The 230686-nt window shown below is 38.7% G+C and carries 161 protein-coding genes and 2 other RNA genes (1 of these 163 running past the window's edge); 81 read left to right on the top strand and 82 right to left on the bottom strand.

The features are described 5' to 3' along the window. The 4 genes from R3E32_05040 to R3E32_05025 form a co-directional block, all read left to right on the top strand. Positions 1-835, top strand: the 3' portion of a protein-coding gene (locus R3E32_05040; protein ID MEZ4884086.1) for a MerR family transcriptional regulator. It extends 50 nt beyond the left edge of the window; only the last 835 of its 885 coding nucleotides appear in the window; the start codon falls outside the window, past its left edge; it ends in the stop codon at positions 833-835. Positions 836-1199: 364 nt separating this feature from the next. Then, positions 1200-3377 carry a T9SS type A sorting domain-containing protein gene (locus R3E32_05035; protein ID MEZ4884085.1) on the top strand — a complete coding sequence of 726 codons (2178 nt, stop codon included), beginning with the start codon at positions 1200-1202 and terminating at the stop codon, positions 3375-3377. An 85-nt stretch (positions 3378-3462) separates the two neighbouring features. Continuing rightward, positions 3463-5226, top strand: coding sequence for a T9SS type A sorting domain-containing protein (locus R3E32_05030; protein ID MEZ4884084.1), 1764 nt, complete (start codon positions 3463-3465; stop codon positions 5224-5226). A 196-nt stretch (positions 5227-5422) separates the two neighbouring features. Further along, on the top strand, positions 5423-6325 hold the full coding sequence (locus R3E32_05025) for a T9SS type A sorting domain-containing protein (protein ID MEZ4884083.1): 903 nt from the start codon (positions 5423-5425) through the stop codon (positions 6323-6325). A gap of 321 nt (positions 6326-6646) precedes the next feature. Here the strand turns inward: R3E32_05025 and R3E32_05020 are convergent, their stop codons facing one another. Continuing rightward, a complete protein-coding gene (locus R3E32_05020; GenBank protein ID MEZ4884082.1) occupies positions 6647-6880 on the bottom strand; it encodes a carboxypeptidase-like regulatory domain-containing protein in 234 nt (77 codons plus the stop codon). Between the two features lie 739 nt (positions 6881-7619). Here R3E32_05020 and R3E32_05015 point away from each other — a divergent pair. Both R3E32_05015 and R3E32_05010 read left to right on the top strand, forming a co-directional pair. Then, a complete protein-coding gene (locus R3E32_05015) occupies positions 7620-8027 on the top strand; it encodes a DM13 domain-containing protein (GenBank protein MEZ4884081.1) in 408 nt (135 codons plus the stop codon). Between the two features lie 87 nt (positions 8028-8114). Beyond that, positions 8115-8975, top strand: coding sequence for a hypothetical protein (locus R3E32_05010; protein MEZ4884080.1), 861 nt, complete (start codon positions 8115-8117; stop codon positions 8973-8975). A 25-nt stretch (positions 8976-9000) separates the two neighbouring features. Here R3E32_05010 and R3E32_05005 read toward each other — a convergent pair whose 3' ends face one another. Both R3E32_05005 and R3E32_05000 read right to left on the bottom strand, forming a co-directional pair. Further along, positions 9001-10134 carry an amidohydrolase gene (locus tag R3E32_05005; protein MEZ4884079.1) on the bottom strand — a complete coding sequence of 378 codons (1134 nt, stop codon included), beginning with the start codon at positions 10132-10134 and terminating at the stop codon, positions 9001-9003. 54 nt (positions 10135-10188) lie between these two features. Beyond that, positions 10189-10815, bottom strand: coding sequence for an ElyC/SanA/YdcF family protein (locus R3E32_05000; protein MEZ4884078.1), 627 nt, complete (start codon positions 10813-10815; stop codon positions 10189-10191). Between the two features lie 101 nt (positions 10816-10916). Here R3E32_05000 and hemB point away from each other — a divergent pair, with 101 nt between their 5' ends. Further along, positions 10917-11885, top strand: a complete 969-nt coding sequence (hemB, locus tag R3E32_04995) for a porphobilinogen synthase (protein MEZ4884077.1) — start codon at positions 10917-10919, stop codon at positions 11883-11885. Positions 11886-11928: 43 nt separating this feature from the next. On the opposite strand, the gene R3E32_04990 is transcribed toward hemB, so the two are convergent. Next, complete coding sequence (locus tag R3E32_04990; GenBank protein ID MEZ4884076.1) at positions 11929-15024, bottom strand: CHAT domain-containing tetratricopeptide repeat protein; 3096 nt, start codon at positions 15022-15024, stop codon at positions 11929-11931. A 120-nt stretch (positions 15025-15144) separates the two neighbouring features. After that, positions 15145-17103, bottom strand: a complete 1959-nt coding sequence (locus R3E32_04985; protein ID MEZ4884075.1) for a PLAT/LH2 domain-containing protein — start codon at positions 17101-17103, stop codon at positions 15145-15147. 115 nt (positions 17104-17218) lie between these two features. Here R3E32_04985 and R3E32_04980 point away from each other — a divergent pair, with 115 nt between their 5' ends. Together R3E32_04980 and R3E32_04975 are read left to right on the top strand one after the other, a co-directional pair. Beyond that, positions 17219-18307, top strand: a complete 1089-nt coding sequence (locus R3E32_04980; protein MEZ4884074.1) for a hypothetical protein — start codon at positions 17219-17221, stop codon at positions 18305-18307. 82 nt (positions 18308-18389) lie between these two features. Further along, complete coding sequence (locus R3E32_04975) at positions 18390-19022, top strand: hypothetical protein (GenBank protein ID MEZ4884073.1); 633 nt, start codon at positions 18390-18392, stop codon at positions 19020-19022. Positions 19023-19252: 230 nt separating this feature from the next. Here the strand turns inward: R3E32_04975 and ssrA are convergent. The 4 genes from ssrA to R3E32_04955 form a co-directional block, all read right to left on the bottom strand. Further along, positions 19253-19631: a transfer-messenger RNA gene (gene ssrA / locus R3E32_04970) on the bottom strand. 205 nt (positions 19632-19836) lie between these two features. Continuing rightward, positions 19837-20406, bottom strand: coding sequence for a bifunctional nuclease family protein (locus R3E32_04965; protein ID MEZ4884072.1), 570 nt, complete (start codon positions 20404-20406; stop codon positions 19837-19839). A 39-nt stretch (positions 20407-20445) separates the two neighbouring features. Further along, positions 20446-21423, bottom strand: a complete 978-nt coding sequence (locus R3E32_04960; protein ID MEZ4884071.1) for an electron transfer flavoprotein subunit alpha/FixB family protein — start codon at positions 21421-21423, stop codon at positions 20446-20448. Positions 21424-21447: 24 nt separating this feature from the next. Next, positions 21448-22188, bottom strand: a complete 741-nt coding sequence (locus R3E32_04955; protein MEZ4884070.1) for an electron transfer flavoprotein subunit beta/FixA family protein — start codon at positions 22186-22188, stop codon at positions 21448-21450. 74 nt (positions 22189-22262) lie between these two features. Here R3E32_04955 and R3E32_04950 point away from each other — a divergent pair, with 74 nt between their 5' ends. Continuing rightward, on the top strand, positions 22263-22589 hold the full coding sequence (locus tag R3E32_04950; GenBank protein ID MEZ4884069.1) for a tetratricopeptide repeat protein: 327 nt from the start codon (positions 22263-22265) through the stop codon (positions 22587-22589). Between the two features lie 284 nt (positions 22590-22873). After that, positions 22874-23506 carry an ATP-binding protein gene (locus R3E32_04945; GenBank protein ID MEZ4884068.1) on the top strand — a complete coding sequence of 211 codons (633 nt, stop codon included), beginning with the start codon at positions 22874-22876 and terminating at the stop codon, positions 23504-23506. Between the two features lie 8 nt (positions 23507-23514). Here the strand turns inward: R3E32_04945 and R3E32_04940 are convergent, their stop codons facing one another. From R3E32_04940 to R3E32_04915, 6 genes are all read right to left on the bottom strand, one after another. Next, complete coding sequence (locus R3E32_04940; protein MEZ4884067.1) at positions 23515-26145, bottom strand: T9SS type A sorting domain-containing protein; 2631 nt, start codon at positions 26143-26145, stop codon at positions 23515-23517. A gap of 508 nt (positions 26146-26653) precedes the next feature. Beyond that, positions 26654-27613 (bottom strand): FAD-dependent oxidoreductase, encoded by a 960-nt coding sequence (locus tag R3E32_04935; GenBank protein MEZ4884066.1) that lies wholly within the window; start codon positions 27611-27613, stop codon positions 26654-26656. Between the two features lie 485 nt (positions 27614-28098). After that, positions 28099-29679 (bottom strand): T9SS type A sorting domain-containing protein, encoded by a 1581-nt coding sequence (locus R3E32_04930; protein MEZ4884065.1) that lies wholly within the window; start codon positions 29677-29679, stop codon positions 28099-28101. Positions 29680-29722: 43 nt separating this feature from the next. Beyond that, positions 29723-35767, bottom strand: a complete 6045-nt coding sequence (locus R3E32_04925) for a gliding motility-associated C-terminal domain-containing protein (protein ID MEZ4884064.1) — start codon at positions 35765-35767, stop codon at positions 29723-29725. A 779-nt stretch (positions 35768-36546) separates the two neighbouring features. Next, positions 36547-36969, bottom strand: coding sequence for a DoxX family protein (locus R3E32_04920; GenBank protein MEZ4884063.1), 423 nt, complete (start codon positions 36967-36969; stop codon positions 36547-36549). A gap of 248 nt (positions 36970-37217) precedes the next feature. Then, positions 37218-37622 (bottom strand): hypothetical protein, encoded by a 405-nt coding sequence (locus R3E32_04915; protein ID MEZ4884062.1) that lies wholly within the window; start codon positions 37620-37622, stop codon positions 37218-37220. 472 nt (positions 37623-38094) lie between these two features. Between R3E32_04915 and R3E32_04910 the strand changes: the two genes are divergently transcribed. Further along, positions 38095-38709 carry a hypothetical protein gene (locus R3E32_04910; GenBank protein ID MEZ4884061.1) on the top strand — a complete coding sequence of 205 codons (615 nt, stop codon included), beginning with the start codon at positions 38095-38097 and terminating at the stop codon, positions 38707-38709. 80 nt (positions 38710-38789) lie between these two features. Here R3E32_04910 and dtd read toward each other — a convergent pair whose 3' ends face one another. Next, positions 38790-39242, bottom strand: a complete 453-nt coding sequence (gene dtd / locus R3E32_04905) for a D-aminoacyl-tRNA deacylase (GenBank protein ID MEZ4884060.1) — start codon at positions 39240-39242, stop codon at positions 38790-38792. Between the two features lie 766 nt (positions 39243-40008). Here dtd and R3E32_04900 point away from each other — a divergent pair. The 7 genes from R3E32_04900 to R3E32_04870 all read left to right on the top strand — a co-directional run bounded on the left by R3E32_04900 (position 40009) and on the right by R3E32_04870 (position 47180). Continuing rightward, positions 40009-40893 carry a carbon-nitrogen hydrolase gene (locus tag R3E32_04900; protein MEZ4884059.1) on the top strand — a complete coding sequence of 295 codons (885 nt, stop codon included), beginning with the start codon at positions 40009-40011 and terminating at the stop codon, positions 40891-40893. Positions 40894-41101: 208 nt separating this feature from the next. Then, entirely contained in the window at positions 41102-42160 is a 1059-nt protein-coding gene (locus R3E32_04895) for an agmatine deiminase family protein (protein ID MEZ4884058.1), read from the top strand. Positions 42161-42521: 361 nt separating this feature from the next. After that, positions 42522-43244: a thioesterase gene (locus tag R3E32_04890; GenBank protein ID MEZ4884057.1), complete on the top strand. Its 723-nt coding sequence runs from the start codon at positions 42522-42524 to the stop codon at positions 43242-43244. A gap of 78 nt (positions 43245-43322) precedes the next feature. Further along, on the top strand, positions 43323-44816 hold the full coding sequence (locus R3E32_04885; GenBank protein ID MEZ4884056.1) for a sodium:solute symporter: 1494 nt from the start codon (positions 43323-43325) through the stop codon (positions 44814-44816). A gap of 37 nt (positions 44817-44853) precedes the next feature. Further along, complete coding sequence (locus tag R3E32_04880) at positions 44854-45564, top strand: TIGR00730 family Rossman fold protein (protein MEZ4884055.1); 711 nt, start codon at positions 44854-44856, stop codon at positions 45562-45564. Between the two features lie 26 nt (positions 45565-45590). After that, positions 45591-46169 (top strand): DUF1572 family protein, encoded by a 579-nt coding sequence (locus tag R3E32_04875; GenBank protein MEZ4884054.1) that lies wholly within the window; start codon positions 45591-45593, stop codon positions 46167-46169. A gap of 189 nt (positions 46170-46358) precedes the next feature. Further along, entirely contained in the window at positions 46359-47180 is an 822-nt protein-coding gene (locus R3E32_04870) for a hypothetical protein (protein ID MEZ4884053.1), read from the top strand. Positions 47181-47257: 77 nt separating this feature from the next. Here the strand turns inward: R3E32_04870 and R3E32_04865 are convergent, their stop codons facing one another. Next, positions 47258-48049, bottom strand: coding sequence for an alpha/beta fold hydrolase (locus tag R3E32_04865; GenBank protein MEZ4884052.1), 792 nt, complete (start codon positions 48047-48049; stop codon positions 47258-47260). A 281-nt stretch (positions 48050-48330) separates the two neighbouring features. On the opposite strand from R3E32_04865, the gene R3E32_04860 reads away from it, so the two are divergent. Next, a complete protein-coding gene (locus R3E32_04860) occupies positions 48331-48543 on the top strand; it encodes a hypothetical protein (GenBank protein ID MEZ4884051.1) in 213 nt (70 codons plus the stop codon). A gap of 139 nt (positions 48544-48682) precedes the next feature. Further along, the gene (locus tag R3E32_04855; GenBank protein MEZ4884050.1) at positions 48683-50047 is read left to right on the top strand and encodes a S8 family serine peptidase; all 1365 of its coding nucleotides are present in this window, start codon (positions 48683-48685) and stop codon (positions 50045-50047) included. Positions 50048-50255: 208 nt separating this feature from the next. Here the strand turns inward: R3E32_04855 and R3E32_04850 are convergent, their stop codons facing one another. The 4 genes from R3E32_04850 to mazG all read right to left on the bottom strand — a co-directional run bounded on the left by R3E32_04850 (position 50256) and on the right by mazG (position 54301). After that, positions 50256-51644, bottom strand: coding sequence for a sigma-54 dependent transcriptional regulator (locus R3E32_04850; protein ID MEZ4884049.1), 1389 nt, complete (start codon positions 51642-51644; stop codon positions 50256-50258). A gap of 211 nt (positions 51645-51855) precedes the next feature. Next, positions 51856-52261, bottom strand: an RNA gene (rnpB, locus tag R3E32_04845) — RNase P RNA component class A. Between the two features lie 128 nt (positions 52262-52389). Next, on the bottom strand, positions 52390-53514 hold the full coding sequence (locus R3E32_04840; GenBank protein MEZ4884048.1) for a Smr/MutS family protein: 1125 nt from the start codon (positions 53512-53514) through the stop codon (positions 52390-52392). Position 53515: 1 nt separating this feature from the next. Further along, positions 53516-54301 (bottom strand): nucleoside triphosphate pyrophosphohydrolase, encoded by a 786-nt coding sequence (mazG, locus tag R3E32_04835; protein MEZ4884047.1) that lies wholly within the window; start codon positions 54299-54301, stop codon positions 53516-53518. Positions 54302-54409: 108 nt separating this feature from the next. Between mazG and R3E32_04830 the strand changes: the two genes are divergently transcribed. Both R3E32_04830 and R3E32_04825 read left to right on the top strand, forming a co-directional pair. Then, the gene (locus R3E32_04830; protein MEZ4884046.1) at positions 54410-54622 is read left to right on the top strand and encodes a hypothetical protein; all 213 of its coding nucleotides are present in this window, start codon (positions 54410-54412) and stop codon (positions 54620-54622) included. 237 nt (positions 54623-54859) lie between these two features. Beyond that, positions 54860-55489, top strand: coding sequence for a hypothetical protein (locus R3E32_04825; protein ID MEZ4884045.1), 630 nt, complete (start codon positions 54860-54862; stop codon positions 55487-55489). Positions 55490-55537: 48 nt separating this feature from the next. On the opposite strand, the gene R3E32_04820 is transcribed toward R3E32_04825, so the two are convergent. Further along, positions 55538-57346, bottom strand: a complete 1809-nt coding sequence (locus tag R3E32_04820) for a hypothetical protein (GenBank protein MEZ4884044.1) — start codon at positions 57344-57346, stop codon at positions 55538-55540. Positions 57347-57518: 172 nt separating this feature from the next. Further along, the gene (locus tag R3E32_04815; GenBank protein ID MEZ4884043.1) at positions 57519-58586 is read right to left on the bottom strand and encodes a PA0069 family radical SAM protein; all 1068 of its coding nucleotides are present in this window, start codon (positions 58584-58586) and stop codon (positions 57519-57521) included. A gap of 94 nt (positions 58587-58680) precedes the next feature. On the opposite strand from R3E32_04815, the gene R3E32_04810 reads away from it, so the two are divergent. Next, the gene (locus R3E32_04810; protein ID MEZ4884042.1) at positions 58681-59544 is read left to right on the top strand and encodes an Rpn family recombination-promoting nuclease/putative transposase; all 864 of its coding nucleotides are present in this window, start codon (positions 58681-58683) and stop codon (positions 59542-59544) included. On the opposite strand, the gene R3E32_04805 is transcribed toward R3E32_04810, so the two are convergent. The 6 genes from R3E32_04805 to R3E32_04780 all read right to left on the bottom strand — a co-directional run bounded on the left by R3E32_04805 (position 59541) and on the right by R3E32_04780 (position 66336). Next, a complete protein-coding gene (locus R3E32_04805; GenBank protein MEZ4884041.1) occupies positions 59541-59882 on the bottom strand; it encodes a nucleotide pyrophosphohydrolase in 342 nt (113 codons plus the stop codon). The two genes, R3E32_04810 and R3E32_04805, sit on opposite strands and share 4 nt — an antisense overlap. A gap of 70 nt (positions 59883-59952) precedes the next feature. Further along, positions 59953-61500: a helicase HerA-like domain-containing protein gene (locus R3E32_04800; GenBank protein ID MEZ4884040.1), complete on the bottom strand. Its 1548-nt coding sequence runs from the start codon at positions 61498-61500 to the stop codon at positions 59953-59955. Positions 61501-61776: 276 nt separating this feature from the next. Continuing rightward, entirely contained in the window at positions 61777-62748 is a 972-nt protein-coding gene (locus R3E32_04795) for an alpha/beta fold hydrolase (GenBank protein MEZ4884039.1), read from the bottom strand. A gap of 952 nt (positions 62749-63700) precedes the next feature. Next, positions 63701-64519, bottom strand: a complete 819-nt coding sequence (locus tag R3E32_04790) for a sterol desaturase family protein (protein ID MEZ4884038.1) — start codon at positions 64517-64519, stop codon at positions 63701-63703. Positions 64520-64569: 50 nt separating this feature from the next. Beyond that, positions 64570-65658, bottom strand: coding sequence for a sterol desaturase family protein (locus tag R3E32_04785; protein MEZ4884037.1), 1089 nt, complete (start codon positions 65656-65658; stop codon positions 64570-64572). A gap of 87 nt (positions 65659-65745) precedes the next feature. Further along, on the bottom strand, positions 65746-66336 hold the full coding sequence (locus R3E32_04780) for a Crp/Fnr family transcriptional regulator (GenBank protein MEZ4884036.1): 591 nt from the start codon (positions 66334-66336) through the stop codon (positions 65746-65748). A 426-nt stretch (positions 66337-66762) separates the two neighbouring features. Here R3E32_04780 and R3E32_04775 point away from each other — a divergent pair, with 426 nt between their 5' ends. From R3E32_04775 to R3E32_04750, 6 genes are all read left to right on the top strand, one after another. Then, a complete protein-coding gene (locus R3E32_04775) occupies positions 66763-71937 on the top strand; it encodes an SdrD B-like domain-containing protein (GenBank protein ID MEZ4884035.1) in 5175 nt (1724 codons plus the stop codon). A gap of 50 nt (positions 71938-71987) precedes the next feature. Next, positions 71988-75074 carry a cadherin-like domain-containing protein gene (locus R3E32_04770; protein ID MEZ4884034.1) on the top strand — a complete coding sequence of 1029 codons (3087 nt, stop codon included), beginning with the start codon at positions 71988-71990 and terminating at the stop codon, positions 75072-75074. A gap of 353 nt (positions 75075-75427) precedes the next feature. Continuing rightward, complete coding sequence (locus R3E32_04765) at positions 75428-76621, top strand: glycosyltransferase (GenBank protein ID MEZ4884033.1); 1194 nt, start codon at positions 75428-75430, stop codon at positions 76619-76621. Further along, on the top strand, positions 76593-77786 hold the full coding sequence (gene ribB, locus R3E32_04760; GenBank protein MEZ4884032.1) for a 3,4-dihydroxy-2-butanone-4-phosphate synthase: 1194 nt from the start codon (positions 76593-76595) through the stop codon (positions 77784-77786). Before R3E32_04765 ends, ribB begins: the two co-directional genes overlap by 29 nt. Positions 77787-77800: 14 nt before the next feature. Continuing rightward, positions 77801-78745, top strand: coding sequence for a TIGR02452 family protein (locus R3E32_04755; protein MEZ4884031.1), 945 nt, complete (start codon positions 77801-77803; stop codon positions 78743-78745). A gap of 117 nt (positions 78746-78862) precedes the next feature. Continuing rightward, positions 78863-79501: a peroxiredoxin gene (locus tag R3E32_04750; GenBank protein ID MEZ4884030.1), complete on the top strand. Its 639-nt coding sequence runs from the start codon at positions 78863-78865 to the stop codon at positions 79499-79501. A gap of 81 nt (positions 79502-79582) precedes the next feature. Here the strand turns inward: R3E32_04750 and R3E32_04745 are convergent, their stop codons facing one another. Further along, positions 79583-83779 (bottom strand): response regulator, encoded by a 4197-nt coding sequence (locus R3E32_04745; protein MEZ4884029.1) that lies wholly within the window; start codon positions 83777-83779, stop codon positions 79583-79585. A 472-nt stretch (positions 83780-84251) separates the two neighbouring features. Here R3E32_04745 and R3E32_04740 point away from each other — a divergent pair, with 472 nt between their 5' ends. From R3E32_04740 to R3E32_04650, 19 genes are all read left to right on the top strand, one after another. Next, on the top strand, positions 84252-89075 hold the full coding sequence (locus R3E32_04740; protein MEZ4884028.1) for a pectinesterase family protein: 4824 nt from the start codon (positions 84252-84254) through the stop codon (positions 89073-89075). 411 nt (positions 89076-89486) lie between these two features. Next, on the top strand, positions 89487-90713 hold the full coding sequence (locus tag R3E32_04735; GenBank protein MEZ4884027.1) for a glycoside hydrolase family 88 protein: 1227 nt from the start codon (positions 89487-89489) through the stop codon (positions 90711-90713). A gap of 198 nt (positions 90714-90911) precedes the next feature. After that, entirely contained in the window at positions 90912-92945 is a 2034-nt protein-coding gene (gene pelA, locus R3E32_04730) for a pectate lyase (GenBank protein MEZ4884026.1), read from the top strand. 301 nt (positions 92946-93246) lie between these two features. After that, positions 93247-94008, top strand: a complete 762-nt coding sequence (gene kduD / locus R3E32_04725; GenBank protein MEZ4884025.1) for a 2-dehydro-3-deoxy-D-gluconate 5-dehydrogenase KduD — start codon at positions 93247-93249, stop codon at positions 94006-94008. A gap of 48 nt (positions 94009-94056) precedes the next feature. Continuing rightward, positions 94057-94980, top strand: a complete 924-nt coding sequence (locus tag R3E32_04720) for a 5-deoxy-glucuronate isomerase (protein MEZ4884024.1) — start codon at positions 94057-94059, stop codon at positions 94978-94980. Positions 94981-95045: 65 nt separating this feature from the next. Continuing rightward, positions 95046-96458: a glycoside hydrolase family 28 protein gene (locus R3E32_04715; protein ID MEZ4884023.1), complete on the top strand. Its 1413-nt coding sequence runs from the start codon at positions 95046-95048 to the stop codon at positions 96456-96458. A 23-nt stretch (positions 96459-96481) separates the two neighbouring features. After that, positions 96482-98116 carry a glycoside hydrolase 43 family protein gene (locus tag R3E32_04710; GenBank protein MEZ4884022.1) on the top strand — a complete coding sequence of 545 codons (1635 nt, stop codon included), beginning with the start codon at positions 96482-96484 and terminating at the stop codon, positions 98114-98116. A 162-nt stretch (positions 98117-98278) separates the two neighbouring features. After that, on the top strand, positions 98279-99028 hold the full coding sequence (locus R3E32_04705) for a rhamnogalacturonan acetylesterase (GenBank protein MEZ4884021.1): 750 nt from the start codon (positions 98279-98281) through the stop codon (positions 99026-99028). Between the two features lie 207 nt (positions 99029-99235). Beyond that, positions 99236-100498, top strand: a complete 1263-nt coding sequence (locus tag R3E32_04700) for a DUF4861 domain-containing protein (protein MEZ4884020.1) — start codon at positions 99236-99238, stop codon at positions 100496-100498. Between the two features lie 84 nt (positions 100499-100582). Then, positions 100583-101992, top strand: coding sequence for a glucuronate isomerase (uxaC, locus tag R3E32_04695; GenBank protein ID MEZ4884019.1), 1410 nt, complete (start codon positions 100583-100585; stop codon positions 101990-101992). A 44-nt stretch (positions 101993-102036) separates the two neighbouring features. After that, positions 102037-103074: a sugar kinase gene (locus R3E32_04690; protein ID MEZ4884018.1), complete on the top strand. Its 1038-nt coding sequence runs from the start codon at positions 102037-102039 to the stop codon at positions 103072-103074. A gap of 22 nt (positions 103075-103096) precedes the next feature. Then, positions 103097-103765 carry a bifunctional 4-hydroxy-2-oxoglutarate aldolase/2-dehydro-3-deoxy-phosphogluconate aldolase gene (locus R3E32_04685; protein MEZ4884017.1) on the top strand — a complete coding sequence of 223 codons (669 nt, stop codon included), beginning with the start codon at positions 103097-103099 and terminating at the stop codon, positions 103763-103765. Between the two features lie 113 nt (positions 103766-103878). After that, entirely contained in the window at positions 103879-104775 is an 897-nt protein-coding gene (locus tag R3E32_04680) for a TRAP transporter substrate-binding protein (GenBank protein MEZ4884016.1), read from the top strand. Beyond that, positions 104772-105230 carry a TRAP transporter small permease gene (locus R3E32_04675; GenBank protein MEZ4884015.1) on the top strand — a complete coding sequence of 153 codons (459 nt, stop codon included), beginning with the start codon at positions 104772-104774 and terminating at the stop codon, positions 105228-105230. Before R3E32_04680 ends, R3E32_04675 begins: the two co-directional genes overlap by 4 nt. Before the next feature lie 14 nt (positions 105231-105244). Beyond that, entirely contained in the window at positions 105245-106531 is a 1287-nt protein-coding gene (locus R3E32_04670) for a TRAP transporter large permease (GenBank protein MEZ4884014.1), read from the top strand. A gap of 21 nt (positions 106532-106552) precedes the next feature. After that, the gene (locus R3E32_04665; GenBank protein MEZ4884013.1) at positions 106553-108205 is read left to right on the top strand and encodes an altronate dehydratase family protein; all 1653 of its coding nucleotides are present in this window, start codon (positions 106553-106555) and stop codon (positions 108203-108205) included. Between the two features lie 17 nt (positions 108206-108222). After that, positions 108223-109677, top strand: a complete 1455-nt coding sequence (locus R3E32_04660) for a tagaturonate reductase (protein ID MEZ4884012.1) — start codon at positions 108223-108225, stop codon at positions 109675-109677. Further along, positions 109674-110576 carry an alpha/beta hydrolase gene (locus R3E32_04655; protein MEZ4884011.1) on the top strand — a complete coding sequence of 301 codons (903 nt, stop codon included), beginning with the start codon at positions 109674-109676 and terminating at the stop codon, positions 110574-110576. Before R3E32_04660 ends, R3E32_04655 begins: the two co-directional genes overlap by 4 nt. An 8-nt stretch (positions 110577-110584) precedes the next feature. Then, positions 110585-112174, top strand: a complete 1590-nt coding sequence (locus tag R3E32_04650) for a VCBS repeat-containing protein (protein MEZ4884010.1) — start codon at positions 110585-110587, stop codon at positions 112172-112174. A 57-nt stretch (positions 112175-112231) separates the two neighbouring features. Here the strand turns inward: R3E32_04650 and R3E32_04645 are convergent, their stop codons facing one another. Then, the gene (locus R3E32_04645) at positions 112232-113797 is read right to left on the bottom strand and encodes a RagB/SusD family nutrient uptake outer membrane protein (GenBank protein MEZ4884009.1); all 1566 of its coding nucleotides are present in this window, start codon (positions 113795-113797) and stop codon (positions 112232-112234) included. A gap of 19 nt (positions 113798-113816) precedes the next feature. Continuing rightward, on the bottom strand, positions 113817-116975 hold the full coding sequence (locus tag R3E32_04640; GenBank protein ID MEZ4884008.1) for a TonB-dependent receptor: 3159 nt from the start codon (positions 116973-116975) through the stop codon (positions 113817-113819). A 479-nt stretch (positions 116976-117454) separates the two neighbouring features. Here R3E32_04640 and R3E32_04635 point away from each other — a divergent pair, with 479 nt between their 5' ends. From R3E32_04635 to R3E32_04620, 4 genes are all read left to right on the top strand, one after another. Further along, positions 117455-118414, top strand: coding sequence for an alpha/beta hydrolase (locus tag R3E32_04635; GenBank protein MEZ4884007.1), 960 nt, complete (start codon positions 117455-117457; stop codon positions 118412-118414). Between the two features lie 206 nt (positions 118415-118620). After that, the gene (locus tag R3E32_04630; protein ID MEZ4884006.1) at positions 118621-120018 is read left to right on the top strand and encodes a Gfo/Idh/MocA family oxidoreductase; all 1398 of its coding nucleotides are present in this window, start codon (positions 118621-118623) and stop codon (positions 120016-120018) included. A gap of 108 nt (positions 120019-120126) precedes the next feature. Then, positions 120127-120522 (top strand): cupin domain-containing protein, encoded by a 396-nt coding sequence (locus R3E32_04625; GenBank protein MEZ4884005.1) that lies wholly within the window; start codon positions 120127-120129, stop codon positions 120520-120522. A gap of 4 nt (positions 120523-120526) precedes the next feature. Continuing rightward, the gene (locus tag R3E32_04620) at positions 120527-121495 is read left to right on the top strand and encodes a pectinesterase family protein (protein MEZ4884004.1); all 969 of its coding nucleotides are present in this window, start codon (positions 120527-120529) and stop codon (positions 121493-121495) included. 21 nt (positions 121496-121516) lie between these two features. On the opposite strand, the gene R3E32_04615 is transcribed toward R3E32_04620, so the two are convergent. Continuing rightward, complete coding sequence (locus tag R3E32_04615) at positions 121517-122428, bottom strand: helix-turn-helix transcriptional regulator (GenBank protein MEZ4884003.1); 912 nt, start codon at positions 122426-122428, stop codon at positions 121517-121519. A 303-nt stretch (positions 122429-122731) separates the two neighbouring features. Between R3E32_04615 and R3E32_04610 the strand changes: the two genes are divergently transcribed. The 3 genes from R3E32_04610 (at position 122732) to R3E32_04600 (ending at position 126602) form a co-directional block, all read left to right on the top strand. Further along, the gene (locus R3E32_04610; protein MEZ4884002.1) at positions 122732-123184 is read left to right on the top strand and encodes a (2Fe-2S)-binding protein; all 453 of its coding nucleotides are present in this window, start codon (positions 122732-122734) and stop codon (positions 123182-123184) included. Between the two features lie 79 nt (positions 123185-123263). Beyond that, a complete protein-coding gene (locus tag R3E32_04605; GenBank protein MEZ4884001.1) occupies positions 123264-125519 on the top strand; it encodes a molybdopterin cofactor-binding domain-containing protein in 2256 nt (751 codons plus the stop codon). Between the two features lie 405 nt (positions 125520-125924). Then, positions 125925-126602 carry a hypothetical protein gene (locus R3E32_04600; protein MEZ4884000.1) on the top strand — a complete coding sequence of 226 codons (678 nt, stop codon included), beginning with the start codon at positions 125925-125927 and terminating at the stop codon, positions 126600-126602. Between the two features lie 222 nt (positions 126603-126824). Here the strand turns inward: R3E32_04600 and R3E32_04595 are convergent, their stop codons facing one another. The 22 genes from R3E32_04595 to R3E32_04490 all read right to left on the bottom strand — a co-directional run bounded on the left by R3E32_04595 (position 126825) and on the right by R3E32_04490 (position 160153). Continuing rightward, on the bottom strand, positions 126825-128009 hold the full coding sequence (locus R3E32_04595) for a sialidase family protein (GenBank protein MEZ4883999.1): 1185 nt from the start codon (positions 128007-128009) through the stop codon (positions 126825-126827). A gap of 1 nt (position 128010) precedes the next feature. After that, the gene (locus tag R3E32_04590; protein MEZ4883998.1) at positions 128011-129066 is read right to left on the bottom strand and encodes a Gfo/Idh/MocA family oxidoreductase; all 1056 of its coding nucleotides are present in this window, start codon (positions 129064-129066) and stop codon (positions 128011-128013) included. Between the two features lie 21 nt (positions 129067-129087). After that, the gene (locus R3E32_04585) at positions 129088-130785 is read right to left on the bottom strand and encodes a glycoside hydrolase family 28 protein (protein ID MEZ4883997.1); all 1698 of its coding nucleotides are present in this window, start codon (positions 130783-130785) and stop codon (positions 129088-129090) included. A 175-nt stretch (positions 130786-130960) separates the two neighbouring features. Beyond that, a complete protein-coding gene (locus R3E32_04580) occupies positions 130961-131749 on the bottom strand; it encodes a cupin domain-containing protein (protein ID MEZ4883996.1) in 789 nt (262 codons plus the stop codon). Positions 131750-131818: 69 nt separating this feature from the next. Continuing rightward, complete coding sequence (locus R3E32_04575; GenBank protein MEZ4883995.1) at positions 131819-134140, bottom strand: DUF1593 domain-containing protein; 2322 nt, start codon at positions 134138-134140, stop codon at positions 131819-131821. A gap of 43 nt (positions 134141-134183) precedes the next feature. Further along, complete coding sequence (locus tag R3E32_04570; protein MEZ4883994.1) at positions 134184-135557, bottom strand: pectate lyase; 1374 nt, start codon at positions 135555-135557, stop codon at positions 134184-134186. A gap of 51 nt (positions 135558-135608) precedes the next feature. Beyond that, positions 135609-137063: a DUF1593 domain-containing protein gene (locus tag R3E32_04565; protein MEZ4883993.1), complete on the bottom strand. Its 1455-nt coding sequence runs from the start codon at positions 137061-137063 to the stop codon at positions 135609-135611. Between the two features lie 62 nt (positions 137064-137125). Continuing rightward, the gene (locus R3E32_04560) at positions 137126-139927 is read right to left on the bottom strand and encodes a DUF1593 domain-containing protein (GenBank protein MEZ4883992.1); all 2802 of its coding nucleotides are present in this window, start codon (positions 139925-139927) and stop codon (positions 137126-137128) included. A gap of 62 nt (positions 139928-139989) precedes the next feature. After that, a complete protein-coding gene (locus R3E32_04555) occupies positions 139990-143382 on the bottom strand; it encodes a pectinesterase family protein (protein ID MEZ4883991.1) in 3393 nt (1130 codons plus the stop codon). Between the two features lie 64 nt (positions 143383-143446). After that, complete coding sequence (gene glpK, locus R3E32_04550; GenBank protein ID MEZ4883990.1) at positions 143447-144943, bottom strand: glycerol kinase GlpK; 1497 nt, start codon at positions 144941-144943, stop codon at positions 143447-143449. After that, the gene (gene rbsC / locus R3E32_04545) at positions 144936-145910 is read right to left on the bottom strand and encodes a ribose ABC transporter permease (protein ID MEZ4883989.1); all 975 of its coding nucleotides are present in this window, start codon (positions 145908-145910) and stop codon (positions 144936-144938) included. The genes glpK and rbsC overlap by 8 nt, the downstream gene beginning before the upstream one ends. Continuing rightward, positions 145907-147427, bottom strand: coding sequence for a sugar ABC transporter ATP-binding protein (locus R3E32_04540; GenBank protein ID MEZ4883988.1), 1521 nt, complete (start codon positions 147425-147427; stop codon positions 145907-145909). Before R3E32_04540 ends, rbsC begins: the two co-directional genes overlap by 4 nt. Before the next feature lies 1 nt (position 147428). Continuing rightward, entirely contained in the window at positions 147429-148049 is a 621-nt protein-coding gene (locus R3E32_04535) for a DUF2291 domain-containing protein (GenBank protein ID MEZ4883987.1), read from the bottom strand. 5 nt (positions 148050-148054) lie between these two features. Continuing rightward, positions 148055-149008, bottom strand: coding sequence for a D-ribose ABC transporter substrate-binding protein (locus tag R3E32_04530; protein ID MEZ4883986.1), 954 nt, complete (start codon positions 149006-149008; stop codon positions 148055-148057). Between the two features lie 21 nt (positions 149009-149029). Then, complete coding sequence (locus R3E32_04525; protein MEZ4883985.1) at positions 149030-149998, bottom strand: transketolase C-terminal domain-containing protein; 969 nt, start codon at positions 149996-149998, stop codon at positions 149030-149032. After that, complete coding sequence (locus tag R3E32_04520) at positions 149989-150828, bottom strand: transketolase (GenBank protein MEZ4883984.1); 840 nt, start codon at positions 150826-150828, stop codon at positions 149989-149991. Before R3E32_04520 ends, R3E32_04525 begins: the two co-directional genes overlap by 10 nt. 14 nt (positions 150829-150842) lie before the next feature. Further along, positions 150843-152258, bottom strand: a complete 1416-nt coding sequence (locus R3E32_04515; GenBank protein ID MEZ4883983.1) for an L-fucose/L-arabinose isomerase family protein — start codon at positions 152256-152258, stop codon at positions 150843-150845. Positions 152259-152282: 24 nt separating this feature from the next. After that, complete coding sequence (locus R3E32_04510) at positions 152283-153059, bottom strand: DeoR/GlpR family DNA-binding transcription regulator (GenBank protein MEZ4883982.1); 777 nt, start codon at positions 153057-153059, stop codon at positions 152283-152285. Between the two features lie 155 nt (positions 153060-153214). Then, entirely contained in the window at positions 153215-155197 is a 1983-nt protein-coding gene (locus tag R3E32_04505; protein MEZ4883981.1) for an acetylxylan esterase, read from the bottom strand. 74 nt (positions 155198-155271) lie between these two features. Next, entirely contained in the window at positions 155272-157212 is a 1941-nt protein-coding gene (pelA, locus tag R3E32_04500) for a pectate lyase (protein ID MEZ4883980.1), read from the bottom strand. A gap of 52 nt (positions 157213-157264) precedes the next feature. Further along, on the bottom strand, positions 157265-158674 hold the full coding sequence (locus tag R3E32_04495) for a T9SS type A sorting domain-containing protein (protein ID MEZ4883979.1): 1410 nt from the start codon (positions 158672-158674) through the stop codon (positions 157265-157267). A 192-nt stretch (positions 158675-158866) separates the two neighbouring features. After that, complete coding sequence (locus R3E32_04490; protein MEZ4883978.1) at positions 158867-160153, bottom strand: T9SS type A sorting domain-containing protein; 1287 nt, start codon at positions 160151-160153, stop codon at positions 158867-158869. Positions 160154-160191: 38 nt separating this feature from the next. On the opposite strand from R3E32_04490, the gene R3E32_04485 reads away from it, so the two are divergent. Further along, positions 160192-160314: a hypothetical protein gene (locus tag R3E32_04485; protein MEZ4883977.1), complete on the top strand. Its 123-nt coding sequence runs from the start codon at positions 160192-160194 to the stop codon at positions 160312-160314. A 56-nt stretch (positions 160315-160370) separates the two neighbouring features. On the opposite strand, the gene R3E32_04480 is transcribed toward R3E32_04485, so the two are convergent. The 5 genes from R3E32_04480 to R3E32_04460 all read right to left on the bottom strand — a co-directional run bounded on the left by R3E32_04480 (position 160371) and on the right by R3E32_04460 (position 171857). Then, positions 160371-161900 (bottom strand): pectate lyase, encoded by a 1530-nt coding sequence (locus R3E32_04480; GenBank protein ID MEZ4883976.1) that lies wholly within the window; start codon positions 161898-161900, stop codon positions 160371-160373. Between the two features lie 489 nt (positions 161901-162389). Next, entirely contained in the window at positions 162390-164057 is a 1668-nt protein-coding gene (locus R3E32_04475; protein MEZ4883975.1) for a DUF4957 domain-containing protein, read from the bottom strand. 97 nt (positions 164058-164154) lie between these two features. After that, entirely contained in the window at positions 164155-165984 is a 1830-nt protein-coding gene (locus R3E32_04470) for a RagB/SusD family nutrient uptake outer membrane protein (protein ID MEZ4883974.1), read from the bottom strand. Between the two features lie 27 nt (positions 165985-166011). Then, a complete protein-coding gene (locus tag R3E32_04465; GenBank protein ID MEZ4883973.1) occupies positions 166012-169275 on the bottom strand; it encodes a TonB-dependent receptor in 3264 nt (1087 codons plus the stop codon). Between the two features lie 899 nt (positions 169276-170174). Beyond that, the gene (locus R3E32_04460) at positions 170175-171857 is read right to left on the bottom strand and encodes a M1 family metallopeptidase (protein ID MEZ4883972.1); all 1683 of its coding nucleotides are present in this window, start codon (positions 171855-171857) and stop codon (positions 170175-170177) included. A gap of 157 nt (positions 171858-172014) precedes the next feature. On the opposite strand from R3E32_04460, the gene R3E32_04455 reads away from it, so the two are divergent. Next, entirely contained in the window at positions 172015-173238 is a 1224-nt protein-coding gene (locus tag R3E32_04455; GenBank protein MEZ4883971.1) for a metallophosphoesterase, read from the top strand. Positions 173239-173402: 164 nt separating this feature from the next. On the opposite strand, the gene mtaB is transcribed toward R3E32_04455, so the two are convergent. After that, complete coding sequence (mtaB, locus tag R3E32_04450; GenBank protein MEZ4883970.1) at positions 173403-174764, bottom strand: tRNA (N(6)-L-threonylcarbamoyladenosine(37)-C(2))-methylthiotransferase MtaB; 1362 nt, start codon at positions 174762-174764, stop codon at positions 173403-173405. Positions 174765-174972: 208 nt separating this feature from the next. Here mtaB and ileS point away from each other — a divergent pair, with 208 nt between their 5' ends. The 3 genes from ileS to R3E32_04435 all read left to right on the top strand — a co-directional run bounded on the left by ileS (position 174973) and on the right by R3E32_04435 (position 179567). Further along, complete coding sequence (gene ileS, locus R3E32_04445) at positions 174973-178338, top strand: isoleucine--tRNA ligase (protein MEZ4883969.1); 3366 nt, start codon at positions 174973-174975, stop codon at positions 178336-178338. Between the two features lie 29 nt (positions 178339-178367). Continuing rightward, positions 178368-178790, top strand: coding sequence for a TraR/DksA family transcriptional regulator (locus R3E32_04440; protein MEZ4883968.1), 423 nt, complete (start codon positions 178368-178370; stop codon positions 178788-178790). Between the two features lie 87 nt (positions 178791-178877). Continuing rightward, on the top strand, positions 178878-179567 hold the full coding sequence (locus R3E32_04435; protein MEZ4883967.1) for a lipoprotein signal peptidase: 690 nt from the start codon (positions 178878-178880) through the stop codon (positions 179565-179567). A gap of 411 nt (positions 179568-179978) precedes the next feature. Here R3E32_04435 and R3E32_04430 read toward each other — a convergent pair whose 3' ends face one another. After that, a complete protein-coding gene (locus R3E32_04430) occupies positions 179979-180629 on the bottom strand; it encodes a TetR/AcrR family transcriptional regulator (GenBank protein ID MEZ4883966.1) in 651 nt (216 codons plus the stop codon). Between the two features lie 141 nt (positions 180630-180770). Here R3E32_04430 and R3E32_04425 point away from each other — a divergent pair, with 141 nt between their 5' ends. The 9 genes from R3E32_04425 (at position 180771) to R3E32_04385 (ending at position 189767) form a co-directional block, all read left to right on the top strand. Next, positions 180771-180914: a hypothetical protein gene (locus R3E32_04425; protein MEZ4883965.1), complete on the top strand. Its 144-nt coding sequence runs from the start codon at positions 180771-180773 to the stop codon at positions 180912-180914. Between the two features lie 715 nt (positions 180915-181629). Then, positions 181630-182109 carry a transposase gene (locus R3E32_04420; GenBank protein ID MEZ4883964.1) on the top strand — a complete coding sequence of 160 codons (480 nt, stop codon included), beginning with the start codon at positions 181630-181632 and terminating at the stop codon, positions 182107-182109. Then, complete coding sequence (locus R3E32_04415; GenBank protein MEZ4883963.1) at positions 182076-182612, top strand: transposase; 537 nt, start codon at positions 182076-182078, stop codon at positions 182610-182612. Before R3E32_04420 ends, R3E32_04415 begins: the two co-directional genes overlap by 34 nt. Positions 182613-182726: 114 nt before the next feature. After that, positions 182727-184379: a sulfatase-like hydrolase/transferase gene (locus tag R3E32_04410; protein MEZ4883962.1), complete on the top strand. Its 1653-nt coding sequence runs from the start codon at positions 182727-182729 to the stop codon at positions 184377-184379. 126 nt (positions 184380-184505) lie between these two features. After that, positions 184506-184856 carry a hypothetical protein gene (locus tag R3E32_04405; GenBank protein ID MEZ4883961.1) on the top strand — a complete coding sequence of 117 codons (351 nt, stop codon included), beginning with the start codon at positions 184506-184508 and terminating at the stop codon, positions 184854-184856. 97 nt (positions 184857-184953) lie between these two features. Beyond that, on the top strand, positions 184954-185352 hold the full coding sequence (locus R3E32_04400; GenBank protein MEZ4883960.1) for a DUF1330 domain-containing protein: 399 nt from the start codon (positions 184954-184956) through the stop codon (positions 185350-185352). A gap of 44 nt (positions 185353-185396) precedes the next feature. After that, positions 185397-186251: a type 1 glutamine amidotransferase domain-containing protein gene (locus R3E32_04395; GenBank protein ID MEZ4883959.1), complete on the top strand. Its 855-nt coding sequence runs from the start codon at positions 185397-185399 to the stop codon at positions 186249-186251. Between the two features lie 127 nt (positions 186252-186378). Beyond that, complete coding sequence (locus R3E32_04390) at positions 186379-187965, top strand: choline dehydrogenase (GenBank protein MEZ4883958.1); 1587 nt, start codon at positions 186379-186381, stop codon at positions 187963-187965. A gap of 23 nt (positions 187966-187988) precedes the next feature. Next, positions 187989-189767: an arylsulfatase gene (locus R3E32_04385; protein MEZ4883957.1), complete on the top strand. Its 1779-nt coding sequence runs from the start codon at positions 187989-187991 to the stop codon at positions 189765-189767. A 215-nt stretch (positions 189768-189982) separates the two neighbouring features. On the opposite strand, the gene R3E32_04380 is transcribed toward R3E32_04385, so the two are convergent. Beyond that, complete coding sequence (locus R3E32_04380) at positions 189983-191176, bottom strand: tetratricopeptide repeat protein (GenBank protein MEZ4883956.1); 1194 nt, start codon at positions 191174-191176, stop codon at positions 189983-189985. 264 nt (positions 191177-191440) lie between these two features. On the opposite strand from R3E32_04380, the gene R3E32_04375 reads away from it, so the two are divergent. Next, entirely contained in the window at positions 191441-192478 is a 1038-nt protein-coding gene (locus R3E32_04375) for an MBL fold metallo-hydrolase (GenBank protein ID MEZ4883955.1), read from the top strand. A gap of 49 nt (positions 192479-192527) precedes the next feature. Here the strand turns inward: R3E32_04375 and R3E32_04370 are convergent, their stop codons facing one another. The 4 genes from R3E32_04370 to R3E32_04355 form a co-directional block, all read right to left on the bottom strand. After that, the gene (locus R3E32_04370; protein ID MEZ4883954.1) at positions 192528-193211 is read right to left on the bottom strand and encodes a hypothetical protein; all 684 of its coding nucleotides are present in this window, start codon (positions 193209-193211) and stop codon (positions 192528-192530) included. A gap of 471 nt (positions 193212-193682) precedes the next feature. After that, positions 193683-194276: an NIF family HAD-type phosphatase gene (locus R3E32_04365; GenBank protein MEZ4883953.1), complete on the bottom strand. Its 594-nt coding sequence runs from the start codon at positions 194274-194276 to the stop codon at positions 193683-193685. A 10-nt stretch (positions 194277-194286) separates the two neighbouring features. Continuing rightward, positions 194287-194736 (bottom strand): type II toxin-antitoxin system VapC family toxin, encoded by a 450-nt coding sequence (locus R3E32_04360; GenBank protein MEZ4883952.1) that lies wholly within the window; start codon positions 194734-194736, stop codon positions 194287-194289. Then, complete coding sequence (locus tag R3E32_04355) at positions 194733-195056, bottom strand: hypothetical protein (GenBank protein MEZ4883951.1); 324 nt, start codon at positions 195054-195056, stop codon at positions 194733-194735. Before R3E32_04355 ends, R3E32_04360 begins: the two co-directional genes overlap by 4 nt. 405 nt (positions 195057-195461) lie before the next feature. Between R3E32_04355 and R3E32_04350 the strand changes: the two genes are divergently transcribed. The 4 genes from R3E32_04350 (at position 195462) to R3E32_04335 (ending at position 200957) form a co-directional block, all read left to right on the top strand. Continuing rightward, complete coding sequence (locus tag R3E32_04350; protein ID MEZ4883950.1) at positions 195462-196430, top strand: alpha/beta hydrolase; 969 nt, start codon at positions 195462-195464, stop codon at positions 196428-196430. Between the two features lie 208 nt (positions 196431-196638). Further along, positions 196639-198114, top strand: a complete 1476-nt coding sequence (locus tag R3E32_04345) for a DUF1254 domain-containing protein (GenBank protein MEZ4883949.1) — start codon at positions 196639-196641, stop codon at positions 198112-198114. A 163-nt stretch (positions 198115-198277) separates the two neighbouring features. Next, a complete protein-coding gene (locus R3E32_04340; protein MEZ4883948.1) occupies positions 198278-199732 on the top strand; it encodes an ATP-binding protein in 1455 nt (484 codons plus the stop codon). 10 nt (positions 199733-199742) lie between these two features. Further along, positions 199743-200957, top strand: a complete 1215-nt coding sequence (locus R3E32_04335) for a lactate 2-monooxygenase (protein ID MEZ4883947.1) — start codon at positions 199743-199745, stop codon at positions 200955-200957. Positions 200958-200993: 36 nt separating this feature from the next. Here R3E32_04335 and R3E32_04330 read toward each other — a convergent pair whose 3' ends face one another. The 3 genes from R3E32_04330 to R3E32_04320 form a co-directional block, all read right to left on the bottom strand. Next, complete coding sequence (locus R3E32_04330; protein ID MEZ4883946.1) at positions 200994-201725, bottom strand: carbon-nitrogen hydrolase family protein; 732 nt, start codon at positions 201723-201725, stop codon at positions 200994-200996. Between the two features lie 363 nt (positions 201726-202088). Next, positions 202089-202559, bottom strand: a complete 471-nt coding sequence (locus R3E32_04325) for a hypothetical protein (protein MEZ4883945.1) — start codon at positions 202557-202559, stop codon at positions 202089-202091. A 212-nt stretch (positions 202560-202771) separates the two neighbouring features. Further along, positions 202772-203947: a formimidoylglutamase gene (locus R3E32_04320; protein ID MEZ4883944.1), complete on the bottom strand. Its 1176-nt coding sequence runs from the start codon at positions 203945-203947 to the stop codon at positions 202772-202774. Between the two features lie 382 nt (positions 203948-204329). On the opposite strand from R3E32_04320, the gene R3E32_04315 reads away from it, so the two are divergent. The 3 genes from R3E32_04315 (at position 204330) to R3E32_04305 (ending at position 207018) form a co-directional block, all read left to right on the top strand. Further along, entirely contained in the window at positions 204330-205640 is a 1311-nt protein-coding gene (locus tag R3E32_04315; GenBank protein ID MEZ4883943.1) for a Glu/Leu/Phe/Val dehydrogenase dimerization domain-containing protein, read from the top strand. A gap of 226 nt (positions 205641-205866) precedes the next feature. After that, positions 205867-206646 carry a 5'/3'-nucleotidase SurE gene (gene surE / locus R3E32_04310; protein ID MEZ4883942.1) on the top strand — a complete coding sequence of 260 codons (780 nt, stop codon included), beginning with the start codon at positions 205867-205869 and terminating at the stop codon, positions 206644-206646. A gap of 81 nt (positions 206647-206727) precedes the next feature. Further along, positions 206728-207018, top strand: a complete 291-nt coding sequence (locus R3E32_04305; protein ID MEZ4883941.1) for a hypothetical protein — start codon at positions 206728-206730, stop codon at positions 207016-207018. Positions 207019-207384: 366 nt separating this feature from the next. On the opposite strand, the gene dinB is transcribed toward R3E32_04305, so the two are convergent. From dinB to R3E32_04285, 4 genes are all read right to left on the bottom strand, one after another. Further along, a complete protein-coding gene (gene dinB / locus R3E32_04300; protein MEZ4883940.1) occupies positions 207385-208464 on the bottom strand; it encodes a DNA polymerase IV in 1080 nt (359 codons plus the stop codon). A gap of 187 nt (positions 208465-208651) precedes the next feature. Beyond that, on the bottom strand, positions 208652-210166 hold the full coding sequence (locus R3E32_04295) for an alpha-amylase family glycosyl hydrolase (GenBank protein ID MEZ4883939.1): 1515 nt from the start codon (positions 210164-210166) through the stop codon (positions 208652-208654). Between the two features lie 168 nt (positions 210167-210334). Beyond that, entirely contained in the window at positions 210335-211519 is a 1185-nt protein-coding gene (locus tag R3E32_04290; GenBank protein MEZ4883938.1) for a DUF4347 domain-containing protein, read from the bottom strand. 263 nt (positions 211520-211782) lie between these two features. Further along, positions 211783-212853: a T9SS type A sorting domain-containing protein gene (locus tag R3E32_04285; GenBank protein MEZ4883937.1), complete on the bottom strand. Its 1071-nt coding sequence runs from the start codon at positions 212851-212853 to the stop codon at positions 211783-211785. Between the two features lie 209 nt (positions 212854-213062). Here R3E32_04285 and R3E32_04280 point away from each other — a divergent pair, with 209 nt between their 5' ends. Further along, on the top strand, positions 213063-214535 hold the full coding sequence (locus R3E32_04280; protein MEZ4883936.1) for a hypothetical protein: 1473 nt from the start codon (positions 213063-213065) through the stop codon (positions 214533-214535). Position 214536: 1 nt separating this feature from the next. On the opposite strand, the gene R3E32_04275 is transcribed toward R3E32_04280, so the two are convergent. Beyond that, positions 214537-216318, bottom strand: coding sequence for an SLC13 family permease (locus R3E32_04275; protein MEZ4883935.1), 1782 nt, complete (start codon positions 216316-216318; stop codon positions 214537-214539). Between the two features lie 208 nt (positions 216319-216526). On the opposite strand from R3E32_04275, the gene R3E32_04270 reads away from it, so the two are divergent. After that, positions 216527-218986 carry an ABC transporter permease gene (locus R3E32_04270; GenBank protein ID MEZ4883934.1) on the top strand — a complete coding sequence of 820 codons (2460 nt, stop codon included), beginning with the start codon at positions 216527-216529 and terminating at the stop codon, positions 218984-218986. A gap of 24 nt (positions 218987-219010) precedes the next feature. Here the strand turns inward: R3E32_04270 and R3E32_04265 are convergent, their stop codons facing one another. Beyond that, positions 219011-219352 (bottom strand): PKD domain-containing protein, encoded by a 342-nt coding sequence (locus R3E32_04265; protein ID MEZ4883933.1) that lies wholly within the window; start codon positions 219350-219352, stop codon positions 219011-219013. Positions 219353-219719: 367 nt separating this feature from the next. Here R3E32_04265 and R3E32_04260 point away from each other — a divergent pair, with 367 nt between their 5' ends. Continuing rightward, positions 219720-220199, top strand: coding sequence for a PKD domain-containing protein (locus R3E32_04260; protein ID MEZ4883932.1), 480 nt, complete (start codon positions 219720-219722; stop codon positions 220197-220199). A 164-nt stretch (positions 220200-220363) separates the two neighbouring features. On the opposite strand, the gene R3E32_04255 is transcribed toward R3E32_04260, so the two are convergent. The 6 genes from R3E32_04255 to R3E32_04230 all read right to left on the bottom strand — a co-directional run bounded on the left by R3E32_04255 (position 220364) and on the right by R3E32_04230 (position 230574). Further along, the gene (locus R3E32_04255; protein MEZ4883931.1) at positions 220364-220912 is read right to left on the bottom strand and encodes an ADP-ribosylglycohydrolase family protein; all 549 of its coding nucleotides are present in this window, start codon (positions 220910-220912) and stop codon (positions 220364-220366) included. Positions 220913-221036: 124 nt separating this feature from the next. Beyond that, positions 221037-222512: a transposase gene (locus R3E32_04250; GenBank protein MEZ4883930.1), complete on the bottom strand. Its 1476-nt coding sequence runs from the start codon at positions 222510-222512 to the stop codon at positions 221037-221039. Positions 222513-222777: 265 nt separating this feature from the next. Further along, on the bottom strand, positions 222778-223239 hold the full coding sequence (locus tag R3E32_04245) for an ADP-ribosylglycohydrolase family protein (protein ID MEZ4883929.1): 462 nt from the start codon (positions 223237-223239) through the stop codon (positions 222778-222780). 333 nt (positions 223240-223572) lie between these two features. Then, positions 223573-224841 (bottom strand): prolyl oligopeptidase family serine peptidase, encoded by a 1269-nt coding sequence (locus tag R3E32_04240; GenBank protein MEZ4883928.1) that lies wholly within the window; start codon positions 224839-224841, stop codon positions 223573-223575. A 1420-nt stretch (positions 224842-226261) separates the two neighbouring features. Then, the gene (locus R3E32_04235; protein MEZ4883927.1) at positions 226262-228214 is read right to left on the bottom strand and encodes a DUF3857 domain-containing protein; all 1953 of its coding nucleotides are present in this window, start codon (positions 228212-228214) and stop codon (positions 226262-226264) included. Between the two features lie 374 nt (positions 228215-228588). Next, positions 228589-230574, bottom strand: coding sequence for a DUF3857 and transglutaminase domain-containing protein (locus R3E32_04230; protein MEZ4883926.1), 1986 nt, complete (start codon positions 230572-230574; stop codon positions 228589-228591). Positions 230575-230686: the final 112 nt, after the last annotated feature.

The following is a 230686-nucleotide window of genomic DNA, read 5'->3' as shown; positions in this document are numbered from 1 at the left end:
ACATACCATTAGGATTTGGGAACAGCGCTATCACGTTGTTGATCCGAAACGTACAGATACCAATATTCGCTACTATACAGATGAGGATTTGAAGCTGATTCTAAATATTGCTTTGTTGAACAAGCAAGGAATTCGCATTGGTACGATTGCACGGATGAATACACCAGAAATGCTCCGAAAAATCAATTCTTTGAGTAGTGTGGTAGCAAAATATGAATTGCAAATCAATGAGTTGATTGGCTCAATGATAGAAATTGACGAAGCCAAATTTGAGAAGATAATGTTGACCAATATTCTGCAATATGGTTTTGAGGATACGATGTTGAAGGTTATTTATCCTTTTTTGGAGAAAATCGGGATCATGTGGATGACAGGTAACATTAATCCTGCACAAGAGCATTTTATCAGTAATTTGATTCGACAGAAAATTATTGTGGCGATTGATGGTCAGGTGTACAATCCTCAATTGTCGAGCAAAAAATATTTACTATATTTACCCGATGGTGAGTTGCATGAGTTGAGTTTGTTGTTTTTGTGTTATTTATTGAAAGCCAGAAATAACAAAGTGACCTATTTGGGCGCAAGTGTGCCTGTTCAGGACGTTTTGAGTGTTGTGGAACATTACCAACCCGACTATGTTTATACCATTCTTACCTCTGCCCCTGCTACGAGTGAGTTGGAAGAATACATTCGCTCACTTGCCGAAAAACTGTACCCTGTCAAGCTCCTGATTTCTGGACAAAGGATTCAGGATGTTTCGTTTGACTTGCCTTCTAATGTGTTGGTTTTGGGGAAAATGGATGAGATTGTTGGGTTTTTGGATGGGGAGTCATAGAAAAAGTCATTTTTCAGTCATTATTTACAACAAAATTATTTTGTAATTATTTGTATTAAAATGGCCAAAAATGCTTTGTTACGTTTTTGTAACAAAAACGAAATCAATTTATTTGATGTTTAAAAATTAAGTATTGTGGTTCTTCTTTTTTTGTAGTAACTTGAAGCTGCTTATAAACCATATATTATTAAATTTCTAAAATCGTTTTTGTTATGATGAATTTTTATTTTAAGTGGATTCGTTTGTATTATTTGTTGTTTGTGATGGGTTTAGGTATTATAGGGGGGGTAATTTGTTTGGGCAGGCACAACTCTGTAAATGTAATGTAGCTCCTTTCTTTCATGTAAATAGCGAAGGTTATACAGTGGCTTCTACTGTTGCTACTTGGACTCATAGTTCAAACCCAATAGTTATAAACAGTACCGCTATTAGAATCAATGGAGATTTAGTCATCCTTGGCGGAGCTGAATTAACAATTAATAACATGGCTTTTGAATTTGGTTTAGAGGGTCGAGTAATTGTACAACGAGGAGGTAAATTGACACTTCGAAATTCTACGTTTACTGGAGATGATATTTGTACTACTATGTGGCAAGGAATACAGGTTCATGGAGTAGGAAGTAGTGGGCAACAACCAACAATAAATAATACAGGTAAACTTTACATAATTGATTCTGTAATAGAACATGCAGTCGTAGGAGTAGCGAATAAAGAGATAGATTCATTCAATATGAATGGTATTGCGATAACCGATTTAGGAGATTACATAGCAAATGGTACAATTTCTTCAGTTAGTTATTTACAGTTAGATAAAGTCTATCAGACTTCTTTTGATAACTCAAATGGTTTTGTAGAGGTAACAGGAAACAATACCGTGTTTAGAGATTGTTTCTATGGAGCTTTTGTAGGTGAGTCAAATGGGCCAAATGATATGTTTGCTTCATATAGTCCTTGGAGTGTGATAAAAAGTGCTACGTTTAATACTTCTGGTAATTTGAGATGTCCCTTAGATGGATACAGAACGGAAGCGGGAATTTCTACATTTAATATGGTTGGAACCTCAAAAGTAAAAGTTGATTATTGTGAATTCAATAATTTAAAACATGGATGGTATTCTCATTTGAATGTTAATCAAGAAAGTAAGACTAATGCATTCTTTAATTGTAATAGAGGAATATCTATTTATGGTTTAGGTACTTATTCTTTTATCAAGTTTGATGTAAATAATAATGAATTTTCTGATTGCGATGCTGCTGTTCAAGCAACAAAAACGAATATACAAGTTTCTGACAATTATATAGAAGCAACAAATTTAATTTTTGGTGCCAATATAGGTATATTGTTGAGGGGATGTGATTTTCTTATAGATGAGAATCGAACGTCCAATATTTATACTGCTGTACTAAGTTTGGACAATGATGAATGGGAAAGTCATATCAAACGCAATATATTTCAAGATGGTTATGTTGGAGTCGTAACAGGAGGCGATAACACAGGGGTTCAAATGTTTTGTAATAATTTTGACAATTATTTGGATGTGGGCATTGGCGTTGTTCCGTGGCAAAATGCGGGGTCAGTGGGTATTTTGAGTGAGCAAGGAGTATGTAATGATTTTCCTACTCAAAATATTTTTACCCCTAATGCACAAAGTACTACAGATATTTATGCAGGAGTTTCTACTCCTACTTTTGAATACCGAGATTTCAATATTGTAGGAAATATTACTGTAAGTCCTCCTGTTCAGTTGGTAGATTGCAGTGGAGCTTTTCCTGGCAATGATAGGGCTGATTATTGTGATTTTACTACTGATGCAAAGATACCTGTTTCTCAAATTAACAATTTGCCTTCTGAAGGTGAGAAAAATAGAGCCGTAGCAGCTTGGTTTCGGGAATATATGTTTCAAGGTGATGTGGTAGCGGCAGTTAGTCTATTGGAAACGGTTTCTACAAGAGCTACTAAGCGAAAACTGATTCCTTTTAAATTAAGTGAAAATGACTTTATTGGAGTAAATCAACTTCTGAGTGAGTTGCCTCTTCAAAGTTTGGAGGATCAAAATTTTAATGCCTATTACAGTCTTTTAGTAGCTTTAAAACAAGCAAATAGAGATTATTTCTCCAGTCTCACCCAAAGTGAAATCAGTACTTTAACCACAATTGCTGGTAGCAAAACCCATACAGCATTGGATGCACAAGAACATCTGCGAAGAGCAGGGTTGGCTTATTATCCTATAGAACTACCTGATTTATCAGTTTTGCCCCACAATCAAAGTGTAAACAAAGCTATAATCCCTACTCCTAATATTGCAACGATAAGTTCTAATCCAATAACAAGTTGGGGAAGAATCTCCTATGATTTACCTACAAATGAAATTGCAGTATTGCATATTTTTAACATCACAGGTAAAAAAGTAAGAGAAGAAAAGATAGAGAATAAGGGAACTTATACAATTGCAGAGGATGCCTTAGTCAATGGATTGTATATTTATACCATTAGCTCCAATCAGAAAATTTTGCATAGAGAAAAAATAATCATTGCAAGGTAAAGGACGGTTTTATGTAACAACAAAGGCTTCTATAAAAAAACATAGAAGTCTTTGTTCTTTTTTATTTCATTAGAAATCAAAAGATATGAAAGCATTTTCATTAGTAGTTAGTATATACTTTTTTCTCTGTCACTCTTTGTTCCTTCAATCTCAAAACAACAAATACTTTCAAAAAGGCTTTTTTTGGGAGGAAAATATCAACAATCATGGAATTAGAGTTATTCAAAAACCCAATAATGGTAATTTTTTGATAATTGGACCGACCAATGATTATTCTGGCATCATAGAGGGTTTTGTTTTTGAAATGAATGAATATGGAACGATGGTACAGGTGTTGGAGTTTAAGGAGGAGGGCTTTAATAGAGTTATTTTAAGAGATTTGAAAATCACTGAGGAAGGTATTGCTTTAGTCGGTTTTGTGGAAAATGAAGCAGAAGTAAAGTGGTATTCCTATTTCCTACACATTGATGAAGATGGGAATATTCTACACAAAAAAATAGGCGATGATTTGCCCTACAACAATGCTTTTTTCACCATGACCCCGACTCCAGATGGAAATTATTTGGTAGCAGGTCAAATAGCAGAACGAAGAGGCTCTCTGTCTTATATGGATCCTTTTTTGATGAAGATAGACAAAGAAGGAAATGAACTGTGGCAAAAACAATACTACCCTTATAGCAAAGGAAACCGTTTTGATGAAATCATTCCCAACGAAGACCAAACGGGCTATTACCTATTAGGAACAGTTGGCTACAATGTAGAATCTGGCGAACCTTTAATCATGGAAATAGACGAAGACGGGAATGTGATTTGGGAGAAGATATACGATGTGTTTCAAGAGGATTCCTTTAGTACTATCGCCACAAGCATTGCAGTCACAAATGATAATCAATTGATGTTTACCGCATTGGTGAATAGTGTTTTTGCTTATGGCTATATTGTAAAGTTGGATTCTTCAAGAAATATTGAGTGGAGGAATGATGGAGATTTGTTTTACAGTGAAACGATTAAAGAAGTCAATCCTTTAGCAGATGGTACATATGTCGCAGTAGGAGCGAATAGCAACTACCTAATTAGTGGAAAAACACGAACAGATGCGGATATGCAGTTGGCAAAGTTGAGTGCCGAAGGAGAGGTTCTGTGGGAAAGGCGATATGGGGGATTGAGTAGCGACTATGGTTTTGATATGATGGTCACAGAAGAGGGTGGGTTTATAGTTTGCGGTCGTTTGCAGAGTTTAGAATTGACAGATGCTGATTTTGGGGCAGCCTTGTATGTGGTCAAAACCAACTGCATGGGCCTCCTCACCGAACCCCAAACCTCCTTCTCCGCTGAACAAGACCCCGAAAACCCTCTCACCTATCACTTCACCAATCACAGCGAATACGTCTATCCCGATAGCATAGATGGAGGACATTTTTTGTGGGATTTTGGAGACGGTGCGACTTCGGAGGAACTACATCCAACACATTCTTATGCTAACAAAGGAGAATCCCGTATTGTGACTTTGACCGCAGTAGTGTGTTCCGATACCTCCCGATTCGACATCAAAGTGGTGACAGGAGAAGAAATTGTAGGGATTGAAGGAGTGGACGGACTGCCCGCTTTTTCCTTCAAATTGTATCCGAATCCTACAAGTAGTGGACAGGTGTTTTTGGACTACGATTTGCCAAAAGAGGGTTTGCTGCAATTGTATGATTTACAGGGGAAAGAAGTGGGGAATTGGAGATTGGATAGTCAAAATAAGGAGTTGATATTGGATTTGGAGAAGTTGAGGAGTGGGATGTATGTGTATCGGCTGACGAGTGAGGGGGCGTTTTTGAAGGGAGGGAAATTGGTGGTGGAGTGAAACTTTGGCAACGTGAGTCGTCCTAAAAAAACCTTACAGTGAAATAATATGTACTGAAATAGTTTGGCACTCAAAAAATTAACTATCAGTGAAATAATCAGTAATTTCTAAAAATGTAAAACTTCAAAAGTTTCAAATCACAGGATTTGTCAAAGAACCATAATTTTTTTAATCTCCAATTGATAAAATGTTAAAAATGAAAAAAGCAATCCTATTTATCATATTGTTTGCATCAATTGGTACGAATACTTATGCCCAGTATAGCTCAATGCTCAATGAGGGAAGTGAATGGTATCACTATTTCTGGTTTGAGGCAAGTTGCAATCATAAATTGTCTGTTAATGGAGATACCCTTATCAATGGAATTGTATATAAGAAGGTGTTGAATATGGGAGATTTATGTAACTATCCTTATGAAACTTTTGTCAGAGAAGATGTCAACACCAAGCAAGTTTACATCTATTATTATGATACAATTGAGGTAATGATATATGACTACTCTTTGTTGCCAGGTGATACAATCAAGTATCGTAATTATGATTTAGTGCTTGATAGTATTTCAAATATTTTACCACAATATTCAAGTTGTGGATATGTTCCCGAACTATTCTTAGACAATCCTAAAATATTTTATTTTTCTTATATTGACTGTAACTTTTGTGGCAATGTAATATGGGTTGAAGGTATCGGAAACATAGCAAATCCTTTTGAGCCAGAGTTTTCTTGGACTGCTGGTAATTTAGGAGATGTTTTACTTTGTCATTACAATGATACAGGTTTTAGAGATTTCCATTTTATCTTCTGTGAAGAACCGAATCCTTGTGAAGGACCTTATGTTTCCATACAAGAATTGGACTACACAAGAGACAATACTTTTGTCAAGATATATCCCAATCCAAGTTCAGAAATGGTAACCATTGAAACGGATGAAATCTTGAAAAATATTATTGTATATGACATTTATGGAAATTTACTTCAACAATATGAAATACCGAAAAATAATGCAATAGATATATCAAAATTTAACAATGGAATTCTACTCATTGTTTTCAGAACAAATGACAATGCATATGAAGTAAAAAGGGTAATAAAAAACTGACTCATGGATATTTTTAGTGGAGCAGTTAAAGACTTTTGTAGTTTTCTTTTGAGAGCATACTGATTTTCAAACATTCCATATCTTTAAGAATAAACTACAAAAGTTTCATTCCACTAAAATCTTCGATGAACCATTTTTAAGTGGCCATTTATTTACTTTTTGCTGTACTAGATGGAAAGGAACACTTGTATTGGTTTTGGCAAGTCCATTTCCGATTTCTTCGGAACAGGTATTCCTTGAATATTTGTAGAAAGCGAAAAAGGTAATTAGAGAACTTCATCCCGATTCACCATCGGGACAGGTTTCCGTTCAATCCATACATCACAATATCACCAATAACAGCACAATAATGTTGTCGAAGCTAAACCTGCCTTCTTCGTTGGGGGCCACTCCTACCACAAATACACTGTCTTTTTCGGTTTTTAGCAACACGTTGGCATACGGCATTCCTGTGTTGGTTTTATCCTTCACGATTCCAGAAATCATTTCACTGTTTTGTGCGAAAACTCCTGATATTGAGAGCCATAGTAAAGATATAAAGGCTATTTTTTTCATTGTATTTTTCTTTTAGTAGTTTTTTTCTAAAAAATTGACAATCAAGCTATTAAGATGTAAATTGAATTTTTGCAGCTTACTGATAATCAAACCTCTGCGTCTCTCTGTCTCTGCGTTTAGTAAAAACTACCCGAACCATTGTCTATTGTAAATCAAAATTTTTGGACTGCAAAGTAACGAGTTATAATTAAAGAAAGTTTGTTTTGTTGGAAACATAGAAATGAAAAACAAAATAAGAATTGAGATAAAAAACCGCTTGTTAATCAGTCAGTTCAAAATGCTAACAGAGGTAATTTTTGACCATTACTTAGCTAAAAAGTGTCTCAAATAGGAGCATACAAAATTGTCCAATATAGACTCGCACATTGTGACCGCTTATATTACTCAAACCCACCACAACCCCTCCGAGGAGAGGAATCTCGTACCAATTGGAAAATTCCCCTCTTGGGAGGGATAGGGGTGGGTTGCGATATATTCCTGTTTAATGCAGAGACCTATAATTGAGTTAGGTGATTTTTAGCAAGCCACAAAAAATAAAATGTCACAGCGAATACCTTTTACTGAGGATTGATTTTTTGTGAATTTTTTGTGATAGTTCTGTGATAACTCACCTTTATTTTTGCAACTAACAATTGATTATAATTAATTAAAATAACTTTATTTTTTTCATAAATAAAATATCAATAAGATGAAACGAGTATTTTTTTCCCTTACATTCCTTTTGATCACTTTTTCATTCATGACAACCAGCTGCTCAAAAGACGATGACACCATTACCATTGATTCTTCACTTCCCAACGGCAATTTTGTGTCCGAACGATCAGGTAGTTTGACTGCTCAAAGTGGCACACCTACTGCTGGTACAGTAGAATTGGGTAAAGACGAAGACAATGTTAATTTTTTGCACTTTGCTAGTAATTTCACGACTGAATTGGGAACAGGTACTGTTGGTATCTATCTTTCTACATCAGATACGTTTATGGCTGACCCAGGGAGTGGCAATCCTGACTTGATATTGGTTGGGTCTGTACAAGGAAACGGTGAGCAGTATGTAAAAATTAATCAAACTGTACCAAGTAGTTTTACACACGTAATATTGTGGTGTAATACTGCCAGTATTCCTTTTGGGAATGCTCCCTTACAATAGGGAATTATCATGAAGTCTTTGAATATAACCAAAAAATTAAGTCTATTCAAAGGCTTCTTTCTTAAAATTTTCTATCAAACTTAAGCAATGAAATTCTATACTTATTTACTTATTGTATGTTGTTTTATGTGTTTTTTTGAAGTCCAAGCGCAAAATGGTTGGACCAGAAAGGCAAAAGGATTGTATGCACAAGCGGCAATATCTACTTTTAGTTCAAACAATTACTACAATACGGATGGTGAATTATTCAATGCGGGTAGCACTTTTCAAAGTCGTGGATTGTTGCTGTATGGTGAATATGGCTTGACTGATAGGTTCACCGCAATGCTCGATTTGCCCTTGCTAATGTTGAACAGCTTCAATACCACGGAAACGGTTGCAGGAATTGGCAATGCCAAACTGGGATTGAAGTACAGACTTTTAAAGAATATACCGATTTCCCTTCAAGTCGACTTCGAAGTTCCCACCGACGATGGCATCAAACTTTCCAATGCAAAAGAACCCAATAGTTTGGGAATGATAGACCAAATCAACCTTCCAACTTCAGATGGAGAGTTCAATGTTTGGACAACTTTGGCAGCTTCGCAATCTACTTCCAACGGCAAAACTTTTGGGAGTGTCTATACAAGCCTTAACCTTAGGACAGAATCTTTTAGCAATCAATTGCAGGTGGGATTAGAGCTAGGACATTTGTTTTTTGATAAGTTGTACTTGATTGGGAAGGTCAAAATACAAGACAAGTTATCCTCCGATTCAGGTTCACCGAGTGCTTCTTTTCTCTATGGAGAAGGCACAACTTTCACTTCTTATGGTTTGACAACAATGTATAAATTGGATAAACATTTGAACTTAGTGGCTTCATTTTCAGACTTTACGGATGTCATTGTCAAAAGGAGAAACATCTATGACGGAACTACATTTTCAGTGGGAGTGGCTTTAGAATATTGATGGACAAACTTTTACCTACTTCTTTCTATTGGATGACTCCTTCAATAATCGCCTTGAACATATCCATTCCCGTTTCGAGTATTTCGTCAGGAAAGTCGTAGTCTGCATGGTGCAAAGCAGGTGTATTCACGCCCGCCCCCAAACCAAACATTGCAGCCTGATACTCTTGGGAGAACCAGCCAAAATCCTCTCCAAATTTGAAGGGATGTGCTTTTTCTTTCACTTCAAAACCCTTCTCTTGGGCTGCTTTTCGGATAAATTCATTGCAGGTATCACTGTTTTGGACGGTCGGAAAATATTCAAACCAATCCACACTATATACCCAACCTTGATGCATAGAAATTTGATTCAAAATCTTGTATATCCTTTCCTTCAATGTGCTCATAACCTCTACCGTCCATGTTCGGATGGTATAATGCAACTCACCTATTCCTGCCGAAATACCATACGATTTTTGCCCCATATTGAGGTGAACGGGCGTAAGGACTGCAAAGTGTTTGTCATTTGGGTTATTCACATTGAGCTTCGAAAATTCAAGGATGATTTCTGCCATTCCAATTGCAGGATTGATGCCGTTTTCAGGTTCAGCAGCATGGGATTCTTTGCCCATTAGGTGAATGGTCAAACTCTGAACAGTAGCTGAAAAATTTTTGGGTACAATGACAATCCTGTTCAAAGGTTCGCCAGGAATATTGTGAAGCGCAAAAATATAATCTGGCTTCAAGTTTTTGAACCGCTCATCTTTTAGCACTTCAAATGCTCCTTCCCCTGTTTCTTCTGCGGGCTGAAACAAGAGAACAATTTTTCCCGACTGAAATGTCTGCTCTTTGAGCCAAAATACCAAGCCTGCCACCATTGCAATATGTCCGTCGTGACCACATTTGTGCGAAACTCCCTGAGTTACTGAGCGATGCTCAAAGGTATTTTTTTCTTCAATGGGCAATGCATCAAGTTCACACCGAATTACAATGGTCGCACCTTTTTGTGGAAATTCGTAAACAACTGCCAAGCCATTACCTCCTATCTCTTCGATGATTTTTGTGGGATGATGATTTGCTTCTACAAAGGCTTTTATGCGCTTTGCAGTATGAGCTTCAAATCCCGATAATTCAGGGTTTTGATGGAGTTCCTTTCGAAAGGCTTTTATTTTTGAGAGCATTGGTGTTTTTTGTTAATTGTCAATATTTTGCATTCTAAAATTTCACTTCAATAATTACCCCACTTCAACAGGTTCACCCAAAAATTTGGGCTTTTTTCGCAGCAAATACACATCCAAAACCGCCTTGACCCTCGCCAAATATTCACGAACCATCACCTTAAATCCGTAACGCATTGCCACATTGCGGGCATTGAAGCCAACGGCCTCCAAGCCTTGAGATTTCGCAATAAAAATAGCACGCTGATTGTGAAACAATTGCGAAATGATGGTAAAACGCTGTTGCCCAAAAATCTCCTTGCAGCGCACCACCGAATCCAAAGTGCGAAAACCTGCATAGTCGAGGTAAATCGCAGATTCGGGAATTCCCTTTCGCATCAAAGCTGCTTTCATTGCCGTAGGTTCGTCATAGTTTTTGGTATGGTTGTCGCCACTTGCCACAATGTATCGAATTTTCTTAGCTTTGTAGAGTTGTACCGCTGCCTGTATGCGAAAATCGAAGTACAAGTTGCGGCGACCATTGGCGAGTATTTCGGTTGTACCCAACAATAGACCAACTTTATTGACGGGAATATCCGAAATTTTGTCAAAAACCTTGTTGCGGGTGCTGTGTTCTATCCATTTATTGCAGGTGAAAATCAAGGCAATAATGGAAAATACGGCAATGAGCAACCAAAAGAGCATTTTTTTGAATTTTTTCATACATAAATAAGACGTAAGACAAAAGATTAAAGACATAAGATGTTATCTTAACATCCACTAAATATTCACAACCAAATACAAACATGACCAGACGACCCAGACGCAATCGCAAAAACAGCGTGGTTCGCAGCCACATTCGAGAAACACACCTCAGCACAGACCATTTGATTTATCCCTTGTTTTTGTTGGATGGAAGCAACAAAAAAATAGAAATCGAATCCATGCCCAATATTTACCGCTATTCGCTCGACAATATACTGAAAGAGGTAGAAAGTTGCCTTCAATTGGGTATCAAAACCTTTGTATTGTTTCCCGCTGTGGAAGAATCCCTCAAAGATAAAACGGCTACGTATAGCTATCAAACCGATAACTTCTACTCTGCTGCAATAAGTTCCATCAAAAAACATTTTCCCGAAGCCTGCATTATGACCGATGTAGCGATGGATCCTTACAGTTCGGACGGACACGATGGTTTGGTCGAAAATGGTCAGATATTGAACGACGAAACCCTGCCAATATTGGTCAAAATGTCTATTGCACAAGCAGCGGCTGGAGCAGACATTATTGGACCTTCGGATATGATGGATGGCAGAATTGGAGCAATTCGAAAAGGATTGGATGCCAATGGTTTTCACAATGTTGCGATTATGGCTTATACGGCTAAATATGCAAGTGCTTTTTATGGGCCTTTTAGAGATGCCTTGGATTCTGCTCCCAAATCGGGCGATAAGAAAACTTACCAAATGGATCCTGCCAACAAGTTGGAAGCCTTGATTGAAGCAGAATTGGACTATGAAGAAGGGGCAGATTATTTGATGGTCAAACCTGCAAGCCTTTATTTGGATGTGATTCACTTATTGAAGGAAAATTACCAAGTACCGATTGCAGCCTACAACATTAGCGGTGAATACAGCATGGTGAAGGCGGCAGCATTGAAGGGTTGGATTGATTATGATGCGGCAATGAGTGAAATGTTGCTGAGTATCAAACGGGCAGGAGCCGATGTAATATTGACCTATTTCGCAAAGGATTATGCACAATTGAAGATGTAAAAATAGTTTAATAGTATTTGAAGATGCGAAGGTTGGTAAGTGTCTAATTTCCTATTAAACAATAGGCTAGCCAATCTCTGGGTTGCTTGTTTACCTGATTTATTAAATATAACTTGGCCTTTCGCAATGCGGAAGCATAACTTTCGCCCTTCAATACCAATTCAAATAACTTCATTACCAACAAACTACTCGATTGATCAGGTATGTCAAATTGGGTAAAAATGATGTTCTTTGCCCCTGCATACAAAAAACTTCGATTCATAGCCATCATTCCTTCACCCTTTTGTAATTTTCCTACTCCGCTACTACAACTACTTAAAACAACCAGGTCTGTATTTTGAAGTTGAAGTTGGTAGGATTCTGATATTGTGAGTAAGAAATTATTTTCAGCGATATTGTTTTCAGCATCTTTTATATTTGCCAAATATATGCCTGACAAATTTGTACTTTGCTCGTGTATAAAACCATGTGTAGCAATCAACAAGAATTTTCCGTGTGACGCAAATTCTATTAAGTTTTTTTTGGACGCAGCACTGTATAAAAAAGCCTTGGCAGGAAGTTGCTGCAATTCAAAAAGTTCGTAAATATTCTTCACCTCATTTTCTGTATTTGGTAGCACCTTCAAAGCCCACTCCCCTTGCTTATTGGAACGCAATACAGTAGTTCGGCCTTCTACACTTTCTATAGCCAACTCTATAGATTCTGAGCCATCAAATGTAACAGGTGCGAAGCCAACAAAAGAGGCTTTTGTGGTAGTTGTTGCCGTTTTATTCAATTCTGAATGATACAATAAGAGGGTAGCAGAATAATGATACATAATTTCAAAATGCCGCAACAAATAAGGTAAATCTGCAAAATGTGAGGTCGTAGTAGAGGAAGCTTTTGAATCGTTTTTTAATAACCCTTCAAAAGGCAAATAATTCAAAACATCATCCCTAATAAATATAAGTCGCTCAATGCCTTCTATTGTTTTTTCTATTGGACACAATAGCAGTTCATATAATTTATTACCTAATGCCACAAAATCTACCAAATCAGCCATATTCAATGCCTCTTGAAATTCTACTATCCATTCTTCCAATACAGATGGTTTTTTGATTTTCTCAACCTGATAATTATCAGGAGTGATGCAAAAAATATACACATCTTTTTCTCCAACAAAATATTCTATTAGAGCAGTAGTTTGAGTTTGTTTTAACAAATACACTTGAATTTCTTCTACATTCGTTATAGTAGTGCTATATTTGAGTTGAAAATACTTTGGGTACGTTATTTCAAGTTTTTCAATCAGATTTTCATATTCTTGGTTGTAGTCAAAGTGTTGAGCTTGTAATATTCTGAGGCGTTTTTTACTTTTTTCGGCTTCTTCTTTATCTTTTGGGCTTAGATTGTTTTGTTCTTCGGCAATTTGTTTATCGATAAAACTAAGCTCTATTCTCAAATCATACTCTTTTTGTCGAATTTTTTCAGGAATGTTGGTAGCTATTTTGGCTTCACTATCTCTGATATTGGAGAGTAACAAAACAGCTTTGGATTGTTCGGAGAAAGAAAACACTTGACGTAAATAATAATCTATCATTTCAACCCCTTCAATTTTTTGGACTAACTCCCATGTAGCTTCTAAGAATCCTTCAAATATACCTGCCACTTTTTCGGCTAAAAAAAGCTTGCTATCTTCTGCCTTGTAACTATTGCGAATCTGAGAAATTAGCTGGATGGCCAAGAGATACGTGTCAAAAGAGGCTTGAAGGTATTTCGGTTTTTGATTTTGAAGAAACGCATGGTAAAATGTGCGTGCTTTTCCGCTTAATAACTGCAAAAAACCCTGTGTATCTTGTACATCATAGGAAGTGGGATTTTGGTAAACATTCATTTCTTCAAAATCATAGGATAAGGATTGTAGCCCTTTCTGATAGGAGTACAGAGCTTTTTTCAACTTTCCAATTTTACCATAACAGAGGCCCATACTGAGGTAGCACTGTGCGCTGACAGGATGATTGTCAATTAAGTATGCAGGTAAAGATTTCAATGCTTTTTTTTGAAGTTTCAGAGCCTTATCATAATTGGTCTTTCTCATATAAATTTCGCTCATATTGTGATAAATTGCAGCGATGTCTTGGTGGAACGAACCAAGTAAAGGCAGTAAAGTCGTTAGAACCTTATTGTAAAGTACCAGTGTTTGTTCATAATTTTTTTGCTCCATATAGCAGACCGCCATATTCCAATAAAACCCTATAAGATTGGGGTGGTTTTCTCCAAATATTGATTGGTAAATCTCCAAACCCTTTTGGTGATATGATAATGCAGTCGCATACTGATTCAATGCTTCATAAGCAATACCCATATTTGCATACGTTCTTCCTACTTCGGGGTGATTCTCTCCAAAGATGGCTACGCAAATGTCCAATGCTTTGTAGTAATAAGATAAAGCTTGATTATGGTCTCCATTAGACCAATAGATGATACCGATGTTGTTGTAAATTGTAGAAATTTCGGAGTAGGCTTCCCCAAATTTATTTTTAAATATCACCAATGCTTTTTGATAGACCTTCAATGCTTGTTGTTGATTGCCCATTAAACTGTAACTATTTCCCATATTCATATACACACCACCCACATGAGGATGGGAGCCTCCTAATTCTTGCAGTAATAATTGAAGCCCTTTTTCGTAAAATGTCATTGAAGTTTTATAATCTCCTAAAAATTCATAACAACTTCCATTTTCGATGTAAACTTTTGCAATAGAGATATTTGTCTTTTGTTCAAAAACTATAAAAATGTTCAGTGCTTTTTGATTGTACCCCAAAGCTTTTTGTATATCTCCATTTAATCGGTAGCATTTTCCAAAATGACCATAAGTTTCTCCAACTTGAACATGGTGTAGTCCCAATTTTTCGAGTCCCAAATCCAATGCTTTGTTCAAATAAGAAAGGGCTTCTTCATAGTTTGCCAGATGAATTGCATTGACTGCAATGGAATTGTATAGTAATTGCTCTTTCTCTACTATCCCATTGGCTTGATATATTTTCGCAGCTTCTTTCAGTAAATCATTAGCCGCTTTGAATTGGGTAGCGGATTGTAGTTTTTCAGCTTCAATTACTTTCTTTTCTGCAGATTTCAATCTTTCTCGTTGGTTCATTTTAAGCGAATTTCATCTTGAAGAATACTCTAAAATAATATTTTTTCTTCAAACCTGAATAGCCTCAAAATGAAGTAATTTCATTTTGAGGCTATTCTTTTGTAATTTTTAAAAATTAGCTTATTTTAAATGAATATTTCCTGAACTATCTACTTGAATATTTGTGCAAGTATTGTTATAAAAAGCTACGATTTTGGGATCTTTCATGTCTCCAGGTTTAAAATCCAAGCTAATCATACTAGATATCCCGTCGCCCAACCAACCAGACAATTTTCCTATGGTAAAACCAATTAGTTTACCATAAGCGCTAGGAGCTTCCGACTTTAAGTCTTTGACTTCCATTACAATCTGCCCATTCTCGCAATTACAGACCAAATCAAAATCCACATCCACTTCAGGATTGTTTAAATCAACAGAACCTATATCAATATTGTAGTCCAAGTCCAAATCAATGCTGAGTGTATTGTCGGTTTTGTACTTGGCTTCAACATACCGATTACCAGACAAATCCCCCCATTCTAGCTTGGTATTTGTGTTGTTGTGTCCTACTGCAGCTTCAATCATCTGTTCTATTGTTTTTCTACTAATCATGGTGACAGGTTTTGCGAGTGATGATTTGTTTGCATTCTTCCAATAGGAACTATTCCTCAATTCACTTCCTTGAATTACAATTTTATCTGGGTGACCATCATTCTTATCTATCCAAGTGCAAGTACCATAAGATTTGTCAAACATAACTTCGCCATTTACAATCAATTCGATTTGTTGCAAACACCAGCCATCTGTATCTTCTGTGGCAATTTCAAGGTATTGAATATCTTTGATGGTTTTAATATTAGGACTTAGATTGTAATAGGTGTCGGTTTTTCCTTTTTCTCTATCATTTCCACCATTGTCGTAATAATAGATTCCATCTTTTCCATTCAATCTGGCATATATCCTTGCGTCTGTTTCAGCATCTTTGACTGTGCCAGTTTTGGTACGGATTTGAAGGCTGTATATGGGAATTTCTTCTAAGTCAATTTTTTGTACCACAGACTCTAAGGTATAGCCGCCATTATCTGGTGTTGAGGTTTGGGAAGGCATTGGAGAAATAGATTTTATTTTCACACTTACCTTATTGAAATATACATCCATATATACGTCATCTGAAGTACAGTTTCCCACATCATTCCCGTTAGTATCTCCCATTATTTCAAATATTCGCACCAAATTTCCTCCTTTGATGTCTGGATGGTCAATATCATGATCGGTGTCGGTGTAAGAAACCTTCGATTCTGCGCTAGAAAGAATGTCGGTGATAACGAATCCAGAAGGGGCTGTCCAAATTGTCTCTGTCCAAGTTTGGCGGGCTTCTGTCCAATCACTTTTGGTTTCTTTTGCATGTAAGTACAATACGGCTTCTACTCTCTTTTTATCGTTGCTCAGTTGTAAACGAGCAAAAGCATTAACATTTGGTCCATTACCCCCAAACTCTCTATCGCCTCCTACATGTTTAGGACATAAGTGGGGAATCGCATATGGAGTGAAAGTTTCGATGCGCTCTATATAGGCAGAGGTAGGTTTAGGTGTAGAATTGGAACTTTGATTAGCGTTTCCCCATCTTGTTTTTGGTCGACTTGTAATTTCTGAGTTATTCTGACGAGTAGAGGATTTTTCTTTTCCATGTTTATTATTCTGATATTTTAGTGTCTGGTTATTATTTATTTGATTTGAAGAATTAATCCGTAAAATCTTGATTGAAGAAATTTTATCATTAAATCCCAAATTATTCAAGTTTGGAACATCTTCAGTTAGAATGATTTGCTTTCCCTTGAAATTATCACCATCATAGGCATACACCTGCCAACCACGGGGTATTTGAATCGATGATATTTGGTCGTTGGCAGACACTTGCTGCCAAGGTGAAGGTGTTTTAAATTTTCCCATTTTGGCATATTCTCCTGCCGGTAAATCAATTTTATGTCCTTGGTAATTTGAATCGGCATAACAGGTAACCTGAGCCATACAGGTATTGAAATACATAGATACAGCTAAAAAAGTAATCAAAAAGGATTTGAAAAATTGTGATTGTTTCATTTTGAAGGTTTTAAGATAAAAAAAAAATTCTCTGAAACAGACGATTCTCAAACCCTGTGTGGGAAAACTAATTTTATTTTTTTTAAAATTCACATCATTTTTTTACCTTCAATTTGTGAATAACTCAGAAGACATACAACTCCTTCAATCCAATCCAAAAGAACTGATTTTTAAATACCATTCGGTTTTAGAAAAAATGTTGGATAAATACATTGAAAAGGGTAAACTACCCATCGATAAGCGAAATGAGTACCTTCAAATAATTCAAAAACAGACAGTTAATCGCTTATTGAAGTTATGGGGAAATTACAAAGAAGAAGCGTATGTAATTACTGTTTTAGCACAAGCAGGGGGAGCAGTCTGTAAAAATTTGATAGATGTACATTTACTTCAAAACCAAGATGTGCGGTTAATCATCAATTACCGCTCCTTGTCAGCTATTAAAGTAAAATATTTTGTGAAGCAAGGCTTTATTCAAGAAGTAGATGCAGATGATGTCTATCAGATATTGCAGCAAAAACTTTTGGAAAAATTGCATAGTGGTCAATTGCAGCAATACCAAGGCACAGACGGAACTTTATTTTCAACTTACCTCAATAGAATCATTACCAATCAACTCAAAGACATCTGTAAATCTCTTTATAAGACCAAAAAAAGACAAGCAAAAGAAGCAATTGAACGCCATCTTTTTCAAACATCTCCCCTTTTTGAGAACCTTACCCAACAGTTTTATTTTGAAGAACAGATTAAAATGCTTGTTTTTTTGATTCAACAATATGTAGGCAAAGAAAAAACCAAACTTGAAATCTGCTTAAAAACCTATTATCGTTTGCTATTAAATGAATCAGATATCTATCCTCTGGCATTGACTATGCTTATGCTGGAGGAAATGTTGCAATTGTTCAACAAACAGTATGTACATTGGAGCAATAAACTATTGTGGGAAAATCTCGGTAAATTCATTGGTTATTTTGAAGGAAAAAACCACACGTCCTCCAACCTGCGAAAATGGTTTACCCGAAAACGCAACCACATTATGGTCAAACTCCTACTGATTGTTATTCACCAAAGACAAGTAAAATTACCTATACAGTGGATAGGCAAAGAAAGCGAGATGTTACAACAAATTACTACAAATCGGGATTTGGTGAAATATTTAGACGAATGGATGGGGGAATTGGTATATCGATATTATAGAACTTAGTGAAAAAATTAATTTCAGTAAACTTTCCCAAATGAAACATCGAAAAACGTCTATTTCAAACAGAGAATAATTTTTTAGCAAAATGGACAATCAATTATCAATATATTTTGATTTAGAACATCATTTAAATGACAGAGCAAAATCTTTGTATATTGAAGCTCTGAATCTTAATCGTTTAGCAGAAATTCCACGCATTATTTATGTACATGCCCAAAAATGTGCTTATTGCACCATCCAATTGTACGAACTTTATGAGGCTTTGGAGGGAGTCAATTATTTAGAATTGGGAAAGCATCCACTATTGGACAACGGCTTGAGTAACCTGCGTTTGTCCAATAATATTGAAGACATAGATGCTATATTGGAGCGGTTGATAGCTGACGCTATAGTCATTCCTGCTTATGAGGAGATGATTTCTACAACCTACCGCAATTCTGTAGTTGACGGGCGGTTAGTGGTACTTCATCCTGAAAATGAGCAACTCTGTATAGGTTTTATTTCATTTAGATTTAGCACGAATACAGGCATAGGTTTTATCCTCACTTTGGAAAATCATCTTGGAAGGGTTTTTAAGACAAGAATAGCAGCAAGTGAAACGGAATACACACTTAGCTTTGAGCCTAAAGACCAATTTCCATCAGGTTTGTATTATTGGAAATTGGCATTGAAGGGAGGCAGTCCGATGATGATAGGTAAGGTATTTGTTTACAACTAATCGGATGTAATATTGACCTATTTCGCAAAGGATTATGCTCAATTGAAGATATGAAAGCCCTCTCCACGGCATTTGAATGGGTAGAGAGGGTGTGTGTGGAATGTAAAATACTTCTTTCTTAAAACCTTTATAAAATTTAAAAAACAAGTAACAAAGGTATTGTTATATTGTTTACCACCACAAAAAAAAGCTGCTCTATTTTTGATAAATAAAGCAGCTTTGAAACTGTTTGGTGGAGCTGAAGGGATTCGAACCCTCGTCCAGATAAAGAATCCATGAGCTTTCTACATGTGTAGTATTCTATTGATTGTCGGGATGAATCAGGAAGAATACGAACCAAAAACATCCTTATCTCCTGAATTTCGCCTAAGTGTCGGAGTAGCCACTCAGGCTAGTTTAGCATAGTTTCGAAATCTCGACCGCTACACGAGCCAAACATGCGTGTAATTGCGGGAGATTGAGGCATCTAAATTAACCTAGAACTTAGGCTGCCATCGCATAAGAAGTGTTGCCACTTGCAAAGTTTGAATGTTGAGATTTACGAGCCAGCAAACAAAGCTCGACATGCTTACCCACCTATTGCTTTACTGTCAATGCCAGTACAGCCCCATTGATAGGAAAAAACCAAAATTAGAATAAAAACAGCGGTAAATCGAATTTATCGCTGTTTTTATTCCTTTTGGCATATTATAACTGCAAAACACCCAAAAAAGTTCCCCAAAAGCACAAAGACTTTTGAAGTTTTCTTTTCACAGCCTACTGATTTTCAAACATTCCATCTTTTCAGAATAAACTTCAAAAGTCTATTTTAATTCTATGAGCGTTTATTGATTTCGTCTCGCAGTTGAGCAGCCTTTTCATAGTCTTCCTTCGCAATCGCTTCATCAAGCAGATTGTTCAGTTTATCAATAGTATGTCGCTTCAAGTCATTGCCACTCGATACCTCTTTTCCTCGCTTTTGTTCCTTCACACTTTCTTCTAAAATAATACCTGCTTGTTCTAAAATGAATTCGTAAGTATAAATCGGACAGCCATAGCGCACCGCCAAAGCCAAAGCATCGGAAGTCCGAGAGTCAATTTCGAGAATATTCTCACCCATTTGACACAACAAAGTAGCATAAAAAATACCGTCTTTTAGGTCACTAATAATCACCTCTCGCAGTTCAATATCAAATTCAATGCACAGGTTTTTCATCAAGTCGTGGGTAAGCGGACGGGCGGGCATCAGATCGTTCAAGACAACTGCAATTGCCTGAGCTTCATAAGCTCCAATGACTATGGGCAACCTTCGCAAGCCCTCCTTTTCCCCCAACACAACAGCATAAGACTGGGATTGACTGATATTGTGCGAAAGAACAACTATTTCTAATTCGATTTTTCTCATGGGTAAAAAATGCTAATTACCTACTTTAATTTTTGACCACTACTTACTCTTCAATTCCTTTACTGCTTCAATGATTTTGGGAACTACTTCAAAAGCATCCCCAACAATCCCGTAATCAGCAGCCTTGAAGAAAGGAGCTTCTGGGTCTGTGTTGATAACGACTATCACTTTGCTATTGTTCACACCTGCCAAATGCTGAATAGCACCAGAAATTCCAACAGCAATATACAAGGTTGGACGAATGGTCAAGCCTGTTTGCCCAACGTGTTCGTGGTGAGGCCGCCAATCTACATCAGCTACTGGACGAGAACAAGCAGTAGCAGCACCCAATAGTTGTGCCAATTCCTCAATCATTCCCCAGTTTTCAGGGCCTTTTAGACCTCTACCTGCCGACACCACCAAATCTGCTTCGGGCAATGGAATGGTGTCCGATGCTTTGCTGACCTCCAATACTTTCACTTTCACTGCATCAGCCCCCACACTTGTCGCAAAATCTTCAACAGGAGCAGTGCCTTCCCCTTTCGTTACGGTATAGGCATTTGGATTAACTGCAATCACTTTCTTGCTGCTGTGAAGGCTATATTCTGCAAAAGCCTTTCCAGAAAAAACGGATTTGCGAACCGTAAAATCACCGTTGATGCTTGGCACGTCAATAGCTCCCGCTACAAAACCAGCCTTCAATCGAACCGCTACACGAGGAGCTAAGGCTTTACCTGTGCTATTATAAGAAATGACAACTGTTTCTGCACCAGATGCTTCTGCTGCCTCTGAAACGATTTTGGCATAAGCACCCGAATCAAAATTGTGGAAAGCGGCATTGTTTACCTTCCATACCTTATCCGCACCATAAGCACCTAATTTCTCCAATTCGGCTGTATCGGCTGCGCCAATCGCAATTGCGATTACTTCTTGCCCCCCCATCAATTCGGCAGTTTTTGCAGCATAGCAAACTGCTTCAAAAGCCGCTTTTTTCAATTTACCTTCATTGGATTGATCTATATATACTAAAACAGACATTTTGTTTGATTTTTTATATTAATATTAAATAACTTTCGCTTCTTCGTGAAGCAATCGCACCAATTCAGCAGCGTTGTCAGGATCTATCAACTTCACCTTAGAACGTGCAGGAGGGAGTTCATATTCTTTGATGCTGCTAAGTGTTTCCACTTCGATAGCAGGAATCACTTTGAGAGGTTTGCGGCGAGCCATCATGATTCCACGCATATTGGGAATCAACTGCTCTGCCAAATCTTTTTGTCCGCTTAAGACGAATGGTAAATCTACCTGTACTTTTTCGATACCTCCTTCAATCTCTCTATCCACCGTTGCAGTAGTACCTTCAACTTCAAGTTTGGTTGCCAAAGAAATATAAGGCATATCCAACATTTCTGCCAACATTCCGCCAACATTGAAACCATTGTAGTCAATGGATTCTTTGCCTGTAAGGATGATGTCAAAACTTTCGGTTTGAGCATAATCCGCAATTTGGCTGGCTACAAAATAAGCATCATTAGGGTCTGCGTCAATGCGAACGGCATCATCTGCTCCAATTGCTAAAGCTTTTCTAATGATTTGTTCATTGTCACTTAGACCTACATTTACTACCGTCACTTTGCCGCCAAATTGTTTTTGCAACTCAATCCCACGAACCAACGCATACCACTCATCTGTAGGATTCATGATCCACTGAACGTTAGTTGTATCAAATTTTGTATTATTGTCGGTAAAAGTAATCTTTGCAGTAGTATCTGGCGTTTTACAGATACAAACGAGAATATTCATAGATATTTTATTTTTTTTAATACTATGTTCAAAAAACGGTGCAAAGTTACTAAAAATTTATCAAATTTTCGCTTATGAATCGACTGTCACAAATCAAAACATTTTTGAAAGAGAATCCCAATGACCCTTTTCTGCAATTCGCTCTGGCATTGGAATACATCAAACTAAAAGACCAAGGTCAGTCATTGCAGGTTTTTACACAACTGGCCATAGATCATCCGCAATATGTTGGAACTTATTACCACTTAGGGAAGTTACAAGAGGAGTTAAAACAATATGATGAGGCGTTGGAAACTTATCAAAAGGGCATGAAGATAGCTCTTGAAGAAAAAGATAGACATGCTCACCAGGAATTGCAGGGTGCATTCAACATGCTTAGAGATGAATTGGAGGATTGGTAAGGAACAAAATGAAAATTAAAAATATACTTCAAAATCACCTTTTTATGAAATTAATTTTCTGAAGTCGTTTTTGAAGTGTGCCTAAATCAAGAAAAACACGTTTTAAAGACAATAGTTCGTGCAGAAATCACAACAATTTAATTATCAACAGTTTAGAAGATAATTTTTATTTTGCTAATTATTTGATAATCAAAACTCTGTGCCTCCGTGCCTCTGTGTTCATTAAAAATTGCACGAACTATTGAAAGAAAAAGAAAAAAGCCTTTTAAACACATTTGAACTATATGTACTATCAAAGAACTCCCCTTAGCCTTTGGCTCAAAGAAGGCGAAGGACCTAATTTAGATTTTAAGGTAAGCATTACCTCTCGTCCGAAAATTGCACGTTCTATTGTGGCTTTTGCCAACAGTAGAGGCGGCAAAATCATTGTCGGCGTGGAGGACAACAAACGAGTAGTCGGAGCAGACATTGGTGGGGAAGAATACGAACTGGAAAAGGCGGCAGCATTGTTTTGTCAACCTGCGATTGAACTCGAATTTGAAGAGTATGAAACCAGTACACAGAAAATGCTTTTGATAGCACACGTTCCCGAAAGCAAAGAAAAGCCTCACTATTGCATTGACCGAAAAGGGCGAAAAAAAATATATGTTCGCATTGCAGATGAATGTGTTGTGCCTACTACAATGATTGCAGAAATGCTGAAAAGTGGCTATATGAACAAATTAGAGCGCAATCATTATTACACCATTTTCAAAAACGAATTGGTCAGTTATCTGAAAAAAAATAAGCGCATTTCTGTTTCTGAGTATATGAAACTCAAGAATTGTTCCGAGCGCAATGCCAAGCGAACTTTGTTGGATTTGTTATTTGAAGGAGTGCTTCAAATAAATGGAAAAGAGGAATTTTTGTTGAAGTAAATCAAAAATTATTTCACTGTCATGATTCTTTCTGCAATACTCGTTCCAGACGGTGTGGTCAGCTGTACATAATAAACGCCATTGGGCAAGGCCCGCAAATCCAAATCCGTTTCATAGGTTAACTCTCCCGAAATTTCTCCTTCATAAATGATGCGAATCAGCTGATTGCTGCTATTAAAAAGCCGAATAAGCACTTCGTCTTCATTTTCTGAAATCAATCGCAGATGTGTCCAGTCTTCCGCAGGATTGGGAAAGATTTTCATGGCTTTTCGGTTTTTGCCTTTTTCTCCATCTCGCTCCAATTCGATGAAAGCCGTTGTTGTGTTTCCAGCACAATCGGTAATGACAACGGTATATCCTCCTGCAAACAAGTAGTCTATTTCTGAGGCATACTGTCCATTAGACCATTCGTAGGTATAGTCTCCACAAGAAGTATCTCCTTCAGCAACAGTCAATTCGATTGTCCCGTCACTTTCACCCAAATCAGTTTCGTTGAGAATAGTGGCTGATTGTATAACAGGCAAATTGATGTCATCATCACCTCCTGCGCCTAAATCAAATTGATACGGACAATCATTGGCATCGGTGATTTCCAAGCTCCACGGAGAAAGTGAGGAAGCCTCTATTTGAAGTTGGTGATTGGTCAATTCGGATAGTGAAGCAGCCGTTTCGTCGCCTTCTAACACCAATTCATATTGATACGGAACTACACCCCCTACTATTTCAATGCTGTATTCATTTTTGTCCAATGGCGGTGCGCTTGCCCATTGAAGTTGTTCAAAATTGGTGGAAATAATAGGTGGTTCACTGACTTCAATGCTTTTAGAAACACTGCAATGTGTTTGGGCATCCATAACCGTAACTTCATATACATCAGCTGGTAAATCTTTGTGAAGGGCTTGTTCGCTTAAATCTTCGTTGCCCCACAAAAATTGGTATTCATTGGAGCCGCCACTGGCAGTAATCGAAATACTCCCATCGCTCATTCCAAAACAACTGACATCCTCCGTTATTGCCTCAATTGTTGGATTGCTGGCTACATTTAATTTGGCTTGAATCGGAAAAGTACAGCCATTTTGCAGGTCTTCTATGTCAAAATACAGCCAATAATCACCGAAAGGAAGTACGTTTGTGTATTCGTTTTGTGTAGAGTTGTAAGTCCCAGCTGAAAGAGTGTGGGCTTCGTTTTTGTACCAAACGGAGGAGACCTTCAAATTGGTTGCAGTTCCTTTTTTGATGGCTACTCCCAAGGTTTGATTTTGGCATATTTGGATAGGACTGACAATGATTCCAATATTGCTAACAGGCTGTGTTCCAAAACTATCATATATATCTTCTATGATTCCGTGGTTGGTGACATTGCTTTGATTCCAATTATCACCTTCAAAACTTGTAACTATACATCCCCAATTGATGATGTTGCTATTCAATCCATTCACAATCGAATCGTCTGTTCGTATGACTGCACACTTTTCGTTGGTGAAAGTAGATTGGTTTTCAATGCCTCTATTGAAAGTGTCGGTGATTTCAAGATTCGCAAAATTGGTAAAAATACCCAAATTGGCGATGCCTGACCAAGTAGTATTACTAATCGTCATATCACCGTAATTTTCAAATTTCACCTGTGTCCAAATCCCCGCAGTCGTAGATTCATCAATGGTCAAAACATTACGGTTGATAAAAGTTGCAGCATTGAAGATTCCCACATTTTTTGATTTCTGAATGTGTATCGTACCGTGATTATCGAATGAATTGAGGTTTTCAATTCCATTTTTACCCGAATTTTGAATTTCAATAGTGCCATAATTCGTAGTGCTGACATAATTCATAATTCCCTGTAAGCCAGAATTGATAATATTCCATTGAGCATGATTGATGATATTTGAATAATTCACCACAGAAGCTCGATTCGAGGCTTCAATTGTTACCGTTCCATGATTGGTAAATGTTTGGTGGTTGGTCATGCCTTCTCTCAGGGTAGTGTGAATGTTCAATTGGCCTTCGTTGGTAAAGTTGCCCACATTTTGAAGAGCAAATGCACCTGACTGCAAAATGTCTATGGTTCCCGTATTGTCAAATTCCAAATAATTTCTCAGTCCTATACTGTCTGTTCCTTCAATGTGAACTGTTGAAGTATTCACGAAAGTACCCACATTTTCGATACCTGTTTCTTGAGAATTGAGAATGGTTATTTGGCCATTGTTGGTGAAATTCTTGAAGTTAAACAATCCGTGCGTCCCCATATTATTGGAGGCAATACTGCCCGTATTCACCAAAGTACCATTGTTGCTAATGCCAAAAGAAGCAGCATCTTCAATGATGATACTGCCCTGGTTTTGAATCGTTCCATTGTTGTTGAGACCGATTGAAGTATGCTCGTTTAGGATTTGCAATACACCATTAATGGCAATGTTAAAACTTGCACCTTCTTTGACTGTAAGTGATTGAATATTGGGAACGGCTTGGAAAATAGTAGGTTTGTTAGTGGTGATAGGAATTTCTATCCGAGCAGTCGGAACACCATTTGGATTCCAATTTTGGGGATTGCTCCAATTGTTATCTACTGCACCTGTCCACACTTGTCCAAAGCACAAAGTGGTCAATAAAAAGCCAATTACAGAAACATATAATTTTTTCATGGCTTATAAGTTTTTTATAAAAAATTAATTTAGTGGTACTAATAAAGTAAAAAACTTGTAGTTGGATGGGAAGGCATTTATAGGGAAATGGGAAGATAGGAGTAGCAGCAAGTTGAAATTGTAGAGAAGGGCTAACTTCAATGGCTAAAATTAAGCATTTTACCGCAGAAATCAAAATTTATTTTACATTTTAGTGACAAAAAACTATGCACACATTCATGTAGTTTTTAAAACTCTCCATATTTCCTATCTTGTGAGTCTAAATATTGCTTATCTTCAACCTTATAATATAAGCCCCTATGCTGCTAACTCAAACACAAATAAGATGGATACTTGGCTTAACAATGGTCTTTTTCGTTTTTATGGGAATGGTTTCTTGTGTCGATACAGTGTGTTGCTCACAAGAGAAATGTACACAACCCATTGAAGAAGATACAGTCGTGGAGTTGGTGATGAATTTTGAATACACATCTAAAGAGATGAATTGTAAAATTTTATAATAAAGCATTTAGTTTTTTTCTGCAATTAGTCGTACTACCTCTTTTGCACAGCCCCATGATACCGTAAAACCACTTCCGCCATGTCCATAATTGTGAATGACCTGTAAATCTGCTTCTTTCTCCAATCGGATCACCGACCGATAAGGACGTAAACCCACATAAGCCCCTATCACCTTTTTTCCCTTCAATCGAGGCTGCAATCGCTCACAACGTTCTAAAATACCTTCCACTACTTTTTCATCCACCTCCAGACCATATTCATGTTCCTCTGCCGTACCTCCTAAAACAATACAATCTTTTCGGGGCATCATATAAGTCAAATCATTCGGTTTTTCTTGGTCAGCCAAATAAAGAATACACTCGTTATCAGACGCTTCTAACTGAACAATGTGTCCTTGTATGGGGTAAAGTGCATCGTCCTTGCACAATGTTTTTGCGCCCAAACCTGTACAGTTCACCACCGTAGTTTCGGGATATTGCTGCAAAAGATCTGCAATGTTTTTCACCATTCCGACTTCAATCCTACCTCCATTCGCTTCAAATCGCTGCAACAAATACTGCATGTAAATAGGTGTTTCGATCATCGGAACATTCGCAATATGCGCCTGCTGGTAGCCTTCTGGAAGTTCGTCTGCCCTAGCCTTTCGGTAAGCATGGGGTGGTAAATCGGCTACCCACCAGGGAATAACATCAGAGGTCAAACGCTCCAACATACACCAATCTACAAAGTGAATACCCGTTGAAGTTTGTTTGGACAATGCTTCAAAAACGGCATAAGATTCCATACTCCACTTCAATACCAAATCCTGTGGTTCGGCTTTGTAGGGAAACCAAATTGCTGCTGCTTTATTGGAGGTCGTTTGTGGTGGAAGTGAGGCGGAAATAATTTTCACATTGGCATAACCCGCTTCTAACAAACAAATGCCTGTGGTCAAACCTGAAACGCCACAGCCGATGATGGTGTACATGATTGTTGAAATTTGAAGGGTGAAAAGGAAAATGGTGCTGTTTAGTTTTTTGGTTCATCGAAGATTTTAGTGGAATGAGACTTTTGTAGTTTATTCGGGTGCATCCCAAATTGTCATATTTTGAAAAATTATTTGACAACTGGTGACGATGCTACGCACCTCAAAACATTTTATCTTCCACACTCTACAAACAGGGTCGGAGCTACGCTCCTGATACACAAATTTTTAGGAGCGTAGCTCTGACCCTATTTGTAGGACATTATTGAAGGAGTCAATATAGGTCTTCGCATTAAAAAGGAATAAATCGCAACCCACCCCTGCCCCTCCAAGGAGGGGAATACTTGTACGAAGTGGGAAATTCCCCTCTTGGGAGGGGTAAGGGGTGGGTTTAAGTAATATAAACAATCAATGCGGAAACCAATAAAAGGTACAGCGTACCGACACCACCTTACGACAATTTGGGATGCACCCTATTTTTTAAAAGCCTATTTAATCACCGACATTTTGGTATAGGCAATGATTTGTCCTTTGCTTATCAAGGTACAGATATACAGCCCATTTTCCAAAGATTGAGTGTTGATAGAAAGCACTTTGTTGTTCTTTGGACAGTTGTATTCTTGGAGCAGACGACCATTGATGTCTAAGATTTGTACTTGTGTGTTTCCCTTCAATAACAAATCTTTTTGTATGTGAAAATTTGCTTGTCCACTATTGGGATTGGGATAAACCTCAAAAACCACCTCTCCATTTTCCACATCTTCAATCCCCACCACTGTATCACCCAATATCAAATAATCATCGTCACAGCCCGATTCAATGCAGCCGTCTTGGTCGAGTTTTAAGAGCCAGATGTCGTTGCGAGTGATGCCGTTTTCACGATAGGAATACAAACCTGTCAAAGCGACTCCGCCATCATGAGTTTCTACCAAGTCTGTCAGTCTCGGTAACAGTCCTTTGTTTTCGGGGAAATACTGACGTTCCCAAAGTAGCTCTCCCTCCGCACTTAGCTTCGCTATCCAACCTGTGTAGGAGGTTTCTCCTCCTTCTTCTATCGGTGTTTCGTCTGCCCCGACTATCCAAATACTGCCATCCTTCATAGGAAAAGGTCTGCCTCCCTTTATATAGTGAATTTCTTCTGGCTCGATGTAGTAAGTCCACACATTCTTAAAGTCCAAATCAAGGCGATGAATCGCAGCAATGGTATTGTTTCGTCCAGAAGCGTAAACTGTATCTATAGCACAAGACTTTAGATAGCCCGAATGATTGGGTAAGGTTTCTATATAAGTTCTGGTGGAGCTGGCATCACAATATTCATAGACCTTATTCCATAGTTCATTGCCTGCTGTATCAGTTTTGATGAGATAAGCCCGAGGTGTTCCATCTTCACTAAAGCTTCTACTTGCGCCCCCTATCAAATATCCTCCATCATTGTCTATGGCAATGTCACTTCCATCTTCCAAACCTTCTCCTCCATATCGTTTCTGCCATATCGGATTGCCTTCTTGGTCTAATTTGGTCAGGCATATATCCCAAGAATCGTTTTGTCCAAATTTCCCAATCTCCCCCAACAGCAATAGATGTCCATCGGGCGTGCCTGTGTAGGCACTAATGAGGTCTTCGTCTATAAATTCCCCATAATGCTTTAGCCATAGGCTATCGCCTTCGCTGCTAATTTTCATCAGATATTTTTGAAGACCTTTGTTAGGTATATCTGCCTCACTACCAATAAGGAAACCTCCATCAGTAGCAGCAACTATCCCTGCTGCATGATAAATGTATGCTGGATTTTTATATTCACGCTTCCACAATACTTCTCCATAACGATTGGTCTTAGCAACCACTACACAACCTACATGCCCAGCAAAGGTCTGACTAGAATAACAAGCACTTTGACTGATTAGGATAAATGAACTGTCTGCTAATTGAAGGATATCTCTACCTGAATCGCTATTCTCATTAACATCAATATGGGTATTGAAAGTGGTGGGTTGAGCAGTGATGAATTGCAGAAATAACAGGCATAAAAGAGAATAAAATAAGCAGTGTTTGTAGCGGTTTGTAGTCATTGTTGTTGTTGATTTAGATAGAGTTAAGATCTTCCTTGCCTCATTACCGAATCAGCGTAAAATTCCCTTGTATCAATTCCTGCGTACCATCCTCAAAAACAACAATTGCCGTATAGACATAAGTGCCAATCGGTTGATCTTGTCCTTTGAAGCGACCGTCCCAAGCCATTGAAGCGTCAGTAGCGGCAAAAACCTGTTTTCCCCAACGGTTGAATATCTGCCATTCCACACTTTTGATTTGATAGCCAAAAATGCGAAAAACATCGTTGAAGCCATCCCTATTCGGAGAAAAAGCGTTGGGTACAATCACCTTAGGGCTTGTAGGAGGCTCTACTTCAATGGGGTTTTCTGTATCTTCTTCTTCCACCTCAATCTGCACCGAAGTTTGGGCAGCACATCCATTTTCATCCGTCACCAACAATTCGTAAACCGTCAGTGTATCAGGGCTGACCACAATACTCGCACAGTTTGGGCAGTCAAAGTTTTCGCCATCCGACATCCACACATAATCAAACACCGTAGAAACATCGGACACAATTTGACTCGTCAATTCAATCGAATCACCCTTTTCAATCCTTGTATCGGGAAGGGTGAATACCTCCAAATCATAGACCTCCACATTGCCGCTTACAAAAGTGTGGCAACCATTCACATCTTCAATGTTCAATTCAACCAATTGATTTCCCGATGTTTGCCAGGTGATAGCATACACAAAATTGCCCAAATCTTCGAGCGAAGCACTGTTTTGTTCATACAGCCAATCCAACACTGCAATGTTGTCCAAAGCACCCGAAAGGGTCAATAAAACGGCATCTCCCTTGCAAGAAACAAGCGGAATGGATAGGTCAAAGGCCTGTGGTTCAAATACTTCAACGGTTTCTTGTGTGCCGTATGAGCAGTCGTTTTCGTCCGTCCAATCGTACAAAATGGTGTAAGTGCCTGCGGATAAACTGCTCGGCTGAAATTCATTGCCCACCACTCCTTCACCACTAAAAACACCCCCCGTTGGCGTTGCAGTCAAGTCCACATTTTCAGCGTCTTGACAATATCCCACAGCCAGATTTTCGATAGAAGGGCTAATATCGGGACAGTCTTTAGCCACACAAATTTGACCAGCCGTTTCGCTATTACCGCAAGGGTCGCCGCCCAAAGCGGTAATGAAAACTTCCACTTCATCCAAAGTATTGAGGTTGTCAACACCAAAACTTAGGTTGAAAGTCGTATCTATTGAAGTTTGCACAGTATTGACAAAAACCTGAATTTCATATCCTTCAGATTCTTCAATGTCATTCCATTCAAACCGCACAGATTGCAGCGTGACTTCCGCACATATAATTTGAGGCGTTTGAAGTGGGCGAATCACTTCAACGGTTTGCTGCAACATTTCTGAACGACAGCCATTTTCCTCAACGGTTAAGCCTACTGTTTGTGTGCCAACATCATTCCATTCAATAGTATGTGGGCCCACACCTTCAAAAGTAGGAGAGAAGCCACTTCCAAAATCCCATTCAAAACTGGCATTTGCGCCCGCAGTTCCTTCATAAATAGTCGAAACCTGATTGTCTTCCTCCAAACAAACTTCCGTTGCTGATAAACTGAAATTTGCAGTCGGAATGGCATGAATGACAATCGTTTGGTCAATCGCATAGCTGCAATTATCTGTTTCATAGACATACTCCAAAAGGTATTCATCGGCAGTCAAATTGGTGGGTTCAATGGCAGTAATGGGCGCACCATCCAAATAAAACAAGCCATTTGGAGGATTTGCCGCTACATTGAAGGAGGCATCCCCCACACAAAACTCGGTTTGAAGGTCGACAAAACTCAATTCGACTATCGGACATTCTTGCGCCACACAATTCGCTGTTCTCATTTCGCTGTTGCCACAAACGCCATTGTTCACAATAATGACTTCAATCACTACTTCATCGTTCGATTCTAAATTGCTGACAAATAATTGAGTATCGTTGCTGTTGAAGCTGTCTTGCAACACATTGTTCACGTAGTAGCTGATTTGGTAATTCACCAAACCGCCCAAGGTTCCCCATTCAAATGTGACCGAATTGGTAGAAACTTCCACACAAGTCACTTCAGGAGGGCTGAGTGCTTCAACAATGTTGACGGATTGAGTATAAGGCATGGCATTGCAGCCGTTTTCGCTGACATTCAATGAGATGTTGAAGTTGCCACTATTGCCGTTCCAATCCACAACATGAGGCCCAATTCCATTTGAAGGAACTGCATTGCCGCCGTCAAAATCCCATTCAAAATTTGCAGCAGTAGAGGCATTGCCTGTGTAGGTAACTACAATGCTGCCACCCTCTGCACAAATTTCGGATGCGCTCAATTCAAACAAAGCATTGGGCAAATTGTAAACCTCCACGTTTTGACTTGTACTGTATTCACAGTCGGTTGCAGTATCGGTGTAGGTGTAAAAAATGGTACTGTTGCCTGTTGCTCCAACTTGGTTCGGAAAGAATTGATTGCCAACTACTCCTACACCGCTAAACGTTCCGCCAAAGGGTTCGCCCACCAAATTGACGGGTGAAGCATCCCTGCAATATGCGGCATCTAATCCGTTGATTGTCAAATTGACAAGCGGACAATTGATTGCTTTGCAGTCTGCAAAAGCCCATTCGCTGTCACCGCAAGGCACTTCGCCCAATGCCCTCACTTCAATGTGTACATCATCATCTGGGCTTAAATTATTGACAATCAAATCAGAATTGGAGCGAATGATGGTTGTAGCTGCGCCATTGTTGACGGTGTAAATGATTTCAAAGTTGTTGACATTTGCCATGTCTTCCCAATCAAAATGCACAAAGTTGGTACCACTTTCGATGCAATTGACGATAGGTGGTTCTAAGGCTGGCGAAGTGGTGATATCTTGTTGAAATTCTATTGAAGGGCATCCATTTTCGATGACTTGCAAGCGAATGGTTTTGTTACCAGAAGTATTCCACCGTACTTGGTGAGGGCCTCTGCCTGTGCCAGGATTGGCGATTCCTCCATCGAAGTCCCAATTGAACAAAGCAGTCGTGGAGTTTTGTACAGTGCCATTGAAGGTGACAACGATAAAATCTGTTTCATCGGCACAAACAAGCGATTTGCTCACATTGAATTTTGCAATAGGTTTTGGATAAATAGCAGTTGTGATGCGAACACTGTCTTTGCAGCCTTCTGAGGTTTCGCCGATAACCCAGTAATAATCAATGCCTTCAACAATTGGGCTTTGCAGCAGTTCACCCACAGTGCCGTTGTTGTCATTGAAGTAAGAGAGGTTTAAATCGTTGCCATTGTTGTCGATTATTTCAAGCGTTGTCAGGTCAAAAGGTGGCGCACATGCAAAAATTGAAGGGAGAGAACTGGGTAAGTCTGGCTGAGAATGGTATTCTATGTAGGTGCCAATTGGAGCAGATGAGCATCCATTTACAGTAGCAATCAACTCATAAAAGCCTCCTTCAACGGCATTTTCTACAATGGGGTTTTGTGCTTGTGAGGTAAAATTGGGGCCTTTCCATTGGTATTCGATAGTCTCGCCATTGGCTTCAATATTGGCCTGCAATGTGATATCTTCACCAATACAAACTGGACTACTGTTGCTGACTTCAATGTTGGGTAATTGTTGAACAGTGATAACTGTGCTTACTGTATCTGACCAACACGTTCCTCCTCTTACTACCAAAGTATAAGGAGTGTTGTCTATTGGATTGTCAATAATTAGTGTCTTATTTATTCCGACCAAGCCTTCGGGGCTATTCCAGTAATATTCGAGGTTGGATCCATTGCCGCTGGCATTGACCTCAGCAGAAAGGGTAATAGGAGCATTTTCACAACTAGGGCCATCGTTAATGATTGTGGCTATTGGAGTGGGTAGTGCAAACAATTCAAGGCTTTTGGGCGGAGAAACACAGCCGTCAACGGTTACAATGAGGCTGAATGTATTGGCTTGTCCTACTTCGGATATCACCACTTTTGGATTTTGTTCGGTGGTGGAGAACCCATTGGGTCCTGTCCACAAATAACTGATGTCCAATCCCGCTGAAAATGTAGCACCAAACAATTGTACGGTATCGCCCAAACAGGCTACGGTTAGATTGCTGGAAACGGCAGCATTGGGAAGAGGTGGGGCGAAAATGGCAAACTGTTTTTTGATGATACAACCCGTAGCATCGCCAATGGTGACATTGTAAATGCCTGCTGCCAAATTGTTTACTGTTGGATCATTTTGGTTGGGGTCGGGACTCCATTGATAGGTGTAGGGAGGTACGCCATTGCTGGTGAAAACGGTGGCACTGCCATTGGTTTCACCACAATCTGCATCCTCTGTTTGTACTTCAATGCTCAAATCGCCCAATTTCACAGTGACTGATTGTGCATCTATACATCCATAATAATCTACCATGATCCAGTAAATCCCACTTTTGGTGACTATGGAATCGGTGGCAGAACTAGGTGCTAAGTCTGGACTGATGAAATATTGCCGATTGGCTTCGCTTAGGTCTAAGCCGTTTACATCTACCAAATGCAAGTCTGCCAAATTGAAGCTATTGGAGCAGATGGCTTGTTCGGGAATGTTGGCCAATTCGGGAACGGGAAAAATGTTGAGGGTGATGGCAGTGGGTTCGCCCGTACAAATATTATTGGTCTCTGTAGCCCAATAATGGTGTGTGCCTGCTATGTTTCCATTGATAAGAGGTTGATAATAAATGCCTTCATGCAGTGGGGTAAGCGTTGGATTCAATGCAGGATTGGCATTGTACCAACTGAACTCACCTGCAGAAAGGGTAGATATTTCGAGTCTGTTGATCTCATCTCCTACGCAGTAGTTCAAAAGTGTATCTGTTGTTGGAGGTTCGGGTACGCTAAAAATTTGTACCGTAACATTGTCTCTTGCTACGCAGTCGCCATCTCTCACTGTGAGGGTGTAAACAACAAAGCGGTTGAAGTCTTGTCGAATGCTGTCTGCTACTACAATGGGATTGGGCGAAAATGGATTGTTCAGAAAACCAACGGCTTCGGGCGGGTCGGCTTGCCATTCATAAGAGGGAATACTGTCGTTGTTTTCAAATAGCCCCTGCAATTGTATGTTGGGGCCAGTGCTGCAAATAATGGTTTCTCCAATGGCTTCGGCGTGGGCAATCAAATCACAGTTGAGCAGACTGCAATCGAGGATAACATCTGGTCCCCAAGTGAGTTCAAATCCGTCAAAACTTTCATTGAAGTTGTCTATCAATAAATAGTAGGTTTCGCCTGGCAAAACGGACAAAGCTGCAACAAAGCCGTCGCAGGTAGGACAGGCTGCTCCTTCCGAAAAATCTGTTGCGCCATATCCAAGCCCTGTTTCGGGGCAAAAATGGCAGTTGTCATCGGCATAAGAACAGCGTACAGGATCGCCTAAGTCGTTGCAATTGAGGTTGGGGCCATAAATAGCAAAATCATAGTCTTCATCAGCTCCTGCTTCTGGAGTGAGTACAAATTCTAACATACCCCCATCGGTAGGATGATCGCCTACTCTTATCTTGTACCATGCTGATTGGTGTTCGCTTCCTGTTAGGCAGCCTTTGTGGTTGCTGATACTCGCAAAATCGTCATTTCCTGGCCCAAAACTATTGAAGTTCAGAATTCCATTGTCACATACGGGAATGGCTCTTAGGCAGTCATTTGGGGCTGGAGGTGGGCAATCTGTGGAAGTTGTCCAAGTAAGTTCCCATCCTTCGGCAGTACTGAGGTCGTTGGAAATGAAACGAATAATGGTGCAACTATTGTAAACTACAAAAGTTTTTGGATTGGCACTTTTGGTTAGACTTGCTACAATGTTTGTCCCATCAATAATTTGTAGTACATCTCCCAGCTTCATATCAAAGCTGACAAAGTCTATTAGGATACATTCTGTGAAATCCGTGGGGCATATTGTAAAGTCGTAATATTCACCGTTCCCATAATTATCCGTAGAACCTCCTGAATCGAAAAGCGTTCCTGAGTTATCGGTTACAGTTGTTTCGCTAATAATGTATGTTTGCCCCCAAATAGTTGAAAACATTGAGCTAATAAATAATAGTATTAGAAAGAGTAGGTATTTTTTCATATCGTGGATTTTATATCCAAATTGGTGTCTGTCATCAAAGCTGTTTTTAGAATAGAGTTTGTTTATGAAGATTTTGAGGTTTCTGGCGAAAAGGGCTTCATAAAGATACTAAAAGTAAAGGAAAATATAATCAGAGGACGATACAAGAGGAAGGGTTTGGTTGTCTAAATTGCATAATTCTGCTTCAATACTTTGTTTGGATATAATTTGTAGAAAGGATAATTTTTTTTGTAATCTTGAAGATAGGGTGGAAATCCGTGGACAAGTTTAAAAATTATGAACGATAAACGCTTATTGTATTAGTAATTTGCATCAATTTGTATATATTCATTTGATAATGAAATAATAATACTTAAAAATAAAATACTATAATTAAATTAACTGTACTTTACCCTCAACCAACAAATGTAGAAGAATTTGAAGCAGCATATACCAAACTTTTGTCACTGCTTCATGAAAAAACAGGAATTCCAGAAACTGTCAAGCCTTAAAACGTCACCAAATTTTTAACGAGTTCTGCTGGTATTCCTTCATTTTACCAAGTGTTTACCATACCTTTTGAATCACCTCAGGCATTGGCTGAAGCAATGGCCTCTCCAAGTATGTAGGGAGTAGTAGCTGTCGATGCCAACCGAATTTCTACAGTAGGAAGTCCTATTATTTTGGTAGGAAACCGAGAGTAAACAGACTTTAGATATGCAGATAAAGCATGGACGGTTTATGTAAATTTTCATACCAAATATTCATAAGGCATTGAAAATATATATGAATCGGTGAAGTTAACTCTGTTTTTTGCCAAACAACAGAGCATCTAAGGACATACGGCCAGGCCCTGTTAAAAATAAAGCAAGATAGGTTATTCCATACAAAATGGCTTTTTCTTGCTTGGCAAACTCATCCGAAAAATGGACTGTAAAGTAAGCAACTGCCATGGTAACCATCAATGGAACCAAGGCCAATCGGGTAAACAAGCCAAACATTAGTAAAATAGAACAAATTACTTCTGCAAATACAGCCAAACCCAATGAGGCGACAACTCCCAAGCCAAATGGGTCTGCAAATTGTATTTCTTCACCTCCAAATAATTTGCCCCATTTGCCAATACCATGACCATATAGCATGGCCGCACCAAAGGTAATCCTCAATAATAATAAGCCAATGTCTATCCATTTAGTGGAAGATTCATAAGATAAGAGCTTCATAGAGATAATAATTTTGGAATGTAAATTTTATTCCTTTTATGACGATATTTCACTAAAAATTATTCCCATTCATAGCCCATGAATTAATTCATGGGCTATGAATGGGGTTTATAATCAAGCGGTTATTCTGCTTTTAAAAATAGTGTTTTATCATCAAAAAGGGAATAATAAAGAATGAAAATGAAAAAAATGCCTATTAATCAAGCTGTTCAGAATTTTAAATCAAGGAGTTAATGTTTGACCATTGCTTAAAAAACTTGGAGCATGCTATCCTTCAAAATCGCATTTTGTGCTTCTTCAAAAGAAACATCTTGATACATAAAATGCGGTTCCCATTTTCCCGAAGAGGTGTAAAAAGAAAGGTTAAACCGGTTTTCACCATAATACTCCAAACGAGCAATACCCGTATCAAAAAAATCTTTGTATCTATTTTCTCCTCCAACTTTGTATTTCTGCGTAATATAGAAGGAATTACCTCTCCATTTGCTAAATACATCAATACAATGATTGTATTCTTGAGGTTCTGGAACCGGAGTAAAATTTTTTTTCAATTGGTCTATGATAGGCTCGAACTGTTTGGAAATATTGTCTTTTTGAGCCTTTGTTGCAGTAGGAGAATACACCCAGCCCATTTGAGGTTTTTGTTTGGCCATTTTTTGTGAATTTTGAAGTTATTGTACAATGAAAATGTTTTTACACTACATTTTGTTTTCAATTTTCTGCTAAAAGATAAAATTATAGTACAAACCAAATTAATTAATTGGCTTTTAATTAATTAAAAGTCAATGCATTATGTTTTTTGATTGCTTGATATCCAAATTTACTATAAATACAGGTTTTAAAAAAAATAGAATTAAACTCCAGCATAAGAGGAGAAACTAATAATTGTGAAATTTATCTTTATAAAGTTTTGATTTTCAAAATATATGTATATTAAAGTTAACCTTCAAAAGCCTCTTTCCATCAAAACTTCACTGAATCAAAAAATATTTTCATTTAGCATACTTTGCTTGCAACTAAACAAAGATTTCCTTCGTTTATGAGATAATGCAAAATAGTGAATTTACAAAATAGTGAATTGTTTAATTTTAACATTTAATTAAATTAAAATCAATGATTTTTGAAATGAAAAAAAACATCCTGTATTTCTTTTTTTTCGTCTTCTTTTTATCTTCTTGTTGCCCTAGCGGAAAAGACAATGAGTACAAAAAAGTGGCTACTGCATTACAACAAAGTGTACCTTATGCCTCAGGTCAGACAGTAAAATTTGTAGGTTCGGATGGCAACAGTTACTCTTTGAATGTGAAGCGAACATTGGAGGAAACACACAGTGACTTCAATAAGTGTTCTGGACAAACTTTGGAGTTTTTTAATGTGGAGTTGAAAAACAGTGAAGCTACACCTCTTATGAGATTTGGAACCAACTATACTACTGATGAACAGATGACTATTGAACTGCTTACAAAGCAATTCCAAGGGGGAGCGCAATACTACCTCTTTCAATACTTTGTGAATGAAGACGGTAGTTTTCAGTGCGGTGAAAAATTCAACTTCATCTATACTTGCCATGAGTCCATAGAGATTGCAGGTAAAACGTACTTTGATGTCTTGGAAATCAATCAAAAAGAACTCGACCCAAATGGTGAAAACAACGTCCTTCGTTTGTTTTATTCTCAAAACAAAGGAGTTATTCAGTACGAATTTGAGAATGGAGTAATTTATTCTATGACAGAAAGCTAAATTCTCCAAACCCAAATTTGGAAAGTCTAAGCCCCAAAAATGCCGTAAGCGAACTAAGTTTGCGGCATTTTTTATATCGTTTATTCTCTATTTTTTGAATCTATCCAAATCGTTACAGGGCCATCATTTACCAGACCTACTTCCATCATTGCGCCAAACTCTCCTGTTCCAACCTGTGCGGTGAAATAGCTTTGAAGATTCGCCACAAACTTTTCATATAGCGGAATGGCGGTATCAGGTCTTGCAGCTTTGATAAAAGAAGGGCGATTGCCTTTCTTGGTACTGGCGTGAAGGGTGAATTGACTGACTACCAATGCTTCCCCTTCAATGTCTTTGACCGACAAATTCATTTTTCCTGCTTCGTCTTCAAAAATCCGCAGATTAGCTATTTTTCTACAAAGCCAATCAATATCTTCTTCGTTGTCTGCTTCTTCAATGCCCAGCAAAATCAGCAGTCCTTGTCCAATCTTTGATTTGACTTTACCTTCAATGGTGACAGATGCCTGAGAGACTTTTTGTATGAGAACTCGCATTTTTTCTTTCTTAGTTGTGTTTGTGTGTTGCTTGTACTATTACCTTTTAAGGAATAATAATTAATGTTTCGCTTACGCATCAAATCAGTTTACTGGAATAAAATTATCGCAGATTGTTCTGATATTTGGACAGATTATTCTGAAATAACAGCTTTGTAGTACAATTTTTCTGCTTCTAATGATGATGAACGACACTCTAATTTTTATGTCATTGATGCAATATTCAATTCTTAAAGATAACCTATTATAATGTATTTTCAAATTTTCTTTATTCTTCGAGTAACAGGATAGTACGAATATAATAAACTCTAATTTTTTCTTCAAAACTTTAGAAAAACCTTGCCTCCCAAAATAATTCCAACGCTTATAAAATCTCTTTCTTTTGAAGTGACTATTTCACTATTGAAGCGAAAAAGCGTTTGAACAAAACAATTTTGACCCGAATTGGACATTGTACATAAGACATAAGAAGTAAATGTTTGGTTATGAGCAAAACGCATTTTTAATTCAATTTCTCTTAATCTCTTTGCTGTCAAAGATTTAAAACTTTTTTTTCTTATGTCTTTAATATTTCGTCCAAAGTCTAAACCCGAATGATGCTACTATTTTTTGGGATGGTGTCCATAAGGGCAAGGAAATGGGGGTTGAAGTATATGTGTTTTATCCTTTGGTAGAGTTTGGTAGAATTTGACTTTACCCGAAGTTGTGTTATTTTTACAAGTGGTGAATTGCCTCAAAAAATTTCATGAAAGAATAAAAGCATATAATGAAGAAAAAATACCAGATTGCAGTTGTGCAATTGAACCTAAATGACACCCCAAAAAACAATTTAACAAAATGCACTGCTTGGGTAAAAAAAGCAGCAAAACAAGGGGCAGAAGTGATTTGTTTGCCAGAATTATATAGCAGTCATTATTTTTGTCAAAGCGAAGATGTGGATAATTTTGCATTGGCAGAACCTTTGTATAGCACTTCTTTTACGGCATTTAGCCAACTCGCTAAGGAATTAAAAGTGGTCATCATTGTTCCATTTTTTGAAAAAAGAATGCAGGGTATTTACCACAATAGTGCCTACATCATAGATGTGGACGGAACGGAAGCGGGACTCTATCGAAAAATGCACATTCCTGACGATCCTTATTATTATGAAAAATTTTATTTCACCCCAGGCGATTTGGGCTTCAAAACCATTCGCACCCAAAAAGGAAAAATAGGAACGCTCATCTGTTGGGACCAATGGTATCCTGAGGCAGCTCGATTGACTGCTTTGCAGGGGGCAGAAGTGTTGTTTTATCCTACTGCAATTGGTTGGCATCCTGCTGAAAAAGAAGAATATGGGGTGAATCAATATGGCGCATGGATGAATGTGATGAAAGGTCATGCGGTCGCCAATGGCATCTATGTTGCGGCTGCTAATCGAATTGGTTTGGAGCAATATTTACCCAATACCGATGGGATTCAGTTTTGGGGAGCATCCTTTATTGCAGGCCCGCAAGGAGAAATATTGGCGCAAGCATCGCACAACGAAGAAGAGATTTTGATGGCAGAAGTAGATTTGGATTTGCAAGAAAATGTTAGGCAAAATTGGCCTTTTTTTAGAGATAGGAGAATTGATGCTTATGGCGAAATCACCAAAAGAGCGATAGATTAATACTATTTTGTATAGAAAAAATACTAAGGCAAATTCAAATTAATAACTCAAATGCAAATTCAATTAACTCATTATTAGAGAACAAATTGAAGCGCAAAAATGACTAATTTGATATTTGAGTTTGCCTAATTACAAACTTAAATTCAAAAACCCACTGGTTTAGATTGTTTCTAAATCAAATTGATTTGACTTATTTTTTTTCACTAATATGAGCCAAATAAAAAGAAGATTTCCCGCTGAGTGGGAAAAGCAAAAAGGGATTTTGTTGTGTTTTCCGCACAATGGAAATGATTGGCCTGGTAAGTATCAAGCTATTCAATGGGCATTCGTGGAGTTTATCAAAAAAGTGGCGCAGTTTGAAAAAGTGTTCCTTGTGGTGGCAAACGAGGCCTTGCAAAATAGAGTAGGGGCTATGCTCGAACGGGCGCATGTGGACACCAAACAGGTACAGTATATTTTGCAAAAAACCAATCGGAGTTGGATGCGAGATTCGGGGCCTATTATTGTAGAAACTGGACAGCAAACACAAGAAGCGATTAACTTCAATTTTAATGGTTGGGCAAAATATGCTAATCATCAATTGGATAGAAAGGTTCCTGCTGCGGTTGCTGATTTTTTAAATATTCCGATGACCGTTGCTGCTTACCGAGGAAAGGCAGTGGTATTGGAGGGAGGCGCAATAGATGTCAACGGAAAGGGAACTTTGTTGACTTCTGAGGAGTGTTTGTTGCATCCTTCGATTCAGGTACGCAACCCAGGATTTACCAAAGCTGATTACGAAGCAGTCTTTGCCGAATACTTGGGCGTGACGAATGTGATTTGGTTGGGAAATGGAATACAAGGAGATGATACACATGGACATATTGATGATTTGTGTCGGTTTGTCAATGCCGATACGATTGTCACCGTAGTAGAATCGAATCGAGAAGATGCCAACTATCAACCGCTACAAGACAACCTCAAACGCTTGCAATCTTCACAACTTGAAGACGGGAAATCTCCCAATATTGTAGAATTGCCGATGCCGCAAAAATTGATGTTTGAAGATATTCGCATCCCACCGAGTTATGCTAATTTTTTGATTATCAATGGAGCCGTTTTAGTTCCTACTTTCAATGACCCGAATGACCGAATTGCACTCAATATTTTGGCAGATTGTTTTCCTGATCGACAAATCATTGGTATCAATTCTATTGATTTGATTTGGGGATTTGGAACGCTGCATTGTTTGAGTCAACAGGTAGTCAGCAAACTGAAGGTGGTATAGCTCCTAATCCAAGAACGTAAAATAAGTCATATTCCTTTCTGGTTATTATATCTATGAATATTTGTGTTACTCGAATATCTACCGTTTTTAATGATATTTTTGCAGGCACAATGAAGGCAAATAATGCTATTTTCCTACCTAATTTGTCGTAGCATTTTTCATCAGAGATTAAATTCAATATATTTGACTGAATAATGATTATTTATATAAATATGCGGATTCTTGAAATGTTTCTCAAACGGTTTCTGCGATTTTTTATATATTATTTTAATAGTAACTATTTCTTTATACACACTAACGTAAATACCTATAAACATACGAATACAACTAATAGTATAAAAACCTAAACGCAACACAAATAATGGAACAAAACGGTATATGGCACGAAGAATGGCAGATTCCTTCTTTTATGATTGGCAACAATTCAGAAGCAAACATCACTTCAATCTGCAATATTCTCCAAAATGCGGCAGGTCTTCATGCTTTGCATCGAGGCTTAGGATTTGATGATATGCAGCAAATGGGGCATGTATGGCTGATGAATCGTTTGAAGGTGAAAATGAACAATTTCCCCGTTTGGGCTGAAAAAATCCAACTCCAAACTTGGGTTAGTTCGATGCGAGGGCCTTTTTCGGACAGGCATTTTGATTTTCAAAACCAACAAGGCGAATCCATAGGCTCGGCTTCTACCTTTTGGGTAGCTGTCAATATCGAAAATCGAAGACCTGCAAGAATTGTGAGCAACCAACTGCCTATCATTGCAGATAAGTTGCCTGATTGCGGAGCTTCCAATAAATTGCCTTCCATAACCGAATTTGACCAAAGTTCAACTTATCAAGTACAATATAGTGATTTGGATATGGTCGGGCATGTGAACAATACAAAATACGTGGAATGGATGATCAATCAATTGGTTAATATGGAAGGTGATTTCCGACCTTTGCAGCTGGAAATGAACTTTTTGAATGAGACTCTTTTTGGAGAAAAAGTGCTTGTCAAAAGTAAGCAATTGGAGAAAGGATTTGCTTGTGTGATTTTGAAGGAGAAAGGCGAAACGGTGGTTTGCAGGGGGGAATTTAGCTAAAAGGAGAAATTTCTAACTGTTGTTTGACGACATTGTGTAAATTAGAGCCTTCAATAAAGACCGTCAAACAATTTCTTCATGAATCCAATTCTTATTCTTTCTCTCATTGGTGCTTATTTTACCTTGCTTTTTGTTGTGTCGTGGATAACGGGGCGTGATAGCAGCAATGAAGCCTTCTTTATCGGCAACAAACAATCTCCGTGGTATGTAGTGGCTTTTGGAATGATTGGTGCGAGTTTGTCGGGGGCGACTTTTATCTCGATACCTGGAGTCATCGGAAATTTGGAGAGCATCAATGGTGCCTTCTCTTATATGCAAGTCGTATTTGGGTACTTATTGGGTTATTTGGTCATTGCTACGGTTTTGATGCCCATTTATTACCGAATGAATCTCACCTCGATTTACACCTATCTCGAAAAACGATTTGGTTTTTGGTCTTACAAAACAGGAGCAGGGTTTTTCTTGCTTTCTCGCACCATTGGCGCTGCTTTTCGGGTCTATTTGGTGGCGATTGTTTTGCAGTTATTTGTATTTGATATTTATGGTATTCACTTTGTTTTCAATGTTCTATTCACACTTTTGCTGATTTGGGTGTACACCATGCGGGGCGGAATTCGGACGATTGTATGGACAGATATGCTGCAAACGACGTTTATGCTCTTGGCGGTCATTACCACTATTTTGTGGATTGGACAGGATTTGGGCCTGACGATTGGAGGATTGGCGAGTGCGGTTTCGGAAAGTCAATATTCTCGAATGTTCTTTTTTGACAATCCAAATGCGGGGAATTATTTCTTCAAACAGTTTTTTAGCGGTGCTTCACTCGCTATTGTAATGACGGGTTTGGACCAAGATATGATGCAGAAAAACAACAGTTGCAAAAACATTGGAGAGGCTCAAAAAAATATGTTTACTTTCAGCATTGTCTTGGTATTTGTCAATATTCTCTTCATCACTTTGGGCGCACTCTTGTACATTTATGCCAATTCTAAAGGCATCGAGCTACCCACCAAAACCGATCATGTATTCCCAACTTTGGCATTGGAGTATTTTCCTCCAATGATTGGCGTTGTATTTCTAATCGGTTTGATTGCAGCGGCTTATTCGAGTGCTGATTCTGCTTTAACTGCTTTGACCACCTCTTTTTGTGTTGACTTTTTGGATTTAGAAAAAAAAGCACAAAATCCCAATGCCAATCACAACATACTCAAACAAACCCGCTTCAAAGTACATATTGGGTTTACATTTCTGCTACTTACAGTAGTCATGGTTTTTTACTATATGCTCGAACAGGATGTAATCAGTGAGTTGTTTCGCATTGCAGGCTATACGTATGGACCACTTTTGGGCTTATATTCTTTTGGCTTGTTTGTGAAAAACCGACAAGTAGTGGATAAGTATGTCCCTTTTATTTGTGTGACTGCACCGATTGTTTGTTATGTATTGAACAGTCATTCAGAGGCATGGATGAATGGATATAAATTTGGTTTTGAATTACTTATTTTAAATGGATTGCTTACCTTTATTGGTTTGTGGTTGATTTCTAGAAAAGAATACAACACAGCGGTCTAATCAAACTATTATTTTTTTTAACACAAACAATACCAATATGATAACACATAGCAACAATACCACTCAGCAAGATAAAACATGGGCAGAACTCAAAGCAGAGTCCTCTTGGCGTATCTTCAAAATCATGGCAGAATTTGTGGATGGTTTTGAGAACATGAATCGAATCGGTCCATGTGTGTCTGTATATGGCTCGGCTCGAACGACTTCAGAACATCCGTATTACCAAAAAGCGGTGAGAGTATCTGAGTTGTTGGTGAAAGAAGGATATGGAATTATCACAGGTGGTGGCCCAGGAATCATGGAAGCGGCCAATCTTGGCGCACAAAAAGCTGGAGGAAAATCGGTAGGTTTGGAGATTACCGTTCCACACGAAACCGAACCCAATGCCTACATTGACCGAGATAGGCTTATTAAATTTAATTACTTTTTTGTGCGTAAAGTCATGTTTGTCAAGTATGCTCAAGCATTTGTGATTCTCCCTGGAGGCTTTGGAACGATGGACGAACTTTTTGAGTCTTTGACCCTTATCCAAACCAAAAAAATTGAACGCATTCCTATCATACTCATGGGTATAGACTTTTGGGGAGGACTGATAGAGTGGATAAAAGACACTGTTTTGAAGAAGCACAAAAACATTGGAGCGAAAGATTTGGATTTTTTACACCTGACAGATGATGAGGAAGATGCGGTATTGTTCATCAAGAATTTTTATGAATACGGACACGCTGCATTGAGACCGAACTTTTAGATAAAATACACAAAAGCAACACTGCAATGGACTTACATCAAAATTACCTGGAAAGCACACTCAAGCAACTGTATTACTACAAAAGCTTGGGTGAAAAAACTTTTGTACAGCTATCGGAAACAGATATTCACTGGCAATACAGTGAATACGCCAATAGTATAGCCATCATTGTCAAACACTTATGTGGTAATATGCTATCGAGATGGACGAATTTTTTGGAGGAAGATGGCGAAAAAACGTGGCGGGATAGGGATGGGGAATTTGTGAATACGATAGAGGATAAACAAGATTTACTGCAAAAATGGAACGCAGGTTGGGCATGTTTTTTAGGAGCAGTAGAGGCTTTGAATCCCAACGATTTGGAGCGAATCATTTACATCCGAAATCAAGGACACACCGCTCTCGAAGCCATCAACCGACAATTGGCACATTATGCCTATCACATTGGTCAGATTGTTTTTATCGGTACTTTATTGAAGGGAAAAGATTGGGTTAGTTTGTCCATACCTCGAAATCAATCGCAAGTATTTAATCAAGATAAATTCTCACAGGGCAAAAAACGAGGACATTTTACGGATGAATTTATCTCGAAAAAAAGAAAGTAGGATGGGGCTTACTAGAAGCCCCATTCCTACTCCAAATCACTACACTCAACTCATTTCTTTAGACGGACACTGCTAAGAAAAGTAACAGTATTTTTTGTTTTTTTAAAAAAATGTTTTTTTTCTACTGCAAAAGCAAGTGATTTTTTGAGAAGTTTAAACCAGTTTTATCGTTGAGCATAAATATAAAATATGTTACGTCATCATTTTTTCATCTTAATATTCTTGAGTACACTTTTGCATCTTTCGTTAGTGGCCCAAGAAAGTAAGCCCTCTATTGGAGCTAAAAGTGCAGCACTTGGAGGGCACAGCACAACGTTGAAAGATGTTTTTTCCGTTTTTAACAATCCTGCGGGATTGAGCAGTCTGGAGGGCTTCAATGTAGGTATTTATGCAGAAAATCGTTTCTTGATTGAAGATCTCAACCTATTGGGTGTAGGTATTGCTTTGCCGACCAAAAGTGGCTCTTTTGGATTGGGTGGAACTTATTTTGGAAATGCTGCTTACAGCGAATCCTATTTCACCTTGGCTTACAGTCGTTTGCTTGCAAGAAATTTAAGTATTGCAGTAGATTTTGATTATGTGAATCTTTCCATTGAAGAATTTGGCAGTACTTCTGCTTTCACTTTTGGTTTGGGACTTCAATTTTCACCCTCCAAAAACATAGAGATTGGAGCATCTATTTACAATCCGATTCGAGTCCAACTCACACAAGACGAAGAAAGTTTTTTGCCGAGCCTCATAAAAGTAGGATTGGCATATCACCCAGAAGAAGAAGGCTTTACACTTTTGGGAGAAGTTGAAAAAGACATAGATAGGGAAGCCATTTTGAAGTTTGGACTGGACTACCAATTGATAGAAAAACTCTCTTTGCGAGCAGGTATTTCTACTAATCCTGCTTACAGTAGTTTCGGACTGGGTCTCAACTTGGGAAAAATGGTTGTAGATTTTGCCAATCGCTTTCACCCTGTTTTGGGTTACTCACCGCATATTTCGGTGATTTATCAAAATTAAGGCTATGATTTTCAAGCTACCCAATGCCAAATCATAAAGTAATTAAGGCTATGATTTTCAAGCTACCCAATGCCAAATCATAAAGTCTTCAAAAACCCTTCAATGGCTTGGTTCACCTGCTCAGGTTCTTCAATCGTAGAACTATGGCCTGCTCCTCCAATTATTACCAACTGAGAATGAATGATTTGCTTGTGAATTTCTTGTGAGTGAATAGGTTCGGTAGCTACATCTTGATCACCAACAATTACCAGAGTTGGAGCTTTGATGTTAGGCAATTCATCGAAAATGGCTTGGCGATTGATTACTCCTTGAACTGCTTTGACAATGCTTTTTTTGTGCGCTGACATAAATGAATGCCATTTTTGTTTTTCGTCTGCCCTTGTCGGGTCGTTTAAAAATTTCTCTCCAAATAATATTTTCATTACTTTTCCTACAACAGAACTGACTCCAAATAATCGTACTGCCCAAGTTAATAGGTTATATTTAGAGGTATGAGTTTCACTATTGGCAGAAGTGTCCAATAGTGTCAAAGAATTAATACGATTGGGATATCGAGCAGCGATTCTCATACCGACAAAGCCTCCCATAGATAAGCCAATAAAATGGCAACTCTCGATATTGAGTGCATCCATTAGTCCCAAACCGTCTTGGGCGAGGTTGTCCATATCATATCCTTGCTTGGTTATTTGACTTTGTCCTTGTCCTCTGTGGTCGTAACAGATGCATCTATAGCGGTCTTTTAAAAAATCTACTTGCTTGTGAAACATGGTTTTGTCGAACAACAAGCCATGACTAAATACGATGGTTTCCTTTCCTTTGCCTACTAGTTCATAATGCAAGGAAACACCGTTTACTCTCACTTTGGGCATAACGAATAAGTTGAGTTAATTTATGAGTTGATTTAAATATATTTGTAGTGAAAAATAGCATTACATTTTTTGGAATCTACTTTTTCCCCTATAAAAAGGGGCAAATTTTTAAGAAAGTATAGAAAGGTTAAAACGTTATTTTTCCTATTTTTCTAAAGATGTAAGGTAGTAAAATTGAAGCAAAAGAAAAACAAGGATAGCATTCTAAAATGTATGATGGTAAAAAAAAGAACAGAAATGCTAAATTTTGATAAATTTACGGACAAAACCAACATTCACAAATGACCCTAATATATCAAACACAAACAGAAGACGTACTGGAAATTGAAGAAAAATTGGAAGAACTTTCTTTGGCCTTCAAAACAGAACAAGTGGCAAATACTGAATTACCAACACTTCTTGAAGGAGAAAATGTCATTGAAGGAAAAGAAGCTATTTTTATTTATTTAGAAGAGTTGAAGGGTGAGCTATTCAAATCGTATTATTGCAGTTAAGAAGGCAAATTGCAGACCAGACTCCTATGTTTGAAAAGTATGTGGTTTTCAAACCGATGTCGATTGCGGTAAATTTGTGATTGTAATTACTAACGAAGTATTTACTTTTTTCACAAAACCTTTAAAACCGTATTAAACGATGAAAAAATTAGCAATGTTATTCGCCGTGCTTTTAGTAAGCCTTTCTTTCTCCAATGTTTATGCACAATTTACTCGAACCAAAACGCCTGTCTTCAATCAAAAAACCAACCCAAAATTGGAGCAGCCAGTTTTCACAAATCCCAATCTTAAAACAGAAGGGGAAGAGATTGTAAACAAACAAGAACCAGAAGAACTTGTGCCGAATAGCTACATTATTTTCTTCAATCCCAAAGCTGTTCCAGCCTTTACTGATGTATATTCTGACGAAAAATTTGAAAATCGAGAGCAATTGTTGGAGGCTTTTGCAGGATTTGAAAAGCAATCAACTGCTAAAATTATGGACATCATACAAGGAAAAATGGGCATTGATGCCAAACAAGTTCAGCAAGTTTACACAGGTGCAATCAGTGGTTTTGCAGCAAAAATGTCTGATAGTCAAGCCAAAGAATTGGCTGAACGGGCAAAAGGAAGCGAATTGGTTCAGTCTATTGGACAGGATATTTATGTGAATTTTGACAGTTCTGCTTCTCCTGAAATGATGGTCAGTAGCCCAATGCCTCCTCAAAATGTGGGATGGGGAGTCCAGTTTGTCGGTTCTGGCGATGGTTCTAAGCTCTTCAACTGGGCGTTCGTGATTGATACAGGTGTGGATTTGAACCATTCTGATTTGAGAGTAAGCAGCAGTTGGAGTCGTTCTTATGTGGCAGGTGAGCCTTCTCCTACTGATAATCAAGGTCATGGCACACACGTTGCAGGTATTATTGCAGCCAAAGACAATGGCTTTGGAGTGAAAGGTGTTGCAGCGGGCGCAACAGTTGTTTCTGTGAAAGTATTGAGTGGTTTGCGTAGAAGTCAATGGTCAGAATTGCTTAGAGGTGTGAGTTATGCAGGTGCAGTGGCATGGAGAGGAGATGTATTGAATTTGAGCTTGGGTGGTCCTGCGCCTTCTTGGTGGGATTCCTTGTGGGGTGATGTTCGCAATGACATCGAAAGCTGCTTGAGAAGTATCGGAAACAGAGGACGTTACATCACCATTGCAGCTGGAAATGAAGCAGATAATGCCAACAATCATACTCCTGCCCGAACCAATGGTGCCAATATTTTTACCATTTCCAACATGACTTCTGCTCGCAGATTGGCTGGTGATTCTAACTTTGGCAATGGCCCGATTGACTTTGCTGCTCCTGGTTCTGGAATTTATTCTACTTACAGCAATGGTAGGTATGCAACGATGAGTGGAACTTCAATGGCTGCTCCACATGTTGCGGGTATCTTGTTGATTAACAGAGGGAGAATCAATACCAGAGGTCGTTTGGTTTGGGATAGAGATGCTACACTTGATCCTATTGCAGTCGTAAGGTAAAAGAGGTGTAATTGAAATCCGAAAATAGAGCAGTGCCTAATTTAAAAAAGCCGTTTTTCTTTGAATAGAAAAACGGCTTTTTGATTTGTTATATAATTGTAATTGATTGGCTATTGATGATTTAGTGTGATTTGGAGAACATAGATATTGGATAACTTTTGCCTTTTCAAAACTAACCAGTCACTAATCAATCAATCACGTTTATGACCTATTCATCATCTCGCTTCAATTCATATTTGACGATCTTGTTGTGGAGGTGACTGCGTTGGATACCCAAAACTTCAGAAGTTTTTTTGACATTCCAGCTGTTTTGCTCTAGTTTGTGCTGGATAAACATCTTTTCGGTATATTCTTTGAAGTCTTGCAGTGCTTCAAAACGGTCGTACAAGTTGTTGTTATTGGAGGCTGTGTTCGATGAGTTTCCACCAGAAGGAGTTACAAACATTTGTACATCAGTACCTGTGATTTTTTCCTCACTCAAAATAATGAGCCTTTCTATCACATTGCGAAGCTCTCGCACATTGCCCGACCAATTTTGAGCTTGCAATAATTGAATCGCTTCTTGGGTAACTGGTTTGGGCGGAATATTGTATTCACTGCAAATATCTTTGATAAACACATCGGTCAATAAAGGAATGTCTCCTCGGCGATTGTTCAAAGAAGGTACACGAATCGGAATGACATTGAGGCGGTGATAAAGGTCTAATCGAAATTTGGTGTCTTCAACTTCCTGCAATAAGTTTTTGTTGGTTGCCGAAAGAATCCGAACATCTACTTGAATGTCTTTGTCGCCACCAACTCGGGTTATTTTGTTTTCCTGCAATGCCCTCAATACCTTGGCTTGTGCAGAAATACTCATGTCTCCAATCTCATCCAAAAAAAGTGTTCCTCCATTTGCTTGTTCGAACTTACCAATTCGCTGTTTGTGAGCCGAAGTAAAAGCTCCTTTTTCGTGTCCAAAAAGTTCGCTTTCAATCAATTCAGCAGGAATTGCGGCACAGTTCACTTCCACAAAAGGGCCTTTAGACCGATGGCTTTTTTCGTGTATCCAACGGGCTACCAACTCTTTACCTGTACCATTTGGTCCCGTAATGAGGATGCGGGCATCGGTAGGAGCAACTCGGTCAATGGTTTCTTTGATTTTGGTAATTACCTCAGATTCACCCACTATATCCCGAACTTTGGTGACTTTGCGCCTCAATACCTTGGTTTCTGTAATCAAACTGGATTTATCGAGTGCATTGCGGACAGTAATGAGCAGACGGTTCAAATCTAGTGGCTTGGCAATGAAGTCAAACGCACCTTTTTTTACGGCTTCTACTGCGGTTTCCACAGTACCGTGTCCCGAAATCATGATAATAGGTAGATCTGGACGTATTTTTTGGACATTTTCGAGTACCTCCATGCCGTCCATTTTAGGCATTTTGATGTCGAGAAACACTACATCGAATTTGCTGGTCTTGATTTTGACCATTCCTTCGATGCCATCTTTTGCCTCTTCTACCTTATAATCTTCGTATTCGAGAATCTCACGGAGTGTTCGTCGAATACTTCTATCATCATCAATTAATAAAATTTTTGCTTTTGTATTAGCCACCTTCTCTGTTTGCTTTATTGAACGAATGGATTAAAATAAATGTAAATTTATGAAATAACAACAATAAATAAGCCAATTTATATCATTTCAACTTGAATAATCAATAGATTGGTAAAACTCTTGAATGATTGAATGTTTAAATAGCTATAAGTCAGCTATCGAACAATTTAGCGGTAAAGCAATTTAAGCATTAAATCGTCTCGAAATGAAAAAAAACTACAAACCTATAAGCCGAGTTCTGTAATTGGACGCATCCAATTTTCTATCATTTATCTAGGACAGCAGTCACCCACTGCCTCCAACGACCTACCCCCCAGCTTCGGGCGAGCAGCCCTCAGCCCAAACAGCGAACCGTCTAAGCATGCTGGTGTATTTGGTCTTTCAACCCACAAGGTTTACCCCACAGATGTATCTCCACATCTGTCAGTAGGCTTTTACCCTACTTTTTCACCCTTACCCTGAAAACATCGGGGCGGTTATTTTCTGCGGCACTTGCTATCTCCAACGCTTTCGAGTTGAAGTCCATCCGCTAGATGGTGTGGTTGCTCTGTGTTGCCCGGACTTTCCTCTTTACCTGCCTTCTTGTGGGGCGGCAAAGCGATAGAACGGTTTGTAGTCTTTTTTGTATTGGTGTTTTTGAGTGTTAATGTGTTGATTTTGAGTAATACAAAAAATGAGTTCCCGATTTTAATATTGAAGTGTGATGGACTTCAATGAATCATTTGAACTTGGACAACTCTACTATTCACTCTTCATACTCAAAGAAAATCTCTGTTGCCCCAAAACCATACCGATGGTTGTACTCATTCTTAAAGTTTTTTACCTCTGGATAGTTCATCAGCAACCTAAAAACTTCACTTTTCAATTTTCCTTTTCCGATGCCATGAATAACTACCATGTTTTTCTCTTTTCTTTTGATGGCTTCTTCAATGTTCTTTTGACACTCGTTCAATTGCAGCAACATGATATTGGTCTTCGTTAGATGACGATAAGATTTAGCCAATTTCTCGATGTGCAAATCTATGACTCTTTCTTCGGCATTGATGTATATTTTTTCAGAAAAATTTTGCTCTTTTACTTCGTTCTCAAAAGTATGAAGTTTTAGTTTTTCTATATATCTGCTTTCTGGTTTAGGAGGGGGTGTTGCCGTAGGAGTAGGCGGAACCTGGTGAAAGAGGGTGTAAATGTATGCTTTACCTGCAATACTTTTAAGCATCTCGGGAACACGTCGCAGCATTTTAGCTTTGGGCTTGATGGTTTTTTCAAAGTTTGTAAGCAGTTTAGTAGTGTCTTTTTTTAGTAAGCTAAACTTAAATTGCAGTTGAGGTTGTTCATTCAATAAGTCATAATCCATTGAATTGAGAATCATGGTTTCTCGCCCACTGATTTTTTTCTTCAATTCAAATTCTATATATTCAATGCTTAACAATTGATAGTCAAATTGAAGTGCATACCCCGAATCATTGATTAAGTGTATCAAAAAATAATTAATATCACCACTATCATCGTAAAATGGCTGCAAAGCAATATGAATGCCCCTATCTGGTTCATAGTCCATTTCGTTGTGCTGTGCAATGGAATTTATTTTTTGAGCAGCATCTTCTTTCTTTTTTTGAAGGTCTTGTTTTTTTAGAGGTTTTTTGGGGTTTTTCTTCAAATGCTGAGGAAGGTGAATTGGAGCAATATTAGAAGGTGTAGCTTCTTTTTCCTCCACTTTTTTAAGGTGTTCCATAAACACAGGAATTTCTTGCCCATCAATTTCTACCATCAAGGTTTCTCCATCGAAAAAGTCGACAACCAAGCCAACTTCATCGGTAAAAATCAGTTGAACCATATCTCCAACCCTTATGTAATCCTTATTCTTTTTCATATCAAACAAACTCTTTTTTTACTTCATTCCAGATAGCATCCATTTCACGGAGAGTCATATCAGGCAACTGTTTACCCTGCTGTTTAGCAATACTTTCCATCTTTTTAAAACGTTGGGTAAATTTTTTGTTGGTCAATTCCAACGCATTTTCAGGATCAACGTCAATAAAACGTGCATAGTTAACCAAAGAAAACAAAACATCACCATATTCTTTATTGATATTTAACGCATCTCCTTCCTTCAATGCCTGCTTCAATTCACTTAATTCCTCCTCTACCTTATCCCACACCTGCCCTTTGGTATCCCATTCAAAACCCACTTTTTTAGCTTTTTCTTGAATACGAATAGCTTTTACCAAAGCAGGGAGTGATTTGGGTACGCCTTGTAGTGCCGAAGTTTTACCTTCCTTCAATTTCAATGCCTCCCAATTGGTCTGTACTTCTTTATCATCCTTTACATTCACATCGCCATACACATGAGGATGTCGTTTGATAAGTTTTTCACATAAACTATTGATAATAGATGCTATGTCAAAATCATTTTGCTCTTCACCTATTTTAGCATAAAAAACAATATGCAGCAACAAATCACCCAATTCTTCTTTGATACCTTGCATGTTTTTTTCGGTAATGGCATCTGTCAATTCATAGGTCTCTTCAATGGTCAATGTTCGCAGACTTTCTATGGTTTGTTTTTTATCCCAAGGACATTTTTCACGCAATTCGTCCATTATTGTCAAAATTCGCTCAAAAGCATCTAGTTTGGCTGATATATTAATAGGTTTCATTGATATTTTGTATTTTTGTTAATATGCAAACAAGCTGCAAAAATAGCGGAACAAAACATATCTTTGCGTTTTACTGTTTCTATTTAAGACAAAAAAATAATAATTAGTATGTTTATCCCAACTTTAATATTGACAATTATTCTAATAGCTCTTGTATTTGCAGGTATTGGATTGCGAATACTATTGGTTAAAGGTGGTGAGTTTAGAGGTACTTGTGCAACCAATAATCCCATGCTGAAAAATCAAATAGGCGAGTGTACTGTTTGTGGAAAGAAGCCGGATGAGGAATGTAAGCAAGAAATCACTCCAATGATGCAATAATTTATATGAAGATTGTGCATCTTTTTTTGTTAGATAATATTATTTTAGTACATTAGTGATGAATTTGAAGCTACAAACTTCATAACCCTTATTTACTGATAACCTGTTGAGTTAAATATCAAGCCCACGAAATATACCAAGATTGGATATTCAATCTTTTTATGATAAATTTTGAAGACTGTTGGTTACTTCAGTCTTATCTATTATATACACAACTTTCAATCTAAATAGGTGGTTATGAAATACATCATTTTCACGTTGATTTCTTGTCTATTCGCTTCTTCTTCAATTGTAGCCCAAACAAGTTCTAACGAACTGACTAATTTGCGGCTCACCAAAATAGACAATCAAGGTAAAGAGGTAGTTTTTACAGTAAGCGATGCTATTCAGTTGGTGCGTTTTTTCAATGCCCAATCTGGAGTGAAATTCTGCAAATCAGATCCCCAAAAGAACACCTTAAAAATTGTAGGTGATACCGGCACAGATATTCAACAAATGCTGAATAATTCGTTGATATTGAGCGAAATAAGTAAAATGGGATATAAAGTAGATATAGCTACAATCAAACCACCTTCAAAGCCTGTCATACAAACACTGGCTAAAGAAGATTGTGCGGATTGTGGTGATGTGGATTTGAATCAAAGCAGCGTTGAAGATATGCTCAAGAATTCGGACTATGGAGGAGATGAAATCATCATAGATTTAGGCGGTAATAGTGATCCATTTGGTAGTGATCCATTTAGTAGCAGCACTGATCCTTTCAGCACTGGCGGAGGTACTCCCGATTTTACTGTTCCTCAAATGTCTCAAAGCCAAATAGATTCATTGCAGAAATTATTCAATGGTGGCATAAAGCCTGATAATTGAAAAACTATAACTATTACAAGCAAAAGTTTAAATTTCATTTTCACTAAATTAAACCAGTCCTGCCTGTTTCATTTCATCCCTCAAAGCGGGTAGCTTAGGTGGGCCTCCATAAATTTGTTCAAAAAGTAGCCGGATTTCCCTCTCTTTGCTTTTCATCCCCTTGAGGAGCGATAACCACGATGTAACCTCCTTGTACAAGCCACGACCCCGACCTTCCTGTAGCGTATCCAAGCTTTTTTGTTGGATAATTTCAAAACACTCATCTGGAAAAATTGTCACTATTGGGCTGATGAGTTGCTGAAAATTGAAAGAATCAAGGTGTTCTTTCACATATTGAAGAATATCTCTATGACGATTTTCAAGACTCAGCATTTGTATATAAAAAACTTCTTGATTGCTGTTTTTTTCAATAAACTGTTCCTTCTGCCCCTCAGTCCAAACTTCTCGTAATTTCTGAAAAGTCAAAATATTGGCTTTTCTGCTTGTATAATTCGATAATACTTTGATGTAAAATGACCTATCTTGCTCAGGACTTATTTTGTCGAGCAATTGTTCATCGACTTGATAAGGCCATATTTTGAAAGCTTTTTTGGCAATACGGTAGAAATCCTTTGTCCTACCCAGTTCACCATATTTATTCAGTAGCTTAGCAACCAGTTCAATCTCCTCTCCAGCAAAGCTTTCTGCAATTTCAATCCAGCCCTCGTTATCTGCCAATTCACGCGCAATTTTTAGACGAACATAAGCCGACTGTTTATCTGTCCATTGGCGAGCATCCATTTTTTGTTTCAAATACAAAGCAGTTGTTTCTTCAATAATCAATGCTTTGAGCAAAGCCTCTATTTTTTTTGGTTCATATATGATTCCCTTTTCTTCCTCCAAAGTAGCCTCACCCGATGTATAATAATCAACACGCTCAAAAACAAGGTCAATAAGTTGCTCTACCGTTTCAGTCGTCTTAATAGCCAATTTTACCTCGTTTGCTATTTTCACTGACACTTGCATAAATATTGAAATAAGCTCCTCATTGTAGTCCTCAAAACTGGAATATTCATCAATTGCAGGCTTTTCGACATTGTAGTATCCTTCATATAGCCCCAACAACACGCTTATCCCTCCAATAAGATTCCCTCTTTTGATGTGGTTAATCGCATTTTTTTCATACCCTTCAAAAACCTCCTCAATCATCTGAATCCCTCCATCATAAGCCAATTCCCAATCTTCTACATATCCACCATAATCACGTTGATTAACATAGTCAAACACCTCAAAACCAAACTCTAAACTGCTCAATTCTCTATATACTTCATCCCGAATCATCTCGATGTCTGATGCAATAGAAGTGCTAATTTGTTGCCCTTTTTCTGCAAAATTGATGAATTGGGATCGTAAAGCATCGTTCTTTTGAAACAACTGCCTTAAAAATGCTTTTTGGACATTCGTTGCTGCAACTGCAAAAATTTGATCGTAGAAGTTGGCACCATCTACATGAACAGGAGTGCCAATTGTAGAAACCACTCGTGCAGAAGGAGAAGAATTTTGGTGGTAAACTATATTTTCGCTTTCAGAATTGGAAACCTCCATGTAGTCTCCATCAATGATAGCTAAACCCACTGCAATCGTATGTTTACACAAACCTCCAAACATATAGGGGCAATTGCAATAAGCAGTTATATCATAAGCTTTTAATTCAATAGTAACTTGATACAACTCGCTTCCTTCCACTTTTCCTGTAAAAGTATTTCCAGTTTTGAAGACTGATTTTACAGCTTTATGCGAAAAATAAGCCTCTCCTTTCTCAAAACTTTTAGCATTAGATAATTGTTGCAATCGTTCTTTGCTGATAGAGGATATCATAAGTAAAAAATCATGAATTAAGTAAATGTCTCTGGCAAATGTAAAACTTTCAGTCTGTTTTTTGTGTGATATTTTGAAGCAACCTTGTTTTATTCCTGTTGAAAAACCAATGATTTATCACTCAATTAACAACTCACCAAAGACGTACTCATATAATTGATCTCTTTGTCATTCAAAACAACTTCAATTGCGGATTTTTCATCTGCTCATACAAATCCAAATTGTAAGGAGGCATTTTCACCTCCTTCAAAAACTGATTTCGAGCCACTTTGAATTGTTGGTGAATCATCTCCGCATATTTCCCCTGTCCACGCATCCGTTCACCTACCTTTTTGCTGCCCAATTCACCACCATGACAATCAGCAATTTGATTCAATATTTTATCGGCTCGGTCGGGAAGATTTTTTTGCAGCCAATCGGTGAAAATAGTCGCTACATCGTCATTCAAACGCACAATCGTATGTCCGATACCCATCGCACCCAAAGATGCTACTTTTTTGGTCAAGCCCAAAATTTCGTGGTCATTGAGCGAAGGAATAATAGGAGCCATCATCACAAAAACAGGAATCCCATTTTTTGCAAGTGCTTCCACAGTTTGCAAACGGTTGGGAATAGAAGATGCTCTCGGTTCGAGCTTTTGGCGAAGCTTTTCGTCCAGTGTTGTGATGGTAATGGCTACATGTACAAGGTCGTGTTTCGCCATTTTGGTAAGTATGTCCAAATCTCTTAAAATGAGTTTATTGCGGGTAATCATACTCACAGGATGGCGGTATTTCCAAAGTACTTCGAGCATTTGACGTGTAATCTCCAATTTGCGTTCAATCGGTTGATAGCAGTCCGTATTTCCTGCAAACATAATCGGTTTTGCGACCCAATTTTTAGACTTCAATTTTTCTTCCAACAACTTCGGAGCGTTTTTTTTCACCAAAATATTCTGCTCAAACTCCAATCCTGCACTGTATCCCCAATAAGGATGCGTGTTTCGAGCATAACAATATACACATCCATGCTCACAACCTTGATAGGGATTCATCGAATATTCGGCTGGAATATCTGGATTGATGACCTTGTTGAGAATGCTTTTGGGGTGAACTTCAATGTAATTCGTCGCCTTTTTCTCCTCCTCTTCTTCCACCAATTGATTGTCTTCGGCATCATAACTATATTCTGCAAAACGATGTGTGGGATTGATTTGAGCACCTCTGCCTTTAATGTAATGTTCATTTTTAGGATATTCCATGACTCGATTTCTTTGTTGTCCAAAAATACAATTGTAGAACGATTTGTGGCTTGAATTGGTTATGTTTGTGAAACATTCAAGCAAAAAAATAACAATGGCAGCAGGTATATTTATCAACCCTCTTACAGATTTTGGCTTTAAAAAACTCTTTGGGGAGGAGGTGAACAAAGATTTGTTGATAGACTTTCTGAATGAGTTGATTCCCGTCAAAAGACACACAATTGTCAATCTTACCTACCTCAAAAATGAGCATCTTTCCAACCATGAAGATGATAGAAGGGCGGTCTATGATTTGTACTGTGAGAACGAAAAAGGAGAAAAGTTCATCGTAGAAATTCAGCGTGCTAAACAAAAATTCTTCAAAGACAGAAGTATTTATTACTCCACTTTTCCGATTCAGGAACAAGCAAAAGCGGGCAACAAATGGGATTTTGAATTGAAGGCAGTTTATTCCATTGCTATTATGGACTTTACCTTTGAGGATGGCAGAAAACGACAAACGGATGAAGATGAATTGTCTTTTTTGCATACCATTCAACTGGTAGATGTGGATAGAGGAAGTATTTTTTATAATAAACTGACTTTCATTTATTTAGAAGTGCCTAAATTTGATAAGGAAGAAGATGAATTGGTGACACATTTCGACAAATGGATGTACATTTTGAAGAATCTCTATAAATTCAACAAACGCCCAAAAGCACTGCAAGAACGCATTTTTCAACGTCTTTTTGATGCAGCAGAATTGGCGAGATTTAGCAAGAAAGATAGAATTGCGTATGAAGATAATTTGAAGGCCTATCGAGATTTTATGAATGTGGTGAATACCGCCATTGAAGATAAGCTTGTGAAAGTTGCTATTGAAGCATTGAAAACAGGTTTGAGCGTTGAAGTTATCGTGCAAATAACAGGTTTACCCCTAGAAACCATTGAGGAAATAAGAAACGGAGAGTTTGATTAGCCCTTCAACTTCTCATTCTCCCGATGCCGATTCAAATCCCTGTTTGTTTTTTTCTCCAAATTTTTTCGCAAAGCATCGCTTAGGTCAACGCCCGTTTGATTCGCCAAACAAATCAACACAAACAACACATCCGCCATTTCGTCGCCCAAATCTGGTTCGGGTGCGCCCTTTTTGAAAGACTGCTCCCCATATTTTCGAGCAATGATTCGAGCCACTTCACCCACCTCTTCCGTCAGCATTGCCATGTTGGTCAACTCATTGAAGTAGCGCACACCAATTGAAGTAATCCATTCATCAACGAGCTTTTGTGCCTCTGAAATGGTAAGTTCTTGTTGCATATTTTTATCTTAAAAAAGCAAGTTCAAGAAGAATTTTAGTTTTGAACTTGCTTTTGATATTTGAGTTTTTTTACCTTCTGCTTTTTATCCCAAAAACGCCTAAAAGACTGCGGGTTAATTCCCTCGTAATCGTGCGTCCCAATTGTCGAACCATGGTGTTTTTAGACATAGATTCTATAAAACCTTCTTCCTCTTTTGCACTGCGTTTGGTAGAACTATTACCTTTTTCTGCTTCGGCTTCCTTTACTGCCATCGCTTCGGCTGCCTTCAATTTTGCGGTCAATATTTCGTAGGCACTTTCACGGTCCACTTCACGGTTGTACAAACGAGCGATGCGAGATTTGCCCACCAAAGTATCAATTTCGGCTTCGGTCAAAACATCCATGCGAGAACGAGGCGCACGCAAAAGTGTGGCGGCGAGCGGAGTAGGTCGTCCTTTTTCGTCCAAAACCGTAATAGCAGCCTCTCCAATACCCAAAGAAGTTAACATTTCATCGGTTTGGTAGTAGTCCGAAAGAGGGTAGTTTTCGGCAGTCAATTTGATGTTTTTGCGGTCTTTGGCGGTGAAAGCACGGAGCGCATGTTGCACCTTCATACCCAATTGACTCAACACTGCATCGGGAATATCCGTAGGGTTTTGGGTACAGAAAAACAAACCCACACCTTTGGAGCGAATCAACTTTACGATGCTTTCGATTTGGTCAAGTAGAGCCTTTGAAGCCTCATTAAAAATCAGGTGGGCTTCGTCAATGAATACCACCAATTTAGGTCGACCAACATCTCCTTCCTCTGGAAATTTGGCGTAAATTTCAGCCAACAAACAGAGCATGAAAGTAGAAAACAACTTGGGCTTGTCCTGCAAATCGGTCAGCCGCAAAATGGAAATCATGCCTTTGCCATCGTCGCCAATTCGCACCAAATCTTCTACTTCAAAAGAAGGCTCTCCAAAAAAATTGTCCGCTCCTTGTTGCTCCAATTCCACGGTTTTTCGCAAAATTGCTCCAGCCGATGCAGGCGCAATACTGCCATACATTTCTTGCAGTTCTTCCTTCCCATCGTTGGTCGCAAAATGCAATACCTTTTTGAAGTCTTTGAGGTCCAAAAGCGGGAGTTGGTTGTCGTCGCAGTATTTGAAGATAATCGAAACAATGCCCGATTGTGTTTCATTCAAACCCAATATTTTAGAAAACAAAATTGGTCCAAATTCTGAAACGGTTGCCCGCAATTTCACCCCTTTTTCACCTGACAAACTGAGCAACTCCACAGGAAAGGCACTGGGTTCAAAAGGAATCCCAATTTTGTCGTGACGCTCCAATATTTTGCGGTGAAAACTGCCTTCTGCTGCCAAACCACTCAAATCGCCCTTGATGTCCATCACCAAAACCGACACGCTTTCGGTAGAAAGAGCTTCGGCAATCAACTGTATGGTCTTGGTTTTGCCCGTTCCTGTTGCCCCTGCAATGAGTCCATGACGGTTGAAGGATTTCAAAGGTGCTTTGATGAGTGTTTCCTGCAATGCTTCTTCATCCAAAATAGCAGTGCCTAATACAATGTGTTCGCCTTCAAAGTGATATCCTTCTTCAATGTACTTCTTAAACGTTAGTTGTTTGTCGGTCATGATTGTTTTTTTGTCGCTGTTAATACTGTGATTCTTTGTTGATTGTGACGATTGGGAATAAATAGGTCACGTGTCCTTATTTTTCATGTCCAAAAATACTAATTTTTTTGATTGAACACAGAGAGACAGAGGCACAGAGGAGTTTTTGTGCTTGTTTGTTTTGTCGTGCTGCAAGCATCTTGTTGAAGTAGAATTACGGATTGCGAAAATGCAATTTATTCATAATCAAAAAATATCTTTTGTCTTTCTACTTATGTCTTTTGTTCAAAGTCCAAACTAATTGAAACCGTTTACAAACTCCAATGCCCGTTTGTCGGCCCATGTCAATTCACTGTTCGGCAACATAAAGCCTACATGGCCACCTTTTTTCGGAATTTCGAGATGGATGAAAGGATGTTTTTTCGCCAGTTCGATGGGATAACATTCCTTGGGAAGCAGCGGGTCGTTTGCCGCATTGAGAATCAAAGTAGGCACTGCAATGTGAACGGCGTACTGATGTGCGCTCACCTTTTGGTAAAAATCGGGGGCATCTTTGAAGCCATGCAAAGGGGCAGTATAGCGGTTGTCAAACTCATTGAAGGTGGTGATTTTGTCCAGTCCTTCTACTTCAATCAATTCGGGAAACATTTCGGCTTTGGCTTGTACTTTGCGGGCCAATTTTCGCAAGAATCGCTTTTTGTAAATCCAGTTAGAGCGTGCATGAATGGTCGGTAAACTCGCTACCAAATTGAAGGGAACCGAAATGGCAACTGCTCCTTTGATGCGTTTTGAAACCGCTTCACCTTGTTCTCCCAAGTACTTCAATGTCAGGCTTCCGCCCATGCTGAATCCAACCAATGCAATGCTGTTGTACGAAGGATTATTTTGCAGAATATGGTCGACCACAGCCTTCAAATCTTCGGTCGCTCCATGGTGGTACATTCTCGGCAAACGGTTCATTTCTCCACTGCAAGTCCTACAGTTCCAAGCCAAAGCATCCCATCCATTGCTGCTAAACGACTTGACCATGCCCTTGACATAATGGCGGTCGGAGTGTCCTTCCAAACCGTGCGATACGATTACCAATTTGTCACTGCCCGTTTTGACCCAATCCAAATCCAAAAAATCGCCATCGTCCATTTCCAAACGTTCTCGTTCATAATCAATGCCTTCTACTTTGCGGAACATACTGGGCATCATGGTTTGAAGGTGACGGTTGAACTGCCATCGGGGATGGTTGTTGTAAGAGGATTTCAGGATGTAAGGCATTTTTTTGTTTCTTTGATGTATTGGTGTTTTGTTTCTTGGATTTAACCCATAAATGCAACTTTTAGGAGATACAAATAGGGAAAAAAATAAAGAGCCAAAAGTGCATGCCTTTTAGCTCTCTAACGGATAAGAGTCCTATTTTTGTCTCGTCTAAAAGTATAAAATATGACTCAATTTAACCGCAGAACAAAGATACACAATTAGCTCTATGAAATTAGCAGGTTATAGTCAAAAAGCTCTATCCATATCGATTTGCAAACACAAATAAGTTGTAAGTCGAGAACTCAAGCGAAATTGTGATAATCGTTCATGGCATTATGATGGTGATTTAGCTCAATGAAAATATGAAACTCGCAAACGTTTAAAGTCAAAAAAAATGAACGACTTGCATAGTGTATGAACGACTTGCATAGTGTATAAATATATAGCAAGGATTATAAAAGAAATTATGCCTAGAACAGATAGTAGGAATGAATGTCAAAGTTAGAAGGAGTAGGATGCGTTGCGCATGGCAATATATTTTTAATATGTATAATAACGAGGGCGACTTGGTGATTTAGAAATAGATAATATTATTTATAATGTATTCAATTTCTATCGCATAAAGGTTATGGCAAATCATGATTCAAATACCCATACGATTAGTTCAAAAGATAGATTGTGATATGGGACAGGTTTTGTGGTTAATTATTTATGACAACGATTTTAGGCAATTATTCTCAGGTAAGGTACAGCTTAAAGTACAACATGAATAGTAGATAAGCATTTGTTAAGAACCAAAGTGGAAAATGAAAGTTAAATAGCTTATTTACAGTTGTTTAAAACAAAAAAATAATTGTATAAATATATTCCTTTTAAACATAAAAATAACTGACTGAAAAAGTGTTCATAAGATTGGATGCTAAACTTAAAAAGGTTTTATTCTGAAACCCTCCGTTTGTGAGCGGATTTATCAATAATCCGTCTTCACATTTTTATCAAAAGGTACTTTGAATTGATAAATCACATTTTCATCCAATGAGCCGTCCAATACATCCAAACCATATTGTACTTTGCGGGGGTCATCATACACCATTGTTCCGAACATTCTGTCCCAAAGTGAAAAGATGTTGCCAAAATTGGTGTCTGTCCATGGACGCTCGAAATGATGGTGGAATTTGTGCATATTTGGGGTGATGAATATCAAGCTCATGGGTTTGTCTATCCAAATAGGCACAGTGATATTGGCGTGAGAAAGGTAGGTGAAAAATACGGTAGCGATGCGGTAAAAAACATAAAACGCCAAGGGAATACCAAACACCAAAATGGTAGCCAAAGAAAATATTTCACGCACCAAATAATCACCAGGATGGTGTCGAGTGCCTGTTGTAGCATCTACTTTGGTATCACTGTGGTGTACCATGTGAAATTTCCACATCCATTTGACCCGATGAAGCAGGTAATGTGCAAACCATTGTGCTACCAAATCGAGTGCCATCACTGCAAAAAGTAATTCTACCCAAGTAGGCAGTTCGACTATATTCAACAAGCCAAAGTTGGTATTGCCAATCCATAGAAAAATTCCTACTGTTGCTAATCCAAACAAGGCATTAATAATCAGAGAAGTAGTCAAAAATATGAGGTTCACCCCAGCATGTTTCCACTTTTTATAATTGAATTTTATCAATGGAACCGCTCCTTCTGCAATCCAGCTGATAATCAGGCAGGTAAAAACCCATACTAATTTTTGCCAATTGGGCATTTGTTCAAAAAAATGTACCAAAGCTTCCATAGTGAATTGTATTTCTATTTAATATAAATTTCCAATGTTATCTCTTATACTTACTTCAACAAGTCTAAATGCGAATTGTCGCAAAAAGGTCCTTTCTTGGTGATTTTGCAGTTACACAACTTTACCTGTCCTGTTTTTTTGGCTTCAAAAAGCAGAGGTTTGAATTTAGAACCGTGGTGCATGCCATCGCAGAAAGGCTGATTTTGGCTTTTGCCGCATTGACACCAAAGGTATTTTTCACCCTTCTCCAATTCTACATAAATAGGTTCAGGAGTAGCAGTTTTGTTTTTTTGAAAACCTCTCGATATTTCACTTTTTGGATCCTCCGCCGCTACCAATGGATACAAATATGCCGCTGACCAGTGTTCTTTTGGATCATTTAAAATACCATATTCCTCAGGAAATTGACGGGTAAACTTTGCAGTACCAAACAGCTGGTCCCAAATTGAAAACATATTGCCAAAGTTGCCATTTGGGTCACTAATGCTATCCCGCATAGATTTACCGTGGTGGGCATGGTGAAAAGCAGGAGTAATAATGATGCGCTCTAAAATAGTGGTCAAAGGATTGAAGAACTTGTATTTATACAAAAAGCTATCCCATTTAATGGTGCTATGCGAACCAATGATGACTATTTGCTTCAAAATCAAACCAAGTGCTACGCCTTTTCCTCCTCCCAAGAAGGTGACAATTCCTATCCACCAGATATTGGGCATAATTAGGTAATAAAGGGCAGCATTTCGATAGGAAATGAAAAAACCCATTTCTTCTGCTTGATGATGCGGACGGTGCAATTTCCACAAAAATTCGTATTCATGCGCCGAACGGTGGTACCAATATTGCAGCAAATCATCAATGAACAAGTAGAAAGGTAACATCGCCCATATACTCCAATGTGAAATAATTCCTTGATATTGACTAAGCAAAGCACTGCCAAGTCCAAGCACCGTTAGAACAATGAGGGGTTTGATGGCTACCGAAAGCATGAAAAAACCACCTGCCTCTTGTATCCAATCATTCGACGTTCGATTGGTGCGGTGTAAGTAACCCGCCATCATTTCCATGAGTCCAAAAATTACCAGAATTCCCAGAATAATGTAAACATCAAGGTTAGGAATTCCAAAAAGTGTATTGTCCATAAGACTACGATTTTATTTTTAGTGAAGTGGTAAAAATGGAAGTGTGGTAAAATTACGACATCGAAAGATAAAAAAAATATACATAAGTTAACTATTCATCGTCTTTTTTCTTTTTATGATGCGAGAAAGCGAATTTGGTGTGATGCCAAGATAGTTTGCAATGTGTTTGTTAAAAGCTTTTTGAAAAAAAGTAGGTTTTTTTTCAAGCAGTTCGTCGTATCTTTCTTCGGGTAATTTGTCAATCAGTGATTCAACTCTAAAAATTAATGTTTGCAAGTTTTCTTCTAATGCATCAATATAGACCTTGGATATTTTTGGATACTTATCCATCAAAACTTCAAAATCACGAAAGGAAAAAAACAACACATCTGTTTCGAGTATGGCTTCAAAAGTATATTTGGTAGGTTTATTGGTGAACAATGTATCAGGTGCGCCTGTCATCGTATGTTCTGGCCTCAAAAAAACATTGATTTCCTGTCCTTTCTGATTAATGTAATAGCCTCTTACCATGCCTTTTAAAATAAAAAAAATCTTTGGTGAATTGTGTCCAGCTTCAATCAATTTTGTTTTATTCTTCAATTTTTGAAAAGTGCTAATCTGCAAGAAATGGTCTAATTCTAAGCCAGCCAAAAATGGATAAACCTTGCTCAATATGAATTTGATTTGCTCTCTATTCATCTTATTGTTTCGTTTTAGGAATTCAAATATACCATTAAGGCATAAAATTTGCTCAAAAAACCATTAGAACATCGGTTCAAGTTTTGAAGCCCATTCAAAGAAACCATTTGAAACATTCCATATAGTCAAGCCTTATTTTTTTTACTGCCCACTTTACATTCAAAAAATTTGCATCTTTCTATGAAAATGCATATCTTACAATTTTGTGACAAAAATAAAATTGCATAAAAAAATAAAATTTGCATAGTATTAACATTCAGATTTTTATAAGTTAAAATTTATTAGCTTTACTCTCCTCCCAATCAATACATTGTAATCCCCAATTCATTTTGTAGTAATTTTTTTGTTGAACCCCCATTTTTTTCTTTGGATTGTTATCCAAAATTTCCACCCCAATCTCAATTTTAACCCTAAAAGCGTAAGCAAATGAAAAGATTATTGCTACTCTTAATGGTGGTTTGCGGTGGATTATTCAATGTTATTCAGGCCCAAATTACCTTTCAAAGTGCCTTTGGCACAAGCAATGTGGGGAACAATATTCCCTACGATATAGCACCTACAAATGATGGTGGATTCATTCTCACAGGCTTTTCATCCGCAGGAACGAATCTTTTTCAATCCGTATTATTGTCCAAAACCAATGATATGGGTGTACCTCAATGGACCAAAATCTTTGGAGGAAGCAATTTTGAAGTAGGCAATGCCATCGCACAAACCCCTGACAATGGATATATTATTGCAGGGCGAAGCCTAAGTTTTGGAGGAGCATTTGAGGATGCCTTTCTCACCAAAACCGATGCAATGGGAAATTTGCAGTGGACAAAAGCCTATGGAGGCAGCCACACCGATATGGCAAATTCGGTTTTTCCGACCAGTGATGGCGGTTATACTTTTATTGGTGAAAGCCGAAGCTTCAGTCCAAACAATGATATATCAGAAGTATTTATCGTGCATACCTCTTCAACGGGTGATATCGTTTGGTCTAAAACCCACAGCCTCACCTTCAATATAAGCCGTGTTTCAGGCATTGCACTTCCCAATGGCGGATATGCTTTTACGGGTATGGCGCAATTTGTAACTGCCAAGATGACACAAGAGGTATCTAAAGACGTAGAAATAGAGGCGATGAAGGAAAAAACGTGGCTAAAGAATGTAGGCAATGCGGGAGGAGATTTTTTGCACACGGGGATTATCTTGGTAGAATTAGATGCGAATGGCAATATTGTGACCGAAAAACTATTCACTGTTTTGGATAACAACACAGATTGTTTCGGTACATCCATTGTTCGCACACAAGATGGGGGCTATTTTATTGGCGGATACACCATCCAACCCTCATCCACAGGCTTCAATTATTACGCTACGGCAATGAAAACCAACGGAAATGGTGATGTAGAATGGACGAAAAATTTTCAAACCTTCGACAGTTTTTTTAATGTATCGTGCAATCAAGTTCCCAATACCAATTTTACCTTAACCGTCACCAACAGCATCGTTCCTGGCACAAATAGCCGAATTGCCAACTACTTTATGAACCCAAGCGGAACATTGATAGAAGCACATGAATACGGCAACGATGGACTCAATGCACCGAGAGCAGTCATTCCCAACAGCACAGGAGTTTTGATAGCAGGTCAATCCAATGGTTTCGGTGGAAGCTCAAGTTTCAATCCCTTAGATACTTATTTGATTCAAACAGATGGTTTTGGTGCAAGCGGCTGCAATGATACCCCTTTTACCCCTCAACAAGGCACTTTCACCTATTCTCTTTTGATTCCCACTTTCACTACCGAAACCAACGGAACCAGCCATGTTCCAACCGTTCAAACAGAAAACCTAACACCAGAGAATAACCCCTTATGTTCTTTTACTCCCCCAGTGACAGCCACCATTGAAGGATTTGTATGGTGGGACAGAAACAAAGATGGCATTCAGCAGCCTAACGAAGGAGGAATCGGCAATGTCAATGTCAATTTGCACAACGCAACCAATTTTTCATTGATTGCCAATACCTTTACCGAATCAGATGGAACATATACCTTCGAAGTCACTAACACTACACTCGACTATTATGTAGTATTTGGAACAGCGCCATTATTTACCTCCACTACTGCCAACGCAGGTAGCAACCAGGGCTTGAACAGCGACGTTACGAACAGCATCACAGCAGGTTCGTCAAACATATTCAGTATTGAAGCCGATGAAACCGTTGAAATGGATGCAGGATTGTTGGGCACAGGTACTATCAGTGGTTTTGTATGGAAAGACGACAATGGGGACGGACTTTTTGCAGGAGAAACAAGGGTCAATGGAGTAGATATATTGCTGACCTTCAACAACAACGCTTTTGTGAATATCCCTTTCACCACCACTACTCAAAACGATGGTTTCTATACCTTCGACAATTTGTTGGTCGGTGAAGCCGTCATTGAAGTAACAGACATTCAAGGCTCAATCGTTGATGGAGGTGTTTTGACGACTGCAAACAACCCGACCAATCCCTTCAATATCAATATGAACCAGTTGAACATTGAAAATGTAAACTTTGGCTTTCAAGTACCTGTCTGCAATATTGAAATCTTGAGTGTCACACCAACAGCCTGTAATCCAGACAACAATACCTATACTTTGGATGTAACTGTTGCTTATCAAAATGCGCCAAGCGGTAACATCCTTCTCACCGTTTTGGGTAAAAACACCACTTTTACAGCAGACGGTAGTGGCCAACAAACCTTTACCATAAATCAACTCAATGCCAATGGTTTTCAGAATGTAGGTGTAAGTGCAAGTTTTGCAGCCAATCCTGATTGCAGCGACAATTTAGGTGCAACCTACAATGCCCCAGCTTCTTGCAATGTGGATTGTATGATTGATATAACCAACATAAACGTAAGCGATTGCAACCTTTCAACGAATACTTACAGTGTAGAAGTGACGGTAGCTTATGAAGGCGAGCCAACAGGGGGTATCAACCTCACGATTCTCGGAAATACAACGACTTTTACAACGGATGGTAGTGGTCAACAAACCTTCGCCATCAACCAACTCGATGCCAATGGTTTTCAAAACATAGGTGTGAGTGCAAGTTTTGTGAACGATCCAGACTGCAAGGACAATTTAGGCGCAACCTACAATGCCCCTACCGCTTGTGATGTGAATTGTGCGATTGAAGTCACTGGCATAAATGTAGGCGATTGCAACCCTGCAACGAATACCTACAATTTGGCGGTTTCGGTTACGTATCAAGATGCGCCGAATGGCAATTTGAACATTGAAGTAGGCGGGACGACTTACCCTTTCAATCCAAATGGCAGTGGACAAGAAACCTTCAATATTGGATTGACTGCCAATGGACTGCAAAATGTGGGCGTGAGTGCCAGTTTTGCCAATGAAGCTAATTGCAGCGATGAAACGGGCGTGACTTTTGACGCACCTGTTGCTTGTAGTGCGGAATGTTCCATTGAAGTGACCGATGTAAGTGTTGGAAATTGCAATCCTTCAATCAATAGTTATCAATTGGATGTCACTGTTGAATACGAAGATGCGCCAAATGGTGTATTAAACATTGAAGTGCTGGGAACAACTTTTTCTTTCACCCCTGATGGGAGCGGCAAAGAGGGATTTTCTATCATTCTTCCAACTTCCGAAGCCGAAAATGTGGATGTAACGGCTGCTTTTGCGGCAAGTCCAAATTGTAGTAGCACACTCGCCAACGCCTACGACGAACCTGCTTCTTGTGTGCCACAATGCAATATTGACATCACCAATATTTCGGTCAGTGACTGCAATGAAGACACCAATACTTATATTCTTGAAGTGACAGTAACTTACGACAATTCTCCAGAAGGGAACATTGTTGTGAGTTTGTTGGGCGATGATTACAGCATTCCGTCCAATGGCAGCGGAGAAGAAACGTATAGCATAGAATTGCCAGCCATTGGCATTCAAAATGTGGTAGTTACGGCTACTTTTGACGACCAACCCAATTGCAGCGCAACGCTCGTCAATGCCTACGATGAACCCGAACCTTGTGTCAATGATTGCCCTTCAAGTGCGACCGCAACAGCCAGCAAAACCGAAGTTTGTAGCGGTGAAACGATTAGCTTAAAAGCGGTCATCAACAATTTGAATTTTGTTTTGGTATGGACAGATGAAAATGGTGAAACATTTGACCACTACAATGTGCTGTTGACCAATGAAACCTGTGCGCCTATTGTTCGCACCTTCACTGCAATGGTGACATGCACCACCAATTCGAGCATAAAATTTATTGACTCAATTGACATCACAGTTTATCCAACAGACATCAGTGCCTTCATCACACCCGTTGCGGGGGGATGTATGGGAACAGTCAGCCTTGACCCAAGTTGTGGCGGCAATGTGACTGTCAAACCTTTTGAAGCAGAAGCAGGTGATTCGGGTATCGGTTTTGTGATTCTCAATTGGGTAGGGGGCGGAGATTGTATTAACAAACTCACTATTCCTGTTCCTTATGACTGTGTAGCGTTGATAGATGCGGTCAATGATAATTTAGGAACATTCCCTGTTGGTCAATCGGTGACATTTGCTGATAGTCAGATTTTGAGCAATGATACGGGGAATAATATTTCTATTGCAGAAATATGTGCATCTTCTGCAAAAGGAGGTACAATTACCGACAATGGCAACGGCACTTATACCTATACACCTCCTTCTCCAAACTTTATAGGCACGGATTCTTTTTGCTACACGATTACGGACAACAACGGCAACATAGACGAAGCTACGGTAAGCTTGGCTTATGGAGATGTGAAATTTTCGGCAGACATCACCTATACCTGTGATACAGACGAAGGCACTTATACCTTGATTCTCACCATTCAAGGAAGCGACACTTATTTTGTAGAAGTGGTATTTCCAGAAGTTCAGAATCCCATCACTATGCCGCAAGGCGTGGTCGGACTTGGGCCATTTGCCATTCAACATCCTAATTATTCGGTGAAAATTACCCAAATCAATACGGGTGGTTCTATCACACTGGATGGGGTGGTGATAGATTGTATCACTCTGCCAATTGAGTTGGTAAGCTTTGAAGGAGAGGTTTTGCAGGACGGAAACCTGTTGAAGTGGGTAACAGCGAGCGAGGTAAACAATGATTTTTTCAGCCTTGAACGCTCTATTGAAGGAACGTATTTTGAAACCATTCACACACAAGATGGAGCAGGTACAACTTCTCTTACAATGACTTATGATTATTTGGATAGAACTGCGCCCAACGGCATCAGTTATTACCGTTTGCAGCAAACAGACTTCGATGGCAGCAGCTCGACTTCAAAGGTAATTGCATTGCAGCGAGGAGAAAGTGAAGGCGGGTTTGACATTGTAAGTGTCACTCCATTAGGGAATTTTCTGCATACAGCAGTGGGTTTTCAAGTACCAAAAGTGGGAAATGTGGAGGTCAAACTTTTTGATGTCAGTGCAAGACTCGTATATAGTACGAGTATAGAAGCGATGGAAGGCTTTAATGTTTTGCAGATGAACACTGAAAGTTATTCACAAGGCATTTATTTGCTGCAATTGCGGTATGGTGAAGAAATGAGAACAGTCAAGATTTTAAGATAAAAAAATATAAAATTTATTAACATCATAAACTTCTATAACAAATTACAACCATGAAAAAATTATTATTGTTATTGGTATGCACCTTATGGATGGGTGCAAATATGAATGCCCAATGTCCAAGCTCAGTCACGGCAACTGCCAATGTATCACAAGCTTGTAGTGGTGACTACATCAAGTTGACTGCAAGTGTGAACCAAGGAGAGGCAACCTATACTTGGACTACAGAGGTAGGGAATCCAGTTACTACTCCAGACAATTGGTTCATTGCCAATAAGTCATGCAGAGCAATTGTGCAAACTTTCACCGTCATCGCAACTTGTGTGTCTGATCCAAGTGTGAAAGTGAAAAGTCAAGTAAGTGTAACCACTTATCCTGATAACATCAGTGCATATATCACTCCATTACCCGGTGGCTGTACGGCTACGGTGTCTATTGATCCTGCTTGTGTAGGTACGGTTCAAGCAGGTTCTTTCACGGCTGAAGCAGGTCAATCTGGCACGGCGGATATTTATATAGATTGGATTGGTGGAGGAAATTGTGTTAGTGATTTCACTGTGCCTGTAGCCTACAACTGCACGACTGGCGGCGGTGGTGGTGGCGGCGGTGTAGGCCCTACTGTTGCTTTGGATGACAATATTGGAGTCTATCCACAAGGTACTTCTGTAGATTTTACTGGTGGTTTCTTGATGACCAATGATTTGGGACAAAATCTTAGCATAGTGAATGTTTGCAGCACTTCTGCAAATGGTGGAACGATTGTAAACAATGGAAATGGCAATTATACCTACATTCCGAATCCGAATTTTACTGGATTGGATTCTTTCTGTTATTCTATCACAGGTGCAGATGGAACGACTTCAGAAGCAACGGTTTTTGTATTCCTTACACCTGGTCAAGGGTCTGGCGTAAATGCGGTAGATGACAATTTGGGAACTCAAAATGCGGGTGTTTCAGTGACATTCACATCTACTTTCCTATTAAACAATGATACAGGAGATGGAATTTTTGTATCGAATGTATGTGCTACTTCGGTAAATGGAGGAACAATTGTGAACAATGGTGATGGTACTTATACTTATACGCCTCCTTCTTCAACTTTTACTGGACCAGATTCTTTCTGCTATGCAATCAACAGTCCAACTGGATTAGATGATGTAGCAACTATATTTATTACCTACAATGAAATCATTCAAACAGAGATTACCATCTTGAATGACAACATCGGCACACATCCTGCGGGAACCAGTGTTACGTTTTCGGGAGGATTTTTGTTGAGCAATGACAGTGGAACAGGAATTTTTGTGAGCAATGTTTGCAGTCCTTCTGATGCAGGCGCAACGATCACCGACAATGGCAATGGTACTTATACCTACACACCAGTAAATGCGGATTATGTGGGAACGGATGCTTTTTGCTATTCGATTACGGATGTGAATGGCAATACTGCACAAGCGATTGTTTTTGTGACGTTCACAAGCCAAGGCGCAGTAGTAGATGCCAATGATGACAATTTGGGAACTTTTGGGTCTGGAACCAGCACGACTTTCACAGGCGCACAATTATTGGGCAATGATTCTGGTACAGGTATCACCGTTCTTTCTGTTTGTGCTACTACAACCGCAGGTGGCACGATTACGGACAATGGAAATGGTACTTACACCTATACGCCTCCATTTGCAGGATTTACAGGCACAGATTCATTCTGCTATACAATTACAGATGGAGCAGGTAATACCGATACCGCAACGATTACGATTAGTTTTGTTCAGATGGCCGCCCTCAATGCAGTGAACGATGATTTGGGGTCTTATGCTTTGGGTGAGTCTGTTCCTTTCACTGTTGGAGAAATATTGGCAAATGACACTGGCACAGAAATTTTTGTACTCAGTGTTTGCAGTACTTCAAATGCAGGCGGAACAATTACGAACAATGGAAACGGCAATTATACCTACAATCCACCAGCAAATTTCCAACCTGGTGATGCAGATTCTTTTTGTTACACGATTCAAGATGCGCTTGGCAATACAGATGAGGCTTCTATTATTTTGTCTTATGTAGATGTGAAATTCACCGCTGAGGTGAATGTGAACTGCAATGAAGATGCTGGAACTTTTACGCTGATTGTATCGATTCAAAGTGAGTTTGATGATTTCACGGTAGAAGTGATTGAGCCGACTCCACAAGCACCTGTAAATACCATCTTAAATTTTGCAGAATTGGGGCCATTCCAAGGTGGACAAAGTGTGCCTTACCGCATCAAAATCACCCAAAAAAGCACAGGTGGAACCCGTATTTTGACAGGAGTGGTGACAGATTGTGCCTCTAATCAGGGTTTTGAAGCAGATGCTGTGGTTGTTTGTAATGACAATGGTACTTTCAATTTGATTGTTAGCATTCAGGGTGATAGTCCTCAGTTTCAGATTGAGGTGATTGAACCTTCTCCATTAGCTCCGTTTACAACTATTTTAGATGTAATACAATTGGGCCCTTTTGCTTCAGGTGAAGCGGTTCCTTACAATATCAAAGTTACGGATCTAAACACAGGTAATTTCCTATTTCTATCTGGATTGGTTTTGGATTGTGTGACCTTACCTGTTGAATTGTTAGACTTTTCGGGAGAGGTTCAAGAAAAAGGCAATCTCATTAGCTGGGTAACGGCTACGGAACTCAACAATGATTATTTTATTTTGGAGCGTTCTGAAGATGGTGTTTTCTTTGAAAGTATTGCTGTTTTGGACGGTCACGGAAATAGTGCAGATATGCAGCTTTACACGTATATGGACAGGAAAGCCCCTTCTGGAATCAGTTATTATCGCTTGCTTCAAACGGACTTTGATGGTACAACAAGCATTGCAGGAGTAATTAGTTTGAAACGTTCTGAAGTGATTTTTGACATTATTGCAGTGACTCCAATCGGCAATTTGCATGAATACACGATTGGTTTTTCATCAGACAATAATTCTCCTGTGATGATTCAATTGTTCAATCTTTCGGGTCAATTGGTTCACAACGAAATGCTTACTCCAAATGAAGGTGTGAATTACTTTTCAATGGATTTGAGTGTGCAAGCACAAGGATTGTACTTGCTGCGCTTACAGCAGGGAGCAGACTTCAAAGTGGTGAAGTTGATACGATAATTTTTTTGAAGGTGGACAGTTGATGTTTACACAACTGACAATCTGCTAAATAGAGGAAACCTTCAATACTCATGGATTTGAGTATTGAAGGTTTTTTGTTTTGCATCCAAGGCAAATTTTTAATCTATTTGAATTGTACGCAATTAGGCAAAAGCCATCAGGTATATGATTTTCAATAAATTGCTGAATTAGAACGCTCTCGTCTTTTGTTTTTCGTCTAAATTCTTATGTCTTGACACTTAGATTCTCAATTTGATATTTCAAACCACTTGATTAAGAAGTAGTTTTTTAATTTTAATTTCTATCTTAATTTTCATTCATTCCTTACCTTTGCAGCAAACCTCATTTTTTGAATGAACCTTTTGTTGCAAATATTTTTTTGGTTGGCTGTATCGGCTCTTTTTCACTCCTATTTGTTGTATCCTTTGCTATTGCGTTGGTTTACAAGAGAAAAAAACAACAACCAAGATACTTATAGCATAAATGCAAAAAACGCATTGCCGAGATTGTTCGTTTTGATGGCAGCTTATAATGAGGAAAAAGTGATGGGAGAAAAGCTGCAAAGCATTTTTGAGAGTGCTTATCCTATGCACAAATTGGAGGTTTGGATTGGTTCAGATAATTCTACGGATGCAACGAATGACATTATTAAACAATATGCCCAGCAATACGACAATTTACAGTGGTATAATTTTGAAGGTAGAAGCGGTAAAATTAGGATTATCAACAAACTGTATGGTTTTATTGCTTCAAAATTGCAGCCTGATGATGTATTGATTCTCACCGATGCCAATGTTTTTTTTACTCCGTCAATGTTGTATGAACTTGCCAAACACTACAAAAACTCGAAAATGGGTGTGGTGGCCGCCAATATTTTGAACTTAGAGGTCAAAGAAGCGGGAATTTCGGTACAGGAAAAATGGTATATTCAGCGTGAAAACAGTGTAAAATATTTAGAAGGAGTTTGGGGCGGCTGTATGATGGGCGCATTTGGAGCCGCTTATGCTTTGAGAGCCAAGTACTTTGAAGCTGTCCCTGAAAATTTCATTGTCGATGATTTTTACCTCACACTCAAGGCTATCGAAAAAGGCGGATTGTCTATCAAAGAACCTAATGCAGTTTGTTATGAAGATGTGTCGGACGATATTTTTGAAGAATTTCGCCGCAAAAAACGCATCTCATCAGGTAATTTTCAAAACTTACGCACATTTTTACACCTGACTTATCCGAATCAAGGTAAAGTAGCTTTTTGTTTTTGGTCACACAAAGTATTGCGATGGTTAGGACCTTTTTTCATGCTTATAGCATTGTTTAGCAGTGGATTACTGGCATTTCAAAACCATTTTTATGCCCTGCTGTTATGCCTACAAATAATATTGTATGGTATTCCTCTATTGGATTACCTATTGAAGAAAATTAATATTCATTTCAAAATATTGCGGTTCATCTCTTATTTTCAGTTGATGAATGTCGCACTCTTACTTGGTTTTTTTAACTACCTAAAAGGAATAAAAAGTAATGTCTGGAAACCTACCAAACGAAACTAAAGAATACACACTCAACACAATTGAGGAAGCCATAGCCGATATAAAAGCAGGCAAGTTGGTGATTGTAGTCGATGATGAAGACCGTGAAAATGAGGGTGATTTCATCACGGCTGCTCGAAATGTAACGCCAGAAATCATTAATTTCATGGCAACGTATGGGCGTGGATTGATTTGTGCGCCTTTGCTCGAAGATCGTTGTGAAGAACTGCAATTGCAGATGATGGTGCAGAACAACACAACTTCACATGGTACACCTTTTACGGTTTCAATAGATTTAATCGGAAATGGCTGTACAACAGGTATTTCTGCAACAGATAGAGCCAAAACGGTACAGGCATTGATTGACCCAAAAACGAAACCTGAGGAATTGGGTAAACCTGGCCATATTTTTCCATTGAAGGCAAAAAGAGGCGGAGTGCTTCGACGAGCTGGACATACCGAAGCAACGATTGATTTGGCGAGGTTGGCAGGTTTTGAGCCTGCAGGGGTTTTGGTCGAAATCATGAACCCCGATGGCTCGATGTCAAGGATGCCTGACTTGATAGAAATTGCGAAGCGATTTGATCTGAAAATCATTTCGATTGAAGATTTGATTGCCTATCGTTTGGTAAAAGAACGTCTAATCAAACGGGAAGTACATTCTCAGATAAATACACTATACGGAAAGTTTGACTTAATTGTATTCACTGAAAAGGAAGAATCCGACAATATGCACCTTGCGTTTGTGAAAGGTAGTTGGCAGCCCGATGAAGCGGTTTTGTTGCGAATCCATTCTTCTGCTTTGGGGAAAAATATTCTGGATTCACTACAATATGGTTCGGAAAGTCCATTGCATCTTGCGATGAAACGAGTGGCAGAAGAAGGTAAGGGGTTGGTACTCTATATGAATCACAAAAGCGTGGAAACGGATTTTCTTCACTTTTTGAAAAGTCAATCAGAAGATGATACACATGAACAAACACCCTCAAAAGCATCTTTGGGGCAACGTGATTATGGTATTGGAGCGCAGATTCTCAGAGATTTGAATGTGCATAAAATGCGCTTTCTGACCAATAGCCCAAAGCGTCGTATTGGCTTGATTGGATATGGCTTAGAGATTGTAGAAAACGTGCCTTTGGGTGGTAAGTCTAATGGCGATGGGGGAGATAGCCCTAAGGTGGCGTAGGAAATAATAGTTGAATGATACAATTTGAAGAAGAAAATAGTTGGAATCACTTCAAATGGTTGTCTCAATTCAAAAAGGCTTCTAAGAGAAGACAAGGCTTTAGAGAATTGCGGGTAGAAGTATTTCGAAGTACTGTTCGTTTGGTGAAAACAGGATTTTATTTTGTAGAGGGCGAGAAAATATTTTTGGACAACCAACAAAGTGATTTTTCGGACACTGTTTATTATAAAAGTCCTAATCATGTGTCAAACATTGAAGTGGAAGGAACTTGTGGGGTTTCTGTTATCAATGCAGACTGTATCGAAACTGCTCGCTTGATTGCTTTGTCGGGTTACAAACCTGTGGTGTTGAATATGGCCAATCCTGAAAATCCAGGTGGTGGGGTTTTGAGGGGAGCAGGAGCGCAGGAGGAAAATATTTTTAGAAGGAGTAATTTGTTTCGGTCATTGTATCAGTTTGTGGGGTATGGTGAGAGGGTGTATGGAACATACAGACATCCTGAGTACAGCTATCCTTTGCAGCCAGAAACGGGCGGTATCTATTCTCCAAATATCACCATTTTTCGTGGTTCAGAACATAATGGTTATTGTTTGCTTCGTGAACCCTATCAGCTTGCATTTGTGACTGTTGCAGCCATGTATAGCCCCGAGTTGGTAATACAAAATGGCGTGTTTCGTATAGCAGATTCCTTTGTTGAGCCTACCAAGCAAAAAATCAGAACCATTTTACGGATAGCTATTTTGAATGGGCACGATAGTGCTGTTTTGAGTGCGTTTGGTTGCGGGGCTTTCTGTAATCCGCCCAACCATGTTGCGCTCTTGTTTCAAGAAGTATTTAAGGAAGATGAATTTAGAAACAAATTGAAGCTCATCGTTTTTGCAATCATTGATGACCACAATGCTTGGAAATCGCATAATCCAAATGGAAATGTTTTGCCTTTTCTAAAAGTATTTGGGTGAAGATGCATTGAAAAATTGACTGCTAAAACAAAACTCTAATAGTGGATTCAGTGTTTTGTATCTTGAGACAATTGATTTTTTACAATACAATTATTTAACTAAAAAACCTATTACCCTATGTCAATTCGATTGGGAGATATTGCTCCAAATTTTACTGCAAAAACTTCAATGGGTGAGATTAATTTTCATGAATGGCTTGGTGACAGCTGGGGTTTATTGTTTTCACATCCTGCGGATTATACGCCTGTTTGCACTACTGAATTGGGACGTACGGCAGCTTTGAGTGGAGAGTTTCAAAAACGTAATGTAAAACCCATTGCAGTTAGTGTAGATCCATTGGTTAGTCACGAAGGTTGGATTAAGGACATTGAAGAAACACAAAATGTGACGGTGAATTTTCCCTTGATTGCTGATGAAGATGGTCATGTTGCACATTTGTACGATATGATTCATCCCAATGCTTCTGAAAAAGCTACAGTGAGAACTGTCTTTGTGATTGATCCCGACAAAAAAGTGCGATTGACCTTGACTTATCCTCCTTCAACGGGTAGAAATTTTTTGGAAATTCTACGGGTGATTGACAGTCTTCAACTGACAACCTATCATAGTGTTGCAACGCCTGCTGATTGGCAACAAGGTGAAGATGTGGTGGTTTCTCCTTCAATTGCTACGGAGGACATTCCTGCAAGATTTCCGAAAGGTCATAAGGTTATCAAACCTTATTTGAGAACAACTCCTCAGCCGAATTTGGATTAGCAGGAGGATTGAAGTGAAATAATGTACAACGCAATATGGAGGTAAGTTTCTGTATTGCGTTTTTTTGATTTGAAGTACCAATTAAGATTGTTGTAAAAAACCTGTTGGTGTTTCGCCAAATTCTTTCTTGAACGCCCGACTAAAAGAGCTGGGAGTTTCAAATCCAACGCTATAAGCGACTTCGGATACGGTCATTTTATTTTGAGACAATAGATCTTTGGCTCTTTTCATTCGGAAAGATTTCAGTAAATCAATGGGGCGTTTTCCCGTGAGTTGTTTTACTTTTCTGATAAAATGCATGTGGCTGAGATTAACGCTTTGGCACATAGAGTTGACATTGAAGTCAGAATTGTCCACATTGTTTTCCATTAATTCTACCAAGTTTTTGAGCATAATTTCGTCTGGAGAGGTGAGTTTTATTTCTTTAGGTTTTATTTGAAAATTTCGGTTGAGCCTTTTTTGGAAAGCAGCTTTTTGTTGTAAAATATTTCTAATTTTTAGCACTAAAATTTTTGGGTTGAATGGCTTGGTGATGTAATCATCAGCTCCTACCTCATATCCTTCCATTGCATGGTCTTCCAGTGATTTTGCAGTTAGCAGCAGTATGGGAACATGACTGGTTGCAAAATTCTTTTTTATTCTTTTACAAAATTCCAAGCCATCCATTTCAGGCATCATGACATCACTAATGATTAAATCTAGGTTGTGATTTTCTGCAATTTTCAGTGCTACCAATCCATTTTCGGCACTCACAATATTGTATTCTTTAGTGAGCAATCCTTGTAGAAAGATTAGCATATCAGGGTTGTCCTCTACTATAAGTATGTTCTGACGACTTGGATCTAAATTATCAGGTATTGCATTTATCCCCAACAATTCCTCTTTGATTTCTGCAAGGGATAGTTGAATTTCTTGTTGGGCATAGTCATAATTCAAATCCGTAAAATGAATAGAAAAGGAGTCTTCTTTTTGCAAAAAGACAGGAATGAAAATGTTAAAATGGCTGCCCTTATTCAGTTCACTCTCTACCTGTATGATGCCTTGATGAATGCTAACCAAATCTTTGATATAGGATAAACCAATCCCTGTACTTTCTTGCGTATTGTCTATACTTTTTTGGTGATAATATCTTTCAAAAATATGTTCCATCACCTCTGGTGAAATGCCACTACCGGTATCTTTGACTTGAATGAAAAAATATTCGAGATGTTCTTTCGGCAAATCATACTCGAATGCACTTACCTTTTTTAAACACAAACCGATTATACCCTCATCTGGCGTATGTTTGAAGGCATTAGACAATAGATTGACAACGATTTTTTCAATCTTATCGGTGTCTAATAAGACGATTTCATCTTCCACCGAAGAATGAAATGTTAAAGGAATATTTCTTTTTTTCGAAAGGTTTTGAAAAAGCTCGGTTATGTTGAAAAGGAATTGATCCAAATTCGTTTCTCTTAATTGTAAGGCCATAGAACTGTTCTCGATGCTTCGAATTTCCAACAATTGATTGATGAGTTTTAGCAGTCTTGAAGCATTGCGTTCTACAATGTCGTAAAGTGTTTTTCTTTCGTGTTCAGAATGTGTGTTTTTTGGATTTCTCAATTGATTTATAGGACCTAAAATTAAGCTCAAAGGGGTTCTTAGTTCATGTGATATGTTGGTGAAAAAACTCAATTTGGCTTTGGATAATCCTTCAACTTGGCTGACCATTTTTTCCAGTTTGTCTCGCTGGCATTGAATTTTTTGATTTTGTTCTTCTAAGTTTTTGTTGTTGTTTTCTAGTGATTTAGATTGTGCTAAGATTACCTTTTGCTGCTTTAAGATTTCCTTATTTTGGAGTTGTATTTTCTTTCCTTTTGATTTCAATTTCTCGTTAACCTCATGTAGGCTGGTGTTTAGTTTTTCTAACGCTTTGTTTTTGGAAAATATATAATAGCTGAATATAAAAATAGTGGCTAAAAAAGAGGCAACCAATGTGATAAACCAAGCCCGTTTCCAGACAGGAGCCTGGACAATAAAATCTACCGCAGAGGGTGTTTCATCTATGTTAGATGCTAAGTCCATTGCGCGAACTTCTAGGCGGTATTTGCCATTGGAGAGGCTCAAAAAAGTGTGGTGTTGTTCAGTAGAGAATGTCGACCAAGAGCCTCCATTTAAGCGATAAGAATAGGATAGTTTTTCATTTGCAGTTTCTTCAAAAAAGTCTTTTCCTTCCCACTGAATGATGGTATTCCCATCCGAAGAAACTTCCTTTGAAAAGAAAGTGATTTTAGTTTCAGGTGGAACATCATCAGGAGTGTATCGGTGGGTGACAAAGTTTTTGTAAAGATTTGGCTGTTTTTTATTGTAAGAAAAAGCCCTTCTTTTCCAACTTCTATCAGAACGGTTAATCCAGACAGAACTATCAGAGGAATGGTTAATATCTCCACCTTCAAAATCCATGTTCATTTCAATGGGGAAAATATTGTTTTGCCATCTGATGCCATCAAAGTGACAAATGTCATTTTCAGTAGCTACCCAAATATTATCATTGGAAATGGCATCAATACTAATAATGGTATTGTTGGTAAGTCCTGATTCGGTGTTGTAGTTTTCCCAAGTTGTTCCATCAAAAATAAAAATACCATAATACCTTGATCCTACTATTAATTGGTCTTGGGTGCTGGCTACAATATTCGTGAATTGGGCCAGTCGTTCATTTGGAGGACGGTCCCATTTTTCTCCATCCCAAAAAAACAATCTGCTGCCTCCTATCCATATCTTACCATCAGGAGTTTGCCCAATACCATAAGCATTCGATTGATCCAATCCATTTTCATTGTATTTATGGTGTATCCATTTGAGAGAACTCGCCTGTGGATTGACAAGCTGCAATACACCACTCAACTGTCCCTTTTCATTTTCAGTATCTACGCTTCCTCCAAACCATATAGAGCCATCCATTGCTTCAAAGACTGCTCGATAATCAATTCCCCAAGAGAGAGTTGGATGCAGTTGTTTGTACCACTGTTCATCCTTCAAAAAAGCTGTTGCGGCTACTCCTTGATGAGAACCTGCTGCCCATATTTGCCCTTTTTGAGTAACAAAAATTTTTACAGGGGCATCAATAAAACCATCTTCCACATCCCAGGCAATCCAGCGATTTCCGTTTTTTGCAATGGCTTTACCTTCCACATCTAGAAACCATTGTTCTTCATTCCCTGCTTCACATTGAAAATTCAACCCATTGTAGGTAATCCATCTATCTGAGGAGTAGTCCACTAGATAAACTTTGGATTTCAATCCCGAAATCCAAAGTTTGTTGGCTTGACTTTTATGAAGTTGAAGTTTATTTGCGGGAATTTTATATTTTGGGGCATCATAAATGGTCCACTTTTCATCTCTAAAAGCGTATAATTTTCCCAAAGCACCAATCCAAATAGTTCCATCATTGGTTTGAACAATATCGTTGGTGTATTCATCACTTCCGAATAATTCACTCAATTGGATTTTACGCCATGTTCCATCGCTGTAAATATTGATGGGTATTTTGAAGGATGAATTTACAACCCAAATTTCGTGGTTATCGGCTTCAATTAATTTTTGAAATTCTCCAAATTGAATGTCTTTATTGGAGGTAAAATATTCGTATTCGGTGATGTAGGTAGAAGGTTTGTTTAAAGGCTGAAACTTAATTAATCTTCCTTTCTCTCCAAAAGTCAATGCTAACCAAACTTCACCTGATTTTTGCTCTAAAATATCGGACACATTAACGAAATCATCCCCTGCCAAAACCGCTTCTGGAAACCGTATCCAATTGAAATCTAATTGTTGAGCTTTTAATGCTTCAATTCGACGAGAAGAAGTATAAAAGTATTGTTCGCCACATGGATACATATGTAAGACACCTACTTCGGAACTAACCATGATGCTTTCATCAGAAAACTCTTGAATTTTAATAAAATTGAAGCTGAAATTATTTGGTGACTTCAAAAGAGGTTCCCAATGACTGCCATCATATCTAAAAATCTGTTTGGCAGAAACGGCATAGACTAAACCATTTTTTGCAATGAGTACTTGCTCTATAGGCGCATCATTTAATCCGTTTTTCTGATTTTTGTGTAATCGCCATTGATAACCATTGTATTCAAAAATACCATCATTGACTCCTATCCAAACAGTGCCATTTTCTCCCTCTGCAATATCACGCACTCCCTTTCCTTCTAATTCTGGGAAGTGTTTCCATCGCCAAGATTCAGAAAGAGGATTTACAATATCGGGGATGTATGGCTCCATAGCCTTTATACTCGAAAAATATCCGAAAGCTAAAAAGAAGATAAGTAGGTTTACTGATTTTAATGGCATCAATACTGTCTAATGAAAATTTGATTTATTCTTAAAGATAGGTCTATTGTAAGTTATGGAGTAAAAAAAGAGTAAGAATTTTTGCGTTATTTCCAAGGTTAGAATTTATGTTGTTTTCTTTTATTTGTAAAAATTTGAAAAAGTTGTGTTTAATTAAAATGATACTATGGCTTTGAATCATTTGAAAAAGGAAATTCTTACTTTTTCTCCTTGACTTGTTAATTTTTGTATAGCAATAGTTAAATATGGAAAAGGATTAAGAGGAAGAAAGAGCTACGTTTGCTACACAGGTAAGGTTGAAGACAATTCTACTTAACTAAAGCAATATTACCATTTTATACAATATTCTCTTCCCAAAAATCATCATTTACGATTGATTGATTTCTACAAACAAACAAACATAATGAAACAAAAAATTTTACTCTTAGTCTTCTGGTTTTTACTAATAGGGCTTCATGTTCAAGCCCAGACAACCTACGATTTTACAGATGGATCTTTAATTGCAGCTGGTCAAAGTGAAGATGGTTCGCTTACGCTATCAGGTAATTACAGTCATCATGGTGAGCAATATGGGCTTAATATGAAAGTCGATGGTGAAATTAATATTACCGTGTTAGGAAGCAGTACTATTAGATTTATAGGTTCTAAGCACTCAGGTTTAAACATGGTAGGTACATCAGTAGAAACTGGTGATTTAGGAACACACGAAACTAAAGTGGTCAATGATTTGGAGGATACCTATGATTTTGTTTACTCTGGAACAGGGCGTACTTTAAACTTCAAGTTAGTAGCAGGTAGTGGAAATGACCTTTATCTACCTAAAATTGAAGTGATACCTTCAAAATCGGGAGCAGAGGCTTCAATAGCAGAAGATAATATTATCTATTACTACGATTTCAGAGATGGAAGTATCGTTCCAACAACAACTGATGGACAGTCGGATATCAACATGGGACTTTTGGGAATTACCGTTGGTTCGAGCAATGCTTATGGTTACAATGGTGGACAACATGGATGTTTTTTTAAAACAGGCAATCAAATTCATTTGCAAGTTGAAGGTAATACTACTATAAAAGTAGGTGGAAGTCAATTTTCTGATGGAACGATTGATGTTTCCAGTACTACTGGGGTATTTGATATCGCTTCTCAAGCTTCAATGACTACTGGGAATTTTGGTAATGATGGCTCGACTGTGGACTTCTTGTATGTAGGAGAAGCAGGCGTTGTGACTCTGGATTTCACTGGTACGAATTATGTTCCCTACATCGAAACTGTTCCTGTGCCTTTTGAAGTGACTTTGACTCCTTGGGTACAAAAATCGGGAACTATTACCATCAATGATGTAGAAATTACTGTTGAATCAGGAGTTGATGCTATAAGTGAACCCAGAGTAATAGTAAGCGAAGGCACTGTCATCAGCACTACTTTGGATTTTGCTTCAATTTTGATAAATTTAGGAGGGGCAGAATTATCAACTTATACTCCAACATTTGCAGGAGATATTGAAAAAGTAGAAGTAAGTGGCGATGAATTGCTGATAACTTATACAAACAACACATCAGACCCAACTTCTTATATTGTAAAAGTAGCGGACAATAGCATTGAAGTCGTAGCAGAACTAGGGAAAACTTATACTTACAACTTTTTTGATGGTTCTGAACTTCCACAAATAAGCTATTCGGCTTTGCGCTATTCTACCTTCATTACAGGCGATGGAATTTTGACCATCAACAGCAATACGGATGAGGAAGCCTTGCAATTTGGATACCATGATTCTTCTCATGGAGGTGTCTTTTTTCCTGGCAATACTTTTGAAATAATAGTGGCTGGAGATGCCATTATCACATTTATTGTTGATCAATATGGTTCTGCAGTAGATGCTGTTTTTGAAATAACCGATGCAAATGGTACTGTATTGGGTACGATTGCAGCTCAAAATATTGAAGCAGCAGTAGATGCTTTTCCAGTTAATTTTTCTTATACAGGTGCCAAAGGAGTTGTTACTGCAACACTTAAAAGTACAGATTTCCCAACGGCTGAAGTGTATATTCACGGTTTAAGTATAGAAAATGCGGCTGCCGTTGATCCTGGAAATGGCAAAATAGATGTTTGGGATTTTGCAGCAGAGCAATTGGATTCAACGCTTTACAACAATCACCTCACCGAAGATGTCATCAATGGATGGTACGATTCTTCCATCACCGTAGGTAGTACAGGGAATGTTTTACCGAGTAGTTGGAGTGCAGGTAGTTTGTCATGGGTAGGTGGCGGAAATGATCGATTGAGATCTACCAATGGCAACCTAACTCGTTATGATGAAAATATTGGTGGTGTAACAGGTTATACAGGTAGGGTGTATGTAAACTCTTCTGCAAATACGGGTAGGTATATGAGTCTATCTTTGAATGAGGATGATGAAGTGACGATTGTTACCAAAACAGATTCAGGAGGAGAACTTAACTTTCAATATGTTCCTGACCCTGATTCTCAAACAGATGTAGTGACTACGCCTAGTGACCTTGTCGAGTTGAAATTTGTAGCAAAAGAGGCAGGTATTTATCATATTTTTGATACACAAGGAAAGCCAAGTTATTTTAGATTCCTCAGAAAAAGTGCCAATTACATCGAGGTTACTGGTGCTGTGGATGTTACTCAAGCAGAGGGGATTCCAGAAGGGTATGAAATCGTATTTACTAATCAAGCAGGAAAATCTTGGAGTTCGCCAGTTGCTAGTGATAAGTATAGTGTAAACTTACCCGCAGGATATACCTACAATTTGAGTCTTGCCAACGCAAACGGTTTCATTATTAGCAGTGCTACATCATTGGAGGTGACAGAAGAAACAGGTGCATTTGATATCACTATTGTAAAAGCTGAATTATATACTGTTACGGGTTCTATCACTGGATTGGGAATGGATCTTCTTGATCTTACTTTGATTTATACGCCCGACCCAGAAGCAGGTGTAATTTTTATTCCAGAACCAGTTATTAATGTTGAAGCAGGTACATATTCCTTAGAACTTGAAGCAAATGTAGCATATACTATTTCGGCTGAAGGAGTCAATGATTATTTCATCACTGAAAATACCATCACTATTGGAAATGCCAACACAACATCGGATATAGTTTTTAACTCCAAACCAGTTTATCAAGTATCCATTGATGCACAAGGTTTAAGACCTGATCAGTTAGCGGATTTGAACCTTACTTTTAGCAATCTATATGAAGCTGGATATGATTATAGTTTTGCAGATTTGGCAAATATTAACCTAAGAGACGGAACTTATACGGTTTCTTATGATGGTTTGGATGCCTATCCAGTAGAACTTTCTTTAACCTCCAATCTTACGATTGCAGGAGCAAGTAAATCGAAAACCCTTACATTTATCCCTGTTACTTTTTGGGGATTTGACGACAACGGAGTTACCAATGGCGACCCTGCCTACAAAGGATTGCTTTTCACAGGTCAGGCTTATACAGAAAATAACAAAACCCATTTGGCTACTAAGCCAGATGCGACCATTCAAGTGCCTGTAAATACAGGGCAAAGAGTGATTGTATCTTATTACTACACAGCAGATTTCTCTATTGACGGAGGCGCGCCAATAACTACCAATTCACAAAGCACGAGTACTTTTGAAAGCGTAAAATATGATTACACTGGTAATACTGAAGGATATGTAACGATTGTAGTTGGAGCGGGTTCTTCTACTACTTATATCACAGATATTGAAGTATATAGCCCAGTTGCATTTAGCACTACTCTTACAGTAGGTGTAGATAAAACGTATCAGTTAATCAACGAAGCTTTGGCTGCAATCAGAAGAATGGAAAGACCCAATGATGAGCGTGTCACTATTTTGGTGGATCCAGGAAACTACGAAGAAATGTTGTTGATAGATGAAGACAATGTTACCTTGAAAAACGCTTCTTCAACTCCAACCATTGAACTTTTGAATAAAGGAGTTGACATCGGGTCAGAAGCAGTAAGAGTCACTTCTTACTATGGACATGGCTATGATTATTACAGCATGAGTAGCGACCAAAAATGGCACGCCGATGTCTTGCAAGTAAATATTGAAAATGGATACATCTCTTATAAAAATAAGGGTTCAGGAACTACCAATGGTTCTTATTGGAATGCTACGGTAGTGGTTACAGCCAATGGTTTTGAAGCAGAACATATTATTTTTGAAAACTCTTACAATCAATATATTTCCCAGAAAGAAGCCAATGATGTGGTAGTAGAATGGACTTCTGGTGGAAAGGGAACAAGACCAACGGATTATGGCAATGTGGATGTACAAGACCGAAACTTTAGAGAAAGAGCTGCTGCTATCGCTTACACCAACAATGCTGACAAGTCGATTTTGAACAAATGTCGTGTAGTAGGTCGTCAGGATTCTTTTTATGGAGGAACAAATTCCAGAGTTGTGATGTATAAAGGCTCTGCAATGGGAGCAGTAGATTATATTTTTGGAGCAATGACTGCCGTTTTTTACAAGACAGATTTAGCTATGAATACGGCCGATGATAGTAATGATACTGCCTACATTACAGCTGCTCAGCAAAGCAGTGGTAGAGGATATCTCATGTATGAATGTAATGTCACTACTGCAATACCTGAAATCGAAACAGCATCTACTTACCGTTCGAAGCCAGGTTACTTTGGAAGACCTTGGCAAGCAACTACGAGCGAGGTTGTTTTCTTCAACACGAATGTAGGAACAACAGACTTTACTGGATCTGAAGGATTGTCTTTAATTCAACCTTTAGGATGGCAAAATACTCTAGGAGGAGAATCCACGATGATGTACGAATACGGTACATTGGAAGAATCGGGAATAGACAATAGTTCTATGAGAGCTTCATGGGCTACCTTATTGACCGAACCAAAACTATCGGATGGAACGGACATCACCACCTTCAATTTCACAAAAGGCAATGATGGTTGGGATCCACTGCCTACATTGATTGAGAATGATATGGTTGGAATCAATGATACTCCACTTCAGACTTCGGTTGAAATTCGTTCTTATGCTAACAATGTGGTTATATCTAATGTGAAATCGAATACGGCGATTAACATTTACAACCTCAATGGTCGATTGGTCAAAACCATGAAAATAAATGAGGACACAGAGTTCAGTTTTCACAATGGTTATTGGATCATAACTGCAACTGCGGAGGATGGTGAGAAAGCCGTAAAAGTATTCTTAGATTGATGTAAATCCAGAATAAGGTTCTGAGATACTTGTATTTCAAAGGTTCATCGAAGAATCTAGTGGCATTAGACTTTGGTAGTTTGAAAATCTAAATTTTACGATAAGAAAACTTCCAAAGTCTTGAGTCTTCCGCTATGTACTTCGATGAGCCTTTTTATTTTCTGGTCTTTACTACAGTGCTTGTAAATGATTAGACTTTGGACGAAAGATTAAAGACATAAAACAAAAAAAAAATAAATCATTGACAGCAAAGGAATTAAGTGAAATTGTATTGAAAATGCAATTTGCTCATAACCAAACATTTACTTCTTTTATCTTTCTACTTATGTCTTTCGTCCAAAGTCCAATAAATGAACTGATAAGGCCTACCTTTAACCACGCCTGAAAGGGCGAAAATATCCAAAAAATAGCATGAGAAAAAAAAATAGAAAAATAACCATATTGTGTTTTATTGTTTTTTGTACGTTTATAGGTTGCAAGCAAAAAATAGAAAAAATAAACGACTCTGAACCTAAAAAAGAATTAACGATTTCTGATTCGCTGAAATGGTCTGAAAGAATGGCATTGTCCATAATGAAACGAAATTCTCTATTGTGGCAAGTAGACGGTATAGAACAGCCATTATGGGATTACAAACATGGACTTCTCGCTCTTTCTTTTGAAAAATTATATGAAAAGACCAAAGACGAAAAATATTATCAATACGAAAAAGGATTTGCAGATGTATTGATTGATAGCACAGGTACTATCAATAATTACAAAATGGAATCCTACAATATTGATTTGGTCAATTCAGGAAAAATACTATTTAATCTGTATGAAAAGACCAAAGACGAAAAATACCTCACTGCAATACAAACGCTAAGGAAACAATTAGACGGACATCCAAGAACAAATTCGGGAGGTTTTTGGCACAAAAAGATTTATCCTTATCAGATGTGGTTGGATGGATTGTATATGGGACAGCCATTTTATACACGATACACCGTTGAATTTGAAGGGGGTAAAAATTTGGATGATATAGCCAAACAATTTGAGCTCCTTCACACACATACATTAGATGAAAAAACTGGACTTTTATACCACGCATGGGATGAAAGCAAACAAATGGGTTGGGCTGACAAAGAAACTGGTAAGTCCCCAAATTTCTGGTCTAGAGCAATGGGTTGGTACTGCATGGCCTTGGTAGATGTATTGGATTACTTTCCAGCAGATCACCCAAAACAAAAACAGTTGATTCTTTACTTGAATGAAATCTCTACTGCCTTAATTAAATTTCAAGATGAATCGGGAATATGGTATCAGGTGACAGATATGGGAGGTAGAGAAGGAAATTACTTAGAGGCATCCGGAACTGCAATGTTTGCCTATGCTTTTGCCAAAGGAGCAGACAAAGGATACTTACCTGCAAATTTTAAAGATGTAGCCAATAAAGCATTTGATGGACTAATACGAGCGTTGGTAAAAGTAGATGAAGATGGTGAAGTCCACATTACGCAAGTATGTAAAGGTGCTGGTTTGGGTGGAAACCCTTATAGAGATGGATCTTATGAATATTATCTTAGCGAGGATAGAAGGGTGGATAACCTACATGGTTTAGGGCCATTTATTTTGGCAGCATTGGCCTTAGATCGGTGAAAATTTTTGATTTATAGCTTCAAAAGTCAAGGCTTCCGAAATTTTCGTTTTCAAAAGAGCTTGACGGTGAGAATAATCAACCATCTTTTAGAAATAAATTTCGGAAGTCTATATTGGGAATTTATTTCGTCGGAGTTCCTTAGTTCTTTGCTCCTTCGTCCAAAACCTAATAAGTACAGCAAACATAAAAATAACTAAATGACATACTTACAAAAAAATACTATTGCGTTTTTGCTTACTCTTTCGGCGTGTACTTCAATGTCAGGACAAATACTTGATAAGTCATGGAAGCATATAGTGAATAAAGAAGAAGGTTCTTGGTTTGCATCCGAAGAAGCAAAAGAAATTGCAGAGAATGTATTACTTTATCAAAGGAATATTGGCGGGTGGCCCAAAAATATTCAAATGCATCAACCACTTACCAAAGAGGAGAAAGAGGATTTAATTGCGCTTAAAAATGATACCCATGACCTCACAATGGACAATGGAGCAACTACTCAGGAAATGCTTTTTCTTTCTAAAATCTACAGACAAGTCCCCGATGATAGATACCAAAAGGCATTTCTATTGGGCTTAGATTACTTACTGGTAGCGCAATATGATAATGGAGGATGGCCACAATTTTACCCCTTGCGAAAAGGATACTATACGCACATTACGTATAATGATGATGCAATGGTCAATATTTTAAATGTACTGAAAGAGTGTATGGATAAAACCAGTTATTATTCTATAAACCCTCCAGAAGAAACGCTTCAAAGAGTCAAAATAGCATTTGACAAAGGAATTGATTGTATAATAAAAACACAGTACAAACAGAACGGAGTCTTGACAAGTTGGTGTGCTCAACATGATGAAAATACCCTAGAACCTGCAAAGGCTCGTGCTTATGAACTTCCCTCTTTGAGCGGAAGCGAATCGGCAAAAATCGTTTTGTTGTTAATGTCCCTTGAAAATCCATCGAAAGAGGTGATTACTGCTGTGAATAGTGCTGTTGAATGGTTTGAAAAAGTGAAAATAACTGGATTGGAGATAGATCGCTTGTATGATGAAAATGGTAAAATCATTGATAAGAAAGTAGTAGCTGATGCAGATGCTCCTCCTTTATGGGCTCGTTTTATGGACTTAGAAGACAATACTCCTTTCTTCTGTGATCGGGATGGGATTAAAAAATATTCATTAGAAGAAATTGGTGAAGAACGTAGAAATGGATATGGTTGGTACACGAATAAGCCAAAAGAGGTTTTAAAACGATATCCAAAATGGAAGGAAAAATATTCAAGTGGAAATGGGGAAACTGAAAAAGTAAGTAAGAAACATACAGATGAGTTTTACATAGTAGTGGACAAAAGTGGAAGTGGAGATTACACTAGTATTCAAGAGGCAATAAACAACACCAAATCATTTCCCTATGATAGAATAACCATTTTTGTGAAAGACGGAGTATATTACGAAAAAGTCAAAGTTCATGAATGGAATACCAATCTCTCTCTCATTGGAGAAAGTAAAGACAAAACAATCATTACTTATGGCGATTATTTTGATAAAATAAATCTTGGGAGGAATAGTACCTTCCATACTTACACAGTTCTTGTAGAAGCTAATGATTTTATAGCAAAAAACATCACCATCCAAAATTCTTCTGGTGATGTAGGGCAAGGCGTAGCATTATCCGTCACTTCAGATAGAGTAGCCATCATCAATTGCAGTCTTTTAGGAAATCAAGATACACTGTATGCTTCAGGAGAAGGAAAACAATATTACAAAGACTGCTATATAGAAGGTACGACTGATTTTATATTTGGAAGCAGTACTGCTTTTTTTGAAAATTGTACAATACACTCTAAAAAAGATTCTTACATCACGGCTGCATCGACTCCTCAAGGCACAAAATATGGCTATGTTTTCAAGAATTGTCAACTTACTGCTGATGAAAATATATCTAAAGTTTATTTAGGCAGACCGTGGCGCATTTATGCAAAAACGGTATTTATTGACTGCGATATGGGAGAACATATTCTTCCCGAAGGTTGGCACAACTGGTCTAAACCAGAAGCAGAAAAAACGTCGCTTTATGCAGAATATAAGTGTACTGGTAAAGGATTTCAACCTGAAAGTAGAGTAGCTTGGTCACATCAACTTAAAAAATCTCAAGCAAAAAAACATACGATTCAAAATGTTTTAGGCAGCCAAAATGATAACTCCAATGACTCTTGGTATGCCAAATTTTAGGAATCACATCAACCATAAGTTGTAAAAAAATATGCACACAATATTACATCTCAATTAAACAAAGTGGTTTCATCAATTCAGATGCTAAGCCAGATAGAAAGACTACGGAGTCATTTTTTGACTCGTAGCTTATTTAAAACCGAGTTAAAATTGGAAATAAATGGTAATCTGATAAAGATTGCTACTTTTTATTGCAGTAAGTTAATAACTGCATCATAAATGTTATTTTTGGGTTTTTCAACTTATGGATTTATAGATAAATTAGCGTCAATTAACTTTACAAAAAAAAATGGTTTAATATATGGATAATCCTTTTTCTCTTAATAATAAAATTGCACTTATCACTGGGGCAAGTAGGGGTTTGGGACAAGCTCTTGCCATAGCACTGGCCAATGCAGGAGCAACCGTTATTTGCAGCAGTTCCCGCTCTGGAGGCACCGATGATACTATTCAAAAAATTATAGACAAAGGAGGTGCTGCCTTTGGAATTGCAGCTGATCTGAGTGATAGAGGAGCAGTGAAAAATTTATTAGAAACTGCATTCGAAAAATATGGGCGAATTGATATTCTTGTCAATAATGGCGGAACAATTGCTCGTTATCCTGCCACTGATTTTCCTTTGGAAGAGTGGGACAGGGTCATTGAAGTGAACCTGACTGCTTCTTTTTATTTATCTCAATTGGCGGGAAAAAAAATGATTGAACAAGGAAGCGGAAAGATCATTAATATTGCTTCAATGCTCTCTTATTCAGGAGGAATTACGGTTCCTGCCTATACAGCTAGTAAACATGGAGTGGCAGGAATTACCAAAGCTCTTGCCAATGAATGGGCGCAATACAATCTGCAAATCAATGCAATTGCGCCAGGATATTTTCGGACGGATAACACACAAAAGTTACAGGATGACCCCATTCGTTCGGAATCCATACAAAACCGTATTCCTGCCAATCGCTGGGGCAATCCAGAGGATTTGGGAGGAGCACTTGTATTTTTGGCTTCAAGTGCCAGTGATTATGTCAATGGAACAATCATCAATGTGGATGGCGGATGGATGGCGAGGTAAGCAATGAACCAAAATTATAAAAAGTTAAATTAAATATAAATTCAAAAAATGGTATCACCAAAAACAATCGGAACAGCAAAAACTACTGAGACAAAAACACTACAAGAACGAAGACACGATCTACAAGTCGTTGTGCCCGTCAAAAATGAGATTCGGAAAGTAGAAGCTTTTTATGCAACTCCTGTGCTCAACAAAGCAGAAGAAATTATTGGCGAATCCAATTCCACTTTTCAGTTTTTGAGACTTGCTAGAGTCTTGTTGGAAAAGGGAAATACAGCCCATCGAATTCTTGAGAATGAGGAGGCTGTTTACTATGTCAATCGTGGAGTAGTTTCAATTAGCATTGGAGATGAAAACTATAAATTAGGTAAAGGTGATGTGCTGTATGTCGGTATTCATTCCCGTATTGCCATTACAACTGACGACCATTGTGATGTAAGTGAGTTCAAAGCAGTAAAATGCCATACCGCTTATCCTATACAATTGATTCGCCATGCGGATATTGAAGGAACAGAATTGGCTGCTGACTTGGGCAACAAAAGACCTACTTCAAAGCGTACAGTATTCAAATTGGTAGATAAAAATGTACAAGCCAATCGCTTGCTTTTTGGAGATACCTATATGGCAAATCGAGGAGGAGTAGGAAGCTATCCTCCGCATTTTCACGGCCCTGACGGCCCTCATGGATTGGGCATGAACGCCAAAGAAGAAATCTACCATTTTAGATGTGAATCTGATATTGAAGGAGATGTACCTTATGTGCTGCAAAACTGCGCTTTACCAGAAGAAAAAGTAAATGTCTATGCCCATATTTTTGATGAAGTGGCCATTAATGTAACTCCGACTTACCATGACACCATTGCACCGCCCGCAGTAGATTTTATGTTTACTTGGTGTCTGGCAAGCTTTACTGAAGGACATAGAGACTGGTCCGAAATATACAACAAGCCAGGATATGAACTTGAATGGTAATATTTAGAGAAACTGTTTTCCACAGTAACTCCAAATCAGTTTAAAATTTTGAAAAAAAAAGGTTGATGAAATCAATTTACATTTTTATTATTACTGTGCTGTTATTCAGTTGTAAAAACGAGGTTCAGGAAACGCCAAAGGAAAATCCTTGGGGGAAAATGGATGAGGTTTTGTCGCAAATAAAAGCACCTACTTTTCGAAATAAAAATTATTCTGTAACTGATTTTGGAGTTACTAAAGATATAGAACAGAATTGGTTGGATGCGTTCAACAAAGCAATAGAAGTATGTCATTCTGAAGGTGGCGGAAGGGTAGTAGTACCTGCGGGTGAATATATACTGAATGGCCCTATTCATTTGAAAAGCAATGTCAACTTGCATATTTCCAAAGACGCTCTTGTGAAGTTCAGTACCAATGCATCGCATTATTTACCTGTCGTTTTTACACGATGGGAAGGAGTGGAGTGCATGAATTATTCGCCATTGATTTATGCGTATGAACAAACGAATATAGCTGTCACAGGTCAAGGTGTTTTAGATGGACAGGCTTCAGAAGAACATTGGTGGCCATGGTGTGGTAGTGAAAGATATGGATGGAAAGAAGGAACACCTCGACAACAAGATGAAGAAAGTCGTGGTAAACTATTTAAAATGAATGAATCTGATACACCCGTTGAAGAGAGGGTCTTTGGAGAAAATACCTATTTGCGCCCCAATTTCATTCAGCCCTATAAATGCAATAACATACTTATTGACGGAGTCACCTTCAAAAATTCGCCAATGTGGGTTGTCCATCCCGTACTTTGCGAAAATGTAACTATACAAAATGTCAAAGTCATCAGCCATGGTCCCAATAGCGATGGCTGCGATCCTGAATCTTGTAAAAATGTGTTGATTAAAAATTGCTATTTTGACACAGGGGATGATTGCATTGCATTGAAGTCGGGTCGGAATCAAGATGGAAGACGCATTGCCCGTCCTATTGAGAATGTAGTTGTGCAAGATTGCACCATGAAAGATGGCCATGGAGGAGTAGTTATAGGAAGCGAGGTATCTGGTGGCGCAAGAAATATCTTTGCTGAAAATTGCCAAATGGATAGCCCTAATCTTGACCGAGCGATTCGGGTCAAAACCAACAAGACAAGAGGTGGAATTATCGAAAATTTATTCTTTAGAAACATCATGGTAGGAGAAGTAAAAGAGGCCGTGGTCAAAGTAAATATGCACTATACCATTTCTACCAACCCCAATCAAGATTACATCCCAACCGTAAGGAATATATATGTTGAAAATGTAAAATCTTCCAAAAGTAAGTATGGGATTTTGATAGAGGGTTATGATGATAAAAATACAGTGGACAACGTACAATTGAAGGACTGCCACTTCAATGGAGTTGAATTGGCCAATTCTTTAAAACATTTTTCTAATCTTAAATTGGAAAATGTATTCATCAATGACGAGTTAATAAAGACCGAATAAAATTTATAAAACTTCAAAAAAATATGCTTTTGAAAAATCAAACGCTTATCATTAAATATACTTTTATTGTTATTGTTTTTTTTCAAACTATCACCTCCGTAGCTCAGGTTTGGCAGCCCGATTTAGGAGATGGGTATTACAAAAATCCAATCATTCATGCGGATTATTCCGATCCAGATATACTTCGAGTAGGGGAAGATTTTTACATGGTCGCATCTAGCTTTAACAGTGCGCCAGGACTCCCGATTTTACATTCTACAGATTTGATTCATTGGGAAATCATCAACCATGTTTTCCAACGCCAAATGCCCGATTCCACATTTTCAAAACCCCAACATGGTAACGGAGCTTGGGCACCTTCCTTTCGTTTCCATGATGGGTTTTATTACATCTTTTATGGAGATCCTGATTTTGGGATTTACATGTCTAAAACAAAAGACCCCTCCGGAAAATGGTTACCTCCATTGCTCATCAAAGCTGCAAAAGGATGGATTGATCCCTGTCCATTTTGGGATGAAGATGGCAAAGCATATCTTGTACACGCTTTTGCAGGGAGTCGGTCGAGTATCAAAAGTGTGTTAGTTGTCAATGAAATGAAACCAGATGGAAGTGAATTGTTAGATGATGGTGTTTTGGTTTTTGATGGACATCAAAATCATACAACCATTGAAGGTCCCAAATTTTACAAGCGCAATGGATATTACTATATTTTTGCACCAGCGGGCGGAGTGCCTACGGGTTGGCAAACAGTCCTGCGTTCAAAAAATATTTACGGCCCCTATGAGGATAAAATTGTCTTGCATCAAGGAAAAACCGATATCAACGGCCCACATCAAGGCGGTTGGGTAAGTTTGGAAAATGGCGAATATTGGTTTGTGCATTTTCAAGATAAAAACGCTTACGGTCGCATCGTGCACCTGCAACCTATGACATGGACAGATGATAATTGGTGCATCATCGGAAAGGATGAAGACGGTGACGGGATTGGTGAACCAGTGGACAAATTCAAAAAACCGAATCTAAAAAACAATAAAGGCAATACTATTCCTCAAACCTCTGATGAATTTGATGCAAATACCCTTGGACTGCAATGGCAGTGGCATGCAAATCCTTTTCCTACTTGGGGTTTTCCACAAGGTAGCAAAGGAAAGTTTAGGCTATATGCCCATGAGATACCTGGTGAATCAAACAACCTATGGGCAGCAGGAAATTTGTTGTTGCAGAAATTTCCTGCACTTGAGTTTTCAGCAACGACTCAAGTTGAATTTTTTCCGTCTGATAAAGAAAATTTGACTGAAAAAATGGGATTGCTCATCATGGGAATAGATTATTCCTATTTGGCTTTGGAAAATCAAAATGGTCAAATGTCACTATTGCAGGTCGTTTGTAAAAATGCAGAAAAGGGGGGGGAAGAAAAAGTGATGAAGAGAATATCCTTCAATGCCACCTCTATTTATTTCAAAGTAACGGTAAAAGCTGATGGTATTTGCCAATTCAGTTATAGCAAAGATGGAAAAGATTTTACGGATTTTGGTGAAAAATTTACAGCCAAAGAAGGAAAATGGATAGGGGCAAAGGTAGGGCTGTTTGGTACTCGAAGTGGAAAGACAAACGATTCAGGATATGCGGATTTTGATTTTTTCAGAATAACCGATTGATGGTTTGAAAATATCGTTCTTTTAAGAAAAGGTTGGTCTTAGATTTTTGAAAGTTTTCTTTTTAAATGGAAATGTCTTATTTTTTTGTCCTTCAATGCTTTAATCTCGCAATTCAAAAGTCTTAAAAATATTATCACAAACAATTTAAAGAAAAAATCAAGAATGAAAAATACCATTTTACTACTTTCTTTTTTATTTCTCTTTTATGGATGTAGCAGTCATTTCGACAAAAATACATCTGTCATCTACTTGGCGGGAGACTCTACCATGTCGGAAAAAGAACCAAAGGCACGTCCAGAAACAGGCTGGGGTGAAATGCTTGGAGATTATTTTGAAGATGGGATAAAAATAGAGAACCACGCTAAAAATGGTAGAAGTTCTAAGTCCTTTATTTTTGAAAGCAGATGGGATACTATAGTGGGAAAATTAAAAAAGAATGATATTGTCTTTATTCAGTTTTGTCACAACGATAGTAGCCCCACGAAAAAAGAACGATACAGCACTCCTGAGGAATACCGAAAAAATCTAATTAAATTTGTAACCGATACCCGTCAAAAAAAAGCAACTCCTGTTTTGTTTACCCCTGTAGTGAGAAGGCGTTTTAATGAAGAAGGAGAATTTGAAGAAAGTCATGGAGAATACCCTGATATCATAAGATCGATTGCAAAGGAATACAAGGTTTCTTTAATAGACATGCAAAAAAGCAGCAAAAAAGCTTTAATTGAAATGGGCGAAGACGCATCCAAAAAGCTCTACATGATTTTGGAAAAAGGCGAAAGTGCAAACTATCCAGACGGTAAAGAAGACAATACTCATTTTTCTCCAACAGGGGCAAATTTGATGGCAAGTTTAGCAGTGCAGGACATCCGTTTATCGAATTTGGATATCAAGAAGTTTTTGAAAAACCCCTAATTAGCAGTTATTGCCCCCTTTTTTTGAAGATGAATGTAGAAATAAACAGAAATGTGAATTTTAGAATATCCTTTGTTAAAAAGAGGCTGTCTTACTTTCCTAAAAAACTCTACCATTGTGCATTCAATGATTGAAGCAGACTAAGTACTCAAATAGACTTAATGACATCGAATGAGTAGAAAATTATCTGACACTAACTTTACTTTGATGAAAAAAAATTACAAAATTATTCCAATTTTACTTTTTATTTTATGTTGCTGTTCCTGTACTTCCAATCAACCCAATGATAAAACGGAAAAAGAGGAGGCTCTTTTTTTCAACATTAAAAATCCTACCAATCAAGAATGGGTAGGAGAAGTAATTAGCGTACCAGTGAGTATATTGCAGCAGGAAAACGAAAAGTTGGATTGGGCCAAAATTGGCTTTTCGATCGACACCAATTTACCTTATCAATTAATAGATGAGGATAAAAATAACATTCCTGAGGAAATACTCTTATTGGTTGATTTGAAAGGAAATGAAGAAAAAAAGGTAAATGTGAATTTTTCAAATGTAAAGGGTACTTCTGAATTTGCCAAGAAAACGCAAGCTGAAATCTCACATAAAACAGGCGGAAAATGGGAAGGAAAAGAATACAAAGAGGGTACTTTTAAAAATGTCAATTCACTCAATGTACCTCCTGAACACACCGACCACTCATGGTTTATTCGCTATGAAGGGCCAGGTTGGGAATCCGATAAAGTAGGATATCGTTTTTATTTAGACTGGCGAAACGCAGTGGACATATTTGGGAAGAAAACATCTGATATGGTGCTTCAAGACGTTGGGCAAGATGGATTTGATTCTTACCATGAACCTTCTGAATGGGGGATGGATGTATTGAAAGTTGCAGGATCATTGGGTATTGGGTCTATTGGTTTTTGGGGAGACGAGAAAGCAACTCGAATTGAAAAAACAGATTCATTGTATTGTGAAATTTTACAAAACGATAACCTTCAATCCAAAATCAGAACCCAATATTACGGGTGGCAAATCAATGATCAAAAATTGGATTTGACATCTGATTTAACTATTCAAGCAGGTAGTAGGCTTACCCGTCAAGATATTGTTATGAGCAATCCGCTTCCCAATATTTGCACAGGAATTGTAAAACTTGAAAATGTAGATTTGATGCAAAATATACCAACTAGTAATAAGGAATGGGGCTATATTGCAACTTACGGGCCGCAATCATTGGCGAAAGATAATTTGGGAATGGCTGTTTTTTTTAAAATGGAAAATGTACCACAGATAGCGGAAGACAAAGAAAGTCATGTCGTTGTGCTACAACCCACCGGTAATAAGTTGACGTATTATTTTGCAGCAGCATGGGAACAAGAATCCAATGGAATCAAGACTATTGAAGATTTTAAAAATTACCTAAACGGACAACTTGAAAAGTTAAATCAGCCCATAATGGTAAGCAAATGATTATTTAGAAGCCTATCTTTGTGAAAAACAACAACATTATGAGAATGAATTAATCCAATTTTTATTTAAAAAAAGGAATTCAACTTGAGAACAACTACAAAACCATTTTTGGGAGAACATTTTTTATTGGAAAATGAAACCGCAGAACATCTCTATCATGTGTATGCTAAGCCTATGCCAATTATTGATTACCACTGTCACCTCCCACCTGACCAGTTGGCAAGTAACCATCAATTTTCCAATTTGACGAAAGTTTGGTTAGACGGAGACCACTACAAATGGCGTGCAATGCGTACGCTCGGAGTGGACGAAAAATACATCACAGGAGATGCCAATGATTTTGAAAAATTTCAGAAATGGGCAGAATCTGTTCCTTTTACCATTCGTAATCCCTTATTTCATTGGACACATTTGGAGCTGAAAAATTACTTTGACGTTGATGAACTATTGACTTCAAAATCAGCTGCTTCAATTTATGAACATTGCACAGCCTTACTGCAAACGCCCGAATACAGTACACAGGGTTTGGCCCGAAAAATGAACGTGGATGTGATTTGTACAACAGATGATCCTTTGGATAACTTGGAGCATCACAGAAACCTTTCTCAGCAAACATTTAGCACAAAAGTCCTTCCAGCATTTCGACCAGACAAAGCCATTCTTATTGAAAGCGAAAATTTTGTTGACTACATCCAAAAGTTAGGAAAAGTAGCGGGTTGCAGCATTGAAAATTTTGACGATGTACTTCAAGCCCTGCAAAATAGAGTTGATTTTTTCCATGAAAATGGCTGCCGCTTATCAGACCACGGATTGGAGCAGACCTACGCTTCAGATTTTTCCCAACATGACCTTTCTACTATTCTACGAAAAAGAATAAAGGGCGAAAAGCTGCATCAAGAAGAAATAGATGCGTATCGTTCTGCTACTTTGTTTCATCTTGGAAGAATGTATGCAGACAAAAACTGGGTGATGCAGCTACATTTAGGCGCATTGCGAAACAACAGCAGCCGCATGAAACGAATTTTGGGGCCAGATACTGGATTTGATAGTATTGGAGATTGGTTTCAAGCATCCGCTTTGTCTCGATTTTTGAACCATTTGGATGAAGAAGATAAACTGCCAAAAACCATTTTGTATAACCTCAATCCAAGAGACAATGAAGTGATGGCTACTATGATTGGAAATTTCAATGATGGTTCTGTTCGAGGAAAAATGCAGTTTGGTTCTGCATGGTGGTTCTTGGACCAAAAAGATGGTATGGAAAAGCAAATCAATGCTTTGTCCAATATGGGCATGTTGAGTTGTTTTATTGGAATGTTGACGGATAGCCGAAGTTTCCTATCTTACCCACGTCACGAATATTTTCGCCGTTTACTCTGCAATATCATTGGCAAAGACGTACACAATGGCGAATTGCCAAATGATGTAGAATGGTTGGGTGGAATCATTCAGGACATCTGCTACAACAATGCAAAAACATACTTTGATTTCTAAATAATTTATTCCCAAATATTTCTAAATTCGATTGATTAAAATATATGAAAAAAATAGTCACATTCGGCGAAATCATGTTGCGCTTAACCCCTCCAGGATGGCAGCGTTTCTCACAAGCCAGTTCTTTTGATGTTGTCTATGGCGGTGGCGAATCCAATGTCGCTGTTTCTTTAGCCAATTATGGACTGCCAACGGAGTTTGTAACCAGACTTCCAAAAAACGATATTGGAGAGTGTGCATTGATGGAAATGCGTAAAAGAAATGTCGGAACCCAACACATCCTCAGAGGCGGCGAACGATTAGGAATTTACTTTCTCGAAATAGGAGCCGTCAGCCGAGGTAGTAAGGTCGTATATGACCGAGCAAATTCGGGAATGGAAAGTATAAAACCTGGCATGATTGATTGGGAAGAAGTATTCAAAGATGCCCAATGGTTTCATTGGACGGGTATTACACCTGCCTTATCACAAGGAGCAGCAGATGCTTGTTTGGAGGCGATTAAAGTCGCTAACAAAATGGATGTAACGGTTTCTACGGATTTGAATTATCGTAAAAACTTATGGAATTATGGTAAACAGCCGAATGAAGTAATGCCTGCTTTGGTAGAAGGTTGCGACATTATATTGGGTAACGAAGAAGATGCAGAAAAGCACTTTGGCTTGCACCCAGAAGGACTTGACGTAACGGCTGGTCACGAAGTTGATGCAAAAGCCTATTTGTCTGTTTTGAAACAAATGATGAAAATGTTTCCTCGTGCAAAGAAAGTAATCACAACCCTTCGAGGTTCAATCAGTGCTTCTCACAATACTTGGTCGGGTGTTCTTTATGATGGCGATACCTTGTTTGAAGCCCCGACTTACCAGATTACGCACATTGTCGATAGAGTGGGCGGCGGAGATAGTTTTATGGGAGGTTTGATTTATGGTTTGCTGAACTATGAAGAAGACGACCAAAAAGCATTGGATTTTGCAGTGGCAGCTTCTTGTTTGAAACATACTATTTACGGTGACGCAAATCTGGTAACAGTTGACGAGGTTGAGAAGTTAATGGCTGGAGATGCAAGTGGGAGAGTAGCTCGATAACTGAAAATATATAAAGATACAAATGGCAAGATTTACAAGAATTCAAGTTGCCCAAAAAATGGCAGAGCAAGGGATGGTTCCCTTGTATTATCATCCTGATATAGCTTTGGGTAAAAAAATATTAACAGCTTGTTATGCAGGTGGTGCAAGGCTTTTAGAGTTTACCAATCGAGGAGATTATGCCCATGAAGTATTTCGTGAGCTGAACAAATTTTGTGAGAAAGAACTACCCGAAATGATTCTTGGAGTGGGTTCTGTAACAGATGGAGGCACTGCTTCTTTGTATTTGCAACTTGGAGCCAATTTCGTGGTAACGCCTGTATTTCGGGAAGACATTGCTATTGTCTGCAATCGAAAAAAAGTATTGTGGTCACCAGGTTGTGGTTCGCTTACCGAAATTTGCAGAGCGGAAGAAATGGGTTGCGAGATTGTGAAATTATTTCCAGGAGATATCTATGGGCCTGCGTTTGTAAAAGCCATTAAAGGCCCTCAACCTTGGACGAGCATCATGCCAACAGGTGGGGTTTCTCCAACTCGTGAGAATTTGAAGGGCTGGTTTGATGCAGGAGTTACCTGTGTTGGAATGGGTTCTCAATTGATTTCCAGTGAAATAATGAAGAATGAAGATTACGCTACTTTAGAGACCAGAGTGAAAGATGCTTTGACTTTGATTCGGGAACTTAGAAACTAACTAACCAGACTTCATCCAATATGATTTTTCATCAAAAAATAAAAATTCCACTATTTTTGGTTCTTTGTGTTTGTCTTTTTTCGCAATGTGGAGAAATTTCAAAGACAAAATACTTGAAATTAGCACATGCCCTGAATATTGACCATCCTGTGCATAAAGGCATGGTTTACATGGCACAAAAAGTAAAAGAAAAATCTGGAGGTAGTCTGCAAATTGAAATCTATCCTAGCCAACAATTGGGTTCCGAAAGGCAATGCTTGGAATTGTTGCAGATAGGGAGCTTGGCGATGACCAAAGTGTCGGCGGCTGTGTATGAAAATTTTGCACCTAACAGCAAAATAATGAGTATGCCTTATCTTTTTAGGGATCGTGAGCATGTGTATAAAGTATTGGATGGACCTATCGGTAAAGAAATGCTGTTGCAGGGAGAACCTTTTTGGCTGAGAGGATTGGCTTATTTTGATGCTGGACAACGTTCTTTTTATACGAAGGATAGGCCAATAAGAACTCCAGATGATTTGAAGGGTTTGAAAATTAGGGTGCAAGAAAGTGCTACGGCCATAGATTTAGTGCAGTCTTTGGGAGCTGCTCCAACCCCTATTGCATGGGGCGAACTTTATACAGCCTTGCAGCAAGGGGTAGTCGATGGAGCTGAGAACAATCCTCCAAGTTTTTACACTTCTCGTCACTATGAGGTTTGTAAATATTATTCGTTGAATGAGCATACGGCAGTTCCTGACTTATTAATTATTGGAACAGTAGCTTGGAATCGTCTGTCAGCAGAAGAACAAACTTGGTTACAAGAAGCGGCAGATGAAGCAGTGGTTTACCAAAGAAAATTATGGATAGAGGCTGAGGAACACGCACTTGCAGAAGTTCAGAAAGCGGGCGTTGAAGTGATACATCCAGACAAAACACTGTTTGCCGAAAAGACCAAACATATGTTGGATGCTTTTAAGGACGATAAAGTTGTTTATGATTTGATACAAAAAATCCAAGCAGTAAAATGAAATCAACCATTAATAAAAATTTAGGGTACCTTCTCATTGCGTTGATGTCTATTATGACCTTGGATGTTTTGTGGGGTGTATTTACCCGATATGCAATGGGACATCAAGCAAATTGGTCAGAAGAATTGGCAAGATTTCTTTTGATATGGATTGGTGTTTTAGGAGCGGCTTATGCTTCAGGTCAAAAAATGCACCTTGCTATTGATTTGTTAAGCCCCCAATTGAACGAAGTCAACCAAAGGCGACTTTCTATTCTTATCAATATTCTGATAATAGTTTTTGCCCTATTTGTCATGGTGGTGGGTGGTAGCCGTTTGATTTATATCACCAATGTTTTAGGTCAATTGTCTCCTGCTTTACAAGTACCGATGTCTTTTATCTATTCTGTTATTCCCCTAAGTGGCTTATTGGTTATCTATTATAAAATAACAGAGCTCATAACTCCTAACGAATAAAGTAAAATTCAGAAATGGAAGTATTCATATTAGTAGTATCATTTGTTATTTTATTGGGGATTGGTGTACCGATAGCATGGAGTATAGGGTTGAGTAGTATTTTTACCATGTTGGTAAGTATTCCATTCATTCCTGCTTTGACGACTGTGGCTCAACGGATGGCAACAGGCTTGGACAGTTTTTCATTGCTGGCTATTCCATTTTTTGTTTTGGCAGGAGGGATTATGAATCGGGGAGGGATTGCAGTTCGACTGGTCAATTTTGCTAAATCGTTGGTGGGATCGCTTCCTGGAGGATTGGCGCATGTCAATATTATTGCAGCGATGTTGTTTGGAGCGATTTCAGGTTCTGCAGTTGCAGCGGTTTCTGCAATAGGTGGAATGTTGACGGATTCGATGGAAAAGGAAGGATACAGTAAGGAGTTTTCAGCGGCGGTAAACATCACTTCTAGTACAACTGGATTGGTGATTCCGCCCAGTAATATTTTGATTGTGTATTCCTTAGCAAGTGGAGGTGTTTCTATTGCAGCATTGTTTGTAGCAGGATATTTACCAGGGATTTTGACTGGATTACTTCTAATGGCCGTTTCTGCTGTTTTGGCTAAAAAAAATAAATATGCCGTAGGTAAAAGAAGTTCTTTAAGTGAAGTAGGAAAAGCATTTATCAATGCGCTACCAAGTCTGTTTTTGTTGGTGGTGGTCATTGGAGGGATTGTGAGAGGATGGTTCACTGCAACTGAAGCCTCCGCTGTTGCGGTTTTGTATTGTTTGGTTTTGACTGCCATTTATAGGGAAATTTCCATCAAAGAATTACCTGATATTATTTTGTCTTCGGTTGGCACTACTGCAATTGTCATGCTGTTGATAGCCACTTCAATGAGTATGTCGTGGATTATGGCTTATGAAAATATCCCTCAAAATATCACCGAAACCTTGCTCTCTATTAGCGACAATAAATATGTGATTCTTTTGCTCATCAATTTGATATTGTTGTTTGTCGGAGTGTTCATGGATATGACCCCCGCAGTGTTGATTTTTACGCCTATATTTTTGCCCGTAGTGGTCAAACTTGGAATGGATCCAACGCATTTTGGAATCGTTATGGTGATGAATTTGTGCATTGGATTGTGTACTCCGCCTGTTGGAGCGGTTTTGTTTGTTGGAGTTGGAGTAGCGAATACGACTATTCAAAAAGTAATAAAACCACTAATGCCTTTGTTTATAGCCATGTTGGTTGCATTGATGTTGGTGACGTATGTGCCTGAGATCAGTTTGTGGTTGCCAAGTGTTTTTGGATTGTAAACGATTGTTTAAGAAAAGATAATGAATAAAGTAGTTTTAAAAGTTCACCCAAAAGACAACATCATCGTTGCCTTAAAAGATTTGAAGGCAGGAGAGGTCATTTCTTTTGAAGGAGAAAAATATGAACTGTTAGAAGATATCCCTACCAAACACAAATTTTCGCAACAGGATTTTGCTCAAGGAGATGAGATTGTCATGTATGGCGTTTTGGTAGGAAAAGCAACCCGCCCGATTCATAAAGGTACACGAATCAGTACTGAAAATGTCAAACATTCTGCACATGATTTTGAAGTAGGAAAAAGAAATACGGATTGGGAAAAACCTGATGTGTCGAATTTTGCTAACCAGACCTTCAATGGTTTTCATAGGGCTGACGGCAAAGTAGGAACCATGAATTATTGGCTGGTGATTCCATTGGTCTTTTGTGAAAATAGGAACATCAAGGTCATTCAAGAAGCAATGACCGATCAGTTGGGTTACATTTCCAACAAAGATTTTACAATGGATGTTCGTCGTTTGGTAGAGTTGTATCGAGAAGGTGCAGAGCAGCAAGAAATTTTGGCTGAAAAAATTACCAAAACCCAACTGGAACTTAAAGAAAACCGCATTTTCAAAAATGTAGATGGCATCAAATTTTTGACACATGAAGGAGGTTGTGGAGGAATTCGTCAAGATTCCGAAACACTTTGCGAATTGTTTGCAGGCTATCTCACCCATCCAAATGTAGCAGGTGCAACGGTGTTGAGTCTTGGTTGTCAGAATGCACAAATTCCCATTCTGCAAAAAGCCATTGAAAAACGAGATTCTCATTTTACAAAACCACTGTTTTTTTTAGAGCAACAAAATAGTGCTTCTGAAAGAGATTTTATTGAAGAAGCCATCAAGAAAACCTTTGTAGGACTTATTGAAGCCAACAAAATCCAACGCAAACCCGCACCATTGAGCCAACTTACTATTGGTTTAGAATGTGGTGGTTCAGATGGATTTTCAGGTATTTCTGCAAATCCTACATTGGGCTACACCTCTGATCTTTTGGTGACATTGGGTGGAAAAGCAATCCTGTCAGAATTTCCAGAATTGAATGGCGTAGAGCAAGAACTCATCAATAGGTGCATGAATGATAGATTGGCAGAGAAATTCTCCCATATCATGCGTACCTATGCCCAACGTGCGGAAGCCGTTGGAAGTGGATTTGACATGAATCCATCGCCTGGCAATATCAAAGATGGTTTGATTACCGATGCTATGAAATCTGCTGGTGCTGCCAAAAAAGGAGGAACTTCTCCTGTAGTAGATGTCTTGGATTATACCGAACCTGCTACCCAATCTGGACTCAGTTTGTTGTGTACACCTGGTAATGATGTGGAAAGTACCACAGGGTTGGCTGGTTCAGGTGCGAATATTATTTTATTCACAACTGGACTGGGAACGCCAACGGGTAACCCAATTTCTCCCACCATAAAAGTTTCATCTAATAATAAACTTGCAGAAAAAATGGCGGATATAATTGACTTCAATACAGGTACAATTATCACAGGTGAGGATAGCATCGAAACCAAAGGAAATGCCTTGTTGGAATACATTATTCAAGTAGCAAGTGGGGAAGCTATTCCCAATGCAGTTCGCTTGGGACAAGATGATTTTATTCCTTGGAAGCGGGGAATTAGTTTGTAAAATTTAAAAAACCTACAATGCAAGTACTCAATAAGTTAACCGCCAATATACCCCATCAATATCCAGAAAAAATCCTTCAATTTGGAGGAGGGAATTTTCTGCGTGGATTTGTGGATTGGATGGTAGATATATACAATGAAAAAACTGGAAGTAATATCGGTATCCTTGTAGTGAAGCCCACAGAGCGAGGTGATTATGAGACATGGAGAGAACAGGATGGATTGTTTTATGTCTTGACCAAAGGCATCAAAAATGGGCAATTGGTGGATGAAAAACATTTGGTAAAATGTGTTACCCGAATCATTCATCCCTATAAAAAATGGAACACATTTTTGAAATCCTCCGAAAACCCTGATCTGCGTTACATCATTTCCAACACTACTGAAACAGGCATCCGAGTATCAGATATCGACCAGCCAACTGACACTCCACCCCATGAATTTCCCGCTAAGTTGACTCGGTGGTTGTACCATCGCTACAAACATTTTGAAGGAAGCGAACAATCGGGTTGCATCATTATCCCAACAGAATTATTGGAGGAAAACGGCATACTACTGCGAGATTGTATTCTGCAATATGCAGACAATTGGCAACTGGGAGCAGACTTCAAAAAGTGGATCAATACCGCCAATATTTTCTGCAATACGCTTGTGGACAGAATCATCCCTGGCGTTGGCAAAAACGGAATGGAAACAGCTTGGCAACAGGTAGGTTTTCAGGATGAAATGATTACACAAGGCGAACCCTACCATTTTTGGGGAATTGAAGCACCTCAATCCGTTCAGGAGGAATTGCCCTTGGATAAAATTGGGCTGAATATTGTATTTACCAACGATCTCACACCGTTTCGTACGAGTAAAGTCCGCATTTTGAATGGCGCACATACTGCAATGGTTCCCGTCAGTTATTTATATGGTATCGAAACAGTTAGGGAAACTGTGGAAGATGAAGTGATGGGAGTATTTGTACAAAAGGTCATTTTTGATGAAATTATTCCGACGCTGCATTTGCCAGAGATGGATGTCCAACAATTTGCCAACGATGTACTGGATCGTTTCAAAAATCCATTTATCAAACACCGATTAATCAGCATTTCGTTGAATTCTGTTTCCAAATTCAAAGTGCGGGTATTGCCATCACTTTTGGCCTATCGAGAGGCGAAAGGTATTTTACCGAAACATATAGTGTTGTCATTTGCAGCACTTATCCGTTTTTATAAAGGTGAATTTGACGGAAAAAACATCCCATTAAATGACGAAAATTGGACAACCGATTTTTTTGAAAATGTATGGAATGAATATGACGGTACGGAGAAAGGGATGTCCAATTTGGTTAAAAAAGTGCTGCAATGGGAAAAGGCATGGGAAATGGACTTATCTGATGTACCAGAACTGCACGATTTGCTTCTGCAATACCTACTCAAAATTGAAGGAGAAGGAATGCAAGAAACCGTCAAAAGTATTTTGCAATGAAAAAAATATGCCTCATATCTGTATTGATGTTGACTTTGATTACTTCAATGAAAGCTCAAAATGAAATTCCCCTTTATGTTGGTACTGTACCCAATTCGAGAAATGTTCCTGATACTGAAAAAGTTGAAAAAAGGGAAACGGGTGGAAGAGCAATTTTTAACACTGCCATCCCAACATTGACAGCTTTTGTACCCAAATATTCCAACGGTAAAGCAGTGGTTATTTGCCCCGGAGGTGGATATGTCAAAACGGCTTTTGACAAAGAAGGTGTGCTTGTAGCACAATCATTGAATGAGGATAGTATTACCACTTTTGTGCTGAAATACCGCATCCCACAAGACTTGACAAATGTCGACAAATCGCTCGCTCCATTGCAGGATGCACAGCAAGCCATTCGTTTTGTACGTAAAAATGCTGCAAAATACCAACTTGACCCGACTAAAATCGGCATCATGGGTTTTTCGGCAGGCGGACATTTGGCTGCTTCCGCAGCCACTCATTTTCATAAATTAGCAGACTCCAACGAGCTTGATACTACTTCTGTGCGACCCGATTTTGTCATCTTGATTTATCCTGTTATCAGCTTCACAGATGAATTGACACACAAAGGTTCTCGTGACCATTTGATAGGAGAATATCCCAATGAAGCGGCGATTTTGCATTGGTCAAATGAAAAACAAGTTACTCCTGATTCACCGCCCACTTTCCTCGTTCATGCTGCAAACGACATATCTGTACCCGTTGGCAATAGCCTCGCTTATTATTCAGCTTGCATCAAAAATGGCGTTCCTGTAGAAATGCACCTTTACCCAAAAGGAGGGCATGGATTCGGAATGTTCAATGAAACCACAAAAGATATTTGGATGGAGCGTTTGAAAAATTGGTTGAAGATTTTGTAATTTTCCAGATGAAATTAAATAATATCCAAAAGGTTATCATTTTTTTTGCAATTATACTGTTTATCTCCAACTGCAAAAACGATAAACCTGCTTCTCCGCAAAGTAAACCAAACATAGAACCTTCCGATTTGTCTGGTATGGAATTGGCAAAAATACATTGTGCCAGTTGCCATAAATTCCCTGAACCCTCAGAACTTGAAAAATCCTATTGGGAGAAAAGCGCATTGCCGCAAATGGCTTACCGTTTTGGTATTTATCCGAAGAATGAACGATCAACTCTGATTGAAGATGGCGTGGGTGGGCAATTGGTGGAAAGTGCCAATATTTATCCAAAAGAGCAGACTATGGCATTGGAGGATTTCGAGAAAATAAAAAAATACTATGTCGAAAATGCGCCTGAAAAATTAGTGATTGCAGCTTCTGAGCAATTGCCTTCGACTAATTTATTTCAATTAATTGAAGTAAAAGAACGTTTCAATCCGCCAATGGGAACGGTGATTAAATCATTTCCTCAAAAAAATAGAATCATCTATTCGGATGCCAAAGAGGATTATTGCTCTATTGAAATTTTGGACAACAAATTTAAACTCATTCAAAGTCTTGCCGTACCTAAACCTGTTTCTGATATTCATTTTTCAGGTGATACATTGGTAGCTACTTCAATGGGACAGTTCAATCCGAATGACCATCCATCTGGGAGTATTTTCAAAATATTCCAAAAGAAAGGCAGTAGCGAATATTCTGGATTTTTCAATGAATTAAAAGGCCTACAAAGACCAGTATTTACCATATTTTCGGATTTGAACCAAGATAAACGAGCCGATATTTTGGTTTGTGAATATGGCAATCATACAGGAGGCTTAAATTGGTATGAAAATAAGGGCAACCGTCAATACAAACGCCATGTTTTGTTGGCTCAACCTGGCGCAACTCAAGCCATTGTTCATGATTTTAATAAGGATAACTTACCCGACATTATGGCACTCATGGCGCAAGGGGACGAGGGAATAGACATTTATTTTAATTTGGGGGGAGGGAAGTTCGAGAGGCAACGGATTTTGCGTTTTTCGCCACTATATGGCTCTGTCAATATTCATTTGGAGGATATAAATAAAGATGGCTACTCTGACATTTTATACATCAATGGGGACAATGCGGATTATTCAATTGTGGACAAACCCTATCATGGAATCCATATTTTTTTGAATAATGGCAATAATGAGTTTTCTGAAAAATATTTTTACCAATTGCAGGGTGCTTACGATGCCCAGTTGAATGATTTTGATGGTGATGGAGATTTGGATATGGCTGCAATTTCTTTTTTTCCAAGAAATAATGATTCCGAAAATGGCTTTGTTTATTTAGAAAATATTTCAAAGTCAAGCAGTGAGTTTTCCTTCAAAGCATATTCTCTTCTCGGAACAGAAAAAGGTAGATGGATAAAAATGGACGTAAATGATATGAATGGCGATGGCAAGATGGATATTACATTGCTTTCATTCACAGGTATGGCACTAACGAACGATAATAAAGGGCAGTTTGAAAAGTGGCTGAAAACGAGTCCTTCTATCTTGCATTTGCAGAATAGGGGTAAATAAAAAAGGCAGGCATTTTACAATGCCCACCTCTATCTTTTTCACAAGTATGAAACTTTTTTAGTAGCCTGGATTCTGTTGCAGTTTTGGATTCTTATCAATAGCAGGCTGCGGTATTGGGAATATAGTATTGTGTGGATCTAACTCATAACTGTATTCTACCAGACGAGGCTGGTATTGAACTATTCGATTCAATAGTGCTTGGCCTGGTGTAAATATCGTCCCGTCATCATTGTACATAGGTGGTATGCTGTAGGTGGCATAGGCAGTTTTATTTGTAATTAGCTTGCCTTGACGAACCAACTCTTCATAATCTTGTCCTTCAAAACAAAGCTCCTTTCTAAATTCCAGATAAATAGCTTCTCTGAGTTCACCTTGTGATAAACCTGCCAAATCAGGTAAACCAGCTCTTGTACGGACTCTGTTCACATATTGATATGCAAGGGCTGTTGCTCCACTTTCATTACACGCTTCTGCTGCAATCAATAGAACATCAGCTAACCTTAATACCTTTATGTTATAAGCCATGCCATCTGCAACTTTGTTAAAAGGATCTCTATACTTGTTAATATGTGGAATAGGGTAGGTATTTTCATGCCATTGAATGAGAGAATCGCCACTTGGAGCAGGATATTCTGTCAGCCACGTAGCTGGTTTTCTTTTATCGTTATCATCGAATTGATTGAACCACCACAAGCTACCAAAAATAGTTCCCCATTGACCTGGACCATAGGTACTATTATTTGGTTCGTAATTGTTACCCAATTGATGCCCTTGTGGTGAAACGCCATTGTATTGTACTTCAAAAACGCTCTCACTGTTATTGTCTCGATCACCATTCCCTGTCCACCAATTATCTGCTGGGTCAGGCATCAATTCCAATCCACTTGGTGAGTTAATTACAGCTTCTGCATTTGTTTTTGCATTTGCCCAGTCTTTCTGATATAGTTGAACTTTCGCCAATAGTCCTTGTGCCGCTTCCTTAGAAGCCCGGCCAATATCATTGCTAGAATAATTATTTATATTTGGCAAACTTGCCACTGCCTCAGTCAAATCGACGATTATCTGTGCATATACTTCGGCTGCTGTATTCCTTGTAACTTGAAGTTCTTTAATATCTGATGTGCTTGTTTCAGTCAATATAAGAGGTACTCCTCCCCATCTTCTGACCATATTGAAGTAAGTCAATGCACGTAAAAATTTAGCCTCACCTATTATTCGACTTTTAAGTGTAGCATCCATATCAATTTCAGGTACATGGACAATCACAGCATTGGCACGGTTAATTGCTTGCCATACTGCACTCCATGGAAGGATATTGTAACGGCTGCTAACAAGCATACCTGCATCATTTAATTGGATCAAAGGAGCTCTGTCTGATGTACTTCCTAATCGTATAAAAGTACCATCTGAAGCAAGAGCACTAGATGTCATCCAATATCTTGAATAGTAATCATTGACATTCAATGCGGCATAAGCACCATTCACTGCAACTATAGCATCATCTGCCGTCTCGTAAAAGTTGGCAGGGGAAATAGAGTCCTTGGGAATTTCGTCAAGGAAATTGCTGCAAGAGGTAGCTATAATTGCAGCAAAAAGAACAATGATATATTTTAAATTTTTCATTTTATTTTTCTTGTTTTGATTAGAAATTAAGTTTCACTCCCAATAAAGTGGTTTTGGCCAATGGGTATGAACTAACATCCCAGCCAAAAGATCCTCTTACATTGGCACGCCCATTGGTATCAGGGTTGTAACCTTTATAATCTGTTATTGTTAACAAATTCTGACCAGTGATATAGATAGATCCATTTAGTACACCTAAAAAGTCATTCGGTAAATTATAACTCAAGGTTACTTCTCTCATTCTGAGATAACTTGCATCTTCGAGATAAAAATCAGAACCGCCTATACTAGCTGTTCCACCAACTGTTGGAGGATTTGAATTCAGTACAGGGTAAACAGCATTTGGATTCTCAGGAGTCCATGAATCTAAGCGTTCTCTTAGTAAATTCTGTCCTCTATCCGCACTCGTATTGAAGGCTCTCATCGTATTGTACACATCTCCACCTTTTTGTCCTTGGAAGAAAACCCGTAGTTCGAATTTTTTTACATATAAAGTAGTATTAAATCCGTAGATAAAATCAGGATGAGGATTTCCAATGACTGTACGATCTGCAACAGTAATTGCACCATCACCATCTACATCTACAAATTTGACCATACCTGGAAGTACTCCAGGTCTTAATTCCTGAGCTGCATCTGCTTCTGCCTGACTTCTATACAATCCATCGGTTTTGTATCCAAAGAATACTCCCAATGGTTGGCCAACGGTAACATAAGAAACTGGCGTAGCTCCTGCAAATGTAGGTAGAGGTAGTTCATAAGATTGGTCACCTGAGCCAACATCACTTGGGTCTCCCAATGAAGTTATTTCATTTTTGTTGCCAGAGATATTGAATCCAAGATCCCATCTAAAATCGCCATTGTTCAGGAGTACTCCATCCACTGAAAATTCCCATCCAGTATTTTTCATACTACCTAAGTTCTGTACCGATGGGTCACGGATACCTGAGGTTTCAGGGAGTTGAACTTCAAGTAATAGGTCGTCTGTTTTTTTGTTATAAAAATCAGCAGTAAAATTAAGCCTACTTTCAAGGAGTGATAGATCGAGACCAATGTTAGCTTGAGTGGATATTTCCCAAGTCAAGTTTGGAACAGGTACACGAAGTGGTGAAAAACCGTTTACTGTAGTACCGCCCCCAAAATTATAGGGTGTTGATTGCAGAAGTGCCAGAGATCGGTAGGTAGGAAGTTCTTGATTTCCCACTTGACCCCAACCTGCTCTCAGTTTTAAGTTACTGATAATACTTGATTCAGATATGAATTCCTCATTGGAAATTCTCCACGCACCTCCAATTGAAGGGAAAAAAGCCCATTTACCTCCCTCTGCAAATTTGGAAGAACCATCTCTTCGTCCAGTGAGTGTGATTAAGTACCTATCATCAAAGTTGTAATTGATTCTACCAAGAAAAGAAAGTATGCTAAATTCAGCATATCTAGAATCAACACTTGGTACAATGGATCCGCCACCTAAATCGTAAGGCCCTGTGATATCGGTTGCAAAACCACTAGCTGTTACCAGTCTATATTCTTCTGTTTCCTTTTGTGAGGTAAATCCAGCCAATACGGAAAGCTTACTATTTCCAAAAGATTTGTTGTAGTTAAGTGTATTTTCATTCAACAATGAAAGTCTATTTACCGAGCTTACATTAGCCGTATTAGTAGAGTTTGTTTTATTGAATTTAGAGGTTCTATACACATGTCTGTCTTGGTTTTCAGAGTCAGCACCCAAACTTACTCTGAACTTTAGGTCTTCTGTGATAAGATATTCTGCAAAAACATTTCCCAGAATTCTGGTATTGACATTTTCATCTGAAAACTCATTTATAAAAGCAACGGGGTTTAGAGAACCTTGTGCATCAGGAACGGTAGAAGGGAGGTCGTCGTGTGTGGAATAACTTCCATCAGGTAGATAAACTGGCAAAATAGGAGAGTGTCTTATGGCAATGGAGGTTACACCATTTGTTGTTTCACCTTCTGTTTCTGCTGCATTGTTAATTGAGCGAGAAATATTCAAAGAGTTTCCAAATTTAAACTTTTCACTAATATTAAAATCAAGGTTCAATCTTAATGAATACCTTTCAAAATCAGATCCTTTAATAACGCCTTCCTGATCAAAAACACTTGCGGATATGTTATACTGAACAGCCTCTGAACCACCGTTTACGCTTAATTGGTGATTTTGTATCGTTGCATTTCTGAAGATTTGATCTTGCCAATCCGTATCATTTGGTGGAGCACTTGTGAAAACAACAGGATCGCCACCTGCAGCAGCACTTGTATTATAGATATCCTGATATTCTTGAGCGTTCAACATTTCTATTCTTTCAGCAACGGACTGAACACCAAAATATCCACTGTAAGACACTTTTGGAGTACCTTTCACACCTCTTTTAGTAGTAATAAGAACGACACCATTTGCACCTCTTACACCATAAATTGCAGCGGCAGATGCATCTTTCAGTACCTCTATGGATTGAATATCTGAGGGATTCAATGACGCAAGAGGATTTTGATTTACAGTGTAATCAGTTCCTGTACTACTATCTGTTCCCCTTCCTGCGGAAGTAGAAAATTGTGATTGTCCTGTTACTGGAAATCCATCAATTACATACAAAGGTTCACTACCATTTAAGATAGAAGTTGCTCCTCTGATTTTTACACTAATTCCACCTCCTGGTGCAGATGAATTGCTTGTAACAAGCATACCAGGAACTCTTCCCTGTAAGCCCTGTTCAATCGAGGTAATGGGTTGTGAATTTAGCTGTTCAGCTGTTACGGTCGCAACAGACCCTGTAAGGTCACTCTTCTTTTGAGTACCATACCCGACAACGACTACCTGATCTAAAAGTGCGACATCTATGGCCATGACCAAATCTATGGTACTTCTTCCATTGATATCAACTACCTGACTCTTGTAGCCCGTGTAGCTAAAAACGAGCTTAGTACCTGCATCGGGTACTTTGAGTGAGTAATTACCGTCCAAATCGGTTATTGTTCCCGTGGTGGTACCTTGTAATACAATCGTTACACCGACCAATGAGTTGCCATCACTTTCAGTGACTTTACCCGTAATGGTACTTTGGGCGTAGGAGGATGTCGTGAGAAAGACAAGAGCAAGGACGGAGAGCCATAAACGCCTCGTTTTACAGGCATTTTTCATTGAGTAAAAAAGCTTCATATTGTTTATTTTAAGTGGTAAAAGAAAAATGGTTTTTCTATTAAAAAATGTTAGGTGAAGTGACATTCTAACTATATAAACAGTAACTGCAATCAATGTCCAAACGCTCTAATTTTCCTGCTTTGAAGAGAGTTTATCCCAATTTTTTAGAAGGTTATGTTTGGAATATGATTGTCAAAAAACTTTCGTTATACAGCACTTTGTTGCCTATTTAAAATAGAAAACCGTTTGTAGGCTAAATCTCCTAATTCATTTTTAATTTGCCTGTTCAATTTTTCACTTTAGCATAGCCAAGTTTAACAGAAATGATTTTTTAGAAGAAAAAGCTAGGCTATGTAGTAAATGAAAGGGGGGATGTGAAAAAATGAGAGGTAAATGTTAAAAAATGATGCCTTGAATAGTCTTTTGCTATTTAACTTTACTAATGCCACAATTTTGTTCATTAAGTATTTTGATTTAGGCAAACCAACACACTTTCTATGAAATATGTAATCCTGCTATTTTTGTTTATCCTGCTTTCTTTTACTGGTTTTGCTCAACAATCTTATTCGCCAAGAGATACTAGTTATTCCATCTACTCATCGTATCTAAAAATTAAAAAAACACATCCAGATGTACACCCTATTTGGTCTGACTTACCAAAATGTGTACAAACTAAATCCAATTTAGTATATGCCAATATAGATGATACTCGTCCGCTCCATCTTGATGTATTTTACCTCAAAAAGAAAAAAAGGAAAAAACGCCCAGCCATTCTGATGATACATGGTGGTGGCTGGACAACAGGCTCGAAGGAAAATCTGATTCCGATGGCACAGCAATTGGCAGAAAAAGGCTACGTGACTGTAACCGTAGAGTACAGACTTAGCGCAGAAGCTCGATATCCTGCGGGTATATTTGACCTAAAAACGGCTGTTCGATGGATGCGAGCAAATGCGGATGAGTTTGGAATTGACACCACCAAAATTGCAGCTTATGGTGCTTCGGCGGGTGCTCACCTCGCTTCGTTTTTGGGTACGACCAATGGTTTAGCACAGTTTGAAGGGAACAAAGGTTACCGAGAATTTTCCAGTGACATTCAAGCCGTACTCAATATTGATGGGATTGTTTCTTTTATCCATCCCGATGCTGAACCCGAATGGACGGGGTATTCAGCGAATCAATGGCTCGACTCTTATGAGACAAATTTTGAGCGATGGAAAGAAGCCTCTCCTTTGGAGTATGCGGGAAGCGATACACCGCCTTTTCTTTTTGTCAATAGTTCCTTCCCTCGTTTTCATGCTGGACGTGATGACCTGATTGACGTTTTAGATAAAAATGGTATCTTCAATGAAGTACATACATTTGATGACACACCTCATGCGTTCTGGTTGTTGTATCCGTGGTTTGAACCGACCTTAGAATATTCGCTTGGTTTTTTGAAGAAGGTATTCAAATGATCTTCTGGCCACTAAATTGAAGTGCAAAATTTAAGACTAAACACCAAAAAATTTCGACTTTGAACGAAAGAATTAGGAAGCAAGATGTGGGATGTAAATAATTGATTATCAATCAATTAAAATCTTATTTCTTGCATCTTTGCTCCTTCGTCCAGAGTCTAAATAAAATGCAATTTCTATTTCAAAACAATACTATTAAGAATGCTATGAACAATGAATTTACTAGAAGAAATTTTCTGACTTCCATTAGTATGTTGGCTGCTGGCAGCCTGCTTGCTTTTCCTATTAAAACCTTCGGTCTGAACCGTAAACTTCGTATTTGCCTTGTAGGTACAGGTATCAGAGGTACCAGTTTTTGGGGCAAAAGATTGGTCGAAGAATATTCCGATCTCTTGGAATTTGTAGGACTGTGTGACATCAACACTGGGCGACTTGAATATGCACTTGACTACATGAAGGTAAACTGCCCCACGTTTTTGGATTTTGAGAAAATGATAAACAAGGTAAAACCTGACCTTGTCATTGTGACCACCAAAGATTCAACACACCACGAATTTATCATCAAAGGCTTGGAAATGGGCTGTGATGTGCTAACCGAAAAACCCCTCACTACGGATGAAATAAAATGCCAAGCCATCCTTGATGCAGAGCGTAAATCCGACAAAAAGCTAATTGTTGGTTTCAATTATCGCTGGGGCCCTTATATGACCAAAATCAAAGAACTACTGGCAGAAAATGCTATTGGAAAAGTCACCTCTGTGGACTTCAATTGGTATTTGAATACGTATCACGGAGCTTCTTATTTCCGCAGATGGCATGGGCTTCGACAGTCAGGTGGCTCACTGTGGGTACACAAAGCTACCCATCATTTTGACTTGCTCAATTGGTGGCTCGACTCTGATCCAGAAGAGGTGTTCGCTTATGGTGCATTGGAGCATTATGGCAGCAATGGGCCTTTTCGGGGTGAAAATTGCCGTACCTGCGATTTTAAAAAGGACTGCAAATTCTACTGGGATATAACCAAAGACGAACGTGCTATGAACCTATATGTTAACAATGAACAGTACGATGGTTATATCAGAGACAATTGTCTTTTCCGTCACGAAATCAATATTTACGATAAAATGTCGGCTCAAATAAAATATGTCAATGATGTGGTGGTGAATTATTCCCTCACCACTTATTCGCCATTTGAAGGTTGGCGTATTGCCTTCAATGGCACAGATGGACGCATTGAAGCGTGGCTTGACATACCTTACCATGAGCAAAGTGACTTGACTCAATCCGAACTTCACGCCAAAGAAATGGCACAATCTGAAGGTGACTTGGATTATAAGCCACTTATCTTGCACAAAAACTGGAATAAACATGAGGTAGTACAAGTCGGATATGAAAGAGCAGGTCACGGTGGCGGCGATAACCGCTTGCACGATAAGATTTTCAGAAACCCAAATAATCCTGATCCTTTGAAACATGCTGCAGGAATAAGGGATGGAGCTATGTCGGTGTTGATAGGGATTGCAGCAAGAAAGAGCATTGAGTCAGGGCATCCTGTACGCATTGCAGAATTGACGGATTTAGAGCCACGAGCAAAACGCATTTGAGAAGGGTAGGAGTGTTATTCATCATTTATTGATTCAAACCTTTAGCAATCTATGTATAAAATAAATGTTTTTAAAATATTCTTTCTTTTTTTGGTCGCTCAATTAACAATGTGTTCTCAGAAGAAAGTGGAGCAATTGAATCCAGAAGTAGATAAATTTACCATTGAAAATTGTGTGAATACCTTTAATATGGATAAAATTGATTCGACAAAAGTGGGCTACCAATATTGGTTTGCAGACAAGAAATTTTTGGGTGATGGTCGTACCTTAAAAATGAGCGTTGTTGCACCTGGCAAAGCTACGCACGCACCACATACACATGGGGAGGATGAATTCTTTTTTGTCTTGGAAGGAACTGCGGAATTTCATTTGGATGGTCAAACAACAAGAGGTGGAACTTACACCAGTTTTTACTGCCCTTCAAACGTGGCACATGGAATTCGCAATGTAGGAGATACTGAGTTAAAGTATCTTGTGGTTAAAAAATATCAATTAGAAAAATAAATAAATGAAAAAACTACTGTATATCACAATTTTCTTGTTTACTCTTCAATCAATGGCACAAGTCAATGCAGATGACTTTGATTTTGTCGTTGCAGCAGATGGAAGTGGTGACTTTCTGACAGTGCAGGAAGCCATCAATGCCGTACCAGCGTTAAGAAAAAATCGCACCAACATTTTTATCAAAAATGGCGTGTACAAGGAAAAACTGGTCTTACCATCTTCGGCTTCAAACGTGTCATTTATTGGAGAAGATTTAGAAAAAACCATTTTGACCTTTGATGATTTTGCTCAAAAGAAAAACAGGTTTGGAGAAGACATAGGAACTTCTGGATCTTCCTCATTTTTTATTTTTGGTGATGGTTTTTCTGCCAAAAATATCACCTTTGAAAATTCGGCAGGGCCTGTTGGACAAGCAGTTGCAGTAAGGGTGACGGGTGATAGAGCAAAGTTTGAAAATTGTCGTTTTCTAGGCTTTCAAGATACGCTTTACCTAAACGGCAAAGACAGTCGGCAGTATTATAAAAACTGCTACATTGAAGGGACAGTGGATTTTATCTTTGGAGCTTCAACAGGAGTATTCGACAGTTGTGCTATTTTCTGCAAAACCAAAGGGTATATAACTGCTGCTTCTACTTTGCAGGAAACGAAGGTTGGGTATGTTTTCCGAAACTGCAAGGTTTATGGAGATGCTCCTGAGCAGGGTGTTTTTCTCGGCAGACCGTGGCGACCTTATGCCCAAACCGTTTTCTTATTTTGTGAATTGAGTAATATCATTCAGCCAACAGGTTGGGATAATTGGGGGAATCCCAATAATGAAAAGACGGCTTATTATGCGGAATATGGAAATACGGGTATGGGGGCTGCAACGGATGAACGAGTGGATTGGTCGCACATTTTGACAGAAGAAGAGGCAAAGGAGTATGAAGTATTGCAGGATTTGTTGGGAGGTTGGAATCCTATGGAGGAGAAATAGAAGGTAAGATGGTGGTATATACTAATTCAAATTTTTGAATTCACTTGGTGTATATCCTACTCGTTTTTTAAACAATCTCGTAAAGTGTTGAGGATATTTAAAACCCAATTCATAAGCGATTTCATTGACTGATTTATCACTCTCAAACACCTTATTTTTAGCCACTTCAATGGTTTTATTTTGTATGTATTCTTTTGCCGATTTACCTGTTTCTTTTTTGATTAAATCGCCAAAATAGTTGGCCGATAAATGAAGTTCATCCGCAAAATAAGCCACAGACGGCAAACCCATTGTTTGAGGTTTATCTGATAAAAAATAGCCATTTAGCAACTCTTCAAACTTAGTTAAAAGTCCTTTGTTTGAATTTTCTCGTGAAATAAATTGGCGGTCGTAAAAACGCTCACAATAATTGAGAAACAACTCAATATTTGACACAATCAATTTTTTGCTGTGTTTGTCAATAGGCTGTTTCAATTCAAATTCTATTTTTGAAAAACAGTCCAAAACCAGTTGCCTTTCGTCGTCTGATATGTGCAAGGCTTCATTTGTTTTGTAACTAAAAAAACGATACGCTTCAATATTTTTTGATAAATCAGTCCCAAGTATCAAATCAGGATGAAAAACCAATCCAAAACCCATCGGTTGATAGTTTGCACCTGTATTTTCTATTTCTGATACTTGCCCCGGTGCAAAAAATACCAAAGTTCCTGCTTGATAGTCATAATAATGGCGACCATACCTCATATCGCCACATTTCACATCCTTCAAAAACACACAATACAAGTCATATTGAAACTTTATTGTCGAGGCATTGTCCCAATTTCTCTTGTTGGTTTTTGAAAAATCTATCACGCTTACCAAAGGATGAAGGGTCTTGTGATTGTTGTCAGCATTGTAATCATTGATGCTATTTATTGGATATAATCGCTCCATTTTTGTCTATGTTTAAAACAAAATTAGTCATTTTTGAGTCTCTAAAGATGAATCTCAACCTCAATCAGTAATATTGGTAGAAGAAGCAGTAATTTTTATACTATACTTGTAGAAGATTAAAAGACCTTTGTAATCTTGGCAAAGTAGTCTATATAAGTTTAGTAACAATGTTGTTCACCAAATTACTTAAATCCATAAGAAGAATGCCTTCAATTATCATGTAATATCAATATATAACGCATAGTAAATATTTTATAAAACAAAGAAATTCATTATTTAACTATAAAAATTTCCCAAAACAACATGGCAACTTTCAATTTAAATATTAACGGAAAAAAATCACAAGTAGATGTTGACCCGTCCACGCCCATGCTTTGGGTATTGAGAGACCACCTCAATTTAGTTGGTACAAAATATGGCTGTGGAATCGCACAATGTGGAGCTTGCACCATTCACCTCAACGGAGTGGCAATGCGATCCTGCATTTTACCCGTTGAAGCAGTAGAAGATAAATCAATCACTACCATTGAAGGACTTTCTGAAAATGGGGAACATCCTGTTCAACAAGCATGGCTCGAACACGATGTACCTCAATGTGGCTATTGTCAGGCTGGGCAAATCATGAGTGCTGCTGCTTTGTTAAAGGCTAATTCAGATCCGAGTGATGAGGATATTGATGCTGCAATGCACGGAAATATTTGCCGATGTGGAACTTACACACGTATCAAAGCGGCTATCAAAACAGCTGCAAAGTAACATGTCTGAGAGAATAGTTATACATGCGAGGACATAGACAGGAATGTCTATGCTACATTAAACATCAAAAATTAAAATCATGACTTTAATAAAAACATCCATCGGCAGACGTTCATTCTTGAAATCATCTGCTTTAGCAGGAGGAGGTATAATGCTCGGTTTTAGCTGGCTGACTTCTTGTCAAAACAGCAAAACGGAAGCAGAAATCATGGCCATGCCCAAAGAATGGTTCGACATCAATTCTTATCTGAAAATTGGAGACAATGGCGTAGTCACCATCTATACGCCCAATCCCGAATTTGGGCAAAATGTCCGAACATCCATGCCCATGTTGGTAGCAGAAGAATTGGATATGGATTGGAAAAACGTAATCGTTGAACAAGCTCCTTACCATCCAACCAATTTTGGCTTTCAGTTTACAGGAGGCAGTCGAGGAATCATGTCGAGATGGGAACCTTTGCGAATGGCGGGAGCATCTGCTCGACAGATGTTGCGAGAAGCAGCAGCGCAAATATGGCAAGTTCCCGTTGAAGAAATTACCACAGAAGCAGGTATATTGCACCACAAAACAAGTGGAAAATCGGCTGGATATGGAGAAATGGCTTCGGCAGCAGCTAATATGACTGTGCCAGAGGAAGTGAAATTGAAGGAAGTTAAAGACTTCAAAATCATTGGCAAATCTCGAAAGAATGTAGATGGAAAAAGCATTGTGACAGGTAAACCTATGTTTGGAATGGATTATCGCCAAGAAGGAATGTTGATTGCGATGATAGTGCATCCTCCTGCTTTCGGAATGACCTTGCAGTCAATAGACGATACAGAAGCCAAATCAATGTCAGGTATCAAAGACGTGGTGTCGATAAAGAGCTTCAAGGATGGATTTGAAAAAGGAGGTTTTGATACCAATGCTTTCCCTGAAATAGTGGCGATAATCGGTAATTCGACTTGGGAAGTAATGCAGGCTAAAAAGCAATTGAAAGTAGAATGGAAACCCATTACTGCTTATTCTGAGACGGTTAATGGGTTTGTAGGAAAAGAAACGAAAAACATCCCTGCTGGCTTGGAATCTACCTTTGGTCACAAAGCCAACATGAAAGAACTGGCAAGTAAAGAAGGAAAAACAGTTCGTAAAGATGGTGACCCTGAAGCCGCTTTCAAAAATGCTGCAAAAACTATAGAAAGAAGTTATTCTGCCCCATTTCTTGCACATAACTCTATGGAGCCATTGAACGCTTCTGCACATGTTGAAGGTGATAAGGTCAAGATTGCAGCACCCATCCAAATTCCTAATTTCATTGTGCCTACCATTGCTGCCAGTCTGGGAATTCCCGCAGAAAACATTGAAATGGAAATGCCCCGTATGGGAGGTGGTTTTGGTCGAAAAGGTTATGCTCACTATGTGGTGGAGGCTGCCTTAATTTCACAAAAAGTAAAAGCACCTGTAAAGTTGATTTATACGCGTGAGGACGATATGACGCACGGTATTTATCGCCCTACTTATTATGCCACTTACCGAGCTGCTTTGGATGAAAACAACAATTTGACGGCACTGCATGTAAAAGCAGGAGGAATTCCCGAAAGTCCTTTATTTGCCAATCGTTTCCCAGCAGGTGCAATAGACAATTATTTGGCGGAAGAATGGTCTATTGACTCCAATATTACCATTGGTGCATTTCGTGCACCACGCTCCAATTTTATGGCGGGTGCAGAACAATCCTTCTTAGACGAAGTGGCAGAAGCTGCAGGCAAAGACCCTATTCAATTTCGTTTGGATTTATTGAAGCGAGCCAAAGAAAACCCTGTAGGTAAAGAAAATGATTACGATGCAGAACGATATGCGGGTGTATTAGAATTGGTGCGAGAAAAATCAAATTGGATTGATAATCAAGAAAATATACACAGGGGAGTATCTGCTTATTTTTGTCACAATTCCTATGCTGCACACATTTTGGACATGACTATTGAAGACGGCAAACCTATTGTCCAAAAGGTAATTGCTGCGATTGATTGCGGAATTGTAGTCAATCCTGATGCTGCTAAAAACATGGCGGAGGGAGCGATAACAGATGGTGTTGGCAATGCTTTTTATGGGGAAATGACCTTCAAAGATGGCGTTCCAGAAAAGAACAACTTTCACCAGTATCGTATGATTAGAATGGGTGAAGCTCCAAAAGAAATAGAGGTACATTTTGTGAAAAATGAAATCAATCCAACTGGAATGGGTGAGCCTCCTTTTCCTCCAATTTTCGGTGCGGTGGCGAATGCAATGTACAAAGCCACTGGAGAGCGTCAATACCATCAGCCGTTTTTAGGGAATAAAAAGGTATTAGGGTAGGATTCTTAGTGTTTACGATGTGAGGTACATGAGCAAATGTCAATTCGTAGTTGTTGATTTTCACTTTTATGGTTCTTTGACAATTTTTGTGGGCAAGACCGAGGAATTTATATTCCTCATTCTCGTTGTTATTTTAAAATATTGAAAGTTAGTTGATTAAAAAGACGAGAGTAGCGAATTTACATTCACAGATATATAAAACCACATTTTTTGTCAAAGAACCACTTTTATTTATCATAGGTGTTGTGTAAGAATAGGTTAAATTTGAAGGATTGAAAGGAAGTCTTTTATAGGCTATCTTCAACATAATTAGACTAAACAACCAAGAATAAACTTAACAATGTAAAGGAAATCCATATCGCTAATCTTACAATAAGGTCATTAGGAGAAAAACCTGCACAAGCCTTGCTTGTTAAGGGTCACGAAATTATTGTTAGCCATGTGAATATTGAAGGTTCGGGTGATGCCTTACAGGCAACTGGCACAATCTATATTTCTGATTCGAAAATACAGGGATTTGGGGATAATGTACTTGGTTATGGAGCCGTTTTTTTTAAGAACTGCGATTTTGTATCAACTTATGGACCACACATGTGGGTTCGTAATTCTGATGAAAATCATGGCAATGTTTGTGTGAATTGTACTTTCCGCACTATTGGCGATGTTGAAACGACTATCGCACGCACCAACGATAATCGAGCAAATGGTTTTCCCTATTGTGAAGCGGTTTTGCTTAATTGCTCCATGGAAGGAGTAACATCAGAAGGTTGGAGTGTTAAGGGCAATGGAATTTCAGACATTCATTATTGGGAATATAACAGCACAAACATCAGCGATGGAAAGCCTATAGGTATGAGTGAGCGAAACCCGATTTCACGACAACTTACCATGGAAAGTGATTCAGAATTAATCAATAATTATATGAATCCAGCTTTTGTTCTGGATGGATGGCAGCCCGAAATGTCTCCCTTTATAGTTACACAACCCTCTTCTGTAAACAGTAAAAAAGGTCAGGAAGTGAAATTTGAAGTTCAGGTTGCTGCAATTCAAGAAATTAATTATCAATGGTTTAAAAACGAATAACCAATTGCAGGTGCAAATGAGGCAGCGTTAGTTTTGAAGAAAGTTAAACGAAAGGATGGGGCTGATTATTCAGTGCTAATTAAAAACAATCAAGGAGCTATCTATAGTGAGAAAGCAACTTTAACCATTGAATAGGAACGAATGGGAGTTAAATCATCACAAAGCATTATTTCACTTCAATTAATATTTAGGAAGCGATGTTAAAAATCTTCAAGGGTGAACTTACTTCTTTTTTATGGGGAAATCGCTAAAATAATCAATACTTTCAATCGGTACTCTCGTCAATTCCACGTCTTCTTTATTTGTAGCATAAGCCACATACAGATAATTACCCCATACCACACTTTTCGGGTAACTATAACCTGCTCTTTTGTATTTTCCTTCAAATCTTAAGGCCTGCAAATCCGAGCCTCCACTACGCAACAAATAAGCTTTATCGAAGCGAAACCCATCTCGACTCAAGGTAATGACAAGCGGATGGCGAGTCTTATTGCCCGAAGGATTGTTGACCATGAAAGCTGTTCCATCTGGCAAATTGCCTGCACTCTGTTTGGCTCTCGAATCGGGTGTATCAACAATTACTGGCTGAGTCCAAGTTTGTCCACGGTCATGGCTTACGGAAGCGAGTTTTTTGAAGGTGCTTTCTTGGTCTCGGAAAACCATCACAACGGCATTGTCTTTTCGATAAAACCAACTGGGTTCAATCTCACGGCTCATATTTTCATTCGTTGAAGGCATATTTTGCATTTCTCCAGCCGTCCAACCAGAAATGCCCAAAGGGTCGTCTGTGAAAAATGGAGTGGCAACCAAACCAGGCTGCATGTGGAAAGCGGTGATAAGCCGTCCCTCTCGAAAAGTACGAACATCTTGCTCAATAATGCCAAGCACTGGAACACCATTTTTATCCTTCAACGGTTTTGAAGAAGTCCAATGAATGCCATCCGATGAAGTGAGGTATTCGGTAAAGCCTTCTTTTGCACTTTCTTTTTTATTGGGCCAAATATTTATATAGGCCACCAAAGTATCACCATCACTCCACCATCCGCCACTTGTTTTGATGCCATTCTCCCAAATTTCGGTCAATGGCATTGGTCGCTTCCAATCTTTTCCGTTTGGGCTGCGACTATAAAAGACCTGCGTATCTGCTCCATCTTCATCCATTGAAGAGCTTTGCCACTGTGCGTACAGGTTTCCTTTGAAGGGAAAAAGGACTACTCCGTGATTGTATTTATTGCCTTCATTTTTAGGAGAAAAAATAGTGAACGTTTCCCGTTTTTCTGCAAAGGAAAGCCCCAAAGTTTCGGGTTTTTCCAAATCAAAAAGGGAATCGACTTCAAAAGGTTTTTCGGTTTTAGAAGTACACGATAATAGACATAAAACAAGAAAAAAACTGCGAAGAAAGTTCATATTATCTGAGATTAATCCACAATCCATCATTTTTTGCGCTTCGATAAATGGCATCAATCAATCGAACGGATTTCATTGCCTCTTCTCCTGAAATAAAAGGAGTTTCGTCCTTATCAATTGCAGCCATTACGTTTTCAAAATTGCGCTGATGGGTAAGGTAACTTATTGCATTTGGGTCGTTTCCACCCACACTTGGTTGATTGCCTTTCATCAGGTTATCGTGGACAAACTCATCCTGTTCGGTTTTTTGCATAAAATCCCAAACCCGAAAATTGTCATCACTCAAAAACACCGAACCATGACTGCCACACAATTGAACTTCTGCGGGGTTTCCTGTTGAAGACCAACAAGAAGTAGCAGCTTGAATCGTTCCTCTTGCGCCGTTTTCAAATTCTAAAATAGCGACCAAAGTGTCTTCTACTTCAATGTTTTGATGTGTAAGCAATGCCATTGAAGCAGAAACTCGCTTTACTGGCGAACCTACCAAATGTAAAAATAAATCAACCGTGTGACTGCCTTGATTCATCAAAGCGCCACCACCGTCAAAAGCCAATGTTCCTCGCCATTCGGCTGAATCATAATACGCTTGCGTTCTAAACCATTTGATTTGGGCATCACAAAGTGTCAATCTTCCAAATCGACCTTCCTCTACTGCTTGTTTCAATTGCTCTACGGCGGGATTGAATCTGCGATTGTAGATACCCGAAAGCACTACATTTTCTACTTTGGCTGCATCAATCATTTGTTGACACCTCTCAGGAGTGACCTCCAAAGGTTTTTCACATATAATGTGTTTTTTGGCTTTTGCAGCCGCTATTGCAGGTTCTAAATGTGCGCCTGAGGGAGTAGCAATGGTGACAATGTCAATAGAGGTGTCTGCTAAAAAATCCTCCATATTAGAATAGCTTTTGCAGTTGAATTTTTCTCCCAACTGATTTGCCTTATCTGGATTTCGGGCATAAATAGCTCCTAATGTAGCATTTGCGCCAATGGCTTGAATGGCTTGTGCATGAAATTCGGCAACCATTCCGCCGCCAATTATTCCGAAAGTGTGCATATATAATTTGTTTTTAAACCCTTAGAATTTTACCGCCCTTTTCGGCACAGTCTCACCAATAGTCGTATTTTTTTTGAAATCCATTTTTGGAGAAGAAACCAATTCTATCTTTTCGCAAGCCTTTCCATTAATTTTTACAACCTCCGATGATGTTGAATGGGCTTCAATGTCTTCTATGGTTACATTTTTACAATTGAAGATTTCGAATGCAGGATTGTTTTTAATCGTCATATTAATCCCACTAATCTTGACTCCATTTGCATCAATGATTGAAAATCCATTATCAGCTTCAATAAGCAAATTGCTAATCTCAACATTTTCAAGATTCATTTCAGGTAAACCTTGGAGGAAAACCGCCTGATGCGCTCCGTTGATAATGATATTTTTTATCGAAATATTCTTGAATTGTGGAGTTTCTTCGCTGACAGGTACTATCTCTTCCGTTTTTTTTGCTCCTCCTTGTGCTAGCATTTCAGAAACGGATAGACCTCCATAATACAAGTTGAAGGAAATGGCATTGGTTGGAATATCGGTCATACGGATATCGGATATAAAAATGTTTTCAACAACACCGCCTCTACCTCGTTTGCTTTTGAAGCGAAGTCCTACGTCAGTTCCCATAAAGGTACAGTTGGAAACGTGCATATTTTTTACACCGCCAGACATTTCGCTACCAACGGTCACTCCACCATGACCGTGGTAAACGATGTTGTTTCTGATAATCAGGTTTTCGGAGGGAACACCACGCAAGCGACCATCTTCATCTTTTCCCGATTTTACACAAATTGCATCATCACCCACATCAAAACTTGAATTTTCAACAATGACATTTTTGCAGGATTCTACATCAAGTCCATCACCATTTTGCGAATACCACGGATTGCGAACCGTCACATTTCGAACAATTAAATCTTCAATTACTAGCGGATGCAAACACCAAGCGGGAGAATTCTGAAAAACAGGTCCGTCAAGCATCACCTTCTTACTGTTTTGGATGCTGACCATTACTGGACGAAGGAAATCCCGAATAGTTTCAAATTCTTCTTTAGTTGTCAAATCTTTACGCACGTTTAGTTCTGCATTTTCTGCTGCATTCTTGAACTGTTCAGAAGGATACCAATTCTTTTGACTATCATCTACAAATCCACCTGAAGCCACCAGTTTTTTCCATTGACTTTCGGTGAGTTTACTTCTTTTTACGTGTCGCCAAGCATCGCCCGAACCATCCCAAACCCCATGTCCTGTAAAGGCTACATTTTCAAGATTTTCCCCAAATATTGGAGATAAACAACGCCAAGTATTCAATCCTTCAAAACTTGTTTGAATAAGCGGATACAAATCTTTATTGGTAGAAAATTTAATCAATGCACCTGTTTCCGCATGTAGTTCCAGATTACTTTTTAGAATAATAGGCCCTGTAAGCCAAATTCCTGGAGGAAAGACCACTTTACCTCCTCCTTTTTTGGATACTGCTTCAATGGCATCTTCAAATGCTTGGGTATTCAAATGTTGACCGCCACTAACCGCACCGAAATCTTTTATGTTTACCATGTTGTCGGGAATGGATGGTTCTTGAACAAGCTTCATTTCAAATTCAATACCTTCATAAGTATCTGCTAATTGGGTTGTTTCTGATTTAGCGAATAAAGTTGTTTGTGAATCGTTTATCAGAAAAAGAATAAAAACTGCAAATAATACAGTTATTGGTTTGATAGGCATAAATATTTGATTTTAATTGGATTAAGAGGTAAGATTAAATTTATAAATTGAAATGTTATCTTTTTCAACTATTGCCGCCAGTTAGAGCGACTTGATTTTCTTTTCACAAACCTCGGAATAACCTTTCAATTGATTGCTGTTAAAAATTGAATATACTAAAAAAATAGTAATTCGGTTATTTCCACTTGAAGGCAAAATAAGAACATGGTTCATCGCTTGCATTGCGAACTCCATGTAGCAATTGGGAATTCATGAAATAAAAATCCCCTGTTATTCCCTTGTATTCTTTACCGTCAATGGTCATTTCCGTTTCACCCGAAAGAACCAGAATAATTTCGGTTTCTTCATGGACATGTGGATTGTGACTTGGCCCTTTTTGGTTTAGCTGAGTGATGTGCATTTCGAATCGCTCACACATTGCAGTTGGTCGGTCAAAATAGGCTATCCCGCCGCCTCGAACACTATGCCCAAAAGGCAGCGCACTTTTCTTCAACATGATTGACCCGCCCGCATCTTGTCCTCTTTCCAAATCCATTTTCTTCTTGGATTTGTACTTCATCACATAATAGGTAAGATTGCTATCTCCTACATTTTCAATGATATGTGTATCGTTTGGCATTAATAAAACAACCCCTCCTGTTTCTAAAACTTCGCTTTTGTCTTCAATGGTAATCTTCATTTTGCCTTCTTTGACGATGATACATTCTTCAAACTCATCATTGGTGCGTGCCTCATTTGGTTTTGCTCCTGGAAATTGAGTCGTTGCGTGAATTTTTAGGTATTCAAAATGGGGTGACGTACCTTCTAATATCTTTCTGGTCTCTCTTGATTCTCCTTCAGTTACGATATGTTCAGCCCATTTATATACGCCTGATTTGACAGGTTTTAATTGTATTGCAGGCGTTTTTGAAGAAAAACAAGAAAGAAAGAAAAAGCAAAAAGAAAGGATTAAAACGGTTTTCATAGGTCTCATTCTATTTAGGGATAATTTGTGAATAGTAATTTCTTTTAAAACCTTTTCAATAGCAGCATCCTATTTTTCAACAGTGATAATCACACGTTTATATCGAGTTAACCTCGGTGTGCCATGATCGGTAACTGCAAGGATGATGTGCATGGTTCCCGTTCCTGGAGGCATTACACGGCTGGTTTTGACCTGTAACCATGCTTGGGCTTGGTCAAATCCTATGATGTCGTGTTTGTTGCCTGTACGGGAATTTGACATGCCTCTCGTACCAGCTTCTTCATAGCAAAACCATTCGTACGAAAGCGCATCTCCATCTGGATCTGAAGAGTTTGTTGCACTGAGGTTTACTCGCTCACCTGGCTTGGCCACAATATGAGCAGGGTGGTCTAGCATCACTATTGGTGGATGATTGGCTTTTTCGTAGGGTTCGATAGTCCAAGTCATGCGTGCAGCAAAGTCGTTTTGGTAGGCTTCACGCCAACGCCAAATGGTCGCGTGATTGGACGTATGCCATTCGCCATCATTACCCAAAACTTCATCTTGTACATTGGTCCAGATTGGGCGTGTTTCGGGCTGTAAAAACCATTTTTCTGTGCGTGGAGTATAGAGTTCATAACGCCCTCCCCAGCCGCCCCAATCTGGGCGCTCAGGAACACTTAGACCATTGTTGATAAGATTGAGGAAGGAAGGAGTATCGCCCTCCATCATAAATTCCCAGTGCGGATATTCTTTGCCCAAAGGACCTTTGCGAATATTTCGCCCAAGCCATTCATTGCTCACAAGCTCAAAGTTTGCACCATCAAAACGTCCATGAAACTTATCGCCGCCAATCGCAATCCATGTCGCATGGTGAAAACCACCTCCTGCATTGATACCAGGAGTCACTATGTAAAAAAGATTAGGAAATTGTTCACGTATCCATGGGCCACTTTTGTCTTGATCAGAAATGGCATAGACTCTAAGTTTGTCGACAAATTTAGCGAGTTCTTCGGGAGAACGAGTTTCATGTATTTTCCAAAGAGTCTGTGCAAGTAAATTTGGACCGCCCCACACCGTCACCCATAATGGTCGTGGGTCATCGAGATCGACAGCACGAATCAAGGCTTCGACTCCTGGTGAATCCTTGCCTTTTCCAACAGCATCCATATCCTTGATGGGAAGCCCCTCTGTGATACATTTTCGTAGATAATCCGCTGTAGGAAAACCAGGCTCATGGAGTTCAAGATTGTTACGTATTTTTCCATAAGCATCAACAATCCGATGGATACGATTTGGATTGACTTGTCTATTTACCTCCGTAGCAGCTAGTCCTTCAATGTCGATTTGGTTGGAATAGGTCATCAATCGCACCATAGACATGACATCATCAGGATCTCCTCCAATGTCAGTGAGGACAAAAAGTCGAGGTTTTTCGTACTTTGCTTGTGAACTTTCATCGCTTGCAAGGCCTTCATCCGTTCTTTTTACCTCCTGAATAGTGCCATCATCATTGAAGTGAAGGTATTCCGCACACGTATGTCTTTGTGTCTTTTCACAAGAAGAATTTATGTCAAGCCATCTGTGGTAAAACAAAACCCATTCTCCCTTAAATTCAACTATTGAATGGTGGTTGTTGCCGCCTTCTTCGTCCATGATTAAGCCTTGGTATTTCCAAGGCCCTTTTGGAGAATCACTCATATAATAGGAAAGCTTGCGGTTGTTTTCTGGCATGGTATAATAGTAAATACCATTTCTTTTGAATACCCATGGGCCTTCCATTTTTGGCTCATAACCACCCATGTCCATTTTATAGAAATCGCCTTTCACACTAAGCATATCATCTGCCATCTCAGCCACCATAAAATCACTGTCTTTGCCATGAAAATAGAGATAGGCTTTATCATCTTCATCTACAAAAAGGCAAGGGTCGTTGGCATAAGGCTCTGTCCATAGTGGTTTGCCAATAGCATCTTTGAAAGGACCTGTCGGAGAATCACTCACTGCAATTCCAATTCCCATCCATTTGGTACTTTTTTCTGGATTTACACGGTCTTTATGCCCCGTTCCCGCAGGAAAACAAAAATAATATTTGCCATTTTTGTAGGCACAGTCTGGTGCCCAGGCATAGTTGTCCGCCCAAGTAAGGTCTTCAACGGATAAACAAGCTCCATGGTCTGTCCAATTGACAAGGTCGCTTGATGAAAATACATGCCAATCTTTCATCCAAAAATCAAGTTGACATTCTTCGTCGTGTGATGTATAAAGGTACATTTTTCCATCAGCCCATACATGACCTGAAGGGTCAGCAGTTCTTATATTACTGCCAAAATTGAGTGGATTCTGAGAAAAGCATATTGAAGTGCTTAATAAAAAGCAAAACAAGATGAATTGACGGATAAAGTGTTTCATTCTAATTGTTTATTAAAGGGATTCAAGGATTTTAATTTCAAAATTAGTTGGAAATACTGTTTAGATATTTTTCTAACATCGTATATCCATCTTCTGTAATAGTATTTCTATCCTCCGCATTGTTTGGATTAAGACCATTCGTTTTTTCCCAAACATCAGGCATACCATCATGGTCGGTGTCAGACGGAGCTGCTGTGCTTTTCAGTTCTGGCCAACCACCTACATCTGATTGAGAATCAATTATTCCACATTTTTTTGATTTATCAGATACAGCATGATTTTGTTTGTATGTTGCGCCTTCATACGTGGCAGTACCTGTACGGGTCTCTTCAATGATGCGGGTATCAACTGCATCACGTTTGGGTAGGGTAGCTCCTACATTATTGAGAACATCCTGATAGGCTTCCTCGGCAGTTTGTTGCTTGATAGGCATAGCTCGCCACGGCTCCTCTAATTTTAATCCTGCAATATCTTCGCTTCCGCCTTGTGGGTGTACACCGCCACTCCAGTTATCTGCTGTAACAGAAGTATCTCCCTCCATAACATTTTCGGCAATATACCATTTACCATAATCAGCAGCACCGTCACGTGTTGAAGGGCTGGCAATGCGGTGGGATACTTCTCCTGGTTGAGTTGCTGGACCTGGTTTATAATAATTTGCCACTACATTAAAATTGGAGAATACAAACTCAGAACTATTTACTTGTACTTTTTCCCCCCCATAGCAACTGTGATATCCCCAATTGTACAGCACATTGTTTCTGTAGTCGGTATTTCCACTACCTGAAGCGAAACGAGGATTGCGGCTAGAGTGGTGGGCCAACAAATTGTGGTGGTAGGTGCCGTAGTTGGATCCCCAAATACCTCCAAATCCATGAGAACCTTTATCGTGTTTGGAATGGGACATACTTTCTGCCACCAAACACCATTGTACTGTTATGCTGTCACAATGGTAAATAGACATGGTCTCATCTACACTCCAACTTGCCGACACATGGTCTAAGATAATGTGTTTGTTGTATCTGCTGGAGATAGCATCAGATGCATCACCCGATTCATCTCCAAATCTTACTCGTATATGTCGAATAATTACTTGACTGGCACCAATTATTAAAGGGTATCTTTTAATACAAATACCGTCTCCTGGAGCTGTTTGTCCAGCTATGGTAATGTAGGGATTGGAGATTTTCAGGTTGCTCTTCAAATCTATTGTGCCCGAAATTCTGAACACAACCGTCCTTGGACCCGAGGCTTCAACTGCAGCACGAAGACTGCCTTCACCTGAGTCATTGAGGTTGGTCACTTCCCATACAGCACCTCCTCGCCCTCCAACAGTATATTTCCCATATCCTTCTGCACTTGGAAATGCCAATTGATTTTGAGTGAATCCGTCTATAAAACAGAAAATGAAAAACATTAAAAATATAATTTTATAAGAATGTTTACGCATGATTTTTATTTTGTATGATTATTTAATTTCGAGAACTAATCGTTGATATCTTGTTAATTGTGGTGTGCCGTTATCTTTTACTTCACAAATGATATGGATGGTTTGTCCTTTAGTAGCATCACTGGGGACTTTGAAGCAGGCCTTTTGTTTCTGTTCATCTTGTATATCAATATTGCCTGCATAAGATCCAGCTTCTTTGTATTGCCACCAGCGATATTGCAGTTTATCCCCATCAGGATCGCTGGTTTTTTTTGCATTTAGTTTCACTTTCTCCTGACGCTTGACTTTCATATCTATCTGATTTTGAAGTATTACTACTGGCGGGTGATTGGCTTTTTCAAAAGATTTCACACACCAGTCAGCTCTTGCAGCAAAATCATTTTGAAGGGCTTCTGTCCAACGCCACATAGGTTTCAGGTAGGCGGTAAGTTCTTTGTCATTCGGGATGGCTTCTTTTAGGCGTTCTCGTCCCCATGCCGAATTTCCATACCATCTACCTTCGGGATATTGATAGGTTGAATCCAGAACGGGATCAAGCCAAGTATTTTCTCGGACTTTGACATAACGACCTCCCCAACCACCCCAGTCGGGAGATTCCATACTACGCAGCCCTGTGTTGACGGTATGTAAGAAGGCGGGAGAATCTCCTTCAGATCTAAAATCTCCCTCTTCAAATCCTTTGTCTCCGCTTTCATGAGATTTATACAAGGAGCATAAAGCACCGTGATTCTCTAATATGTGTTGCTTCATCCATGACCCTACTAAGAATTTTTGTTCTGCGGCAGGGAGGTATTTTTTCCAGTGGTAAAAAATGGCTATGAACTGATCGGAGATAATGGTCAGAATGTTGTACTTTCCCCAATGTGGTCGGATATAGCTCTGATAGGTAGAATCTTGCTCCCAAATGAAGTAGAAGCGAATCTTTTTTGCTACATACTCCATTTTTTCGGGGTGATTTTCTTCAATGGTTTTTAATGCTCTGGCTATGGTATTGGTTCCACCCCATGCTTGAAGCCAGATAGGTCGGTCGTCTGATTCGTCCAAGAGGACTTTGACTATGTGCTGTGAACCAGGAGTGATGGAATCCATCTCTCCTTCCGTTTCGACATTTCCGAGGAAGGTACGCTCTCTAAGGTACTCCGCTGTCGGATATGCCTTGTCATGTTGAAGCAGATTGGGATATACTTTTTCGTAGGCATCCAGATACGACTCTGCCCAGTCATCCCCCGCCCACCTGTGTCCATGCCAGTGGTATTGCGAACTTGATGTAACAATTCCTTCGATATCCCATTCATTGGCATACAGCAGAAATCTAACCAAGGAGCACTCATCGTCTATTTCTCCATCGCTTGTGACGATAATGCGTGGTTTGTCTGATACTTGTGTATTCTGAGCCAATGTATGATGAATACTACCGATGATGCAGATGAATATCAGTATTTGTTTCAACAAAATATTTCGTTCTTTTATCATGAATTTCTGTTTTATGTATAGTTCAAATTTAAAGGCTAATTTTGTTGAGTTTTATTTTGTGGCTATTCAATTTCTACAACGACTCGCTGATACCTCGTCAATTGTGGTGTGCCGTTATCCTTCACCTCGCAGACAATATGGATTGTTGTCCCTCTAGGCGCATTTTGGGGAATTGTGAAGGAGGCATCTTGTTTTGTGTCATTTTGAATTTTTATAGTACCATCATAAGAACTAGCTTCTTTGTATATCCACCAATGATACTCTAAATCATCTTCGTCGGGATCACTTGTTCCTTTTGCACTCAAGGCAATTTGTGTTCCTTTTTTTGCTTTCAAATCTGCTGCATGTGCGAGTACAACCATAGGAGGGTGGTTTGCGTCTTCATAAGAATTCACGCACCAATCGGCTCGGGCTGCAAAATCGTTTTGCAGTGCATCTGACCACCGCCACATTGGTTTGAAGTATTCTCGGCGTTGTTCCTCAGTTGTGGTTGATTCTTTTCGTAAACTGCTTCTTCCCCAGCCGTTGCTGCTATACCATCGCCCTTTCGGATATTCATAGTCTTCAACTGGGACAGGGTCGAGCCAGGTATTCTCTCTTACTTTCACATAACGACCACCCCAGCCGCCCCAGTTGGGGGATTCCATATTTCGCAATCCCGTGTGAATGGTATGCAAAAATGCAGGGGAATCACCTTCTGATCTAAAATCTCCTTCTTCAAAACCATCTTTATCTCCTTGTGTGTGAGCTTTGTAGATTCCACATAGAGGGCCATGATTTTCCAAAATGTTTTCTTTCATCCATGCTCCTTCGAAATAGGACTGCATTTCCTTGGGTTGAACCTGCTTCCAGCGATAGGCAATTGCCTCAAACTGATCTGAAATGATGGTGAGAATGTTGTATTTTCCCCAATTTGGACGGATATAGGTTTGATAGGTAGAATCTTGTTCCCAGATAAAGAAGAAGCGTATTTTGTTTGCAACCTCGACCATTCTTTCTGGATGCTCTTCTTCAATGGTTTTCAATGCTCTGGCAATGGTGTTCGTACCACCCCAAGCTTGAAGCCAAATAGGGTGATTGTCCGATTTGTCTAGTAGAACTTTCACGATGTGTTGTGAGCCAGAGGTGATAGAATCCATTTCACCTTCCGTTTCTACGTTTCCGAGAAAAGTGCGTGCTTGTAGGTACTCTGGTGTGGGGTATTCACTATCATGTTTTACGAGATTGGGATAGACTTGTGCGTAGGCATCGAGACTCGGTTCAATCCAGTCATCACCCGCCCAGTTGTGTCCATGCCAGTGGTACTGTGAACTAGATGTAACAATTCCTTCAATGTCCCATTCATTGGCGTAGAGCAGAAATCTGACCATAGAACATTCATCGTCAATCTCTCCATCACTTGTGACGATAACGCGTGGTTTGTCTAAGTTGGAGTTTTGAGCAGTTGGCCATTCGCTTTTCAGAAGATAATGGAAGGTACTATTGACGGAATTGGGTTTGGCTTTTAGAACATTGAGTTTGTCGTTTTGCAGTAAACGAATCATTTCTGCACCTGCATAAAGTACAGGACCATAACCATGTGTGGCATGAATACTTTTGCCTCGATTGTAGTAATAGGTATTGTCATGTGCAAATGTAGTGCCTTCACAAGTGCCATCAACAGCACCATTTTCAAGTACACGAGTTTTGGTGGCATTCCAGCCTGTAAGAGCTACTGGGCCATATACATGATTGATCCATCCTTCATTGATACCTTTGGCAATGGCAAAAGTAAACATGGCAGTACAGGATGTTTCCGTATAGGTATCGGTTTTGTCCAGCATATTGTGCCAAAATCCAGTACCGTCTTGCAGCCCTGCCAAACTACGAACCATCGAACGGTATAAGTGCAAAAGTTTGTCCCGACCTTGATGATTTTCTGGTAACACGCTGAGTAATTCCGCCATTGCCATCAATGTCCAGCCATTGGCTCGCCCCCAATAAAATCGTGGGTCATAATCGCCTGATGTTACATTCCAACCGTGGTCAAATAGTTCTTTTTCGGGAATGTAGAGTCGGTCAGCCATTTGCAGAATTTGCTTGACGGCATCATCAAAATATTTGTTGTCTCCAGTGAGTACTCCCATGTTGGCAAGAAACGGAACGCTCATGTATAAATCGTCTGCCCATATTGACTGGTATTGTGGGCGATTACGAGCCAAAGTGCCGTCTTCTAATCGGAATTGTTTGTTGGAAATGTAATCTGAGGTGATATTGATTAGTTCGAGATAGTCTTCATTTTTGTCTTTTAAATAGGTTTTTATCATTGCAGCACCGATAGAGCCGCAGTCATCGAGTGCATGAAAATGGGGTGTTCTTCCCCAACCGCTATTTGCCTCTTTGCCAAATTCCTCAACATTTTTGAGGAAAAACGGTAAGGTTTCAATCACAAGGTCATAAAACTTGGTATTGTTAGCAAAAAACTTGTTGTTGCCCGTCACATCGTCAATGTATTCAAAGGCGGATAGCACAACGCCGTGAGTATAGGTCCATTCGCTCGATAAGCCCTCTGAAACCTGTGCATTTTTATTTGATTTCGAAAAGTCGGTAATTTCTTTACCTGTTTTGGCATCAATGATTTTTTGTGGGCTGCTAGATTCATAATAGACCCTTACACGGTTTAAAACTTCATTGATTCCATCGATAGTTGGATATTCATACGGAACAGCGTATGTAGGAATCCTGTTTGACTCATCTTCCTGAGCAGTTAGTTTGGTGCTAAAAAACAAAATAATAAGAAAAAACAAAACGGTTTTGTATTGAAGGCGTTGGAAAAACGTCGGAACACTAGCTTGGAAATCGGAATAATGAAGAAGGTTTGTCATGTTATGTTTTTCTTTTTATACAGATGATTTTTATTTTAAAGTTTGGCGGTTGGCTCTTATATCTAAAAAGCCATAAAGTCTTCATTAGTAAGTTGTTTGGGGGTAATTCTTATTTTGTAAATGCTTCCTTTGAACCATGAAAGCTTATTCAAGCGCACTCCAATAGAGCTTTGACCACTTTCAATCGGATTAAAAGAGTAGGGTTCTTGTAGTTCTCTAATTCCGTTTACATAAGTGGTGAGGCTATTTGGAGTGACAACGAAAGCTACATGGTACCATTCCCCAAGTGGGTGTATCAATTTTTCGTCAATAAGGGCTTTCTTGTTGGTTCCCGAAGCTGCAAAACCATCAAAGTACCAGTGGTCATCAACGGCTCGAATTTCGAGTAACATTCGGTCTTCTGATATTTCACCAATATGTAGGATTCGTTGCTCGAAAGGCGCATTTTTTGCAGGGTTGAATATCATTTCAACAGTAAACTCCTCCAGCGATTTTAATGGCATAGTATCTAAAAATATGGCATCGTCTATCCCATCAAAATATACCGCTTCTCCATCGGGGGCATGAACGATTTGGGGATTGCCACTGATTTGAATATCCGATGATTTGGTATTTAAAAAGCTGGCTATTAACCAATCAGTCGTCTGATTGGTCTGTGATGACACTGCAATTTGCTGAACTTGTCTTTCATCAGCAGTTGCTTGTGTACCCAACAATTCGCCGTCTGTAATATGGAAGCTATTCGCTTTTAATGACTGTCCAGTTCTACTAAAAATGATTGTTTTTCCCCCACTTCCGCTTTTGTAAGAAAATGTATTTCCTTCAATGTTTTGTATCTTCAAATCACCTCTAACGGTCATTTCTTCTGCAAATTCCAATTTCAATTCGCCTTCAATGGTATCCATTTTTAGGCATTTGGGGGGAGTAGTATTTTCTGGATCCCAACGATTGTCAAAAGTCCATTTTGCAGTAAGTGTATCCACATTTTGAACATTGTCACTCAACCATTCAAAAGTTTCACCTTCTTTTTTAGAACCAAAAAAATACTTTCTTTCTCCCCAAAGGTAGGGTCTATCTCTTTCAGGTTCATCGGGATAAGTCACTCGATAGATGGATTTCTCGGACATATTTTCAGAATAACTGCAATTGATCAAATAAAATTGGGCATCGTAATGGTGTCGCCCCAACTGAAAGCCTTTTACACCATCGAAAGAAGAATTTTTGACCACAAATTTTTGATTTTCATTGACACCTCCTGCATGCCAAAGTGCTGCGGTTTGTTTTACTTCAAAAAAGCTGGAACTATCAATGTAACACCATCCTCTGGGACACACAAAATCTACTGCTCCTTCAAAATGACAATTGGTGTGATAATACATTCCATTTTCAGCATCCCAAAGGGAAACGGTATCAGCCCCCTTACTCGTCACTTTGCAGTTGTCAATAATCGTTCTCGTTCCTTTGCCGTAAATGGCGAATGCGTGTGGACCTATTTTAGGTTGGGTATTGATAATAGTCAGGTTTTTTAGGATGATATCGTTGGCGTAAAGATTGACAACCGCTACACCAATAGAATCTGTTTTGTCCACATCAGTTCGCAACAAGCTGTATTGAATGATAGTACTATCTCTACTTTCTCCAATGAGTGTAAGGTTGTCTTGTATGATTCTAAATCTTTCATGATATAGACCGTTTTTAATGAAAATTACTACTCTTTCATTGCCATTTTCAGGAATTTGTTTGATTGCTTCGTTGATGGTTTTGTAGTCTCCACTTCCATCCTGTGCAACAGTAATATCTACATGTTGGCTCATCAAAATACTTGAGGTAGAGATACTTGATGTTCGTGGCGTGCTATTGTTAGCGTTGTATGCAATGACTCGGTAAGTCACCAATCTGGGTAAAACAGAACTGTCAATATAACTGTCCGTATATTTAGGCAATTTTGCGATTTCTTCAAACTCACCATTATTGTAGGAGCGTTCTACAATAAAACCCTCCTCAGCGAGGTAATTGTCCTGCCATTGAAGTTTGTAGCTTGATTCAGTGAGTTTTGTCAATTGATAGTTGCCAACAGGATTCAAAAACTCTATGCTATTGAGGTATTTTTCGAGATTTGTATAGCCATCAGTCGAAACGGTGTTTCCGTCAGCGTCATCATTGGGGTTAAGACCTTTTTTTGATTCCCAATCATCTGGCATACCATCGTGGTCAGAGTCGGTCGGTGCGGTTGTGCTTTTCAGTTTAGGCCAGCCACCTACATCGTTTTGTGAGTCAATCAATCCATTTGTACTGCCATTAGAACCTTCATGGGTGTAAGTACCTTTTCGGGTTTCCTCAACTACACGTTTGTCTAAAGTATCTCTGACAATGCTTGTTCCTGCATTTGCCAATACACTATTGTAGGCGTTTATAGCTGTTTGTGTTTGGATAAGACCGACTGTAAATGGAGAGTCTAACTTGAAATCGTCTTTTGTCAAAGAGGGGAATTCATCTATTTTGGGATGAACACCCAACCAATTATCATTTGTAACCGATTCGCTGCCATTTACATAGTTCCCACTTAAAAAGAATTTACCATAAACGCCTTTGGGTTGTTTGTTTTTCCCATCATCTGCCCAAGGTTCAAAAATTCGGTTTCTAACCTCTTCATTGGTAGTTGCTGGTCCAGGTTTGTAATAGTTGTTGATAAAAGTATATTGACCTCCTTCGCCAGCGTAGCCACTATTTCCTCCGTAGTTGTAAAATACATTGTTCCTGATGTCGACATTTTCCTCTTCGGGCTTGTCTGAATAGCGACTTCCGCACAATCGGGGATTTCGACTGTCAGAATGTGCGATTAGATTGTGGTGAAAAGTGGCTTTGTTGCCACCCCAAATTCCCGAAAATCCATGCCTGCCTTTGCCGTGAACAGAGATTCTCAGGCTTTCGTAGAGCATACTCCATTGCATCGTAAAATTGGTGTTGCCGTAAAAGGAAGCGATTTCATCTACGCTCCAGCTTGTTGTGCAATGGTCAATTATTACATTGTTGCCACCTCTACCGCCCAGTGCATCAACTCCTTCGTGCGATACATCACCAGGTCTAAAACGAATGTAGCGGATAATGACATTGTCGGCACTGACAAAAACACTCCAATTGCTGATGCAGATTCCGTCACCTGGAGCAGTCTGACCTGCAATGGTGAGGTTGTCGTTTCGTATGTTGAGATCCTTGGTTAGTTCTATGTTTCCAGAGACCCTAAAAACTATCGTTCGAGGTACGTTGAGTTCGATGCCATATCGCAAACTTCCCTCACCCGAATCGGATAGATTGGTGACTTCATATACGATTCCTCCACGTCCTCCTACCGTATAACAGCCTCCGCCTTCTGCTCCTGGGAATGCCAGTTGTTGTGCATTTAAATTGGTTAAGTTCAAGATAAACAAAAGCAGAGCAATAGAAACTTTATGCATTTTTACTTTTTTAAAAATCATTTGATACCTGATTTTATTTATATGGATATTTTTTCAATAATATTCAACCAATCACCCGTTTCCATCCTTCGTAATAGTCTTTTACTTTCATCGAATTTGCTCCTGCTAAGGTGCTTGTAGAATCCTGATTGAAGGTTTTGAGGTGGTCAATATTTTGATAAACCCCTGCGTCCAGACCAGCGAGATAGGCTGCTCCCAAAGCAGAGACATCTGCAATTTTAATATTGGTTACTTTTCGCTGGAGTAGGTCTGCAAGAAACTGAACTACGAACTTATTGGAGGTAATGCCTCCATCTATTTTAAGCTCCGTTAGTGGTGTACCTGAATCTGCTTCCATGGCTTCAATCACATCTTTGATTTGATAAGAAACGGATTCTACAGCCGCACGGATTACATGATTTTTGGTAGAATCAAATGACAAACCCTCTATACTCGCTTTTCTATTCATATCCCAATGTGGTGCGCCCAAACCACTGAATGCGGGAACAATATAAACTCCTCCATTGTCCTCTAACGAAAGGCAGATGGCCTCCAAATCACCTGTGTTTTCAAATAAACCCAATTGGTTTTTGATCCACTCAATGGTAGCGCCTGCCGAAACAATGATACCTTCAAAAGCATAATCAACTCGATTTGCCATACTCCAACAAATGGTTGTGACCATACCATTTTGAGAAGTTTTGGGCTCGCTGCCGATATTCATCAAAATGGAACTCCCTGTACCCAATGTAGCTTTAGCATTACCTGACTCAAAACAGCCTTCGCCAAATGCTGCGGCATGTGAATCTCCTATCATAGCAGAGATACTGATAGAGTGGTTGAGTAAGCCGTCCAAGTCGGTTTCTCCAAAATGAAAAGAAGAAGGTTTTAACTCAGGTAGTTTCAGATTAGACAAGCCAAAATCTGCCAACAATTCTCTATCCCATTGCAGTTCTTGTAAATTGAAGAATAGAGTTCGTGAGGCATTGGAGTAGTCGGTCATGTAGGACTTTCCTCCTGTCATTTTATAGAGAAGCCATGAATCAACATTCCCAAAATAGGCTTCACCTTTGTCAATAGCTTCTCTGATGTTGGGTTCGTTCTCGTAAAGCCAAATCACTTTTGTGCCAGAAAAATAAGGGTCGATAATCAGACCTGTTTTTTGATTGATTTTGGTTTGCAGCCTTTGGCTTTTGAGTCTATTGCAAACTTTTATAGATCTTTTACATTGCCAAACCACAGCATTGTAAAGCGGTTTGCCAGCTTTGTTCCAAAGCACAAAAGTCTCTCGTTGATTCGAAATGCCACAAGCTTTGATTTGACCAATATCTCCACCGCTTGACTTGAAACCATCGAGGCATTTTTTGATGGAAGTCAATACATTTTGATAAATTTCTTCAGGTTTTTGTTCTACTCTATTTCCTGCCAAATAATATGTTTTGAGCGGTTCTGTCGCTTTGAGTTTGGCTTTGCCCAGAGCATCAAAAATGATGGTTTTGGTACTGCTTGTACCTTGATCTATGGCCAGTATGTATGAATCCGACATCTGTATTTTATTCATTTTTTGAATTCGATTTATCAATAATAACTGCCAAAAGTATCACCACGCCTTTGATAACCTGCTGCCAAAATGGAGACACATTTAACAATATGAGTCCATTATTGAGAACACCGATTATCATTGCGCCCAAAACAGTTCCTAAGATAGTTCCCCTTCCTCCCGCCAAAGAAGTGCCTCCGATAACAACGGCAGCTATTGCATCCAACTCATAACTCATACCCGCATTGGGTTGGGCAGAATCCAATCGTGCTGTTACCAATACACCTCCAATTGCAGCTAACATTCCTGCCAATGAGTACACCCATATTTTGATTTTGGCAATGGGTATTCCAGATAGTCTTGCAGCACTTTCATTTCCTCCAATGGCATAGATGTATCTTCCAAATCGCGTTTTGCTTGTAAGAATTACTGCAATAATGACTACTATTCCCGAAATCCAAACTGGCATGGGAATGCCTATAAACCAGCCTGTGCCGAGAAAGCCGAAAGAATCTCCAAGTCCAGTAATCGGGTGTCCTTCTGTCCAGAGCATTGTGAAACCCCGTGCCATAGTGAGCATGGCTAAAGTGGCTACAAATGAAGGCACTTTGAATTTTGTGACTGCATAACCGTTGATAAAGCCCATTGCTCCGCCTGCCAACAGTCCTGTAATGACTGCTCCAAAAACCGTGAAGCCAACGAACAGATTCATGGCAGAAATACCAATTCCATGCTTTAATAGCCCTGCTGTGATAGCTCCACAAAATGCCAAGACTGAGCCTACCGAAAGGTCAATTCCTGCTGTAAGAATCACGAGCGTCATCCCTACGGAAATGCAGACATTCACCGAAATCTGCCGCATTACGTTCCAAAAATTGTCTGTAGTCATGAAATTGTCTGTCAGCAATGACAATAGTAAACACATGATGAACAAGGCAATCAATGATTGAAACTGTGCAATATTTGAATATTTTTTTAAGAATGTCATTTGTTCATATTTTCAGGAATACAAGCATTCATTATTTTATTTTCGGTGGCTTCTTCAATACCAAATTCTGCTGTGATTTGTCCTTCGGATAGTACCAGTATTCGGTCTGAAATGGCCAATATTTCAGGTATTTCTGATGATACGACCAAAACGGAAATACCAGAGTTAGCCAATATTGCGATTAGCTCGTAAATCTCATTTTTTGCATTGATGTCTATTCCTCGTGTCGGTTCATCGAGCATCAATACTTTAGGGTTGCGCTCAATCCATTTTGCGAGAATTACTTTTTGTTGATTCCCACCACTCAAATTCCGAATGAGTTGTGCTTCATTGTTGACTTTTATTTTCAAAGACTCTACATGTTTGTCGAAGAGTTTTGATTCCAATTTTCCACGAAGCAATCCAAGTTTGATAACTTTATCCAAAACGGTAAGACTCATGTTTTGAACTACTGACATGCCAGGTACGATGCCATCCTGTTTTCGGTCTTCAGGAACCAATGCCATTCCAGAATCAATCGCTTCAATGGGTGATTTGAAGTTGACTACTGCCTCATCTAAAGTAACTGTCCCTGTTAATGTTCGGTGATGTAAGCCAAAAAGACTTTCGCATAGTTCTGTTCTGCCAGCGCCCATCAGACCATAGATTCCCAAAACTTCCCCTTTGTTTAGTTCAAAATTGATGTTCTGCAAAATCGGACGTTGAAGGTTTTTGGGGTTTTGTAGCTGTAAGTTTTTGACACACAACATCTGCTTACCCGATATCTTTTTTCCCGACCTTTTGGTTTGTTTGATTTCCCGACCTGCCATCATATTGATTAACTCATTGCGAGAAATTTGATTCATTGCTCCTTGCCCGACTACAAGTCCATCACGCAAAACGACAAAATTATCTGCAAGGGCAAACAGTTCATCCAGTTTGTGTGAAATGTAAACAATGGATTTTCCTTCGGCTTTCAACTGATTGATAATTTCAAACATCACTTCTACCTCGCTTTCGCCAATTGCAGAGGTAGGTTCATCCATAAAAAACACCTCAGATTCGGTCAATAATGCTTTCGCTATTTCTACAATTTGCTGCTGCCCAACTTTTAGAGAACTCACCAGTACATCAGACTTTACTTCCAGTTTTAGTTTAGCCAGCAGAGCCTTGGTTTTTTGTTTCATTTTTTCTCGCTCCAAAATCCCAAATTTATTGGTCAACTCTCTTCCGAGAAAAACATTTTGTGCTACTGTGAGGTAAGGAATCAGATTCAACTCTTGATGGATGATAGAGATACCAAGGTCTTGAGCGTCTTTGGGTTTTGAAAAATTGACAGTTTTATTTCTGAAGGAAATAGTACCTTCATAGTCTGTGTAGATGCCAGACATGATCTTCAATAAAGTAGATTTTCCTGCACCATTTTCGCCTATCAAAGCAATCACTTTGCCCTCTTCCAAGCTCAAATTGACTCGGTTAAGTGCAGTGACACCTGAAAACTTTTTGGTGATATTTTGTGCTTCAAGTAGGGCTTTCATATTATGGGACTATTTGAATGGAAACAGGAATAATTTCTGGTTTATTCAGATTCAGGTGGGCTTTGTTTAACTCTAGTGCCCCTTCAAATTTTACTGTGTTGCCTTTCTTAACTTTTGCCCTAAAATCAGGAATTATTTTCTGTCTTATTTTATCATTGATGGATTCAGAAATAGAATTAAAGTCGGATGTTTGGTCATAATCGTTGATTTTGATAAGCCCTGACGCATCACGAACGGCATTTCCAAAAATGAATTCTGTTTCAATTTCGACAGGAAGTTCTCCGACTTGCAGCAACACATTGTTTTCATTGACTTCTAATACTGTGCCCTCACCCTTTACTTTGAAGTAGCCAATATTTCCAATTCCGAGGGCTTGTGCTTCTTGTTTGAAAGTAGTATTTGGGTCTTTTTGAAGTTGGTTTATTAGAGTCGTAATGTCTGTGGACGAATTGTAAACACTCAATAAATCCTTTACCCAAATCCCTTCAACATAAGATTTTGCATCAAATTTAACCTCCTTGCCTTCTGCCAACTTTTCATCCAAAGGACGGAAATAAACAGAATTGGACATCACAATTGCTGCAATAGATACTCCAATGATATATTTAATTGCTTTATTCATAGTAATTATTCATTTCCGTAAGCAACATATTGATTGACATTCTCTTGATTGACCATTTCTACGGTCACTGGAACTTTCTGTGCAAAGTCACGTTTGCCTTTAAAATATTCATCCGCATAGTTTGCTGCAGTCTTTGCCATCAATTTTGGAAACTGCATCCCTGTTGCCAAAATCTTTTTTTGTTGGATAGAATTGATTACATCTCCTGCTCCATCAAATCCGAAAACCATGACTTTCTCCGCTTTTCCTGCGGCTACCAAAGCCTGATAAGCGCCCATCGCCATGCCGTCATTTCCACAAAATACCCCTTTGATGTCTGGGTGTACTTGCAGAATAGATTCCATCACCTCCATCGCCTTGTTCCTATCAAAATCTGCATTTTGTTGTGCCACCATTTGAAGCTTTGGGTAATGATCGACTACAGAGTGAAACCCTTTGGAGCGACTCCATGTATTGTTGTCTCCCACTAAACCAAGTATTTCTACGTATTTGCCTTCTTTGTTCAGTTTTTCTACGAAATATTTTCCTATAGCTACACATCCTGCATAGCTATCCGATAAAATTTGGCTCGTAGCCGCATCCGTAGCATTGACCTCTCTATCCATACAAAAGACTGGAACGCCCGCTTTTTTGGCCATTCTGACATTGGCGATAGAGCCATCAGCATCAGTTGGATTAAACAAAACAGCATCGTAGCCTGAAGCAATGGCGTTTTCGAAATGATCTGTCTCTAAAGCAGTGTTGTTTTGGGAATCAAAAATGGTTGTTTCGTAACCTAACTCTTTGGCTTGATTAGCAGCGGTTTCAGCCAAAACAACAAACCATGGGTTGTTGAGAGTAGAGATAATCACTGCTACTTTTTTTTGTTGTTCCTGCGATTTATCCTTTTGTTCAGTGCATCCACACACCAAAACAATAGTGAAAAATAGATAGACTAAATAGGAAAAATTTATTCGCATTATACGTTGGATTTATTGTTGTTAATTAAACAGCTCTAAAGCTTTTGCCATAATGCCTTCTTGTGAAATGCCGTAGTGAATGAAGATTTCGACTTGCGAACCTGTAATTGTGTATTCATCAGGAATACCCATAATGCGAAAAGGATTTCTTGCTCCTTTTTGGAAGAGGTAGGAAGCACAAGCTTCCCCCAGACCCCCATTAATCATGTGTTCTTCTACTGTAATAATCGGTTTGCCCTCAGCGGCTAATTCATCCAGCAAATCCGTATCCAATGGTTTGATGGTGTGCATACTGACCACAGTTGCTTCTACATCGTGCTTCTCCTTCAATGCTTTGGCTGCCTGCCAAGCGGGATAAACCGTTTCTCCCGTAGCTATAATGGTTAGGTCGCTGCCCTTTCTTACTATTCGTCCTTTTCCAATCTCAAATGTTGCGTTCGATTCATTTAGAAATGGCATGGCTTTTTTCCCCAATCTCATGTAAATTGGCTTTTTCAATTTCGCTGCATGATACACAGCTTGTTCGGTTTCAAAATTATCCGCAGGAGCAACGATGATAAGATTGTTGATAGCACGTAGTACTGCAAAGTCATGTAAACTATGGTGTGTTGTACCAAGCGCACCATAACTCACCCCCGAACTTATTCCAATCAATTTTACAGGATTGTCGGAATATGCCACATCATTTTTGATTTGTTCAAGAGCCCGTGCTGTAAGGAAACAGGCAGGAGAAATGGCAAAAGCCTTCTTACCAGCAGAAGCCAATCCTGCTGCAACACCAACGAGATTCTGCTCTGCAATGCCTACTTCTACTATTTGATTGGGATATGTTTCTCCAAAAGGAACCAATTTTCCAGAACCTCTTGAATCGCTGGTCACCACAATAATGTGTCTATCTGTAGCCGCCAAATTTTCCAAAGTGGTAGAAAAAATTATCTGATTGGCTTTGCCCATTTTTAAATCTTTCTCTTCTATTATGTCTAACTCCATAATTTCTTAATTAATGATTCAGTAGATTCTAATTCAGATAGTGCTTGCTCATATTGTTGAGGACTTGGCACACCATGATGCCATTTCAATACACCTTCCATATAACTTACCCCCTTTCCTTTTATGGTATGTGCAATGATGAAATTAGGCTTTCCTTCCTCCAAAGGACCCTTATTAAGTGCCTCTTCTAATTCTTTGAGGTTGTGTCCATCCACCTCTTTTACTGCCCAACCAAAAGCTTCCAATTTCTCCTGAACAGAATCGGTATTCATAACTTCCTGATTAGAGCCTGTAATCTGTTGTTTATTATAATCGAGGATTGCATATAAGTTGTCCAATTTGTAATGTGCTGCGGCTAAAAATGCTTCCCAATTGGAGCCCTCAGGCAATTCTCCATCGCCTAAAAGTGTAAATACTCGGTGGCTCTTTTTGTCTAGTTTGGCTGCAATCGCTTCGCCGACACTTATAGACAAACCATGCCCCAATGCTCCTGTATTTTGTTCCACACCATTGACTTTTTTAGTAGGGTGTCCTATATAGTGTGACTTGTATTGACAAAGGGTTTCCAAATCGGATTCGGGAAAGAAACCACGGTCTGCTAAAGTGACAAAAAGTGCTTCTACCGAATGACCTTTACTTTGAATATATCGGTCTCTATCTGGATTTTTAAAATTTTTTGGATCAATGTTTAGTACCCTATTGTATAATACGTTTAGGATGTCCACACACGAAAGGCTACCTCCTGTATGGCCTGCTTTTGCAGCGTAGATGTATTTGAGAAGGTTCTTTCTCAGAAATACGGATTTTAATTTAAGTTCTTTATCGTCCATGTTTACATTGTAGTTTACCCATTATGATGATACACTTCCCATCCCAAGTAATTCTCAAATGCTTCTTTTAATGCGGCAGAGGTATGTGATGCATTCATAACTACATGGTGTTCAAAACCATTTTTACAAACGTACTGCATCAACCCTTGAAGGTTAGGGATTTTGGCTACTGCTCTGTTGCCAAATGTATTTAGTTCGTCATCAGTTAATTGTCCATCACCTACATAACATTTCATTACCCCTTTGGTGTCGTCCGTAGTAATGCGTCCGAAGGTCAAAGGTGATGCAGGTGTACGTCCGTCCAAAGCTCCGTAAGTGTTTTCGACTCCTACAGTCGTGCCTAAAATGGGTGCATTGCTAATTTCAATATCAGGGAGGAAAGATTTTGCCCAGTTTCCGCAATGGAAAAGCACACATTTTTCGTCATCATTGGCATAATTGTTATTCCAATCTACCAATGCGCTCGGTGAACCAGATGCCAATTGCATGGCGTACATACTTAGCGTTCCTGTGACATCTACTTCGCAGGCACTAGGAATCATTCCTTCACTGAACATACTTGAGCTTGTACAAACATTGCAGCCGTAGTTTTGCTGCAATGAAGTCCAGCACTGAATGGCGTTTGCATCCAAATCATTGGCTTGCATGAAGTCATTTAATACCACATCCAATTTTGCGATTTGGAATAGTGCTTCTGGTGGAGTCAGACCAACTGAGGCATAATTATGGATTTTCTCTAAATGAGCCTTGACACGTTGATCCGAATTCTCCAATTTGTTGGCATTGCCCAATATTTCGGATAAATCACAGGTGACAACGGAAATGCCATTTTTTTGAAGAATTTTTTCACTGTATCGAACTGTATTGAAGGCTGTTGGTCTTGCTCCAATTGCTCCAATTCTCACATTTTTCATCCCTCTAACTATTCGACAAACTGCCGAAAATTGCTTCAAATCTTTAATAAACGATGGGTCGGTTGGATGCACAACGTGTTTAGTCGTAATCGTATATTTGATGCCATATTGATACAAGTTATTGCAGACAGAAATCTTACCGCACCAAGAATCTCTTCTATTCGCAACATTCAATTTATGCAATTCATCTGGATAACCCTGAATCAAAACGGGTACTTTCAAATCAGCCAAATGCAGCGTATCTGCCACGCCTCTTTCATCACCAAAGTTGGGCAACACTATCAACACTCCTGCAATATCCTTTTTGTGTTTGATGAACAAATCAGCGCATTTACGAGCATCTTGATACGTCTCTACACCTCCTAATTTGGTGTCGTTTTCATTAAGCAATATTGCTTCAATACCTTGTTCGTCAAGTATCTTCAAGACATCGACTCTTGCTTCTGACACCAATTTGTCGGGAAAAAAATCTCTGTTCCCAATAATGACCCCTAAAGTGATGTTCTGTTTGTTCATCTTTGTTATTTTAATTATTAGGTCTTAATTTTCTTTTTTTTTTGCAATGATTAATTCAATTTCATTGTCTTTAAAAACCTGTTTGTGCTTTTCATTCACCCCTCCATCTGTAATAATAAAATCGATGAGTGACAAGGCTCCCAAACTGGCGAATGCAGTCTTGCCAATCTTTGTGGAATCAGCAACCAAATAGGTGGTATCAGCTGAATCTATCATGGCTTTTTTCACTACTAAATCACTTATGCTTGGATACGTAAGACCAGACTTTAATGAAATTCCAGCAGTAGCCAAAAAGAGTTTCTGTACGTTCAATCCTTTGAAAAAATCAGCCGCTTTTTGTCCTGTCAGAGAAAGGGTAGGAGGTTTAAACTCTCCGCCCGTCATTACCACTTCGATATTTGGATTAGCACCGAGCATGAGGGCAATATTTAATGCATTGGTAATGACTGTAAGGCCCTTAATGTGCATTATTTTTTTGGCTATCTCTGTGGTTGTTGAACCAGAATCAAGTATGATGGTATCTCCAGGATGAATAAAATCTAAACACTTTTGAGCGATAATTTCTTTTTTCGTAAGATTCTCTTGATGAGTCAGTTCGAAATTACGTACTTGATCTTCAACATTTTTGAGATGGACACCTCCATGTTCTCTTACTACCAATCCTTCTTTTTCTAATTTTTCCAAATCTTGACGAATCGTAACTTCTGTTACTTTGAATATCCTCGCTAAATCAGTAACCTTTGCAGCACCATCCTCCTTTATTAGTTCAAAAATTTTTTCTTTTCTCTGTTTGGCAAGCATATATTACTTTGTTTTGGTGAAATACAAAGATAATGTTTTTTCGTTTATTTTCTTTTATTTTCGTTTATTTTCTTTTTATTGTTTAAAGTTATTTGGTCAATACATTGCGTTGCTATATTTCTGGAATTAAAGTAGCGATGTGAAGCCAATCGTGTTTAATCCATAAATTTGATACGAGATTTTCCTGCCTTTCCACACAAGTCTTTTAAATCATAATATTTCAAAACGCTGGGTACAACATTGGTATAAGCATTTCGCTGCATTGGATTTTCTATAAATTCAAGATAAGATTTGATGGAATTGGAGATTTCGGTTTGAGCAATTCGCCTATCAAGATAAGTGGCGTGAATGGCTACTGGGCCGTAAGTGCCGTTTGCTTTCAGTTGAATAGGATAATCTGCAAATTGAGCGTTAGTGGAAATGAAATCAAGTAATGAAAAGATATCGGTAACTCTCTGTCCTACAATGGTTTTCCTAATGTGTAAGCCAATCATTGCATTGCGGTATTCTGAGTTCCAGTATTTGGATTCGTTGAAGTTTTCGGGATCGGTCGTTTCACCATATCCTCGCAAGTCGGCTACTACTAATATTTCACCCTGTTTGACCGAATGGTTCAAAATCGACTCATCCTTCAAAATATTGTCTTTTCCAGATTCGTTTAGCCAAATGACCACCTTACTACTTGAAGATAGAGTTTCGGGTATTAGTACAACACAGGGTAGCGGTAATTCGCCTTTTCGAACAAGTTGATATTTGTAGAGGTCATAGTTTTTTTCCTTGCTGAAACTTGTCTGTTCAGCTGTGACTTCTTGTGTTGTAAGGTTCATCCCCAAAAGACTAAATACTTTTTGTCGAACAATAGAATCATTTTGAAGTAGAAAAAGACTGCGTTCTTTAGCCCATTTTTTGGCAAGAATCTGATTGTATTCTGGTATCGAAATAGCATCCGAAAACTCTGTAAGTACTTGCCCACTTGAAGTACATTGGGTTTTAGTTTCATCGGTTCTGAAGGGTTGTTTTTCGATAACGGGATTTGGGTCGTTGTACAGCCATCTACGAAACCAAGTCACTAATGCTTCCCGTTTTTCTTTCGGCATCCCATGTCCGCTTTCGGTGGTCAATTGTTGGATAGCTTCACCTTCGCCCAAGGTTTCATAAACTTTTTTTAGTTCGTTGAAGCCTTGACTCGCTCCCCAATAATCCACAAAATCGTATAAACCCGACATGATTAACACTGGTTTGGGTGCAAACATGGTGACGAAATCTGCAATTTCGATATGTTCGCTTCCTTCATTTGGTATGTGTTGGCAGCCATCAGAAGCTCCACTTAACTCCAATACTCGCTCACGCTGTGAAAAATAACTGCATATTGAAGCTACCTTCAAACGCTTTTCTAGGCCTATCAAATAGGCGGTTTGTGTGCCTCCCCCCGAACTGCCATAAGCTGCCAATCGGTTTTTATCAATGTCGGTTCGAGTTTCTAAATAGTCAATGGCTCGGTGATTGTCCCACCATTCATAAGCCGCAAGATTGCTGCCCAACAAATTGCAGCCTGCATTGAGTAAGGTGTGTTCGGTGGTCGCACCACGGGTTGCAGATTTACCGTCGTCTTTTAAGAATTGTATTCGTTCGCCTTGACCGATAGGGTCGATAACCAATACTGCTATCCCATTTTGTGCCATCAAAGGGGCTATTAACGAACCTGCTTTGCCTTTTATGCCATGTCCACATAAATGCAAAGAGGCGGCGAAAGGACCTTTGCCTTCGGGTAAGTAAAGGTTTGCAGTGACATATCTTTTGGGAAGGCTTTCAAAAATGATGGTTTCTATTGTGAATCCATTTTCAGGAGAAATTTTTAGGACTTGTGCATTCAAAGCTTCTTTTTTGGGAAAGTCTCCTAACATGGATTCATACCTTTTCCGCAAGTCATCCCGATATTCTATCATTGCTGCTTTGGACTTCAATGCGTTGTTCAATTCTACTGTACGTTCAGCGTATTGCTGGTGTACTTCTCGCATAAGGTAGGCATTGAAGGCAGTATTTTGTCTCCAAGAAAGTGCATTGAAGTTTTCTTGTCCCAAAAGAGAAGAAGAACTTAGGGTTATCAAGATAAGGGTGAGGGTGAAAAGGGTTTTCATGCTTTGAAGGTATTAGGGTTTTTGTGCAAATTTTACAACTTTCAGTGCTTTATAAATTTTTGATTTTCAAAATGTTATTTATCGTTGCTGTCAATAAAATCAACAAGAGATTCGATGTAAAGTGAGGGTATATAATCTGCCATGATTGCGGTGTTGTGTGATTTTCCAGGAAGCACCACATGCCTAAAGTTTTTTATTTGTCGTTTCATACGATGTGATTTACCGACTGCCCTATCGAACTCTCCCAAAATGGTCATCACTGGAAACTCTATTTGAGTTAAGTCTATAGTGAGAGGCGGAGGTAATATTTTGGGTCTTGGAGGTCGAGGTGTGTTTATAAATTCTTCAATTTCCTTTTCGTTCATCCCTTTGCTTTCCAAATAAGCCATCACCAATTTTTGATACGCTTCTTTTGCATCGGGGTCTACGCCTTTACTTTCTTCGGGTATTTTAGCAATCCAAACAGAATCTGTTTCGGGAATTCCATATCCTCCCATGCTTGCAGTAATGAATCGTTCTGGCACTTTCGCCATAAGTTGCCCAATAATCGCACCTCCCATAGAGTATCCATGAAAATGTGCTTTGTCAATATTGAGGTGATTCATCAGTTCTATCACCTCCGTTTCAGAACCCCATGCCAATTCGCCACCCGCAGGCTTGTCGCTAAGTCCGTGATTTCTACAGTCCAATGCCACCACAAAATGATTTTTTGCCAATGTATCAGCGATTCCATTCTTGTACCAATTTCCATAGGCTGTACCTGAAAGTCCATGAATCAAAATAATGGGAGTGCCTTCACCTTTGGTCAAATAATGTATTCGTAAACTGTCAGAGGTAATAAAATAGCCATCTTTGGGATGGTCTAGAGCTGTTGAATTCGAAATGTCAACTCCCCATTTGGTAGCCCAAGCTGTATAGATTTCGTTTAGTGCCTTGCCCCATTCACCATACCAAGCATATCCTGTTCGACGCTCTTGTTCAATCTCAGCAAGATGGTATTTTGTGATACCATCTCTACCCAAAAAAATGGGGCGATTTGTATCAATTTCATAATACCTTGCCCAAAGGACAGAATTGGGATTGGCAACCACTTTTCGGTCAATTTTTCTTAGTTCAAAGGTTGAATCAGGTATGGTTTCGACTGCAAAACCTTCGATTTTGGAGGCTTCAATCCACTGAACAGCCGCTTCAATTGATTTTTTTACTTCAAGTGTTGGGTTTTCTACCTCCATCAACAATTTGATAATCCCAATGCTTTCCGAACCACTTATTGCAGCAGGCTCAAAGGTTCGCCCAGGTCTGGGCTGGCAAGTTTTTTCGTCGTGTTGTTGACACCAACCTGTGAGTTTGCCATTGGTTACAATTTGGCATTTTAGAATACATTCTATACCCAAATTGTATCTTTCTTTTATTTGAACGACAAGTGTAGAGTCTAAAAATGAATATTTTTCGTCAGTGTATAAATCCTTCAATAAGGTCAAACCGTTTTCCATACAGCCATCATTGAAGGTGATGTGTCGTTTGTAATCATCACTGTGAATGGGAAAAGCTTTGGGCCATCCTCCCGTAGGTGTTTGTGCGTCAAAAATGTAATGGATGCCTTTTATGGCAGCATCTTTATATTGAGTTTGCTGAGTTGCGATAAATACATTTGACAAAAACCTTATTTCATTCGTTGTGGCATAGATAAGGGTGCCATTTCGTCCCCAAGGGCCGATGGCACTTTCATCTCCTGTCCACGGTTCATTGGTCGTATTCATCAGTGGCCAGCCTCCTTCGGGAGTTTGCCAACTTATAATATTATCTGCAATGTTTTTTGCTTCTTTGCTGCGAAACCATTCCGTATCCCTTTCTTTGTATGTTGCCCACCAGTTTGAAGGAAAATTTCTTGATTTTTCTTCAACAGAATTTTTGTTTTTTTTAGTAGTTGAGTTGGTTTGAGAAAATATTGAAGTAGTGACAGAAAGTAAAAGGAAAAATGCGAAAAGGATAGTGTTTGTAGTTATCTTTTTCATCAACCAAAAGTTTATTAAAAGTTTGTAATAGGCTATATGTTTGATTTATACTCTAATTGCTCTTATATATTTTTGCTGCTGCAATCTGCTTACCTGCGGCGTACAAATTACATATATAAATCCCGCTACTAAAAGAACTCATGTCTAAGCTGACTTTATTCTTCCCTGCAACAACCAATTCATTTTTATTCAATACGGTTTTCCCATTCATGTCCGTCACTGTTATAACCGAAGCAAAATTGGTTTTGGCATCAATTGAAATAGTCAATTCATCCTTTACAAAAGTTGAAGAAAATAGAATTTCATTTACCTCATCAATCTGGTACATAGTTATACTTGTTGGATTTGAGGCAATTTTGCCAATACCTGCCCATTCTGTCACCACATTAGGAACATCAGCAACCTCTGTCACATAAGTGCTATATTCATAAGGAATAACATACTCATTGGCATTGTATTCTTCTGACGCACTCAAAGGATCAGCATCTGGAGAACTTGTTGAAGGGATATGAACAGCAGATAATCGCTGGCAATTATCAAAATAATTGTCTATTTCAGTAGCTGAACCACCTTCAGAAGGTTTTCCAAAAATGGGTTTTTTGGTATCTTTGAAGTAATTTTTTTCTGCAACTGCTTCTGACTGAATTCTTACATTTAGACCATTTTCACAGTTGACTATATAATTGTTTAACAAGTGTAACTTACCATATCGCTGCAATGGGGTTCGAGAAGAAATATTGTCAAAAAAATTGTGGTGCATAGTGGTTTTTCGGTCGTGATTGTCAGAGTTTCCCGAACCAGACAAACAACCTTTGTGATGGTCACGAAAAACACACCACGAAATGGTGATAAATTGGGAATCGTTTTTCATATCCAAAAGCCCGTCATATCTGTCTTGATCGGTCATTACCGAAGGGTCTTCGTTGTAAAACTCACAGTGGTCAATCCAAATATTTCTCGTCATGCGATCAGTAGCAGGAATTGAACTCAGGTCAGCCGAAATAGAAATAATATCAGGGTCATTGTTCGTTCCCAAAATTTTTACCTCTGAGCCTGAGATATCGACAGGAACGTCTTTCATAGTAAATTTTATATTTCTGATAATGATATTTTGCTTCGAATTGATATTGACGCTAATTTGGTTGATAAACCCATTAGAGCCAACTCCTAAAAGTGTCTTGTTAGAAGTCATATTAATTACTCTTCGCACAGGAGCATTGGGATTTGAAGCATCTGGGTTTGACCCTTTGAATTCTCGGTCAATTAAAATAACATACGGTTGGGACGATGTGCAGTATGTATTGAGTTCGTCAAAAGTAGTAGGAGTAACCACTTCACCTCCTTCACCGCCAGTTGTTCCGCCATTCATTTTTGCAAAACCCATTATTGAAAAATCGGGTGTTTGGGCAAATAATGAAGCTGTTAATAGAAATAAAACGAATATAAATTGTAAGTTTTTCATTGCGGATGAATGATTAAAGTGTTAAAAATTAAGGCATTTAAAAGTGCTGAAAAGATGAATGGGCAAAATAAAATTTGTCAATTAACAATTGCAGATCAAAGACTTTTAAAGTTTTCTTTTGAGAGCATCAAGTCGATATCTTCAAGAACAAACTTCAAAAGTCACCTCCCATTAAAGTCTTCGATGAACTAGCTATTTCTTCAATAACTTTATTTGAGATGATCCCTTTGCAGTCATAGTTTTCACCATATAGATTCCTTCTGGAAGCGTTTCTACTGCAATAGCTTCGCTTTCAAATACTTCTTTTGTAAGAAGCTGTTTTCCACTTATGTCGAATACCAAAACAGTAGCTTTCCCTTCAAAGCCAGTTATGTGAAAAGAATCACTTGATGGATTTGGGTATAACTTTATTTTAATATCTTGAATATCAGATATTCCTGTATCTAAACAGCCACATTGGATAGGACTGTCCATCGTTGGACCAGCTCCACAATCTGGGTCTGTAACGATACTTTTTACCTCTGTTGCGGCAACTAAAGCTGTAGAATAAGGGGGAACAAAAACCGTATAACCTCCTGCAACTCCTCCCGAAGTATTCCCACTACAATTGACGAAAGAGCAATTCAACGGCTTACAAATTCCTTCGGATGTACCCGATAACATTTTGCAGGGATTCTTGATGTTTTCATATTCACAATTTTCAACCCTACAATTTGCCATAAACCCAGCACCTGTTCCATTACTGCTCGTCATTCCTGAACGCATAGAAAAATAACAATTAGCCACATGTATTTTGCCATATCGACTTCGTGGCAAACGATCATTGCAATCTTTCCACCAACAATTTAAATATGTTATATTCAATTTGCCGTGACTAATAGGTTCATTGTCACTGGATCCGATAAGATTTGAATAATTGTGAACACCATCTTCTTTGTAAGTAAAAACGCACCAGGTTACCGAAACATTATCAGCACCTTTGACTACATCAAAATTCCCATCTCCGCCATTTTCAAACTCACAATGATCTATCCAAATTCTTGAAGCACCATCAATGTTGCAGTTATCCCACCCTTGTGAGGCATTGGTAGCGGGAGGTCCTTCCACTTTAATGTTTCGAATAATAACATTGCTGACTCCACTACCTATCTGAAAAGAAGCACGGACTACGACACCAGGATATCCTATAATGGTTTTATCTGATTTTACTTTTACCACATCTCCTGTAGTATTTATATAACCCGCACCCATCGAATTTTTGATATAGATTACTTTAGGGCCTGTTGATTCCGCCGCAGCTTTAAAAGCTGCAAAAGTAGTTACTTCAATAGGTGTTGTAGTACCTCCACCAGTTGGAGTACCAACAAAAGTAGTTCCATCATAATTTGCCCATCCAATAGATTCACACTGATCTTGTGCTGTGATGTGGCAAATAAAAATTAGCATTAAACTGATAAATAACAATATATTCTTTTTCATCTGGTATTACTTTTTGGTTTTTTTCAAAAAACCATGAAATGAAACTTCGGAAGTTTGTGTTATCGCAAAAACTATTACTTAATCAATTCTTTGTAGAAGGAGTCATCCGACCGAATTTTATTATTGCCGCCTTCTACAAACAATCCTCAGAAGACAATTGAAAATTTAGATAAAGAGGGTTTTATGTATTAATTTTGTATATAAGTTTTTTAGAAATCTATTTTTGCTTCGCTACAATATCTTCCACTAAACTATTGATATACACTTCCACATTATCAAAATTAGCGTGCAAGTCTCGACCATTCGCCTGATCCAAATTGACATCCAACTGATGGGATTCTTTCCAATTATCTGGAATCCCGTCACCAGAAGTATCCATCGGTGCTTCAGTGGAAATCAAGTCAGGCCAACCACCAACATCGTTTTGGGAATCAATGATACCTTTGGTGCTGCCATCAGAACCTTCAAAAGAATAGTCTCCATTGCGGACGTTCTCAATGACTCGATTATCTACTGCATCTCTTGACAAGGATGCTCCTCCAATGTCTAGGACTTTTTCATAAGCTACTTGGGCTGTATGGGTAGTTACATTGTCATTAATTGGGTGTTCGGTGAGCATTCGCATGGCTGTTTTATCTGCTGATGAAACAGTTCCATAACTAGAGTGGAATTGGTTATAAACGCCAAACGTCCAATTGTCGTTGGTTGCATTAGGATAGCCTTCCAAAAAGTTGCCTTCAATGTAGAATTTGCCCCAAATATCATATACATCCGTACCGACCGTTTTATTTTTATCAATAGATACAATACGGCTTTTATTTGAAGAAGCGGGACCAGATTTGTAATAACAATTTACAATGTTCACATTCATTGCTTCACCACCATAACAGTTGTTGCCGCCCCAATTGTAAATCACATTGTTTCGAAGGTCAACCAAATCAGTTAGTGCAAAGGCATCTCCTGCAGTCTCACCCAGACGGGGGTTGCGGCTATTGTGGTGAGCTAAAAGATTGTGGTGAAACGAAGCGTTTTTTCCACCCCAGATACCGCCGTAGCCATGTGCGCCTTTTTCGTGGACCGAATTGTTGAGGCTCTCAGAGACGATAGACCATTGAAGAGTCGTGCTTTCATTGACATACAAGGTCATACACTCATCCACCGACCAACTTATAGAGCAATGGTCAATGATTATATCTTTATGAAAACGACATTCCAACCCGTCAGCCTGCTGATTTTTGTCCTCACCTAATCTAAAACGCATGAATCTGATGATTACATTGTCAGCATTGATAACTACTGGGAAATCTTTGATACAAATACCGTCACCAGGGGCTGTTTGGCCTGCTATAGTGAGGTTGCCATTATTGATGTTTAACCTTGATTTTAAGGCAATTGTTCCTGAAACTTTGAATAGTATATACCTCGGTCCAGCTTTTTCTACTGCCTGGCGGAAACTGCCTGCGCCTGAATCTTCTAAGTTTGTGACATAATAGATTTTTCCACCTCTCCCGCCAGTGGTAGTTTTGCCAAAACCTTCTGCGCCAGGGAAGGCTATTACTTCGGTGATGTTTGTAGTGTCAGGATTTTCGATGGTTGTAGTATCGGGATTTTCGACGGTTGTAGTGTCAGGTTCTTCAATGATTGGGTTATCATCATCTACTGTGACTCCATTATTTTTGTTGCAACTGACAAAAGCTATAAACAGAAAGAAAGTTATTAGTAATGAAAGGTATTTTAGGGAGGACATTTTTTATATTTTTAATATGAAAGTTAGGTAGTAGTTTTAGTGAAAATTCAAACACAAAAACTCTTTGGTTTAAATCTTATTATAGTATTAAATACTTAGTCAAAATGATTAGGTAGAACACTTTCGTTATGTTATTGAATCCGAAAGTTCTCGTCTTTCGTCTAAATTCGTATGTCTTGGTACTTATTTGATTTGTATTATTTTAAAAGTTTCACTAATACAATTGATTAATGAGGTTTGGCTTGTTAATAATCAAGTCAAGTAGTTCATTGAAGGAGATTTTTTACTTCAATTTAGCTATTCAGTATCTACAAATTAATTCTTTATGAAAGATTTATAATGACTTAAACTAAGTAAAAAATAAGAATGAAAAGCAAATAAGTAATTATATCATATACTTAATCAATAAAAAAATACTGATATTAAAAAAGGCATGGCCTGAAAATGACCATGCCTTTTAAGATGAATACTCAATGTATGTAATAAAAATTAAGGTCTCCAGCGTGGATCACCAGCATCATTTCTTCCACTAAAACCAGTATCTGCAAAATTGAAATCTCCATCAAAAGGAGCAACCCAAAGATCCGTAGCCGTACCTGAATAATTCAATGCAGGGAAACCAGGGATTTCAGATCCAGGTGTAAAAGCAAAATCAGAAGTCGCATAAGTATTTATAATGTTGAACAAAGTAGCTTCGAGTCCATCATATATACCCCTAACAGCCAGGTTACCTGTCATTCCTTCGTCCCAAGCATGTCCCCAAATAGTATTAGTGATAGTAATACCATTGATCACATTACTTCTCACACCATCTTCACCTCTAAAACGAAAAACAATACCATCAGGATCTGCCAATTCGCTCATAGTACAATTGTCTATAACTAAGGATTGTACATTTTGGCGAGTGGTGATAAATGCGTGTATTTTGTAAAATGTGCTATTTGTTATTGACAGATTATCAAAAGCAGCTTTATTTTCTCCGTCTGTATCTGCGGTAATAACACCATATCCACCAAGATGATGAACAATACAATTGTTGATATTGTAATTGGCCAAGAACACATCTGATCTTATACGAATGATTCCTCTAAAATTGTTTATTACGCAATTGTCGAAGGTTAACTCATTAACCATCGTTGTAGTAGAGTTGTTAGGGTTAAAAACATAATCGCCCCCAAGATCTTCTCCACGAAGTTCTACGTCAATAAAGCGAATATGGTCAATCGTTGCTCCATCAGCGATGTTCCAGTTACCAGTTGTGAATAGAACTGCTTTCTGACTGCCAAAACCATAAGCTGCGGTGATGGTGATGGATTTATCTAATGATTCGGAAGGCAAGTTATAAACAAAGCCTTTTTTCAAGACAATGATTTGACCATCTGAAGCCATAGGAACAGCATTAACTACCGCATCTGGGTCTTCTGAAGTACTCAAGTCTATAACATTTGGACTAGTTAAATCTATCGCACTTTCGATGGTAGTGTAGGCTTCCCATCCACGCAATGTCTCTCCATTTGCACCACTATAGATACCGATTTGGTAAAAAGTCATGGGTTGTAGTCCAGAGACAATAAACTCTCCAGCAGCTTGTGCCGCAGCATCTACATCAAATTCAGATAAGGGGTTTGTTAACAGTTCATCATTGCCAGCAAATACCTTAATCTTGGTTACTGGTGCGCCAAGTACTTCCCAACTAACTCTTACTTGAACATCCAAAATGTCACCTACCGTTGGAATTCGCAAAATAGAAGGAAATCGTTGTGTGCGAACCTCTCCTAAATCAGATGCTTTGCTATCGAATGTAGGATCTGCCGCATGTGCTGTAGCTCTTATTTGATATAGGGTGTTCCAGCGTAAGGGCTCACCAATAATCGTTTCATCAACTACAACATAATTGGTATCTACATCAAAAGTATAAAGAATATTTGCGAACGTATCTCGACTAATTTCAATAGTATAGGAGGTTGCTTCTTTTATGTTTCCCATATTGATAATAATAGTATTGAGATCCGACATTAAATTTTCATTCAAAACGGGTCTAAATAGACGGGTTTTTTCATAGGTTGGTTCGTCTTTTTCGCAAGAAGAAAGAAAAATCATGAACCCGCCAACCAGTAGTAGAAGGGCAAGGTTTATATTGAAATTTATTTTTTTCATTTTAAATTTTTTAAATTTTGTAGTTTAATTTTATGAGCGATGTTTTAATGAATAGGATTACTAAATTTTAAAAGTTTAGTAATCCTACTTATTGAAATTAAAACTCATAACCATCATTCCTAAGCACGCCTTGGCTATTAGTAACAGCCTCCTCTGGAATCGGAAAAATATAGCGGGCTACACCTGGTTTTGGACCTTCATCAATATAGTTTCTCCAGTCCTTGATAATCCATTCTTGATAAGTAGTATTATCGTTATGGAGGGCAAGAAGCCATGATTCCCGTGTCCAACTATCGTCTGGTGCAGCAGAAATCTTTTTGTTCGGATTTAATACCGTAAAGTGACCGCTTGCGTTGAGTTTCCAATAAATGTAATCGGGTAAATCTGCATAAGGACCTGTACCGTTGAAAGCAGAATCTGCCATATCTTTAAGGGTTTGAACCGTTTCAGCCATTTTTTCTGAATAATTGCCCCAACGGATCAGTTCATATTTACGGATCATCTCACCACCAAACTCCCATGCTCTTTCATCAACAATTGCATCGAAGAAAGCTTCTTTGCTAGCTGAAATAGTGGAAACATAATTGTCTACTTTGGCATCCCAATATTGGCTATCAAATGCACGACGACGTACTCGTTTGAAAGACTCTTGTGCGGCAGCAGTAGGGCCATTCAATTCATTCTCGGCTTCTGCATGCATCAATAAAACATCGGAATATCTTAGCATTGGCCAGTTAATGCCAGTACCTTTTGCAGAAGATGCTCCAGGACCTTTATCTAAATAATAACGGCTCCACTTACCTTGCGAAATATTTGAAATGCCACCGTTGACAAATTCCTCTACAAAATCGGTATTTACTCGATAGTAGGCGCAGGTTACATCACGTCGGGTATCCAATGTATCAAAAGAGTAGTAGTACGATGGAGGTATAGCCATGTAGTTATTGCCTGAGCCATAATCATGTGAAGCTGTAGCACCGCCTACGACTGTTACTCCAATGTTCCAACCCACATCACCATTGCCGATGGCGAATGGTACTTCAAACAGTATATCGTCATTGGTTGGAGTGATGAATTTAGCATTGTTAAGGAATACTTGACGGAAATCTTCTGGCAGTTCTCGATCTTTCAAAGCCATCAGTTTTTCGGTGTACTTTTTGGCGATTTGATAGTATTCTGCATAGTCACTTTGGCGTTCCATGTTCAATTCAGGTGTCAAATAGTATCCCCCTCTTTGTAGGGCAATCCGAGCAATCAATGCAAGCGTGTATTCTCTGTTAACCTGCTCAATACCATAAGATACTTCATCAGCCCAAAGCATTTTTTCTTCAATATCAATCATATCGTCAATAACTTGCGATAATATAACATTGCGGTCTTCTTTTGGGAGAAAGAAATCATTACCTGCTTTTGGTGCTAAACGTACATTGGGTACATTCCCAAAGTAGTAGGTCAACATACTGTACCAATAGGCACGAAGCGTATAAGCCTCACCTAATAAATGATACATTGTTTTAGAAATCAAAACATCGTTAGAATTTAGAGCTGCACTTGCTTCAATTCCTTCAATGGCAATATTAGCATCTCTAATAGCGGTGTAAGCAGCATTCCAAAACTGACGCAAGTCACCATTGCTAGACAGTGCGTTCAAGTCCCAGATTTGATATCGGTCACCAGAACTTGTCCATCCGCTTTGACGCTCGATGTCGGTGTTGCCAGTCATATTATTAGATAGCCTTGAGCGAAATCCATCTACGCCAAACTGTACATAAATTGCATTTACTCCTTTACGGGCATCATCTACATTGGAGAAAACATAGTTGGTATCAAAAGTGGAAATAGAGTCAGGCTCTAAAAAAGTATCTTCGCATGAGGTTAATGTCATTATCAGTATAGCGAAGAATATTATATAATTTGTAATTTTCATATTATTATAGATTTTAAACGGTTCAAATTAAAAGGTTACATTTAGTCCAAAAGTAACTGAACGACTTCTAGGGAAGGACGAATAATCAACACCCGGTGTAAGCGCAGCAAAAGAAGAGCTTCTACTTGTACTTACCTCAGGATCGTAACCTGTATATTTTGTCCAAAGATGAAGGTTGTTACCAGTCACATAAAAACGAAGGCTAGAAACTCCCACCTTAGATGTCAAATCAGAAGGTAAAGTATATCCGAGACTTAAGTTGTTCAAGCGTAAGAAAGAACCATCTTCTACTGCCCAGGAATGGATAACTGCTTGAGCTACACCATAGCTGTTGTGTGACCAGATTGTTTTATCGGCATTCAACTCTGCTAATTGGGTCAAATCTGTTACTATTTCACCAGCTGTACCTGTATAGCTACCATCAATATCAATGTAAGTGAAGCGGTTATCGGAATTCATAGTATTGAGAAGATTCCCATAAGTAACTCTACGAAACTGATTGTATTGGATTTTACCTGTGTTGTACACATCATTTCCATAAGACCAGTTGAAGAAAACACTGGCATCAAAGCCTTTGTATCGAGCGTCAAGGCCAAATCCTCCTTGGTGCTTGGGTAGTGTATTGCCAATTACAGTTCGGTCATCGCTATTGATGACTCCATCGCCATTTAAGTCTTGTAGTTTTAAGAATCCTGGACGCAAGTTTGTATTACCAACAGTAGATCCTGAATTAGGCACACCATCTGCTAAAGTATAGCTATCAGTCACAGCATCATAACCAGTGAAATCACTAGTAGAGTAGTAACCATCCGTCACATAACCATAGATATCGCCCAATGTACCACCGACCTCTAAGTAGAAATCATCTTGATCTTTTAGGTCAGTACTTGCCCAGTTAGATTGGAAGAAGCGAGAATCAGTACCGTCCAACTCTTCTATTTTTGCTCTGTTGATACCAAAATTGAAATTAGCAGATAGAGAAAAGTCTGGTTTACTAATGATATAGGTAGTAAGTCCCAATTCTACACCTTGGTTAGAGGTACTTCCGATATTGTTCCATTGAGTACTAAAACCTGTATTGGAAGGAATGGCAGACTGTAGAAGCAGGTCGTCAGTTGTATTTTTATAAACATCAAAGCTACCGAAGATTCTACCTTCAAATAAGGAAAAGTCCATACCTAAATTGCGATTCGTGGTTGTTTCCCATTTGATAAACGGATTGTACAATGTATTGCTGGAAGGGGTATAATAAACATTATCCACATTGCCAAAACCAGGTCCACGATTTGTAGAACCTTCAAATAAGAATTGAGTGGCAGTCGCATCAATCCGATCATTGCCCGTTTGGCCATAGCTTGCACGTAATTTTAATTCTTCAATGAAATTAGCATTTTGTAAGAAATCTTCTTTTGATAATTTCCAAGCAAAGGCAAGGGCGGGGAAATATCCAACTCTATTGTCTTTTGCAAATTTGCTTGATGCATCCGAACGCATAGTTGCCGTAAGCAAATAACGGTCGTTTAATTGGTAGTTAATTCTACCAAAAAATGAAAGTCTATTGTCCTCAGTAAACTCTTGGGTTTCATGTCGGTCAGTACGACCGAATGTCATATTCGCAAATAACTCCTCTGGTGTAATAGACAAACGAAAATCTTCTGCACGTACAAAGTCGGAACTACCCCCGTTTGAATAAATTTCATGACCTACCAAAAAGTCGAGGCTTTGGTTGGTTAAGGATGTCACCTTATAAGATACAGTGTTCAACCAACGATAAGAATCACGTTCTATGTCGGTCTTTTGTCCCAAAGGTAAACTTCCACCATTGTTGAAGGATTCGCCTGTCAGTGGACCATAGAAGCGAAGTCTTGTGTCAAATGTTTTAGATCCAGTGAAGGTTGTCTTAAGATCAAGATTATTAATAGGATTCCAGTTAAGGGCTGCATTGAATATATAGTCATTTGTTGTTCTTTTTCTCCAATCTTGTTTAACGAGCTCAGTTGGGTTGACCAGACTCATCAAAAATGTTTGGTAGTCATCGTTTTCACCCAAGGCATTCAAGTCAATTTCAAGTTCATCTGCAATTCCGTTTACAGGACGAGTCTGTACGGCATCCTTAATGGTTATTTGGGAAGACCCAGAGGTTCCTGCGCCATCGACTACTGTTTTGCTGACTCTTGTGGAAGCCTCAAAAGTCAATCTATCAGATAATTTCTGATTCAGTTTGAAGTTAAGTGTATTTCTCTTATAACCAGAACCAATCATCAAACCTTCGTCTGTATTATTGGTTAGGCTCAAACTCAGCTTGGTATTCTGCGTACCTCCACTCAAACTAACATTGTGGTACTGTGATAAATTGGGGTCGCCAAACAATTCCTCTTGCCAGTCGGTAGGACGTTTTTGCTGATACAGTTCAAGGTCATCATATTTCCCATAAAATTTCTCAAAATTTCGTAGGTCAGCATCTGAACGTAATTTAGCATATTCATAATTCGCAAGTACATACTCATAAGGCGAAAGCACTTCATATCTCCTGTCTTCAGGCAAGTATTTGTACTGAAGGAAATTATTATAAGAGACCGAAATCTTTCCAGCCTTTGGTCTCTTTGTTGTAATCACTACCACACCATTAGATGCTTGAGCCCCGTAAATAGCAGTGGCAGAGGCATCCTTCAAAACATTTATACTTTCAATGTCTGTTGGTGGTATATCACGGATACTAGGCACAATAAAACCATCCACCACATAAAGTGGTGAATTATCTTGGGTAATAGATCCTCCCCCCCTGACTCGGATAACTACTTCCGCATCAGGAGAGCCATCAGTGGTTAGTACATTGACCCCCGGTAAGCGACCAGTTATCGCCTCTGCTGCATTGGTAATAGGGATTCTTGAAAGCTTTTCTCCTGATACGGATGCTACTGAGCCGGTCAGATCTGACCGACGAACAGTGCCATAACCTACCACAACGACTTCGTTTAGTAAGGCATCATTCACCGCCAACACAATATTCATTTGGCTGTTGTTTCCAACTACTTTCAACTGTGTTTCATACCCTGTGTAGGAGAATTGTAAAGTGTCACTCGGGGATGCTTGTAATTCGTAATTGCCATCGTAGTCTGTTACCGTTCCCTTGCTAGTGTTTTTTATTAAAATGGTGACACCAACCAGAGTTTCACCTTCCTTAGAAGTAACAGTACCCTTTACTGTGTTTTGTCCATAGGCTGTAAAACTTCCTAATGAAGAAAAGCATAGTAACAGGATAAAAAATGATTGTAGAGTTTTAAATTTCATAAATTGAAAATTTTATGATGTTGTATAAAGCAAAATTTGTCTGGCAAATATATGATAGAAAGTCGAAAACAAAATTCCTAATAGTATGCAGGATTTCACATTCTAATCGCCAATTTTAACCTAATTCAGTTTTCATTAAATTTGATAACCAAATCATTGCATTGATACACAAATTGTACAAATAATATCAGGTTTCATAAATTTCATGTTAGTTTAGATGAAGTTGGATGTGTACTTCGTTTTAGTCATTGCAGAGTGCAGAACCGACTAAACTAACACAGTATTCATATTTTCATATATCAAAATTGCTGACGACTTTTTATAGAAGAATGAATGAAACTGTTCTTATAGTATTCCTTGATATTTATAGTACAAAGACGTTGCGAAAGGTATGGAAGTTGCATCTTCCAATTGTTGGGCAGAGGTAATTGAAGAAAGGGTTTCATCTTACAAAGTCAAGATGTAATGGAAAAAGATTTTGTAAAATATTATGAGGGCAACATAAAAACAGGAGATACGCCCTTAACTGAAAGTGGGTAAGGAATTTTACTTCAATTAGTCATAACTTCAGAACAATTTTTGATGGAAATACCACAATGTCTGAGCATTGGCTTATGGAGTATTGGAGTTGAAATTTAAAGAGTCTGAATTTGACATTGTGTAAGCATTGCAGATTGGTTAGGAAAATCTGCTCCAAATGACTACAAACTTGGGGCAAACTGGTATGGAAATCGTCCTGAGCAATCAACAAGGAGCAAAAACCGTATTCAAAGTATCGAGAAGAGTCTCTATTGGACTGGGCAAAAGATGTAAGTTACTTAAATAGCCCTAATAGACCAATTAAGATTTTAATCAATTCTAAATCAGGTGATTATTGTGCTTTGAATTGATGCTTACTCTTATTCCCCCACATTTTTTACCACCACATAAAAATCCCGCATGGCCCACTCCAAGTTTTTCTCCTTCATCTTCTTCAATTTCATGCTTTGCCACTCCGAAGTAGGGTAAATCGTTTGCCATTCACCCGTATTATCTTTGTATTTGAAGGGCAAATCAAAACCAACCGCATCTGCTTCCCAACGGTAATCGACCATCAAATTTTTACCCTTTTTGGTAGTTTTGAACTGTAATTGTGGCACAGAAGTATAGTCGAGATATTGAGCGAAAATATGTGAAAAATCTTTTCCCGTTTTTTCATTGATATATTCGATGATATCTTTTCGGGTTACGATGCTGTATTTATAGTCCGTTTGCAGTCCCTTCAAAATTTCGTGCCACAAATCATCATTGCCTACGGCATGACGAACAGTATTGAGCATCAACATTCCTTTGTTGTACATGTCGCCATTTCCTTCATGATTTACTCCATAAGGCCCCTGCACAGGTTCACGGTTGCCGATTGTAGGTTTTTTGGCATTCACATAATCCATCGCTTTTTCGTAGCCAAACATGCACTCTACATATAAAGATTCGGTGTAGGTACAAAAGCCTTCGTGAATCCACATATCACCTATGTCGAAGGAGGTCAAGTTGTTGCCCCACCATTCATGACCTGCTTCGTGGATAATAATATAATCGAAAGTCAAGCCAATGCGTGAAAAATCAGTTCCTGCATAGCCCGTTAAATAGTCGTTGCCATACGCAATCCCGCTTTGGTGTTCCATACCCAAATAAGGAGTTTCAATCAGCGCAAAACCATCCCTCCAAAAAGGATAGGGGCCGAGCCATTCTTCATAACATGCCATCATGGGAGGCACTTGCTCAAACTGTTTTTTGGCTTTCTCCAAATTGTAAGACAAAACATAATAACGTAAATCCAAAGTACCTTCTGTTTCACTTACATAAGTGTCATTGAAGTTGGCAAAATCTGCAATGGTTATTGAAGCATTGTAGTTGTTGATAGGGTAACTCACAAACCATTCATAAGTCGTCCAATCTCCATTTTCAACCGTACTTCTCAAACGTCCATTGCTCGCCATCACCAAATTAGAAGGAACTGTTCCTGCAATCCGCATACTATCAGGCTCATCGCTTTGATGGTCTTTAGTAGGCCACCAAGAACTCGCCCCAAAACCTTGACATGCTACTCCCACAAAGTGATTGCCGTTTTTGTCTTTGTTCCAAACAAAACCACCATCCCACGGCGCACGTATTGCAACAGTTGGAGTACCAGAATAATAGAAAGTCAATTCTTCTATTTCACCAGGTTTTATCAATTCGCCCATTTCGATAAATACTGCATTGAACTCACGTTTGTACCCCAATTTGCGGTCTTTATATACAATGCTATCAATGTTCAGATTGTCAAATAAATCCAATTGCATGACAGGAAAGGATTCATTTACCAAAAAATGGATTGTATTGAAGCCTTCAATGGTTTGTTTATCAGGATCTACTTTGATATTCAGGTCATAAAACGTGACATCAAACCAAGTCCTTTCAGGGCGAAGACTTCCTCTAAGCGAATCGGCACGGGTAAAAGTAGGTTTGTTGCCGCTCAATGGACTTTGTGCAAACATATTGAAGGGCAAAAGGGTTATGAGTGTGGTCAGTAAGAAAAGACTAAGGTTTGATTGTTTCATTGTTGAATTGCTTTGACAGTTAAATGGCTATAATTGCTCAATTGCTTCACTGTTACATTGTTTTATTACTATTTCTATGGGAAGATAGCCAAAATATCAACTATCTAACCATTCAACAGTTTAACCATTGAGCATAAAAATACAAAAAACTCCTTCGATGTTACAAAGATTGTTTGCTTTAACCATACCAATTGTACTTTTACTGCTAATTGATAGCTATACTTTTCAAGCCTTCAAAACAGCAACACACCAAGTATGGGTGCATTACGCATATTGGGTGATTACTATGTTTGCCTATCTCGTTTTGGCAGTGGGCATTGTGACAGGGTTTCGGACTTGGAACAAAAAGGTGCGATCTTATATAGGCGGCTTTTTTATGAGTATTTACCTCGCCAAATTTGTCATTATTGGTTTTTTGATGATTGACGATGTAGTGCGGTTGGGGCGTTGGTTTTGGATGGTGTTTTTGGGAGAAGGAAGCACACCGATTGAACGCATTAAAATCATCAGTCAAATCGGTTTGTTTGCGGCAAGTATTCCTTTTGTCGCCATGCTAAAAGGCATGATTCACAATGCCCATAACTACCTCACCCGCAAGCATACACTTCAAATTGATCACCTTCCCAGTGTTTTTGAAGGCTTCAAAATCATACAAATATCAGACATTCATACAGGTAGTTTGGTCAACAAAACGGCCGTTGAAGGTGCTATTGAAACCATCAATGCTTTGGAGGCAGATATTGTGTTTTTCACAGGTGATTTGGTCAACAATTTTGCCGCAGAAGCCCAGCCTTTTGTGGATATTTTCAAAAAAATCAAAGCTAAATACGGTGTTTACTCGATCACAGGGAATCACGATTACGGCGATTATTCGAGGTGGGAAAGTGAAGAAGCAAAACGCCAAAACTTTGAATTACTGATAGATACACACAAGCGCATGGGTTGGAAATTGCTGCTCAACGAACACGCAATCATTGAAGTAGGAGGGAAGCAGTTGGTAATTATTGGTGTTGAGAATTGGAGTGCCAACAAACGTTTCCGCAATTACGGAGATTTGGCGAAAGCCTACAAAGGTGCAGAAAACGCTGACCTTCAATTGTTACTTTCTCACGACCCTTCTCATTGGCGCGCCGAAGTGCTTCAGTTGTATCCCAAAATTGCAGCTACTTTTTCTGGACATACACACGGTTTTCAGTTTGGTATCAATACCCGCTTTTATAAATGGAGTCCTGTGAAATATGCTTACAAAGAATGGATGGGTTTGTATCAAGAAGGAACGCAATATTTGTATGTAAACCCAGGATTTGGCTATGTAGGTTATCCTGGTCGTGTGGGATTTTTGCCAGAAATAACCGTTGTGGAACTGACTTCTAAGACTTAAAATGAAAGACGAAAGATTTTTGAAGTTTTTTTGATAAAATTTTGATTATCAATTATTTTTTGTGTTTTTAAAACGAACTTCAAAAGTCTCACATCACTATCATCTTCAATTCTTTATTTGAATTTGAGTTTTACCAAGTAGGATAAAACCTTTCTTTTGTCTTTCTACTTTTGTTTTTCGTCTAAAAAGGCAATTTCTACCACTCCCGTCAATCCAATTTTCTTCAATTTCGCCACTCTAATATCGTTCACCAAGCTTTCGTCAAAAGGTACTTCAATCTTCACATAATTGTCTGTAAAACCGTGCATCATAGTGCCTTGTTTTTCTCCTTCAAACAAAACTGGGCGAACTGTATCCAAATGTTTTTCGTAAAAATGTCGGCGTTTCTTTTCCGACAATATTCTGAGCATTTGACTGCGTTCTCTGCGTACATCCAACGGCACAACAGGCGAAAGGCTCAAAGCGTGTGTGTCTGCTCGTTCGGAATAGGTGAAAACGTGGAGGTATGAAATATCCAAATCATTCAAAAAACGATAAGTATCTAAAAAATCTTCGTTGCTTTCGCTCGGAAAACCCACAATCACATCCACGCCAATACAGGCATGGGGCATGAATTTTTTGATGGTTTTCACCCTATCCGCATACAATTCTCGTTTGTAGCGACGGCGCATTGCCTTCAAAATCTTGTTGTTGCCCGACTGCAATGGGATGTGGAAATGAGGCATGAATCGCTTCGACTGGGCCACAAATTCGATGGTTTCGTTGGTCAATAAATTGGGTTCAATGGAGGAAATGCGAAAACGAGCCACAGGTACTTCATCCAGTGTTTTCACCAAATCCAAAAAAGTGACTTCTTTATCCGTTCCATCGTTCATTCTGCGCCCATAGTCGCCAATGTTCACACCCGTCAAAACGATTTCCTGAATACCCATTTCAGCAATCTTATGAGCATTTTTTACCACATTTTCGATGCTGTCACTACGGCTTTTGCCCCGAGCAAGTGGAATTGTACAAAAGGCACATTTATAGTCACATCCATCTTGCACCTTGAGGAAAGAACGGGTACGTTCGCCTACCGAATAAGCATCCACAAAAAAGTTGGCAGCTTCAATTTCGCAGGAAATGAACTGCCCTTTTTTCTGTTTGGTAAGATTGTCGAGGTGTTCTACAATGTTGAATTTTTCGGCAGCTCCCAAAACCAAGTCAACGCCCGGTATTTCAGATATTTCTTTGGGCTTCAATTGGGCATAACAGCCAACGACTACGATGTAGGCATCGGGTGAGTGCTTCAATGCTTGCCGAATCACCTTCCGACACTTTTTGTCGGCATTGTCGGTCACGGAGCAGGTGTTGATGACATAGACATCTACCTCTTTTGCTTCAAAAAAGTCAACGGTCTCAAAACCTCCTCTTTCCATCAAACGGCTGATACCCGAGGTTTCGGAGTAGTTCAGTTTGCAGCCCAAAGTATAGAAAGCTACTTTCTTGGTGCTGGTGTTTATTGCAGTATTTGTTGAAGTATTCACAGGCGCAAAGATAGGGAATTATTGAAATAGGAGGTAACACCTTAGAAAGATAGATGGTGAGTGAAGTAAGGAATAAGATACTTTTGAAGATAAGGAACTTATCCTTAATTTTATATTGACAACCAATTGTCGTAGTTATTTGTCTTTCTTTCCCCCCAACATTCTGTATATTTGCACAGTTTTTTGGAAAAGAAAGGCAGAAAGAACAATGACAACAACCGATAAAGCAAAATACAGACAGGTAAAGCGTTTGAATTTACCAGAAATAGAGGCAGAAATATTGGCCTTTTGGGAGAAGCATGAGATTTTTGAAAAGAGCATTGATATTCGCAAAGGCAACAAGCCTTATGTGTTTTATGAAGGACCTCCTTCTGTGAATGGAAAGCCTGGTATTCATCATGTTATGGGGCGAGCTATCAAAGATTTATTTTGCCGTTATCACAGTTTGAAGGGCGAGCAAGTACATCGAAAAGCAGGGTGGGATACACATGGTTTGCCAATTGAATTGGCAGTCGAGAAGACTTTGGGCATCACCAAAGAGGACATTGGAAAGAGTATTAGCGTTGAAGAATACAACCAAAAATGCCGAGAAGAAGCCTTGAAGTACCAGGCATTGTGGGGCGATATTACCCTCAAAATGGGATATTGGGTGGATATGGACAATCCCTATGTTACTTTTGAAAACGAATACATCGAAACGCTTTGGTGGATATTGAAGCAGTTTTATGATAGAGGTTTGCTCTACAAAGGTTATACGATTCAGCCCTTTTCTCCTGCGGCAGGAACGGGTTTGAGTACCCACGAATTGAATCAGCCAGGTGCGTATAGAGATGTAAAAGACGTTTCGGCAACGGCACAGTTCAAGGTGATTCACAATGAACAATCGGATCTGCTCTACGAAAAAACGGAGGAAGGCGCAAGTGTGTATTTTTTGGCGTGGACGACAACACCGTGGACGCTTCCTTCAAATACGGCTTTGGCGGTGGGTGAAAATATCACTTACCTGCAAGTCAATACCTTCAATTCCTATACTTTCAAGCCAATTAGTGTCATCATTGCTAAAGATTTATTCAGCAAATACTTCAATGCCGAAAATGCTGCATTGCCTTTGGATAGTTATGAGGCGGGCAGCAAAAACATTCCTTACGTTATTGTAGGAGAAATGGTTGGAGCAGCTTTGGAAGGTTGTAGATATGAGCAGTTGTTACCCTACGCACAGCCTGAAGATGGCGATGCTTTTAAGGTAATCTTGGGTGATTTTGTGACGACCGAAAGTGGAACGGGTATTGTGCATATTGCGCCAAGTTTTGGGGCGGACGATATGCGTATGGCGAAAAAATATGGTTTGGGTTCGCTGACTTTGGTGGACAAACAAGGGCGTTTTGTGGAGGCAGTGACGGATTTTGCAGGAGTGCCTGTGAAGAATTACGATGATGTGCCAGAAAAAGAATACCGTGCGGTGGACATTGACATTGTGGTGAAATTGAAGACTGAAAACAAGCTGTTCAAATCCGAAAAATACAATCACTCTTATCCGCATTGCTGGCGAACTGACAAACCGATTATTTATTACCCTTTGGATTCTTGGTTTGTTCGCACGACCGAACACAAGGCTCGAATGGTGGAATTGAACAAAACCATCAACTGGAAACCTGCTGCAACGGGTGAAGGGCGTTTTGGAAATTGGTTGGAGAATTTGGTGGACTGGAATTTGTCTCGTTCTCGTTTTTGGGGAACGCCTTTACCAATCTGGCGTACCGAAGATAGTAGTGAGGAAATTTGTATTGGTTCGATTGACGAATTGGCTGCAAAGGTGGATGAAGCCGTTGCAGCGGGTTTGATGGCGGATAATCCTTACTATGAAATAAAAGATGGTGAGAGGGTGCGAAAAGCAGATTTTGATTTGCACCGTCCTTATATTGACCGCATTGTGTTGGTTTCTTCAACGGGTGAACCGATGCAGCGTGAAGCAGATTTGATTGATGTGTGGTTTGATTCGGGGGCAATGCCTTATGCTCAGTGGCACTATCCGTTTGAGAACAAAGAAAAATTTGAAGAAAACTATCCTGCAGATTTCATTGCAGAAGGAGTGGATCAGACTCGTGGGTGGTTTTTTACGCTTCATGCTATTGCTACGATGTTGTTCGACCAAGTTTCTTATAAAAATGTGGTGTCCAATGGTTTGCTATTGGATAAGAATGGGGTGAAAATGTCGAAGCGATTGGGCAATACGGTGGATCCTTTTGAAGCGATTGAAAAATATGGGGCAGATGCCAATCGTTGGTACATGATTTCGAATTCGCAGCCGTGGGACAATTTGCGCTACGATATTGAAGGGGTACAGGAGGTGCAGCGTAAGTTTTTCGGAACGCTTTTCAATACTTATTCTTTTTTCAGCTTGTATGCTAATGTGGATGGATTCACGTATGAGGAGGCGGAAATTCCTGTGAGTGAACGCCCTGAGATTGATCAGTGGGTGATTTCGATGCTTCATTCGTTGGTGAAAGAAGTGGATGCGTTGTATGCAGATTATGAGCCGACTCGTGCGACTCGTTTGATTCAGGATTTTGTGAACGATCATTTGAGCAATTGGTATGTGCGTTTGTGTCGCCGTCGTTTTTGGAAAAGTGAGAGCAATTCGGACAAGTTGGCGGCTTACCAAACTTTGTATCAATGTATGGAAACGGTGCTGCAATTGATGTCGCCTGTTGCACCTTTCTTCTCTGACTTCTTGTACCAAAACTTCAACAATGCGACTCAAAAGCAAAAGGCCGAATCTATCCATTTGACAGACTTCCCTGTGGCAGATGATTCGTTGATTGACAAAGCATTGGAGGAGCGTATGGAAATGGCCCAGACGATTTGTTCGATGGTTTTGGCATTGCGTAAGAAGGTGAATATCAATGTTAGGAAGCCTTTGCAGAAAATTCTTGTGCCTGTGTTGGAGGATAGCAAACGGACGCAATTGGAGAAGGTAGAAGACTTGATTTTGTCGGAAATCAATGTGAAAGAGGTTGAATATGTGAGTGATACGAGTGGAATTGTGACGAAAAGCATCAAACCTGACTTCAAACAGTTGGGTCGAAAACTGGGTAAAAAGATGAAGGCGGTCAATATGGCTTTTCAGCAGTTTACCCAAGCCGATATTGCCAAAATCGAAGCTGAAGGGGTGTATGAGGTCGAGGCGGATGGTGAAAAAATTGGCATTAATTTAGAGGAAGTTATCATAAGTTCAGAAGACATTCAAGGTTGGTTGGTCAACACGATGAACGGTTTGACGGTTGCTTTAGATGTGACGATTACGGAAGATTTGAAGCAGGAAGGTTTTGCAAGAGAACTAGTAAGCCGTTTGCAACGTTTAAGAAAAGACATGGATTTTGAACTGACTGACCGTATTGTTGTAACTTTTGAAACACACCCATCTCTCCAATCTGTATTAGCACAATTTGGAATGTATGTCTGCAATGAACTATTGGCAGATGAACTTCTATTGGCGGAAAACTTAACGGATGCTACTACAATTGAAGCGGATGATGTGACGTTAAAAGTGAAAATCGGAAAAAACATTCTTTAGATAACTTTAATTATAACTAAGACCTAAACATGCCAGAAGAAGTGGATAATTTGAAGGGGGCTAATACCTCCAAAAATATAATAAGATACAGCGATGCTGAACTTCAAGAGTTTAAGGAGTTGATTACACAAAAATTGGAGTCTGCGGAAATACAGTTGAGTTATTTGATTGAGGAAATTGAATCTGTAACCGAAAATCCTGAAACACGTTCGGTGGGTATGGGAGAGGCTTCTACTACACAAGAGAAAGAATATTTGAATCAGATGGCTTCTCGACAACGGCAGTATATTCGACATTTAGAAAATGCGCTTATACGTATAGAAAATAAAGTGTATGGAATTTGTCGGGTGACGGGAAAATTGATTGTAAAGGAAAGGTTGAAAGCTGTTCCTCATGCAACTTTGAGCATGGAAGCCAAAACAACGATGCGAAACGGACAACAATGGCAATGATTTTGGATGTAAGACAAAAGATGTAAGAAGCAAGCCTTTGTATTGTTTTGGCTTAAGATGCTATATTTCATTTTAAAATAAGGTAATTTGAAAACTTCGAGAATTGTTTTAATTATTTTAGCGGTATTGTTGATAGATCAGGCCTTAAAAATTTGGATCAAACTCAATATGACTTTGGGGCAGGAATATCAAATTTTTGATTGGTTTATCATTCACTTTATCGAAAATGATGGTATGGCGTTTGGCATCACTTTTGGCGGTGAATATGGAAAGCTGGCTTTGAGTCTTTTTCGAATTGTAGCGGTTGTTTTTATTGGTTTTTTCCTTCGACATTTAGTGCGTACCAAAGCTCCTAATGGATTGATTTTTAGTATGTCTTTAATCATGGCGGGTGCAATTGGCAATATCATTGACAGCACCTTCTATGGAATTTTGTTTTCGGAGAGTACGTATGTGCAAGTGGCTACTTTTTTGCCAGAAAGTGGTGGCTACAAACCTTTTTTGCATGGGTATGTAGTGGATATGTTCTATTTTCCTTTGTTTGAAGGGGTTTATCCTACATGGGTTCCCTACTTGGGCGGTAATACTTTCCGCTTTTTCCAACCTATTTTCAACATTGCCGATTCAGCAATTACGATTGGTGTAGCTGCAATCATCATTTTCCAACGCAGCTTTTTTGCAGAACCGACTGCTGAGAAGGAAATGGAGGTCAATGCTGCTTCGGTGAATACAAATTCTTCTCAAGACAATATTCAGGAGGCTGTTGTGGAGTCATAAATGGGAGTGGGAAATTCGCATTAGGCAAATTGAAGGACATCTATCGTTCCTGTAAATAGCCCTATTTTGTAATCATCAATTTCTCAAAAAGACTTTTCCGTTCCAATTGTCGGCGCACCATAAAGGTGTCGCCGAAAATTCGCCGACGTTTTCCAAACTCGGCGACATTTGAGTGGCTCACTCCACCATCAACTTTCCTCCAATCTCCCCCAAACGATAAAAATAAACCCCACACGCCAAACCCTTATTTAGGAAAAGTAAAAGCCAATGCAGAAAGTTATTATCGAAACGATTTCGCCTAAATCTAATTGGTAAATCAAAATAACAACTTCAAAAGACTGCTTTACAAACAGCAGTCTTTTGATATTCAACAAATTGCAGGAACTATTATTTTAAAGGATTAAGCCAACATCAAACAGTTCCCACTTTCTCCTCCTCTATCAATTCAGGCAATCGACTTTTCAATTTACCAAACAACACTTTGCCTTTCTCGGTCAAATAAGGAAAATGCGATTCCAAAACCGCCAGTATGACCTGCTGCAAACTGATTTTTTCTTCTCCCAAAACCTCCCTCTCCGTCAAAAAAGAATGTAAGATAGCCCAGATATTTTTGGCAAAAAAATCGTAATGTCCCTCATGCGGTTCAGATAGCATAATGCCCTTACCAATAGCCAAGTAGATACCGTTTTTAGAAAAATTAAGCATCTGTTGTATCTGTTCTTCAAACACCATTGCAGCCTCTGGCACCATGCTGATGATTTCCAAAATATCCCGATAAAAAAAGCGGTGTCCGATTTGAAAACGCAAATACGTTTTAATCAAAGAAATGTAATCGTCTTTTTCCAAAAAAGCCATATTTGCACTTCTCGTTGACTTCAACTCCTCCGTCATATACGCCAAAACCGCTTCCATCAAGTCTTTTTTGGTCTTGTAGTGATATGACAAATTACCTGCGCTGATTCCTGCTTTTTTGGCTATATCCTGTAATCGCACATTGCCAACACCTCTCTTATTAAACAATTGAATGGCATTGGCCAATATCTTTTTTTGGGTTTTTTTCATGTCCTACTCAATGATATTTTTCACAAAAATACAAAAAGAAATATCGAATTTGTTTTCTAAATTAGGTTTTAAAACCTAATTTTACGTAAAAATTTATAAGTTCTAACAAAAACACAATGATACCTAAACTTCCAAAAAACCTTGTCTAAAACAGAAATTGACCAATATCTCATTAAATTGCGTACATTCGACAACAATAAAGAAGCTGAATTGAAGGGAATTCGTCAATTTTTGGAAAACGATACGGACAAAAGTTTTGTGATGTACAACAATATGCAATTATAGGTCTTCGCATTAAAAAGGAATAAATCGCAACCCACCCCTGCCCCTCCAAGGAGGGGAATACTTGTACCAAGTGGGAAATTCCCCTCTTGGGAGGGGTAAGGGGTGGGTTTAAGTAATATAAGCAATCAATGCGGAAACCAATAAAAAAAACGCCCGATTTGATTAAAGGAGTCAAAAAGGGAGATGCTTCCTTCAAAGTTTTGATTGCCTACTCATAGCCATCAAGCTAAGGTTTGCTTGTTTCTCATACAGCATTGAACAGGAAGTTTTAATAAAAAAGAAGCACACTATACAGAGGAACTATAAGAAAGCTTCCTTTCTATTATTTGTTCTTGTTCAAGTCCTATCAGACCTCACACTTCGATAAAATATCGGTTCATCGAAGATTTTAGTGGAATGAGACTTTTGTAGTTTATTCTTAAAGATATGGAATGTTTGAAAATCAGTATGTTCTTAAAAGGAAACTACAAAAGTCGTACATTGGCCCAAGAGGAAAAAGTACAAAAGTTGTAATAAAAAATAATATATTGATTAAAATTAAGAACGAGGGTAAACTGATTCAAAAGTAGTCCTTAGAGACCGTATTAGACGTTAGCCCTCGTTCTTTATATCCCATAAAAATCGGACAGTTCAGTAGGCATAAAGCCTGAGTCACGACGCAGATTTCATAGGATATATTTCATCATTATTAGTTTAACATTCAATTTATTACTTTATGAATTCTCTAATTATCGGTATAGATGTAAGTAACAAGACTTTAGACATTGCTTATCAAGAAGATAACCACTGGGTTGATTATCAAATCGAAAATACAATGAAATCCATAGAGGTATTCTTACAAGGTTTTGATGAACAACATATTACTTTTGTTTTAGAACCTACTGGCACTTACAGTGATAAGTTGCTTCATTCTTTAGACAAATCCAACTGCTCTATTAAATTGATTAATCCACAAAAAAGCAGTGCTTTTATGAAAGTCTTAGGCATTACTGCAAAAGATGATAAGCAAGCAGCAAGAGCTTTAGCAATAGCTGGAAAGACACTTGATTTGCCTGATTTTCAAATGCCTAATGAGGATATTCAAAAGAGAAAAAAATGCAAATGGCTCTTAATGCCTTTGAAAAGCAGGAACGACAGACTAAAAATCAAATTCATAGCCTTATGCAGTGTCTTTACACACCAGATGTTGTCTTAGAAGCTTTTCAAGACGTATTGAATACGATACAAGACAATATTCGAAAAATCAAACAAGAATTGGATGCCTTGACTGACATTGGTTTCGATAAATTCAAAGAACTTGCCTGTTCTGTTAAGGGTATTGGCGAAAAATCAGCCCAATTACTATACACATATACTAATGGCTTTGAATTATTTACAAATTCTAAACAATTGGTTAAGTTTGTATACACCGTGCCTTTGACTCATCAATCGGGTTCTTCTGTGTATCGAAAAGGACGCATTTCAAAAGCTGGTCCAGCTCAAATTAGGACAGTTCTTTTCAATGCTACAAGAGCAGCTATACGATTCAATAAAGAATGTAAAGAACTTTTCAATAGACTCCGATCAAAAGGAAAGCCATACAAGGTAGCTAAAGTTGCTGTTATCAACAAGCTGCTTAGGCAAACTTTTGCCGTCGTTAAATCAGGTGTCAAATTTCAAGATGATTATCACAATAAATTCAAAGAACATATTGAATAAAATAACCAATTTAAAAAATAATCCGATTTTTGCTTGCTTTTTAATACAGTTCGTCTTTAACTGCTTCACTAAAAATATCCATGAGTCAAAATATCTTCTGCAAAAATTAGAAACATGACAAAAGGTAAAAAAACAATACTCCAATTCCTCGGCATTTTAGCCGCATTGCTCCTTGTTTTCGGCATCTGGTTTTCTCAAAACTGGTACCGAATGCCTGGCATAATAGCTCGTTGGAAAAACCCAATTGGTGAAAACCAATCCATAACTTGGAAACAAGGTGCTACCACTCGAACCTCCGACAAACCCAATGTTATCGTCATTTTGGTAGATGATTTGGGCTTCAATGAAGTGAGTTCTTATGGTGGTGGAATGGCGAAGGGCAAATTCAAAACGCCCAATATAGACCAATTGGCGGCAGATGGCGTGCTGTGTGCCAATGGTTATTCGGCTCATGCGGTTTGTTCCCCTTCAAGGGCATCTTTGTTGACGGGTAGATATGCGACCCGTTCGGGCTTTGAATATACGCCTACTTCTCCTGGTATGATGAAATTTGTTGCAGGTTTGAGCAAGGAAAAATGGCATCCGCCGATTTACCACGAAGAACTTGAAGGGCAAGGGCCAGAAGTCGATGACATGGGTCTGCCACTTTCAGAAATCACGCTTGCCGAATTGCTCAAACCACAAGGCTATCACACGATTCACTTAGGCAAATGGCACTTGGGAAATAGCAAAAAATACAACCCTGTCAATCAGGGATTTGATGAAAGTTTAGGTTTAAATTCGGGTAGTTTATTCTTGCCCGTAGATGACCCAAATGTGGTAAATGCCAAATTGCCTTTTGACCCAATAGACAAGTTTTTGTGGGGAAATTTGCCCTATGCTGCCAATTGGAACGGTGGACCTCGTTTTCAGCCCAAAGGACATACCACCGATTACCTCACGAATGAAGCGGTGAAAGCCATTGAAGCCAACAAAAACCAACCGTTTTTTATGTACATGGCTTATTGGGCAGTGCATACACCCCTACAAGCAAGCAAGGAAGATTACGATAAATTGTCCTACATTGAAGACCATGCCGAAAGGGTACAGGCTGCAATGGTGATGACTGTGGATAGAGGTGTTGGGAAAATCAGACAAGCTTTGAAAGACAATGGGATTGACCAGAATACGGTGATTGTTTTCACAAGCGACAATGGCGCACCAGGGTATATTGGTTTGCCAGATGTCAACAAACCCTATCGTGGTTGGAAATTGTCTTTGTTTGAAGGGGGTATTCACATTCCTTATATTGTGCATTATCCGAGCAAAATTCCTGCAGGTCAGGTCTATGAAGGACGGGTTTCCAATTTGGATATTTTCTCTACCTTTGGCGCACTTGCAGGGGCAGAAATGCCCACAGACAGACAAATTGATGGGGTCAATATTTTGCCCTATTTGACGGGCGAAAAAGAGGGAGAACCCGACCGAGCTTTATATGCCAAAATCAGCAATTACTCCTACGTTTTGAAAGAAGGTTGGAAACTTCAAATGGATGATTTGCAGCAGAGAAAATGGTTGTTTAATCTGAATATCGATCCAACGGAGCAAAACAACTTGGTGGAACAAGAGCTTCAAAAAGTGGATGAGTTGACTACTTTACTGCAAACCTTTATTGCAGAACAAAAACGGCCAATATGGCCCGCATTGCTGGACAGTCCAATTTATATTGACAAGACATTGAAGGACGAAACAACGATGGAAGATGAATTTATTTATTGGCCGAATTAACTTTGGAAATGAAAATTAAAATGAGAATAAAAATTAAAAAACTGCTTTTTAGCGAAATCGTTTAAAACTTCAAATCAAGGCCTATCTTTGGTAAGTCTTTAACAGAGCCTAAAACAAACACCATCTATGAAACTATTCATTTTATTGACAGGAATCGGAGAATTATTAGTCGGACTACTAATGTTTCTCAAACCAAATGCCATTCCACAATTCGCCAAAGCTTCCCCTATCACACGAGCGACCGCAAGAATGTATGGTGCCGCTGCTATTTCCATTGCAGTCTTCGCTTTATTGGTCGGAACAAATTTTGAGCAAATCGAATTGCACCAACCCTTTCTAACGGTATATTTGGTTTTCCATGCCCTTGTAGCAGCATCCGTTTTTCTCGCTATTCGGTCGGGTGAATCAGCAGATACAAAAGTTGGAATATTGCACACCATTTTGGCCGTAATAACTGCCTATTTTTTGTTCTCATAGGAAGGTATCTAATACCTTTTCCTGAATTGGAATAGAGGGATTCGATACCTCAGTTACCAAACTATTTTTTATTCTTCAAAAAACAAACAACATTAAAATGAACCTAACCAATCAAGTTGTTCCTTCAAAAGAAGAGTTTGTCGACTTCATCAAAAATTACCCCCCGAATACCCCCGTAACGATGGTGAACATCCTGAAATTCAAAGAAAAATCGGGCAATGGCGATGAATCTGGAAAGGCTGCCTATTTGCGGTACAGCAAAAACGTGGCCTCTTTTTTAGAAAAAGCAGGTGGAAAAGTCTTGTGGATGGGCAACATCACCAAAACCATCATTGGGGACTATGATAATCAACCCGATATGATTTTGATAGTGTCTTATCCTTCAAAAGAATCCTTCATCGAGATGTCGACTACACCAGAATATGAACTGGTGAGCAAAGACCGAAAAATTGCATTGGAGTATGGGGCATTGTTGGCTTCAAATACAATTCAATAATCTGAGTTACCCTATACCCCATTCTAACCAATAAATCATCCAAAATGAAAAGGAAACTCTTAATAACTTTCGGTATCCTACTCGCCATCATTGGCATATTTGCACTTGCGCTACCTTCAATCTTACATTCCGCAGGTCTGCATCCAGACCATGCGGATTCAAAACAATACGACCTCAAAGGCAAAAAAGCCTTAATCATCACCACAAGTCATGGCGTATTGAGTGGGTATGGTGAAACAACGGGAAAACCAACAGGTGTTTTTGGATCAGAAATGACCATTCCTTATTACGAGTTTTTGGATGCAGGAATGGAGGTCGACATAGCAAGTATTGAAGGAGGAGAGATTCCAATTGACCCACAGTCTTTTTTGTACATGATAAAATCGGATGCCGATGAACGCTATTTGAAGGATATAGCTTTTCAGGAAAAAGTCAACAATTCCTCTAAAATTGACGATGTAGATTTCACTCAATATGATGCCGTGTGGCTAGCTGGCGGTTGGGGTGCAGCGTATGATTTGGGCCAATCGGAAGTATTGGGCAAAAAATTGAGTGAGGCTTATTATGCTGAAAATCCGATTATTGGAAGTGTTTGTCATGGTGCATTGGGCTTGATTCAAGCGAGGGACACACTGGGTAATTTTTTAATTACTGGCAGAACCATGACAGGCGTAACGGACAAACAATTGAAGGAATTGGGCATTACACAAACTCCCTTGCATCCCGAAACAGAATTGCGAAAGCTGGGTGTTAACTACAAAAGCAATACCGCCAAACGAGATATTTTCGCTACAATTACGGTCATTGATGAAGAACGAAGATTTGTGACAGGACAAAATCAAAATTCAGGACATGAAACAGCGCAGAAAATGATGGAGATTTTGGCGACTAAAGATTGACTTTTATTTCATTTGATAGCAACCTCATCAAAAGTCATTGGTATCAGCAGTCTTTTTTACTATATTGTAGGCACATTCTCCATCTTCAAAACGATGTTTTCGAATCACACTTAATCTAAACAACAAGATGCAAAATCAATACAACTACATCATTATCGGAGCAGGTTCGGCAGGCTGTGTGCTTGCCAATCGATTGTCTGCTGACAGTTCCAAAAAAGTCTTGCTCCTGGAAGCAGGCGGAAAAGATAACAAACAGGATGTGAAAATTCCCGCTGCATTTCCAAAATTATTCAAAACCGAAGTTGACTACGCCTTGCATACGGTGTCGATGTCGAGTATGAACAACCGAGAATTATTCCTCCCTCGTGGAAAAATGTTGGGTGGTTGTAGCAGCATCAATGCAATGATTTACATCAGAGGAAACAAGCAAGATTATGATGAATGGAGTGCATTGGGCAATAAAGGCTGGTCATACAAAGAAGTCTTACCTTACTTCAAAAAAGCAGAGAATCAAGAGGTCATCAAAGATGAGTTTCATGGAACAGGAGGTCCTCTGAATGTCACCAACAGGAACTATACCAATCATTTATCCGATCTTTTTGTGAAAGCAGGACAAGAATTGGGATACTCCAAAAACGATGACTTCAACGGAGCAAAACAAGAGGGATTTGGTTACTATCAAGTCACTCATAAGAATGGCGAGCGATGCAGTGCCGCCAACGGATATTTGCATCCAATTGCAAAACGAACAAACCTGACAATCGAAACCAACGCCAAGGTAGAACGGATTTTGATTGAGAACGGTGTCGCAACAGGCGTAGTTTACCATCAAAACGGAAAGTCTCACGAAGTCAAAGCTGAGAATGAGGTCATACTGAGTGCTGGAGCCTATCACAGCCCACAGATTTTGCAGTTGTCGGGAATCGGAAACGGAGACGATTTGAAGAAACATGACATTCCTGTCGTGAAACACTTACCTGGTGTGGGGCAAAATTTGCAAGACCACATGGTTTACTTTGCCATATTCAATTGCAATTACAAGGACTCCCTTGATTCGGCAGAGAATTTTCCAGTAGTATTGAAAAACCTATTCAATTACCTCATCTTCAAAAAAGGCCCTTTCAGCAGCAACGTTGGAGAAGCAGGAGCTTTCGTCAAATCTTCGCCCGACCAACCTACAACTGATATACAATACCATTTTGCTCCCAATTATTTCGTACAGCACGGCTTTCAAAACCCAAAGAAAGGTAACGGTTTTTCTATTGGAGGAAAAGTGCTGAATCCAAGCAGCAAAGGAACAGTCAAATTGCGCTCTGCCAATTTCCAAGACGACCCTACAATTGACCACAATTATATGAGCACCGATGATGATGTTCAACGTGCCGTTTGGGGATATAAAATGGCAGAAAAACTGGGTATGTCCGATGTATTCAAATCCTACCGAACAGGATTGTATTTGCCAGAAAAATCACTTAAAGACGATGCTGCCATCGCAGATTACATCCGAGCAACAGGAGAAACCTTGTACCATCCCACAAGCACCTGCAAAATGGGCAACGATGATATGGCTGTCGTGGATAGTGAATTAAAGGTTCATGGCATTAAAAATTTGCGGGTCATTGATGCCTCCATTATGCCAAATGTTACACGAGGGAATACAAATGCTCCCACTATTATGATTGCAGAGAAAGCAGCAGATATGATTTTAAGTTGATGCTATCTAAATTTGAAAACATAGTGAAAAAAATAATTACTACAATACTTTCTCTCTTTTGGGCAACCTTCCTGTTTGCCCAAGAAACGACAATAGAAGACTCAATCAGTCAAGATCGCCCCAACATTGTCCTTATTTTGGTAGATGATGCCGCTTTAATGGACTTTGGCTGTTATGGAGGTGAGGCAGCTACTCCCAATATTGACCGATTGGCGAAACGTGGAACGATGTTTACCAACTACCACACCTCTCCAATGTGTGCGCCTTCCCGTTCGATGTTATTGACGGGGTATGACAGTCACTTGACGGGTGTACCCAATTTACCCTTGTTTTTGCCGCCTGAATATGCTGCAAGACCCAATTATGATGGTGTATTGAATGAGGAAGTATGGACCGTTGCCACCCGATTGAAGAAAGAGGACTACCATACGTATGTAACAGGCAAATGGCACTTGGGACATTCTGAATCCAACTTGCCGAGCAAGCGAGGATTTGACCGCACTTATATTTTGGATGCTTCGGGAGCAGACAATTACGAGCAGCGACCTTACTTACCCACTCAAGAATCCAAACCACCGTGGTACAAAGACGGACAGCTCGTTGATTTGCCCGAAGATTTTTATTCTTCTCGAAATTTGGTGGACGAAATGATTCAATTTATGGAGGAAGCTCCAAAAGATGATAATCCATTTTTCTCTTTTCTTTCCTTTCAAGCCGTCCACATTCCCGTACAAGCTCCAAAAGAATACACCGAAAAGTACATCAAAACCTACGAGAAAGGTTGGGGAGCGATTCGACAACAACGCTACGAAAAAGCCAAAAAACTCGGAATCATTCCTGCTGATGCCCCCTTGGGGGATATGTTGCCTGTCCTCAAAAAGTGGGACAACTTGAGTGAGGAGGATAAAAAATTCAAAGCCAAAGCAATGGCGGTCAATGCGGGTATGTTGGAGGCAATGGATTTCCATATTGGTCGCTACATTCAGTATTTGGAAGATAACAATCAATTTAACAATACGGTATTTATCATCACCTCCGATAATGGTCCAGAAGCAAGTTCGGCGGGAGATTCCCGTTCTATGCAGTTGTGGATGAAATATGTTGGTTATCACCACGACTATGAGCGATTGGGGGAAAAAGGTTCGTTCAATTACATTGGCCCTGAATTTGCGAGTGCGGCAGCTTCACCGAGTGCGTACTTCAAATTCTATGCTGGCGAAGGTGGTCTGCGTGTTCCGTTGATTTTTTCGGGCCCTAATATTCCAACCACACAATCTATTCCCGCTTTTTCGATGGTTACGGATGTCACGCCAACGATTTTATCCATTGCAGGAATCACACAAGTTGCCGAAGCTCCTGCGGGTCCAATGACGGGCAAAGATTTATTCCCTTTGATTCACGGAAAAACGGACAGTGTTTATCGTGCAGATGAAACGATAGGGATGGAAGCAGCTGGACAATGTGCGCTCTACAAAGGAGATATGAAACTGGTCAGAAATGGCAGACCTTACGGCGATGGTGTTTGGCGGCTGTATAACCTTCAAAATGACCCAGGTGAAACAAATGATTTATCTAAATCTTCTCCAAAGCTTTTTGCAGAAATGATTCGACATTATTCAGACTATACAACTGAATTTGGTGTGTTGGAAATGGGTATCAATTATGAACCGCTTCAACAAATCCAAACCAAGCTAATGGCCCAATTGAAGACTGCTGCCAAACCGTGGTTTATTGGTTTTGTGGCATTGATGTTGGGGATTTTTGTTTGGAGGAGGCGGAGGAAATTAGTGATTGGTGATTAGTGACTGGTACGGTATAATTTACCATACGCCTTACAAACTCACGCAAGTAAACCCTTATTTTTGAAATCATCGAAATTAAAGACGAGAAGTCAAAGCATGATTCCTTTCTGTAAACGACAGGCATATAGTATTGAGCATAGACTGCCCCAATGAAAAAAACGAAAGGCTATGCTCGATACTAACAAATGATTGATTAGAACGGTAGTCAAAGATTTTCAATGGAGTGCATTGTTGCAGAAAAACTGGATTTTATCAGCTGCAAGCTCAAAACCCATTTCATCACTTTTTTCTAAATCCTCACAAGCCTTATTGTCTTCATGGATGATAAAGTAGGCAATCGAACGGTTGTAATAAGCTTCGGCAAGGTTCTCATCCAATCGAATTGCCTTTGTAAAATCTTCTACAGCCCTCTCGTATTTGCCAAAAAGCAGGTAGATATTGCCTCTATTCTTATAGACTTCGGCTTTGTCAGGTGAATTGTTTACCACCTTGTTCAAATCTTCCAATGCTCCATCATAATCACCAAGCAATTTGAGGGTCAGTCCACGATTTAGGTAAGCCTCCATATACTTATCTCCTTGCATCGCTATCACCTTGTCATAATCCTTCAAGGCTGCTTCTTTGTCATCCAATATTTTGGAAATGAAGGCACGTTCAAAGTAGGCTTTCGTCAAATCACTACGCAGCGCAATCGCCATATCAAGACATTCTTTTGCTTTGATGTATTCTTCCCTCCCTTTGAACGCAATGCTGAGGTTGTACCAAGCAATGGCAAAATCGGGTTCATCGGCTACCAAGTTGCTCAACAAACTGATGGCTTCGTCATACCTTTGTTGCATTGTGAGTATTACTCCCTTCAAATCCAAGGCGATAGGAGAATATGGCTCGATAAGCAATATCGAATCCAACTTAACAACAGCGGCATCGAGTCTTTTTTCCTCTATGTCCTTGATCGCATTGCTCAAAAGACCATACACCATGTTGTTTTCCTCCTCCTTAATTTCGAGGTAATGAGAGGAACTGTAATAATAGTTCATTCGCTGGACAATGCTCAAAGTTTGCATATATTTACTTGGAGTGCTATACAATACATTGAGTCTATTCTGCAATCCATTGAAGCCATACAAATCAGCCGCATAAGGGTTTATTCTACTTGCCTGCAATAAATGTTCGGAAGCTTCACTTTCAAAGCCCGTCATTTGCTTGAATTTTGCTACCTTCAACAATGTTTTTGCAGATTCGGGATATTGAGCCACTTCATTGTTCAATAAAAACAATGCGTATTCAAGGTCATACTGCAAATAACCTTCTACATGCTTTGACTTTATTGGTTGTGCAAACAGTTGGGAGGAAACGAATGTGAAAACTACTATATTGATAGCAATACTTCTCATGATAAGGTTCATCATAGCGATTGGGTTTTAGGCGTGATTATTTACTATTTCGACAGAACATTTGCTTATATTGTCCTATTGTAAAGCACTATATAGAGTTGCTAATAACAGACGATTCAAAGAAAAGTTCAACAAATCCAAACCAAAATGGTCGTACAAGTGAAACCTACTGCCGAACCGTGGTTTTTGGATTTTGTGGTTTTGATTTGAGGCTTTTTGTAGAATTAGTAGAAGGAAAAAGTACAATTGAATTTTGAACATATTTGACAAAAAATAACAATGAAAAAACTCCTCACTATCATTTTTTCTCTGTTTATTCTACTCACTGCAATCGGCTGGATTACCATCACCTTTTTCCCTCAAAAGCTCGTACCAATGATGCTCAACCAACAAATGAAACGCCTCAATCAAGGTGATGATTTGTTGAAAGACACCGAAAGCATCACCATTTATACAGTCGGTACTTCCTCACCCATGCCTGGCAATAGAGCGCAAATAGGTACCGCAGTATTGGTAAACGGTCATTTTTTTATGTTTGATGTGGGCGTTGGAGTCGTCCAAAAAGCGGAGAATATGGGCTTGCCTTTGAACAAGATAGACGGTGTTTTTATTACGCACTATCATTCCGACCATTTCATGGATTTACCCTATCTCATTAGCCGTTCTTGGGTTTTGGGTAGAACGAATGATTTGCATTTGTATGGTCCCGATGGTTTGGACACACTCACTCATGCCATTGACCAACTCCTACACATCGAGAACCAACACCGAGTAGCGCATCACGGGGCAGAACTGATGGATATTAGCAAGGCGAGAGGGATTCCGCATGAGTTCAAGAATGTGCAAGGCGGCAAAGAGGTGGTCTATCAACAGGATGGCATCACGATTACGGCTTTTGATGTGAACCACGAACCGATAGAACCTGCTGTGGGTTATGCGATTGAATACAAGGGCAAAAAGGTGGTCATCAGTGGAGATACGAAGAAAAATGACATGGTGTTGGAGATGGCAAAGAATGCGGATTTGTTGCTACACGAGGTTTTGTTGGTGTCGTTATTGCAGCAAATGGAGGCGAACCTTGAAGCGAATGGTCAAAGTAGAAATTCCAAAATCATCCACGATATTCAAGACTACCACACAAGCCCTGCGGATGTTGCGGAGATTGCTGCAAAGGCGAAGGTGAAACGCTTGGTTTTGCACCATTTTGTGCCTGCGCCTGATTTGAAGGTGGTGGAGAATTTGTATCGAAGGGAGTTGAAGGAGTTTGAGGGTGAGGTGATTTTTGCGGAGGATGGGGATGGGTTTGTGGTGGAATGAAAAATATCATTATGGCATATGTTTCAATCCTAATTTTTCTAAATATTTATTAGCTATTCAAAAAATCACTAATTGTCTTTTTGTCAGTTTCATTAATTGGTCTATTGATTGCAAATAATTGATAAGGCATATAATGTTGATGAATTTCTCTATCATCAAAAATACCAGTATAATTAACAGATTTTGTTAGTTCTAAATCAAAATCTGATTCAGTTTTTAGTAATTCAACGACAGGTCTAATAAACCCTAGAACACCTTCGCCAAATTTCATACAATCTTTCTTGGTAGGTAAATATCCTTTATGAATCACATTATTTCTTAACTGAATATTACTATTGCTAAGTAATTGCGGTTTAACTCCAAATTCCTGCAAATAGATGAATATGAAAGCCCCTAACTGCCTCTCAGATTGTTTGGCAATATTTTTCCATGCTTCTTCAAAAGAAGATATTTTCACACCTCTTGAAATTAGTACTATATTAAGAAAATACTCAATAAATCTTTCATAACATGCAGCAAATGAAACAAAGGACTCAATAAAATATTTATTTGATAGTGAGTGAATTGCATTTTCAAATAGAGTTTGGAAATGATGTGACAAGATATCAGTTTTAAAGATATGTCCTTTAGGACAAGTAACCTCGTAAACACCATCATTATTTGGAGGCAGGTCAACTATAAATTGTTGAAAATCTTCTTTCAAGCATATAGGACAAGATAGGTGGTATTGCATTAAATTATTTTTTTAATAAAAATTCCTAATTGTAAATAGTGCCTGAACGGAAACTCTCAATCATTTGACTATCAAAACATAACTAATTGTTTAAACAAGCGAACTTTTTGCCTATATTTCACGAAGATTCTATATTCTTGTAATAACTTGTTCCTAATTCATTAGGAATTTATTGAAGGTATTGGTATTCTTGAAAATCCAAAAAAGTTCAAATGATTTTTTGCATCCAATAGTTTGACTGTGAACTCCTTGCAAGATTCCGTTCAGACACTAAATACTTCAAAATATTGAGTTGATGTTTTTATAGAAGTCAATTATTCAACTCGTTTTTCATGAAAACAGTTCCATAGGATAAAATCTTATTCAAACTTAGAAAATAGATTATAGGCTTCTTTCTCCATAGTGCCAATAACTATATTCATTCCATAACCAAGAACTTTTCCTTTTTCATTATTTTCTCGCCCTATTTCATCATCCCCCATATTCCCTTTTCACCTGCTCATTGCTCTCAAACAAAATCCCTCTAATCCCATTTTTTGCAGCACTCTCTATTTTGTGTGGACTATCATCAATAAACACCATCGACTCTTTTTCATACTCGTTGATTTGCTCCAATAATTTTTTGAAGAATAGGGGATTGGATTTAACTATCTTGTAATCAAAGGAATAAATTTGGTGGATTGCCCAAGTATCGAAAGCGTATCTTTTGGAAATGTATTCAATAGCCTCTCGGTAATGGTCACTCACAATGACTATCTCGCTGTCTTTTCGGATGAATTCAATCAGTTCTGTGTTTATCTTCAAGGTGTTAAATAGCAATTGAAAGAACTCTTCTCCTAAGAGGGATTGCTGAGTCAATTCATTGTATTCACCCATGAAATCTGGAAACTTACTCACTCCAACATACAAATCTCGTCCATACTTGTGGTTCAATTGGTGGATTATTTCCCAATTGATTTTTTCATTTGAAGTTCCTGTCGATTGGAATACGACTCCGCCGAGGTCTAAAAGGGTTATTTTTTGGGGTTTCATTTTTGGACTGTTGGTGTTGTCTATGAGTTGCATTTAAATAAAATTAGGCGAAATCATTAATGTCTATCAGCATCAAATCAAGATAGACTCCCTGTAGATGATTGAAATCTTTGTCAATGGTTACCAATGTAGCATTCAATACAGAAGCAGTTGAAGCAATCCACAAATCGTTTTTGCCCATATTTCTTGCACTTGTCATCAAGTGTCTGCTTTCGTGTTTTCCTTGACTGAAGGTATCTATTTCTGCATATTGCTCGATAACTCTTTCTGTTTTAATGGGATAAATAGCCATTCCTTCCAACAAATAATTCAAATTGCGTATTTTTTGGTCTCCCCACTTTCTCTGGCGCACAAAAGATTTTAACTCTCCTTCTACCACTACGGAGGTGAAAAGGATGTTGTCAGGGCGTGCATACATCCGATTAAAGTTCTTGGCAAATTGCGGCTTCCTAACCATGGTAAGAAAAATATTGGTGTCTAACAAATAGTTCATGCACTTAGAGTATTTAACATATCTTCCAAGGTTTCATCTTGAAAAAGATGATATTCTATTTTATCAACCGCTTGTCCGAATTTTTTAGAATCGTATTTTTGTTCTTTTACTAAATCTTCCAGTGAAATATGATAGGGCGTGTATTGTAATGAAACATCTTGGAGGTCTATTTCTCCTTTTTTCAAATATTTCTGTTTGGGCTTTCGTTTGTAACCTGCAATGGCTTGTTCAATCAATAGGGTGATTTCATCCAATAGTATTGCATCGTCTATTTGAAAAAGCTTTTTGGCTAACTTTGCCTGTTTAACTGCTATACTCATATCGTGTATTTTTTATCTAAAAAAGATTGTAATCAATTAGCAAATAAACAAATCGCATTCAAATTTGGTTTCCCTATCCTGCGATAATGCTCCCATCAAATCAGGGTGCATCCCAAATTGTCATATTTTGAAAAATTATTTGACAACTGGTGACGATGCTACGCACCTCAAAACATTTTATCTTCCACACTCTACAAACAGAGTCGGAGCTATGCTCCTGATACGCAATTTCTTAGGAGCGTAGTTCCGACCCTGTTTGTAGGACATTATTGAAGGAGTCAATAAAAGGTACAGCGTACCGACACCACCTTACGACAATTTGGGATGCACCCAAACTAATTGAATCCATATTGTTATCTTGGTTTATTCGTTTTGTAATGAGAGTTGATTTGAAAACATTCTTCTATGTCCAAAAGTTTCCAAATTTCTTTCTTTATCTTCACCTCCAAAACAAACACCATGTCACCACAACTTACCTCTTGGAAAAATTCGGGCGAATACATCCCCTACGGCCCTTTCCACCACCAACTATTTGTCAAACAGTTGGGAAACCCTGCTGCAATGGCTCAAAAAACCTTGCTACTCATACATGGTTTTCCAGAATCGTCTTATTCTTTTCATGGAGTAGTCGAGGGAATGTTGCAGATATTTGACCGCATCATTTTGTTTGATATGTTGGGTTATGGACTGAGCGACAAACCCACCGAAAACTACACCTATTCCCTTTTTGAGCAAGCAGATACGGTTTTTGAAGTGTGGAAACATTTTGGGGTGAAAGGAGGACACATGCTTTCACACGATATGGGCGATAGTGTGGCGACAGAGATTGTGGCAAGACATGAAAATGGGCTGATGCCCGCTTGGTTTTCAGAAGGGCTGCAAAGTTTGACCTTCACCAATGGAAGCATGGTTTTGGAGTTGGCAGACTTGCGGATAACCCAAAAAATCTTGCTCTCCAATTATGGGCATTTGTTGAAGAACCTCACGACTTTCAAGCTTTTCAACCAACAAGTTCGCAGCGCACACGGCAATCAAAATTTGTCTAATGAAGAAATCGACATTCTTTGGGAATTGAACAATTTGCAGGAAGGTCGCCAGAAAACCCACCTGACCATCAAGTACTTGAACGACCGAAAACGCTTTGAAAAGACCCGTTGGTTGCCCGCTTTGGCGCAGACCAAACTGCCTGTGCATATTTGTTGGGGGGATGAAGATGCCGTTGCAAAGATCGAAATGGCGTTTTACCTCAAAAAGAATGTTTGCAAGAATGCTAAATTGACGGTTATGGAGGGTTTGGGGCATTTTTGCCAAATAGGGAGTCCAGAGAAATGGGTGGAATATGTGGGGGCGTTTTATAAGAAAGTGATTGGTTGATTAGTGACTGGTGATCTACAAAAAAATGGCTTCAAAGTTCGAGAAAAATTGAAAATCAAAATTACAAAACATAAAACATCTGGTTCATCGAAGATTTTAGTGTAATGAGACTTTTGTAGTTTACCCTTAAAGATATGGAATGTTTGAAAATCAGTATGCTCTCAAAAGAAAACTACAAAAGTCTTTGACTGCTCCACTAAAAGTATCCATGAGCCAAACATCTTACAGATTAAATATGATTCACCAAAACTTCAAATTCAGCAAATTCCTATTTTTTGTTATTTTTTTAGGATTGACCTCTTGTCAAAGTGATACCGTTACTATTCAAACCCCATCGGGGCAAGAAAATATAGCCTCTGATGAACTGTTGAAGATTGTGGGAGAAGCCTACATCTATGGCTACCCTTTGGTTTTGATGGACTTGACCAAAAGAGTCACAACGAACGTAGAAAAACCGCATCCTGTTAGACCTCTCGCTCCTGTCAATCAATTGGGGCATTTTAGAAAGTTTCCCGACCATACATTGACGGCTGTGGTCAAACCGAATGTAGATACTTATTACTCAATTGCTTGGCTGGATTTGGCGGCAGAACCTCAAGTTTTGTCCATGCCTGCAACAGAGCGTTATTATTTGCTGCAAATGTTGGATGCCTATTTCAATGTTTTTGCTTCACCTGGCACTCGTACCACAGGTACAGAGGCACAGACCATCTTGATTGCTGGCCCCAATTGGCAAGGAGAAACACCCGAAGGTTTCGATTTGATACAAGCACCTACGGAGATGGTTTGGATGTTGGGCAGAATACAAGTCAACAATCCAGAAGACGGCGCAACAGTCGTGAGGGCTATTCAAGATAGCATGAAGCTTGTCCCGCTAAGTGCTTATGGCAAAAAAGATTACACTCCTCCAATCGGAATAGTCAAACCTGAAAACAAAGACATTGTGCCTGTCAAAACGATTCGAGAATTGGATGTAAACACCTATTTCAATCGAATGACAGAACTGATGGTGCAAAACCCTCCTGCGGCTGCGGATTCTGCAATCGTGAAAAAAATGGCAAAAATTGGTTTGGTGGCAGGTCAGTCCTTCAATTTGAATCCTGATGACTTTGTTTTGAAAACCAAGTTGAATGCTCTGCCTAATTTTATCCACAAAAAAATGGAGGAAAGACGTGCCAATCCCGACACAAGTTTGCTGACCAATGGATGGATGTTTGTACGTGAAGGCATTGGTACTTATGGAACAGATTATTTGCGGAGAGCCTATATTGACTTTATTGCATTGGGGGCTTGTATTCCAGAAGATGCTGTTTACCCCAATTGTACCTTAGATGCCAATAACAAACCCTTAGATGCCCAAAACAACTATCAAATTCATTTTGAAGCCAACCAAATACCTCCTGCTCGTGCTTTTTGGTCTTTGACCGCTTACAATGCCGATGAGTTTCTGGTCGAAAATGAGCTGAATCGCTTTGCTTTAGGAGATAGAGATGATTTGAAGTACAACAAAGATGGGTCTTTGGATTTGTACATTCAGTCAGAAAGTCCTTCAAAGGAAAACTTATCCAATTGGTTGCCAATTCCCCAAAGAGGAGCTTTTTCTTTGACTTTGAGGGTGTATTGGCCGAAAGAGGAAGTGCTGAATGGAGATTGGGAAATTCCCTTTGTAGTTCCAGTAGAATAGTAGAATTGAAGTGAGATAGTCGTCCAAAACTCGTCAAAAAAATAGGTTCTGGCTGTTTATCAAAATAGATAATCGTCCAAAACTCCTAAAAAAAGGCAGTTTTGGACGATTATCTCGTTAAAAAACTTTATCTTGTAAGCATTATTTTCACTAAATAAGGGCTATGACTGCAAGAGTAATAGGACGAGAAAAAGAACAGTCTATCCTCCAAGAATTGTTGTTGTCAGAAGAAGCAGAATTTGTTGCTTTATATGGCAGGAGGCGAGTAGGCAAGACTTTTTTGGTAGAAACAGTTTATAAGAAAGAGATTGTTTTTTCGATTACGGGTCTGAATAAAACGGGGAAAGACCTGCAATTGGAGAATTTTATGAATGTACTGAATTCTAAACTGAGCGGAACAGCACAAATTCCGACAAGACCCAAAACTTGGCTCAAAGCTTTCTATATTTTACAGCAATATTTGGAAGGATTGAAGCGCAAGCATAAAATGGTGGTGTTTATTGATGAACTACCGTGGTTGGCAACCAGCAAATCTGGTTTTTTATCTGCTTTAGAAAATTTTTGGAATAGTTGGGCTTCCAAGAGAGCAAATATTATTGTTTTGGTTTGTGGGTCAGCGGCATCGTGGATGATTTCAAATATCATCAAGAGTAGAGGGGGGTTGCACAATCGAATCACAAAGAGAATCAGACTATTGCCTTTTAATTTATACGAAACCGAAGCCTATCTAAAAAGTAGAAATATTCAGTTAGAACGATACGATTTGCTTCAATTGTATATGGTAATGGGGGGCATTCCTCACTATTTGAAGGAAGTGAAAAGAGGGAAAAGTGCTACTCAAATTATTGATGAGGTGTGTTTTAGCAAAGATGGGCTTTTGCGAGATGAATTCATAAATTTGTACGAAGGTCTATTCAACAAGGCAGAAAGGTATATTAATGTGATAAAAGCTTTGGCAAAGAAACCCAATGGTTTGACAAGAAAAGAACTGATACAAGCGACAAAACTTTCGTCAGGAGGAACTACTTCCAAAATATTTGATAGTTTAGAAGAGTCTGGTTTCATCGTAAAATATTTGCCCATAGGAAAAAACCTAAAATTGGCACTTTACAAACTGAGTGACCCGTATTCAGCTTTTTATCTCAAGTTCATTGCCAACTCTAGAGCAAGCGGAACGGGTAGTTGGATAAAAAAATCGGAACAAAGCACTTGGAAAAGTTGGAGTGGTTTTGCTTTTGAAAGATTGTGCTTGGCTCACATTCCACAAATCAAAGCAGCCTTGGGAATAAGTGGAATTTACACAGAAGAATCTTCGTGGCGAAAAGCAGGAACAGAAGGTAATATGGGTAGTCAAATAGATTTGGTCATAGATAGAGGCGACAATGTTATCAATATATGTGAAATCAAATTTTCTCAATACCCTTTTGTGATTAATAAAAATTACGCTGATGAACTGCGAACCAAATTAACTATTTTTAAGCAAAGTACGAAATTTACCAAATCGCTTTTTCTGACAATGATAACCACTTTTGGTTTGGTAGAAAACAAATATAGCACCTCACTGATACAGCAAAGTATTGATATGGATGCGCTGTTTAAGGAAGAATCGAAAAGTTAAAATAAAACCAATGTCCAACAATTCTACAAAACTCTCCGCCCCTGCAAGACAAGGTGAAATCTACATCAAAGGCATGATGGGCGCAAAACCGATTGTTCCGTTTGACCCCAAAAAACTGGAAGCACTTGCCAAAGAGAAAATGACTGCAAAGGCAGGCGGCTACATCATTGGCGGAGCAGGTACAGATGATACCGTTCGGGAAAACTCGGATGCTTTTGCCAAATACCGCATTTACCCTCGAATGTTGCGGGATGTATCGGTGCGAGATACAAGCACGGAATTGTTTGGAGTCAAAATCCCCTCCCCGATTTTGACCTGCCCGATTGGCGTATTGGAAATGGTGCATGACGAAGCCGATAAAGCAGTGGGTCGAGCTGCTGCAAAATTGGGTATTCCGATGATTATCTCCAATCAGGCTTCTTACTCGATGGAGGAAATCACCGCAGATATGGGCGACAGCCCTCGATGGTTTCAACTGTATTGGAGCAAATCGAATGACTTGGTAAAGAGCTTGGTACAACGTGCTGAACGCTGTGGATGCACTGCAATTGCGGTGACTTTGGATACGACAATGTTGGGTTGGCGGGTACAAGATTTGGACTTGATGCACCTTCCATTTTTGACAGGTCAAGGCATTGCTCAATATACAAGTGATCCCGTTTTTAGGCAGATTGTGGCAAATATGGATTTTGGAGCGGATGCGCTGCAAGTACCTGGTGTAGATGCAGAAACCTTCAAAATGGTGCAGGCTTTTACGGGTATTTATTCCCGTCCGTCTATCACTTGGGAAGACTTGGCTTTTTTGCGGACTGTGACCGATTTGCCGATTTTGTTGAAGGGAATTTTGCATCCTGAAGATGGTGCTTTGGCGGTGAAATACGGCATGGATGGCATCATTGTTTCGAATCACGGTGGGCGGCAAGTAGATGGTGCGATTGCTGCAATTGATGCTTTACCGAAGGTGGTGGAAGCAGTTCGCAAGGCGGGCAGTGATATACCGATTTTGATGGACAGTGGGATTCGGACAGGCGCAGATGTTTTCAAGGCTTTGGCTTTGGGTGCAAAGGCAGTTTGTGTGGGTCGCCCGCATGCTTATGGCTTGGCGATTACAGGACAACAGGGCGTGGAAGAGGTTTTGGTGAATTTGATGGCGGAGTTTGAGTTTACGATGGCTTTGGCGGGGTGCAAGGATTTGGGGGAGATAGGAGGAGAGTGTTTGGTTTGATAACTAAATATTACTTAAAAATAATTAATTTTTAAATTAATGCAATTCAACAACCTTCAATTCCTCCTCATCCTCCGCCAATGTAAATACAATCTCTCCATTCCGTACAAACACACTTGCGCCTAAGCCTCTCAAAGATAAGTCATTCAAAGAATTTGCAGCATTGATGTTTAAGATGGGAACGTTCAGTTTTTGAGAAAGAGTACAGCCTGCTTCGAGATAATCTATTTCACCTAATTCCAGTTCACTATCCCACTTGATATAACTGGGCCAAAGAAGTAAGTTGAGATTTGTATTGTGATAATCTTCAATGAGTTCCTTTGCATCTTGAATCTCTCTGCAAAAAACAATGCCAATATTGAGGTCGCCGATTTTGAAGACTTCTCTCTTTTGTCCTTTGGTAAAAAAAAGGAGTTCTGTCTCCGTAAGTCCAATTTTGGAGGTTATTTTATAGCCTTTGGAGTTGGGATTGAAGTAGATAGCACTGTTGAAGATGCTTTGAAGAGAATCGGCTTTGATAAATGGAGTACCAACGATTACTGCAATTTGGTTTTCCATTGCAGCAGTTTTTATTTTCTGATGGGCAATTTCAAGGCTTTTTGAGCTAACTGTTTGAGGCATTTTTCGGTGATAGCCAGTGATTGCACATTCCATAAAAACGGCCAAATCCGCTTCCTCTTTTTTAGCTTTCCGAATCCATTGTATAATATTTTCTACATTTTCTTCAATCGTCCAATACATTGAAGCCTGACATACAGCAATTTTCATATTTACAATATTTTAAACACCATTGAATTGTGTCATGAGTGATTCACCAAACAAAGGACTTCCATTGAAGGATTCGTTCAGTCTTTTGATTAGCTTTTCATAGCCATCAAGTTTAGTAATTAACATAAGCATTAAGTCTTGAACAAGAACAAATAATAGAAAGGGAGCTTTCTTATAGTTTATGTGTATAGTGTGCTTCTTTTTTATTAAAACTTCCTGTTCAATGCTGTATGAGAAACAAGCAAACCTTAGCTTGATGGCTATGATTAACTTTTCTATTTTGGCATCCATTTGTCACTTTTTGAAACTCCATAGCAGGGGATTTTGTAAACTACTGCTATGGAGATTTTTTTTGAAAATCAGTTAATTCGCACATTCCACCTTTTGAATCGTTGCCTCTAAACCCAATGCTGGTTCGCCGCCTTTCACTACCGCTTTGTCATCCTCCAGAGCAATCTCTATGCGAACTGTTTCCGTTGTGCCTTCCTGCTGAAAATTGTATTCTCCTTTAATTATACTGTCTTCCAACATGCCTCGAATAGCTCCTTTTCTTTGATCTTTAAAGGCTGGAAGCCAATTGTATGCCCCTGTGACAGTATTGCCCTTTACCTCTATTTGCAGCTCTAACACATCTTTATCTTCGCTTCCTTCATGCGGATATTCATTCCGAAAGCAGTAGTTCTTTTGAGAAGTTACTATTTCATCCTTATGCTCTGTTTCCGTTTTGGTTTGCTCCTCCGATTCATTTGAGTTGGAGTTATTGCAACCAACCAAACCAAGCGTCAGCAAACATAAAAATGCTACTGATTTTACCAACATTCGAATGTCTTTCATGTTATTTTATTTGATTTTAAAAAAAAGCAAAGGTACGTTTTTAGAATAATCTGGATATAGATTTAACTAAGACTCGCCAACAAAATTACTTCCACATTGATGTTGAGGCTTTTGAAGTTTAATCTTTGAAAGATATTGATTTTCAATGCAATACAGAGCCTTTGAAGCAAAACTTCAAAGGTCTAAATCGGTAAATTATTTTATTGACGTTCCTAAACCGAAAGCCGCAAATACGCCCGCATCCACCTATCGGGAATTTCCTCTTTGCAGGCCAATTCGTAGTCCGAATAAGAGCAAGGAACGAGTTCATAACGTTCTTCCTGCAGTTCGCCTTTGAACTTCAAAACGGGTACACGCATCCACCATCGGTCACTTCTTTTGCTTTTGATAAACACAATTTCGTGTTCATTTTCTTTGAAGTTGACGATATACTGCAAAAAGCCTTTACTTGATGCGCTCGGATGATCGTTTTTGCGTCCATAAAATCCATCCACAAAATACCAAATCATCTGTGCCACCAATTTGGCGGTTTGGGCATTTTGATCGAGAATAGGATTGAACTGATACAAACCAAAGGAGGAAACATGGTCACTTAATCCCACATAACGTGCTATCTGGCAAGCTTCTTCTCCAAAAAAACCATTGGCACTCAAGCGATCAACAGCAGGTGCATCTGATTGGCGAATGGCAGAAATATCGAAAGAAACTATGTCGGCATTTCGGACAATAGGTTCGACTTCTTCAATATTGTTGCGGATATGCCCCAAACTGTGACATTCAAAATGCAGGTCTTCTAAGGTATTGACGATGTTGGGGTCGACCAAAAAATGTTGGAAACCGACAAGGTTGAAATTGAAGAGGTTGGGTTGTTGGGTCAAGATTTTATAGAGAAACGAGTAAGGCCCCATGGCATGACGCTGCGACGAAAAGAGGTCTATTTCTTGGTCGAATACGGCAATGTTCACAAAATCAGACGACTGACTGCCATAGCCCAAAAACTGACCATAGGTGACATCATGTGTGCCTCCAATGATGATGGGAACGACTTTTTCGGCCCGCAATGCCTCTACTACCCTACCGACTCCAATGTAGGTATCGTGCTGTGTGCGCCCCGCCTTGATGTTGCCCAGATCGGCTACTCTGAAACGCTTTTGCCATTTGTACAACTTGTAAAGTTCCAAACGAACTGCATTTGCAGCCTCTTTGCAGCCTGCTTTGCCGTGGTTTCGGCGGTCTTCTTCCACTCCAATGATGGCAATGTCTATTTCACTGCAATCGGGCAGTGTATCTATGTGTTTCTCAATGCAATTTCCCCATTGATTTTTGGCGTATTGCTGCGGTTCTACTATATAACTGATGTCAATGGGGCTTAAAAAATCTTCGAGCATTTTTTTTAGGGATTGTGTTAGTGTATTGGGGTGTTAATGTGTTACCTATCTTTCGGTCACTATTCACGTAAATCCTTGAACAAGAATCGGCTACGAAAAAGAATATGCCTGTATTAAGTGAGATTTCTTTCTGTAAACGATTCTTGTTCAAAGCTGTATGAGGATTATCGAACTTAGGGGTGTTAAGGTATTTTTGTTTTGAAGTCTTTTGTCTTTCTTCAAAAGTATTGAATTTTACTATGATAAACAACCATCGCTAGAGTGAAAATGAAAATAGCCTGTATTTTCATTTGTTCCAAAGGATTTGTAAAATTAAAATAGGTCGGTAGGTCTTTAACTACTGCAAAGCCGTAACTTTGCCGCCTAAAAACAAATAGCTTGTATGAAAAAATTGCAAAATGGGTTTGAAACCCTGCTCGATAAATTCAAAAACAAAAAAGCAGCGATTGTATTTGAGTGGCACGATACCGAAACGGAAGCGATGGGATGGGTAGTTATCAATTCGCTGAGAGGTGGTGCTGCAGGCGGTGGTACAAGGATGCGAAAAGGCTTGCACAAGGCAGAAGTTGAAGCATTGTCTAAGATTATGGAAATCAAATTCACCGTTTCTGGTCCACCCATTGGAGGTGCAAAATCGGGTATCAATTTCGACCCCAACGACCCACGCAGAGAAGGCGTTTTGCAGCGATGGTTTCAAGCAGTTTTTCCTTTACTCAAAAATTACTACGGCACAGGAGGCGATTTGAATGTGGACGAATTGAAGGATGTGATTCCCATTACCGAAAATTTGGGACTTTGGCATCCGCAAGAGGGTGTGGTGAATGGACACTTCAATCCGCACAAAAATACCAAAATTCATTTTATCGGTCAGTTGCGACAAGGTGTTTCTAAGGTAGTAGAAAATCAAATATTTACCCCTTCTTCCAGTACTCAAAAATACCACATTGCCGACTTGATGACAGGCTATGGAGTGGCAGAATCTGCTCGCCATTTTTACGACATCTATGAGCGTTCGGATGTGAAAGACAAGAAGGTAATCATACAAGGATGGGGGAATGTGGCAGGTGCGGCAGCTTATTATTTGGCGCAGGAAGGAGCAAAAATTGTGGGAATTATTGACCGACACCACGGTATCATTGACGAGAATGGGCTTTCTTTTGAAACGGTGAAACAGCTGTTTTTGCAGCGAAAAAACAATGCACTTCCAAGTGATATTGTCACTACTCAATCATTTAAAGAAGCGGATGCAAAAATTTGGGATATGCCTACCGATATTTTTATTCCAGGGGCAGCCTCCAATTTGGTTAAAAAAGAACACATTGAACGTCTTTTGGTTGGTGGTTTGAAACTGGTGACGTGTGGTGCGAACAATCCTTTTGTAGATACAGATTTGATTTACGGCAAAACGCAACAGTTTGTGGATGAACATTGTAGTTTGATTCCAGATTTTATCGCCAACTGTGCGATGGCTCGCCTGTTTGCTTATTTGATGCAGGAAAATGTGGAAATTACGGATGAAGCTATTTTTGCAGATGCTTCCAACACCATTCGAGATGCCATGTTTGAAGTCTTCAAAAGAAGTACTGCGAAGGAACAAATTACCCGCAATGCACTCTACATTGCCTTGGAAAGAACGATGCAGGAAACCTATCCTAAAGTAAAAGTGACTGATTCAGATTTGAGAGCTTTTTGATTGTTTTGTGTTGGGATTTTAAGGTGTTGGAGTGTTGGTGATTGTTTGTATTGAAGAGCAAGACTTTGGAAGCTTTCTTTTGAGAGCATACGGATTTTCACACATTGCATATCCATTTAGGAATAAACTTCCAAAGTCTAAATCGGGATTTTATTTTATTGGCAACCCTTATTCATTTATTTGGCGTAATTTTGGGCTTCAATAAATTTGATAAACAAGAGAAAAAATGTTTGACAAAGAGCGAATTATATTGGTAACGAATGATGACGGCATTACGGCGGGAGGTATTAGGGCATTGATTGAAGTGGCGAAAGAGTTTGGAAAGGTCGTAGTTGTTGCACCTGATAGCCCTCAATCTGCAATGGGTCACGCAATCACAATCACCAAACCCCTGCGATTGAAGCAAGTAGATATTTTTGAAGGAGTAGAAGCTTATGCTTGTTCGGGAACGCCTGTGGATTGTGTGAAATTGGCAACGGATAAAGTGCTGCACCGAAAACCTGACTTGTGTGTATCGGGTATCAATCACGGTTCCAATTCTTCTATCAACATCATTTATTCGGGAACACTTTCGGCTGCAATGGAGGCTTCGCTGGAAAACATCAATGCGATTGGCTTTTCTTTTTTGGATTACCGATCGGATGCCAACATGGAGGTTACCAAAAAATATGTACGCATCATCATTGACCAAGTTTTGACCAATGGTTTGTTGGACCATCAACTACTGAATGTAAACATTCCTAATCTACCCGAGAAGCAAATAAAAGGCATCAAAATTTGTCGGCAAGCAAAGGCAAATTGGAGTGAGGAATTTGACGAACGCATTGATCCACAAGGCAGAAAATACTATTGGCTGTCGGGAAAATTCACCAACGAAGACGCAGGAGACGATACGGATGAATATGCGCTGGAAGAAGGATATGTGTCGGTTGTGCCTGTTCAACACGATTTGACGGCCTACAATGGCATTGCCTTTTTGAAGGAGAATTGGGAGGGGATTGATTAATTGCTATATGGTCATACTGCTTTATTGTTGGTTTGCTCAAAAACAGCATAAAAGCATTCAACCATAAAACCATCATAAAAAATGGATTCACAAGACAATTTTTTCAATGGCATTACAACTGCCATTGCCACCACTATTTTGTTCTTTTTTGTGTGGAAAGGACTGAGTTATGTACTGTCCAACTACATTGTAGAAGATTGGGGTGGTTTTACATTGAAGTTTATTTGTATAGCAGCAGTCGTTGCCAATGCGATTCCCATGTACTTTTTCAACAAATACGAAAGAGGATTGGCAATGCGTGGGTTGGTTACAGGAACGATGTTGATAGTAATAGGAATTATTATTTATTTTTGGGATAGTTTTTTGCGGTAGAAAATGCAAGTTATCAAGTCTCTTTTTATAACAAACATCTCTCCGTTTCATAAAAAGTAATAATAGACGAATCCAACCAATCTATAAGAGCAATTATTCCTTTTGAAGAAGGCTACTATACAATCAAAATATCTAATATAGAAGACAGGTTTATTCATTAGACTTGCACGACTATGGCAACCAATCATTTATTTGTTTTAAATTTGTTACGTGCAATAAATAGATTGTTTGTTACAAATAAACAATTATCTTTAAATTGACGTTCTGTAGTTATTTGTCGGTAATTCATCATTCCTTTTTTTTGCAATTTACATAAATTCCTATAATTTATAGTCGAACAGGTCTAATGAGAACATTAATACGAATCTATAAATCCATCACCAACTGCACCCCCTCGGCTTCTTCCTCCTGCAAATTAGAAATGCCTACCCCCAACAACCTCACCGATTTGGTCGGTAATTCGGGCTGCTGCAATAAAAATTCTACAATTGGGAAGATTTGCTCATAAGATTGAAGAGGATAATAAACGGTTTTGCTGCGGGTTTGGATTTGAAAATCGTGGTATTTGATTTTGAGCGTTACCGTTTTGCCAAACGAAGCGGTGTTTTTCATGCGCTGGGCTACAATCTCGGTAATCTTCTGCAATTGCTCCAACATTACCTCCAACTCCGTCACATCTTCTGCAAAAGTATCTTCCGCACTCACCGATTTTCTGGCACGGTTCGGTTCAACAGGTCTTTCGTCAATGGCCCTGGATATTCGGTAAAAATGCCCTCCAACTTTTCCAAAGTGTTGTATCAAAGCCTTTTCTGTCCATTCCTTCAAATCTTTGCCAGTCAGAATTCCCAAATTGCTCATCTTTTTGGCGGTGACTTTGCCGACTCCATGAAATTTTTCGACCGCCAAAGTTTCGACAAACGCAACGGCATCTTTGGGGTGAATGACCGTCAAACCATTGGGTTTGTTCATTCCCGAAGCGATTTTTGCCAGAAACTTGTTGAAGGAAATACCTGCTGTTGCAGTAAGATTGGTTTCTTCAAAAATGCGGTTTTTAATTTCTTGAGCCACATAAGTAGCTGAGAGGGTGCCTTTTTTGTTATCAGTCACATCCAAAAATGCTTCATCAATAGAAAGCGGCTCCACCAAATCCGTATAATCGTGGAAAATTTGTCGAATTTGACGTGAAGCCGCTTTGTAAGCATCAAATCTGGGTAGCACAAAAAGCAATTCGGGGCATTTGCGCTTCGCCACTGAAGAAGGCATCGCAGAACGCACCCCGAATTTTCGTGCTTCATAACTCGCTGTCATCACCACACCTCTATCACCTCCCCAACCTACTGCCAATGCCTTACCTCGGTAAGCAGGGTTGTCCCGTTGCTCAACAGATGCGTAGAAGGCATCCATGTCTATGTGGATGATTTTTCGGTGATTCGGTGACTCATACATACTAAAATTAGGGTCGAATGAAAATTAAAATATCCTACACAAAATCCTTAGAAGCAATACAAATGGTTCTTTGACAAAATCTATGAAAGGAGACTTCGGAAGTTTTTCTCTAAAAAATAAGCTGTTAATTCAATAATTTTGAATCTTTTAAACAATTAAACTTCCGAAGTCTTTCATCTAAAGTCTTCTATTTGTTAGACAACACTACATAATCCCACGGCTTCAATTCCATTTCCATTCCTTCGGTCAAACCCATTGCAGCTTTAGAAAACACATTGGTATAATCACCCACATAATCAGTTCCTTCCAATTTGGCTTTTTGTTTTGCAGCCGATAAGTTGATAATCACCACGACTTTATCACCGTCTTTTTCACGTGTAAAAGCATACACATTTTCGTCATTGCCTGTAGGGATTTTGACCAATTTTCCGCCATATTCACCATTCCAAAGAGCCTTGTTTCTGTGCTTCAAATCCAACAAGGTTTTGTAAAAATCGGTATAACTCTTATCGCCTTTTTCCCAATTAATCAAGTCTTTTTCAAAAAACTCCAATTGTTTGTCCATCCCAATTTCTTGACCTGTATAAACCAATGGCATACCATTGAAGGTAGCGGTTAAAACTGCAAAAGCTTTGTGTCCAGCTCCCATGCGATCAAATTCAGTTCCTGACCAGGAGTTTTCGTCGTGATTGGAGGTGAATTGCATTTGATAACCTTTGGAGTAATCTTTGGCTTTTTTCGCCAACATTGCGTCAATGTCCAAAGCATTTTTCTTGACTTCCTCAGCTTCCTCACCTTCTACCTTGTTGCCTTGCACCAGTTTATCTCCTTTTTTGCGGTTTGCCCCTTGTGTTTTGGCAATCTCGTTCAGTAAGTGGTGCATTTCCCAGCCATAATCCATCACAAAGGCTCCATTGTTCACAATGGCAGGCACTTCTGCCTCTGCCAACATAAATAGCGGGCGAATAGCATACAAAGAATCCGAAGCCTGCGCCCAAAAATCGACAGGCACACCATGTGCTACATCTACTCTAAAACCATCAATACCAACATCTTTAATCCAAAAAGTCATTGCGTCAATCATTGCAGCTCGCATTTCTTGGTTGTCATAATTGAGGTCTGCTACATCTGTCCAACCCCAAGATTTACCTGTGTTGTAGTCAATTGGGTCAATCACATTGCCGTCTTCGTCTTGTGTGTACCAATCGGGATGTTCTGTAATCCATTTGTTATCCCATCCTGTATGGTTCGGCACCCAGTCAATGATACAGTGCATACCTGCATTGTGAATGGCTTTGAGCATCTGTTTGAAGTCGTCCATTGTGCCATAGTCAGGATTCACTCCTTTGTAATCGGTTACAGCATAAGGGCTTCCCAATGTTCCTTTGCGCTCTTTTACACTAACTTCGTGAATCGGCATAAACCAAAGAATATCAATTCCCATTTCCTTCAATCTTGGAATGTGAGATTCAAAAGACTTGAAAGTGCCTTCATCCGTATAGTGTCGAAGATTCACCTCATATATAGTAGCGTTTTTGTGCCATTCTGGAACAAGGGGTTTTTCGATTGCAGGAGCTGCTATTGGCGTATCAGCCGTAGCAGACGTTCCCTCGGCGTTCTCTTTAGCAGCGTTTTGACAAGCAGCCAAAAGAAAGATTATACCTACCAACAAACAGATAAGAACAATGTAAAAACTCTTCATTGATTTTTAATTTTTTGTGTTTTGAATGAAATTGTGTTCACAAGATAAGAGTTTTTATTTTTTTGTTCTTTGGTAATTTTAGTTTGTAGGGTAAAAACACCACAAAGGAAAATACAGATAACCGAAATTTCATAAATTTCGGTTATCTGCTCAGTCAAAAAAATTATCCTAATTCACCGACAGTTCCATCGCTTGCTGAATCAACTGTCGTCCAAACGCATTTACTTGGAAATACATCGTTCCGTCGGACGTATTTTTAGCAAAAAGATAGTTGCTAAAAATGTTGTGCGCTACTTCAATCGTGCCATCCTCATACGCAATCACCCACACCGCCGAAGCCTCGGTTCCATCGCCCACTTCTTGCAACAGTGCATAGCCCAAATTGAAGGCTTCAAAACGCAAAGCTTGTATCAAAGTTGGATCGTGAATCGGTAAGGCAAAGTCATTGTCAAAAGTAGGAATCGCATCATAATTAGGCGGATATATTCCCAAAGCAATGATTTCTTTCTGCAATGGCAGTTGGCTATTTGGCTGCATTTCATTGCCTTTTTTATCCGCACTTTTTTTGTCGGTTTCTTCCTGTGTTTTGTTGTCCGTTGAAGTGTCACCAGGACGCACTATCCGAATGTCATCACCCAAATCGTCTAAATCCTCGTTGCCATAGACACATCGAGTGGGCGCAATGACTGTCGCATTAAATCTATTGGCAATAAACTGCATTTTCTTCAAGCCTTTTTCACCACTTCCCACATCGCAACCATTCAAGAAAATAACCGCACTATCACAAAGTGCTTTCTTCAATTTGTCTTCCAAAACGGTCAGCCAATCTTCCGTATTTCCATTGATGTACTTACATTCTTCGGTCACTTGACCATCTCCTACCGAAATTTTTCCATTCGTGCCATGTCCCATAATCGTCAGTGTATCAATGCAACACTTGGCATTGTCGGCAAATTTACAGAGTTCAGCCTTCAAATCGTGCTTGCTCGATACCAAAGCTGCATTGGGAAAATGCGCCAAACGACTCAACAAATAACCATTATCATATTTTTCTACATTCGGACATCTTTTTTTCATGGCGTTCCAAACTTCATAAGAGGTTTTTGTACCATTACGGACGGCTTTTTTTTCTGCATCGGTGATGCAATCTTCGAGGGCTTTGGGCCAATCCAATACATCCAAGTTTTTTCTTTCGACTGTTGGAGTAGGCTCAGGTTGGGGTTCAGGCATAGATTCTTCTTCACAACTACTTAATCCGATTGCAACTATCACACACAAGAAAAGGAGGCGTTGAAGAATCGCAGAAAAAGAAAAGTTTGACTTTTGATTTTTACAAAATGTTACGTGTTTCATTTGTTAAAAGGTTTTGAGGTTTAATAAAATATTGTGATAAAAGTAGAAGGACAATAGGCCTAAGACCATTGACTCTTACTTTATATCTAACTGACAATGACAAATTTACCATCATTGTCATCCAAAACCTATTACTTTTCAGGTACAGAATCGGAGGGTAGATAGGGAAGTATTTTTGTTGAAAAACAGCACTTTAGCTGCAAAAGGTGTGTAAAAAAGGGCGAATTTGATTACCCAAAAGAGCGATAATCGGTCGGACTTCACTATTTGACCAGTTTTCCTGCGCTTATTTTTTGCTTTTTTTGCTTCAATTGGTAAAAATAAATGCCTTGCGGCAAATCTTTCGTATTCAAATACAGGCTTGAAGTGAGAAAATTTTGCTGCAAAACGAGTTCGCCATTCGCATTGTAAACCATCAAAACGCTTTCTTCAAAAGGCATATTTTTTCCTTCAATGACCAAATATTCGACAAAAGGATTGGGAAATACATTGATTTTTATTGCAGTAAGGTTTTCTTCAATGACATTTGTAAAACAGCTATCTATCGGGATGATGTTGATATGCACGTTGGTAAATGCAATTTTGTTTGCGCCAAAATCACCATGCGCTGTGCACAACAATCGATGTGCATTTTGAACGTCCATCCAAAAAGTTTCGCAGCAAGTTTGAATGTCTTTTTTCACATCATCTACCGTCACGACCGTAATTTGGCTGATGGCACCTTTAGCCACCAAAGACTGTTTTTTGTCGCTGCAATTGGAGGACAATTGAAAAGTATGGGTGCAAACGGCTTGTAGTGGAATTTTGAAGAAAGTTTCTGTGGTTTGAAAAGTCATTTCACCTCCAATTTCTGGCTCATAAGCAATTGTATAGGATTCAGCTCCTTCAACTGCCTGCCAAGTCAAGATTATCTCATTGTTGGTCAGCGATTCGATGACAAAATTGGTGGGAATCGGGCAGTTCAAATCAATGTCTGAGTAGGTGAAATCCAAGACCAAAGAAGCCCCAATTTGCTGCAATTCGTTGCTGCAAAAACTTTCGACAGTGAATTGATGGTACAAGGCAAGTGGGTCGAGATTCAAAACAATTTCCAAATCATTGGCGGGGAGTGTTTGCACAATAGTTTCTTCTCCAATGACATATTCATGCACAATTTGGTAGTTTACCGTATTTTCTTCCAAACTCAGGCCCAAGCCAATTGCCGTATTTCCGTCATTGTGGTTGTAAAACAGCAGTTGAATATTGGCGGCTTCACACGTAGGTTCAGTTTGGGCAGACACAACATTGGAGGTAAGTATCAAAAAAAATAGGATGGCGTTGAGGTAGTTTTTCATGGATGTATCTTTTTTTAGACTTTGGACGAAAGAAGCGGGAAGTGAGAAACAAGATATAAAAATGTGATAACCATAAATTTATTTTATCAATACGATGAAACCCCAATTATTGATTACCAAAATCTATGTGCCTCGAAGCCTCTGTGCTTTGTTCAATCAAAAACATTCTGCTTGCTCTCTTGGTTTTCAAATAGAAAAAAACGAGTACAATGCACAAAAAATTAATCACTTTACTTCAACGGCTTGATGCTAACGAAATCAACAAGTTAGAACAGTTTCTGCAATCACCTTATTTCAATGAGAACCAACAACTAATTGCGCTTTTTTACTTCCTGAAAAACCATTATCCCACTTTTGACGAAAAACACTGCTCCGCAGAACAAGCCTTTGCAGCCGTTTTTCCGCATCAAAAAATGGACAAACCCAAACTCAATCGCCTCAATTCTGAGTTGTTCAAGCTCACAGAAAAGTTTTTGGTGCATGAATTTGTGGAGAAAGACAAGGGCAAGTTTCAATTGCAGTTACTACAAATTTACCAACATCTTTCGCTACCCAAACATTTTGAAAGCACCTACCAACGCCTTCAAAAACAGCAAGGTAAAGCTTTGGAAAAAGATGTGGAATATTATGAACGTCAATTTTGGATGGAAAAAACACTGGCAAATTTCCAAAGCCAAAAGGATGATAGAACGGGCGACATCAACCTACAAGCCATGACCAATGCTTTGGATGTTTATTACCTTTTGCAGAAATTGCAGCATTGGAGTCAGATGTTGAACCGTCAACAAATCGTAAAAATTCAGTACGATTATGCATTGAAGGAGGAAATTTTTGCCTTTTTAGACGCAAGTGAATGGCAACATCTTCCAGCGATTGCCTTGTATCGGCAGGCATTGTTATTGAAACTACATCCTTCAGAATACAAGCATTACGCCCGATTGAAGGAATTGGTAGAAGAATATGGCGGTCAGTTCAACGCCTTTGAAATGAGGGCTTTTTACACCTACTTGGAAAATTCGGTGAAACATGTATTTCCGATTGATGAATATTACGATGAACTTTTTGAATTGTATAGCAGGCAGTTGGAGCAGGGCATTTTGGGCAAACAAACGCCTTTGCACCACAGCGTTTTCAAAAATGTGGTGACGGTGGCTTTGGCATTGCAGAAATTTGATTGGGCGGCAGATTTTATTGAAGCCCATCACTCTCAAATCATTCCTGCATCGTTTCGACAGGATGCTTATTTGCTGAATGTTGCCAACTTACACTTTGCAAAAAAAGACTACGAGCAGGTTTTGGATTTGCTTTTGGAAAGCAATAGTTCGGATGTGTATTACAAATTGGGGGAAAAATTGTTGTTGGCGAAAAGTTATTTTGAATTGAAGGAATTGGAGGTTTTGGAGAACTTTCTGAACAGTTTTACCAAATACATTTTTGATCAAAAGGACAAAATTGCAGCCAACAAAGTCGCTTCTTATCGCTTGTTTATCAATTTTTTACGAAAGTTAATCAAGATATTGATGGCGGAGATAGACACTTATCAAGCATTCATTGGGGATATGCACATTATCCACAAAAAATCGAAACAGGATTTGAAGCGATGGAAAAAACAGGTGAACGCTGCCAGCGTTTTTTATGGACAGCAATGGTTGGGGCAGATTGTGGGTGGATTGAGGTTTTAGACTAAAAATAAAACATGGGTATCAATAAAGTTGCCAAGCCCCATATCAGCAACATCAAGCCTCCGCCTACTTTCACAAAATCGGCGAATTTGTATCCACCTGGACCATAAATCAATGTATTTGTCTGATAACCAATTGGAGAAATATAACTGGCACTTGCCGCAAACATGACGGTGAACAACAATGGGCGAGGATCAATTTGCAAACTTGTAGCTATCGAAACGGCGATTGGAGCAATCAATATGGCAGTGGCATTGTTGGAAATGACTCCACTGAGCAAGGCGGTGAAAATAAACAATATACTCACCAATATTCGGGGAGAAACTTCGCCCAATACTTCTACAAAAGTGCTGGCAATCAACTGACTCGCACCTGTATTGTCCATCGCAATCCCCAAAGGAATCACCCCCGCAAGTAAAAAGAAAACGCTCCAATCTACTCGCCGATAGGCTTTTTGCAAATCTAAACAGCCTGTCAAAAACATGGCAACACATCCCGACAAAGCACTTACCAAAATCGGCAATACATTGGTGGCTGCCAACAAAATAACTGCAACCATAATTATTGCAGCGATATACCTTCTATCAGATTTTGAGGACAAATCCTCATGTTCTTGTAATACTACAAAATCGGGCAAATTGTAAAACTGTTCAAAATCAGCTTGTTCTACTTCCATTAATACCGTATCACTAGACTCTACCTTTATCCGTCCTATCTTCATGAAATAGTACAACTTGTGCTTCTTGATGGCAAGTGGTAAGGCGTTGTACTCCTTTTTCACTGCAATTCGATTCAGGGATTTGCCAATCAACCGTGAACTTGGACGTACGATTACCTCGCAGAGAGTTGTCTTTTCCTTGCTTTCTTCTTGGTCACTTTTGGCCATTTGACGACTGAGTAACCTAACATCGTCATTTTGATGCAATTCTGCTATTTTTTCCACACTCGCCTTCACCAAAAGTAAATCATCTTCTTGAAGAATCAGCACTTCATTTGGCACATAGTATTGACTGTTCCTTTGTTTGATTTCGAGGAAGTTAATTTCTTCATCTTGGTAAAAAATCGTTTCATCAATGCGTTTTCCAATCAAATTAGAATCGGGTGGTATCACAATTTCGGTCAAATAACCCTCCATTGCGTATTGACGAGTAGAATCCGCTCCAATAGGTGTTCGATTTGGAATCAAATGTCTGCCAATCAGCACCATATAAGCGAGTCCTGCTACAAAAAAAATCACTCCAATAGGTGTAAACTCAAACACGCCAAAAGGCTCTAATTTGTAATCCTTAGCAATGGCACTTACCAGCAAATTTGTGGAAGTTCCCAACAAAGTACATGAGCCACCCATGATGCCTGCAAAGGAAAGTGGCATGAGTATCTTGGCAAGATTTGCGGGCATTTTTTGCGACAATTTTATCATAATTCGCAGAAAAACAATTACTACTGCGGTAGTGCTGATAAATGCCGAACAAGTACCAACAATCAACATCAGTACCAATATAGTTACCCACTCTGTGCGCTCAAATAAGAGCTTGATTCGCTTACCAATGGAGGTAATCACGCCTGTTGTTTCCAATCCCACACTCAAAATCATCAGTGCCAATACTGTTACTGTTGCCTGATTGCTCAAACCAGAAATTCCCTCTTGCGGGGTCACAAATCCGCATACCATCAATACGACCATCAGTGCTACGGCAAGTGTATCTGAAGGTAAAACTTCAAAAATGAGCATAATAATTAGCAACAATATTATTCCAAAAAGTAGTGTAATGGATATAGTCATAAAACATGATATTGGTTTTTACTTTTCCAACTTCCCTAATAAACGCTCTAAATCTGATAAGTTTTCAGGAATTCAAAAGTTTCAGTAATAAGTATCCTTCTTAATTTTTATTTAGTGCTAAAGTTAATCACTGTTAAAACGTTGTAAGTTTTGCCTAATTCACCCTATTTTCACTTTTATTTTTGGTATTCACTTCAATATCTTCATTATGCTGCAAAACTACTTCAAGACCGCTTTCCGCAATTTAATGCGAAACAAAATATTCGCCCTGATCAATATATTGGGTTTGGCGATGGGAATGACCTGTTGCTTTTTGATTGTTTTGTTTGTCAAAGATGAATTGAGTTATGACCAATTTCAGGAGAAATTTGAGCGCATCTATCGGGTCAAATACCAGCCGAAATTTGCAGGGGATGGAATGGAATTGGCACGCACTCCACCACCTCTTTCACCGCTTTTGACTGACTATTTCCCAGAAATCGAACAGACAACTCGGTTCTATTTGCGAAGTGCAAGCATTGAAGTGCCTTCCTCCAATGGCGGTGAAAACAAGCAATATGAAGAAGATAGGGTCTTTTTTGCAGATTCTACTTTGACCGATATCTTTACATTTCATTTTCTCAAAGGCAATCCCAAAACTGCCTTGAATGCCCCTTTTTCAATTGTTATTGCAGCATCAATTGCAGAAAAATACTTTGGGGAAAGTAATCCGATGGGCAAAACTATTTTGATGAGTGGTCAATATGCTTTCAAAGTAACGGGTGTTTTTGAAGATTATCCCAATAATTCACATGTTCACTTCGAGTTAGTTGCGCCCTTTGAGAACATGTTTGACATTGAAAATGAAGCTATCCGTGCAAACATGAAGGACAACCTCAGCAAAAATTGGGTTATTTCGCATCTTTATACCTATGTCTTGCTTAAAGACAATCAATCTCCTGAAAGTGTAGATGCTAAAATGCCTCAATTACTGCAAATACATGGCAATGAGAAAGTGAGGGACAAACAAGCGTTTGTTTTGCAGCCATTGAAGGAGATACAACTGCAATCGGGTATTGGTTTGGAAATTGAGCCTGTGGGAAGTATGCGGAATATTTACCTGTTCAGTATCATTGCTTTATTGACCTTATTGATTGCTTGTATCAATTTTGTAAATCTTTCTACGGCAGCTTCTTTGAAAAGAGCAACCGAGGTGGGCATCCGAAAAGTGGTGGGTGCAAATAAAGGAAATTTGATTGGGCAGTTTTTGAGTGAATCGCTGCTGCTGAGTTTTTTCGCCTTTATTGTTTCGCTTTTGCTGCTCGAATTCACCTTGCCAATATTGAATGATTTGACAGCTAAATCGCTGCAATTTAATCCATTGCAGCACTGGCAAGAAATCTTGATTTTTATTGGTATTTTTTTGGGAGTAGGTATTTTGGCTGGCAGTTATCCCGCTTTTTTTGTTACCCGATTTCAGGCGGCGAGTATATTGAAGGGAACAGGTTATCAAAGTATTCCGAAAGGAGTTGCTTTGCGAAAAGTGTTGATTACCACTCAATTTTTCGTTACTATTGCACTCATTGCGGCTACTTTAGTGGTGTATCAACAATGGCAGTTTATGCGAAATCAACCGATGGGCTTTGCTCAGGATCAAGTGCTTACGGTGCGTTTGTTCAGCCAAAACATGAACACGATTTTTGGAGGGGTGACGGGTGAATTGCGTGCCAAAATGAATGCGTTTGAAGAAAGCCTGCAAGAAAATCCACATATTTTGGGCAGTACACTTTCTTCGGCATTGCCAGGCATGGGTTCGGTTCGTCGAAATGTGACGACCGATTCTATCAAAGCAGAGGATAATATGTATATTGGTTCTATGGCAGTTGATTACGATTTTGCAGCTACCTATGACTTGCAAATCATTGAAGGTAGAGATTTTGACAAATCCTTTGGAACTGACCATCTAAATGCTTTCATTATCAATGAGAAAGCTGTTGAAACTTTGGGGTGGAAAAATGCTATTGAAGCAATAGGAAAGAACATCAATATGGAAGGAAAACAGGGGACGGTTGTGGGTGTGATGAAAGATTTTCACTATACAAGTCTGACACAACCCATTGAAGCCATGACTATTCAGGTCAATGCAGGCACATTTACTACTTTTTCGATTCGGATTCAAAATACAGAGATTCCTGAAACGGTAGATTTCATTCGCCAAAAATGGGGAACATTTTTTCCTGAAAAGGTAATGGATTATGCGTTTTTGGACAGTCAAATTGAGGATTTATATACCACAGAAAGTCATCTAAGTCAAATCGTTGGCTACTTTTCTTTCTTGGCAATTTTGATTTCTTGCTTTGGGTTATATGGTTTGGTGATGTATGCGGCGCTTCAAAAAAAGAAGGAAATTGGCATCCGAAAAGTATTGGGGGCTACTGTTCCAAATATCTTGTCTTTACTTTCTAAGGATTTCCTTCAATTGATTGCTTTGGCGAGTGTATTAGCGATTCCTTTGGTGTTTTATGCCATGAATCATTGGTTGCAGGATTATGCCTATCGAATTGAACTGTCTTGGCTATTGTTTGTGCTTCCTGTTGTTGTCGTCTTATTGATTGCTTTGGTCACGCTTGGTTTTCAAACAGTTCAGTCGGCCTTGGCGAATCCTGTGGAGGCTTTGCGGAATGAATAGGCGAAAATTGAAGTCATTTAGCACCTATTCAAAAACATATACTTCTGCACAGTATTGTTTGCTGCAATCGGTAAGAGAATTGGTTGCTGTTACACAAAAGCGATACATTCCTTCTTTGCTGTATTCATGTGTTGGATTGATTTCTTCTGATTGAACTTGATCACCAAAATCCCATTGAAGTTGATTGTAATCCCCCATTGAAGCATTGTTGAACTGCACACGTAGATTTTCTACTGCATATTCGAAGGCTACTTCAATTTGACACTCGGTTTCGTTATTGGTTTTGGGAGTATTGTTGGTCAATGCAATTGAAGAAAGACTACAGAGGAAAAGGGCAATTGTGAATTTGGTTATTGAGTATTTCATTGTATTTGTGGATTGAGTACGGATAAGTATCATTTGCCAAACCTTGTGCCAAAATTCACTTGAATTTGAAGAATGAGATAAAAATGACAATATTATGACGTGTTGATTATTTATGCCTTTAATTGAACAATTCCAATTGAATTATTATACAAATATCTTCGTGCCTATTCATTTATTTTCTTTTTTATTGCATCAAGTTAAAGCGACAAAAAAATCTACAACAAAATAATAACCAAATAGTTAGTCATTGATTCTTAAATCAAAATCTTTTTCCATGACACTAAAATGACTTTTCTGCAACATTTTTTTGAAACCCTCCGTACAACTAAGCAGAAACAACGCAAAACATTTTTAAAGCCCAATAGTCATGAAAAATTTCATCTTCCATATCATCACAACTTTCACCTTAGCTCTTTTTATCACAATTACTACTTTCGCAAGTGTAGGTATTAACAATACAACGGAGGAAATCATTGACTTAAACATGGTTGCCGAAACAAGCAGCGCATTTTTGGACAAAGCACCGATTTATGACAAAGAAGTGTGTGATTTGGATATGTTGTTTGATTTAGAAATTGAAGGTTTGACTGTTAGTTTCACAAACAAAGCAGTAGGTGAATTTTCGAGAGTAGAATGGACTTTTGGCGACGGTGCTACGGCAGATTTAACTGATGCCGCACATACCTACGAAAAAGCAGGCATTTATTACTTCACTGCCATCATTCACAATCCTGAAACTGGCTGCGTTGATTTTGTAGGTGGCAATTACTACATCCAAAGCAATAAATTGCAGAAAGTAACCCAAGAAGATGTTAATAGTACAAAAGTTGTGAATCTGTTTGAGTAAGATTTGCGCCCTACTGGAAAAATTAAAAATTTAATCCACCTTTTTTAATAAAATTGCAATTTTTTGACTCTCATCAATATCAACGAATTCTTTTTTGATAAGTCGTGTGGTGATACTGAGGATTCGGGATAAATAGTGGTAGGTGCTTTGGGTTGCCAACTCCATTATACATAGTATTTTGTGTTTAATTTCTCACCTAATTTCAGTATATCTTCCATTCTTGCAATTGAAGCAATCCAATATTCTGGAATTCCTTTTTGTCCATAATAAATTCCAGCGAGACCTCCTGCTATTGCAGCAGAGGTATCAGTATCATGTCCAATATTTATTATCGACAATATTATTTCTTTATATGAGTTTTTATTCAGAAAAAACCATATACTCGATTCGAGAACTTCAATTACATATCCTCCTGATTTCAAGTCATCTATTTCCACTTCTCTTATGTCTTGCTGAACTACTCTTTTGAAGTGTTGTCTTTCTATTTCTGAAAAACCCATTTCTTCCCAAAATCTTGATATGTCATTCCTCATTTCTGAATAGGCAATTTCTTTGTCTTTTCCTTCAAGTAATTTTTCTGCTAACTTCAAATATATTAAGCAACTCATTGCTGCCCTTATATGTCTGTGAGTTAATGCAGATATTTCCCATATGACTTCAAATTGTTCTTTAATTGGTTTAAGTTTCGCATCGCCACTTAAAAAAGTAAGCATTTGTTAGTTAATTGTTTTTATGTTTTAATATAAGATATTTATAGATGTTGATAGATTATAAATAATTGTAAATAAGCCACTTAGTTATGTTTTTCCATTTAGGTTCTAAACAAATGCTTATCTCCTATTCATCTTGTACTTTAAGCTGCACCATACCCGAAAATAATTGCCTGAAATCGTTGTCATGAATAATTAACTGCAAGACCAGTTCCATATCACATTCTATCTTTTGAACCAATCGTGTGAGAATAGAAATCATGATTTGCCACAGCCTTTGAGCAATCGTTGCTTGAATATATTGGTCTCTGATAGCTCTGAATAAGCCGCCAATCGTTTCATAATCTGAAAAGCGTTTATGCAAACTCAACATAACATATTGAATCAAAGTTAAAGTGGTATGAGCAATATGAGCATCAAAATCTCTGGAAGCACATTTTTGAATACCTAAAAGTTGCTTTACTTCTTTGAAAAAGACCTCAATAGACCATCGAATAGCATAGATTTCCATAGCCTGAGTAAAACGAAGGCTTGTTTGGGTAGTCAGTAAAAGTCTCCATTTGCTTCGTTTAGTATACCTAACAAAAAACAACTTGACTTCCATACCTTTATAATCCACCACCACGGTATAATAATAACACCCAAGTAGGCGGCATCTTTTGGGCTTACGTTTATGAACTTTTCGCAATGTTTTTAAAATCTGCCCAGCTGACATTTCTTTGGATAAATAGTTGTATTTGGCATTGCCCATTTTACAAGCAGCCACTATGTGAATGACTCCTTGTCGAAGTAAACGGATAGCCTTCAATGTTTTTTCGCAGCAGAACCAAGCATCAAACAACACATAATCAGGTACATATCCATGTTTCAATGCTCTTTTTATCATGCTGATTAGTTGGCTATTCTTATCCCTATCCAATTCCTTAAACCGTTCATAACCTGCCGATAATTTAGCTCTAATTTTACGATATTGTTTTTTGAGCGCCCTAACAGGTAAACCAAAACGATAGCGTTGGCGATTTTGCCCTTCTCGGTGCAAGGAAAAATCTAAAGGTCGAAAGTTGATTCCATCAAAATAGCCTAAGACCAAGAGTTTGAAGCCCAAAACAGTACATTTGAGAGAATGGTCATGAACTTTACTGATACCTTCGATGGTTTTGCCTGTATGGTTCACTGGGCTATCATCAGCAGTCAAACACTTGTACTTCGGTTTCATCCCTTTTCTTTCCTCCTCACTCAATTTCACCATATGTTTGTCAGCCAGCTCATTATAGCGTTTATTAAATCGGTATAGAAGCTTACGCCAATTTATCCATTCATTGTTTTTTAAACGATACAAACAATCTTTTGCTCCTTCAAAAACATGACTGTAAGCACCATTCGAGAATCCATGAATACTATCGACTCCCAAAAAAGGAAGCAGCAGCAGTGTGAGCATTAGCACAGAAATAGGATAACCTTGGGTTTTGAGTAAGTCTAAGGGATAGCACAAGCTTTTCAATTGAAAGGGTTCATAAGCTCGGGCTAAAGCATCTACAATATTATTTTTTTTCAGTAGGCTTTTAATTTCGTGTACTTTTTGTATCTTGCAATCAGGCAGCATAATTTTTGTATTTTGTTTATAGTGAATCAAATATACATATTTTATGCTGTTTTTCCTCTTTAACAAACAAGTTAATTTTCTTCAAAACACTTTGTATGTAAATAAATTATAAATATTTATTTACAGTAATTATAGTGACGGAAAAGTGCTTTCCTTAAATGGAATTCGAGATTTAGGAGAGTAATTTACAAAGATTTAGCTCATTTAAGCCGATTGTATATAATTGTTTTAAGCCTCTTTTTCAGTAAAAAAGTAGGTGCGAAACTTAAGTAATTGGTTTTCCTTTTATATAAAAAAGTAAAGGAATTATTCGCATTAATGAGCCATTGCCGTTATCATACTCATTTCCATGATACTTTTGCTTTTTTAATTCCTCTATATCACCATCTTCTATTAACTTCTCCAATCTTGAAATCGCTTTTGCTGTTGTCATTCCAATATCAAATACCTTTCCTCTTGCAGACCAATACGCTTCATTTTTCCATCTAATGAATTTTTTTGAAACATCTTCTAAATCATATCCATTGATTAAGGATTCTGCTAAACAAAAAGTCAATGAACTATCATCAGACCAAGTTCCTTTTGGTAGATTGTAAGTTCCATATCCAATCATTCCCTTGGCTGGATTGGATTTCATTTTATCTTTTGAACTAAATTCAAATGGAACGCCAACGGCATCGCCTATAGCAACTCCTAATAATGCATCTATTACTTTATTTGATTCCATTTGTTTTCGTTGTTGTGTCTAACGGTAGTCTATGAAAAAAATTAGCTTTTACACCTTAAATATACCCGATTGTTGAAAAATATCGACGACAGGGCATCACAAAAGTGCAAAAGATGTGGTAAATGGGGAGTCTTAGCAAGCCTTTTAGTAACAAAAAACGCTAAAAAATACGAAAGGAACTGCTCCGATAAATCGGAATCACAGACTTGTGGCGAAAACAGCTTAGTGCTGTTGTTAAATTCTCTTGTCGTTATTTAATAGTTTGATTAAGAATATATTGAATGAATTTATGTTGCACACTACTTACTTAATTCAGTGCTATTATTATCTATTTTAGATTTTTTTAAGCCAATTAGTAATTACGTTTAAATAATCGTGTGTTAATAATTGAAAATAAGGAAATTCTTTATCTAAATACATCATTGAATGTGTAGTGTTTTCAAAAGTCAAAATCTCGTAATTTTTTGATTTAGATTTTTTTAAAGCATTTTCTATTACCCTATAACTATCTTCAGGTATTATTTTATCCGATAGCCCTTGAATTACTAATATAGGCTGACTGATTTTTTTAAAATAAGGCAATCCACTAAAGTTTAACTTGTAATCTTTTTGAATATTTTCGTCAGGAATCCAAATATATTTAAACCAAAACTGATTCATATATTTAGTTTTAATTGAATTTAATTTTTTGTAGCTTAAATTATTTGCCAAATAATCATATCCTGCTTTTTGAATTTTTGCAGCTACATCTATATTTTCTTGACCAATTTGAGAGGTATTTGAATTTTTCCAATTGTTTAAATCACTCTCTAAAAGTGTTCCTCTTGGGCAACTTATTGAAATTCCAAATTTGAGTTCAGGTATTTTTGACAATATATATGGTATTTTTATACCGCCTTGACTACTTCCTTTTATTCCAATTTCAGAGAGCGGAAGCATTGCAGCTTTTGCAAAAAAGGCAATAGCATTCATATCGTCTGAACACAGTTCTTCTATGGTTGCCGATTGCCATTCGCCTTCTGATTTTCCCGTACCTCTTTTATCATAATTAAAAACGGTATAACCTAAATTAGTGAAATATGAGGCTTCTGCGTTGGTTCCACTTCGGTCATTACCTTGAGAAGAGGTCACGAAAAACAAACCCTTATTGATTGGATTTTTCGGTTTCCATAATGTGCCATAAAGCTTAATATTATTTGAAGTGAAGGTTAATTCCTGTTTTTCAATTATTTCAGATACTGTTGTGTTTTCTCGAATCAAGTTGGTTTCAAAGGTGTTTAATAATTGTTCTGTTTCATTTGAAGAAACTTTTAGTTGTCCTTTGAAATCTTTACCATGCAGTAAGAACTTATATTCATAAGTATAATAATCACTAATCACATAAAACTTCAGCGAATCTTTGTCAAAAGTTGTGTTTTGACAAGGTATTTCATAAGCATTCATCTCTATACTTGAAAAAAATGCCGTTGTCTGTTTTTCTATTTCTGTAAGCTTTATATGATAGTTAAAGATTGTTTGTTCATAAGCAATACTGCCTGTAAAGGACTGTGCCTTTAGTGTTATCGTAAAAAACATAATTGCTAAAATTCCAAAATACTTCATTGTTTTTTGATTTTTTTTTAGATGGCATAAAATAGGGGATTTATGCTTCGTGGTGTATTTAGTAGACGAGTCTTTCTGTCTCAATTAATATTTATTTGAAGGGAGAAAACTTCTCAAAAACCTACTTTTAGCTATTGTTTTTATACAGTTTGAGTAGTTTTTATTGCAATTTCACTAGCAATCTTACTGAGTTTAAAAATAAGTCTGCATTGTTACAATCGGGGTCATGAATAGTGATAGGAATCTTCTCACCATCAATAAGTAAATCTAAACTTCTAAAAATGCCTTGGTCCGTGCATACGATAACTCTACCTTCTCCAAAATCAAAACCAATTATTCCAGTGTATGAATCAGAACTTTCTTTAATGTCTATGCTTCCATCATAGCAAGGAGTGAAATTAATTGTATTCTTTGGAAAGGGCAGAATATTGTCTTCAGGGTTTCTAAATATAGCTGCTCCGCATAAAAATTTTATTGTGTCTGGTGGTGCAATGTTGTTTGAAAATCTTGAAGCTAAAACAGGATGGTTAAACCTTTATAGAAATACTTGGTAATAGCAATGGTCTCAGCATCGCTTAAAGGTGATTTATACATCACCTCTTTTTCTTTTCCATTTTCCAACATAATTTTATTATTTGGCATATCATGTAAAATAAGCTTGTATAGGGGATGTTATAAATACTGGGTATCTATGTGCTTCTACACTCTATTATAGGCAAAGGCTATGCCATTTAAGTAAGTGTTTGATAGACAGTAGTATGTACTGAAATTTATAGCTTTGATGAAAAGCAACTGTTTCAGAGTGGAACAGTTTTGTGTCTCAGAGTGGAACAGTATTTTGGGAAGAAAAAATTTTCAACAGCATGATAAAAATCCAAGGTATAGATGATTTTCTTGGGTTTAATACCCGCATATTAGCAACTTGAAACCCATATTTTTGACTTGAATGACTTAATTCAACGAATCAAAGAAGGACTGCCAGACCAAAATATTGCAGAATGCCCAATTATGATTCAATACTTTATGAAAGAAGCTGAATTCTCAATTATTCGTGGGTAGTAGTATAGTCGAGATTAATAAGTAGCTAATCAAAATTATTTGTACATTTCAAAAATCACAAAATGTTTATTATTAAATTCTTGTGAAGATTTTAATATCCTTTTAAATCTGGTTAGGTACTTATTATTTAGTTTATATTTATACAATAGAAATATATGTATTAGATTATGTGAACCAAGTAATTGATATTCCCATACATCAAAACTCCTCACCTCTCAAAGCTATAAAAACAAGCCCAAATAACAAAGTTTTTCCCGCTCAAAATAAACAGTTTGGATGGAAGAATTTGAAGAAAAAAAAGGCTTGCAGAATCCAAATTCTACAAGCCTCACAAAAAATAGTATTTTGAGTCTCAATTATCTCAATCCACCTTCTTCTCCAAGACCAAAACCACCTTATTGAAGTCAGCCGCCGCATTGATGACCTTGCGGAAATCTTCATACGTTTCTTTCGGCAAAGAAATCGTGTGATAGAATTCATCCGCATTGATAGTCACCGTATTTCCTTCAATCGTATAATCCGATTCAAAACCATTCACCTTTTCGCCATCAATCTCGACATAGGTATTGATTTTGGCATCCTCCAAACCTTCCACCGTATAACCCTCTGGAATCTCAAAAGAAATAGAACGGTCGTAGTAGGTAGGATACTGCATTTCGATGGCATTTTGGCGTTCATGCTCCTGATAGAGTTCGACTTGTGAGCCAATTACCTCACCCAAACGGAACAAGTAACTATTGCCCGCTTTTTCGACCAAAGAACTCACATCCAATTCAGTGTCCGACTCAAAGGTTTTGCCGCCTTTGGCATTATCCGCCAAGTCTTCATTTTTCACCGCAAGATTCAGCATTTTTGCACCTTCCAAACCCGACAACACCCGACTTTTCATGAAGTTTTCGTCGTATTTGTGGATGGTGCGAAACTCCGACGCACGGTAGCCCGTCCACGCATTGAAGACATTCATTTTGGCATTGAAGTCCTTGTCGAAGGTAATGTGTGCATCTATTTTATTGACGCTTTTATCAGCTCCTGGCATCGAGATATAGCGCACTTCTGGAGAAGGGTTTTCACCCAATTTGAAGAACAAACCATAGTTTTCCGCCATTTGATAAGGTGCATAACCATAGCGGTATTGAATCATCGGTGCAGTTACATAGCTATCATATTTTGGAAAGTAAAAAATGATGTCTGTGAGGTTGGTCCAACTCGTGAAGTCTTTGTCAAATTTAGACTGAAACCGATTGCTGGTCAGCACTACTTCAAAATCAATCTCTGCCACCTGCAAAAAGGCCGCAAAAAGGCGGTTCAATCCAAACTCACTTGCAAATTTATTGACCAAAATTTTCTCCACTTGACCGTATTCCGCTCCCGCATTCGCCTCCAAAGAAAAATTGTCTTTCACATAGTTTTCGATGGTTTTGATTTTTTGCTCTTCACCCATTTTTTTCACTTTCAGTGCTTTCAGTTCTTTTTTCAGCATCTCGGTAGCCTCCTCAGAGTCATTTACCAAGATACTTCCAAAATACTGCGCTGCTTCTGTCCACGAATACAATTCTTTTTTCTTCAGTCCTGCATTGTTGTAAGACAACTTGTAATCTACCTTCATCAAGTTGGATTCATAGGTTGCATAGTCTTCTTCCAAAAGTGCGGGAATGTCTTTGACAGTTGCCTTAATCGTGCGGGTTTCTTCGCCCTCGGTTTCGGTCAATTTCGGGAAACCATTGTAGGATTGGGTTTCAAAAACCAAATTAGAAGGAGAAATGAGCTTGAACACAACTTCTTTTACTTCTACATCTGACTGAAATACAATCCTGCCAAAAGGTTCTCTCACATCTTGTTTGGTTGTGTAGATGTATTCAATTTCACCTCCTTTTTCTACCCCTTCAATGGCAAAAATTTTGAAAGCACCGTAGGTTTCTACATCCTTCAATTCCTTGATATTGTCACGGTTCAGTTCCGTAATCTTACCATCTGGTGAAATCGCCCGAGCTTTTAGAACGGTGAAATCTTCCACATCCCGCATTGACACAAACACCTTATTGTAAGCTTCAATGGCTTTGTCTTCGTTCACCTTCACGATTTTGTGTTTGGTTTCAAAGAGGTTTAGATCGCCTAAATCGGTGTACACAAATTCCAAAATGCGCACATCTTTTAGGATAATGGCCGATTTTTGCATATCTGCTTCTGAAAATGCGTGCAATTCAGGAGTTTCTGCCCAATCGTAGTCTTGATGGGTATATTTTTGCGCCATTGCAGAAAAAGTAAGAAACAATAGCACAAAAGGGAAAATGATTTTTTTGAACATGGTTTTCATCTATTATTGAATTGATATATTTTAATTTACTACTTACAATAGTTCAGGTAGTTTATATTAAACGCAGAGACAGAGAGGCGCAGAGGTTTGATTATCAAATAGTTATGACAATATGTCTTTTTTGTAATTAACTGACTATCAATTTATTAGAAAAAAACTATGGACTATTAACTTAGTCAGTAACCACTGAAGTCTTGCGCTTGTTCCATTGGCAAGACTTTAAATTTTCTTACCCAACATCAAGTGCGGTTTTGAATTTGATACTTGAGTTTGAATTTTATGGTACTAGCTTCGCCAGATTAGGAACACTTCAGAAATAAATTTACAAAGTTCATTTCATAAATAGCTGATTGTAAAGTGCATTTTAATTTGCCTTACCCATTATCCTTCATATTCTTCAATACTACCACATCTTGATAGGCCTTTGAAATGGCATCAATCATTTTGTTCCATTCCTCAAACTTGCTTTTTTTGAGCATCAAGTGATTGATATATACTTCAGAATGTAGGGTAATCATATTGTCCTTTTGTTCATATCGAATGTCAAAACCAAACTCTTCATCTTGAAAACTACTCGCTTCTGGCAAATATTCAACCGTATAACCGTCAGGGATATTCAGTTGATAAGTAGCGCGTTCTATTTGTTTGAAGTCCCGTTCTTTGTCCAGTTTTCGTTTTTCCAAGTCAATATCTTGGTCGCTATACTTGCGGTTCAGATTGAGATTCACATACAGTTTGTCACCTGCTTTTTTGACGTAATCAGGTATCTTAAAGTCATACTTTAGATCAATATTATCGTTTCGACTGTAAAAACCACTTTCTTCAATCTTGGTGATTTCAAACTTATTCGTTCCTTTTTGGAGATAAGCGTTGAAAAATTTGTCACTCGATCCATCAGCCTCAGCTCTCAATCGTGCATATTCTGCAAATATTTTTTTGTAACCAATGTACTTCGAATCCGCCGAACCTTTTAGATCCTTTCCTTCAATGCTCACTTCTACCGTTTCTGAAAGTACGTTTTTCTCTTTCGGAATGATAGGTACTTTGATAATCTTGAAGTTATCAGCATCAATGCCGATGAGAGCTTCCTTACCTTGAATCATGGAAGTAGGATAGCCAAAAGACAAATATTCACCCGTTGCATCCAAAAACACCATTTCTCCGTTCAGTTCTATCGCTGCAATCATGTGGTTGTCTGCAATAGGAGTTGGTACATCGTAGTAAGAATAAGGCTTGTCACGAGAGCCAATCCAAGTATGGTAGGCTTTCAAGCCTGCAATATCCAACATTTTCACCAAAATATTGCTCATGTCTTTGCAGTCACCGTATTTTTTGGTGCAAACATCTCCTGCACCTCTTGGAATAAAACCGCCCAAACCATCTTCAAAAGCTACATATTTGATATTACTTTGCACCCATTGAAAAATCTTTTTCACCTTTTCTTCCTCCGTTTCTGTTCCGTCCATAAGTCCATTCACCACTTTCTGCAATTGAGTATCTTCTCCATTATCGGTTTGGGTCACCAAATAGTTGTACCATTTGTACAAACCCGAAACATCTGTAATAATTTCTTCTGTTTGGTCAGCATACGTTCCACTTTTGATATAAACTACTACATGAGGTGCATAATAGCTTGTACTCGGTGCATTATCCTCACGCTCCAGTTTTGGAAGATTTTTTGCCGTCCAAGTGTAATGCCTTATGTCTCCTTTCTTGTGCTCTGCAAAATGTATGTTTTCGGTGTTTTCTCCCAATACCTTATAGGTGATTTCTATATTTTCGGGTACACTTACGGTGAAGGAGGAAGAAAGTACAGGGATATAGGAACTAAAGAAAAATGCACCCAAAAGTCGAGGCTCATCCGTTTCTTCGGTATAAGAAACCGACGTAATTGCTCCTTCTTTCACGGCTGGAAAGGTGAATACTTTTTCTTTGTGGTCAGAATAGAAAATACCGCCCATCATCACATCTTTGGTATCTATCTTTTCTACGGGAACTTCGTTGTAAAGTGTCTTTTTACCTTTAGCATAAGGCACTTTTGTATAGGCTTTTAAATCCTTAATGTCTTCAAAACTGGTGTAGTAAATAGACTTTTGCGAAAACATCTGTCCTACGTTTTCAAGGTAGAACATTTCCTCACTTATATGACGTTGAATATTCCATTTATCTACTCCATAGTTTATTTCAAGCGTTTCATGTTGTTTCAAAAACACTGCTTTTGCATCGGGGAATTGATGCTTGATGGCTTCTTCACTAGGCTCTTGAGCAAGCATGTTGGCTGCAAAGAAAAAACAGAAAGCCATTGAAAATAAATAACTTACCTCATAAAAGGTTTTGGAAATTTTCTTTTGCTTAGTCATGTATTGAAGTTTAAAAATAGCGTATTAGGTGATGAAAATAATAGTAGTTTGTAGGTTTTCCTCTTATGATTTATTAGATGCTAATGTGTAACGGAGTTTGAAGCTGAATAGT

Source organism: Chitinophagales bacterium, from assembly GCA_041392475.1.
Lineage (GTDB): Bacteria > Bacteroidota > Bacteroidia > Chitinophagales > UBA2359 > JAUHXA01.
Note: the sequence above shows the minus strand (reverse complement) of the source record. Positions and strands in the feature narration are given on the sequence as shown.

Bases quoted from the DNA above. Each gene is read 5' to 3' on its own strand.
- R3E32_04485 (MEZ4883977.1), top strand. From the start codon at position 160,192: ATGAAACTTCGGAAGTTTGTGTTATCGCAAAAACTATTACTTAATCAA.
- R3E32_04535 (MEZ4883987.1), bottom strand. From the start codon at position 148,049: ATGAATAAAGCAATTAAATATATCATTGGAGTATCTATTGCAGCAATT.
- R3E32_04755 (MEZ4884031.1), top strand. From the start codon at position 77,801: ATGATACAATTTGAAGAAGAAAATAGTTGGAATCACTTCAAATGGTTG.
- R3E32_04945 (MEZ4884068.1), top strand. From the start codon at position 22,874: ATGTACTATCAAAGAACTCCCCTTAGCCTTTGGCTCAAAGAAGGCGAA.
- R3E32_04925 (MEZ4884064.1), bottom strand. From the start codon at position 35,767: ATGAAAAAATACCTACTCTTTCTAATACTATTATTTATTAGCTCAATG.
- R3E32_04285 (MEZ4883937.1), bottom strand. From the start codon at position 212,853: ATGAAAAACTACCTCAACGCCATCCTATTTTTTTTGATACTTACCTCC.
- R3E32_04670 (MEZ4884014.1), top strand. From the start codon at position 105,245: ATGGAAGTATTCATATTAGTAGTATCATTTGTTATTTTATTGGGGATT.
- R3E32_04915 (MEZ4884062.1), bottom strand. From the start codon at position 37,622: ATGGCCAAACAAAAACCTCAAATGGGCTGGGTGTATTCTCCTACTGCA.
- R3E32_04635 (MEZ4884007.1), top strand. From the start codon at position 117,455: ATGAAATATGTAATCCTGCTATTTTTGTTTATCCTGCTTTCTTTTACT.
- R3E32_04570 (MEZ4883994.1), bottom strand. From the start codon at position 135,557: ATGTTTTTCATTTTCTGTTTTATAGACGGATTCACTCAAAATCAATTG.
- R3E32_04770 (MEZ4884034.1), top strand. From the start codon at position 71,988: ATGAAAAAATTATTATTGTTATTGGTATGCACCTTATGGATGGGTGCA.
- R3E32_04840 (MEZ4884048.1), bottom strand. From the start codon at position 53,514: ATGAAAAAGAATAAGGATTACATAAGGGTTGGAGATATGGTTCAACTG.
- R3E32_04860 (MEZ4884051.1), top strand. From the start codon at position 48,331: ATGACCCTAATATATCAAACACAAACAGAAGACGTACTGGAAATTGAA.
- R3E32_04275 (MEZ4883935.1), bottom strand. From the start codon at position 216,318: ATGACTATATCCATTACACTACTTTTTGGAATAATATTGTTGCTAATT.
- R3E32_04420 (MEZ4883964.1), top strand. From the start codon at position 181,630: ATGAATTCTCTAATTATCGGTATAGATGTAAGTAACAAGACTTTAGAC.
- R3E32_04480 (MEZ4883976.1), bottom strand. From the start codon at position 161,900: ATGTCCTCCCTAAAATACCTTTCATTACTAATAACTTTCTTTCTGTTT.
- R3E32_04855 (MEZ4884050.1), top strand. From the start codon at position 48,683: ATGAAAAAATTAGCAATGTTATTCGCCGTGCTTTTAGTAAGCCTTTCT.
- R3E32_04910 (MEZ4884061.1), top strand. From the start codon at position 38,095: ATGAAAAAAAACATCCTGTATTTCTTTTTTTTCGTCTTCTTTTTATCT.
- glpK (MEZ4883990.1), bottom strand. From the start codon at position 144,943: ATGAATAAAATACAGATGTCGGATTCATACATACTGGCCATAGATCAA.
- R3E32_04795 (MEZ4884039.1), bottom strand. From the start codon at position 62,748: ATGCCTTACATCCTGAAATCCTCTTACAACAACCATCCCCGATGGCAG.
- R3E32_04240 (MEZ4883928.1), bottom strand. From the start codon at position 224,841: ATGAAGTATTTTGGAATTTTAGCAATTATGTTTTTTACGATAACACTA.
- R3E32_04370 (MEZ4883954.1), bottom strand. From the start codon at position 193,211: ATGCAATACCACCTATCTTGTCCTATATGCTTGAAAGAAGATTTTCAA.
- R3E32_04520 (MEZ4883984.1), bottom strand. From the start codon at position 150,828: ATGGACGATAAAGAACTTAAATTAAAATCCGTATTTCTGAGAAAGAAC.
- R3E32_04615 (MEZ4884003.1), bottom strand. From the start codon at position 122,428: ATGGAGCGATTATATCCAATAAATAGCATCAATGATTACAATGCTGAC.
- R3E32_04495 (MEZ4883979.1), bottom strand. From the start codon at position 158,674: ATGAAAAACTTACAATTTATATTCGTTTTATTTCTATTAACAGCTTCA.
- R3E32_04665 (MEZ4884013.1), top strand. From the start codon at position 106,553: ATGAATAAAGTAGTTTTAAAAGTTCACCCAAAAGACAACATCATCGTT.
- R3E32_04815 (MEZ4884043.1), bottom strand. From the start codon at position 58,586: ATGGAATATCCTAAAAATGAACATTACATTAAAGGCAGAGGTGCTCAA.
- R3E32_05010 (MEZ4884080.1), top strand. From the start codon at position 8,115: ATGAAATTCTATACTTATTTACTTATTGTATGTTGTTTTATGTGTTTT.
- R3E32_04375 (MEZ4883955.1), top strand. From the start codon at position 191,441: ATGAAAAAACTCCTCACTATCATTTTTTCTCTGTTTATTCTACTCACT.
- R3E32_04620 (MEZ4884004.1), top strand. From the start codon at position 120,527: ATGAAAAAACTACTGTATATCACAATTTTCTTGTTTACTCTTCAATCA.
- R3E32_04230 (MEZ4883926.1), bottom strand. From the start codon at position 230,574: ATGACTAAGCAAAAGAAAATTTCCAAAACCTTTTATGAGGTAAGTTAT.
- surE (MEZ4883942.1), top strand. From the start codon at position 205,867: ATGTTTGACAAAGAGCGAATTATATTGGTAACGAATGATGACGGCATT.
- R3E32_04735 (MEZ4884027.1), top strand. From the start codon at position 89,487: ATGAGAAAAAAAAATAGAAAAATAACCATATTGTGTTTTATTGTTTTT.
- R3E32_04740 (MEZ4884028.1), top strand. From the start codon at position 84,252: ATGAAACAAAAAATTTTACTCTTAGTCTTCTGGTTTTTACTAATAGGG.
- R3E32_04290 (MEZ4883938.1), bottom strand. From the start codon at position 211,519: ATGAAACACGTAACATTTTGTAAAAATCAAAAGTCAAACTTTTCTTTT.
- R3E32_04630 (MEZ4884006.1), top strand. From the start codon at position 118,621: ATGAACAATGAATTTACTAGAAGAAATTTTCTGACTTCCATTAGTATG.
- R3E32_04950 (MEZ4884069.1), top strand. From the start codon at position 22,263: ATGAATCGACTGTCACAAATCAAAACATTTTTGAAAGAGAATCCCAAT.
- R3E32_04645 (MEZ4884009.1), bottom strand. From the start codon at position 113,797: ATGAAAAATTTAAAATATATCATTGTTCTTTTTGCTGCAATTATAGCT.
- R3E32_04510 (MEZ4883982.1), bottom strand. From the start codon at position 153,059: ATGCTTGCCAAACAGAGAAAAGAAAAAATTTTTGAACTAATAAAGGAG.
- R3E32_04415 (MEZ4883963.1), top strand. From the start codon at position 182,076: ATGCAGTGTCTTTACACACCAGATGTTGTCTTAGAAGCTTTTCAAGAC.
- R3E32_05005 (MEZ4884079.1), bottom strand. From the start codon at position 10,134: ATGCTCTCAAAAATAAAAGCCTTTCGAAAGGAACTCCATCAAAACCCT.
- R3E32_04555 (MEZ4883991.1), bottom strand. From the start codon at position 143,382: ATGCATAAAGTTTCTATTGCTCTGCTTTTGTTTATCTTGAACTTAACC.
- R3E32_05000 (MEZ4884078.1), bottom strand. From the start codon at position 10,815: ATGCTCTTTTGGTTGCTCATTGCCGTATTTTCCATTATTGCCTTGATT.
- R3E32_04595 (MEZ4883999.1), bottom strand. From the start codon at position 128,009: ATGAACTTTCTTCGCAGTTTTTTTCTTGTTTTATGTCTATTATCGTGT.
- R3E32_04315 (MEZ4883943.1), top strand. From the start codon at position 204,330: ATGAAAAAATTGCAAAATGGGTTTGAAACCCTGCTCGATAAATTCAAA.
- R3E32_04575 (MEZ4883995.1), bottom strand. From the start codon at position 134,140: ATGAAACACTTTATCCGTCAATTCATCTTGTTTTGCTTTTTATTAAGC.
- R3E32_04490 (MEZ4883978.1), bottom strand. From the start codon at position 160,153: ATGAAAAAGAATATATTGTTATTTATCAGTTTAATGCTAATTTTTATT.
- R3E32_04705 (MEZ4884021.1), top strand. From the start codon at position 98,279: ATGAAAAATACCATTTTACTACTTTCTTTTTTATTTCTCTTTTATGGA.
- R3E32_04440 (MEZ4883968.1), top strand. From the start codon at position 178,368: ATGCCAGAAGAAGTGGATAATTTGAAGGGGGCTAATACCTCCAAAAAT.
- mazG (MEZ4884047.1), bottom strand. From the start codon at position 54,301: ATGAAACCTATTAATATATCAGCCAAACTAGATGCTTTTGAGCGAATT.
- R3E32_04885 (MEZ4884056.1), top strand. From the start codon at position 43,323: ATGAATCCAATTCTTATTCTTTCTCTCATTGGTGCTTATTTTACCTTG.
- R3E32_04825 (MEZ4884045.1), top strand. From the start codon at position 54,860: ATGAAATACATCATTTTCACGTTGATTTCTTGTCTATTCGCTTCTTCT.
- R3E32_04690 (MEZ4884018.1), top strand. From the start codon at position 102,037: ATGAAAAAAATAGTCACATTCGGCGAAATCATGTTGCGCTTAACCCCT.
- R3E32_04700 (MEZ4884020.1), top strand. From the start codon at position 99,236: ATGAAAAAAAATTACAAAATTATTCCAATTTTACTTTTTATTTTATGT.
- R3E32_04400 (MEZ4883960.1), top strand. From the start codon at position 184,954: ATGAACCTAACCAATCAAGTTGTTCCTTCAAAAGAAGAGTTTGTCGAC.
- R3E32_04245 (MEZ4883929.1), bottom strand. From the start codon at position 223,239: ATGGAATCAAATAAAGTAATAGATGCATTATTAGGAGTTGCTATAGGC.
- R3E32_04720 (MEZ4884024.1), top strand. From the start codon at position 94,057: ATGGTATCACCAAAAACAATCGGAACAGCAAAAACTACTGAGACAAAA.
- R3E32_04955 (MEZ4884070.1), bottom strand. From the start codon at position 22,188: ATGAATATTCTCGTTTGTATCTGTAAAACGCCAGATACTACTGCAAAG.
- R3E32_04365 (MEZ4883953.1), bottom strand. From the start codon at position 194,276: ATGCAACTCATAGACAACACCAACAGTCCAAAAATGAAACCCCAAAAA.
- R3E32_04460 (MEZ4883972.1), bottom strand. From the start codon at position 171,857: ATGAAACAATCAAACCTTAGTCTTTTCTTACTGACCACACTCATAACC.
- R3E32_04405 (MEZ4883961.1), top strand. From the start codon at position 184,506: ATGAAACTATTCATTTTATTGACAGGAATCGGAGAATTATTAGTCGGA.
- R3E32_05030 (MEZ4884084.1), top strand. From the start codon at position 3,463: ATGAAAGCATTTTCATTAGTAGTTAGTATATACTTTTTTCTCTGTCAC.
- R3E32_04380 (MEZ4883956.1), bottom strand. From the start codon at position 191,176: ATGATGAACCTTATCATGAGAAGTATTGCTATCAATATAGTAGTTTTC.
- R3E32_05020 (MEZ4884082.1), bottom strand. From the start codon at position 6,880: ATGAAAAAAATAGCCTTTATATCTTTACTATGGCTCTCAATATCAGGA.
- R3E32_04715 (MEZ4884023.1), top strand. From the start codon at position 95,046: ATGAAATCAATTTACATTTTTATTATTACTGTGCTGTTATTCAGTTGT.
- rbsC (MEZ4883989.1), bottom strand. From the start codon at position 145,910: ATGACATTCTTAAAAAAATATTCAAATATTGCACAGTTTCAATCATTG.
- R3E32_04250 (MEZ4883930.1), bottom strand. From the start codon at position 222,512: ATGCTGCCTGATTGCAAGATACAAAAAGTACACGAAATTAAAAGCCTA.
- R3E32_04565 (MEZ4883993.1), bottom strand. From the start codon at position 137,063: ATGATAAAAGAACGAAATATTTTGTTGAAACAAATACTGATATTCATC.
- R3E32_04585 (MEZ4883997.1), bottom strand. From the start codon at position 130,785: ATGCCTATCAAACCAATAACTGTATTATTTGCAGTTTTTATTCTTTTT.
- R3E32_04475 (MEZ4883975.1), bottom strand. From the start codon at position 164,057: ATGAAAAAAATAAATTTCAATATAAACCTTGCCCTTCTACTACTGGTT.
- R3E32_04430 (MEZ4883966.1), bottom strand. From the start codon at position 180,629: ATGAAAAAAACCCAAAAAAAGATATTGGCCAATGCCATTCAATTGTTT.
- R3E32_04580 (MEZ4883996.1), bottom strand. From the start codon at position 131,749: ATGAAAACCGTTTTAATCCTTTCTTTTTGCTTTTTCTTTCTTTCTTGT.
- R3E32_04330 (MEZ4883946.1), bottom strand. From the start codon at position 201,725: ATGAAAATTGCTGTATGTCAGGCTTCAATGTATTGGACGATTGAAGAA.
- R3E32_04830 (MEZ4884046.1), top strand. From the start codon at position 54,410: ATGTTTATCCCAACTTTAATATTGACAATTATTCTAATAGCTCTTGTA.
- R3E32_04530 (MEZ4883986.1), bottom strand. From the start codon at position 149,008: ATGCGAATAAATTTTTCCTATTTAGTCTATCTATTTTTCACTATTGTT.
- R3E32_04295 (MEZ4883939.1), bottom strand. From the start codon at position 210,166: ATGAAGAGTTTTTACATTGTTCTTATCTGTTTGTTGGTAGGTATAATC.
- kduD (MEZ4884025.1), top strand. From the start codon at position 93,247: ATGGATAATCCTTTTTCTCTTAATAATAAAATTGCACTTATCACTGGG.
- R3E32_04920 (MEZ4884063.1), bottom strand. From the start codon at position 36,969: ATGAAGCTCTTATCTTATGAATCTTCCACTAAATGGATAGACATTGGC.
- R3E32_04260 (MEZ4883932.1), top strand. From the start codon at position 219,720: ATGAAAAATTTCATCTTCCATATCATCACAACTTTCACCTTAGCTCTT.
- R3E32_05015 (MEZ4884081.1), top strand. From the start codon at position 7,620: ATGACAACCAGCTGCTCAAAAGACGATGACACCATTACCATTGATTCT.
- R3E32_04590 (MEZ4883998.1), bottom strand. From the start codon at position 129,066: ATGCACACTTTCGGAATAATTGGCGGCGGAATGGTTGCCGAATTTCAT.
- R3E32_04270 (MEZ4883934.1), top strand. From the start codon at position 216,527: ATGCTGCAAAACTACTTCAAGACCGCTTTCCGCAATTTAATGCGAAAC.
- ribB (MEZ4884032.1), top strand. From the start codon at position 76,593: ATGTCTGGAAACCTACCAAACGAAACTAAAGAATACACACTCAACACA.
- R3E32_04525 (MEZ4883985.1), bottom strand. From the start codon at position 149,998: ATGGAGTTAGACATAATAGAAGAGAAAGATTTAAAAATGGGCAAAGCC.
- R3E32_04640 (MEZ4884008.1), bottom strand. From the start codon at position 116,975: ATGAAGCTTTTTTACTCAATGAAAAATGCCTGTAAAACGAGGCGTTTA.
- R3E32_04625 (MEZ4884005.1), top strand. From the start codon at position 120,127: ATGTGTTCTCAGAAGAAAGTGGAGCAATTGAATCCAGAAGTAGATAAA.
- R3E32_04340 (MEZ4883948.1), top strand. From the start codon at position 198,278: ATGACTGCAAGAGTAATAGGACGAGAAAAAGAACAGTCTATCCTCCAA.
- R3E32_04605 (MEZ4884001.1), top strand. From the start codon at position 123,264: ATGACTTTAATAAAAACATCCATCGGCAGACGTTCATTCTTGAAATCA.
- R3E32_04890 (MEZ4884057.1), top strand. From the start codon at position 42,522: ATGGAACAAAACGGTATATGGCACGAAGAATGGCAGATTCCTTCTTTT.
- R3E32_04965 (MEZ4884072.1), bottom strand. From the start codon at position 20,406: ATGAGAAAAATCGAATTAGAAATAGTTGTTCTTTCGCACAATATCAGT.
- R3E32_04280 (MEZ4883936.1), top strand. From the start codon at position 213,063: ATGCACAAAAAATTAATCACTTTACTTCAACGGCTTGATGCTAACGAA.
- R3E32_04960 (MEZ4884071.1), bottom strand. From the start codon at position 21,423: ATGTCTGTTTTAGTATATATAGATCAATCCAATGAAGGTAAATTGAAA.
- R3E32_04515 (MEZ4883983.1), bottom strand. From the start codon at position 152,258: ATGAACAAACAGAACATCACTTTAGGGGTCATTATTGGGAACAGAGAT.
- R3E32_04675 (MEZ4884015.1), top strand. From the start codon at position 104,772: ATGAAATCAACCATTAATAAAAATTTAGGGTACCTTCTCATTGCGTTG.
- R3E32_04865 (MEZ4884052.1), bottom strand. From the start codon at position 48,049: ATGCCCAAAGTGAGAGTAAACGGTGTTTCCTTGCATTATGAACTAGTA.
- R3E32_04320 (MEZ4883944.1), bottom strand. From the start codon at position 203,947: ATGCTCGAAGATTTTTTAAGCCCCATTGACATCAGTTATATAGTAGAA.
- R3E32_04935 (MEZ4884066.1), bottom strand. From the start codon at position 27,613: ATGTACACCATCATCGGCTGTGGCGTTTCAGGTTTGACCACAGGCATT.
- R3E32_04345 (MEZ4883949.1), top strand. From the start codon at position 196,639: ATGAGCCAAACATCTTACAGATTAAATATGATTCACCAAAACTTCAAA.
- R3E32_04465 (MEZ4883973.1), bottom strand. From the start codon at position 169,275: ATGAAATTTAAAACTCTACAATCATTTTTTATCCTGTTACTATGCTTT.
- R3E32_04745 (MEZ4884029.1), bottom strand. From the start codon at position 83,779: ATGGAGCCATACATCCCCGATATTGTAAATCCTCTTTCTGAATCTTGG.
- R3E32_04805 (MEZ4884041.1), bottom strand. From the start codon at position 59,882: ATGCAACAAGAACTTACCATTTCAGAGGCACAAAAGCTCGTTGATGAA.
- R3E32_04655 (MEZ4884011.1), top strand. From the start codon at position 109,674: ATGAAAAAAATATGCCTCATATCTGTATTGATGTTGACTTTGATTACT.
- R3E32_04775 (MEZ4884035.1), top strand. From the start codon at position 66,763: ATGAAAAGATTATTGCTACTCTTAATGGTGGTTTGCGGTGGATTATTC.
- R3E32_04395 (MEZ4883959.1), top strand. From the start codon at position 185,397: ATGAAAAGGAAACTCTTAATAACTTTCGGTATCCTACTCGCCATCATT.
- R3E32_04660 (MEZ4884012.1), top strand. From the start codon at position 108,223: ATGCAAGTACTCAATAAGTTAACCGCCAATATACCCCATCAATATCCA.
- R3E32_04455 (MEZ4883971.1), top strand. From the start codon at position 172,015: ATGTTACAAAGATTGTTTGCTTTAACCATACCAATTGTACTTTTACTG.
- dtd (MEZ4884060.1), bottom strand. From the start codon at position 39,242: ATGCGAGTTCTCATACAAAAAGTCTCTCAGGCATCTGTCACCATTGAA.
- R3E32_04940 (MEZ4884067.1), bottom strand. From the start codon at position 26,145: ATGAAAAAATTATATGTTTCTGTAATTGGCTTTTTATTGACCACTTTG.
- R3E32_04895 (MEZ4884058.1), top strand. From the start codon at position 41,102: ATGAGCCAAATAAAAAGAAGATTTCCCGCTGAGTGGGAAAAGCAAAAA.
- R3E32_04930 (MEZ4884065.1), bottom strand. From the start codon at position 29,679: ATGACTACAAACCGCTACAAACACTGCTTATTTTATTCTCTTTTATGC.
- ileS (MEZ4883969.1), top strand. From the start codon at position 174,973: ATGACAACAACCGATAAAGCAAAATACAGACAGGTAAAGCGTTTGAAT.
- R3E32_04870 (MEZ4884053.1), top strand. From the start codon at position 46,359: ATGTTACGTCATCATTTTTTCATCTTAATATTCTTGAGTACACTTTTG.
- R3E32_04785 (MEZ4884037.1), bottom strand. From the start codon at position 65,658: ATGGACAATACACTTTTTGGAATTCCTAACCTTGATGTTTACATTATT.
- R3E32_04780 (MEZ4884036.1), bottom strand. From the start codon at position 66,336: ATGAATAGAGAGCAAATCAAATTCATATTGAGCAAGGTTTATCCATTT.
- R3E32_04710 (MEZ4884022.1), top strand. From the start codon at position 96,482: ATGCTTTTGAAAAATCAAACGCTTATCATTAAATATACTTTTATTGTT.
- R3E32_04685 (MEZ4884017.1), top strand. From the start codon at position 103,097: ATGGCAAGATTTACAAGAATTCAAGTTGCCCAAAAAATGGCAGAGCAA.
- hemB (MEZ4884077.1), top strand. From the start codon at position 10,917: ATGACCAGACGACCCAGACGCAATCGCAAAAACAGCGTGGTTCGCAGC.
- R3E32_04650 (MEZ4884010.1), top strand. From the start codon at position 110,585: ATGAAATTAAATAATATCCAAAAGGTTATCATTTTTTTTGCAATTATA.
- R3E32_04810 (MEZ4884042.1), top strand. From the start codon at position 58,681: ATGGCAGCAGGTATATTTATCAACCCTCTTACAGATTTTGGCTTTAAA.
- R3E32_04610 (MEZ4884002.1), top strand. From the start codon at position 122,732: ATGGCAACTTTCAATTTAAATATTAACGGAAAAAAATCACAAGTAGAT.
- R3E32_04325 (MEZ4883945.1), bottom strand. From the start codon at position 202,559: ATGAAAGACATTCGAATGTTGGTAAAATCAGTAGCATTTTTATGTTTG.
- pelA (MEZ4883980.1), bottom strand. From the start codon at position 157,212: ATGAAAAAGATAACTACAAACACTATCCTTTTCGCATTTTTCCTTTTA.
- pelA (MEZ4884026.1), top strand. From the start codon at position 90,912: ATGACATACTTACAAAAAAATACTATTGCGTTTTTGCTTACTCTTTCG.
- R3E32_04750 (MEZ4884030.1), top strand. From the start codon at position 78,863: ATGTCAATTCGATTGGGAGATATTGCTCCAAATTTTACTGCAAAAACT.
- R3E32_04875 (MEZ4884054.1), top strand. From the start codon at position 45,591: ATGGACTTACATCAAAATTACCTGGAAAGCACACTCAAGCAACTGTAT.
- R3E32_04560 (MEZ4883992.1), bottom strand. From the start codon at position 139,927: ATGACAAACCTTCTTCATTATTCCGATTTCCAAGCTAGTGTTCCGACG.
- R3E32_04470 (MEZ4883974.1), bottom strand. From the start codon at position 165,984: ATGAAAATTACAAATTATATAATATTCTTCGCTATACTGATAATGACA.
- R3E32_04390 (MEZ4883958.1), top strand. From the start codon at position 186,379: ATGCAAAATCAATACAACTACATCATTATCGGAGCAGGTTCGGCAGGC.
- R3E32_04335 (MEZ4883947.1), top strand. From the start codon at position 199,743: ATGTCCAACAATTCTACAAAACTCTCCGCCCCTGCAAGACAAGGTGAA.
- R3E32_04265 (MEZ4883933.1), bottom strand. From the start codon at position 219,352: ATGAAATACTCAATAACCAAATTCACAATTGCCCTTTTCCTCTGTAGT.
- R3E32_04880 (MEZ4884055.1), top strand. From the start codon at position 44,854: ATGATAACACATAGCAACAATACCACTCAGCAAGATAAAACATGGGCA.
- R3E32_04505 (MEZ4883981.1), bottom strand. From the start codon at position 155,197: ATGAAAACCCTTTTCACCCTCACCCTTATCTTGATAACCCTAAGTTCT.
- R3E32_04235 (MEZ4883927.1), bottom strand. From the start codon at position 228,214: ATGAAAACCATGTTCAAAAAAATCATTTTCCCTTTTGTGCTATTGTTT.
- R3E32_04990 (MEZ4884076.1), bottom strand. From the start codon at position 15,024: ATGAACCAACGAGAAAGATTGAAATCTGCAGAAAAGAAAGTAATTGAA.
- R3E32_04800 (MEZ4884040.1), bottom strand. From the start codon at position 61,500: ATGACCGACAAACAACTAACGTTTAAGAAGTACATTGAAGAAGGATAT.
- R3E32_04985 (MEZ4884075.1), bottom strand. From the start codon at position 17,103: ATGAAACAATCACAATTTTTCAAATCCTTTTTGATTACTTTTTTAGCT.
- R3E32_04255 (MEZ4883931.1), bottom strand. From the start codon at position 220,912: ATGCTTACTTTTTTAAGTGGCGATGCGAAACTTAAACCAATTAAAGAA.
- R3E32_04975 (MEZ4884073.1), top strand. From the start codon at position 18,390: ATGGACAATCAATTATCAATATATTTTGATTTAGAACATCATTTAAAT.
- R3E32_04540 (MEZ4883988.1), bottom strand. From the start codon at position 147,427: ATGAAAGCCCTACTTGAAGCACAAAATATCACCAAAAAGTTTTCAGGT.
- R3E32_04900 (MEZ4884059.1), top strand. From the start codon at position 40,009: ATGAAGAAAAAATACCAGATTGCAGTTGTGCAATTGAACCTAAATGAC.
- R3E32_04360 (MEZ4883952.1), bottom strand. From the start codon at position 194,736: ATGAACTATTTGTTAGACACCAATATTTTTCTTACCATGGTTAGGAAG.
- R3E32_04820 (MEZ4884044.1), bottom strand. From the start codon at position 57,346: ATGATATCCTCTATCAGCAAAGAACGATTGCAACAATTATCTAATGCT.
- R3E32_04790 (MEZ4884038.1), bottom strand. From the start codon at position 64,519: ATGGAAGCTTTGGTACATTTTTTTGAACAAATGCCCAATTGGCAAAAA.
- R3E32_05025 (MEZ4884083.1), top strand. From the start codon at position 5,423: ATGAAAAAAGCAATCCTATTTATCATATTGTTTGCATCAATTGGTACG.
- R3E32_04765 (MEZ4884033.1), top strand. From the start codon at position 75,428: ATGAACCTTTTGTTGCAAATATTTTTTTGGTTGGCTGTATCGGCTCTT.
- R3E32_04355 (MEZ4883951.1), bottom strand. From the start codon at position 195,056: ATGAGTATAGCAGTTAAACAGGCAAAGTTAGCCAAAAAGCTTTTTCAA.
- R3E32_04305 (MEZ4883941.1), top strand. From the start codon at position 206,728: ATGGATTCACAAGACAATTTTTTCAATGGCATTACAACTGCCATTGCC.
- R3E32_04350 (MEZ4883950.1), top strand. From the start codon at position 195,462: ATGTCCAAAAGTTTCCAAATTTCTTTCTTTATCTTCACCTCCAAAACA.
- R3E32_04410 (MEZ4883962.1), top strand. From the start codon at position 182,727: ATGACAAAAGGTAAAAAAACAATACTCCAATTCCTCGGCATTTTAGCC.
- dinB (MEZ4883940.1), bottom strand. From the start codon at position 208,464: ATGTATGAGTCACCGAATCACCGAAAAATCATCCACATAGACATGGAT.